Source organism: Streptomyces sp. NPDC048002 (assembly GCF_040653275.1).
Classification (GTDB): Bacteria; Actinomycetota; Actinomycetes; order Streptomycetales; family Streptomycetaceae; genus Streptomyces.
Genome location: NZ_JBEZNL010000005.1, coordinates 1 through 228,161, shown reverse-complemented (window position 1 = coordinate 228,161; position 228,161 = coordinate 1). Strand labels below are relative to the sequence as shown.

The 228,161-nt window shown below is 71.2% G+C and carries 202 protein-coding genes, 2 pseudogenes and 1 riboswitch (1 of these 205 running past the window's edge); of the genes and pseudogenes, 93 read left to right on the top strand and 111 right to left on the bottom strand.

Features of this window, described 5'->3' with window-relative positions; genetic code table 11:
* Positions 1–704 carry the 3' portion of an aldo/keto reductase gene (locus AB0E07_RS10120; RefSeq protein WP_362248156.1) on the top strand. 181 nt of this gene lie to the left of the window's left edge, so only the last 704 of its 885 coding nucleotides appear in the window; its start codon lies off the left edge, out of view; it ends in the stop codon at positions 702–704.
* Positions 705–739: 35 nt separating this feature from the next.
* Positions 740–1,108, top strand: a complete 369-nt coding sequence (locus AB0E07_RS10115; protein ID WP_362248154.1) for a DUF2255 family protein — start codon at positions 740–742, stop codon at positions 1,106–1,108.
* A 104-nt stretch (positions 1,109–1,212) separates the two neighbouring features.
* Here AB0E07_RS10115 and AB0E07_RS10110 read toward each other — a convergent pair whose 3' ends face one another.
* The gene (locus tag AB0E07_RS10110) at positions 1,213–1,374 is read right to left on the bottom strand and encodes a hydrophobic protein (RefSeq protein ID WP_362248152.1); all 162 of its coding nucleotides are present in this window, start codon (positions 1,372–1,374) and stop codon (positions 1,213–1,215) included.
* A gap of 202 nt (positions 1,375–1,576) precedes the next feature.
* Between AB0E07_RS10110 and AB0E07_RS10105 the strand changes: the two genes are divergently transcribed.
* A complete protein-coding gene (locus AB0E07_RS10105) occupies positions 1,577–1,750 on the top strand; it encodes a CsbD family protein (RefSeq protein ID WP_362248150.1) in 174 nt (57 codons plus the stop codon).
* Between the two features lie 84 nt (positions 1,751–1,834).
* Here the strand turns inward: AB0E07_RS10105 and AB0E07_RS10100 are convergent, their stop codons facing one another.
* Together AB0E07_RS10100 and AB0E07_RS10095 are read right to left on the bottom strand one after the other, a co-directional pair.
* The gene (locus tag AB0E07_RS10100; RefSeq protein WP_362248148.1) at positions 1,835–2,281 is read right to left on the bottom strand and encodes a DUF2267 domain-containing protein; all 447 of its coding nucleotides are present in this window, start codon (positions 2,279–2,281) and stop codon (positions 1,835–1,837) included.
* 196 nt (positions 2,282–2,477) lie between these two features.
* The gene (locus AB0E07_RS10095) at positions 2,478–2,909 is read right to left on the bottom strand and encodes an Hsp20/alpha crystallin family protein (protein WP_362248146.1); all 432 of its coding nucleotides are present in this window, start codon (positions 2,907–2,909) and stop codon (positions 2,478–2,480) included.
* 126 nt (positions 2,910–3,035) lie between these two features.
* Here AB0E07_RS10095 and AB0E07_RS10090 point away from each other — a divergent pair, with 126 nt between their 5' ends.
* Positions 3,036–3,665: a type III effector protein gene (locus AB0E07_RS10090; RefSeq protein ID WP_362248144.1), complete on the top strand. Its 630-nt coding sequence runs from the start codon at positions 3,036–3,038 to the stop codon at positions 3,663–3,665.
* Positions 3,666–3,755: 90 nt separating this feature from the next.
* On the opposite strand, the gene AB0E07_RS10085 is transcribed toward AB0E07_RS10090, so the two are convergent.
* Positions 3,756–4,316 (bottom strand): DNA starvation/stationary phase protection protein, encoded by a 561-nt coding sequence (locus tag AB0E07_RS10085; RefSeq protein ID WP_362248142.1) that lies wholly within the window; start codon positions 4,314–4,316, stop codon positions 3,756–3,758.
* Between the two features lie 270 nt (positions 4,317–4,586).
* On the opposite strand from AB0E07_RS10085, the gene AB0E07_RS10080 reads away from it, so the two are divergent.
* The 4 genes from AB0E07_RS10080 to AB0E07_RS10065 all read left to right on the top strand — a co-directional run bounded on the left by AB0E07_RS10080 (position 4,587) and on the right by AB0E07_RS10065 (position 13,360).
* Positions 4,587–5,321, top strand: a complete 735-nt coding sequence (locus tag AB0E07_RS10080) for a hypothetical protein (RefSeq protein ID WP_362248140.1) — start codon at positions 4,587–4,589, stop codon at positions 5,319–5,321.
* 275 nt (positions 5,322–5,596) lie between these two features.
* Complete coding sequence (locus AB0E07_RS10075; protein ID WP_362248138.1) at positions 5,597–9,892, top strand: HAMP domain-containing protein; 4,296 nt, start codon at positions 5,597–5,599, stop codon at positions 9,890–9,892.
* Positions 9,893–9,976: 84 nt separating this feature from the next.
* Complete coding sequence (locus AB0E07_RS10070) at positions 9,977–12,526, top strand: SpoIIE family protein phosphatase (protein WP_362248136.1); 2,550 nt, start codon at positions 9,977–9,979, stop codon at positions 12,524–12,526.
* A 63-nt stretch (positions 12,527–12,589) separates the two neighbouring features.
* The gene (locus AB0E07_RS10065; protein WP_362248134.1) at positions 12,590–13,360 is read left to right on the top strand and encodes an MBL fold metallo-hydrolase; all 771 of its coding nucleotides are present in this window, start codon (positions 12,590–12,592) and stop codon (positions 13,358–13,360) included.
* Between the two features lie 66 nt (positions 13,361–13,426).
* On the opposite strand, the gene AB0E07_RS10060 is transcribed toward AB0E07_RS10065, so the two are convergent.
* Positions 13,427–13,804 carry a hypothetical protein gene (locus AB0E07_RS10060; protein ID WP_362248132.1) on the bottom strand — a complete coding sequence of 126 codons (378 nt, stop codon included), beginning with the start codon at positions 13,802–13,804 and terminating at the stop codon, positions 13,427–13,429.
* Between the two features lie 542 nt (positions 13,805–14,346).
* Positions 14,347–14,694, bottom strand: a complete 348-nt coding sequence (locus tag AB0E07_RS10055) for a winged helix-turn-helix domain-containing protein (protein WP_362248130.1) — start codon at positions 14,692–14,694, stop codon at positions 14,347–14,349.
* A gap of 129 nt (positions 14,695–14,823) precedes the next feature.
* Here AB0E07_RS10055 and AB0E07_RS10050 point away from each other — a divergent pair, with 129 nt between their 5' ends.
* Both AB0E07_RS10050 and AB0E07_RS10045 read left to right on the top strand, forming a co-directional pair.
* Positions 14,824–15,570 (top strand): anti-sigma factor antagonist, encoded by a 747-nt coding sequence (locus tag AB0E07_RS10050; protein ID WP_362248128.1) that lies wholly within the window; start codon positions 14,824–14,826, stop codon positions 15,568–15,570.
* A 216-nt stretch (positions 15,571–15,786) separates the two neighbouring features.
* Entirely contained in the window at positions 15,787–16,110 is a 324-nt protein-coding gene (locus tag AB0E07_RS10045; RefSeq protein WP_362248126.1) for a hypothetical protein, read from the top strand.
* A 105-nt stretch (positions 16,111–16,215) separates the two neighbouring features.
* On the opposite strand, the gene AB0E07_RS10040 is transcribed toward AB0E07_RS10045, so the two are convergent.
* Positions 16,216–16,575, bottom strand: a complete 360-nt coding sequence (locus AB0E07_RS10040; protein WP_362248124.1) for an HGxxPAAW family protein — start codon at positions 16,573–16,575, stop codon at positions 16,216–16,218.
* Positions 16,576–16,724: 149 nt separating this feature from the next.
* On the opposite strand from AB0E07_RS10040, the gene AB0E07_RS10035 reads away from it, so the two are divergent.
* Entirely contained in the window at positions 16,725–17,177 is a 453-nt protein-coding gene (locus AB0E07_RS10035) for a MarR family transcriptional regulator (protein ID WP_362248320.1), read from the top strand.
* Between the two features lie 44 nt (positions 17,178–17,221).
* Here AB0E07_RS10035 and AB0E07_RS10030 read toward each other — a convergent pair whose 3' ends face one another.
* The 4 genes from AB0E07_RS10030 to AB0E07_RS10015 form a co-directional block, all read right to left on the bottom strand.
* Complete coding sequence (locus AB0E07_RS10030) at positions 17,222–18,037, bottom strand: ABC transporter permease (protein ID WP_362248122.1); 816 nt, start codon at positions 18,035–18,037, stop codon at positions 17,222–17,224.
* Positions 18,038–18,054: 17 nt separating this feature from the next.
* Positions 18,055–18,918: an ABC transporter permease gene (locus AB0E07_RS10025; RefSeq protein ID WP_362248120.1), complete on the bottom strand. Its 864-nt coding sequence runs from the start codon at positions 18,916–18,918 to the stop codon at positions 18,055–18,057.
* A 9-nt stretch (positions 18,919–18,927) separates the two neighbouring features.
* On the bottom strand, positions 18,928–20,127 hold the full coding sequence (locus AB0E07_RS10020) for an ABC transporter substrate-binding protein (protein WP_362248118.1): 1,200 nt from the start codon (positions 20,125–20,127) through the stop codon (positions 18,928–18,930).
* A 65-nt stretch (positions 20,128–20,192) separates the two neighbouring features.
* Positions 20,193–21,266, bottom strand: a complete 1,074-nt coding sequence (locus AB0E07_RS10015) for an ABC transporter ATP-binding protein (protein ID WP_362248117.1) — start codon at positions 21,264–21,266, stop codon at positions 20,193–20,195.
* Between the two features lie 110 nt (positions 21,267–21,376).
* Between AB0E07_RS10015 and AB0E07_RS10010 the strand changes: the two genes are divergently transcribed.
* The gene (locus AB0E07_RS10010; RefSeq protein ID WP_362248114.1) at positions 21,377–22,120 is read left to right on the top strand and encodes a GntR family transcriptional regulator; all 744 of its coding nucleotides are present in this window, start codon (positions 21,377–21,379) and stop codon (positions 22,118–22,120) included.
* 27 nt (positions 22,121–22,147) lie between these two features.
* The gene (locus tag AB0E07_RS10005; protein WP_362248112.1) at positions 22,148–22,924 is read left to right on the top strand and encodes a cache domain-containing protein; all 777 of its coding nucleotides are present in this window, start codon (positions 22,148–22,150) and stop codon (positions 22,922–22,924) included.
* A gap of 98 nt (positions 22,925–23,022) precedes the next feature.
* Here the strand turns inward: AB0E07_RS10005 and AB0E07_RS10000 are convergent, their stop codons facing one another.
* Entirely contained in the window at positions 23,023–23,283 is a 261-nt protein-coding gene (locus AB0E07_RS10000) for a hypothetical protein (RefSeq protein WP_362248110.1), read from the bottom strand.
* A gap of 157 nt (positions 23,284–23,440) precedes the next feature.
* Here AB0E07_RS10000 and AB0E07_RS09995 point away from each other — a divergent pair, with 157 nt between their 5' ends.
* From AB0E07_RS09995 to AB0E07_RS09985, 3 genes are all read left to right on the top strand, one after another.
* The gene (locus AB0E07_RS09995) at positions 23,441–24,901 is read left to right on the top strand and encodes a hypothetical protein (protein WP_362248108.1); all 1,461 of its coding nucleotides are present in this window, start codon (positions 23,441–23,443) and stop codon (positions 24,899–24,901) included.
* Between the two features lie 148 nt (positions 24,902–25,049).
* Complete coding sequence (locus AB0E07_RS09990) at positions 25,050–27,065, top strand: NAD-binding lipoprotein (protein WP_362248106.1); 2,016 nt, start codon at positions 25,050–25,052, stop codon at positions 27,063–27,065.
* A gap of 178 nt (positions 27,066–27,243) precedes the next feature.
* Positions 27,244–27,900 (top strand): PH domain-containing protein, encoded by a 657-nt coding sequence (locus AB0E07_RS09985; protein WP_362248104.1) that lies wholly within the window; start codon positions 27,244–27,246, stop codon positions 27,898–27,900.
* A 27-nt stretch (positions 27,901–27,927) separates the two neighbouring features.
* On the opposite strand, the gene AB0E07_RS09980 is transcribed toward AB0E07_RS09985, so the two are convergent.
* The 5 genes from AB0E07_RS09980 to AB0E07_RS09960 all read right to left on the bottom strand — a co-directional run bounded on the left by AB0E07_RS09980 (position 27,928) and on the right by AB0E07_RS09960 (position 33,978).
* Positions 27,928–29,343, bottom strand: a complete 1,416-nt coding sequence (locus tag AB0E07_RS09980) for a glucoamylase family protein (RefSeq protein ID WP_362248102.1) — start codon at positions 29,341–29,343, stop codon at positions 27,928–27,930.
* 213 nt (positions 29,344–29,556) lie between these two features.
* Positions 29,557–30,759 carry a family 1 glycosylhydrolase gene (locus tag AB0E07_RS09975; protein ID WP_362248100.1) on the bottom strand — a complete coding sequence of 401 codons (1,203 nt, stop codon included), beginning with the start codon at positions 30,757–30,759 and terminating at the stop codon, positions 29,557–29,559.
* Between the two features lie 118 nt (positions 30,760–30,877).
* Positions 30,878–31,747, bottom strand: coding sequence for a carbohydrate ABC transporter permease (locus tag AB0E07_RS09970; protein ID WP_362248098.1), 870 nt, complete (start codon positions 31,745–31,747; stop codon positions 30,878–30,880).
* A complete protein-coding gene (locus AB0E07_RS09965) occupies positions 31,744–32,718 on the bottom strand; it encodes a sugar ABC transporter permease (RefSeq protein ID WP_362248096.1) in 975 nt (324 codons plus the stop codon). The genes AB0E07_RS09970 and AB0E07_RS09965 overlap by 4 nt, the downstream gene beginning before the upstream one ends.
* Before the next feature lie 15 nt (positions 32,719–32,733).
* Positions 32,734–33,978 carry a sugar ABC transporter substrate-binding protein gene (locus tag AB0E07_RS09960; protein ID WP_362248094.1) on the bottom strand — a complete coding sequence of 415 codons (1,245 nt, stop codon included), beginning with the start codon at positions 33,976–33,978 and terminating at the stop codon, positions 32,734–32,736.
* A 324-nt stretch (positions 33,979–34,302) separates the two neighbouring features.
* On the opposite strand from AB0E07_RS09960, the gene AB0E07_RS09955 reads away from it, so the two are divergent.
* Positions 34,303–35,274 (top strand): acetylxylan esterase, encoded by a 972-nt coding sequence (locus AB0E07_RS09955; RefSeq protein ID WP_362248092.1) that lies wholly within the window; start codon positions 34,303–34,305, stop codon positions 35,272–35,274.
* Positions 35,275–35,406: 132 nt separating this feature from the next.
* On the opposite strand, the gene AB0E07_RS09950 is transcribed toward AB0E07_RS09955, so the two are convergent.
* Both AB0E07_RS09950 and AB0E07_RS09945 read right to left on the bottom strand, forming a co-directional pair.
* Positions 35,407–36,474 carry a LacI family DNA-binding transcriptional regulator gene (locus tag AB0E07_RS09950; RefSeq protein WP_362248318.1) on the bottom strand — a complete coding sequence of 356 codons (1,068 nt, stop codon included), beginning with the start codon at positions 36,472–36,474 and terminating at the stop codon, positions 35,407–35,409.
* 733 nt (positions 36,475–37,207) lie between these two features.
* Positions 37,208–37,945: an SDR family oxidoreductase gene (locus tag AB0E07_RS09945; protein ID WP_362248090.1), complete on the bottom strand. Its 738-nt coding sequence runs from the start codon at positions 37,943–37,945 to the stop codon at positions 37,208–37,210.
* 85 nt (positions 37,946–38,030) lie between these two features.
* Here AB0E07_RS09945 and AB0E07_RS09940 point away from each other — a divergent pair, with 85 nt between their 5' ends.
* Positions 38,031–38,675 (top strand): TetR/AcrR family transcriptional regulator, encoded by a 645-nt coding sequence (locus AB0E07_RS09940; RefSeq protein WP_362248088.1) that lies wholly within the window; start codon positions 38,031–38,033, stop codon positions 38,673–38,675.
* Between the two features lie 53 nt (positions 38,676–38,728).
* Here AB0E07_RS09940 and AB0E07_RS09935 read toward each other — a convergent pair whose 3' ends face one another.
* The 4 genes from AB0E07_RS09935 to AB0E07_RS09920 all read right to left on the bottom strand — a co-directional run bounded on the left by AB0E07_RS09935 (position 38,729) and on the right by AB0E07_RS09920 (position 41,738).
* On the bottom strand, positions 38,729–39,559 hold the full coding sequence (locus AB0E07_RS09935; RefSeq protein WP_362248086.1) for an anti-sigma factor: 831 nt from the start codon (positions 39,557–39,559) through the stop codon (positions 38,729–38,731).
* Positions 39,543–40,106, bottom strand: a complete 564-nt coding sequence (locus AB0E07_RS09930) for a sigma-70 family RNA polymerase sigma factor (RefSeq protein ID WP_362248084.1) — start codon at positions 40,104–40,106, stop codon at positions 39,543–39,545. Before AB0E07_RS09930 ends, AB0E07_RS09935 begins: the two co-directional genes overlap by 17 nt.
* A 47-nt stretch (positions 40,107–40,153) precedes the next feature.
* The gene (locus AB0E07_RS09925; RefSeq protein WP_362248082.1) at positions 40,154–40,825 is read right to left on the bottom strand and encodes a class F sortase; all 672 of its coding nucleotides are present in this window, start codon (positions 40,823–40,825) and stop codon (positions 40,154–40,156) included.
* 76 nt (positions 40,826–40,901) lie between these two features.
* On the bottom strand, positions 40,902–41,738 hold the full coding sequence (locus AB0E07_RS09920; protein ID WP_362248080.1) for a DUF4397 domain-containing protein: 837 nt from the start codon (positions 41,736–41,738) through the stop codon (positions 40,902–40,904).
* A 177-nt stretch (positions 41,739–41,915) separates the two neighbouring features.
* On the opposite strand from AB0E07_RS09920, the gene AB0E07_RS09915 reads away from it, so the two are divergent.
* Both AB0E07_RS09915 and AB0E07_RS09910 read left to right on the top strand, forming a co-directional pair.
* Complete coding sequence (locus AB0E07_RS09915) at positions 41,916–42,314, top strand: VOC family protein (protein ID WP_362248078.1); 399 nt, start codon at positions 41,916–41,918, stop codon at positions 42,312–42,314.
* 136 nt (positions 42,315–42,450) lie between these two features.
* Positions 42,451–43,326 carry a MurR/RpiR family transcriptional regulator gene (locus AB0E07_RS09910; RefSeq protein WP_362248076.1) on the top strand — a complete coding sequence of 292 codons (876 nt, stop codon included), beginning with the start codon at positions 42,451–42,453 and terminating at the stop codon, positions 43,324–43,326.
* A 4-nt stretch (positions 43,327–43,330) separates the two neighbouring features.
* Here the strand turns inward: AB0E07_RS09910 and AB0E07_RS09905 are convergent, their stop codons facing one another.
* The 5 genes from AB0E07_RS09905 to AB0E07_RS09885 all read right to left on the bottom strand — a co-directional run bounded on the left by AB0E07_RS09905 (position 43,331) and on the right by AB0E07_RS09885 (position 48,712).
* Positions 43,331–44,638, bottom strand: coding sequence for a cyanophycinase (locus AB0E07_RS09905; protein ID WP_362248074.1), 1,308 nt, complete (start codon positions 44,636–44,638; stop codon positions 43,331–43,333).
* Between the two features lie 141 nt (positions 44,639–44,779).
* The gene (locus tag AB0E07_RS09900; protein ID WP_362248072.1) at positions 44,780–45,988 is read right to left on the bottom strand and encodes a M20 family metallopeptidase; all 1,209 of its coding nucleotides are present in this window, start codon (positions 45,986–45,988) and stop codon (positions 44,780–44,782) included.
* Positions 45,985–46,749: an amino acid ABC transporter ATP-binding protein gene (locus AB0E07_RS09895; RefSeq protein ID WP_362248070.1), complete on the bottom strand. Its 765-nt coding sequence runs from the start codon at positions 46,747–46,749 to the stop codon at positions 45,985–45,987. Before AB0E07_RS09895 ends, AB0E07_RS09900 begins: the two co-directional genes overlap by 4 nt.
* Positions 46,746–47,765, bottom strand: coding sequence for an amino acid ABC transporter permease (locus AB0E07_RS09890; protein WP_362248067.1), 1,020 nt, complete (start codon positions 47,763–47,765; stop codon positions 46,746–46,748). The genes AB0E07_RS09895 and AB0E07_RS09890 overlap by 4 nt, the downstream gene beginning before the upstream one ends.
* 2 nt (positions 47,766–47,767) lie before the next feature.
* A complete protein-coding gene (locus tag AB0E07_RS09885; protein ID WP_362248065.1) occupies positions 47,768–48,712 on the bottom strand; it encodes an ABC transporter substrate-binding protein in 945 nt (314 codons plus the stop codon).
* Positions 48,713–48,993: 281 nt separating this feature from the next.
* Here AB0E07_RS09885 and AB0E07_RS09880 point away from each other — a divergent pair, with 281 nt between their 5' ends.
* Positions 48,994–50,424 carry a pre-peptidase C-terminal domain-containing protein gene (locus tag AB0E07_RS09880; protein ID WP_362248063.1) on the top strand — a complete coding sequence of 477 codons (1,431 nt, stop codon included), beginning with the start codon at positions 48,994–48,996 and terminating at the stop codon, positions 50,422–50,424.
* A gap of 21 nt (positions 50,425–50,445) precedes the next feature.
* On the opposite strand, the gene AB0E07_RS09875 is transcribed toward AB0E07_RS09880, so the two are convergent.
* The 4 genes from AB0E07_RS09875 to AB0E07_RS09860 form a co-directional block, all read right to left on the bottom strand.
* Positions 50,446–51,147 carry a DUF2071 domain-containing protein gene (locus AB0E07_RS09875; protein ID WP_362248061.1) on the bottom strand — a complete coding sequence of 234 codons (702 nt, stop codon included), beginning with the start codon at positions 51,145–51,147 and terminating at the stop codon, positions 50,446–50,448.
* 270 nt (positions 51,148–51,417) lie between these two features.
* Complete coding sequence (locus AB0E07_RS09870; protein ID WP_362248059.1) at positions 51,418–52,965, bottom strand: FAD-dependent oxidoreductase; 1,548 nt, start codon at positions 52,963–52,965, stop codon at positions 51,418–51,420.
* Positions 52,962–53,681, bottom strand: a complete 720-nt coding sequence (locus AB0E07_RS09865; protein WP_362248057.1) for a methyltransferase domain-containing protein — start codon at positions 53,679–53,681, stop codon at positions 52,962–52,964. Before AB0E07_RS09865 ends, AB0E07_RS09870 begins: the two co-directional genes overlap by 4 nt.
* A 54-nt stretch (positions 53,682–53,735) precedes the next feature.
* Positions 53,736–54,917, bottom strand: a complete 1,182-nt coding sequence (locus tag AB0E07_RS09860) for a lycopene cyclase family protein (protein WP_362248055.1) — start codon at positions 54,915–54,917, stop codon at positions 53,736–53,738.
* A gap of 277 nt (positions 54,918–55,194) precedes the next feature.
* Between AB0E07_RS09860 and AB0E07_RS09855 the strand changes: the two genes are divergently transcribed.
* From AB0E07_RS09855 to AB0E07_RS09815, 9 genes and pseudogenes are all read left to right on the top strand, one after another.
* Positions 55,195–56,472 (top strand): polyprenyl synthetase family protein, encoded by a 1,278-nt coding sequence (locus AB0E07_RS09855; protein ID WP_362248053.1) that lies wholly within the window; start codon positions 55,195–55,197, stop codon positions 56,470–56,472.
* A complete protein-coding gene (locus AB0E07_RS09850; RefSeq protein ID WP_362248051.1) occupies positions 56,469–57,995 on the top strand; it encodes a phytoene desaturase in 1,527 nt (508 codons plus the stop codon). The genes AB0E07_RS09855 and AB0E07_RS09850 overlap by 4 nt, the downstream gene beginning before the upstream one ends.
* Entirely contained in the window at positions 57,992–58,996 is a 1,005-nt protein-coding gene (locus AB0E07_RS09845) for a phytoene/squalene synthase family protein (protein ID WP_362248049.1), read from the top strand. Before AB0E07_RS09850 ends, AB0E07_RS09845 begins: the two co-directional genes overlap by 4 nt.
* On the top strand, positions 58,993–60,006 hold the full coding sequence (locus AB0E07_RS09840) for a DUF5914 domain-containing protein (RefSeq protein WP_362248047.1): 1,014 nt from the start codon (positions 58,993–58,995) through the stop codon (positions 60,004–60,006). Before AB0E07_RS09845 ends, AB0E07_RS09840 begins: the two co-directional genes overlap by 4 nt.
* A 249-nt stretch (positions 60,007–60,255) precedes the next feature.
* Complete coding sequence (locus tag AB0E07_RS09835) at positions 60,256–62,304, top strand: SpoIIE family protein phosphatase (protein WP_362248045.1); 2,049 nt, start codon at positions 60,256–60,258, stop codon at positions 62,302–62,304.
* A gap of 154 nt (positions 62,305–62,458) precedes the next feature.
* Positions 62,459–62,896, top strand: a complete 438-nt coding sequence (locus AB0E07_RS09830) for an NfeD family protein (protein WP_362248043.1) — start codon at positions 62,459–62,461, stop codon at positions 62,894–62,896.
* 30 nt (positions 62,897–62,926) lie between these two features.
* On the top strand, positions 62,927–64,024 hold the full coding sequence (locus AB0E07_RS09825; RefSeq protein ID WP_362248040.1) for an SPFH domain-containing protein: 1,098 nt from the start codon (positions 62,927–62,929) through the stop codon (positions 64,022–64,024).
* 76 nt (positions 64,025–64,100) lie between these two features.
* Positions 64,101–65,221, top strand: a pseudogene (locus tag AB0E07_RS09820) (PP2C family protein-serine/threonine phosphatase).
* Positions 65,222–65,456: 235 nt separating this feature from the next.
* Positions 65,457–67,475 carry a SpoIIE family protein phosphatase gene (locus AB0E07_RS09815; RefSeq protein ID WP_362248038.1) on the top strand — a complete coding sequence of 673 codons (2,019 nt, stop codon included), beginning with the start codon at positions 65,457–65,459 and terminating at the stop codon, positions 67,473–67,475.
* 41 nt (positions 67,476–67,516) lie between these two features.
* Here the strand turns inward: AB0E07_RS09815 and AB0E07_RS09810 are convergent, their stop codons facing one another.
* Positions 67,517–68,176 (bottom strand): response regulator transcription factor, encoded by a 660-nt coding sequence (locus AB0E07_RS09810; protein WP_362248036.1) that lies wholly within the window; start codon positions 68,174–68,176, stop codon positions 67,517–67,519.
* Positions 68,173–69,408, bottom strand: coding sequence for a histidine kinase (locus AB0E07_RS09805; RefSeq protein WP_362248034.1), 1,236 nt, complete (start codon positions 69,406–69,408; stop codon positions 68,173–68,175). Before AB0E07_RS09805 ends, AB0E07_RS09810 begins: the two co-directional genes overlap by 4 nt.
* A 208-nt stretch (positions 69,409–69,616) precedes the next feature.
* On the opposite strand from AB0E07_RS09805, the gene AB0E07_RS09800 reads away from it, so the two are divergent.
* A complete protein-coding gene (locus AB0E07_RS09800) occupies positions 69,617–70,228 on the top strand; it encodes a hypothetical protein (protein WP_362248032.1) in 612 nt (203 codons plus the stop codon).
* Here AB0E07_RS09800 and AB0E07_RS09795 read toward each other — a convergent pair.
* Entirely contained in the window at positions 70,188–71,150 is a 963-nt protein-coding gene (locus AB0E07_RS09795) for a LysR family transcriptional regulator (RefSeq protein WP_362248030.1), read from the bottom strand. The two genes, AB0E07_RS09800 and AB0E07_RS09795, sit on opposite strands and share 41 nt — an antisense overlap.
* Before the next feature lie 108 nt (positions 71,151–71,258).
* On the opposite strand from AB0E07_RS09795, the gene AB0E07_RS09790 reads away from it, so the two are divergent.
* Positions 71,259–72,209: an EamA family transporter gene (locus AB0E07_RS09790; protein WP_362248028.1), complete on the top strand. Its 951-nt coding sequence runs from the start codon at positions 71,259–71,261 to the stop codon at positions 72,207–72,209.
* A 142-nt stretch (positions 72,210–72,351) separates the two neighbouring features.
* On the opposite strand, the gene AB0E07_RS09785 is transcribed toward AB0E07_RS09790, so the two are convergent.
* Positions 72,352–73,683, bottom strand: a complete 1,332-nt coding sequence (locus AB0E07_RS09785) for a lanthionine synthetase LanC family protein (RefSeq protein WP_362248026.1) — start codon at positions 73,681–73,683, stop codon at positions 72,352–72,354.
* Positions 73,684–74,130: 447 nt separating this feature from the next.
* Between AB0E07_RS09785 and AB0E07_RS09780 the strand changes: the two genes are divergently transcribed.
* Positions 74,131–74,454 (top strand): hypothetical protein, encoded by a 324-nt coding sequence (locus AB0E07_RS09780; RefSeq protein WP_362248024.1) that lies wholly within the window; start codon positions 74,131–74,133, stop codon positions 74,452–74,454.
* 32 nt (positions 74,455–74,486) lie between these two features.
* On the opposite strand, the gene AB0E07_RS09775 is transcribed toward AB0E07_RS09780, so the two are convergent.
* Both AB0E07_RS09775 and AB0E07_RS09770 read right to left on the bottom strand, forming a co-directional pair.
* Positions 74,487–75,329, bottom strand: coding sequence for a transferase (locus tag AB0E07_RS09775; RefSeq protein ID WP_362248022.1), 843 nt, complete (start codon positions 75,327–75,329; stop codon positions 74,487–74,489).
* Positions 75,326–76,591, bottom strand: coding sequence for a glycosyltransferase family 4 protein (locus tag AB0E07_RS09770; RefSeq protein WP_362248020.1), 1,266 nt, complete (start codon positions 76,589–76,591; stop codon positions 75,326–75,328). Before AB0E07_RS09770 ends, AB0E07_RS09775 begins: the two co-directional genes overlap by 4 nt.
* A gap of 263 nt (positions 76,592–76,854) precedes the next feature.
* Between AB0E07_RS09770 and AB0E07_RS09765 the strand changes: the two genes are divergently transcribed.
* Both AB0E07_RS09765 and AB0E07_RS09760 read left to right on the top strand, forming a co-directional pair.
* The gene (locus AB0E07_RS09765) at positions 76,855–77,622 is read left to right on the top strand and encodes a polysaccharide deacetylase family protein (RefSeq protein WP_362248018.1); all 768 of its coding nucleotides are present in this window, start codon (positions 76,855–76,857) and stop codon (positions 77,620–77,622) included.
* A gap of 169 nt (positions 77,623–77,791) precedes the next feature.
* Positions 77,792–78,010: a hypothetical protein gene (locus AB0E07_RS09760; RefSeq protein ID WP_362248016.1), complete on the top strand. Its 219-nt coding sequence runs from the start codon at positions 77,792–77,794 to the stop codon at positions 78,008–78,010.
* A 33-nt stretch (positions 78,011–78,043) separates the two neighbouring features.
* Here AB0E07_RS09760 and AB0E07_RS09755 read toward each other — a convergent pair whose 3' ends face one another.
* Complete coding sequence (locus AB0E07_RS09755) at positions 78,044–79,060, bottom strand: LacI family DNA-binding transcriptional regulator (protein WP_362248014.1); 1,017 nt, start codon at positions 79,058–79,060, stop codon at positions 78,044–78,046.
* Between the two features lie 328 nt (positions 79,061–79,388).
* Between AB0E07_RS09755 and AB0E07_RS09750 the strand changes: the two genes are divergently transcribed.
* From AB0E07_RS09750 to AB0E07_RS09735, 4 genes are all read left to right on the top strand, one after another.
* The gene (locus AB0E07_RS09750) at positions 79,389–81,215 is read left to right on the top strand and encodes a sugar-binding domain-containing protein (protein ID WP_362248012.1); all 1,827 of its coding nucleotides are present in this window, start codon (positions 79,389–79,391) and stop codon (positions 81,213–81,215) included.
* Between the two features lie 140 nt (positions 81,216–81,355).
* Complete coding sequence (locus tag AB0E07_RS09745; protein ID WP_362248010.1) at positions 81,356–82,702, top strand: extracellular solute-binding protein; 1,347 nt, start codon at positions 81,356–81,358, stop codon at positions 82,700–82,702.
* A 35-nt stretch (positions 82,703–82,737) separates the two neighbouring features.
* Entirely contained in the window at positions 82,738–83,643 is a 906-nt protein-coding gene (locus AB0E07_RS09740; protein WP_362248008.1) for a sugar ABC transporter permease, read from the top strand.
* 1 nt (position 83,644) lies between these two features.
* Entirely contained in the window at positions 83,645–84,592 is a 948-nt protein-coding gene (locus tag AB0E07_RS09735) for a carbohydrate ABC transporter permease (protein ID WP_362248006.1), read from the top strand.
* An 81-nt stretch (positions 84,593–84,673) separates the two neighbouring features.
* On the opposite strand, the gene AB0E07_RS09730 is transcribed toward AB0E07_RS09735, so the two are convergent.
* Both AB0E07_RS09730 and AB0E07_RS09725 read right to left on the bottom strand, forming a co-directional pair.
* On the bottom strand, positions 84,674–85,408 hold the full coding sequence (locus AB0E07_RS09730) for a glycoside hydrolase family 16 protein (RefSeq protein ID WP_362248004.1): 735 nt from the start codon (positions 85,406–85,408) through the stop codon (positions 84,674–84,676).
* 156 nt (positions 85,409–85,564) lie between these two features.
* The gene (locus tag AB0E07_RS09725; protein WP_362248002.1) at positions 85,565–87,544 is read right to left on the bottom strand and encodes a hypothetical protein; all 1,980 of its coding nucleotides are present in this window, start codon (positions 87,542–87,544) and stop codon (positions 85,565–85,567) included.
* A 338-nt stretch (positions 87,545–87,882) separates the two neighbouring features.
* On the opposite strand from AB0E07_RS09725, the gene AB0E07_RS09720 reads away from it, so the two are divergent.
* Both AB0E07_RS09720 and AB0E07_RS09715 read left to right on the top strand, forming a co-directional pair.
* Complete coding sequence (locus AB0E07_RS09720; protein ID WP_362248000.1) at positions 87,883–88,554, top strand: YoaK family protein; 672 nt, start codon at positions 87,883–87,885, stop codon at positions 88,552–88,554.
* Positions 88,555–88,614: 60 nt separating this feature from the next.
* The gene (locus AB0E07_RS09715; RefSeq protein WP_362247998.1) at positions 88,615–90,777 is read left to right on the top strand and encodes a phosphatidylglycerol lysyltransferase domain-containing protein; all 2,163 of its coding nucleotides are present in this window, start codon (positions 88,615–88,617) and stop codon (positions 90,775–90,777) included.
* Between the two features lie 25 nt (positions 90,778–90,802).
* On the opposite strand, the gene AB0E07_RS09710 is transcribed toward AB0E07_RS09715, so the two are convergent.
* Positions 90,803–92,281, bottom strand: coding sequence for an MFS transporter (locus tag AB0E07_RS09710; protein WP_362247996.1), 1,479 nt, complete (start codon positions 92,279–92,281; stop codon positions 90,803–90,805).
* A 101-nt stretch (positions 92,282–92,382) separates the two neighbouring features.
* Positions 92,383–93,312, bottom strand: a complete 930-nt coding sequence (locus AB0E07_RS09705; RefSeq protein ID WP_362247994.1) for an AraC family transcriptional regulator — start codon at positions 93,310–93,312, stop codon at positions 92,383–92,385.
* A gap of 108 nt (positions 93,313–93,420) precedes the next feature.
* On the opposite strand from AB0E07_RS09705, the gene AB0E07_RS09700 reads away from it, so the two are divergent.
* Positions 93,421–94,107 carry an NAD(P)H oxidoreductase gene (locus tag AB0E07_RS09700; RefSeq protein ID WP_362247992.1) on the top strand — a complete coding sequence of 229 codons (687 nt, stop codon included), beginning with the start codon at positions 93,421–93,423 and terminating at the stop codon, positions 94,105–94,107.
* Positions 94,108–94,195: 88 nt separating this feature from the next.
* Here the strand turns inward: AB0E07_RS09700 and AB0E07_RS09695 are convergent, their stop codons facing one another.
* The 8 genes from AB0E07_RS09695 to AB0E07_RS09660 all read right to left on the bottom strand — a co-directional run bounded on the left by AB0E07_RS09695 (position 94,196) and on the right by AB0E07_RS09660 (position 99,661).
* Positions 94,196–95,038: a methyltransferase domain-containing protein gene (locus tag AB0E07_RS09695; RefSeq protein ID WP_362247990.1), complete on the bottom strand. Its 843-nt coding sequence runs from the start codon at positions 95,036–95,038 to the stop codon at positions 94,196–94,198.
* A gap of 129 nt (positions 95,039–95,167) precedes the next feature.
* The gene (locus tag AB0E07_RS09690; protein ID WP_362247988.1) at positions 95,168–95,584 is read right to left on the bottom strand and encodes a hypothetical protein; all 417 of its coding nucleotides are present in this window, start codon (positions 95,582–95,584) and stop codon (positions 95,168–95,170) included.
* A gap of 64 nt (positions 95,585–95,648) precedes the next feature.
* Positions 95,649–96,233 carry a DinB family protein gene (locus tag AB0E07_RS09685; protein ID WP_362247986.1) on the bottom strand — a complete coding sequence of 195 codons (585 nt, stop codon included), beginning with the start codon at positions 96,231–96,233 and terminating at the stop codon, positions 95,649–95,651.
* A 78-nt stretch (positions 96,234–96,311) separates the two neighbouring features.
* Positions 96,312–96,662, bottom strand: coding sequence for a hypothetical protein (locus AB0E07_RS09680; RefSeq protein WP_362247984.1), 351 nt, complete (start codon positions 96,660–96,662; stop codon positions 96,312–96,314).
* A 123-nt stretch (positions 96,663–96,785) separates the two neighbouring features.
* Entirely contained in the window at positions 96,786–97,757 is a 972-nt protein-coding gene (locus AB0E07_RS09675; protein WP_362247982.1) for a CU044_5270 family protein, read from the bottom strand.
* A complete protein-coding gene (locus AB0E07_RS09670; protein WP_362247980.1) occupies positions 97,754–98,350 on the bottom strand; it encodes a sigma-70 family RNA polymerase sigma factor in 597 nt (198 codons plus the stop codon). Before AB0E07_RS09670 ends, AB0E07_RS09675 begins: the two co-directional genes overlap by 4 nt.
* A 151-nt stretch (positions 98,351–98,501) precedes the next feature.
* The gene (locus AB0E07_RS09665; RefSeq protein ID WP_362248316.1) at positions 98,502–99,017 is read right to left on the bottom strand and encodes an NUDIX domain-containing protein; all 516 of its coding nucleotides are present in this window, start codon (positions 99,015–99,017) and stop codon (positions 98,502–98,504) included.
* A gap of 203 nt (positions 99,018–99,220) precedes the next feature.
* The gene (locus AB0E07_RS09660) at positions 99,221–99,661 is read right to left on the bottom strand and encodes an excalibur calcium-binding domain-containing protein (protein WP_362247978.1); all 441 of its coding nucleotides are present in this window, start codon (positions 99,659–99,661) and stop codon (positions 99,221–99,223) included.
* 207 nt (positions 99,662–99,868) lie between these two features.
* Here AB0E07_RS09660 and AB0E07_RS09655 point away from each other — a divergent pair.
* Positions 99,869–100,513: pseudogene (locus tag AB0E07_RS09655) on the top strand (HAD family hydrolase).
* Between the two features lie 9 nt (positions 100,514–100,522).
* Here the strand turns inward: AB0E07_RS09655 and AB0E07_RS09650 are convergent.
* Positions 100,523–101,095 carry a helix-turn-helix domain-containing protein gene (locus AB0E07_RS09650; protein ID WP_362247976.1) on the bottom strand — a complete coding sequence of 191 codons (573 nt, stop codon included), beginning with the start codon at positions 101,093–101,095 and terminating at the stop codon, positions 100,523–100,525.
* Positions 101,096–101,182: 87 nt separating this feature from the next.
* Here AB0E07_RS09650 and AB0E07_RS09645 point away from each other — a divergent pair, with 87 nt between their 5' ends.
* Entirely contained in the window at positions 101,183–102,064 is an 882-nt protein-coding gene (locus AB0E07_RS09645; protein WP_362247974.1) for an SDR family oxidoreductase, read from the top strand.
* A 36-nt stretch (positions 102,065–102,100) separates the two neighbouring features.
* On the opposite strand, the gene AB0E07_RS09640 is transcribed toward AB0E07_RS09645, so the two are convergent.
* Together AB0E07_RS09640 and AB0E07_RS09635 are read right to left on the bottom strand one after the other, a co-directional pair.
* Positions 102,101–102,559, bottom strand: coding sequence for a hypothetical protein (locus AB0E07_RS09640; RefSeq protein ID WP_362247972.1), 459 nt, complete (start codon positions 102,557–102,559; stop codon positions 102,101–102,103).
* An 18-nt stretch (positions 102,560–102,577) separates the two neighbouring features.
* Entirely contained in the window at positions 102,578–104,080 is a 1,503-nt protein-coding gene (locus AB0E07_RS09635; protein ID WP_362247970.1) for a hypothetical protein, read from the bottom strand.
* A 100-nt stretch (positions 104,081–104,180) separates the two neighbouring features.
* Here AB0E07_RS09635 and AB0E07_RS09630 point away from each other — a divergent pair, with 100 nt between their 5' ends.
* From AB0E07_RS09630 to AB0E07_RS09620, 3 genes are read left to right on the top strand one after another with little or no spacing between them, the layout of a single operon-like run.
* Positions 104,181–104,753: a GNAT family N-acetyltransferase gene (locus AB0E07_RS09630; protein ID WP_362247968.1), complete on the top strand. Its 573-nt coding sequence runs from the start codon at positions 104,181–104,183 to the stop codon at positions 104,751–104,753.
* 39 nt (positions 104,754–104,792) lie between these two features.
* Complete coding sequence (locus AB0E07_RS09625) at positions 104,793–105,284, top strand: DUF2975 domain-containing protein (RefSeq protein WP_362247966.1); 492 nt, start codon at positions 104,793–104,795, stop codon at positions 105,282–105,284.
* The gene (locus AB0E07_RS09620) at positions 105,284–105,505 is read left to right on the top strand and encodes a helix-turn-helix transcriptional regulator (protein ID WP_362247964.1); all 222 of its coding nucleotides are present in this window, start codon (positions 105,284–105,286) and stop codon (positions 105,503–105,505) included. The genes AB0E07_RS09625 and AB0E07_RS09620 overlap by 1 nt, the downstream gene beginning before the upstream one ends.
* Positions 105,506–105,552: 47 nt before the next feature.
* Here the strand turns inward: AB0E07_RS09620 and AB0E07_RS09615 are convergent, their stop codons facing one another.
* Together AB0E07_RS09615 and AB0E07_RS09610 are read right to left on the bottom strand one after the other, a co-directional pair.
* Positions 105,553–106,368 carry a maleylpyruvate isomerase family mycothiol-dependent enzyme gene (locus AB0E07_RS09615; protein WP_362248314.1) on the bottom strand — a complete coding sequence of 272 codons (816 nt, stop codon included), beginning with the start codon at positions 106,366–106,368 and terminating at the stop codon, positions 105,553–105,555.
* A gap of 154 nt (positions 106,369–106,522) precedes the next feature.
* Positions 106,523–107,059 carry a DinB family protein gene (locus tag AB0E07_RS09610; RefSeq protein WP_362247962.1) on the bottom strand — a complete coding sequence of 179 codons (537 nt, stop codon included), beginning with the start codon at positions 107,057–107,059 and terminating at the stop codon, positions 106,523–106,525.
* Between the two features lie 351 nt (positions 107,060–107,410).
* Here AB0E07_RS09610 and AB0E07_RS09605 point away from each other — a divergent pair, with 351 nt between their 5' ends.
* The 4 genes from AB0E07_RS09605 to AB0E07_RS09590 all read left to right on the top strand — a co-directional run bounded on the left by AB0E07_RS09605 (position 107,411) and on the right by AB0E07_RS09590 (position 112,068).
* The gene (locus AB0E07_RS09605; RefSeq protein WP_362247960.1) at positions 107,411–108,079 is read left to right on the top strand and encodes a DUF1707 domain-containing protein; all 669 of its coding nucleotides are present in this window, start codon (positions 107,411–107,413) and stop codon (positions 108,077–108,079) included.
* Between the two features lie 160 nt (positions 108,080–108,239).
* A complete protein-coding gene (locus AB0E07_RS09600) occupies positions 108,240–108,734 on the top strand; it encodes a DUF6083 domain-containing protein (protein ID WP_362247958.1) in 495 nt (164 codons plus the stop codon).
* Between the two features lie 77 nt (positions 108,735–108,811).
* A complete protein-coding gene (locus AB0E07_RS09595) occupies positions 108,812–109,654 on the top strand; it encodes a hypothetical protein (protein ID WP_362247956.1) in 843 nt (280 codons plus the stop codon).
* Positions 109,655–109,746: 92 nt separating this feature from the next.
* Positions 109,747–112,068 carry an ATP-binding protein gene (locus AB0E07_RS09590; protein WP_362247954.1) on the top strand — a complete coding sequence of 774 codons (2,322 nt, stop codon included), beginning with the start codon at positions 109,747–109,749 and terminating at the stop codon, positions 112,066–112,068.
* Here AB0E07_RS09590 and AB0E07_RS09585 read toward each other — a convergent pair.
* Both AB0E07_RS09585 and AB0E07_RS09580 read right to left on the bottom strand, forming a co-directional pair.
* Entirely contained in the window at positions 112,026–112,493 is a 468-nt protein-coding gene (locus tag AB0E07_RS09585) for a response regulator (RefSeq protein WP_362247952.1), read from the bottom strand. The two genes, AB0E07_RS09590 and AB0E07_RS09585, sit on opposite strands and share 43 nt — an antisense overlap.
* Complete coding sequence (locus tag AB0E07_RS09580) at positions 112,493–114,283, bottom strand: SpoIIE family protein phosphatase (RefSeq protein ID WP_362247950.1); 1,791 nt, start codon at positions 114,281–114,283, stop codon at positions 112,493–112,495. Before AB0E07_RS09580 ends, AB0E07_RS09585 begins: the two co-directional genes overlap by 1 nt.
* Positions 114,284–114,497: 214 nt before the next feature.
* On the opposite strand from AB0E07_RS09580, the gene AB0E07_RS09575 reads away from it, so the two are divergent.
* From AB0E07_RS09575 to AB0E07_RS09560, 4 genes are all read left to right on the top strand, one after another.
* Positions 114,498–115,103 (top strand): TerB family tellurite resistance protein, encoded by a 606-nt coding sequence (locus AB0E07_RS09575; RefSeq protein WP_362247948.1) that lies wholly within the window; start codon positions 114,498–114,500, stop codon positions 115,101–115,103.
* 196 nt (positions 115,104–115,299) lie between these two features.
* Positions 115,300–116,319, top strand: a complete 1,020-nt coding sequence (locus AB0E07_RS09570) for a TerC family protein (protein WP_362247946.1) — start codon at positions 115,300–115,302, stop codon at positions 116,317–116,319.
* 62 nt (positions 116,320–116,381) lie between these two features.
* Positions 116,382–116,636 (top strand): hypothetical protein, encoded by a 255-nt coding sequence (locus AB0E07_RS09565; RefSeq protein WP_362247945.1) that lies wholly within the window; start codon positions 116,382–116,384, stop codon positions 116,634–116,636.
* Positions 116,637–116,757: 121 nt separating this feature from the next.
* Positions 116,758–117,225 carry an SRPBCC family protein gene (locus AB0E07_RS09560; RefSeq protein ID WP_362247943.1) on the top strand — a complete coding sequence of 156 codons (468 nt, stop codon included), beginning with the start codon at positions 116,758–116,760 and terminating at the stop codon, positions 117,223–117,225.
* A 318-nt stretch (positions 117,226–117,543) separates the two neighbouring features.
* Here the strand turns inward: AB0E07_RS09560 and AB0E07_RS09555 are convergent, their stop codons facing one another.
* Positions 117,544–118,161, bottom strand: a complete 618-nt coding sequence (locus tag AB0E07_RS09555; protein WP_362247941.1) for a TetR family transcriptional regulator — start codon at positions 118,159–118,161, stop codon at positions 117,544–117,546.
* Between the two features lie 148 nt (positions 118,162–118,309).
* On the opposite strand from AB0E07_RS09555, the gene AB0E07_RS09550 reads away from it, so the two are divergent.
* The 3 genes from AB0E07_RS09550 to AB0E07_RS09540 all read left to right on the top strand — a co-directional run bounded on the left by AB0E07_RS09550 (position 118,310) and on the right by AB0E07_RS09540 (position 122,777).
* Entirely contained in the window at positions 118,310–119,461 is a 1,152-nt protein-coding gene (locus tag AB0E07_RS09550) for an alkane 1-monooxygenase (protein WP_362247939.1), read from the top strand.
* A gap of 89 nt (positions 119,462–119,550) precedes the next feature.
* Positions 119,551–120,972 (top strand): MFS transporter, encoded by a 1,422-nt coding sequence (locus tag AB0E07_RS09545; protein ID WP_362247937.1) that lies wholly within the window; start codon positions 119,551–119,553, stop codon positions 120,970–120,972.
* Positions 120,973–121,238: 266 nt separating this feature from the next.
* A complete protein-coding gene (locus AB0E07_RS09540; RefSeq protein WP_362248312.1) occupies positions 121,239–122,777 on the top strand; it encodes an MFS transporter in 1,539 nt (512 codons plus the stop codon).
* A gap of 103 nt (positions 122,778–122,880) precedes the next feature.
* On the opposite strand, the gene AB0E07_RS09535 is transcribed toward AB0E07_RS09540, so the two are convergent.
* A complete protein-coding gene (locus AB0E07_RS09535) occupies positions 122,881–125,118 on the bottom strand; it encodes an FUSC family protein (protein ID WP_362247935.1) in 2,238 nt (745 codons plus the stop codon).
* Positions 125,119–125,267: 149 nt separating this feature from the next.
* On the opposite strand from AB0E07_RS09535, the gene AB0E07_RS09530 reads away from it, so the two are divergent.
* From AB0E07_RS09530 to AB0E07_RS09515, 4 genes are read left to right on the top strand one after another with little or no spacing between them, the layout of a single operon-like run.
* Positions 125,268–126,773 carry an ABC transporter substrate-binding protein gene (locus tag AB0E07_RS09530; RefSeq protein WP_362247934.1) on the top strand — a complete coding sequence of 502 codons (1,506 nt, stop codon included), beginning with the start codon at positions 125,268–125,270 and terminating at the stop codon, positions 126,771–126,773.
* 59 nt (positions 126,774–126,832) lie between these two features.
* The gene (locus tag AB0E07_RS09525; RefSeq protein ID WP_362247933.1) at positions 126,833–128,653 is read left to right on the top strand and encodes an ABC transporter permease subunit; all 1,821 of its coding nucleotides are present in this window, start codon (positions 126,833–126,835) and stop codon (positions 128,651–128,653) included.
* A complete protein-coding gene (locus AB0E07_RS09520) occupies positions 128,650–129,996 on the top strand; it encodes an MFS transporter (protein WP_362247931.1) in 1,347 nt (448 codons plus the stop codon). Before AB0E07_RS09525 ends, AB0E07_RS09520 begins: the two co-directional genes overlap by 4 nt.
* A gap of 49 nt (positions 129,997–130,045) precedes the next feature.
* Positions 130,046–130,606 carry a GNAT family N-acetyltransferase gene (locus AB0E07_RS09515; RefSeq protein ID WP_362247929.1) on the top strand — a complete coding sequence of 187 codons (561 nt, stop codon included), beginning with the start codon at positions 130,046–130,048 and terminating at the stop codon, positions 130,604–130,606.
* 66 nt (positions 130,607–130,672) lie between these two features.
* On the opposite strand, the gene AB0E07_RS09510 is transcribed toward AB0E07_RS09515, so the two are convergent.
* From AB0E07_RS09510 to AB0E07_RS09495, 4 genes are all read right to left on the bottom strand, one after another.
* On the bottom strand, positions 130,673–131,440 hold the full coding sequence (locus AB0E07_RS09510) for a class I SAM-dependent methyltransferase (protein ID WP_362247928.1): 768 nt from the start codon (positions 131,438–131,440) through the stop codon (positions 130,673–130,675).
* An 85-nt stretch (positions 131,441–131,525) separates the two neighbouring features.
* On the bottom strand, positions 131,526–132,749 hold the full coding sequence (locus AB0E07_RS09505) for an aminotransferase class V-fold PLP-dependent enzyme (RefSeq protein ID WP_362247927.1): 1,224 nt from the start codon (positions 132,747–132,749) through the stop codon (positions 131,526–131,528).
* 22 nt (positions 132,750–132,771) lie between these two features.
* Positions 132,772–134,109, bottom strand: coding sequence for a pyridoxal-phosphate dependent enzyme (locus AB0E07_RS09500; RefSeq protein ID WP_362247925.1), 1,338 nt, complete (start codon positions 134,107–134,109; stop codon positions 132,772–132,774).
* A complete protein-coding gene (locus tag AB0E07_RS09495) occupies positions 134,106–135,596 on the bottom strand; it encodes a Y4yA family PLP-dependent enzyme (protein WP_362247923.1) in 1,491 nt (496 codons plus the stop codon). The genes AB0E07_RS09500 and AB0E07_RS09495 overlap by 4 nt, the downstream gene beginning before the upstream one ends.
* Positions 135,597–135,870: 274 nt before the next feature.
* On the opposite strand from AB0E07_RS09495, the gene AB0E07_RS09490 reads away from it, so the two are divergent.
* Positions 135,871–136,173 (top strand): hypothetical protein, encoded by a 303-nt coding sequence (locus AB0E07_RS09490; RefSeq protein ID WP_362247921.1) that lies wholly within the window; start codon positions 135,871–135,873, stop codon positions 136,171–136,173.
* A 66-nt stretch (positions 136,174–136,239) separates the two neighbouring features.
* Positions 136,240–136,554: a metalloregulator ArsR/SmtB family transcription factor gene (locus tag AB0E07_RS09485; protein WP_362247919.1), complete on the top strand. Its 315-nt coding sequence runs from the start codon at positions 136,240–136,242 to the stop codon at positions 136,552–136,554.
* 59 nt (positions 136,555–136,613) lie between these two features.
* On the opposite strand, the gene AB0E07_RS09480 is transcribed toward AB0E07_RS09485, so the two are convergent.
* Positions 136,614–137,018 (bottom strand): hypothetical protein, encoded by a 405-nt coding sequence (locus tag AB0E07_RS09480; RefSeq protein ID WP_362247917.1) that lies wholly within the window; start codon positions 137,016–137,018, stop codon positions 136,614–136,616.
* Between the two features lie 135 nt (positions 137,019–137,153).
* On the opposite strand from AB0E07_RS09480, the gene AB0E07_RS09475 reads away from it, so the two are divergent.
* The 5 genes from AB0E07_RS09475 (at position 137,154) to AB0E07_RS09455 (ending at position 141,144) form a co-directional block, all read left to right on the top strand.
* A complete protein-coding gene (locus AB0E07_RS09475; protein WP_362247915.1) occupies positions 137,154–138,113 on the top strand; it encodes an ATP-binding protein in 960 nt (319 codons plus the stop codon).
* 54 nt (positions 138,114–138,167) lie between these two features.
* A complete protein-coding gene (locus tag AB0E07_RS09470; RefSeq protein ID WP_362247913.1) occupies positions 138,168–138,560 on the top strand; it encodes an SCO5389 family protein in 393 nt (130 codons plus the stop codon).
* 317 nt (positions 138,561–138,877) lie between these two features.
* A complete protein-coding gene (gene rpmF, locus AB0E07_RS09465; RefSeq protein WP_362247912.1) occupies positions 138,878–139,048 on the top strand; it encodes a 50S ribosomal protein L32 in 171 nt (56 codons plus the stop codon).
* A gap of 6 nt (positions 139,049–139,054) precedes the next feature.
* Complete coding sequence (locus tag AB0E07_RS09460) at positions 139,055–140,242, top strand: GTP-binding protein (RefSeq protein WP_362247910.1); 1,188 nt, start codon at positions 139,055–139,057, stop codon at positions 140,240–140,242.
* Between the two features lie 74 nt (positions 140,243–140,316).
* The gene (locus tag AB0E07_RS09455) at positions 140,317–141,144 is read left to right on the top strand and encodes a class I SAM-dependent methyltransferase (protein ID WP_362247908.1); all 828 of its coding nucleotides are present in this window, start codon (positions 140,317–140,319) and stop codon (positions 141,142–141,144) included.
* Positions 141,145–141,214: 70 nt separating this feature from the next.
* On the opposite strand, the gene rpsN is transcribed toward AB0E07_RS09455, so the two are convergent.
* Positions 141,215–141,520, bottom strand: a complete 306-nt coding sequence (rpsN, locus tag AB0E07_RS09450) for a 30S ribosomal protein S14 (RefSeq protein WP_362247906.1) — start codon at positions 141,518–141,520, stop codon at positions 141,215–141,217.
* Entirely contained in the window at positions 141,520–141,756 is a 237-nt protein-coding gene (gene rpmB / locus AB0E07_RS09445; RefSeq protein WP_362247904.1) for a 50S ribosomal protein L28, read from the bottom strand. Before rpmB ends, rpsN begins: the two co-directional genes overlap by 1 nt.
* 68 nt (positions 141,757–141,824) lie before the next feature.
* Here rpmB and rpmG point away from each other — a divergent pair, with 68 nt between their 5' ends.
* The 7 genes from rpmG to AB0E07_RS09410 all read left to right on the top strand — a co-directional run bounded on the left by rpmG (position 141,825) and on the right by AB0E07_RS09410 (position 146,185).
* Positions 141,825–141,989 carry a 50S ribosomal protein L33 gene (gene rpmG, locus AB0E07_RS09440; RefSeq protein ID WP_362247902.1) on the top strand — a complete coding sequence of 55 codons (165 nt, stop codon included), beginning with the start codon at positions 141,825–141,827 and terminating at the stop codon, positions 141,987–141,989.
* 46 nt (positions 141,990–142,035) lie between these two features.
* Positions 142,036–142,290: a type B 50S ribosomal protein L31 gene (locus AB0E07_RS09435; protein ID WP_362247900.1), complete on the top strand. Its 255-nt coding sequence runs from the start codon at positions 142,036–142,038 to the stop codon at positions 142,288–142,290.
* Entirely contained in the window at positions 142,290–143,444 is a 1,155-nt protein-coding gene (locus AB0E07_RS09430; RefSeq protein WP_362247898.1) for a GTP-binding protein, read from the top strand. The genes AB0E07_RS09435 and AB0E07_RS09430 overlap by 1 nt, the downstream gene beginning before the upstream one ends.
* Positions 143,445–143,479: 35 nt before the next feature.
* Complete coding sequence (gene rpsR, locus AB0E07_RS09425; RefSeq protein ID WP_362247896.1) at positions 143,480–143,716, top strand: 30S ribosomal protein S18; 237 nt, start codon at positions 143,480–143,482, stop codon at positions 143,714–143,716.
* Positions 143,717–143,831: 115 nt separating this feature from the next.
* The gene (locus AB0E07_RS09420; RefSeq protein ID WP_362247894.1) at positions 143,832–145,025 is read left to right on the top strand and encodes a GTP-binding protein; all 1,194 of its coding nucleotides are present in this window, start codon (positions 143,832–143,834) and stop codon (positions 145,023–145,025) included.
* Between the two features lie 84 nt (positions 145,026–145,109).
* Positions 145,110–145,445 (top strand): metalloregulator ArsR/SmtB family transcription factor, encoded by a 336-nt coding sequence (locus tag AB0E07_RS09415; RefSeq protein WP_362247892.1) that lies wholly within the window; start codon positions 145,110–145,112, stop codon positions 145,443–145,445.
* Between the two features lie 2 nt (positions 145,446–145,447).
* The gene (locus AB0E07_RS09410; RefSeq protein WP_362247890.1) at positions 145,448–146,185 is read left to right on the top strand and encodes a cation transporter; all 738 of its coding nucleotides are present in this window, start codon (positions 145,448–145,450) and stop codon (positions 146,183–146,185) included.
* A gap of 32 nt (positions 146,186–146,217) precedes the next feature.
* Here AB0E07_RS09410 and AB0E07_RS09405 read toward each other — a convergent pair whose 3' ends face one another.
* From AB0E07_RS09405 to AB0E07_RS09355, 11 genes are all read right to left on the bottom strand, one after another.
* The gene (locus tag AB0E07_RS09405; RefSeq protein ID WP_362247888.1) at positions 146,218–146,553 is read right to left on the bottom strand and encodes a metalloregulator ArsR/SmtB family transcription factor; all 336 of its coding nucleotides are present in this window, start codon (positions 146,551–146,553) and stop codon (positions 146,218–146,220) included.
* Positions 146,554–146,661: 108 nt separating this feature from the next.
* Positions 146,662–148,068: a salicylate synthase gene (locus AB0E07_RS09400; protein WP_362247886.1), complete on the bottom strand. Its 1,407-nt coding sequence runs from the start codon at positions 148,066–148,068 to the stop codon at positions 146,662–146,664.
* Between the two features lie 67 nt (positions 148,069–148,135).
* Positions 148,136–149,872: an ABC transporter ATP-binding protein gene (locus AB0E07_RS09395; protein ID WP_362247884.1), complete on the bottom strand. Its 1,737-nt coding sequence runs from the start codon at positions 149,870–149,872 to the stop codon at positions 148,136–148,138.
* The gene (locus AB0E07_RS09390; RefSeq protein WP_362247882.1) at positions 149,869–151,746 is read right to left on the bottom strand and encodes an ABC transporter ATP-binding protein; all 1,878 of its coding nucleotides are present in this window, start codon (positions 151,744–151,746) and stop codon (positions 149,869–149,871) included. Before AB0E07_RS09390 ends, AB0E07_RS09395 begins: the two co-directional genes overlap by 4 nt.
* On the bottom strand, positions 151,743–152,471 hold the full coding sequence (locus tag AB0E07_RS09385; protein ID WP_362247880.1) for a class I SAM-dependent methyltransferase: 729 nt from the start codon (positions 152,469–152,471) through the stop codon (positions 151,743–151,745). Before AB0E07_RS09385 ends, AB0E07_RS09390 begins: the two co-directional genes overlap by 4 nt.
* Before the next feature lie 91 nt (positions 152,472–152,562).
* The gene (locus AB0E07_RS09380; protein ID WP_362247878.1) at positions 152,563–153,411 is read right to left on the bottom strand and encodes an alpha/beta fold hydrolase; all 849 of its coding nucleotides are present in this window, start codon (positions 153,409–153,411) and stop codon (positions 152,563–152,565) included.
* Positions 153,408–154,673 carry a cytochrome P450 gene (locus tag AB0E07_RS09375; protein WP_362247876.1) on the bottom strand — a complete coding sequence of 422 codons (1,266 nt, stop codon included), beginning with the start codon at positions 154,671–154,673 and terminating at the stop codon, positions 153,408–153,410. The genes AB0E07_RS09380 and AB0E07_RS09375 overlap by 4 nt, the downstream gene beginning before the upstream one ends.
* 8 nt (positions 154,674–154,681) lie before the next feature.
* The gene (locus AB0E07_RS09370) at positions 154,682–156,712 is read right to left on the bottom strand and encodes a Gfo/Idh/MocA family oxidoreductase (RefSeq protein ID WP_362247874.1); all 2,031 of its coding nucleotides are present in this window, start codon (positions 156,710–156,712) and stop codon (positions 154,682–154,684) included.
* Positions 156,709–157,860 (bottom strand): saccharopine dehydrogenase NADP-binding domain-containing protein, encoded by a 1,152-nt coding sequence (locus AB0E07_RS09365; RefSeq protein WP_362247872.1) that lies wholly within the window; start codon positions 157,858–157,860, stop codon positions 156,709–156,711. The genes AB0E07_RS09370 and AB0E07_RS09365 overlap by 4 nt, the downstream gene beginning before the upstream one ends.
* Entirely contained in the window at positions 157,857–163,394 is a 5,538-nt protein-coding gene (locus AB0E07_RS09360; protein WP_362247870.1) for an amino acid adenylation domain-containing protein, read from the bottom strand. Before AB0E07_RS09360 ends, AB0E07_RS09365 begins: the two co-directional genes overlap by 4 nt.
* Complete coding sequence (locus tag AB0E07_RS09355; RefSeq protein ID WP_362248310.1) at positions 163,391–169,993, bottom strand: amino acid adenylation domain-containing protein; 6,603 nt, start codon at positions 169,991–169,993, stop codon at positions 163,391–163,393. Before AB0E07_RS09355 ends, AB0E07_RS09360 begins: the two co-directional genes overlap by 4 nt.
* 294 nt (positions 169,994–170,287) lie before the next feature.
* On the opposite strand from AB0E07_RS09355, the gene AB0E07_RS09350 reads away from it, so the two are divergent.
* Entirely contained in the window at positions 170,288–171,937 is a 1,650-nt protein-coding gene (locus tag AB0E07_RS09350) for a (2,3-dihydroxybenzoyl)adenylate synthase (RefSeq protein ID WP_362247868.1), read from the top strand.
* A gap of 86 nt (positions 171,938–172,023) precedes the next feature.
* Here the strand turns inward: AB0E07_RS09350 and AB0E07_RS09345 are convergent, their stop codons facing one another.
* From AB0E07_RS09345 to AB0E07_RS09325, 5 genes are all read right to left on the bottom strand, one after another.
* Entirely contained in the window at positions 172,024–173,601 is a 1,578-nt protein-coding gene (locus AB0E07_RS09345; RefSeq protein ID WP_362247866.1) for an ATP-binding cassette domain-containing protein, read from the bottom strand.
* Complete coding sequence (locus AB0E07_RS09340; RefSeq protein ID WP_362247864.1) at positions 173,598–174,455, bottom strand: ABC transporter permease subunit; 858 nt, start codon at positions 174,453–174,455, stop codon at positions 173,598–173,600. Before AB0E07_RS09340 ends, AB0E07_RS09345 begins: the two co-directional genes overlap by 4 nt.
* A complete protein-coding gene (locus AB0E07_RS09335) occupies positions 174,452–175,402 on the bottom strand; it encodes an ABC transporter permease (protein WP_362247862.1) in 951 nt (316 codons plus the stop codon). The genes AB0E07_RS09340 and AB0E07_RS09335 overlap by 4 nt, the downstream gene beginning before the upstream one ends.
* Positions 175,399–176,985: an ABC transporter substrate-binding protein gene (locus AB0E07_RS09330; protein WP_362247860.1), complete on the bottom strand. Its 1,587-nt coding sequence runs from the start codon at positions 176,983–176,985 to the stop codon at positions 175,399–175,401. Before AB0E07_RS09330 ends, AB0E07_RS09335 begins: the two co-directional genes overlap by 4 nt.
* Before the next feature lie 138 nt (positions 176,986–177,123).
* Positions 177,124–177,345, bottom strand: coding sequence for a ferredoxin (locus AB0E07_RS09325; protein ID WP_362247858.1), 222 nt, complete (start codon positions 177,343–177,345; stop codon positions 177,124–177,126).
* A 177-nt stretch (positions 177,346–177,522) separates the two neighbouring features.
* On the opposite strand from AB0E07_RS09325, the gene AB0E07_RS09320 reads away from it, so the two are divergent.
* The 4 genes from AB0E07_RS09320 to AB0E07_RS09305 all read left to right on the top strand — a co-directional run bounded on the left by AB0E07_RS09320 (position 177,523) and on the right by AB0E07_RS09305 (position 180,847).
* A complete protein-coding gene (locus AB0E07_RS09320) occupies positions 177,523–177,984 on the top strand; it encodes a Fur family transcriptional regulator (protein ID WP_362247856.1) in 462 nt (153 codons plus the stop codon).
* 171 nt (positions 177,985–178,155) lie between these two features.
* Positions 178,156–179,088, top strand: a complete 933-nt coding sequence (locus AB0E07_RS09315) for a zinc ABC transporter substrate-binding protein (RefSeq protein ID WP_362247854.1) — start codon at positions 178,156–178,158, stop codon at positions 179,086–179,088.
* Between the two features lie 11 nt (positions 179,089–179,099).
* Entirely contained in the window at positions 179,100–179,969 is an 870-nt protein-coding gene (locus AB0E07_RS09310) for an ATP-binding cassette domain-containing protein (RefSeq protein ID WP_362247852.1), read from the top strand.
* Positions 179,966–180,847: a metal ABC transporter permease gene (locus AB0E07_RS09305; RefSeq protein ID WP_362247850.1), complete on the top strand. Its 882-nt coding sequence runs from the start codon at positions 179,966–179,968 to the stop codon at positions 180,845–180,847. Before AB0E07_RS09310 ends, AB0E07_RS09305 begins: the two co-directional genes overlap by 4 nt.
* A 251-nt stretch (positions 180,848–181,098) precedes the next feature.
* Here AB0E07_RS09305 and AB0E07_RS09300 read toward each other — a convergent pair whose 3' ends face one another.
* From AB0E07_RS09300 to AB0E07_RS09255, 10 genes are all read right to left on the bottom strand, one after another.
* Positions 181,099–181,914, bottom strand: coding sequence for an ABC transporter ATP-binding protein (locus tag AB0E07_RS09300; RefSeq protein WP_362247848.1), 816 nt, complete (start codon positions 181,912–181,914; stop codon positions 181,099–181,101).
* Positions 181,914–183,011, bottom strand: coding sequence for an iron chelate uptake ABC transporter family permease subunit (locus AB0E07_RS09295; protein ID WP_362247846.1), 1,098 nt, complete (start codon positions 183,009–183,011; stop codon positions 181,914–181,916). Before AB0E07_RS09295 ends, AB0E07_RS09300 begins: the two co-directional genes overlap by 1 nt.
* A gap of 13 nt (positions 183,012–183,024) precedes the next feature.
* A complete protein-coding gene (locus AB0E07_RS09290; RefSeq protein WP_362247844.1) occupies positions 183,025–184,026 on the bottom strand; it encodes an ABC transporter substrate-binding protein in 1,002 nt (333 codons plus the stop codon).
* 203 nt (positions 184,027–184,229) lie between these two features.
* Complete coding sequence (locus tag AB0E07_RS09285) at positions 184,230–185,213, bottom strand: cysteine synthase family protein (protein ID WP_362247842.1); 984 nt, start codon at positions 185,211–185,213, stop codon at positions 184,230–184,232.
* The gene (gene hisC / locus AB0E07_RS09280; RefSeq protein ID WP_362247840.1) at positions 185,210–186,349 is read right to left on the bottom strand and encodes a histidinol-phosphate transaminase; all 1,140 of its coding nucleotides are present in this window, start codon (positions 186,347–186,349) and stop codon (positions 185,210–185,212) included. Before hisC ends, AB0E07_RS09285 begins: the two co-directional genes overlap by 4 nt.
* Positions 186,346–187,818 carry an MATE family efflux transporter gene (locus AB0E07_RS09275; protein WP_362247838.1) on the bottom strand — a complete coding sequence of 491 codons (1,473 nt, stop codon included), beginning with the start codon at positions 187,816–187,818 and terminating at the stop codon, positions 186,346–186,348. Before AB0E07_RS09275 ends, hisC begins: the two co-directional genes overlap by 4 nt.
* Complete coding sequence (locus tag AB0E07_RS09270) at positions 187,815–188,795, bottom strand: ornithine cyclodeaminase (RefSeq protein WP_362247835.1); 981 nt, start codon at positions 188,793–188,795, stop codon at positions 187,815–187,817. The genes AB0E07_RS09275 and AB0E07_RS09270 overlap by 4 nt, the downstream gene beginning before the upstream one ends.
* A 50-nt stretch (positions 188,796–188,845) precedes the next feature.
* A complete protein-coding gene (locus tag AB0E07_RS09265; RefSeq protein WP_362247833.1) occupies positions 188,846–190,240 on the bottom strand; it encodes an alanine racemase in 1,395 nt (464 codons plus the stop codon).
* A gap of 94 nt (positions 190,241–190,334) precedes the next feature.
* Positions 190,335–192,158, bottom strand: coding sequence for an ABC transporter ATP-binding protein (locus tag AB0E07_RS09260; RefSeq protein ID WP_362247831.1), 1,824 nt, complete (start codon positions 192,156–192,158; stop codon positions 190,335–190,337).
* Positions 192,155–193,891, bottom strand: coding sequence for an ABC transporter ATP-binding protein (locus AB0E07_RS09255; protein ID WP_362247829.1), 1,737 nt, complete (start codon positions 193,889–193,891; stop codon positions 192,155–192,157). The genes AB0E07_RS09260 and AB0E07_RS09255 overlap by 4 nt, the downstream gene beginning before the upstream one ends.
* 356 nt (positions 193,892–194,247) lie before the next feature.
* On the opposite strand from AB0E07_RS09255, the gene AB0E07_RS09250 reads away from it, so the two are divergent.
* The 3 genes from AB0E07_RS09250 to AB0E07_RS09240 are packed head-to-tail and all read left to right on the top strand — an operon-like array spanning position 194,248 to position 195,397.
* On the top strand, positions 194,248–194,394 hold the full coding sequence (locus AB0E07_RS09250; protein ID WP_362247827.1) for a hypothetical protein: 147 nt from the start codon (positions 194,248–194,250) through the stop codon (positions 194,392–194,394).
* The gene (locus tag AB0E07_RS09245) at positions 194,391–194,966 is read left to right on the top strand and encodes a PRC-barrel domain-containing protein (RefSeq protein ID WP_362247825.1); all 576 of its coding nucleotides are present in this window, start codon (positions 194,391–194,393) and stop codon (positions 194,964–194,966) included. The genes AB0E07_RS09250 and AB0E07_RS09245 overlap by 4 nt, the downstream gene beginning before the upstream one ends.
* Positions 194,966–195,397 (top strand): PRC-barrel domain-containing protein, encoded by a 432-nt coding sequence (locus AB0E07_RS09240; protein ID WP_362247823.1) that lies wholly within the window; start codon positions 194,966–194,968, stop codon positions 195,395–195,397. Before AB0E07_RS09245 ends, AB0E07_RS09240 begins: the two co-directional genes overlap by 1 nt.
* Here AB0E07_RS09240 and AB0E07_RS09235 read toward each other — a convergent pair.
* From AB0E07_RS09235 to AB0E07_RS09155, 17 genes are all read right to left on the bottom strand, one after another.
* Positions 195,299–196,198 (bottom strand): ABC transporter ATP-binding protein, encoded by a 900-nt coding sequence (locus AB0E07_RS09235; RefSeq protein WP_362247821.1) that lies wholly within the window; start codon positions 196,196–196,198, stop codon positions 195,299–195,301. The genes AB0E07_RS09240 and AB0E07_RS09235 overlap by 99 nt on opposite strands.
* 10 nt (positions 196,199–196,208) lie before the next feature.
* Positions 196,209–197,174: an iron ABC transporter permease gene (locus tag AB0E07_RS09230; RefSeq protein ID WP_362248308.1), complete on the bottom strand. Its 966-nt coding sequence runs from the start codon at positions 197,172–197,174 to the stop codon at positions 196,209–196,211.
* A gap of 56 nt (positions 197,175–197,230) precedes the next feature.
* On the bottom strand, positions 197,231–198,274 hold the full coding sequence (locus AB0E07_RS09225; RefSeq protein ID WP_362247819.1) for an ABC transporter substrate-binding protein: 1,044 nt from the start codon (positions 198,272–198,274) through the stop codon (positions 197,231–197,233).
* Between the two features lie 32 nt (positions 198,275–198,306).
* Complete coding sequence (locus AB0E07_RS09220; RefSeq protein ID WP_362247817.1) at positions 198,307–202,689, bottom strand: amino acid adenylation domain-containing protein; 4,383 nt, start codon at positions 202,687–202,689, stop codon at positions 198,307–198,309.
* Positions 202,676–202,930, bottom strand: coding sequence for a phosphopantetheine-binding protein (locus tag AB0E07_RS09215; RefSeq protein ID WP_362247815.1), 255 nt, complete (start codon positions 202,928–202,930; stop codon positions 202,676–202,678). The genes AB0E07_RS09220 and AB0E07_RS09215 overlap by 14 nt, the downstream gene beginning before the upstream one ends.
* 52 nt (positions 202,931–202,982) lie before the next feature.
* Complete coding sequence (locus tag AB0E07_RS09210; protein ID WP_362247813.1) at positions 202,983–204,575, bottom strand: long-chain-fatty-acid--CoA ligase; 1,593 nt, start codon at positions 204,573–204,575, stop codon at positions 202,983–202,985.
* A gap of 61 nt (positions 204,576–204,636) precedes the next feature.
* Positions 204,637–205,167, bottom strand: a complete 531-nt coding sequence (locus tag AB0E07_RS09205; protein WP_362247811.1) for an FcoT family thioesterase — start codon at positions 205,165–205,167, stop codon at positions 204,637–204,639.
* Positions 205,164–206,054, bottom strand: a complete 891-nt coding sequence (locus AB0E07_RS09200; protein ID WP_362247809.1) for a TauD/TfdA family dioxygenase — start codon at positions 206,052–206,054, stop codon at positions 205,164–205,166. The genes AB0E07_RS09205 and AB0E07_RS09200 overlap by 4 nt, the downstream gene beginning before the upstream one ends.
* An 86-nt stretch (positions 206,055–206,140) precedes the next feature.
* On the bottom strand, positions 206,141–206,377 hold the full coding sequence (locus AB0E07_RS09195) for a phosphopantetheine-binding protein (protein WP_362247807.1): 237 nt from the start codon (positions 206,375–206,377) through the stop codon (positions 206,141–206,143).
* Between the two features lie 71 nt (positions 206,378–206,448).
* Positions 206,449–207,507 carry a beta-ketoacyl-ACP synthase III gene (locus AB0E07_RS09190; RefSeq protein ID WP_362247805.1) on the bottom strand — a complete coding sequence of 353 codons (1,059 nt, stop codon included), beginning with the start codon at positions 207,505–207,507 and terminating at the stop codon, positions 206,449–206,451.
* 158 nt (positions 207,508–207,665) lie between these two features.
* Positions 207,666–209,066: an MFS transporter gene (locus AB0E07_RS09185; RefSeq protein WP_362247803.1), complete on the bottom strand. Its 1,401-nt coding sequence runs from the start codon at positions 209,064–209,066 to the stop codon at positions 207,666–207,668.
* Positions 209,067–209,331: 265 nt separating this feature from the next.
* A complete protein-coding gene (locus tag AB0E07_RS09180; protein WP_362247801.1) occupies positions 209,332–210,087 on the bottom strand; it encodes an aspartyl/asparaginyl beta-hydroxylase domain-containing protein in 756 nt (251 codons plus the stop codon).
* Positions 210,088–210,303: 216 nt separating this feature from the next.
* Positions 210,304–210,528, bottom strand: a complete 225-nt coding sequence (locus AB0E07_RS09175; RefSeq protein WP_362247799.1) for a hypothetical protein — start codon at positions 210,526–210,528, stop codon at positions 210,304–210,306.
* Between the two features lie 138 nt (positions 210,529–210,666).
* Positions 210,667–211,188 (bottom strand): copper chaperone PCu(A)C, encoded by a 522-nt coding sequence (locus AB0E07_RS09170; RefSeq protein WP_362247797.1) that lies wholly within the window; start codon positions 211,186–211,188, stop codon positions 210,667–210,669.
* The gene (locus AB0E07_RS09165) at positions 211,185–213,512 is read right to left on the bottom strand and encodes a heavy metal translocating P-type ATPase (protein ID WP_362247795.1); all 2,328 of its coding nucleotides are present in this window, start codon (positions 213,510–213,512) and stop codon (positions 211,185–211,187) included. Before AB0E07_RS09165 ends, AB0E07_RS09170 begins: the two co-directional genes overlap by 4 nt.
* A complete protein-coding gene (locus AB0E07_RS09160) occupies positions 213,512–213,772 on the bottom strand; it encodes a hypothetical protein (protein WP_362247793.1) in 261 nt (86 codons plus the stop codon). Before AB0E07_RS09160 ends, AB0E07_RS09165 begins: the two co-directional genes overlap by 1 nt.
* A gap of 157 nt (positions 213,773–213,929) precedes the next feature.
* Positions 213,930–215,339: a short-chain fatty acyl-CoA regulator family protein gene (locus AB0E07_RS09155; RefSeq protein WP_362247791.1), complete on the bottom strand. Its 1,410-nt coding sequence runs from the start codon at positions 215,337–215,339 to the stop codon at positions 213,930–213,932.
* Between the two features lie 377 nt (positions 215,340–215,716).
* Here AB0E07_RS09155 and aceA point away from each other — a divergent pair, with 377 nt between their 5' ends.
* The 6 genes from aceA to AB0E07_RS09125 all read left to right on the top strand — a co-directional run bounded on the left by aceA (position 215,717) and on the right by AB0E07_RS09125 (position 224,265).
* A complete protein-coding gene (gene aceA / locus AB0E07_RS09150) occupies positions 215,717–217,000 on the top strand; it encodes an isocitrate lyase (RefSeq protein WP_362247789.1) in 1,284 nt (427 codons plus the stop codon).
* 137 nt (positions 217,001–217,137) lie between these two features.
* Positions 217,138–218,736, top strand: a complete 1,599-nt coding sequence (gene aceB, locus AB0E07_RS09145) for a malate synthase A (protein WP_362247787.1) — start codon at positions 217,138–217,140, stop codon at positions 218,734–218,736.
* Positions 218,733–219,602: a 3-hydroxybutyryl-CoA dehydrogenase gene (locus AB0E07_RS09140; protein WP_362247785.1), complete on the top strand. Its 870-nt coding sequence runs from the start codon at positions 218,733–218,735 to the stop codon at positions 219,600–219,602. Before aceB ends, AB0E07_RS09140 begins: the two co-directional genes overlap by 4 nt.
* A gap of 268 nt (positions 219,603–219,870) precedes the next feature.
* A riboswitch (cobalamin riboswitch) is annotated at positions 219,871–220,092 on the top strand.
* Positions 220,093–220,265: 173 nt separating this feature from the next.
* A complete protein-coding gene (gene metE / locus AB0E07_RS09135) occupies positions 220,266–222,584 on the top strand; it encodes a 5-methyltetrahydropteroyltriglutamate--homocysteine S-methyltransferase (RefSeq protein WP_362247783.1) in 2,319 nt (772 codons plus the stop codon).
* An 85-nt stretch (positions 222,585–222,669) separates the two neighbouring features.
* Positions 222,670–223,500, top strand: coding sequence for a precorrin-6A synthase (deacetylating) (cobF, locus tag AB0E07_RS09130; protein ID WP_362247782.1), 831 nt, complete (start codon positions 222,670–222,672; stop codon positions 223,498–223,500).
* A gap of 102 nt (positions 223,501–223,602) precedes the next feature.
* Positions 223,603–224,265, top strand: coding sequence for a deoxynucleoside kinase (locus tag AB0E07_RS09125; RefSeq protein ID WP_362247780.1), 663 nt, complete (start codon positions 223,603–223,605; stop codon positions 224,263–224,265).
* 58 nt (positions 224,266–224,323) lie between these two features.
* Here AB0E07_RS09125 and AB0E07_RS09120 read toward each other — a convergent pair whose 3' ends face one another.
* On the bottom strand, positions 224,324–224,518 hold the full coding sequence (locus tag AB0E07_RS09120; protein ID WP_362247778.1) for a hypothetical protein: 195 nt from the start codon (positions 224,516–224,518) through the stop codon (positions 224,324–224,326).
* A 252-nt stretch (positions 224,519–224,770) separates the two neighbouring features.
* On the opposite strand from AB0E07_RS09120, the gene AB0E07_RS09115 reads away from it, so the two are divergent.
* The 3 genes from AB0E07_RS09115 (at position 224,771) to AB0E07_RS09105 (ending at position 227,996) form a co-directional block, all read left to right on the top strand.
* Complete coding sequence (locus AB0E07_RS09115; protein ID WP_362247776.1) at positions 224,771–225,565, top strand: 2,3-dihydro-2,3-dihydroxybenzoate dehydrogenase; 795 nt, start codon at positions 224,771–224,773, stop codon at positions 225,563–225,565.
* Positions 225,566–225,713: 148 nt separating this feature from the next.
* Entirely contained in the window at positions 225,714–227,348 is a 1,635-nt protein-coding gene (locus AB0E07_RS09110) for a (2,3-dihydroxybenzoyl)adenylate synthase (protein WP_362248306.1), read from the top strand.
* 15 nt (positions 227,349–227,363) lie between these two features.
* Positions 227,364–227,996, top strand: coding sequence for an isochorismatase family protein (locus AB0E07_RS09105; protein WP_362247774.1), 633 nt, complete (start codon positions 227,364–227,366; stop codon positions 227,994–227,996).
* The last annotated feature ends 165 nt before the right edge of the window (positions 227,997–228,161 follow it).

The window sequence follows — 228,161 nt, the reverse complement described above, 5'->3', positions numbered from 1 at the left end:
CCGGCGTCCCCCGCGAGGACATCTTCGTCGAGACCAAGATCTGGATCAGCGACTACGGCTACGACGAGACCCTGCACGGCTTCGACAAGAGCGCCGCAAAGCTCGGCCTCGACCGGATCGACCTGCTCATCCTGCACCAGGCCCTGCCGTCCGAGTTCGACAGGACGCTCGCCGCCTACCGCGCCCTGGAGAAGCTGCTGGCCGACGGCAAGGTCCGCGCGATCGGCGTCAGCAACTTCATGGTCGACCACCTCACCCGGCTCCTCGACGCCACGAGCGTCGTACCGGCCGTCAACCAGTTGGAGATCCACCCCTACTTCCAGCAGCGCCCCGTCCTCGACTTCGACGACACGCACGGCATCCTCAACCAGGCGTGGTCCCCCATCGGCGGCATCACCTTCTACCCGGGCTACGGCGAGCACCGCAGGAGCGTTCTGGAGGACCCGGCCGTCACCGGCATCGCCGACGCCCACGGCAAGAGCCCGGCCCAGGTGCTGCTGCGCTGGGGACTCCAGCAGGGCCGCTCGGTCATCCCCAAGTCCACCAAGCGCCACCGTATCGCCGAGAACCTCGACGTCTTCGGCTTCGACCTCACCGCCGACGAACTGACCGCCCTGGACGCCCTGGAGACCGGCCGACGCGGGGGCCCCGAACCCGAGAACGTCACCCTCGCCGACTTCGGCCGAGCCATCCCCGAAGCCTGACCCCCACCCCGTACGGCCCTCCGGAGGGAACCACCATGGACTGGAACGACTCCGACCTCCGCAGCATCGACGCGGCCGAGGAACTCGACCTGGAATCCGAACGCGCCGACGGCAGCCTGCGCACCCCGGTGACCATGTGGGTCGTACGCGCCGGCGACCGGCTCTACGTCCGCTCGGTCAAGGGCGTCGACGGCCCCTGGTACCGGGGCACCCGCACCCGCCACCAGGGCCGCGTCGAGGCGGGCGGCGTCCGGGCCGACGTGACCTTCCGCGACGCCGAGCCCGGCGAGTACGCCGACGTGGACGCCGCCTACCGGGGGAAGTACGGCCACTACACCAGCATCGTCGAACACGTCCTGACCGACCGGGCCCGCGCCTCCACGCTCCGCCTCGAACCCCGCTGAGCCCACCGTCACCGTCAAGCCGTCACCGTCAAGAGCACAAAATCGGCGGTGGCCCCCCGCGCCGGGGGGCCACCGCCGATTCCTTTCGGCGGCGCGGCGGCCGCCTACCAGCGGTACCAGCGGCCGCTGCTGCCCTTCGGGCGGGCGACGAACCCGATCAGCCACAGAACCAGCACCGCGATCGCGATCCACCAGAGGATCTTCACCGCGAAACCCGCACCGAACAGGAGCAGGGCGAGCAGAAGAACGAGAAGCAGGGGAACCATAGTTATCAACCTCCGCAGCACCGACTGCCCGACGATCATTCGATCATGCGTGCGGATTTATCTGTTTCTTATGCGCGTGGATGGGCACACGGATCCGCCCTTCACTCGGCGTACCACCGCGGCGCGGTGAACAGGTTTGGGGACGGCTTGGGCGAGTAGACGGGGGTCAAGACCAAACCGGTTACGTCACGAGGAGGTCCCGATGTCGGGCACGGAGAAGAGCAAGGCCCACGCCGAGCAGGCCAAGGGCAAGGCCAAGGAGGCCATCGGCCGCATGGTCGGCAACGAGCGCATGACCGCCGAAGGCCGCGCCGAACAGGCCAAGGGCCACGCACGCCATGCCAAGGAAGACGTCAAGGACACCTTCCGGCAGTAGAGCCGTCCCGCGGTACGCATGGCCCCGACCACTCCCCCGGTCGGGGCCATGCCGTATGCCGGACGGCTCAACTCGGAGCCGCCGTCAGCCGCTACCGAGGGTCAGCTCCGCCCGCCCGAACAGCAGGGCCCATCCGGTGGGGAGTTGGCGCAGGATGCGCGTGGTCAGGTGGGGACCGGCGTGGGCCGCGACGGCGGAGAGGACGGCGCCGGTGTCCCAGCGGGTGGTGGCCAGGGAGGCGCCGGTGCGGGCGGCGAGATCCCTGACGAACTCCCAGCCGGAAAGCGGCTGGAGGTCCGGGAACTGGGCGGTCAGCGTACGCGCGGCCTCCAAGGGCAGGCAGGCGGCCAGGTCGACACGTTCGTCCCCGGTCACCTGCCGTCCGAGCCCGGAAAGGACCAGGCGGACCGCTTCGTCGGCCCGCTCACGGGTGGGGTAGGCACCCTCGTAACGGACCTTGTCCAGCATCTGCTCGTACGCCGTCGAGTAGGACTGCGGCTGCTCGAGCGGGGCGCGTACGTCGGTGATCACTGCGGTGTTTGCCTTTCACAAAGTCATGGGGTGCCGCTGTGCGGCGTCCCCGGTCGTGTGCAGGGTCAACGGGGAGAGGCGGAAGGGGGAGCCGTGGCCGGCTCGGTAGCACATTCGGCCCAGGGCAGTCCCACGGTGCGGAGGGCGGGGAGGGGAAAGACATGCGTCCGCCCTCCGCACCGACATCGGGCCGGGGTCAGCCGGAGATCTCCTTGCGGCTGGAACCGACGCCGATCGAGATCTTGCGGGGCTTGGCGCGCTCGGCGATCGGGATGCGCAGGGTGAGTACACCTGCGTCGTAGTCGGCCTCGATGCGTTCGGTGTCGAGGCTGTCGGCGAGCACGATCTGGCGGGAGAAGACGCCCAGCGGCCGCTCGGACAGTTCCACCTTCACGTCGTCGGCCTTCGCCACCGGCCGGCGCTCGGCCTTGACGGTCAGCATGTTCCGCTCGACGTCGATGTCGATCGCGTCCGCGGTGACGCCCGGGATGTCGAAGGCCACGACGAAGGCGTCGCCCTCGCGGTAGGCGTCCATCGGCATGACCGACGGCTTCGACCAGGTGCCCGGTCCCATCAGCTGCTGCGCCACACGGTCCAGCTCACGGAAGGGGTCAGTGCGCATCAACATCGTGAAACACCTCCAGCAGATTCGCGTAGTTGCTGCCAATGCGCTGCACTGACACTGTTGTAGCATGTCATCCAATGGATGACAAACATTGAAGTCACCCTCAAGATGACAGCGAGAGGAGGGCCCGTGACCTCGGCCGATCAATCGCCCCCGTCCCACACCCACGCACACAGCCCGGCGTCCTTTCTCGCCGCCGCGGCGGCCCTGGAGGACATCAGCAAGGCCGTCCACGACGCCCAGGACGAGAGCACCGACCCCGAGGGGACCGTCGGGGCCGAGCAGGCGCTGGCTTCGCTCATGCTGTTGCGGCAGGTGCGCGAGCAGCTCGCCGGGTGGGAGACCGGTCTGATCGAGACCGCCCGCCAGGCCGGCGCCAGCTGGGCCGACCTCGCTCCCCCGCTCGGCGTCGCCAGCCGCCAGGCCGCCGAACGCCGCTACCTGCGCGGCCGCCCCGGCCCCGCCGGGACCACCGGCGAGCAACGCGTAACGGCCGCACGCGAGCGACGCGCCGCCGACCGCGTCGCGGCCGACCGGGCCCGTCACAACGCCGCCGACCTGAGGGGGCTCGCCGGGCAGATCACGGCTCTGGACGATCTCCCGGCGTCCGCCCGCTCCGCCGTCGGCGATCTCCACGCGGCCCTGGCCCAGGACGACCCCGCCGCCCTCCTGGCCCCCCTGGCCGCCACCCGGTCCCACCTGGCTGCCGCTCACCCGGATCTAGCCACCCGGGTAGACGCCCTCACCGGCCCGGCATGAGGCCACGCACAGCTGTGTCCCGCAGGCGCGGGGCCTGCGGGACACAGCACGTCCGTCCTGGCACGTGAACGCCGGATGCGCGTCCGGTGGTCAGCGGCCGGTGGCCTGTGCGGCGGCGTCGCGCTCGGTGTCGGCGCCGGCGGTGGAGAGCGCACCGCCTGAGCTTTCCAGGTGGGCGCGGACGAACCACTGGAACTGCTCCAGGTCACGCAGCTGCTCGATCAGGAGGTCCTCGGTGGAGGGGTCGAGCTTGCCGACCTTCTCGACGGCCTGGCGGAGGCTGGTGAGGATGCCGGTGTACACGAGGTCGAGGGCGCCGAGGTGCCCGATCGCGTCCGCGCGACCGACGCTGTAGTCCTCCCAGTCCCGTTCGGCGACCAGCGCGCCGGGGGTGCCCTTCGCGACGCCGCCGAGCGCCGCGATGCGTTCCGCTACGTCGTCCGCCATGTCCCGGACCCGGTCGACCTGCGGATCCAGCATCTCGTGGACGGCGATGAAGTGCGGGCCGACCACGTTCCAGTGGATGTGCTTGAGGGTCAGATGCAGATCGTTGAGGGCATGCAGCCGGCCCTGGAGTTCACCGATGACACTCTCGGCGTCGGACAGGGAAAGGCCGGGGACGGTGTAGCGCGGAGCGGTGTTCTTGGTCATTTCGAAATGGCCTTCTGTGCGATGTACGGGCTTGGCTCGGGTACCCCATTCGTCGCTCTTCATCACTGCGGGCCGACACGACCGCTTTTCGACCGCCGTCCGCGTGGCGTCGCGCGCCGCCGGCGTGCGCCCCAGGCGGCTTGCTCCGGAATGCGAGGTTCCGGGCTTTCGGCGCGAAGTGCGGGGTACGCGCGTGATCACGGCGCGGCCGGCGGCAGTGGAACGGCGCGCCCGGCAGATGAGCCCACGGGACGGACGAGGGAGCACGGAATGCGTTTGAACAGGCGGGTCGCAGCGATGACAGTGGTCGGCGTGTGTGCCTTCGGTCTGGTCGGCTGCGGCTCGGGCGACAGCGCCGAGGACGCGTTCGAGGGCGAGAGCGCGGACGCGATCGCCGCGAAGGCGATCGAGGCGACCCGAGACGCCGATTCCATGCGCATGCGGGGCCAGGTCGAGGAGTCCGGCCAGAGTCTCACCATCGACATGGCGATGGACGACCGGAGCAATTGTCAGGGGACCATCACCCAGGAGGGCGCGAAGGCCGAGGTCCGGCGCACGGGCGAGACGCTCTACCTCAGGGGCGACGAGAAGTACTGGCAGGCGAGCCTCAAGGGCCGGCCGGGATCCGACGAGGCCGTGGACAAGGCGGCGGGCAAGTGGGTCAAGGTGCCCGGCCAGGGCGATGAGATGGCCGGCATGTGCGACAAGCAGAAGCTGGTCGCCGCCCTGGACGAGGACAAGTCCGAGCGCCAGGGCCTGATGAAGGACGGCACCGCCGCGGTCGACGGGACGCAGGCCGTCAAGCTCACCAAGGAGTCGGGCGACGAGACCCACACCCTGTTCGTCGCCGCCGAAGGCGAGCCGTACGTCCTCAAGGCCGTCGTGGAAGGCGGCACAGCCCCGCAGACCACCACCTTCAGCGACTACGGCGACGAGGTCCGGCCCGAACAGCCCGCGGACGGGGACACCGTGGACATCGAGGAGATCGTGGGAGCCTCGTCGTAGGAGGCACCCACCGCCGCCACGGTCCCCCGTCCACCACGGTCCCCCGCCCCGCCCCGGTCTCCCGCCCCGGGCCCCGAGAACTGTCTATCCGCTGGGCCGTGCACTGACCCGCCGAGAAGCGTGACACGATGGCCGCCTCGTATTTTGCCGCACGACAACTATTTCTCGACCGACCGGTCGTGCGGCGGAGTACGGGGACGGGCCCTCCGCCGGAGGGCCGCAGGGCTCGACCCGTCGTCGACGGGACTGGCCTGGTCAGGCTAATGAGGGTGGTCATGGCTGAGACGACGGCGGGCACGACACGGCCGGTGCAGCGGACGGGGTCGCAGAAGAAGGGCGCCGTAGGAGAGCCCGAGCTGCGGCAGTTGCTGGCGGGGCTCACGGCCGTCCGGGACGGGGACTTCGGCACGCGGCTGCCGGACGACGCCGATGGACTGCTCGGCGAGATCGCCGGTGTCTTCAACGGCATGGTCGACCAACTCTCCCTGTTCACCTCCGAGGTGACCCGGGTCGCCCGCGAGGTGGGTACCGAGGGAACGCTCGGCGGACAGGCCGAGGTCCCCGGAGTCTCCGGCACGTGGGCGGACCTCACCGACTCGGTGAACGCCATGGCGGGCAACCTCACCACGCAGGTCCGGGACATCGCCCAGGTCGCGACTGCGGTGGCGCGCGGTGACCTTTCGCAGAAGATCGACGTGGACGCGCGCGGAGAGATCCTGGAGCTGAAGGAGACCATCAACACGATGGTCGACCAGCTCTCCGCGTTCGCCGACGAAGTCACGCGCGTCGCCCGGGAGGTGGGCACCGAGGGGATCCTGGGCGGGCAGGCGGACGTCAAGGGCGTCTCCGGCACCTGGCGGGACCTGACCGACTCCGTCAACTTCATGGCGGGCAACCTGACCGCGCAGGTGCGCTCGATCGCCCAGGTCGCCACGGCCGTGGCGCAGGGCGACCTGTCGCAGAAGATCGACGTGGACGCGCGCGGAGAGATCCTGGAACTCAAGGAGACCATCAACACGATGGTCGACCAACTGTCCTCCTTCGCCGACGAAGTCACGCGCGTGGCCCGGGAGGTGGGCACCGAGGGGCGTCTGGGCGGGCAGGCGGACGTCAAGGGCGTCTCCGGCACGTGGAAGGACCTCACCGAGTCCGTCAATGTCATGGGTGACAACCTCACCGCGCAGGTGCGCTCCATCGCCCAGGTCACCACCGCTGTCGCGCAGGGTGACCTCACGCAGAAGATCCGCGTGGACGCGCGCGGGGAGATCCTGGAACTGAAGGAGACCATCAACACGATGGTCGACCAGCTGTCCTCCTTCGCCGACGAAGTCACGCGGGTGGCGCGCGAGGTGGGCACGGAGGGCAATCTCGGCGGACAGGCGACGGTGAGGGGGGCCTCGGGCACCTGGAAGGACCTCACCGACAACGTCAACGTCATGGCGTCGAACCTGACGGGGCAGGTGCGTTCGATCGCGCAGGTCGCCACGGCCGTGGCGCGCGGTGACCTGTCGCGGAAGATCACGGTGGAGGCGAAGGGCGAGGTCGCCGCGCTCGCCGAGGTCATCAACACCATGGTGGACACGCTGTCCGCGTTCGCCGACGAGGTCACCCGGGTCGCCCGTGAGGTGGGCACCGAGGGCCGGCTCGGCGGTCAGGCCCGGGTGCCGAACGTCGCCGGTACGTGGAAGGACCTCACCGACCACGTCAACTCCATGGCGACGAACCTGACCAACCAGGTCCGCAACATCGCCCAGGTCACCACCGCCGTCGCCAACGGTGACCTGTCGAAGAAGATCGACGTGGACGCGCGGGGCGAGATCCTGGAGCTGAAGACGACCATCAACACGATGGTCGACCAGCTGTCGTCGTTCGCCGCCGAGGTGACCCGGGTCGCGCGCGAGGTCGGCAGCGAGGGCCGGCTCGGCGGTCAGGCGGAGGTGGAAGGCGTCTCCGGAACCTGGAAGCGGCTCACGGAGAACGTGAACGAGCTGGCCGGGAACCTCACCCGGCAGGTCCGGGCCATCGCGGAGGTCACCAGCGCCGTCGCCGAGGGCGACCTCACCCGCTCCATCACCGTCGACGCCTCGGGAGAGGTATCCGAGCTCAAGGACAACATCAACGCGATGGTGGAGTCCCTGCGCGCGACCACCCGCGCCAACCAGGAGCAGGACTGGCTCAAGACCAACCTGGCCCGGATCTCCGGGCTGATGCAGGGCCACCGCGACCTCGCGGTCGTGGCCGAACTGGTCATGGACGAACTCACCCCGCTCGTCTCCGCCCAGTACGGCGCGTTCTACCTCGCCGAGGACGCCCCGGGCGGCACCGAACTCGAACTCGTCGGCTCCTACGGGCGGCCCGCCGGTACCCCGGCGCAGGACCGCTTCAAGCTGGGCGAGTCCCTCGTCGGTCAGGCGGCCCGCAGCCGCCGTACGATCGCCGCGGACAACGTGCCCGGGGACTACGTCATCTCCTCCGGGCTCGGCCGTACGACGCCGGGCAGTCTCATCGTGCTCCCCGTCGTCGTCGACGAACAGGTCCTCGGAGTCATCGAACTGGCCTCCTTCACGCCGTTCACCCCGGTCCACCGGGACTTCCTGGACCAGCTCATGGAGATGATCGGCGTCAACGTCAACACCATCGTCGCCAACGCCCGCACCGACGAACTCCTCGACGAGTCCCAGCGCCTGGCGACCGAACTGCAGTCCCGCTCCGAGGAGCTCCAGGTCCAGCAGGACGAACTCCAGCGCTCCAACGCCGAACTCGAGGAGAAGGCCGCCCTGCTGGCGGACCGCAACAGCGCCATCGAGGGCAAGAACCTGGAGATCGAGCAGGCGCGGCAGGAACTGGAGGACCGCGCACAGCAGTTGGCCCTCGCCTCCCGCTACAAGTCGGAGTTCCTGGCCAACATGAGCCACGAGCTGCGCACCCCGCTCAACAGCCTCCTGATCCTCGCCCAGTTGCTGGCACAGAACCCGACCCGCAACCTCACCACGAAGCAGGTCGAGTACGCCGGTATCATCCACTCCGCCGGATCCGACCTGCTCCAGCTCATCAACGACATCCTCGACCTGTCCAAGGTCGAGGCGGGCAAGATGGACCTCAACCCCGAGCGGATCGCGGTGCGTCCGCTGCTCGACTACGTCGAGGCCACGTTCCGGCCCGTCACCACGCAGAAGAGCCTCGACTTCACCATCACCACCGCGCCCGGTGTCCCGGCCGAGGTGGTGACGGACGACTCGCGGCTGCGGCAGGTGCTGCGCAACCTGATCTCCAACGCCGTGAAGTTCACCGAACGCGGCAGTGTCGAACTGCGCATCGAACCCGCCTCGGACGCCGAACTGCCCGACTCCGTCCACCGCGGCGGCGCGGTCGTGGCCTTCCGCGTCAAGGACACCGGCATCGGCATCGCCGAGCAGCAACTGGAGGTCATCTTCGGCGCCTTCCAGCAGGCGGACGGCACGACCAGCCGCAAGTACGGCGGCACCGGCCTCGGGCTGTCCATCAGCCGCGAGATCGCCCATCTGCTCGGCGGCGCGGTGACCGCCGAGAGCACCCTGGGCCAGGGCAGCACCTTCACCCTCTACCTCCCCGCCGCACGCGCCGACTTCACGGGGCAGGCCGACGACCCGGACCGTACGGCAGCGCCGGCCGAGACCGCCGAGCAGCCGGCCGACAGCGAACGGCCCGGCGCGGCCTTCGGGGCCGCCCGGGCCCGGCAGACCCGGCGGCTGCTGGTGATCGAGGAGCGCCCCCGCGGTCTGCTGTCCCTCGTGGCGGAGAGCGCGGTCGGTGAACTCGCCGGCGGCGACCTCCCCGACCGCGACAGCTTCGAGGTCGTCGCCGCTGTCGGTCCGCAGGAGGCGGCCGCGGCTCTCGCCGCCGACCCCTTCCACTGCGTGGTCCTCGAACTCGACATGGCCGACGGGCGGGCCCTGCGCTTCCTCGACGCCATGGACGGTGACCCCGCGCTGCGGACCGTGCCCGTCCTGGCCCACAACAACCGCCGCCTCGACTCGGCGGACGAACGCACTTTGCAGTCCCGCGTCCAGGAGCGGCCGCTGGAGCTGCTGTCCAGCCTGGACGAGCTGCGTGAACGCATCGCCCTGTACCTCTCGGCCGAGCAGCCCGGCGACGTCGTGCCCCTGGTCCGGGCCGAAGTGAGCCAGCAGCAGGTGCCGAGCACGGCCGGCGGACTCCAGGGCCGCACGGTCCTCGTCGTCGACGACGACGCACGCAACCTGTACGCGCTCAGCGGCATCCTCGAACTGCAGGGCATCCACGTCCTGCACGCCGAGAACGGCCGGCAGGGCATCGAGAAGCTGGCCGGGCACCCCGAGATCGACCTGATCCTGATGGACGTGATGATGCCGGAGATGGACGGCTACGAGGCCACGTCCAGGATCCGCCAGATGCCGCAGCACACCGCGCTGCCGATCATCACCGTCACGGCGAAGGCGATGCCCGGCGACCGGGAGAAGAGCCTCGCCGCGGGAGCCAGCGACTACGTCACCAAGCCCGTCAACGCCGACGACCTCGTGGCCTGCCTGCGCAGGTGGCTCAGTGCGCCGTGACGCCCACCGCACGGTGCCCGCACACCCCCACCCGAGCACACACCACCGTGCTCACCGCCCTCGCCCTGAGGAGTTGGCAGCACAGTGAACCCACCCGAACCCACCGGGAACCCGCCCGGCGACGACGCACTGCTCGCTCCCCCGCACGTCCCGGCCCCCACCTCGGGGGCGCCACGCGGGAACGGAGCCGGCTCGGACGCCGCGCACGCGCCGGAATCGGATGACCCCGCGCCGACTTCGTCCGCGCCCGCCCCGGGTGTCCCGCGTACCGCGGCCGACACCGGTCACGCACCCGCCCGGGCCACCGGTGTCGGACGCCTGGCCGCCACCGTGGAACGGCTGCGCAGGGAGATCCGCGACGCCCACGCGGCCGCCGACGGACGGGCCCTGATCGAACTCGCCAAGGGCGTCCTGGTCGAAAGGCTCCGCTGCACACCGGCCAAGGCTGCCGCCCAGCTCGCCGAACTCGCCGATCAGGCGGGCGTGTCGCAGCTCGAACTGGCCGCGGACATCATCAACCAGGCAGCACGTGACGACGTCGCGGACATCGCCTCCGAGTTCGTCCGCCGCGCCGGCACGGACCAGGACGCGCGCCGGCCCGGACCCTCCGTCGCCGTGCGGCTGCGCACGGCCGAGAGCGCCGCGCTGGCCTCCAGCGACACCCAGGCGGTCGCCGAGTCGCTGCTGGAACACGCCCTCGCCCCCCTCGACGCGACGGCTGTCGCGGTGTGGACCGCGGGTACGGACGGCTCCCTCTCGCTCAGCGGCCACGCAGGGTTCAGCACGCACGAGGCGTCCCGCTGGCGCTACGTCCCGCCCGGTGTGGCCACCGTCGCCCGCCAGGCACTCGGCGAGCGGCGTGCGGTGCACATCCCCTCTCTCGCGCAGGCCGGCATCCCCTCCATCGGCCACCACCCCGCCCAACAAGGCGGCCGGATCGCCCTGCCCGCCGGCACCGGCGGCCGCATCCACGGAGTCCTGGAGATCTGCTGGCCAAAGCCCCTCCCCGACCGCACACCGGCCGTCGACCGCCAGCTCGACGCCCTGGCCGAACTGTGCGCCCACACCCTGGAAAGCGCGCCACCCACCGGCTTCGCCCCGCTCAGCGCGGGGGAAGGCGCCGACGTGTCGGAACTCGTGGAGCTGGCCGAGCAGTTGCACGATCCCGCGCTCGTCCTCGTACCCCACCTCGACGGCGACGGCCACCTCAGCGACTTCCGGGTCCGCCACGCCAACAGCCTCTTCGTCGATCCGGCGGGCCGGCCCCGCAGCGCCGTCAACGGCGCCCTGCTGCTTGAGGCGTACCCCATGGCCGCCGCCGACAGCGAACTCTTCGAGAAGGTCGAACGCGTCTACGCCACAGGAGAGCCGTTCAAGGCCCTCAAGACGACCCTCACCGCGCTCGTCGACCAGGTGCCACTCGACACCGTCGCCGACCTCAGCATCAGCCGCCACGGCCGCGCCGTACTCCTCATCTGGCGCACCGAGGACGAGACGGCCCGCCTGGCCAGCCTGCTCCAGCACGCCCAACGCCTGGGCCGCATAGGAGGATTCGAGGAGAACCTGGTCAGCGGCCAGGTCACCTGGAACGGCCAGCTCTACTCCCTCTACGGCCGAGCCGCCACCGACCGCCCCGTCCACCTGGCGGACCTCTCCGACCACGCGCACGCCGACGACGCCGTCACCATCGGCCGCTTCCTCCAAGCCGTCCTGCACCACCGCCGGCCCGCCTCGACGGCGTTCCGCCTCATGCGCCCCGACGGCGTCACCCGGCACATCCGCGTCATCGCCGAGCCCGTCCTCGACGCCGAGAAGCGGCTCATCGCCGTACGCGGCGCCTACCAGGACATCTCCTCACAGCACTGGACCGAAGTCGCCCTGGCCGCCACCCGCGACCAACTGGAGTACACGGAGAAGGAGTCCGCCGAACGCAACCGGCTCGCCCTTCAGCTCCAGCACGCCATCATGCCGCCCCGCCGGGCCCCGCTCGACGCACCCGGCCTGGAGGTCGCCGTCCGCTACCGGCCGGCCGCCTCGGAGTCCCTCGTCGGCGGCGACTGGTACGACACCGTCGTCCTGCCCTCCGGACGCATCCTGCTCTGCGTGGGTGACGTCGCCGGACACGGCATCGAGGCGGCCACGGGCATGGTCGTCCTGCGCAACGCCCTGCGCGGCCTCGCCGTCACCGGCGCCGACCCCGCCCAGCTGCTTTCGTGGCTGAACACGGTGGCCCACCACCTGACCGAACACGTCACCGCCACCGCCGTCTGCGGCGTGTACGACCCCGGGACCCGGATGCTGCGCTGGGCCAGGGCCGGGCACCTGCCCCCCGTCCTCGTCCGCGGCACCGACGCCTCCACCCTGCCGCTTCCCGGCGGGCTGCTCCTGGGCGCCCTCGGCAACGCCCAGTACGAGGACGTCGACGTCCAACTGGAGCCGGGCGACACCCTGCTGATGTACACCGACGGCCTCGTCGAGCGCCGCGACACCTCCGTCCACGACTCCCTCAACCAGCTCCTCGACACGGCCCGTTCACCGTCGCCGACCCTGGACCGCCGCCTGGACCACCTCCTCACCCACAGCAAGTCCGACACCGACGACGACACCTGCCTGATCGGCGTCAGCGTCGAGTGAGGCGGGCCCGCGCGTTACTGTCCGAAGCCGGGACTCGCCGATCGCGTGTTCTAAAATCTTGAAATGAGCGGCGAACCACTTCACCTCACTGTTCTGGGCTGCGCCACGCCTTACCCGAGCGTGGACAATCCGTGCTCCGGCTATCTGGTGTCGAGCGGAGACACCCGCATCTGGGTGGACGCGGGCAGCGGGACACTCGGCCCGCTCCAGCGTCATGTACGGCTGGATGAGCTCGATGCGATCTGGATCTCGCATCTGCACGCCGATCACAGCGCGGACCTGCTCACCGCGTACTACGGCGCCCTCTACGCGGACATCCGTCTCGCAGCGCCGATCCCTCTCTACGGTCCGCCTGGGATCGCCGACCGGCTGGCCCATTTCCTCACCAACACTCCGGCCCGCAGCCCGATCGAATCCGCCTTCGCCATAACCGAGTTGCACGACGGGCATCAGGCGGCCGTCGGCTCCCTCCGGCTCACCAGCCGGGCGGTGTCGCACGGCATACCCGCCTTCGCCGTGCGCATCGAGGCGGCGGGCAGGTCACTGGTGTACTCCGGAGACACGGCACCGTGCCCGAGTCTCACGGAGCTGGCCGAGGGCTGCGACGTGCTGCTGTGCGAGGCCGAGAGCGCGCAGGCGCCCGCCGAGGGCGAACAGGTGCACCACACGCCCGAGGACGCCGGTGACACGGCCGCCAAGGCCGGGGCGGGACGCCTGATCGTCACCCACGTCGGGCGCTTCCTCACCCCGCGGCAAGCGGTGGAGCGTGCCTCGGCACGGTTCGACGGTCCTGTCGACTATGCCGCCCCCGATAGCACCTTCTCTGTCGGCTAGTGCCGCCCGGCGAACCTCGCAAGTGAACCAACGGGATCCTGTTGCGGGGCATTCGCCGCAAGCGCATCAGACGCGCACTCCCGCACGCTCCAACGCCTTGCGGGCGGCGAGGCTACCCGCGATCTTGAACGCCAGATCGTGAGAGCCGAACGAGTCGGCGCGGGCGCGCCGCAGTACCACCCGGGTGGCAATGACCAGCCCGTGCCCCGGCACGTGCAGCTGTTCCCTGATCCCTTCAGCAGCGGCCGCGAAGAAGCGAGGCAGAGCCTCGGCAGGTTCGTACTCCACCGTGAGCCCTTGATCGACCACGAAGACGAAGCCCTCGGCCGCGGGTTCGAAGTCCACCTCGATTTCCGCGAAATGCGGCGCGCAGCTGTGTTTGACATGGAGTACCCGCACACCACGCATCGGATACGGAGGAAACCTGGGCGGCTCGGGCATCATGCCGGAACGCTACCTCCTGCCTTCCCGTCCGCCTCGGCCTGGTAAGAGCGGAACGCTCTTTGCGACCCATACCGCGTTTCGGCTCAGCGTATCCAGTCGTCCCTGGCGACGGAGTTCGGCGCGGGCGGTGGGCACCGCCTCAGCCGCACGGGCCGAGCAGGGATGCCGACACAGCCACACCGACAGCGCGCAATGGCGACACCGCAGGACCCTCGTGCGCAAGGGACCGGGTGCGGCAGAACCCGGAGCCCGCCGCGATCCAGTTGCTCGACATGATCCGGGACCACCTCTTCCGACCTCCCACGCTCCTGCCCCATGGGCACCGGACGGCACGGCCGCGAACGGGCCATCGACGAGGTCGTGCTGACCATTGCGGCCGGCCCCATACGCCACCTCGCACCGGCCGCGCCCGCCCGGCCCCAAGTCGGTTCCCGCGTTGGGGCATCGGGCCCCCTGGACTGAGCAGGGTCCCACCACGCCGCCCGGCCGACGGTCACGCGACGTGCGGTCGCGGGACGTCGCAGGACTGGACGACGGTCCGCCTACCGTCGGCCGTCCGGGTCCGCGTCGGCGCCAGTGGTGGTGTCGACGCGGTCATGCCGGACCAGCAGGGCCAGCAGGCCGGCGACGGTCGCCTCGCCGTCCGCGGGATGGCGCAGCACGGTGCCGGGTGAGACCCGGTAGAGATTGGAACGGCCTTGACGGACATGGGTCAGGTAACCGCCCTCTTCGAGGTCGGCGATGATCCGCTGGACCGCCCGCTCGGTGAGCCGGCAGCGCGCGGCGATGTCACGGATACGCGTGGTGTCGTCCTCGGCGACGGCGGCCAGCACCCGCGCATGGTTGGTCAAAAACGTCCAGCCCGCATATGGCTCTGCGACTCCGTCCATACCCACAGGGTAGGGCGCGCGTTTCACGCTTTCAAAAGCACGACTTCTATTTCATGTATCAGTTGACGTACGAGGTGGGGGCGGGGATGCTGGAACAGGCACGGAAGGACGGATGCTCGGGAGTCATCCATGGATCACGTAACCGCCCTATCAGGCGATCAGGAGCAGTGCACCGACTGCGGCACTCCGCGACGCCCTGCCCACTCCCTCCCCACGCTGTCGCTCACCCTCCACACCGGCGCGCACGGTCGGCACACGCTGGTCACGGCATCCGGTGAGATCGACTACAACAGCAGCCCCGCGCTGGGGAAGATCCTTCACGACGCGCTGGAGCGGTCCACGGAGGGCGTGGAAGTCGACCTCGCCGAGATCGCGTTCTGCGACTGCTCCGGCCTGAACATCCTCCTGAAGGTGCGCCGACGAGCCCGCGAGGCCGCCAAGACCCTCACCGTCCGGGTCTCCAGCCCGGTCGTGCGACGACTGCTGGAGCTGACCGGCACCCTCGACATGCTCACGGCAGCGGACTCGGCATCGACAGCCGGCGCAGAGGACGACGGGCCACGGCGCCCACTGGGCCCGGAGCACGACGCGGCGGGCGAGGCGGGCGCCGCCATGAGGACAGAGAACGACCAGTTGCGGCGTGCCATGCAGACCCGCCCGGCCATCGACATCGCCCGCGGCATCCTCATGGCCTCCTATCGCATCAGCGCCGACCAGGCATGGCACGTCCTGGTGAGCACCTCGCAGAACAGCAACACCAAACTCCACCTGCTCGCCGAGACACTCCTCAACACCGTGCACGGCGAGAAGCTGCCCGAGCCGCTCGCCGGCCACCTGGCACAAGCCTTGCGGGAACACGGCAGCCGCTTGCCATGACAGACCGTGGCTGACCTCGACTCCACGGCCGACGCCCACAGGAGCCCGAGGGCGAGCATGCACAGGGCACCGACGATGTCGCCGCGCACCCAAGGTGCTCCATACATGTATCCTGCCGGGTGAGTTGCCGGGGGCGTGGGCCAACAGGCCCGGATTCAGCGGGGGAACGTGGTGCGCGCACTCAAGACGCTTGTCCCAGTCCTTGCCCTGGCGGCATTGGCAGGGTGCTCCTCGGACGACGGCACGGACGAGGAACTGCTGACAGAACTGCGGAAGAGCTACTGCCAGCAACTGGGCGTGTGGCAGCGGGCACGGGACGCCGCGGCCGCGGCGACGGCAGGGTCACCCGAGCAGGAGGAGGCCGAGTCCGCTGCCCAGGGCGCCCTCCTCGCAATGCATCCACTGCGGGACGAGGACGTGAGCGGAGGCCAGTCGCTGGGTGAGGAAACGGCGTTGGCGATCAGCAACGGTGACGGCAACGCGGAGGGGCACGTCGTGCAGTACTGCGGCGAAGCCGGCTTCGAGACGCTCACACGCTAGCCAGTAGACACCCCACCTCGCCAGACACCCCACCTCGCTCGAGTCGCCCCCCCCCAGCACAGTCGCCTCGCGCGCATCACGCACCGTCCTCGGCGATGCCCTGCCTCAGGCCTCGGAAACGGCAGGTTCCAGGCGCCGCGCACCGCGTCGGCGCGCGAGCCGCCGCCCCGCGAGGCGGCAGCCGAGGCAGTCACCGTGGCCGTTGCGGGCGCCGAGATCCCTGACTCGCCAGTCCCACTGGTCGACGGGGCGAGGGCCGCTCGGTTTGCCCCAGCCCGCCAGGTGGAGAACCCAAGTGGCCAGCAAGGCCAGAACCAGCACTGCCACTCCCGCGCACGCCACGAGTCCTGATGTGACCACCACGCCGAGACCGCACAGCCCGAACCCCAGCGACGCGATGCCCACGCCCGTCCATCCCGCGACGGTGTGGCCCAGGTCGTAGTCTTCATCACCATGGATGAACATGATCGCGCTCCTTGAGATCCGTGAAGCTGCAGCCCCGGACAGCCCAGCAATATCTTAGCTCGCGAGCTAATTAACTTAGACACTAAGGGAAACGTGTGAGTGGCAGCAAGCCGCGCCCGGCCGCGACGGCAGCAGAGGCGCTCTACGCCATGGACCGGATGATCGCCACCGCCCAGTTCGGGCAGCAGGACGTCGCCCGACGACTCGGCCTCAACGTCACGGACCTCACCTGCCTGGGCTTCCTCATCGAGGCCTCCACAGCAGGCGAGTCACTGGTCGCCGGCGACCTGGCAGAACGGGCCAGACTCACCACGGGAGCGGTCACGGGAGTGCTGAACCGCCTGGAGAAGGCGGGCTTCATCCGGCGCACCCCCGACCCGGACGACCGCCGACGCGTGTACGTGGTCATGGAGGAGACGGCCCAGGAACGCATCCTTGAGGTGTACGGCCCGCTCTACCAGCGCCTGGCCGCCCTCTTCGGCGACTACGAAGCCGACGAGATCGCCGCGCTGACGGACTGGTTCACCCGCGCCCGCACGCTGTTCGACGAGGCCCTGCACGACATCCGGCAGGCGATGACGGCCGATCTGCCGACCGACTGAACCCAACCGATTTCACGTACGCCCTCCTTGCTCTGCGGTTCCCCTCAAACCCGCCCCCCGCTGGCCGAGTCCGCCGACAGGCGCTGGGCGATGTAGATCGGGACGACCGACAGCAGGACGAGTGCCGCGGCGACCACGTTGACCACCGGTGCCTGTTGGGGGCGGGTCATGTTGTTGAAGATCCAGACGGGCAGGGTCTCGACGCCGGGTCCGGCGGTGAAGGTGGTCACCACGATCTCGTCGAAGGAGAGCGCGAAGGAGAGCAGCGCGCCCGCGAGCAGCGCCGAGCGGATCATGGGGAAGGTGACGTCGACGAAAGCGCGGAAGGTGTGCGCGCCGAGGTCCATGGCCGCTTCCTCGTAGGAACCGGAGGTGCGGCGCAGTCGGGCGACGACGTTGTTGAAGACGACGACGATGCAGAAGGTGGCGTGTCCGACGACGACGGTGAAGAGTCCGAGGCCGACCCCGAGGGGTTCGAGTACCGTGCTGAACGCCGAGTTGAGGGCGATTCCCGTGACGATGCCGGGGAGCGCGATGGGCAGGACGACGACGAACGAGATGGTGTCGCGGCCGAAGAAGCGGTGCCGGGCGACGGCGAAGGCGATGAGTGTGCCCAGGACCAGGGCGATGGCGGTGGCGCCGAGACCGGCCTTGACCGAGACCCACAGGGCCTCCCGGGCACCGTCGTTGTCCCAGGCGACCGACCACCAGTGCAGCGTCAGCCCCGGTGGCGGCCAGCTCGCGCTGCGCTCGGGGTTCAGGGAGTTGACGAGGACGAGCAGCAGCGGGACGTAGATCACCGCGAAGCCGAGGGCGGCGGTGATCCGCAGCGCGATCCGTGCGGAGCGGGAGAGTTGCATGCGGGGAGGACCCTCCTCTACAGGCTGCTGAGCGCGCCCGTGCGGCGGATCGCCAGCAGGTACACGACGATGACGGCGACGGGGACCATGCCGAGCGTCGCGGCCATGGGCAGGTTGAGTTCGATGTTGGAGTACACGAGGTTGCCGATCAGCTGGGTCTTCCCGCCGACGACCTGGACGGTGATGTAGTCGCCGAGGCTCAGCGAGAACGTGAACACCGACCCGGCGGCCACCGACGGGAGCACCATCGGCAGCATCACCGAACGGAAGGTGCGCCCCGCCCGCGCCCCGAGGTCCGAGGAGGCGTCGAGCAGGTTGGCGGGCAGTTGCTCCAGCGCCGTGTGGATGGGCAGGACCATGTACGGCAGCCAGAGGTAGGTCAGGGTCATCACGGTGGCCGGCAGCCCGTATCCGGGGCCGTCGAGTCCGAACGGTTTCAGGGTCCAGTCGGCGAGGCCGCCCTCGGAGAGGATGAGCCGCCACGCGTACACCTTGACCAGGTAACTCGCCCACAGCGGGGTGAGGATGGCGACCACGAGCAGCGGTCGCCACTTGGGGCGGGCGACGCGCGCGGTGTAGAAGGCGAGCGGGAAGGCGATCACCGCGCACAGGGCGGTCACGGCCAGCGCGACGCCGACGCTGCGCAGGATCACCTGCCCGAAGACCTCGGTGGTGAACAGGGCGTGGAAGTTGTCGGTCGACCAGACCTTGACGACTTCCGAGGTGAAGGAGTCCGTCGTCCAGAACGCGGAGACGAACAGGACGCTCAGCGAGCCGAGATAGAGCACGGCCAGCCACAGCAGGGGCGCGGTCAGCAGGAGCGAGAGCCTGAGGCGGGGGCGCCGGTGCAGCGCCCCCGCGGTCCGGGTGAGCGGTGGCATGGATTCAGGTCAGCCCTTGATCTCGGTCCAGGCCTGGACCCACTGGGCGTAGGGCACGCACTTGACGTCGGTGCGGCCGTCCAGGCACTGCTCGATGGGCGTGTTCCAGAAGGCGATGTTCTTCCAGTAGCTCTCGTCGGTGGCGTGGTAGGTCGCGCAGAAGTTCTTCTCGCTGGTCAGTTCGCACGCCTTCGCGTTGGCGGGCGCCTCGCCGAAGTACTCGGCGACCTGGGCGTTGACCTCGGGCGAGATGATCCAGTCGAGCCACTTGTAGGCACAGTTGGGGTGCTCGGCCTTGGCGGAGATCATCCAGGTGTCGGACCAGCCGGTCGAGCCCTCCTCGGGCACGAACGCCTTGACCTCGGCGCCCTCGGCCGCGGTGAGGTTCGCGATGACCTGCCAGGTGGTGCCGATGACGGAGTCGCCGCTCTTGAAGGCGGAGATCTCCTTCAGGTAGTCGCTCCAGTACTCGCCGATGTGCGTGTTCTGCTGCTTGAGCAGGTCCACGGCCGCGTCGAACTGCTTCTGGTCGAGGGCGTAGGGGTCCTTGATGCCCAGGTCGGGCTGTGCGGTCTTCAGGTAGAGCGCGGCGTCGGCGATGTAGATGGGTGAGTCGTACGCGGTGACGTTGCCCGTGTACGTCGAGGCGTCGTCGAAGACCGCGGCCCAGGAGGTCGGTGCCGGGTCGACCTTCTCGGTGTTGTACATGAGGAGGTTGGCGCCGCGGCCGTGCGGGATGCCGTACATCTGGCCGTCGACGGAGTTCCAGGAACCGTCCTTCAACCCGCTGAAGACGTCCTTGTAGTTGGGGACGAGGTCGGTGTTGACGGGGACGGCGTCACCGGAGGCTATGAGGCGCAGGGACGCGTCGCCGGAGGCGGAGACGGCGTCGTACTGGCCGGTCTTCATGAGCTTGACCATCTCGTCGGAGCTGGCCGCGGTCTTGGTGTTGACCGAGCAGCCGGTCTGCTTCTCGAAGTCGCTGACCCAGTCGACCTCGGGGTCGTTGGAACCGTCCTCGACGTAGCCGGCCCAGGCGATCAGGTTGACCTCGCCCTCGGTCTCGCCGAGCTTCGACTGGGCTTTCAGGTCTGGGGGGTTGAGCCCGGTGGAGGAGGAACTGCGCGAGGAGTCGGAGGATCCGCAGGCGGCGGCCGCGAGGAGCAGGGTGGCGGCTGCGGCGGCCTGGAGAGAACGGGCGAGGCGCACGGCGTGGTCCATTCGTGAGGGAAGGGGGGCGGCGGTAGGGATGGTGCGGGGACGGGGGTGGTCGGTCAGTCGGGGACCTGGACGGCGTGGCGGTGGTGCCAGCGCAGGCGGACGCGGGTGCCGCGGTAGGCGGCGACGTCCTCGGAGGTGGTCTCCAGGTTCTGCTGGAGGGCGGTGAGGCGGCCGCCGTCGTCGAGGTCGACGAGGAAGCGGGTGGCGTCGCCGAGGTAGATCACCTCGGTGACCGTGCCGGTGGCGGTGGCGTGCTCGGGCTGGGCGTCGCCGCCCGCGTCGGCGGCGGTGCCCTCCTCCCCCGCCGGCTCCTTGAGGACGCGGATCTTCTCCGGCCGGATGCTGTAGGTGCCGGCCGCTCCGACGATCCGCTGGGCGGACTCGCCGGTGAGGAGGTTGGAGGTGCCGACGAAGGACGCCACGAAGGGGGTTGCGGGGCGTTCGTAGATCTCGGCCGGGGTGCCGACCTGTTCGATGCGGCCCTGGTTGAAGACGGCGATGCGGTCGCTCATCGTCAGGGCCTCCTCCTGGTCGTGGGTGACGAACACGAAGGTGATGCCGACCTCGCGCTGGAGCGCCTTGAGTTCGACCTGCATCTGTTCGCGCAGTTTGAGGTCGAGGGCGCCGAGGGGTTCGTCGAGCAGCAGGACGCGGGGGCGGCCGACGAGGGCGCGGGCGAGGGCGACGCGCTGACGCTGGCCGCCGGAGAGCTGGGCGGGGCGCCGGTCGCCGTAGCCTTCGAGTCGGACCTCGGCGAGGGCCTTGTGGGCACGCGCGAGCCGTTCCGCCTTGGGGACTTTGCGGATCTTGAGCGGGTAGGCGACGTTCTGCTCCAGCGTCATGTGCGGGAACAGGGCGTAGTCCTGGAAGACGGTGTGGACGTCCCGCTCGAAGGGGGCCAGACGGGTGACGTCCTGGCCGGCGAGTTCGATGGCGCCGCCGGTGGGGGCCTCGAACCCGGCGATCATGCGCAGGACCGTGGTCTTGCCGGAGCCGGAGGGGCCGAGCATGGAGAAGAACTCCCCGTCCCGGATCTCCAGGTCGACTCCGGAGACGGCCTCGGTCCGGCCGAAGGACTTGCGCACGTCCTGCAGCCGGATGGCGGTCCGGACGGAGTTGCCTCCCATGAGGAACCTTTCTGAGCGGTCTCGCGTTGAACCGAAAGATATGAAGTCATAGTTCAAATCTCAAGACCCGGCTAAGGTAAAGACTCGATCAAGCAGTAGGGGTGGAGGCTGTGCGACAGGAAGCGAGCGGAGCACGCCGGGCCGTTTTCGTGCCCGTCGACTCCGAGGGACGCGTGGACGTGGTCGTCCGCCGTCTGGGCAACGCCATCGAACTCGGACTGCTCGAAGACGGCGAACAACTGCCCGGGGAGCTCGAACTGGCCTCCCTGCTGGGCGTCTCCACCGTGACCTTGCGGGAAGCGCTGGTCACCCTCAGGAACCGCGGTCTGGTGACCACGAGGCGCGGCCGGGGCGGCGGCAGCTTCGTGACCCTCCCCGACGCTCCCGCCGACGAACGTCTCAACGCGCAGTTGGCGGACTGGAGCACGGAGGAACTGCGCGACCTCGGGGACCACTGGGCCGCCGTCTCCGGAGCCGCGGCCGCACTGGCCGCCCAGCGCACCGAGCCCGGCGACCTCACTCCCCTACGGCGTTCGGTGACCGACCTCGCCCACGCTCGGGAACCGGCCGAACGCGCCAGGATCTACGGCCGGTTCCACGTCGAGGTCGCCGCGGCGTCCCAGTCGGCACGCCTGACCCGCACGGCGATCTCCCTCCAGGCCGAGGCCGGCGCGCTGATGTGCCTGGTGCTCGCCGACGACTCCTACGCCGAACAGGTGCGTCTCCGTCACAGCGGTGTAATCTCCGCCCTGCAGGATGGGGCGGGCGATCAGGCGAGGTCCGCCATGGAAGAGTGCGCGCGGACCTCCGTGGCGCACCTTGTGCAGCTCCGCCTCCACTCGCTGCCGGAGTGACGAGGCTCCGCTCGAAGGAGGCTCCCCATGGCCGGCGGTCTTCGCACCACGCCACCAGACCTGGTCGACGTGGCACTTCTCGCGGAGGTCTCGCACGCCGTACGGGATGTCGTCGAAGCCGTCTTCGCCACGGTCACGGAGACCGCGGCGGCCTGCGAGGCCCTCCTCGCCGCAGTGTCGGCAGAGGGGCGCCGCCCGAACTCCGCGGACCTCGCCGCGCTCCGACCCGACCTGCACAGCCGCCTGCACCGCCACGAACTCGTCTCCGGCCTGGGCTTCGTCGCCGCCACCGACCTCCTGACCGACACCACCGGCTGGCTGGAGTGGTGGCAGATCGACGCGACCGGACGGGTCACGCCACTCGTCCTCGACGGCTCCCACTCCCCCTTCGCCGACTACACGCACTGGGACTGGTACGCCCGCCCCCGCGACACCGGCCGCCGCATCGTCGCCGGCCCGTACGTCGACTACCTCTGCTCCGACGAGTACAGCCTCACCCTCTCCCTGCCCGTCTCCCTCGACGGCCGCTTCGCCGGAGTCGCCGCGGCGGACGTGTACCTGCGGCACTTCGAAGCAGCCACCGCACCCTTCCTGCGGCGCCTTCCCGTACCGGCCAGAGTGGTCAACTCACGCGGCCGCGTGACGGCTTCGACCGACCCGCACCACCTCGTCGGCTCTCTCACCAAGGGGTTCGACTCCACTCCGCCCGCGGCGGTGCAGCCGCCGACTCCGGCCGTCCACAACGGACTTGCGCTGCTGCCCTGCGCGGGGACCTCACTGCTGCTGGTGACGTCGGCGCACTGACCGGCGCCGCTTCCACGGGGAGGTGCTGCGCGCGATGACGGCGGAACCACGCACGGTGCCCGCACCGATAGCGCGGGCACCGGACACAGGGGAATCAGTCAGCGTAGTCGGGGGCGATCCCGCTGTACGAGGCTGAGCATGGCCTGCCAGGCCAGGTCGTACGCCTGGTCGCCCTGGAGGTCTGATCCGTGCTCCTCGCCGTTGAGTTGGCGGGCCGTGGGTTCGCACACCTCGGCGGGCGGGAGGGTGAGAGGGGTGCCGGTGGACTGGGCAGTGACCTGGATCCGGCATGCCCTTTCCAGGTAGTGGGGCAGCCCCGTCAGACCACACCCACTCGGTTCACCCTCTGTCGAACTCACCGCACTGGCCGTACACTGTCAACTAGGGGAAATTCAGGCGTGATTGACTGGGGGAGCCGTCATGTCCTGGGACCAGAACCCGCGTCCTGACTTCGTTGCACCGCCCATGCCGAGCGCACCACCACCCGCTCCGGCGGACCCGTGGCGAGCCTTCGCCGTGGGGTTCTTGAACCTCAGCGGCCTGGGGCTGGGCTACGCCGTCCTGCGCCGCTGGGGGTTGACGCTCGCGTGCCTGATCGCCACCGGGATCCTGCTGGTGGTGGCACTGCCCGCAGATCCCAACGGGATTCCGGGCGCACTGCTCGTCCTGTACCTGATCCTGCTGGTGGCGGCAGCCGCGCACGGCGCGTGGCTGGGCCTGCGAACGCGCCTCGCCTGGCTGCCGAGCGCACTGGTCGCGGCGGTACTCAGCGTCGTCCTGCTGGCCGTGCCCGCGGGCGGATACGTCTGGTACGACCAGGCACGGGACGAGGCCACCCAGCAGATGCTCCTGGACCGGCTCGCCGAGGCGGACGAACTGGTCAAGGAGAACGGGACGATGGACTTCGAGGCGGCGGAACCCGACTTCCGCAAAGCCCTTGCCATCTACGACGGCCTGACTACGGACCACCCGTCGTCGCGGGCCGCCGCCCAGGTGCCGGAGCGCCTCCGGACCTACTACACCACCGTCTCCGCCGCGTACACGGCGGAGCAGTACTGCCAGGCCGTGGCGCCGCTGAAGTACCTGCGCACGGTGCCGCGCACCATGGACGAGAAGACGCTCGGCACCCTGTCCACCTGGCCGGACGACCGGCTGGCCACCTCGCTCTACGAGTGCGGGGCCGAATCAATGAGCGCCGACAGCTCCTCCTGGACCACACAGTGGGACGAGCTGCTGACGACGTTCCCCAGGTCCGAGCAGGCCCAGAAGGTGGGGTCCGCGATCGACGCGGAGGTCAGCGACGCCGTCAAGGCCGTGGACGGCAGTGACCCCTGCGCGGCCGTCGAACGCCTGGACTCCCTGTCCACCCAGATTCGCGGCGTATCGGGGGAAGAGGCCGGACTCACCGACACGCTCGACCAGGCCGCCGACCGGGCGCACCGAAACGCCGCATCGGGGACGTACGACTGCGGTGTCGACCAGTACAAGGACGGCAGCTTCAGCGAGGCCGTCACCACCATGAACACGTTCATCAAGGACAACCCCAGCAGTTCGAAGAAGAGCCTCGCACGGAAGGTGGCCATCGCCGCGGAGGTCGCCCAGACGGTACCCGCGGCCGGCAAACGACTGCCGACCACCCGATCCGGCGGCAGCATCACCGTCACGGTCAAGAACGACAGCCCCGACAACATCACCGTCCTCTACACCGGCCCGGTGACCGGAAGCTTCACCCTCAAGGCGTGCGGCAGCTGCTCCACCTACTCCGCGCTGGGCAGCTCCCTCGGCTTCAACACCAAACCGTGCAGCGACACCAGCAAGAACTACCCGCAGAAGACCATCCAACTGCCCGCCGGCACGACCTACTTCGTCCACAAGTCCCAGGACGGCATCGGCAACACCCCGGCCTCGGACACCGCCAAGCTGGAATCGGGCTACATCTACACCGAGTGCGCCTACACGACGAGCTTCGGCTACTGACCGAGAGGGACCGTCTCCGTCGACGCCACTCCTGGCAGTGTTTCGCCCCCTCCTCGCAGCTCGAAAGGATGAATGTCCCGGTGGGACGGCGTGTCGCCGGTGCCGGATTCTGCACGCTTCGACTCCGAACTCCGTGTGAGGAGGACAGGTGGCGGATGCGGGACGGCGTCAGGAAACGCCTCACTTACGGGACCGGGCGCGGTACCTCTTCGACAGGACGCTGGCCCGCAGCACCGCGGCCCTGCTCGGCTGGCTCGCCCTGGGCTGTCTGACCCTCGTCGTCCCGGTGAGCGCCCTCATGGTGTGGACGGACCCACAGGCGCCCAGCTCACTGACGGGCCGCCTCACCGCCGTATGGCGCACGAGTGCCGAGACTCTGCGGTTGAGCGGAGTGACAGGGGCCCCGCTACGGATGCTGCTCGCCGCGGTACTCGGCCTGATCGCCCTGTTGTGCGTGTCGACAGTCATCGGGGTCATCACCACGGGCCTGGGCGACCGGCTGGCGGAGCTGCGCCGGGGCCGCTCCACCGTCCTGGAACACGACCACACCGTCGTGCTCGGCTGGTCCGAACAGGTCTTCACCGTCGTGGCCGAGCTGTTCGCGGCCCAGTCCGGGCGCGGCCGCCACGTGGTCACCGTGCTCGCGGAGCGGGACTCGGCCGACATGCACACCGAACTCACGACCGCGCTCGGCATCGCGGACGCCTCCCGGCTGGTGTGCCGCACCGGTGCCCCGACCGACCCGGACGCACTCGCACTGGTCACTCCGGGCACGGCACGGTCGGTACTGATCCTTCCCTCCGACGGCGCCGACGCCGACGCGCGAGTGATCCGTACCCTCCTGGCACTGCGCGCCCTGCTGGGTACGCAGCCAGGGCCCCGGCTGGTGGCAACCGTGCGCGACGGCCATCACCTGCCCGCCGCGCGCCTCGCGGCCAGACCCCGGGGCACCCTCCTTGAGGCCGACCGGACCACGGCCCGGCTACTCGTGCAATCGGCACGTCAGCCCGGCCTGCCGGCCGCGCTGCGCGACCTCCTCGACTTCTCCGGAGCGGAGTTCCACACCCTCCACGTCCCCGGTCAAGTGGACCGGCCGTACGAGCAGTTGGCCCTGTCCTTCGAGGACGCCTGCGTGGTCGGGATCCTGCGCGCCGACGGCACGCCTCACCTCACCCCACCCCGGGACACCGTGCTCCGTCCCGGCGACCGACTGGTGCTGGTCGCCCACGACGACCAGCCGACCGTCGCCTACTGCCGTGGACACATCGACGCGCGAGCCCTCGCACCCGCCGGCGAACGAACCGACGGCCCCGTACGAACCCTCATGCTGGGCTGGAATCGCAGGGCACCGTTCGTCCTCGACATCCTGCGCCGGACCTCCCCACCAGGCTCCGTCCTCGATGTCGTCACGGACCCGGACGCGGCCCCGCCCGAGGCGGTCCCACACCCACAACGCTTCGACAGCACAAGCCGGCTCCGCGTCCGTCACCGCACCGGCGACCACACCCACTTCCCCACCCTCCGCGCCCTGGACCCCTCCGGCTACGACAGCGTCATCGTCCTGCGGGACGAGAACCCACCCGCCCCCGCACAACCTGACGACAAAACCCTGCTGACCCTGCTGATGCTCAAGGCACACGAGGAGGAGACAGGCCGACGTATCCACGTGGTGGCCGAGTTGCACGACCACCGCAGCCGGCTCCTGGCGTCTCTCGGCCCCACGTCGGATGTCGTCGTCCGCGGTGAACTGACCGCCCTGCTGATGACCCAGATGTCCCACAACCCCTCGCTCATCGCCGTGTTCGAGGAGATCTTCACCGCACGCGGCGGAGCCCTGGCCCTCCGCCCCGCCACCGACTACGTCCGCCCCGGCCTCGAAGCGTCCTTCGCGACACTCACAGCGGCCGCGCTCTCGCGGGGAGAGGCCGCGATCGGCTACCGGACCCACGATCCCTGCGCGGGCCCCTCTGCGGAACAGATCCGTCTGTGTCCCGGACAGTGCGAGCGACGGGTCTGGACGGCCCAGGACGAACTACTGGTGCTGACTCCGGGACACGGCATCACCCCCGCCGACGACACCGACCCGCTGCCCCTCCCCCTCGCTCGCGGCGCCCACCACGAAGACGACTCCACGGACCGAGCCCCGACACCGCCCAACGCATAAGCGTTGCCGGCGCTGGAAGACTCCGCCACCACCGCCGGGATGCACGCCTTCCCGCCAGGCGTTACCCCGCACCGCAGGCTGTGACGGCTCCCCACAGGTTCCCGCCCTACGATCACCCCGACAGCAGGGAGGGATCATGGGCGGGGACATCATCAGGGAGTATCACCAGCCTCGAAGTGTGCCGGGACTGATCTCTTTCGCTGCGGGCTGCACACTCCTGAACAACCTGTTTCAACTGACCCAGAGCACGGACACCACCCCGCTGTGGGGACGGATGGGGCTCATGGTGCTCACCGTGGCGGTGTTCTGCCAGATGTTCCTGCACTCGCGGCGCTCGGGCACGCGGGTCGCCGTCGACGGCATCCGCGTACGTGGGGCAGTCCTGGAGCGGCGCTGGGCCTGGCCCGACATCTACGACATCCGCGCCGAGTCCATGCCTCGGGGAAGCGCCGCGCAGGGACGGAAGTTCATCGCTCATCTCTACGACACCGCCGGGCGCCGCTTCGTCCTGCCCTCCCTCGACGACCGCCTGCTCGCCGACCTACTGGCCGAGGTCGCCGAGCTGCGGGAGGTTGCGGGGCAGCAACGCGCGGCGCCCTTCGAACCCCTGCCGGACGTCGAGGCGCTCGTCCGGAAGCGGGCCGCGCACCGCAAGGCGTGGGAGCGGGCCGCCGCCGGTACCTTGGTCACCCTCATGTGCACCTTCCTGACGTGGTTGGTGCGCGCGTTCACCTCGGCGGCGGTACCACCGGTCCAGATGTACTTCGTCTACGCGCCCCTCACCACGTTCGTCCTCCTGGCCGCTCTCTTCCATTGGCGGGCAAGCCGCCCCTAGGACTCTGCCCTCGGAGCGGCCCTCGCGTCAGATCGAGAACCTCTCCTTGTGCAGCAGCGGCCTGACGCGGCTGGTGAATCCACCGGTTCGGAAGGGGGTCTGGAGCAGGCCCGGCTTCAGGCGCTGGGCCAGGGCGGCGGTGATCATGCCCTGGTCGAGGGCCAGTACGAAGTCGCTGACACGGCCGGTGGTCACGTCGATCGAGTCGCGGAATCCGTAGCGGTCGTCGTAGCAGCCGAAGGCGCGGTCCAGGCCACGGAGGTTGCTGATGGCCTCGGTCGGGGCCTGCGTGAGGGCGAGGAAGGAGGCGTGCGGGGTGACCACGCCGAGCGAGTGGTAGCCGTCCTCCTGCATACCGATGGCGTCGACTCCGTACTCGCGGTAGCCGCCCTCGGGGATCGAGGCCGGGGAGAAGCCCCAGTAGCCGTATCCCGCCTCGTCCAGGCCGTGTTCGATCTGGCTGCGGACGAAACGGCGGTGGGTGACGCCCCAGGAGCCAGGTGACCATTCCGGCTCGGGCACGAACAGCGGGACCATGAGCGCCTCGAACATGGAGCCGCCCCAGGTGGGCACCAAGTCGCGCCCGCGGTAGGAGTAGTGGCCCTCCCAGACCCGTACGCCGTCGATCTCGGTGTACTCGCCTCCGGGTTCCTGTTCCTGGCCCGCGCCGGGCAGCAGGGTGCGGAACAGGTGCCAGTAGTGGTCCCCGGGCAGCGAGCCGTCCGCGATACCCAGGTAACTCGCCATGCGAGGTTCGGTGTTGAGGGCTCCGTAGTGGTGTCCCGTGGGCTCGCCCTTGCCCGGCTTGTCGGGCCAGTAGCCGCCCCGGAGTTGGCCGGGACCGGCGACCGGGTCCGCGGGGTCGTACGGGGTGTAGTAGTACGACCAGTCGGCGTCCGCGAGGAGTGCGGCGACCCGGGGGCGCAGCCGCGGATCGGCGTGGGCGGCGATCCGCAGTCCGGTCACCAGCCAGGCGTTGTCGACGGTGGACAGGAAGGGGCGGATCGTGTCGCCCGTCTCGGGCCAGGTCGTCAGCAGGGAGCCGTCGTGGGCGTCGTACCAGTTGAACCAGAACCCATGGGCCCGCTCCAGCCGTTCGACGGCGCTGAGCGCCCGGTCGAGGCGGTCGTGCATGGTCGTCGCGGAGATCACGCCGAGTCCGGCGGCGGCGACGGTGGACCACAGGCCGCAGCCGATGTTGGTCGGGGAGGTCTGCGCGGAGGGCGCGGGGGTGCCACTGCCGCTGACGTCGATCTTGTCGGCGGCGAGGCCGAGTTCGGTGGTCATGGCCTCCATGGAGCGGTAGGTCGCGGTGAACCACCGTCGCAGCAGGCGGTCTTCGGCGTCCACGCCGAGCGCCGGGCCGGCGGCCTGGGCGGCGTACGGGGTCGCGCAGGTGACGGTGGCCGCGGTCGCGGCGGTCAGGAAGGTTCGGCGGTTCATCGGATCTGGGCTCCCTCGGGTGGGCGGACGGGGTCCGTGTGCCGTGGTGCTGTTCGGCAGACGGGTGTGCGTGTGCCGTGATGCGGTGTGGTGCCGGAGGTCGTGGGGCCGCTTGGGCTCGGTGGGCGGCGGGGCGGCGGAGCGCCGTTGGCGGGGTTACGGCGGGGGCCGGCCGGTGTCAGGAGCCGGCCGGCCCTCGCCCGCTTGGTGGGGTCAGCCGGTCACGCGGGGCAGGGTGCGCTCACGGCCGAGCGCACCGAGCCACTTAGCGGACGGCTTGGCAGTGCGCTCGAAGGTGACGGGGTCGACGGAGATGAGGCCGAAGGTGGGGCGGTAGGAGCCCCACTCGTAGTTGTCCAGGGCGCTCCAAGCAAGGTAGCCCTGGATGTTGAGGCCGTCGTCGAGGCAGGCGGCGACGGCGTCGAGGGCGCCGGTGTAGTAGTCGACGCGGCGGGTGTCGTCGCCGGTGGCGATGCCGTTCTCGGTGACGATGAGCGGGGTGTCGGAGCCGATGACGTCGGCGGTGTGGCGCAGGGCGTGGCCGACCGCGGTCGGATAGTACTCCCACTGGGTGAGGGTGCGTTCGGCGTCCTCGGGGGCGGGGATCGGGCCGTCGGTGCCGATCTTGGTGCGGGTGTAGGACTGGACGCCGATCCAGTCGTCGCCGCGGGCGGCCTCGATGAAGACGTCCTCGCGCGGGTGGCGGTAGTCGGCGGTGACCTGCTCGGCGCCGGGGAGGGCCTGGTAGACCTGGTTGGCGATGGTCCAGCCGACCTTGATGTCGGGGTGCCGGCCACGCAGGCTCTTCACGGCCGCCTGGTGCGCGGCGATGATCGCGTGGGTGGTCTCCTCGTCGGGGGTGGGCAGGCCGGCGGGCGGGAAGCCCTGGTTGCCGGTCTTGGCGAGGCCGGCCATGACGGCGATCATGTTGGGCTCGTTGATGGTGCACACGTACGGGACGCCGTCGGCGATGATCGGGGCGCAGGCCTCGACGTACCGGACGAAGTGGTCGACGGCGCCTTCGGCGGTCCAGCCGCCGAGGTCCTCGAACCACTGCGGGACGGTGAAGTGGTGCAGGGTGACCATCGGGCGCAGGCCGCGGGCGAGGGCTCCGTCGACCATGCGGCGGTAATGGGCGATCTCGGCGCGGGAGAAGACGCCGGGGACGGGTTCGATGCGGGACCACTCGATGCCGAAGCGGTAGTCGGTGAAGCCGAGTTCGGCGAGGAGGTCCATGTCCTCGTCCCAGCGGTGGTAGCTGTCGCAGGCGTCGAGGCTGGGTTCCTCGATACGGGCCCCCGGGTCGTGCTCCTTGCGCCACCAGTCGCTGTTGACGTTGTTGCCCTCGATCTGGTGACCGGCGGTGGAGGCGCCCCACAGGAAGCCGTCGGGGAAGGGGGTGGTGCTGTGCGTCATGGTGGGCAATGTCTTTCCGTGCGAGGGGGGTGGGTGGGGGCATGGCAAGGGGGTGGGTGAGGGCATGGCGGGCCGCCCCGTGGCCGAAGGTGGCGGGCCGCGGGAGAGGGGGGTGGGTCTACTTGAGACCGGCGGTGGCGATGCCCTGGGTGAAGTGGCGTTGCAGGACCGCGAAGACGAGCAGGACCGGCAGGACGACCAGAAGTGACCCGGCCATCAGCATGCCGTTGCCGCCGGCCACCGTGCGGTTCGGGTCGTTGGCGAAGGTCGCCAGCGCCACCGGCAGGGTGTACTTGTCGGGGTCGTTGGTGGCGATCAGGGGCCAGATGAAGTTGTTCCAGGAACCGAGGAACGTGAAGATCGTCAGCGTGGCGAGGGCGGGCTTTACCAGGGGCATCACGATCCGCCAGAAGATGTACCACTCCCCCGCGCCGTCGAGTCGGGCCGCTTCGAGGAGTTCGTCGGGGACCTGGAGCATGAACTGCCGCATGAGGAACACCCCGAAGGCGCCTGCCGCGAAGGGCAGGACGAGTCCGGCGTAGGTGTCGATCAGGCCCATACCGTTCATCAGCACGTACAGGGGCAGGATCATCAGGTTGCCGGGGACCATCAGGGCGGTCAGGACGATGCCGAAGACCTTGGAGCGGCCGGTGAAGTCGAGCTTGGCCAGCGCGTAGCCGACCATCGAGCAGAAGAGCAGGTTGCAGACGGTCACCAGGACGGCCACGATCAGCGAGTTGAGGAAGTACCTCGGCATGTCGAGCTGGTCGAGGAGCGCGGTGAAGTTGTCCAGCGTCCAGTCGGTGGGGATCCACACGGGCGGGTTCGCCGTGAGGTCCTCGCGGGTCTTGAACGCGGAGAGGGCCATCCACAGGAACGGGGCGGCCATCACCAGCAGTCCCGCCGAGGCGACGGTGTAGAGGAGCGGCTTGCGCAGCCATCCGGTGCGGCGCGGGCGGTGTGCCTTGACGGCTGTCTCGGCGGTCAACGCGTGTTGTCCTTCAGCAGTCGGAGCTGGAGCACCGTGATGCCCATGATCACGACGAACAGGACGTACGCCATGGCGCTGGCGTAGCCCATGTGGAAGAAGTTGAAGCCCTCGCGGTACATGTTGAGGGAGACGGTGAGGGTGGAGTCGGAGGGGCCGCCCTGGGTCATCACAAAGGGTTCCTCGAAGACGTTGAGGTAGCCGATGGTGGTGATGACGGTGGCGTACAGCAGGGTGGGCCGCAGCAGCGGGACGGTGATGCGGCGCAGTTCCTGCCAGGCTCCGGCGCCGTCGAGGCGGGCGGCTTCGCGTACCTCGACGGGGATGGCCTGGAGGCCGGCGATGCACAGCACCATGACGGTGCCGAGGTTGCGCCAGACGGCCATGGCGATCAGGGAGGGCATGGCCCAGGTCTCGGAGCCGAGGAAGTCCGGTGCCTTCCAGCCCATCTCGGTGGCGAGGGAGGCGATGAGGCCGTCGGAGGGGTCGAGGACGAACCGCCAGACGATGGCTACGGCGACGATGGTCGTGACGACCGGTGCGTAGAAGCCGATGCGGAAGAGGGTGCGGGCCCGGTCGATGCCGTTGTTGAGCAGGATCGCCGCGAGGAGCCCGAGCACGATGGTGGCGGGGACGCCGACGACGACAAAATAGGCGGTGTTGAAAAGGGACTTGAGGAACTTGTCGTCCTGGAACAGCTGGGTGTAGTTGTCCAGGCCGACGAAGTTCGCCTCCAGGGGCCGGGTGACGTTGCGGGCGCCGAAGTCGGTGAAGCTCATCAGGAGCGTGGCGACGATCGGGAAGAGCATGAAGAGCCCGAACAGCACCAGGAAGGGGGTGGAGAACAGCCATCCGGTGAGGTTGTGCCGGCTCAGGGAGCGCTTCCCGCGGCGGGCCCGGGGGCCTTGGCCGGGCCCGGGGCTCTTGTCGACGGCCGCGTGGGGCGCGGCCGGTCCTGTGGTGAGGGACATGAGGGGGACGCTCTCTTACTGGACGAGGCTTTCGATCTCGGACTGGGCCTTGTCGAGGGCGTCCTTGGCGCTGGACTTGCCCTGGGTGACCGACTCGATGGCGGTGTCGACCTTGGAGGTGATCTCGGTGAGCTTGGGCTGGGAGGGGGTGCTCTGGGCCGACTCCATCTGCTTGCGCCAGATCTGGAGGGTGGGGTCGGTGGCGAGTTCGCCGGAGTCCCAGGCGGCGGTGTTGGCGGGCAGGTCGTTGGTGCGGTCGAACCAGTCCGTCTGTCCGGCGGTGTCGGTGAGGGAGGCGACGAATTCCTTGGCCGCGGCCTTGTGGTCGCTGTCGGCGGAGATGGCGAGGCTGGAGCCGCCCGCCATGGAGCCGGAGGTCTTGTCGGCGGGGACGGGGGCGACGGCCCACTTGCCCTTGAGGTCGGGGTAGTTCTCGTCGAGGAGGCCGGTCATCCAGGGGCCGCCGAAGAACATGGCGACGTCGCCGGTGTTGAAGTCCTTGGTGACGTCGTAGCCGGGCTGGACGCCCTTGTCGCTGATGCCCTTGCTGAAGTAGCTGCCGTAGTTCTCCAGCGCCTTGACGGCGGCGTCGGAGTTGACTACCGCCTTGCCGTCGTCGTCGAGGATGGCGCCGCCGGCGGAGTAGAGGAACTGGTAGAAGCTCTGGACGGTGTCCAGGCCGCGGGGCTGTATGGACAGGCCCCACTTGGCGCCGGCCTTCTTCTGGTAGGCGGCGGCCGCGGCCTGGAGTTCCGCCATGGTCGCGGGGGCCTTCTTGATGTCGGCCTTGTCGGCGAGGTCCGTGCGGTAGAAGAGGACGCGGGTGTCCACGTACCAGGGGACGCCGTAGGTGGTGCCGTCGTAGGTGGCCTGCTGCCAGGCGGCGGGGAAGAAGTTGTTCTCCTTGAAGGTCTTGGTGTCGACCGGTTCGAGGACGCCCATGTCGGCGAACTCGCCGAGGTAGCTGCCGCCCATCTGGACGACGTCGGGGAGCTTGCCCGCGGCGGCCGCGGCGACCAGTTTCTGGTGGGCGACGTCCCAGCCGATCGGGGTGACCTTGACGGTGATGTTGGAGTTCTTCTTCTCGTATTCCTCGGCGAGGTCGCCGAGCTTCTCGCCCTCCGTGCCCATGGCCCAGACGGTCAGGGTCTGCTTGGCGTCGGCGGCCACGTCCGCGCCACCCGAGCCGCCACAAGCGGTGAGGGTGAGCGCGGAGGCCAGGGCGAGGGCCAGCGACCCGGTTGCGGCGGCGCGGTTCATGGAGGGCTCCTCCTTGAGCTCTGATGGCGATGTATGCGCTACCTGTAAGCGCATACATCACTCTCTTGCAGCGATTCCGAGCCTGGCAAGGGGGGTCTTGGTCACACTCCTGTAACGAGCACGACACCCGGCGGACGATCCGTACGACACCCGGCGGGCGCTCCGCACGACACCGACCGAACCAGGCCGCACGTTCCCGACCGATGCGACAGCAACGTAAAACGGATCAATGCATAGCGAAAGCATCTGTGACCGACGCCGCCAATCACCCCGCCCGCGAGCCCCTCGGGCAGCACGGCACGCGCCACTGGCTACAGTCACCGCATGCCGGCGCCTACCCACCCCTTCGCGTTCGATCCCACCCACGGTCACACCCTCGACGACCTGCTACGCATCGCCGCTCCTGCAGCCCCGGCCGACTTCGACGCCTTCTGGCGGGCCCGAAAGGAAGCCGCCGACCAGGTACCCCCGCACCCGCGCCTCGGCCGACTCGTCGAGGACCGCGACGGCTACCGGATTCAGGAGCTCTCCTACGACACTCCCGGTGGCCGCTGCTCCGCTTTGCTCGCGCTACCCATCGCCGGGATCGCACGCCACGGCTTCGTGATCGGACACGGCTACGGGGGACGGACGGACACCGGCACACAACTGCCGCTGCCGCTGCCCGGCTCGGCGGCGATCCTCCCCCTGGCTCCCGGACTCCCCGCCCTCGGCCTGCGCCCGGACATCCCCTCCACACCCGACGAGCACGTCCTGCACGGCATCGGCTCCCGAGACAACTACGTCCTCGGCGACTGCGTCGCGGGCTTGTGGGGCGCTGCGGCCGCCCTGCTGGAACTGGTGCCCTCACTCGACGGCCGGCTCGGCCTGCTCGGCGAGAGCTTCGGCGGCGGGATCGGGGCCCTGGCCCTGCCCTGGGACGACCGGTTCGCAGCCGCACGGCTGACATTCCCCACGTTCGGCAACCACCCCCTGCGCCTGGCGCTCCCCTGCACCGGCAGCGGCGAGGCGGTGCGCACCCATGTCCGCACCCATCCAGAAGCGGTCGAGGTGCTGGCCTACTTCGACGCGGCGACCGCCGCCACGCGCGTACGGGTACCGGTCCTGACGGCGTGCGCCCTGTTCGACCCCGCTGTACCCCCGCCGGGCCAGTTCGCGATCCACGGGGCGCTGGGCGGGCCCCGTCAGCTGGAAGTGCTGGAGGCAGGGCACTACGCCTACGCCAATGAGGCAGCGGAGCGACGGCGGCTCGGCGTCGCCACGGCGGAGTTCTTCGGACGGTGGATGGGGCGCTGAGCGGGATGCCTTGAGGCCCGCCAATGCGGCCGACCGCCCGCCTTGGGTTGGCGGGCGGGGCTCCTCCGCTCAAGGGTGGGAGCCGGCCCTGGGCCGACCTGCCGTCGGGGAGGGGGTGCCCACCCGATCCCGTCAGAGCGCGCCGAGGGTGCCGGGGCCCGTGTCCGGGCACCCGCAGCTCGCCCGGCGGGCCAGGCTCACCGGGAGCATCAGCGACACCGGGTCCTGACCGCTCTCCCCGCGCAGGCGCGCGATCAGCAGTTCGGCGGCCTGCTCGCCGAGCCGGACCATCGGCTGGCGCACGGTCGTCAGTGAGGGACGCACGATCCGGCTGAGCGGGATGCCGTCGAAGCCGGTGACCGCCACCTCGTCCGGGACCGCCACACCGCGTCGCTCCAGGGCCTGGAGCGCGCCCACGGCCATCTGGTCGTTGGCGAAGACGAAGGCGTCGAATCGCTCACCGTCCCGCTCCCGCAGGAGGTCCGCGGCGCGGGCGCCCTCCGCCCGCGTCATCATCGGCATGCGCAGCGCCGGTTCCGCTCCGGTGTCGACGCCCGCCTCGGCACAGGCCCGCCGGAACCCGCGGAAACGCGCCTCCACGTCCGGCGACGTCTCGTCGACGCCGACGTAGGCGAGGCAGCGCAGTCCGTGGTCGTGCAGGAGATGCCGGGTCAGCTCGTACTGGCCGTCCTCGTTCGCGACCTCCACGTGATCGAGGTGGTCGAGGGAGGGATCGGCGCGCGGTCCGGCCAGCATGACGACCGGCAGGCGTCGCGAGATCACTTCCAGTTCCTCGGTCGGCACGGTCCGCGCGAGCACCGCGAAGCCGTCGACGCGGCCGGCGACCTTGGCGACGAGGCTCTCGGGGCCGCCCGCCAGCGAGGCCGCGATCAGAAGGGCGTAGCCGTGGCGGCGGGCGGCGCGTTCCATACCCCGGATGATCTGGTCGGAGTAGAGCATCGCCGCGTCGTCGTCCTCGATGTCCGCGGTGTCGGGATCCGCGTAGTCGGGGAAGCACAGGCCGAGTACGTCGGTGGAACGGCTGGCCAGGGCACGGGCGTTGCCGCTGGGGACGTACCCGAGTTCACGGGCCGCGGTGAGGACCCGCTCCCTGGTGGCGGCCCGTACGGAGTCCGGGTTGCGGTACACCCGGGACACCGTCGCGATGGAGACGCCGGAGCGGTCGGCGACGTCGTACACCGTGGGTGCGGCGTTCACGATGCGGCGCCCTTCATGATCGATTCCCCGTTCCTGCTGGTCACTCCTGCGCCGAGAGATCCTCGGACGCGTGATGAAAGCGCATTCACACTAGGGCCGGGGCGGGCCGTCAGGCAACCGTGCCCACCGGGTTCGCCGCCTCAGGCGCCAAGGCTTCACCGGAAGAGGGCCAGATCGGAGCCGCAGCAGGCCGGGCCCCGCCACATCCGGTCCTCGGTCCGCGCGGCCGTCCACGGCTCGACCCGCCAAGCCGGACACCATCACCGTCAGAGCGACACCGGCGAGTTCACCCACCAGCAGGGCGACCACACCAGTCACACGGCCGACACCCTGCTCGAACGCTCGGCACGACCCTGTGCAGGCCAGGCGCCACCACCAGCAGGAGACCGAAGCCGATGCCGAGGCGCCAGTACGTCTCACCGGCGCACGAAGCCTGGAAACGCCCGCCGCAGCCGCTCGGCTCCACCGTAAAGCCGGTCACCACGAGAAAGAGTGCGCCAGCATAGAGCCCGCCGAACAACATCGTTGTGCCGAAGTCAACGCGTCGCGCTCTACCGGCGCTGCTGTCAGCGCTGCTGTCGGCGCTGCCGTCGCCACCTGCCACGTCGTCCCCCACTTCGCGCACCGAGAGCGCGCAGTCCAGCGTTCGACAGGCCCTCACCTCACGCGCGCACCCATCGCACCCATCGCGCCCATGCGCGCTCTCGGCCGGCGCTCAGGCTCGCGTGTAGCCGCCGTCGGCGAAGAGTTCGGCGCCGTTGACGAAGGATGAGGCGTCGGAAGCCAGGAAGAGCGCGGCCTCGGCGATCTCCTCGGCGTCGGCCAGCCGCCCCAACGGCACGACGGCTTCGGCGAATTGCTCGACGTTCGGCCCTGCGGCGCCCAGCAGTCCGGGAGTTCGGGTGGGCCCCGGGCTGAGCACGTTGACGCGGAACCGGCACTCCCGTGACTGCCCGGCCCAGTTGTGGACGAGGTTGCTGAGTGCCGCCTTCGAGGCGCTGTAGATCTCCAACTGGGCGTTGGGGCGCATGCTGTTGCTCGACCCGATGACCAGGACGGAGGCGTCCTCGGCCAGCAGCGGGAGCGCCTTCTGGACGGTGAACAGGGGGCCCTTGACGTTCACGGCCAGCGTCAGGTCGACGTTGGCTTCGGTGTGGGCGCCGAGGGAGGCATCCGCGACGATTCCCGCGTTGGCCACCAGGACGTCGATGCGGCCGGCTTCCTCGCGGACTCGGGCGTAGAGCGCGTCGAGGTCGGCGAGGACCGAGACGTCGGACTTGACTCCCGTGGCCGCGGGGCCCAGTTCCTTGACGGCGACTTCGAGGCGCTCGGCATCGCGGCCCGTGACGAAGACCCGCGCGCCTTCCTGGATGAAGCGGTGGGCGATGGCGAGCCCGATCCCGCTGGTCCCGCCGGTGATCACTGCCACCTTCTCGTGCAGCACGCCTGTCATTGGCGAACCCCTTCAGTTCTGGAATGGATCGTCCAGAAGGCTGCCAGTAATGGACGATCGAGTCAAGAATCAGTACGCTCACACCATGGCCAGACCACGCGCATTCGACGAACGCCAAGTCCTCGACCGGGCCCGGGAACAGTTCTGGGCGACCGGTTACGCGGGCACGCGGATGGACGACATCGCCCAGGCGACCGGCCTCGGCAAGGGGAGCCTCTACGGCGCGTTCGGCGACAAGAGCAAGCTGTTCCACCGCATCTTCGGCGACTGGTGCACCGCGGTGGTCGAGGTGGCCGAAGGCCGACTGGCAGGCGGTCCGGACAAGGACGCCTTCGCCAGGCTGTCCGACTACGTGCACCTCATGGCGGAGAACACCGCCGCAGACACCGAGCACCGCGGATGCCTCCTGGCCAAGGGCACGGCGGAGCTGGCCCAGCACGATGCGACGATCGCCGGCCGCTCGGCCGAGACCATGAACGCGCTGCTGAAACTGCTGGAGGTTGAGATCAGCGCCGCCCAGCGCCACGGCGACATCGACAGCGCCGCAGATCCGGAACGGCTCGCGGCACTGCTCCTCACAGTCGTGCGCGGGATCGAGGCGGTGGGCAAGGCCGGCCTGTCCCCGGAGACGGTACGGAATGTCGCGGACACCGCGCTGGCGGCATTGCCTCGGCCCAAGGCGCCTAGGCGGCCCGCCGCGACCAGGCGGAGCCCGGCTCCCGGGAGCTGACTCCCGCCGTAATCCCCCTCCTTCAGGCGCAGGCGTTCAGGATCAGGAGGGAATCACCCGGCGTAGGGTCCCCGCACGACGCTGTCGCCCGAGTGGTCCGGCTTGCCGTTGTAGGGCTGGACGGAGACGTCGACCTCGGAGTACTCGTCCAGGTCGACATTGTCGGGGACCGGCAGGGTGGCGTGGCCGTCGGGGCCGAGGACGCCCATGGAGATGAGCTTGGTGTGGCTGCTGTCCATGAGCCAGACCTCGAAATAGCCGGCGGTCTGCGGCAGGCCCTTGACGGTGATGTCGAGGGTCCGCTGCCCGTCGTCGTCGCTGAGGCTGGCATAGCCGGCCGAGTTCGCCTGGAGCGAGTCGAGGCGGTTGCCGTCCTCGGCGGCCGGGGCCGTGGCCGAGTTGTTCTGCGTGATCCACCAGGTGATCGAGGAGCCGGCGGCGGCGCCGAGCAGGGCGGCGCAGGCGGCGAGGGCGACGGAGAAGCGAGCCGCCCGGCGCCGCTTGCCCGGGGCGCGGTCACCGTTCCGCAGTTCACCGTCCCGGGGAACCTCGGCCTGGTCCGTCGCGGCGTCCGGCGTACCGGCAGCCGTCGGCAGTGGGCCAGGCGTACCGGCAGCTGCCGGCCGTGCGCCCGGCGTGCCGTTCGCCTCGTCCTCCGGCGCGGACAGGCTCAGCTCCTGCGCGATCGACTCCCACAGGTCGGCCGGGGGTTCGAGCAGGTCCTCGTCCTCGGCGGACGGGACCTTCATGGTTGTGGCGACCCGGCGCAGGGCGTCCAGTTCGCGTCGGCACCGAGCGCATTCACGCAGGTGGCGGGAGACCGAGGGAGACGGGTCCTCTCCGAGTGCCATCAGCGTCAGCGTGCCGTCATCCGTGTGTTCCACCGTCCACCTCCTCCAACCGGTCCCTCATGCGCATCAGTCCGCGCCGTGTGTGGCTCTTCACCGTGCCCAGGGGCAGGCCGGTGCGTTCGGCGATCTGGGCTTGGGTGAGGTCCTCGTAGAACGCCATTCTCAGTACGGTCTGTTGTTGCTCGGGCAGACGCTCCAGCTCGTCTTCCAGGAGGACGAAGTCCAGGACCTCGTCCGTGGGCGTGGGCGGCTCCTGGGGGCCGCTCGACGACGCGGCGGTGGCCGCTTCCACGTCCCGCAGGTGCCGTGAGCGCCGGGTGAGGGCGTCGGCGACCTTCTTGTGCGTAATGCCCATGATCCACGTCTTGAGTGAGCCACGCTGTGCGTCGTAGCCCTTGCGCCCGCGCCAGGCGCCGACGAAGACCTGCTGCGTGACGTCCTTGGCCTCCTCCGCGTCTCCCAGTTTGCGTGCCGCCACGGTGTAGACCAAGGCACCCCATCGCCGGTACGCCTCGGCCAGACATGACTCGTCGCCGTCGGCGAAGCCATGCGCCAGCTCGTCGTCGGAGGCGGACGTCACGGCCGCCACACTAGCCGCAAGAACCTCCGATCCGCCCCACATAGCCGTCACCTCGGCCTTTCCACGGCCGTGACGACGAGGTTGTTCTGGTATCCGCCCTGATCGGGAAGGTACGGGCCCGCGCATGTGATCAGCGTCAGCACCGCGGGGCCGTCCCTGCGGAAGGCCCCGGACGCGGCGAGGCCGTCCTTGGGGACCGTGCGGCGAGCGGTGACCTCGTACGTCACGTCGCGGCCGTCGGCTCGCCGTACGACGGCCTCGTCTCCCTCACGCACCTGGTTCAGTGCGATCAGGACGCCTAGGCCCCGGCCGTCGGAGTCGACGTGTCCGACGACGACGGTAGAGCCCTCGGTCGTGCCCGGCCCGGGAGAGAAGCGGTACCAGCCGACCCGCTGGGGATCCTCGGGGACCTCGACCTGTCCGTCCGCGGCGACGCCGACCGGGTCGACCGGGGCGCTGACGCCGAGTCGGGGCAGTGCGAGGCGGGTCGGCTCGGGCCGCGCCGTCCCGTCGGCGGCCTGGGCCGTCCTGGAGGCGGAGGCGGCGTCCGTCGGCTCGTTCAGGACCGTGGCCGTGGCACCAGGGGGCCTGCCGAAGTCGTCACCGGCGCCACCGGTGTCCGGCCAGGAGGCCACGGCGAGCAGGCCGGCGACGACACACCCGGCCACGGCCACACACAGCCCGGCCAGAAGGCCACGGCGTGACGGCGGTCCATCCATGCGGTGCTACCCCTCACCGGGTCTCTGCGGGCCCGGGTGCCGTGCGATGCGGCGACACCCGGGCCTCGGGCGGGCGTTATCGGGCGGAGGAGCGCAGCCTCAGCAGCAGTCCCCCGGCCGCCAGTGCCGAGAGGGCGCCCAGCGAGAGTGCGCCGAGGGGCACGCTCTCGTTGTGGGCGGCCGCCGCGCCGCTCTCGCCGGCGGGGACGCCGCCCGGCGCGGAGTGCAGATCCTTGATCGTCTGCGTGGCCAGGGCCAGGTTGTCGTCGTCGGCGCTGCCCCAGGCGTAGACGATGGTGTTGGTGCCCTCGGCCAGGTTCAGGTCGGCGGGGCCGATGGCGACGGTGTCGGTTCCCGCCAGGACGACGTCGGCGGAGACGGTGCCTGCCGCCACCTCGCCCTTGGCTTCCTTGGGGTTCTCCAGGTTTTTGAAGACCGGGGTGCCGTCGGCACGGACGTCGACCGCGGGGGCCGCCGCGACATGGCGCACGGTGAGCCGGGCCTGGCCCGCGGGCACCTGGGAGGTGTCGTTGACGAACGCGTCGAGCGCGGGATCGCCCTCGGCCGTGAGGTGGGCGACCAGGGTGGCGTTGGCGCCGGCCGGTACGTCCACAGTCTTCTCGATGGCAGGCGTTCCGTCCGGTCCCTCACCGTCCTGGAAGATCTTGATGTCGTACGATCCGGCGTCGAGCTTCATCGGATCGGTCAGGGTGCCGGGCTTGAAGTCGGCGATGAGTTCCTGGTCGCCCGCGTAGACGTCCACGGTCAGGCCCGGCACCGCGTGGAGCACGGAGACGGTGGCCTGGTCGTCGTCCGCGGCCGACGGCTGGGCGAGTGCCGGAGCAGCGGCGGTGACAGACAGGACGACAGCGACTGCGGCGGCCAGAGCCGTACCGGCGACGCGAGTGGTCATGACGGTTTCCCCTTCCGTTCGAGCACGTCTCGAATCTCGTGGGAACGCATTCCGCCGAGGACCCTCCGCTGGTTTCAGCGGATGTGAAGTTTTTCGAACAGTGGGCGCGCAACCGGCCGGCGGAGCCGCGCAGAACCTTGTCCGAGAGCATTCGGGCCGAAACGCGAGGAGCCGGCGATGACGACGCAGGAAGTGACACTCCACGCCTATCTCAGCTACGCCGACGCCGCCGGAGCCATCGCCTGGCTGGAGGCGCTCGGCTTCACCACGGCCGCCCGCCAGGACGGCCAGGGCGGCGAGGTCGTCCACGCCGAGCTGCGCCTCGGGACGGCGGTCGTCATGGTCGCCAGTGCGGACGCGCCGTATGACGTCCCGCAGTTGAAAGGGCTGACGACCGGTGCCGGCCTGTATGTGGCGACTCCGGACGTCGACGGGTTCTTCGGTCGCGCCGTGGCGGCGGGCGGACAGTCGGTGATCCCTCCGGAAGACACCGGATGGGGCAGCCGTCGCGCGCGGGTTCTCGATCCCGAGGGGCGCGAGTGGAGCTTCGGAAGCTACCGGCCCGGCCAGTCGTAGGGGCGCTGGCCCGCGCGCCGTAACAGACGGTACATTTGCCTGCGGGACCAGCACCATCTGTACCGCCTCGTCGCCGGGGCACCGCGACCGTTCAGCGGTTCATGCCGTGGTTCCACGCCTTGGGAGGGACCGCAGCGTGAGTGGCACACTGGCCGACGAGATCCGTGACCGACTTGGGGACCTCAGTCCGGCCGAACGCAAGGTCGCGCGCGTGCTGTTGGCCGGCTATCCGGCCGCGGTCTTCGAGACGGTCGCGACCATCGCGGAGCGTGCCGCGGTCTCCACCCCCACGGTCCTGCGCTGCGCCTCCAGACTGGGCTACCGGGGCTTCCCGGACCTTCAGGCCGCCCTCCGGGCCGAGCTGGACGCCCGCAACGCCTCACCCATCACGCTGTACGAGTCCGCGGCCGCCGCGCAGACGCCCGTACCCGGCGCCACCACCGGCGGCGACCGCTCCCCGGACCCCCAGCTCGCCCTGGTGCAGCAGGCGCTGTCCCAGACCTTCCACGAGATGTCACCGCACGAGTTCGAGAGCGCGGCCGAACTCCTCGCCGACCCGCGTCGGCGGATCCATCTGGTGGGCGGCCGCTTCACTCACCTGTTGGCCCAGTACCTCGGGCTGCACCTGATGCAGATCCGCGACCAGGTGTCGTTCCTGCCCGACCGCGACGTGGAGCGGACCTCCTTCCTGACGCAGCTGGCGCGTCGCGATGTCACGGTCGTCTTCGACTACCGGCGCTACGAGGACGACATGACCCTCATCGCCGAACTCGCCCGCGAGCGCGGCGGGAAGGTCATCGCGTTCACCGACCCCTGGCTCTCGCCCGCTTCGGCGCATGCCGATGTCGTCCTCATCAGCCAGGTGAACTCGGCCTCCCCCTATGACAGCCTCACCCCCACCCTCGCCCTGGTGGAGGCGTTGATCTCCGCGGTGCTGGACCGGCTGGGCCCGGACGCTCACCAGCGCATGAAGGACGCCGAGGGCGTCGCCCGACGTACGGGCCTGCTCTGACTCCTCAGACGCCGGACGGCCGGCTCGGTGTGATCGTGACCCTCAGGCCGTCCAGGGTCTGTGCCGTGGTGCCGTCGCTCGTCCAGGCGGTGAAGCCTCGCGGCTTGTCGAAGCTCACGGTGAAACGCGGGCCGCTCTCGAAGGTCGTCGCTCGTGCGGCGCGTCGCGCTCCGCTGGCCGCCAGAGCGCGGGCAGTGCCCCGGAACGAGTACGGGACCCCGTCCGGATTGGCGGCCGAGTAGAAGACGTCCGTGTTGGCGGGGACCTCCGCTGCGGAGGAGGGCGTCAGCCGGTGCTTGTCCGCGCCGGGGGTGATCCGCCAGGTGCGCGCGTCGTAGCGGTCCTGGTCGGTGAGGTAGCTGTACCGGGCGTCACGCAGGCTCCACCCGGCGGCGGAGGCCCGGCCGCGGGCGTCGCGCAGGTCGAGCACGGCCAGGCCGTTCGGGCCGAGCACGGTGAGCTGCTCGCGTGCCGTGCCCGGGTGGTCGACGACGACGGCTGTGTTCTCCTCCAGGGCGTAGACGCGGTCGTGTCCGGTGTCCGCGGCGAGCCGGTAGGACCGGCCCTCACGCCCGTAGGCACCGGTGTGCGTGTCGATGAGTCCCGAGCGCAGGAAGCCGAAGCCGCCGCGGGGAAGGTGGCCGAGCCGGGTCGGGTCCTCGAAGTAGCCGGGAGCGCTGCCGTCGCGCAGGGCCTCGTACGACTCGCCGCCGCTGACCATGTGCGGGCCGGAGGCGATCTGGGCGCCCGCCGAGGAACCCGCGACGACGGCGCCCTGGGCGAGCTTGGCGCGGATCGCGGCGAGGACCTTGGAGTCCCGCTGTCTCTCCCCGCGCAACAGGGTCCGGACGTAGCGGTACTGATCACCGCCGCCGAAGAAGAAGCCCGTCATGGAGTCGACCTGGGCGACGACCGCGTCGGATTCGGCGTTCGCGACATGGTCGAGGTCGAGCGGGAGCCACTCGGCGGCGGCTGCGCCGTGCCGCCGGAACAGGTCCGCGTAGTAGGCGCCGTTGCACACCGAGTTGCTGCATCGCTCGGGATCGTCGGCGTACGGGTCCTGGCTCTGCGGGACGGAGGCGGCGGTGATCACTCCGATGCGGGCGGCGCTGCCTCCGGCCCGTCTGATGATCTCGCCGTAGACCTGGGTGTTGTCCTCCTTGAGGCCGCCGCCGACGAGGACCAGGGAGCCGCCGGACGGGCCGGTCCTGTCGGCGGCCGCGGCGTGGGCGGCCGGGACGGTGGCGAGCAGGGTGAGAGCGAGGCCGCCGGCGAGGGCGGAGCGGCGGGTGGGGCCGGAGTGTGTGCTCATGCTGTCTCCCGGAGAGGGCGGTCGAAGGGATGCGAGGACGGTCGAGGGGATGCAAGAACGGTCGAAGGGATAGGAGGACGGTCGAAGGGGTGCGAGGGCGGAGCCGGACAGCGTCGTGTGCCGTCCGCGCGCACCGGTCGGTCAGTGCGGCGTGCTGCCCAGCTCGGCGACGAGGGCGGCGAGGACGGCGACGCGCTGGGGCACGCTCGCCGTGTCGAGCCATTCCTGCGGGGTGTGGTCCGCTCCGCCGACGGGGCCGAGTCCGTCCAGGGTCGGGACTCCCGTTCCGGCGATGAGGTTGGCGTCGCCCACTCCCCCGGTGGTGACGGCGGACAGCCGCACGCCGACGCCCGAGGCGGCCTCGCGGGCCAGCTCCAGCATGCGCCGGGAGGCCGCTGTCACCTCCATCGGAGGGCACAGGTCGAGCTGTTCGACGGTGATCGAGGTGCCGTCCACGGCCGGGTGGTCGGCGGCTTCCTGGATGGCCCGACGGACGCGGTGGACGTCGTCGGCGGTGGCCGCCCGGACCTCGATGCCGAGCACCGCCTCCGGGCAGACGATGTTGGTGCGGCTTCCGGCGCGTACCTGCCCGACGTTGACGGTGACGTCCTTCCAACGGCCGTTCAGGGCTTGCAGGTCGACGATGAGATGCGCGGCGGTCAGGGCGGCGTTCGCGCCGCGTTCGGGTTCGATCCCGGCGTGGGCGGCCCGGCCCGTGACCGTGATCAGGAAGTCGGCGACGCCCTTGCGGCCGATCACCAGATCGCCGTTCTCCCGGGCGCACTCCAGGCCGAGACCGTAGTGCACTCCGCGTGCGGTGCTCTCGATGAGGCCCCGGCTCGCGGGAGACCCGATCTCCTCGTCCGGGGTGGCCAGGAAGACCAGCTCGTCGTAGGTGTCCACGCCGTGCTCGTGGAGGATCTCCAGCGCCGTGAGGCCGGCCAGCAGGCCGCCCTTGTCGTCGCTCACTCCCGGGCCGTGGGCGAGGGCGCCGTCCAGGCGGAACGGGCGTGCGGTGGCGGTTCCCTTGTCGAACACGGTGTCCATGTGTCCGGCGAGGAGGATCCTGCGACCGCCCTCGGCCTCGTCGAGGGCGCCCTTCCGGCGGGCGACGAGGGCGTCTCCGGGCCGGCGCTCTCCGTCGACGGGGAAGCTCACCCGCTCGACCGTGAAGCCGATCCGGTGCAGGCGCCGCTGGATCCAGTCGGCCACCTGGTCGACTCCGTCGGCGTCGTAGGAGCCGGAGTCGATGGAGACGAGTTCCCTGAGATCGGTGAGGTACTGGGAGGTGTGCGAGCGGGCCAGGTCGAGCAGGTCGGCGGCGAGCTGCTGCCGGGGCGGCGCACTCACAGGACCTTGGACAGGAAGGCGCGGGTGCGTTCCTGCTCCGGTTCGACGAGCACGCGGCGCGGGTCGCCGGCCTCGACGACCACGCCGGCGTCCATGAAGACCGCCGTGTCGCCGACCTCGCGGGCGAAGCCGATCTCGTGGGTGACGACGACCATGGTCATTCCGTCGGCGGCGAGTTGCCGCATGACGTCGAGGACATCGCCGACCAGTTCCGGGTCCAGCGCCGACGTCGGCTCGTCGAAGAGCATCAGCTTCGGCTTCATCGCCAGCGCGCGTGCGATGGCGACGCGCTGCTGCTGGCCTCCGGAGAGTTCGGCCGGGTAGTGGTGGGCCCGGTCGCCCAGGCCGACCCGCTCCAGCAGCAGTTGGGCCTCCTCACGGGCCTCGGCCTTCGGTGTGCCGCCGACCCGGACGGGTGCCTCGGCCACGTTCTCGAGGGCCGTCATATGGGGGAAGAGGTTGAAGCGCTGGAACACCATGCCGATCTGCCGGCGGCGCGCGGCGACCTCCCGTTCGCGCAGTTCGTGCAGCCGGTCTCCCTGCTGGCGGTAGCCGACGAGTTCTCCGTCGACGGCCAGCCTGCCGCCGTCGACCCTCTCCAGGTGGTTGATGCAGCGCAGGAAGGTCGACTTGCCAGAACCGGACGGCCCCAACAGGCAGCACACCTGCCCGCGTTCCACACTCAGGTCGATGCCCTTGAGCACCTCCAGCCGGCCGAAGTGCTTGCGCACGCCCTCGGCGCGCACCATCGTCGCGGTCATCGGCCGTTCTCCTTGTCCGTCTTGCCCACGGTGCCGGCGACGCCCTTCCGGCCCAAGGTCCCGGCGACGCCCTTCCGGCCGAAGGCGGTCCCGGCGACGCCGCCGAACAGGCGCCGCAGCGGGGAGACGTGCCCGGCTCGGGCCGATCCGCGCCCGTAGCGGCGCTCCAGCCAGGCCTGGGGAATGCTGAGCAGGGTCACCAGGGCGAGGTACCAGATGCTCGCCACCACCAGCATCGGGATGACCTGGTAGTTCTGCGCGTACACGTCCTGGATGTTCGACATCAGGTCGTGAGCGGCGATCACGGAGACCAGGGCGGTCATCTTGAGCATGTTGATGGTCTCGTTGCCCATCGGGGGAATGATGACCCGCATCGCCTGGGGCAGGATGATCCGGCGCATGGTGAGCGCAGGGCGCATGCCCAGCGAGTGGGCGGCCTCGGTCTGTCCGACGTCCACGGACTGGATGCCGGCCCGCACGATCTCGGAGGCGTAGGCGGCCTCGTTCAGGCCGAGAGCGAGCAGGGCGGCGACCGCGGGGGTCAGCAGGCTGTTGGTCTCGGCCTGGAGGAAGGTGATGTCGGTGAAGGGCACACCGATCTTCACGTACTGGTAGAGGGCAGCGGCGTACCCCCAGAAGATGATCTGGACGAGCAGTGGGGTGCCGCGGAAGACCCACACGAACGCGGTGGCGATGCCGTAGAGCACGGGGCTGGCCGAGAGCCGCATAACCGCGATGAGGGTGCCGAGGCCCAGACCGAGGGCCATGGCGGCCGCGGTCAGCCAGAGGGTGGTGGACAGTCCGTCGAAGATGAGGTCGGCGAAGAGGTAGTCGCCGACGATGTCCCAGCGGAGGTTGTCGTTCTTGGCCAGTGAGCCGATCAGCCCGGCCAGGGCCAGCAGGGACGCCACGGTCGCGATCCAGCGTCCGTAGTTGCGGACCGGCACCACCGTGAGGTCCGGTGCGGGCGGCCCGTCCGCCTTGGACACCCCCGGCGGGAGGTCGGTGTCGATCATCTTCAGTCCACCGCCGCGTTCTTGGTGGCTTCCTTCACCGCGATCGAAGCGACACCGTACTGGTCGTAGATCTTCTTGACGGTGCCGTCGTCGATCAGGGCCTGAAGCGCCTTGAGAATGGCATCCGTCAGTTCGGGCAGCTCCTTGCTGACCGCGATGCCGTTGGGCGAGGCGTTGTAGCCGCCGGGGGCCGCCGGGTCCTCGACCAGGTCGAACACGGCTCCGTCGTCAGCGGTCTTGGCGACCCAGCCCGCGGCGGGCTTGGTCAGTACCTGCGCGACGACCTTGCCCGACCTCAGGGCGAGTTGCGCGTCGGAGTCCTTGGGGAAGGTCTGGATGTCGATCTTCCTGCCCGTCTTCGCGCACTCCTGCTGCCGGGACTTGAGCAGATCCAGCTGGTTGGTGGCGGCCTGGACGGCGACCTTCTGGCCGCACAGACCGTCCAGGTCGGTGATCCGGGCCGGGTTGCCCTCGGCGACGAGGATGCCGGAGCCGGACTGGGAGTAGTCGACGAAGTCGACGACCTGCTGGCGCTCCTTGTTGTCGGTGATGGCGGACATCGCGGCGTCGAACTTGCCGGCCTGGATGGCGGGCACGATGCCGTCGAACTTCTGCGGGGTGAAGGCGAAGGTCACGCCGAGCTTCCCGCCCAGCGCCTGGCCGAGGTCGTAGTCGAGCCCGGTCAGCTGGGTCTCGCCCTCCTTCACGAACATCTCGAAGGGCGGGTAGGGCACATCCGTCGCCACCCGCACCTTCCCGGCCTGTCTGATCTCCTCGGGCAGCAGGTCGTGGAGCGCCTGGTCCTTCTTGATCTGCACTCCGGCCACTGAGACCTGGCCGCCCGCCGCGGGCGCGGCGTCGTCCCCTTCTCCGCAGGCGGAGAGCGTCGCAAGGCCCAGCGCCGTCACTGCGGCGGTCGCCGCACACCGGGCGAGACGAGTGTTCATCGTGGTCGAACCTCTCGGAATCCGTGCCGACGGATAGGTGTCGTCGGCAGCACACCAGGGAAGTTACAGATCACGGCGTTCCATGGCTAGATGTATCGCACGTTACTTTCCTGTAACGCCACCACGGCACACTCCTCCAGGGGGCTGATCAGCACATTTCACCCAGTCAACTGACCGATGAGCAAAGGCCCGAGCCATCCCACGCCATACATCTTCCGCCGCATCAAGTCAGCTTGTATCTTCCGCTACCGACTCGAATTCCGGCTTCCTGGAGCGCCTCCATGACGTCACGCCCTGCACGCACCTGCACCGCGGCTGCCACCGCACTCGCCGCCCTGACACTCACCCTGGCGGCCCACCAGCCGGCTCAGGCCGCCGCGAACCGGATCAGACTCGGCAGCGCCACCGACGTCAGCCGCGTCTCCTGGAACGGGCCGGCGTTCACCATGAACGGAGCCGGAGGCATCGTCACGGCCTCCATGAGCCGTGCGGTGAATGACATCCGGGGCGGCAGCGGAACGCTCGACGTGGTGGTCCTCGCGGGCTCCGCGCCCACCACCGGAAGCGCCACACCCGAGTGCGACACCATCGTGGCTCTGGCAGGCGTCAACTCCTGCACCACCTGGACTCTCACCGCCGCGACCGACGGCAACAACAGCCAGGTCAACACCGACGTCCGCAATGCCGAGTTCGTCTACTTCGCCGGCGGCGACCAGTGCAGATACGCGGCCTGGAAGGGCACCGCGCTGGAGACGTCGGTCGAATCGGTCGTCGCCAAGGGCGGCGGGTCCGGCGGCGGCAGCGCCGGTCACCACATCAACAGCCCGCTGGTGTACGACGCCTGCAACGGCAGCGTCACCAGCACCGAGGCACTCGCCGATCCGTACCGTCGCTCCATCAGCTTCACCACGGGCATGTTCCAGTGGGCCGACTACTCCGGTGTCGTCAACGACTCCCACTTCGTCACCCGCGACCGCATGGGCCGCACCATGGCCTTCGTCGCCAGAGCCGTCAAGGACGGCCTCACCCCCGGAGGCGCAGCATGGGGCGTGGGTGTCGAGGAAGGCGGGGGCTCACTCTTCATCGACCGCAACGGCCTCGGCACCCAGTACGGCAAGGACGCCTATGTGGTGCTCGCCGACCACCAGCCCGAGCAAGCGGCCGCCCGCAAGCCTCTGACGTACACGAACTTCAAGATCTGGCGTCTGACTCCGGGCACCACCTTCGAGTTCAGGAACCGGCCCAGCTGCGGCTACTACCTGCGCAGCGTCACCAACGGCGTCCCCGACCCCAACCTCTACAGCGGCACCCCGATCACGAACTGCACGCCCCAGGGCGGCGGCACAGTGGCCGAGAGCGAACCGAACGACACCCGCGACACGGCCGACGACGCCACACAGCCGGCCCCCCTCACCCTCACCCTCACCGGCACCATGAAGTCCACCACCGACCGCGACTACTTCAGGACCGAGCTCGGCACCGGGCAGACGGCCTCCATGGACTGCTCCATACCCGCGGCCTACGACGCCGACCTGTACTGGCTCGACTCCACAGGCGCCACGCTGGAACGCTCCGTGAACGACGGCACCGGAGCCGACGAGGCCCTCACCTTCACCCGGACCGCCCCAGGCACCGGCACCTACTACGTCGACGTCGAGGCATACGACGAATCCGGGGCGTCCGCGTACAGCTGCGCTCTCTCCAGGACCTGACGCGCATCAGCACCAGCGCCGTCACCTTCCGCCCGGTACGGCGTGGGACAGCCGGGCGGGCGGGCCGAACCGCACCTCGACGCCCGGTGCGTACAGCACACTGTCCGGCTCCGGCGGCAGCGGCGCGACACCCGCCGAGTTCAGCAGGGACGCGTCCCAGTCGAGCACGTCGCAGCGGCGGAACGTCCACGCCGGGTGGGTCAGCCCCATGTAGTACGTGCCCCTGGGGCCGTCTCCGTGCAGACCCCAGCGGTTGGTCAGGAAGCGGTCCAGCGGGCCGGGCTCGGCGACCTCGGCGGAGACGTCGATCCACACATGGCCGCCGGTCCGCCGCCTTCCGCGTTCCTGCGTGCGGTATACCAGCCGCTGTCCGTACCAGTGGCGGGAGATACGGGCCCAGCGGTAGGGCAGCCCGAACCCGGCCCGCGCGCCCAGCGCGGGGAGCAGGCGGTCGCAGTCCAGCGAGCGGAAGACGACTCCGCGCCGGCCCAGCTCGTCGCGGCTGTACAGGCGGACGTTGACCTCGTTGAACGTCCCCAGGTACGGGATCGGCGGTCCCGGCCCGAACGCCAGGTCCACCATCCGGAAGAAGACCAGGCCCACGTACGTACGACCGTGATGCAGATCCGGGACCGTGCCCGGCGGCAGGAGCCGGGCGACCTCGAAGGGGTCCGCCTCCCAGTGCAGGAACACCAGGTCGCGCCAGTACTGGCGGAACAGCACACGCCGGACGCGACGCGGCGCCAGGGGAGTCAGCGCCTCGGGGGCCCGGCGGTGCCGAACACCGCGCCGCGGCCCGTGGTGCCCACTCATCCGCGGGCTCCGGGCGCACCGACACACCGGCCGCACACGGCTGAACCGACCGCTTCCGCCATCGCGCCACCTTCCCGCTGCCGGAGACTCCCGGGCGCACGGCGCCCGGCCTCCCCGTAGACGCTTCAGCCGAAGGTCGTCCGACGGTTGCACCCGGACGGCGGGGAAGGCCGGTCCCGCTCAGCTCCCCGCGATCCGGGCGAGCCCGCGCAGCACGGCGGAGCGTCCACGGTCCGGGACCGTCCACAGTGTCTGCCCCCGCACGCCCCACCCCTTGAGCAGGACGTTCGCTGCCAGGAATCCGGTGGTCGCGGCCCGCTCCATCAGCGCCACGGGCAGGTCGGTGCGGACCAGGTCACCGGCGAGGACCAGACCGGGGACAGGTGTCTCCACGGTCGGCCGGTCAGCGTAGCCGCCCACCGGGAACAGCGGGCAGTCCGCGCGCCACTCGTGCCGCACGTCGACGATTTCGGCCGCCCGCGTCTCGGGGTACACCCGGTGCAGCTGGTCGATCAGCCACTTCTGCTCGACCTCGCGGGTCGCACCCTCCGGCAGGGCGTAGGCGTGGAGTTCGACGACCGAGCCGCCGGTGCGGGCGGCCCAGCGTGCGGCCTCGCCCTCCCAGCGGTCCAGGACGCTGATGTTGTCGAGCGAGCCGAAGCCGCTGGTGCCGAGGAAGCCGGGCCGGTCGGAGGCGACGGGCCGGTCCAGCCACAGCCGGGTCACCAGGAAGGGCGGTGCGGTGCGCAGACGGTCGGCCTGTTCGCGCCAGCGGGCATCTCCCAGGCCGGGTGACGCGGCGATGAGGGAGCGCAGGCCGGCGGCGTCCAGGGCCAGCACGACCCCGTCGTAGCGCTGCTCGTCCCGGTCAGTTGCGATCTCCAGTCCGCCGTTCCTGGCGGGGGCGATGTGCTCGACCGCCACGGATGTGCGCACTTCGGCGCCGTGTCCGCGCAGGTACGACTCCAGCGGGTTCCAGAGGGCCGTGGGGAACGGTTCGCGCGGAACGTCGAAGAGGAGCCCCTCGGAGGAGCCGAGGAAGTAGATGTGGAACATCAGCGCCATCTCGGCGGCCGAGAGGTGGCGGGGGTCGGCGAAGAAGCTCCGGGAGAACACCTCGAAGGCGAGGTGGCGGGCCTGCTCCGGGAAGCGTACGGCTTCGAGGAAGTCGTGGGCGCTGGTGTCGTCGAGGCGGTCGTACAGGTCGGGCAGGCGGACGTCGAGCAGGGGCAGGGCCGCCACGGCGTCCATGGCGCGCACGTCGCGCAGCGGGAAGGAGCGGCTGAGGGCGACGAACCCCAGGGCGCTCCACGGCGGTGTCCTCGGTACGTGGCGGAAACTGTCGCGCAGTCCGCTGTGGTGGAGCAGCGGGTAGTCGGGCAGGCCGGTCAGGCGCGTGAGTGCCGGATCGGTGCGGCGCAGCAGTCCGCGCAGGTTGTAGTACTGGCGGAAGAACGCGTGGAATCCGCGGCTCATGGTCACGTCGGTGCCGTCACCGAGCCGGGTCGACCAGCCGCCGACACGTCCGCCGAGATAGTGCTCGCGCTCGTAGAGGGTCACGGCGACGCCGCGTTCGGCCAGGGCCGTGGCCGCGGCGAGTCCGCCGATTCCGCCGCCGACCACGGCGACGGTGGGCCGGCCCTCGGCTCGCGGGGCTCCCGGGTGCGCCGGCAGGACGCGTGCGCGCCGGTCGCGTCCGCGGCGGGCGGCCCGTGCGGGGGGTGTCATGGCTGTCGTTCTCCTCTGCGGGCGACGAACGTGTGGGTGATGCCTGTCTGCCAGCCCGGCAGCGGGAGGGCGCGGACCCGGTCGAAGCCGGCCGCGGACAGACGTCGCGCGAAGCGGTCCGCTGTGTCGAAGTCGATGGCGCTGCGCCACAGATGGTCGTAGAGCGGGCCGTCGCCGAGGGCTCTGGCGGCGGGCTGGACCATTCCGCGGACGACGAGCGTCCACACCATCCGGTCGCGGCGGCGTCCGGTGAGCGTGTACTCGTGGACGGCGAGCCGACCCCCGGGGCGCAGGAGGTCGTGGACCTGGGCGAGGACGGTGTCGGGGTCGGCGACGTTGCGCATGAGGTAGGCGGCGAAGACGGCGTCGAAGGGCCCCCGCACGCCCGCCTCGGTCAGTCGTTCGGCCGGCGCGTGGACGAAGGAGACGCTGTCGGCCCACGGTTTCGCGGCCGCCCGTTCCAGCATCCCGGCGGACGCGTCCACGGCTGTCACCTCCGCGGCCGGGAGGAGGGAGCGGATCGCGGCGGTGGAGGCACCGGTGCCGCAGCCGAGGTCGAGCAGGCGCAGTCCTTCACCCGCTCCGGGCAGGCCCAGGCGGCGGACCGAGCGTCGCAGGTGGGCGTGGTAGCCGGGGTTGGCGGCCACGAGCGCGTCGTAGGAGCGGGACGCGTGGTCGAACGCCGCGGCGAGATCGGCGTCTCGCATGACGGTCATGCTGCCTCCAGGGCGGTGATGGCGAGTGGTGTCCGGGGGTCGGCGGGCGCGGGGTCAGCGGGCGGGGCGGCGGGGCAGGCGGCCCAGTTCCGCGACGGTGCGCAGCATGGGGCCGATGGGGGTGTGCAGGCCGACGGCGAGGTCGTCTCGCAGTGAGGTGCGCCCGTCGAGGAAGCGGAGCACCTGTGCCATGGGCACGCGGGCGAAGAGGCGGCTGAACAGCGCGGGCCCGTCGACCCTGCCGCTGTCCAGCGCCCGCAGCAGCACGGCGTCCATCGCCCGGGAGCGCGCCGAGTGGGCGGGCGGCGGTTCGGGGTGCCGCCCCCTGCGGAGCGCCGAGGCCACGGCACGGGTCTGGCGCTGGAGGCCCGCGAAGGTGTAGCCGGTGGAGGGTCTGGTGGCGCCTCCGGCAGCTCCGATACGGAACACCGAGGTGCCGACCCGCCGCGCGAAGGGGGCGTCGGTCATCGGGATGACGCCGCCCTCCTCGGCCACGATCTCGAAGTCGGGCAGGAGCAGGACGTCCCGCGTGTAGTGGCGCAGCGCCAGGCGGTAGCCGGCCTCGGACAGGACGCGTGGCGAGAACTCCGTGTACTCGACGAGGGCCTCGTTCACGGCGGTCGGCAGCACGTAGCCGAAGGACAGGCCCTCGGCGGGCTGGGGGGTCCGGAAGTCCATCAGTTCTACGGTGGCGGGGTCGAAGGCCGCTCCCGCCGTACGGACGATCCAGCCGCGGAAGTGCTGGAGCACGGTGGTGCGGGCCGCGGGCAGGCTGCCCAGCGGTCTGGAGTCGAAGACCCAGCGGGCGGCGAGGAGTTCGGCCCGGCCGTCCGACCCTGTCATGCGGACGCGGGCGGCGCCGGGCACCTCCTCCACACTCTCCACGGTGGCTTCCAGACGGCGCACGTTCCCGCCCCTGGCCAGGTCCCGCGCGACGAGTGCCTCGAAGTCGTCGGAGCGGATCATCTTGTAGCGCAGCGGTGAGATGTCCTGTTCGATGGGCGTCGATGCCGGGGGCCGGACCCGCAGCCGGCTCCATTCGGCGCGTACCGCCGCGTCGAAGCGCCCGGGGCCCTCCTCCCAGTAGCACCAGGTGCGCGGTGGGGGGCGCAGTGGGCCGGGTGGAGCGTCCACCAGCAGGACCGACGGGGCTCCCGACCTCGCCTCGCTGAGGCGGTGGGCGAGCGAGAGCCCCGCCGCTCCCGCGCCCAGTACGGCCACGTCCGCCTCCAGCACGACGGTGCTCCTCCCTGTCCTCGGCCCCACTCCGCGCATCCACCGCGCCCAGCACTTCCCTGCCACGGCACCGCCCGGATGCACCTTTCCCGACACAGGGGTGTCGCGTCCTTGTTCACCCGGGGTGTCGCGTACTTCTTCGGCCGTCCGGGCGCGAAGGACGCGTCGGTCGCATCCGTAACCGCCCACTCCGCAGAAGGTTGCGGTGAGAGGAACAGTCCCCGCGGCGAGAGGAACCGGAATGCGTCCCGTGCAGGCAGAGGAGCGAACCGCGGCCTTGCCGCCACCCGTCCCACGCCTGGTGCCCGCGACCGGCACGCCCCGGCGGACGCGGGCGGACCGCGTCGGGGAGAGAACAGCGGACCTCGCTCCCCCACCGGGGGGTCCGGACTCCGTCGGCGCGGACGCGCTGCGGCCGGTCGACGACGACGTGCACTCCGCCGTCGGGCGGGTTCTGGAGGAGATCCTCGCGGACCGGCTCACCCGGGCCCGCACCATGGACGCGCTGTTCACGCAGGAACTCGCGGCCCGGGTCGCGCAGTTCACGCGGGACGGCGGCAAGCGGATCCGCTCGCAGTTGGTGTGGTGGTCGATGCGGGCATGCGGCGGCGACGGTGACGCCCACGCGGCGGCGGCGCTGCGGATCGGGGCCGCGATCGAACTGCTGCAGAGCTGCGCGCTGATCCACGACGACGTGATGGACGGCTCCGCTCTCCGGCGTGGACGCCCCGCCCTGCACACCGTGATACGGGACGGCTACTCCGGGACGGCGGCGCCCGAGCGGGTCGGGCGGTTCGGTGACGCGGCCGCGGTCCTGGCCGGTGATCTCGCACTCGCCTGGGCGGACGACACGGTCGCGGAGACCGTCCTGCCGCCGTGGACCACGACCGTCGTGCGCCGTATGTGGAGCGACATGCGCACGGAGATGGTCGCCGGTCAGTACCTGGACATGCAGGGGCAGCTCGCGCACGTGCGTTCCCAGCCCCGCGCTCTGCGCGTCGCCTGCCTGAAGAGCGCGCTGTACTCCGTCGAACGCCCGCTGGCCCTGGGAGCCGCCGTCGCGGGCGCCGACACCGCCACGGTGAGCGCCCTGTGCGCGGCGGGCCGCCGCGTCGGCATGGCGTTCCAGCTCCGGGACGACCTCAACGACGTCTTCGGTGACGCCCGGCACAACGGAAAGCCGCTGGGCGGAGACATCCGTGAGGGCAAACCGACCTACCTCGTCGCGCTGGCGCTGGAACGGGCCGAGCAGAACCGCGACCAGGGGGCCCTCACCACGCTGCGACGTGCCCTCGGCGATCCGCAGCTGAGCGACCAGGACCTCGACGAGGCCCGCGACGCGCTCGTCAGGACCGGCGCGCGGAACCTGGTGGAGCAGAAGATCGAGCGGCTGGCCGCGCAGGGCTTCCGGCAGTTCGACTCGATCCGGCTGGTCCCGGAACCGGCGGCACGGCTGCGGCACCTGCTGAGCACCGCCGCCGGGAGGTCCGCGCCGGACATCCCCGAGATCCCGAGCGAGGCTCGCCGCTCCAACCCGGCAGGGGGTCGCCGGTGACGCGCTCACTGCCGGGGCGTACCGATCACGTGGTCGTCGTCGGGGCCGGTCTCGCCGGGCTCTCGGCGGCGCTGCACCTGCTGGGCGCCGGGCGGCAGGTCACGATCGTCGAACGCGAGACGGTGCCCGGAGGACGCGCCGGGCGCGTGGACCTGGGCGGCTACCGGATCGACACCGGACCCACGGTCCTGACCATGCCGGAACTCGCCGACGACGCCTTCGCCGCGGTGGGGGACAGCCTGTACCGGCGCGTCGAGCTGATCTCCATGCATCCGGCGTACCGGGCGTGCTTCGCGGACGGCAGCACCCTCGACGTGCACACCGACGCCGACGCCATGGCCGCCGAGGTCGAACGCTTCTCCGGCGTCGCCGAGGCCGAGGGCTACCTCAGACTCCGCCACTGGCTGGGCCGCCTCTACCGCGCCCAGATGAGCCGTTTCATCGAGGCGAACTTCGACTCCCCGCTCGATCTCCTCACCGGCGACCTGGCCAGACTCGCCGCACTCGGCGGCTTCGCCCGACTGGACCGGCGCATCGGCCGCTTCCTCAAGGACGAACGGCTGCGCCGCGTGTTCTCCTTCCAGGCCCTGTACGCGGGCGTCTCCCCCTCCAGCGCGCTGGCCGCCTACGCCGTCATCGCCTACATGGACACCGTCGCCGGGGTCTACTTCCCGCGCGGCGGCATGCACGCGCTGCCGCAGGCCATGGCCGACGCGGCGGCCGACGCCGGCGCCGACCTCCGCCTCGGGCAGACGGTGACCCGGCTGGAGCGGAAGGGCGAACGCATCACCGCGGTCGTCACCGACCAGGGCCGCATCCCCTGCGACGCGGTCGTCCTCACCCCCGACCTGCCCGTCACCTACAAGCTGCTCGGCCGCGCGCCCCGCAGGCCGGTCGGCCTCCGGCACGCGCCCTCCGCGGTGGTCCTGCACGCGGGCACCACCCGCACGTGGCCCCAACTCGCCCACCACACCATCTCCTTCGGCTCGGCCTGGCGCAGCACCTTCGACGAACTCATCAAGCAGGGGCGGCTCATGAGCGACCCCTCCCTGCTGATCACCCGGCCCACCACCACCGATCCCTCCCTCGCCCCGCCGGGCCGCCATCTGCACTACATCCTCGCCCCGTGCCCCAACACCGACATCGGCCCCGGCGCGTCCGAGTGGAAGGACCTCGCCCCCCGCTACCGCGACACCCTGCTCAGGGAGTTGGAGCGGCGCGGACTCGACGGGCTGGAGGCCGCCATCGAGGAGGAGTGCCTCGTCACACCGGCCGACTGGCAGGCACAGGGTCACGCCGCCGGCACACCGTTCTCGGCGGCCCACACCTTCCTCCAGACCGGACCGTTCCGTCCCCGCAACCTGGTCCGCGGCACCGCCAACGCCGTACTCGCCGGCTGCGGGACGACGCCCGGCGTCGGCGTTCCCACCTCCCTGCTGTCGGGCAAGCTCGCGGCGGCCCGCGTCACCGGCCCTCAGCGGCTTTCCACCCCGTACGCCCCCGCCGAGGAGGCCCCCGCATGACCAGGCGCGAACTCGACGCGGCGGGCATCACCGACCCCGAACTGCGCGCCGCCTACCTGCGCTGCCGCGCCCTCAACGCGGCACACGGCAAGACCTACTTCCTCGCGACCCGCCTGCTGCCCGCCGCCCGGCGCCCCGCCGTCCACGCCCTGTACGGCTTCGCCCGCTGGGCCGACGACATCGTCGACAGCCTGGACAGCGGCGTCGACGAGCGGGCCCGCGCCACGGCTCTGACGGCGCTGCGGGCCCAGTTGGACGTGGGCCTGCGCGAAGGGCACAGCGACGATCCCGTGGTGCTCGCGCTCGCCGACACCGCCCGCCGCTACTCCATCGACCACGGCCACTTCCGGGACTTCATGAGCGCGATGAGCGCCGACCTCGTCGTCACGGACTATCCCGGCTACGCCGACCTGCGCGGCTACATGCACGGCTCGGCCGCCGTGATCGGCCTGCAAATGCTGCCGGTGCTGGACACCGTCGTACCCCTGGCGGAGGCGGAGCCCTACGCGGCCGATCTGGGCGTGGCCTTCCAACTCACCAACTTCCTGCGGGACGTCGGCGAGGACCTGGACCGCGGGCGGGTGTACCTGCCGGCCGATCTGCTCGCCGGCCACGGTGTCGACCGGGCGTTGCTGCGCCACTGCCGCGACAGCGGACGACGCGAGCGCCGGGTGACCGCGGCCCTCAAGGAGTTCGAGGCCCTGACCCGCTCCGTCTACCGGCGGGCCGAGCCCGGCATCGCCATGCTCGCCCCGATCTCACGGCCCTGTATCCGCACCGCGTACGTGCTGTACGGCCGCATCCTGGACGCCGTCGCCGCCGACGACTACGCGGTGCTGCACCGGCGCGCCGTGGTGTCCCGCCGGGTCCGTGCCGCGGTCGCCGCCGACGGCCTCGCCCGGGTGGCCGCCGCACGCCTGCGCCACCGCCCCTCGCGCCGAAGCGATCCGCCCGCGCCGCCCACAGTCCTGAGCCCGTCGGTCACCGAGGAGGCGGCATGAACCCGCACCAGCCCGGCCGTCGCGGACGTCTGCCGCTGTCGATCAGGCGCCGTCCCGTCCCCTGGCACCGTCAGCAGCCGACCTGGCGCGAGGCCAAGCCGGCGGTGATCGGCCAGGCGCTGAAGCGGGCGCAGGCCAAGCCCTCCGGCAACTGGTACGTCGTAGGAGCGTCCGACCGCCTGCGCGGCGACCGGCCGCTCGCCCGGACCGTCGCCGGACGGGAAGTGGTGGTCTGGCGCGGCCCCGACGGCCGTCCGCTGGCGGGGCCGGGCATCTGCCCGCACCTCGGCGCGCCCCTGCGCGACAGCCCGGTCCGGTGCGGAACCCTGACCTGCCACTGGCACGGACTGTCGCTCGACGGTGCCCCGTTCGCGGGCTGGAACCCGCTGCCCGCCCACGACGACGGAGTACTCCTCTGGGTGCGCGTCGACGACATCGGCGGGGAAGCGCCCCTGGACACACCCGTGCTGCCGTCCCGCCCCACGGTCGGCAGCGCGCTGACGGCGGTCTACGAGGACACCGGCGTCTGTGAACCCGAGGACATCGTCGCCAACCGCCTCGACCCGTGGCACGGGGCCTGGTACCACGCGTACTCGTTCGTCGACCTCACGGTCGTCGGATCGCCCGACGCCTCCGGCGCACCGGACGACAGCTTCACCGTCGACGTCTCCTTCAAGGTGGCCGGACGCCTGGTGGTGCCCGTGCGGGCCGTGTTCACCACGCCGGAGCCCCGCACGGTCGTCATGCACATCACCGAGGGTGAGGGAGCGGGCTCGGTGGTGGAGACGCACGCCACCCCGCTCGGGCCGGACGGACTCGGCCGCCCCCGCACGGCGGTGACCGAGGCGGTCGTGGCCGCGTCCGACCGACGCGGCTTCGCGCTCGCCCGCCGCGCGGCACCCCTGCTCCGCCCGCTGATGCGCGGCGCGGCCGGGAAACTGTGGCGCGACGACCTCGCCTACGCGGAACGCCGCTGGGAACTGCGCTCCTCGGGCCGCTTCCCCGGCTGACGACTCCCCCGCCCGTGCTGTCTCCGGTCACACCGATTCGACAGCCATGCGATCGGGCGTATCGTGACTAAAAGTCAGTGACGGGATAAAGATCTCTTCCCGGGTACGACTGGTGCGCTGTCAGCCATGGCCGCCGGTCGGCTGATTCCTGCGGTACGGCTCCTCGCCGGTCGGAGACAGGTAAGAACCATGTGCTCGTCACCGCGCGTCCCAGCGACCGACCGCGGCATGCGGCAGGTGGAAGCACTCATGGCCGACGTGATGCACGAGACCGGGGCGTCCGCGGGCCTCCTCTACCTGATCCCTCCCGGGGACCGGCTGCTGTGGCTCTCCGTGCTCTCCGGTGTGTCACGGCAGATCGCCTCGCCCTGGTCCCGGGCCTCGCTGCGTGCGTCGACGCCGGTCGCGGACGCCATCCGCCAACGACGCCAGGTCTGGCTCAGCAGCCAGGAGGAGGTGGCCCGGCGGTACCCGCAGCTGAGTCTGGTACTGCCGTACGACTTCGCGCTGGCCGCAGGTCCCTTCCTCAGCGCCACCGAGGCGTGGGGCGGCTTGGCTCTGCTCTGGCCCGTTGGGCACCCTTCGCGCCCGAGCACCCGCCGTCGTGAGGCCGTCGCGGCCTACTGCCGGCGGACCGCACACGTGCTGGAGCGGGCGGCGGCCCGGGGCAGGCCCCTGCTGCCACCCGACGAGCCCCGCTACCTTCCCGCATCGATCGAGAATGCCGACCCGGATCGTGCGGTGGCGGCGCTCCGCTTCACCGAACGCCTGTCCACGGGCTGCTGCTCACTCGATCTGGACGGTCGGCTCACCTTCGTCAATGCCGCCGGAGCCGATCTGCTGGGCGTCGACGCCGCCTGTCTCCTGGGCTGTCCGCCCTGGGAAGTGCTGCCGTGGCTGGTCACGCCGAGCAGCGAAGAAGGGTTCCGAGCCGCAATGGTCACGAGTCGGCCCACCTCGTTCACCGCGACACGGCCCCCGAACCGTCCCCTGCGGTTCCAGCTGTACCCGGACGGAAGCGGTGTCAGCGTCCTGATCACGCCCGCGTCGCCGCAGACGGTCCCCGTGCGAGCGCCACTGCCCGAGGAGGCTGTCGGAACCTTGGGGCTGTACCACCTCACGCACGTGGCTGCCGCCCTTGCCGAAGCCGTCACGGTCAAGGATGTCGCCGACGTCGCCGCCGACCAGATCGTGCCCGCCTTCGGCCCTCAGGGTCTGGTCCTGACGGTCGCCGATGAAGACCGCCTGCACATCGTCAGCCATCGCGGCCACACCGCGGAACTCATCAGCCGGTTCGACGGCACGTCCGCCGACTCCCGTACCCCGACCGCACACGCGCGAGCCATTGGCACCCCCGTCTTCTACTCGACCGTCGCGGACTTCCAACGCGCCTATCCCGGCGCACCGCGCTACGACAACAGGAGTTCCTGGGCCTTCCTGCCGCTGACCGCCTCCGGGCGCCGCATCGGTTCCCTCGCCCTGTCCTACGAGCAGCCCCGCCCTTTCCAGCCGGCCGAACGCGCTCTCCTCTCCTCCCTGGCCGGACTCGTCGCCCAGGCCCTCGACCGCGCCCGCCTCTACGACGCCCAGCACACCGTCGCCCGCACGCTTCAGACCAGCCTGCTTCCCCCAAGGCTGCCCGTCATCGCAGGCCTGGACATCGCAGCCCGCTACCAGTCCGCGGGCCACGGCATGGACATCGGCGGCGACTTCTACGACCTCATCCACACTCCGGGCACGGTCACGGCGGCGATCGGCGATGTCCAGGGCCACAGCACGGCCGCCGCTGCCCTGATGGGACAGGTCCGCACCACGGTCCATGCCCACGCCACGGCCGGCGCCCCGCCCGAGGAACTCCTCGCCCGTGCGAACCGACTGCTCACCGATCTCGGCACCGAGTTGTTCACGAGCTGCCTGATCTCCCAGCTCGACCTCGCCCGCCGACGTGTCCGACTCGCCAGCGCCGGACATCCGCCACCCCTGCTGCGCCACCCGGACGGCCGCACCGAGGTCCTGCGTCCGCCGCCCGGACTTCTGCTGGGCATCGATCCCCGGGCCGCCTACGACACCCTCGATGTCCCGCTCCTGCCCGGCGCCGTACTCACTCTGTACACGGACGGTCTGGTCGAGGTCCCCGGAGCGGACATCGACGACACCACCAACGCTCTGGCCGGAAGACTCGCCCAGAGCGCGACACGAGACCTCGACCGCCTCGCCGATTTCCTCGTCAGCCACGCGGAGCACACCGCCGGGCACGACGACGACATCGCCCTCCTGCTCATCCGACCCGAGCAGTGACCCACCGCGTCACGCCGCCGGGCGAGCCGCCCTTGGTACGAAGCCGATCACGCCCTCACACCCGGCCGCCGCGAACCGTGCTCATCCCGTGTCTGGTCCGCCCGATCCCACCCGGGTTACTTTGGTAAAGAAGGCCCAAAAGAAGGGCGATCCGATGCCGTGGTTCGTATGGCTTCTCACGGCCGCGGCACTGGGTGCCGCGGAGTTCCTCACCCTGACACTCGTCTGCGGCCTCCTGGCGGGCGCCGCGCTCGTCGCGGCCGTCGTCGCCGGTGTGGGCATCGGCCTGCTGGGCCAGGTGGCGGCCTTCGGGATCACGGCGGCGGCCGGACTCGTGATCGTCCGCCCGGTCGCGCTGCGCAACATGGCGCGGCAGCCCCTCGTACGCGAGGGAACCGACGCGCTGATCGGCAAGAGGGCCGAGGTCGTGCAGGAGGTCACCGCGACCCACGGCCTGATCAGACTGTCCGGCGAGGAATGGTCCGCGCGCGCCCTGGACGAGAGCCTGGTGATCCCGGTGGGCGCTCTGGTGGACGTCATGGAGATCGAGGGCGCCACAGCCGTCGTCTACCCACGCGAACTGCTGCCGTAGCGGGCTTGAGCGCACAACAACGGAGGCGCTGTGGATCCGGTCGTCATCGCAACCATTGTCACGGTCATCGTCATCGTGTTCCTGATCGCCGCCACCGTGCGGATCGTGCCCCAGGCACGCCGCTACAACATCGAACGGTTCGGCCGCTACCGGCGCACGCTCCAGCCCGGCCTGAACCTGGTGCTGCCGGTGGCGGACCGCATCAACACCAAACTCGACGTGCGCGAGCAGGTCTATTCCTCCGATCCCAGGCCGGTGATCACCGAGGACAACCTCGTCGTGAACATCGACACCGTCCTCTACTACCAGATCACCGACCCGCGGGCCGCGGCCTACGAGGTCGCCGACTACCTCCAGGCGATCGACCAGCTCACCGTCACCACGCTGCGCAACGTCATCGGCTCCATGGACCTGGAGGAGACCCTCACCTCACGCGAGGAGATCAACTCCCGGCTCCGCGCCGTCCTCGACGACGCCACCGGCAAGTGGGGCATCAGAGTCAACCGGGTCGAGATCAAGGCCATCGACCCGCCGCACACCATCAAGGAGGCGATGGAGAAGCAGATGCGCGCCGAGCGGGACAAGCGCGCAGCCATCCTGCACGCCGAAGGGGAACGGCAGGCGAAGATCCTCACCGCGGAGGGCACCCGGCAGAAGGACATCCTGGAGGCCCAGGGCGCCCAGCAGGCCATGATCCTCCGGGCCGACGGCGAGGCCAAGGCCGTGGAACTCGTCTTCCAGGCCGTGCACCGCAACAACGCCGACGCGAAGGTGCTCGCCTACAAGTACCTGGAGACGCTGCCGCACCTGGCGGGCAGCGACAACAACACGTTCTGGGTGATCCCGGGCGAGCTGACCGAGGCGATACGGACCGTCACCAGCGCTTTCGGAAACACCCCGGAGTCCCCTGCCGAACCCGCGCAAGCCCCTGCCGAGGCCCTCGACGCACCGAGCGATGCCCGGGTCCCGCAGCTCGACGCGCCTTCACCACCCCCGCTCGACGCGGCCAGCGCCGCCGACCAGGCCGGGAAGCAGGCCGCCGCCGCGGTGAACGACGCGAAGGCCGAAGCCGCGGAGGCCGCGATGTCACCCCAGTTGCCGCACCGGGCACGCGACACGTCCGACTGAGGCAGGGGTTTCGAGACACCGGGAACGGCTCGCGTCGGCGCGGGCGGCCGCACACGTTGAGGTGTATCCAGGACGTATGGCTCGGATGCAGCTCAGCGATCGTCACCTGTTGCAGGAGCCACGTCGCGCGCTGCTGGCGATCCCGATCGCGCTCATCGTCATCGTCACAGTGGTCGACATCCTGGCCCCGCCCACCGTCCACCTCGGGCCGTTCCTGGTCGCGGCCCCCGCTGTCACCGCCTCGTTCGCCGGCCCCTGGGCCACCGCGTTCATCGGCGCACTCGCCGTCGCCGCCCAGGCCGTGGTGGCGACGGTACGCACCAGCCTCGTCGACCTGAACCACAGCTTCCAGCTGATCACCCTGATCCTGATCTCGGCGTTCGTCACCTCGCTCGCCGCCCGCCGGGAACGCCACGAGCGGCAGCTCACCCAACTGCGGTCCGTGGCGACCGCGGCCCAGGAAGTCGTCCTCAAGCCGCTCCCCCATCAGGTCGGCCCGCTGCGGATCGCCTCGCTCTACCTCGCCGCCGAATCGGAGGCACAGATCGGGGGCGACCTGTACGCCGCCGCCCGTACGGAGCGAGGCACCCGCTTCGTCATCGGCGACGTACGCGGCAAAGGACTGGAGGCCGTCGGGGACGCCGCGCTCCTGCTCGGCGCCTTCCGGGGCGCGGCCCACCGGCGCGCCGACCTGTCCTCGCTGGTGACCTTTCTGGAGGGCACCGTCTCATCGGACCTGGACGATCCCGCGGCCCTGGAGAACACGGCCGAGGACCAGGGCGAGGCCTTCATCACCGCCGCCATGCTGGACGTCCCGGACGACGAACCGGTCCTGCACCTGATCAGCTGCGGGCATCCGCCTCCCTGCTGTTGCGCGACGGCCGGACAAGCCTCCTCTCGACCAGTCGACCGGCACCACCGCTGGGGCTGACCGAGTTCGCCGAGGCGGACCTGACCACGCAGGCCTTCACCTTCGAGGTCGGTGACATCGTTCTCCTCTACACCGACGGTGTCATCGAGGCCCGCGACGGCGACGGCACGTTCTACCCCCTCACGGAACGCGTCGCCGGCAAGACCGCGGAGGGTCCCGAGGCACTCCTCGCCCACCTCAGCGCGGACCTGCTCGACCATGTCGGCGGCCGCCTCGGCGACGACGCGGCGATGGTGGCGATCGAGCGGACCCCGGTGCCGCGCTGAGGACGCCCCGCGCGGACCGGGAAGCGGGCCCCGTCGGAGCACGAGGCCATCGGGGCGACGGCCGGTCCGCGTGCCAGCGGGCCGACCCGGCTCGGGCTGGGGATGATGGCCAGGTGAGAGGGCGAGCATCCACCAGGCTTCCGGGCACCGCGGGGGCCTCGGGCACCGTAGGGACGGCTGGCACGGGCACCGCAGGGACGGCTGATACCGGCATCGTACGAGCGGCTGATACGGCATGACCGGCGGGCCGGACCTGGACCCGCGGCTGTTCGACGGGAGCCTCGCCGCCGTGGCCGTCCTCACCGGACCCGAGGGCCGACTGGTCTACGCCAACCAGTCCTTCACCCGGCTCTTCGGCCCCCGGCCGCTCGGCCGCCCGGCTCCGGAGACCTTCCCCGACCCCGACGCCTACCGCTTCCTGGCCGTTCTCGACGAGGTCCGCGCCACCGGACAGGCCCGCCAGGTCGTCGGCGCACGCCGTACCGACCCCGGCGTCGACGGACAGGCCGACCACTTCGTCTACAGCTGCAGTCCCGTCACCACCGCCGACGGCGACGGCATCCTGGTCGTGGCGCTGGACACCACCCCCGAGACCTGGACACTCCAGCGGTACCAGGCCCTGATCTCCGCCATCTCCCAGATGGTGTGGGTCATGCACTCCGACGGCAGCATGGAGGAACTCGTTCCCGGCTGGGAGCAGCTCACCGGAGTTCCCTGGCACCCCAGGGCGGACGAGGAGTGGTACGCCCACATCCATCCGCGCGACCGCGAGAACCTGAGCCGGATGTGGCGGGCGGCCGCGAAAGCCGACGCGCCGAAGGTCTTCGAGGCCGTCTTCCGCGTCCAGGCCGCCGACGGCTCCTACCGGCACCTGGCCACCCGCTCCGTACCCGTCCTGCGCGACGGAAGGATCGCCGAGTGGGTCTCCGCCACCGCGGACGTCGAGCACTCGTGGGAGACACGGCTGCGCGAGCGCCTGCTCGCCCAGGTCGCGGGAGTCTCCGGGAGCGGCCTCCAGGGCGCCTTCGGCGAGTTGGTGAAGGTGATCGTCCCGGAACTCACCGACGCCTGCCTCATCCTGCTGCTCTCCCACGACGAGTGGCCCCTGCCCGACAACGCCACGGTCTCGGCACGACGCGTCGCGTCCGCCACACGGCCGGGCCTGCCCGCGCCGCCTGCCATGCGCGGCCAGAGCGTGCCGCTGTCACCGCTGGTGCGCGAGATCCTGGAACAGCGGCAGCCGCGCACCTTCCTGCTGCCGCCCGGCGGCCCCGTTCCGCCCGGACTCGTTCCCGCCGTCACGGAGCGATGGCTGGCCGCAGCGGACTCCACCAGCATCACCCTCATCCCGCTCGTCGTCGACGAAACGGTCCTCGGCTACGCCGTCACCGGCACCAGCGGCGACTCGCCCGTGCCGGACGACTCCGAGATCGAACTGCTGCGCGAGGTGCTGCACCACGCCCAGCGGCCCATCCGCAAGGCCCTCGACCTCCAGCAGGCCCGCCGCACCGCTCTCGGCCTCCAGCGCACCCACCTCACCGAGCCACCCCGCGTACCCGGAGCCGCGCTCGCCGCGCGCTACCAGCCCGCCAGCTCGACCGGCGAGATCGGCGGCGACTGGTACGACGCCTTCGCCCTGGCCGACGGCACACTCATCCTCGACATCGGCGACGTGGCCGGACACGACCTCACCGCCGCCACCGCCATGGGCCAGATGCGCAGCATGCTCCGCACCCTCGCCTACGCGGGCGGCCCCGGAACGACCCCCAGCGCCGTGCTCGCCCGCCTCGACGAGGTCGCCGAGGGCCTGAGCACGGCCCCGCTCGCCACCGCCATCCACGCGACCCTGCGGCCCAGAAGTGACGGAGACTGGGAACTGTCCTGGTCCAGCGCCGGACATCCCGCGCCCCTGCTCATCCCCGCCCGCGGCGACGCCCACTTCCTGTCCGACGCCCCGGACCTGCCTCTCTGCGTCGACCCTCGCGTCCCCCGCACCACCCACACCCACCTCCTGCGGCCGGGCGACACCCTCCTGCTCTACACCGACGGTCTCGTCGAAACCCCCTTCGAGGCCCTCGACGACAGACTGCGGCAACTCGCGAGGGAGGCGACCCTCTGCCAGGACCGGGCAACACCCGAACTCCTCAAGACCCTTGAGGGCCTCTCGGACCTGAGGGACGACATCGCGATGATCGCCTTCCGGACGGACACGAACGGCGGTCCGCCAGGACGAACAACGCAGGAGGGGACGTAACCGCCGCCGAAACCTTGGCAGTTGGGCGGTGACGCGGCCACTCAGCGGTGAAGGCCCGCCCGGAAGGCGAAGGAGACGAGTTGCGCTCGGTCGCGTGCCCCGACCTTCGTCATGGCCCGTACCGCGTGCGTTTTCACGGTGAACGGCGACACGGACATCCGGGCCGCGATCTCGTCGTTGCCGAGACCGCCGGCGACGAGGACGACGACGTCCCGTTCCCTGGGTGTCAGGGCGCCGAAGCGCCGCAGCAGTTCCTGGTCGATCTCCGGGGGCGGGTTCCGGGTCATCTGGCCGATGAGCGCGGCCGCCGCGGCGGCCGACAGCGCGCCGCCCCCGGCGACGACCTCGTTGATTCCGGCGACGAGTTCGGCGGGGCTGACCGTCTTGCTGAGGAATCCGTTGGCGCCGGCGCGCAGGGCGGCGAGAACGATGTCGTCCTGGTCGAACGTGGTCAGGACGATCACCCGTGTCTTCTCGGGTGAGTGTTCCTCACGGATCCGGCGCGTGGCCTCGACCCCGTCGATGCCGGGCATCCGGATGTCCATCAGGACCACGTCGACGGCGTGCTCGCGGAGGAAGGGAACGACCTGGAGTCCGTCGGAGAGGTCCCCGGCGACGACGAGACCCGGGTCGAGCCGGAGCATCGTCCGGATCCCGGCCCTGATGCCGTCCTGGTCGTCGACGATCAGAACGCGTGTCATCGGACTGCGGCTCCCCGTTCGGCTCCCCGCTCGGCCCCCGGCACGCCTCCCAGTACGGCTCCCAGGAGGCTGAACTCCGCGTGGATCCGGAACCGTCCGTCGTCGCTGTCGATCTCCAGCAGCCCGTTGGAGGACTCGACGCGTTCACGCATCCCGACGAGTCCCAGTCCGCCACCGCCCGAGTCGGAGTGGCGGGCCGGCCGGCCGACGGGGTTCTCCACGGTGACGCAGATCCGGTCGTCGTGCTCGCACACCTCCACCGTCGCCGTCCCCTCACCGTGCCGGTAGGCGTTGGTGAGCGCTTCCTGCACCACCCGGTACACCGTCACGCCGACGCTGGGCTCGACGAAGCCGGCCGGCAGCCGGAGGGAGGGCCGGACGTCGAGGCCGATGCTTTCGAAGGAGGCGACGAGTCCTTCCAGGCCGCTGAGTGCGGGGGTCGGCCGGAACGCCTCGCCGTCGGAGACGTCGTCCCCCAGGCGCAGCAACGCGAGGATGCGCTGCGTCTCGACAACGACCGTCCGGGCACTGGACCTGGCGGATTCAAGAGCCTGCCGGGAGGACTCGGCGTCCTCGGGCAGCCCGATCTCCGCGGCACCCAGATGCACGCTCAGCATCGCGACCTGGTGGCCGATGACGTCGTGGAGGTCCCGCGCGATCCGGAGCCGCTCCTCGGTCACCCGCCGGGTGGCTTCGCTCTCACGGGTGGCGATGGCACTCTCGGCCCGCTCCTCCAGGATCCACCAGTGGTCTCGGTGGATCCGCAGCGCGACTCCGGTCGCGCCTCCCGCCACAGCCGAGAAGAGGGCGGCCGCTCCGACCATCGCGCCGCCGCGGAATCCCCCCACGGTCATGAAGGCCCCCAGGAAGGACGCCGCTACGACGCAGATGCCCACCAGCGGCTGCTTGCCCCGGAAGGTGACCGAGAACAGCACGAGCACAGCCATCATCCATACCGACAGCGGGTCGTGCCCCACTGCGGTGACGGCGAAGGAGGCCCCGCTCGTCACGACAAGCCCTGCCCAAGGCTTCCACCACGACAGGACGACGCCGGCGCCGGCGAAGAGCACGGAGAGAGCCGTCGGCCAGTCGGAACCTCGCAGGATCGCCGCGACGATCTGACCGGTGAACACCAGCGCGGCCACGGCGTAGGCGCCCCGATGCAGCAACTCGGGACGGCGGACCCACAGGGGTGGCGTGGGCCCTTCTGGAGTGCTCTGTGCCTTGGCCATGGCTCGATTCTCGTTCACGTCTTCGGGGGGCGTGTACTTCAAACGAAGTACACGCCCCCGCCTCGGCAGCGCACGATGACGGCGAAAGTACCCGCCGGAACTTCGACGACATAACTACTTCGTTCGTAGTACGCGGACGCTCGGGGGGCCACTGAGACTCGTCATCGAGGCAGCCGCCTCGCACCGAGCGACCACCTGGGGACCAACGATGACTCACACCACTACGGCTTCGACCGCGACCGCAACGCGCACGGGGACGGGGGCGGGGACGGTGGCCGGACTGCGGTCGCTCCACCTGATCCGTGTCGTCTTCTCCCTGATCTGGGTGGCACTCGTCCTCACGACCTCGGCCTCGCTCGGCGCGACGGACCGGCCCTCGGTGGGAGCGGCAGTGCTCCTCACCGTCTACCCCCTGTGGGACGTCGTCGCCACGCTCCTTGAACGGCGCCTCGCCGGCACCGGTTCCGACCGCCGCGTCAGCACCGTCAACATAGGGCTCGGCCTCGCCGCCACTGCCGGAATGCTCATCGCCGGGTTCTCGACGATCGGCACGGCCCTCGTCGTGTTCGGGCTCTGGGCCCTGCTGTCCGGAGCCGTGCAGCTCTTCGTGGCGATCGGGCGCCGGCGCGCTGTCGGTGCCCAGTGGCCCATGATCGTCAGCGGCGGCCAGTCCGTTCTCGCCGGTGCCACGATCGCCGCCACCGCCACCTCGCCGACGAGCGGCCTGTCGACCGTCGCCGGGTACTCGGCCTTCGGCGCCTTCTGGTTCCTCGTCTCCGTCATCGCCCTGAGCGTCCGCGGCCACCGCGACGGCCGATAGCCCCTCCGTGCCTGGGCCGTGGCGCCCCCGGCGGCCAGTGCGCCTGAAGCGTGCGGACGGTCTCGGCGATCGCGGGTCGCCGGGCGGCCCTCGTACGCCACAGTGCGTACAGCCGCCGCACCGGCGTCGGATCGAGCGCGACCTCCTCCACGCCGTCGGGCAGCGGTCCACGGCCGAGGCGCGGTATGAGGCAGATGCCCAGGCCGGCGGCGACGAGGGCCACCAGGGTCGGGTTCTCGTCCGCCTGGTGGACGATCTCCGGCTCGTGGCCGGCCGTCCGCAGGGTCCGCATCAGCCATTCGTGGCACACCCGGCCCGGCGGCTGGCACACCCAGCGCTGCCCGCCGAGGTCCTCGCGCCGCACCGCGTCCCGGCCCGCGAACTGATGCCCTTGTGGCACCAGGAGGGTGCAGTGGTCGTCGCCGATCACCGCTCGCTCGACCCCCGGCGGGAGCAGCAGGGGTGAGATGTCCCAGTCGTGCACCACGCTCATGTCGACCGCGCCCTTGGCGACCATGCCGACCGACAGATGCGGGTCGACCTCGCTGAGCCGCGCGTCCAACGCCGGATGCCGTACGGCGAGGTCGGCGAGGACTCCGGGCAGCAGCCCGCGCGCCGCTGACGCGAAGGCGGCGATGGTCAGGCGTCCTGAAGGCTCACCGCGCCGTTGCTCCAGCTCGCCCTCCGCCCGCTCCATGATGCCCAGCAACTCATCTGCGACCTCGACGAGTTGATGCGCCTCCGGGGTGAGCCGGACTCCGCGCCCCTCTCGCTCGAACAGCACCGTCCCGGTCTCCCGCTCCAGCTTGGCGATCTGCTGGGACACCGCGGAGGGAGTGAAGCCCAGGGCGGAGGCGGCGGCACCGACTGTGCCGTGCACGGAGACGGCGTGCAGGGCGCGCAAGCGTTGCAGGTCGAGCATGAGAGTCAGTCTCCCGTCGCGAGGCGCGGTATCGATTAGCTCTGCTTCATCCAATCATGTAGCAATCATCGCTGGTGCTTCATGGTCGGTGGATGTGATCCTCGGCCCATGCGCCCTGCACACCTCGCCCTGGCCGTCGTCGTCGCCGCCGTCTGGGGTGTCAACTTCACCGTCATCGAGATCGGACTCGACCACTTCCCGCCGCTCCTCTTCTCCGCCCTGCGTTTCCTGGCGGCGGCCGTACCGGCGGTGTTCCTGGTGGGCCGTCCCAAGGTCGCGTGGAAGTGGATCGTCGGGGTCGGACTGGTCCTGGGCGTGGCCAAGTTCGGGCTGCTGTTCGTGGCCATGGACACCGGGATGCCGGCCGGTCTGTCCTCGCTGGTCCTCCAGATACAGGCGGTGTTCACTGCCATGATCGCCTTCGTCGCCCTGGGGGAACGCCCGTCGAGGCTGGGTGCGCTGGGTATGGCGATCGCCCTGGCCGGGATCGGCGTCGCAGCGGTGGACGAGGGGGCGTCCGGGCCGCTCGGCGCGTTCGTCCTGTGCGTCGCTGCCGCTGCCTGCTGGGGCGCCTCCAACGTACTGACCCGCAAGGCGGCCCCGCCGGACGCGCTGAACTTCATGGTCTGGGTCAGCACGGTCCCCGTGCTGCCGCTGTTGGCCCTGTCCCTCCTGATCGAGGGCCCGTCGCGCGACCTGGCGGCCCTGCGCGACCTTGACTGGCAAGGCGTGGGCACCGTCCTCTACGTCGCCTGGATCACGACGGTCTTCGGCTTCGGCGCCTGGGGCTGGCTGCTGCGCCGCCATCCGGCGTCCACGGTGGCGCCCTTCTCCCTCCTCGTCCCGGTGTTCGGCATGTCATCGGCGGCCCTCTTCCTCGGCGAACCGGTGAGCGGGCTGCGCTGGTGCGCGGCGGTCCTGCTCGTCGGGGGCGTGGCCCTGACCTCGCTCGCGCCGCGGAAGAAGGCGGCGAGCGCCGTAGCCGTCGAGCCCGAGCCCTCGCCCTCGCCCTCGCCCGGAGCGGAGCGACTCCCGGAGCCGGAGCCCAGGGGAGCGTAGACGCGCTTCATCGCCGCTCCGCGGGACGGGCGTCGACCAAGTACCGCCGCACACGGCCCTCAACCGACGCGCCCTCGTGCGTGGTCGTGGACAGCTTTGCTGAGATCGTTATGGATTACTCGTCTCGAATGAGGTCACTCGCTCATGGTTCCGTCCGGGTACTGCGCAGGTGTGCCGGTACCGCCCACCACTGGTCCGGGCGGTCCACGACCGGGGCGTCGGGGCCGGTCTCGCCGTACCGGGCGAGGCGCAGCAGGTAGGCCGCGATGCCTGCCGCGCCCTGCATCCACGTCGTACGGGGCGGCAGCAGCGGCGGGTCCTCGCGGTGTTCCAGAAAGCGCCAACGGGCGCCCGCGCCGTCCCTGACGACCCGGTCGACCAGCGCATCGCCCATGCGGTGCGCGGCCCGCAGCAGGGTCTGCCTCCTCTCCGGCGCCCGGCAGTCCTGGACGGCGTCCAGCAGGACGTCTCCGACGCCGGCCGTTCCGCAGCAGCGGCCGTCGTTGTCCCAGAAGCCGGGACGGAGGCGTTCCGGCAGACCCGAGGTGAGGATCGAGGTCAGACAGCGCTGGCGCAGTTCGTCGACGCGGTGGCCCGCCACCTCGTCGACCCCTGCGTGCGCCAGCGCGGTGAACAGGTGCGAGGTACCCGCCGGGCCGTGGCACCACGTGTACGTCACCGGTTCCACCTCCCGGCGCGACGGCGGGATCGTGTGCGGGACCACGAAGCCCACGTCCTTCAACGACCCCACCGAGAGGACGTGCCGGGCGCCTTCCACCGCGGCCTCGACGAAGTCCTCGCGGTCCAGGGCGGCGCCAGCGACCGCCAGTGCGGCCGCGACCCCGGACGTTCCGTGCGAGTAGTTCGGCGCCCTCGACGGTCTCCCCGGCGTCATGCCCCAGTCGAGGCCCGCTTCCGTACGGTCCGCCGCCCGCAGCAGGGCCTCACCTCCCGTCGTCGCGATCACCTCGGTGAACTCGCTCTTCGCCCAGACCGCCGTCATCACCACGCCCGCGGTGCCCATGACGACGTCGGTCAGGGGCGCGTCGGAGCCCGGCTCGAACTCAAGCGTGGTCTTCCAACCGTCGCCGGTGGCCAGGACGGCCAGCCGCCGCAGCGCCACGGCTTCCTCACCCGGGGCGAGCAGTCTGAGCGCCGTCGCGTCACCTGCGAGGCCGTCGTACAGCGAGGGCTCCGTCCGCCGCCCGGCCTGCGCCGACAGCCTGGTCACGATGCCGGTCGCCAGTGCCACTTCCGTCGGGCTCAGTTCCCGGTACTGCGCGATCTCGGCCAGCACCGGGGCCAGGCCGGCAATTCCCGCGTACAGCGAGTCGCGGTCCTGTGCCGGTGACGGGGCTTCCGAAGCACCCTCCACCACCGTCTCCACGAGCCACGGCCCCTCGTCCTCGCGCACGTGGTCCAGCACCCACGACCACGCGGCCTCGGCCACGTCCCGATACCCGTCGCTCCTCATCCGGCCACGCTACAACCGCCGCATGGGCCGGTCTGCCCGGTGAGGTGCTGCCGGCCCGTCACCTGCGACCGTCGTGGGTACCGGCCTGCGCGGCCGCCCTCAGGTCACGCAGGCGGGCTTCGAGGCGTCGCGTTGACGCGGATCCGCCGAGGTCGCCTTCCTGGACGCGTCTTGCATGCCAGCGACGCGGTAGGAGATACTCCGCTTCCCCCACACATGTTGATCATCGTCGTTCGCGAGCGCGCCTCGCGGCGCTCGCGGTGACTTCCACGGACTGACGGCACCGGGCCCGACTGCTCTCGTGCGGAGGTGCGAGGCGGAGGCACCCTTGACCGGTGCCTCCGGACGAACCGTCATCGTGATCGCCGCGATATCCAACCGAGCCTGCATCGCGGCCTGCTCGTGCCACCGTAGCCAGACCTTCCCCAACCGACGTCGGAGCTCGCCATGTCCGGTCTGCCGTTCCTCGCTCCCTGGCTGATGCCGGTTTCCCTGGTCTGGGCGATGCTGCCGCTGCTCTGCCCCCGGCAGCGGCGCACGGGCATCGTCATCGCCCTCACCCACCTCTTCGGCACGGTGGTGATCACGCAGCCCTGGACCACCAACTGGTACTGGGACACGGGATGGTGGATGCTCCTCGTCTTCGGCCAGGGCACACTGATCGCCCTGGGCCGCTTGGTCTTCGAACTCAGCCCGCTCGGCGCCCGCCGCCGCAATGTCACGCACCGCCCGTCGGACGACGACGTGCTCGCCGCGCAGCGCGGGATGTGAGCGTACTTTCCATCGTGGGTCAGCGACCCCTGTCACTCGACGGCCGTCACCTCGATGGAAAGGTCGTTGTCCACCGTGTAGTACGGACGAACGGCGGCACCGCCGACCGTGACGGTCGGATAGACGAAGACCTCCTTGCGATCCGCCAGGTCGTCAAGAAGGCGACCGATACGGATGGATGGGGTTCCCTCGCCGGGTTGGAGCCGAAGGCTGACGTCCCACACGCGACTGCCGGGTCCGCCTGCGGCGACCAACTCCTCGAAGCCGAGCGCGAAGGTGAAGCGACCATCGCGCTCGATCTGTGACTCCACTGTTCGCTCGATGCCTTCGGCGCCGCGCGCTCGCAGCCGTACTACGGCACCGGGGGCCAGGTCGGCACCGTGCAGGCGCGCCTTGACCGCGATTGACCCCTCCGTCACGTCGATGCCGGCGACCTCGGCGTGGGCGGTGCGCAACCACGTGCGTACCGCGAGGAATCCGTCCTTGGTGGTGTACGGAACGCGCACGGCGACCGGAGACGGCCACTCGCGGGTGGCCCCGTCGACCAGGGCCCTCAGATCGCGAAATCCGGGGCGTATCCGTCTGCGGGGTGCCCCCGGCTCAGGGAGCACGTACATGTCCCACCGCCCTTCGGCGAGAGCGGGCTGCGGCTCCAGGACGGCACGCCCGTCGCCGTCGATGGGCAGGACCAGGAGGTTCTCCTCCGCGTTCGCCTTCTTGGAACCCTTGGGACCCTTCTTGGGGCGCACAGACAGCAGCAGTTGTGGCGCCGGTGCCTGAAGTGCGGTGAGCTGAAAGGCGATTCGGCCGTCCGATGCGACGGTGCAGTCGGCGCGGACCTGAGTGTCGTCCGTCGTACCCGGGCCTCGGTTCACTTCTGTCCCTTCCGTACGACGCGCAGTGCGGTACCGGCCGCCGCATGGGCAGCGTCACGTGCGGCGAAGCCGCTGCTGATCAGGGCCCGTTGCAGCCCTTGCGACCCCGCCGCGGCGGGCCGACCGCCCGTTCTCGCCGCGACGGCCCCGGCGATCAGGCGCTCGGCCTGTTCCACGACGGGGCCCGGCGCGAAACGTCGGGCGTTCTCCATGGCGGTCCGGCCCATACCGCGTCGCCGCTCGCCGTCGCTGACGAGTTCCAGCAGCGCGTCGCCGAGTGCGTCGCGGTCTCCGACCGGTACGAGTCGCCCGTCGACACCGTCCTTGATGATCTCGCCGGGGCCGTACGGGCAGTCGGTGCTCACCACGGGCAGTCCGCAGCGCATGGCCTCGACGATGGTCATGCCGAAGGGTTCGAAGGTGGAGGCTGCCGCGCCGATGGACCCCTTGACCCACTCCGCCTCCATCGGGGCGGCGGCACCCATGAGGAAGACGTTTTCGCTCAGGCCCAGGCCGTGGATGAGCCGGCGCAGTCTGTCGTGTTCCTCTCCCTTGCCGTAGATGCGCAGTTGCCAGGCCGGGTGGGTGGCGGCGACGCGTGCGAATGCCTCGATGAGCAGGTCGTAGCGCTTCACCGGAACCAGTCGGCCGGCTGCGACGACCACCTTCGCGTGGCCGTCCGCGGCGGGCAGCACGGGATCGGGAACGCTGTTGGGGAGTGCCTCCACCCGGACGCCGGGCAAGCGCACCTTGCGCCGGTAGGAGGCGGCGTCCGCCTCCGTGACCGTGGTGAGTGCGTCGAGCCGGCGGTAGGCCCGGCGCAGGGCGGTGCGCAGGGCCGGGGGGTGGTTGTCGAGCGTGAGGTGTTCCTGGCCGATACGGGCGACGTGGCTCGGGGCCTGGAGGGCGAGGTGCACATTGAGCCCGGGTCGGGTGCCGATCACCACGTCGGCGTCGGTCACCCGAAGGCACTCACCGATCCGCTGATCGGTCAACTCGCTGTACTGCTGGTGCCGGTACTCGGCGGCCGGGAACACGCGCGCCGGCCGCGCATGGAGCGGGTGATCCTTCTCGTCCCTCAGGTCCACCAGCGGTCGCAGGGAAACCCTCGGGTCCAGGGTGAAGTTCGGGCGTTCCCGGTGACGTAACACCGAGATGATCTCCACGTCGTGCCGAGTGGCCAGCGCCTGGGCGAGATTGAAGGTCGTGGTGATCGTGCCCCCGATTCCGTAGGCGTTGTGGAGGAGGAAAGAGATCTTCATGGTGGACTAGACCTAATCAACCCCCTTGTCGTTGCCCGCCGTTATCTCTTCGTTCTTGGTTCGAACACGGAACTGTTCGTTCCTCCCGCTCCGGCGGAGGTCAAGGCACTCCTCCTCGGCCGGACGCCCGGGTTGTCCGTGGACACCCACGGAATTGTCCGTGATCAGTAACGGGCGCATCCCCGAGCCCCCGCCCCTCGTCCTGCCAGGTGGCTGCGAGACAGCCGACGTCTGGTGGGGTTGAACGAGAGAGCGGGGCGGACATGGCGCGGCACGGCAGCAGGCGGGGATGGCACGGCAAGATCGCCGCGGCGGCACTCGGGGTGACGGTGCTCGCCGGGGGTGCGTCGGTGTGGACCGCGCAGGCCCGTGCAGTGAGCAGTGCCGGGTCGCCGGAGGTCAGCGCGTCCGCCACGCCGACCGAGCAGGTCGACCGTTCCATCGCGCACGCCTCGGACAAGGGCGCGCGCGGCGTCAACATCACCATCGACGACGGTCCCGACCCCGTCTGGACGCCGCAGATGCTCGACCTGTTGGAGGAGTACGGGGTGAAGGCCACGTTCTGCATGGTCGGAACGCAGGCCCAGGCGCACCCGGATCTCGTGAAGAGGGTCGTCGCGGCCGGACACCGGCTCTGCGACCACTCCGTGTCCCACGACACCACCATGGACAACAAGTCGCGGCCCTACCAGAAGCAGCAGATCCTCGACGCCGAAAGGATGATCACCGAGGCGTCCGGGGGTGTGCGGCCGATGTACTACCGGGCGCCGGGCGGGGCCTTCACTCCCTACAGCCGTTCCGTCGCGGCTGCTCAGGGTATGCGCCCGCTGGGCTGGAACGTGGACACCAAGGACTTCGAACAGCCGGGCGCCGATGCCATCGTCGCCACCGTCCAGCGGGAACTGCCCAACGGGCCGACGCTGCTCTTCCACGACGCGGGAGGAGACCGCGCCCAGACCGTGGAAGCCCTGCGCCGGATCATCCCCATGCTCAAGGAGCAGGGCTACTCCTTCGGGTTTCCGGTGCGTTGAGTTCGCGTCAGCAGTGGGCCGGGCCGAACCGAGCCGCCGTTCGCCTGTGGTCGTCCGGCCCGGAGGGCGGCCAACGGGGTGTCCCCCGGCGGTGTCGGAGCGTCAGCGCAGGGAGGCTCCCGCATGCTTGAGCAGGACCTCACCCCCTTCCCGCGGCAAGGAGCAGCACATGCCCACAGACTCGGTCGAGCGTTTCCTGACCGTCCTGGACCCCGAGCATCGCGAAGCCATCGGTACGAAACCGCGCGACGAACAGGAACGTCTCGCTGCCGCGTGGGAACGCGAACTGGAGTCGGACGACGAACTCGACACCCTCGACGAACTGTCGCCACCTGCGGCGGAGGCCGAGGCGGCCCGCCGTGTCCTGGCGCGCGAGAGCGACGGCTGAGCGCACCGCACCAGGGAAGGCGGCGGCCTGCTGTCAGCCCCCGCTGCTCTCCCGGACGACGATCCGATGGCCGACGACCTCGTCCCGGTACGCGGCCGAGGAGCCGGGGTCGTCCACCCGCTCCAGGAGCAGTGACACCGCCAGCCGGGCGATCTCCCGCTTGTCGGGGGAGACGCTGCTCAGGCTGGGCACGCTGAAGCGGGAGGCCTCGATGTCGTCGAATCCGATCACGTCGACGGCTGCGGGCACGCGTACGCCGGCCTCGTGCAGGGCGCGCAGGGCGCCGAGTCCCAGGTTGTCGTTCAGGCACAGCAGCGCGTCCGGTGGCGACGGGTTCCGTGCCAGGCGGGCGGCCGCCTCGGCGCCGTCGCGCCAGTGGTAGGCGTCCACCGGTACGACCAGGTCGGCGTCGAAGGGCAGGCCCGCCGCGGCCAGCGCCTCGCGGTAGCCGTCGGTGCGAAGCCGGTCGGTGCCCTGTCTGCCGCGCAGGGTGCCGCCGATCACCGCGATGCGGCGCCGTCCTCGGGCCAGCAGGTGTTCGGTGGCTTCGCGTGCGGCGCGTACGTTGTCGATTCCGACGTGGTCGGTGTGGCCTTCGGCGGAGTGCTCGCCGAGGAGTACCAGGGGCAGGCGCCGGTCGCGGGTGGCGAGGTCGCGGGGCAGGAGTGACAGGGGGCTGAGGATCACTCCGTCGCAGAACTGGGTGTCGAAGCCGTGGAGCGCCGCCAGTTCGCGGTCGCGTTCTCCGCCTGTGTGGTCGATGAGTACGGTGCGGCCGTGCCGTCCGGCGGCTTCCATGACGTGGCGGGCGAGTTCGGAGAAGTAGGCGACGTCGAGTTCGGGCACGGCGAGGGTGATCATGCCGGTGCGGCCCTGGCGCAGTTGGCGCCCGGCGATGTTGACGCGGTAGCCGAGGGCGTCGATCGCCTCCTGGACGGCTGTGCGGGTCCGTTCCGAGACGTGTTCGTAGTTGTTGATCACGTTGGAGACGGTCTTGGGCGAGACGCCGGCGTACTCCGCCACGTCCTTGATCCTCGGTCTGGCCTGCACGCTGCCCTTCCTTCCGAACTGCCGTGATCATACCGACCGCGGACAGCGCTTTCCGGCCCCCGCCCGGCGGCTGCAGACGGGCCACAGGACGACCGCCGGACGCCGACCGGACGAGCACCGGATGACCGCCGGACACCGACCGGACGACGCCGGACGACGCCCGACGGCCACCGGACCACCGCCACGGTCCCTCCGGATGCCGACGCCGCGCCACAGGAGTCCGCACAATCTACGTCCGAGCTATTTACATCGATGTAATCGGCATGGTGCCATGTGCCCGCACCATCCGCACACCGCACCGACCTGCACTCTCGCAACGAGGAGCACCATGCCCGCCCCGTACCTCCCGGACGAGCCACCCCGCCCCGAGTACCCCAGGCCCCAGTTCACCCGGGATGCCTGGCTGAACCTCAACGGCACCTGGCAGTTCGAGATCGACCGGTCCGACACCGGTCTGGAACGCGGCCTCACCGACCGCGACCTGGCCGACCGCATCCTCGTCCCGTTCTGCCCGGAGTCGGAGCTGTCCGGCGTCGGCGAGACGGACTTCCTGGAGGCGGTCTGGTACCGGCGCACCGTGGCCGTGCCCGCCGAGTGGGGCGACGCCCGCGTGCTGCTGCACTTCGGGGCCGTCGACCACGACACCACCGTGTGGGCCAACGGCCGGGAGGTCGCCCGCCACCGTGGCGGCTTCACTCCCTTCACCGCCGACCTCGGTGACGTGGTCGCGGCCGGCGAGGAACTCACCGTCGTCGTCCGCGCGCGGGACAGCCGCCACACCGTCCAGGCCCGCGGCAAGCAGGCCACCTGGTACGCCAACTCCCACTGCCACTACACCCGGACCACGGGCATCTGGCAGACCGTGTGGCTGGAGCCCGTTCCCCGCACCGTCGCCCTGCGCCGTCCCCGTATCACCCCCGAACTGGCCACCGGCTCCTTCCTGGTCGAGCTGCCGCTCTCCGCGAACGTCGCCGGACACCGGGTGCGCGCCACGCTCAGCGACGCCGACGGAGTCGTCGTCACCGCCGAGGGACGCGCCGATCTCGACCTGTGCCCGCGTCTGACGCTCGCCGTGCCCGAGGAGCGCCGGCGCACGTGGTCGCCGGACGACCCCCACCTGTACGACCTCGCCCTGGAGGTGCTGGGCCCGGACGGGACGGTCGTCGACGCCGTCCGCTCCTACGCCGGGCTGCGGTCGGTGTCCGTGCGCGGCAAGGAGCTGCTCCTCAACGGCGAGCGGGTCTTCCAGCGGCTGGTCCTGGACCAGGGCTACTACCCCGACTGCCTGATGACCGCGCCCAGCGACGCCGCGCTGGTGAGGGACATCGAGCTGGGTATCGCGGCCGGGTTCAACGGGGCCCGTCTGCACCAGAAGGTGTTCGAGGAGCGCTTCCTCCACCACGCCGACCGGCTCGGCTACCTGGTGTGGGGCGAGTTCGGCGACTGGGGCTGCGAGACCGGTGTCCGCGACGACAACCAGCGGCCCGACGCCTCGTACGTCACGCAGTGGCTGGAGGCGCTGGAGCGTGATCACTCCCACCCCTCGATCGTCGGCTGGTGCCCGCTGAACGAGACGTACCAGAACCTGCACGATCGCATCACGGTCCTGGACGACGTCACCCGTGGCATGTTCCTCGCCACCAAGCAGGCCGACCCGACCCGTCCGGTCATCGACGCCTCCGGCTACGCGCACCGGGTGCCGGAGACGGACGTCTACGACTCGCACTGCTACGAGCAGGACCCCGCGGCGTTCGCGAAGATCATGGATGGCCTCGCCAACAACCGGCCGTACGTCAACACCGGCCCCGAGGGCCGTACTTGGTCGGTGCCCTATAACGGACAGCCCTACTTCTGCAGCGAGTTCGGCGGGATCTGGTGGGACCCGGAGGCCGCGGCCGCGGCCGGTGACGACTCGGGGACGTCCTGGGGGTACGGCGAACGGCCCCGCACCGAGCAGGAGTTCGTGGAGCGGTTCCGCGGCCTGACCGGCGTCCTGCTCGACGACCCCGGCATGTTCGGCTACTGCTACACCCAGCTCACCGACGTCTTCCAGGAGCGCAACGGCGTCTACCGCTTCGACCGCTCCGAGAAGGCCGACACGGCGGCCCTGCGCGAGGCCCAACTGCGCACGGCGGCCTACGAGAACACGCGGTAGTCCCGGACCACCGCTCCCCGTGAGCGGGCACGCCGACCCCTGCCCAGGATTTACATCGATGTAAGTACGCACCGCACCTGTGGTGGAGTGGCGGCGCACGGACTCCCCTCCCGCGCCGCCGCCCACCGGAAAGGACACCCATGACCGGCACACCCGCCCTGGTCGGTCGCCACGGACCGACCAGACGCCGCGTCCTGACGACAGCACTCGCCGCCGGAACGGCCGCCCTCGGCGCCGGCGCCCTCACCGGCTGCGGCTCGGCCCTCGCGTCCGACGACGGATCCACCGTCAAACTGTGGGACCTGTTCAGCGGAGCCGACGGCGGCCTCCTCAACGACATGGTGGCCAAGGCCGGTCCCGACATGCCCGGCACGACCGTCGAACGCACCGTCCTGGAGTGGGGCACGCCCTACTACACCAAGCTCGCCATGGCCTCCGCCGGCGGCCGCGGCCCCGACGTCGCCGTCTCCCACATGTCCCGCCTCGCCGGCTACGCGCCCACCGGACTCCTCGACCCGTGGGACCTGAACCTGCTGGCCGAGTACGGCGTCACCCCCGACGACTTCGCCGACGCCGTCTGGTCCCGCACCCGGTTCGACGGCAAGACCTACGCCATCCCCCTGGACACCCACCCCTTCATCGTCTTCTACCACCCCGAACCGGCGAGGAAGGCCGGTCTGCTCACCGCCGACGGCGCCCTCGACACGGACGCCTTCTCCTCCCCCGACGCCTTCCTCGCCGCCGGCAAGGAACTCGCCAAGGCGTCCGGCAAGCAGGGCATCGCCTTCGGCTACGTCACCGACACCGCCCAGTGCTGGCGGCTGTTCTACGGCCTCTACCACCAGACCGGCGGCCGCTTCGAACTCCCCGAGGGCGGCCCGGCCGAGGTGGACCCCGACCGGATGGCCGAGGTCATCGCCTTCATGGCGAAGATCGTCGACGGCACCGTCAACCCCCGCAGCCTCGACTACGCCTCCGCCATCGCCTCCTTCGTCAACAACCAGACGGCGATGATCCTCTCTGGAGAATGGGAACTGGGCACCTTCCGCACGACCGACGAGAACATCGGCGCGGCCCCCTTCCCCACCGTCTTCGGCACCCCGGCCGTCTACGCCGACTCCCACTCCTTCGTCCTGCCCCACCGCGACCACCCGGACGAGGAACACCGGCGCCGCACCCACCGCGCGGTCGCCGCACTTCTCAAGGCGGGACAGATCTGGGCCACCGCCGGCCACATCCCCGCCTACACGCCCGTCACCGAGACCTCCGCGTACGTGGCCCTCCTCCCGCAGTCCCACTACGCCCAGGCCGCGGACCACGTCGTCCTCGACCCGGCGGCCTGGTTCGCCGGAGCCGGCTCGGACTTCCAGAACGCCATGTCCCAGGTCCTCCAGCAGGCCCTCCTCGGCGACATGAGCCCGGACCGCGCCGCCCGCGCGATGGTACGGCGCCTCAACACCTTCCTCTCCAAGCCCAGCCCGGCCTGATCCGGCCGCGAACCATCCGCGCAGGAGGCACAACGATGTCCTCTCCCCTCGCCCCGTCCCGCACCGGGACGCCACCGACGCGCCGGATCCTCTCCCCCGGCCTGCTGTTCGCCCTGCCCTTCCTCGTGCTCTTCGCCCTCTTCATGGTGTGGCCCCTGGTCCAGGGCCTGTGGATGAGCTTCACCGACACCTCCCTGTCGGCCCACGCACCGAGCTTCATCGGCCTGGACAACTTCACCGAGGCCCTCCAGGACGCCGAGATGTGGCGGGCGCTCGGCCACACCGTCTGGTTCACCGTCCTGTCGACCGTCCCGCTCGTTCTCGTCGCCCTCGGCATGGCCCTCCTCGTCCACACCGGGCTGCCCGGCCAGTGGGTGTGGCGCCTGGCGTTCTTCGCCCCGTACCTGCTGCCCGTCGGTGTGGTGACGCTGGTGTGGGGCTGGCTCTTCCAGGGCGACCTCGGCCTGTACAACCAGCTCCTCAACGCGGTCGGACTCGACTCCGTCGCCTGGCTGAGCGACAAGTCCGTCGCGATGTGGGCGATCGTGCTCACCACCCTGTGGTGGACCGTCGGCTTCAACTTCCTGCTCTACCTCGCGGCCCTGCAATCCGTACCCGACCACCTCTACGAGGCCGCCGCCCTTGACGGCGCGGGCGCCTGGCGACGCCTGTTCTCCATCACCCTGCCGCAGCTGAGCCGCATCACCGTCGTCGTGACCGTGTTGCAGATCCTCGCCTCGCTGAAGGTCTTCGACCAGATCTACCTGCTCACCAAGGGCGGCCCGGACAACTCCACCCGCCCGGTCATCGAGTACATGTACGACGTCGGCTTCACCGGCTACCGGCTCGGCTACGCCTCCGCGATCAGCTACGTCTTCTTCGCCCTCGTCATCCTCGCCTCCGCGGCCCAGTACGCCGCCCTCCGCCGCCGGGAGAAGTGACATGTCCTCCACCACCGAGCTGCCCGCCCGCAGCCCCCGGACCGCACCCCGCTCGCCGGTCATCCGGGAGGTGGCGGCCCGCAGACTCCGCGCCGAGGCCCGCCGCACCCACCCCTCCCTCGGCGACGGCCGCACCGCCCGCACCCTCACCTTCGCGGCCCTGACCCTGCTGGCCCTGCTGTGGCTGCTGCCGTCCGGCTGGGGACTGCTCACCGCGTTCAAGTCCGAGCAGGACGCCAGCGATCCGGTCCACTGGCTGTGGCCGGAGCACGGCTTCACCCTCGACGGGTTCCGCAGCGTGTGGGAGCGCGGCGACCTGCCCCTGTGGATGTTCAACAGCTTCCTCATCGCGGCCGTCGTCACCGTGATCACGGTGGCCGTGTCCTCGATGGCCGGCTACGCCTTCTCCCGCACCCTGTTCGCCGGGCGCAAGGCACTGTTCGCCCTCACCGTCGCGGCCGTCCTGGTGCCGCCGCAGATGCTGATCGTGCCGTGGTTCCAGCAGATGCTGACCCTGAACCTCGTCGACACCTACGCGGCGGTGATCCTCCCGCAGACCGTGGCACCGGTCATGGTGTTCATCCTGAAGAAGCACTTCGACTCCCTGCCGAGGGAGTTGGAGGAGGCGGCCCGCATCGACGGCGCCGGCCACCTGCGCGTCTTCTGGTCCGTACTCCTGCCGCTGTCCCGGCCGATGCTGTCGGCCGTCGCGATCTTCGTGTTCATCGGGGCCTGGAACAACTTCCTGTGGCCCTTCGTCTCCACCTCCGACCCCGATCTGATGACCCTGCCCGTAGGCATCACGTCGGTCAAGGACGCCTACGGCGTCCAGTACGCCCAGTCGATGGCCTCGGCCGTCCTGGCCGCACTGCCCCTGGTGGTCGTCTTCCTGTTCTTCCAGCGGCACATCGTCAAGTCCGTCGCCACGACGGGACTCGGCGGCCAGTGACACCCACCACCGGCTGACCACCACCGGCCCGGACGGCGGCGCTCGCCGTCCGGGCCGGGTCACGGTTGCTCCCGACTCACCTCAGGGGTAGTAGGGCGTGTGCGTGATCGAGGAGATCTTGAGATAGCGGGCGCCGTCGGCGGTGGCCCAGGTGGAGGCGTTCGGGTCGCCCGGCCAGTCACCCCCGACGGCGATGTTCGCGATGAAGTGCATGCCCGTCCCGGGCGGAGTGCTGTACCAGGTCGTGCCCGTGAAGACCTCGTCCACCGCGAAGTCGATGTGGTCCGGGAACCAGCTGAAGGAGTACGTGTGGTACGCGTTCGTCCAGCCGTAGGAGTTCGTCCTGGAGAACTGCTGCTGGGCGTTGTTGACGTCGTGCGACGTCTGGTGGACGACGTTCGGGTTCTGTCCCACGATCTCGGCGGCGTCGAACTCGGGCAGCCACGGATTCAGGTAGGCGGCCCAGACGGCGGGCAACAGTCCTTGTCCGTTGGGCATGTTCGCGGTGAAGCGGTAGGTGCCGTAGCCGTACAGTGCGGTGGACTCGACGCGACCCGAGTAGTAGACACCGCCGCCCGCGTTGTACGCCTTGATCACGAGGGTGCTGCCCTCGTACCAGACGCAGTCCGGTGTGTACGTCTCCAACTCGTTGTTGGCGGTCCACCTTCCGCTGATCTTCTTCCAGGAGTTGACGGTCACCGGGGCGCCCCAGGAGGCGGCCCGTGCGTTCGGCGCGCCGAGGGCCAGGGTGGGCGGCACCGCGAGTGCGGCGCCGAGTATGTGCCTGCGGCTCGGCCTGCGGGGTGTGGAAGTCATCGCGGCTCCATTGCTTGGATGAGCGACCAGGAGGTGGGAGCGATCCCACCCTCCACTTGCCGCCGGACTGTAGGAGTCCGTTCGACAGTTGACAAGCCGCGTCACACAAGTCGGCACATGCCTTTGGAAGTTGAACCATCGGCTGTGCTTCGCTGCCTAGCTTCGCGGGGTTCCCAGCAGCGGGGTGCGGACCGGCGCGGCCATGCCCACGAAGACCACGACCTCGTGACCGCCCGGGTTGGTCTGCAGCGGCACGGTCTGCCAGTTGTTGGTGAGCCAGACGTTGCCCGAGGGATCGATCTGCACGCTGGTGTTCCGGACCAGTCCGTCGCTGGTGTAACCGGTGGCCGCCGGGGAGATGGGGTCGCCGGTCCGGTGACCCGGCGGGCAGGTACGCGGCCGCGCCCCGCACAGGTGGGCGACGCGCTGCCCGCCGAAGTTCGCGACCCAGACGTTGTCGTCGCCGTCGACGGCGATGCCCCAGGGCAGGAACAGGCCACCGCGTTCGTACGGGCCAGCGGGCGTGGTTCCGTCGGGGCGGATCATGGTGACCGAGGCTTCGGCGGCGCCGTCCGCCGGGTCGAGACCGGCGTCGGCGGGCGGCAGGGCTCCCGTGCCCTCGCAGGGAATGTCGACGAGTCCCGAGTTGGCCACCCACACGTTGCCGACGCTGTCCGAGGCGACGCCCATCGGCGCGGAGATCCCGCCCCCGCTGACGTACCCCAGCGGCTCGCCCCGGGACGACAGGCGCAGCACGTTGTCGGAGCCGTTGCCGGTCACCGAGGCGCGGCCCCGGGTGTCGACGGCGACGGAGAAGGGCTTGACCAGTCCGTCGGAGGGTGAGGGGATGTTGCGGGCACGCTCGGGGCGTCCGTTCGGGACGCGGGTCACGCTGCGGTTGCCGCAGTTCGCGATCCAGATGGTGCCGCGCCGGTCCGACACCGTGCCCTGCGGCTGCATGATGTCGCCGTACCGCCATCCGGTGGGCGGCGACAACGGTGTTCCGTCGGACCGGAACTGAGAGACGCTGCGGTACAGCGGGTCGGGGTCGAGCGGGCAACCGCTGCCCTGGAAGCCGAAGTTGCCGACCCAGATGTTCCTCTTGGGATCGAGGGTGACGCCGTAGCCCGCCCCGTACAGGCCGCCGCCTCGATAGGGCGATCCGGGCGCGTTCTCTCCTGTCGGGGTCAGTTTGACGACGTAGTCGGCGCCGCAGGTGGGCTGTGTGGGGTCGGGGTTGAAGACGTAGTTGTTGGCGATCCAGGCGTTGCCGTGGGCGTCGAAGGCGATGTTGCCGGGTCCGTCGAGGGTCCGGCCGTCTGCGTCGTAGCGCAGGGCGAGTGTCCAGGCGTCCGGTGCGGCGGCGAGCGCGGGGGCGTAGGGCCGTTCCCGGAGCGAGAGTCGGTACAGTCCGTCCACGTGGTGGCCGGGGTGGTGGGCGATGTCGACCGCGGCCCGGAAGGTGTTGGTCGGCCGGTTTCCGCCGACGGGGCGAGCCAGGCGGAACAGTTCCTCGCAGGTCTTGCCGGCCACGCATCCGGCGAGCGTGTTGGCCAGCGAGTTGAAGGCGCGCAGGGTCGAGGTCTCGCTGCCGTTCGGCGGCGCGGCGAGCACGGCGGCGACCTTGCCGGTCGTGACGTCGGCCAGGTTCCCCGCGGTGGCGGCCGCGTTCTGAAGGCCGGGGTACGCACCGGAGATGCTGCGGCCGTCGGTGAACCGGGCCATGGCGTACGCCGCCGCGACCGTGGTCCGCTCGTTGACGACGATGCGCGTCGCCGACCGGCGCGGCCCGTCCAGGACCGCGGCCAGGCGCACCGGTTGCTGTCGGCCGCCGGCGTCGGCCAGCAGGTACAGAACGGCCGATCGCTGCCGGGGTCGCTCGTAGGTGATCGTGAATCGGCCCTTGGCGTCGCTCCTGGCCCGGCCCAGGACGGTGGCGGGCGCTCCCCGCTCCGTACCCGCCTGGTAGAGGACGACGTCGGCGCGGGCGACGGCCGAACCGGCACCGCGGACCACCCCGTCCTGCCGCACGGTTCCGGGCGACGCCCCCGCGTCCGGCTCCGCGGCTCCCGCGGCGACGGGTACCGCGGCGAGTGCGGCACTCAACAACAGCACGGCGGAACGGTTCATGATCATGCGGCGGATGCTGGCACACGGGGTCCACCCGGACGGCACGGGCCGGTGCCGAGGTCACCGGGATGCTGCAACAGCGCCACTCGACCGGCCTCGGGCGCGCGGGTCCCCACGTGCGCGTCGCGCAGTCCGGCCTCGTCGTTCGTTCGCGGCCGAGTGTGCCTGCCCTCCCGGCGTGGGACGCCGCCCGCCCGGCCGCCTTCTGCTCCAGTTGAGCGGGTGACAGGTACGAGAGTCCGCAGGGCCGTCGAGGGCCCCCGCTTGGGGCACGCCGGTGACGGCAGGGAACGACCGGGCGGGGAGGCGGCGCGGTGAGGGCCCCAGGTGGGGTCGCCCGGTGGATGTTCCCCGACGGTCACCGCCACGCGCGGTTCACGCCCCTGCTGCTGACCCTGACGTTCGTGGGCGGGCTGGTGGACGCGGCGAGCTTCCTCGGGCTGGGCCGGGTGTTCGTCGCCAATATGACCGGCAACGTGGTCTTCCTCGGGTTCGCCCTGTCGGGGACGGCTCAGCTGTCGGCGACGGCCTCGGCGGTGGCGCTCGCCGGGTTCCTGGCCGGGGCCGCCGCCGGTGGTGCGTGGCGGCGCCAGGACGAGCCGGGCGGGCTGTTCGCTCGGCTGGTCGCGTTCCAGGCCCTGCTGGTCGCGCTCGCGCTCGTCGGTCAGACGGCGGACTGGGGGCGGTACGCGGTCCTGGTGCCGCTGGCCTGCGGGATGGGGCTCCAGAACGCCGTCGTACACCGCCTGGGGGTGCCCGATCTGACCACCACCGTGATGACTCGGACGCTGACCGCGCTGGCGGTGGACCGGCCGGGGCGCGGCACCGTGCGGCGCGCGGTGTCCGTCGCCGTGCTGGCCGCCGGAGCCCTCGCCGGAGGTCTCGTGCACGCGCGTCACGGGGTTGAGGGGGTCCTCGTGACGGTCCTGGTCCTCCTGCTCGGTGTCGTGGTGGCGGCACACCGCCTGCGCGAAGGACCCTCGGGCGGACCCGCGCCGCTGCCCGGGAGCGCGTAGCGCCGCGCACCCGCGGCCACCGACGCGCACGGTGTCCGGCTGCCGCTTTTAATGGGTTTCGTGGGCATTCAACAGCTCTGGTCAGGCCGATCCGACCGACAGGCGGACAGCAGCGCCGACGCCGACGGTCAGAGCCGCGCCGTACGGCTGCTGCGTCGGCTGCCCTTCACTCTCGGGCTGCTCCTGACCATGCTCGTGGTGGCCCTAGCCACGCAGTCCCTGTGGCGGCCGGTGGAGGACCGCTCCTGGTACCCGGACGTCGCCTACGGGCTCCCGTCCTTCGAGGCGAACCGCTGGTGGACGCTGGCCAGCGGGTTCGTGTTCGGTGCCCGGCCGAGTGCCGGACTGGTCATCGTGGCCGCCGTGATCTTGCTGGTGGGGTTCGCCGAGTGGCGTCTGGGCACCCGGTGGGCGGCGGCCGTCACGCTGCTCGGCCACCTCGTCGCGGTCCTCGCCAGCGCCGGGCTGCTGTGGCTGGGCCGCGGGGTGAACTGGTCGTGGGCGGAGCAGGTGTCCCGGGACCTGGACGTGGGGCCCTCGGCCGGTGCGATGGCCGCCGCCGCCCTGGCCACCGCGACCCTGTCCTCCCCCTGGCGGCTACGGGCGCGACTGGCCCTGTCGGGCTATGTGCTGGTGGTCTTCCTCTTCGTGGGCGGGATCGCCGACCTGGAGCACCTCGTCGGCGTCGCCCTCGGTCTGACCGCCAGCCGGTGGCTGCCGGTGCCCCGTCGCTCCCCGGCGTCGGGCCGGGTGAGCCGTCGCGAGTGGCGCCTGTTCGCCGCCTCGGGCGTCGTACTGCTCCTGGCCATCACCGTCACCGTATGGCTGATCCCCGCCCAGGGCCCCATGGGGTCCACCTACGGGCTGGGCGGGTCCGCGCTCCACGCCGCCGTCCACGCGGTGGTCGCCGCCGTGCTGGTCAACGGCCTGCGCAAGGGCCGGCGCGCGGCCTGGTGGATCACCACCGTCCTGGCCGCGCTCCAGGTGCTGCTGGGCGCCCTGGTCGCGGTGGCGTACGCCCTGGCGGACGAGGCCGACCGGCGTGACGTACTCGACGACCTGCCGGTGCTGGTGCCGGTCGGTGTGGTCTGGGCCGCCGAACTGGTCGTTCTCCTGGCGGGCCGGTCCGCGTTCCGGGTCCCCACCCCGCTGCTCGGCAGGTTCCGCCGCTCGCGTGAGACGGCCCCGCTCGAAGAACGCGAGCGGGCCGTGGACCTGCTCGTCCGGTACGGCGGCACCAACCTGTCCTGGATGACCACCTGGCCCGACAACTCCTACTTCTTCGCCCCCTCCGGCCAGGCCTACGTCGCCTACCGCAAACACGCGGATGTGTGCATCGCCCTGAGCGACCCGGCCGGCGCCCGGGAGGACCGGCGCGCGGCGGTGCGGGAGTTCATCGACTTCTGCGAACTCCACGGGGCGGTTCCCTGCCTGTTCTCCACCACTCGCCCGGTCGCCGAGGCAGCCGAGGCGCTGGGCTGGCACAGCGTGCAGGTCGCGGAGGACACCGTGGTCTCCCTCCCGGGCCTGGAACTCACCGGCAAGCGGTGGCAGAAGGTGCGCAGCGCCCTCAACCGCGGCAAGAAGCTCGACGTCGACTTCGAACTCGTCCGGCTGGCCGACCAGCCGCGCCACATCCTCAGCCAGGTACGGGCCATCTCCGAGGAGTGGGTGGGCGACAAAGGGCTGCCCGAGATGGGCTTCACACTGGGCGGCGTCGAGGAGGCACTCGACCCCCACGTACGCGTCGGCCTGGCGCTGGAAGGGACGACGGTACTCGGGGTCACGTCGTGGATCCCCGTGTACGGCGGCAACGGCCAGGTCCGCGGCTGGACCCTCGACGTCATGCGCAGACGTGCGGACGGACCGTTCCCGCCCGTGGTCGAGTTCATGATCGCCTCCGCGTTTCTGGCCTTCCAGGAGGAGGGAGCGGAGTTCGTGTCCCTGTCCGGGGCCCCGCTCGCCCACAGCGACAGCGCCTGGTCGGAGACCGCCACCCCCTTCGACCGGCTCCTGGACCAGCTCGGCGTCTTCATGGAGCCGTACTACGGATTCCGGTCCCTGCACGCCTTCAAGCAGAAGTTCAACCCCCGCTACGAGCCGCTGTACCTGCTGTACCGCGACGAGGCGGACCTGCCGCGCATCGGGGTCGCCCTCACCCGCGCCTACATGCCGGACGCCAAGACCGGCGAGCTTCTTCGGGCGCTGCGGAAACCCGGCTGAACGCTGGTGCACCCGGTGGCGCCCGTCAGCTCTTCGCCGCCCCCGCGGGTTCGTCGACCGCGGTCAGCGGGCGGGCGATGTCCTCCAGGGAGCGGCGTTCCGCGCGTACCGCGAGGAAGGCGGCGACGAGGCCCGCCAGGCACATCAGGGCCGCGCCGATCTGGAAGGCGAGGACGGTGTCGCCGACCTGGCCCGTCGAGGTGAGGTCGGCGAAGAGCAGCGGGCCGCTGATACCGCCGGCGGCGGTGCCGAGCGCGTAGAAGAAGGCGATGGACATCGCGCGGGTCTCCATCGGGAAGATCTCGGAGACCGTGAGGTACGCGCTCGACGCACCAGCGGAGGCGAAGAAGAGGACTGCGCACCAACAGGCCGTCATCGTGGCCGCGTTCAGCGAACCGCGGTCGAACAGCCAGGCCGTGCCGAACAGCAGCAGACCGGAGAGCAGGTACGTCGAGGAGATCATGACGCGTCGGCCGACCGTGTCGAAGAGCTTGCCGAGCAGCAGCGGGCCCATGAAGTTGCCGACCGCGATGACGGCGAAGTAGTAGCCGGTGTTCCCGGTCGGCACGTCGAAGAACGTGGTCAGGATCGCGCCGAAGCCGAAGGTGATGGCGTTGTACAGGAACGCCTGGCCGATGAAGAGGGAGAAGCCGAGGAAGGACCGCCTACGGTACTTGGCGAAGACGGTGCGGCCGATCTCGACGAAGGTCACGCTGCGGCGCTGGCGGATGGTGATCTCGCCCTCGGGGCGCGGCAGCGGCTCGCCCCGTTCGGCCTCGACCTTGCTCTCGATGTCGGACACGATCCGTTCCGCCTCGTCGTCACGGCCGTGGATCAGCAGCCAGCGCGGGCTCTCCGGGACGTGCCGTCGTACCAGCAGGATCACCAGCGCGAGGACGGCGCCGAGCGCGAAGGTCAGCCGCCAGCCGATGTTGGCCGGGAAGATGGCGGTGTTCAGCGCGACGATCGACAGCAGGGAGCCGCCGACCGCGCCCAGCCAGAAGCTTCCGTTGATCAGCAGGTCGACACGGCCGCGGTAGAGCGCCGGGATCAGCTCGTCGATCGCGGAGTTGATCGCCGCGTACTCGCCGCCGATCCCGAAGCCGGTCAGGAAGCGGAACAGGAAGAACCACCAGGTGTCGAACGAGATCGCGGTGAGCGCCGTCGCCGCCAGGTAGACGGCGAGCGTGATCATGAAGAGCTTCTTGCGGCCCCACAGGTCGGTCAACCGGCCCCAGAACAGCGCGCCCAGACAGGCACCGGCCACGTACAGGGCGGCGGCCAGACCCGTGACCTGGCCGGAGCTGATCGGCAGGCCGCTGCCGGGCTCGGAGAGACGGGGAGCGATGCTGCCGACGACCGTGACCTCCAGGCCGTCCAGGATCCACACGGTCCCCAGTCCGATCACGATCGACCAGTGCCACCGCGACCACGGCAGACGGTCGAGACGGGCAGGGATGTCGGTGGTGATGGTACGGCCGGTCCCGGCCTGCGCTGTGACCATGGGCTCACTCCTCGTCGAGCGGAACCCTGCCCGAGTGCCCCCGGTCAGGGCGTACTACTCCCCTGGCGCACTCGGGCACCCTGCGGACCAGCAGTCACCGGCTACGCCGCGCCGGCCCGGAACGTACTGGGACTCACCCCCTTGTGGCGTTTGAAGGCCGCGCTGAAGCCGAAGGCGTCGGCGTAGCCGACGGTCTTCGCGATCTGGGCGATGCTGAGTTCGGTGTCGGCCAGGAGGGTCTCGGCGTCGTCCATGCGGCACTCGGTGAGGTAGGCGAGGGGCGGGCGACCCATCAGGTGGGTGAAGCGTTTGGCGAACAGCGCCCGGGAGACACCGGCTTGCGCGGCCAGCGAGGCCACGGTCCAGGTGTCGGAGGGCCGGCCGTGGAAGGCGTGCAGGGCGGGCGCGAGGACCGGGTCGGCGAGGCCGCGGTACCAACTGGGGGCGTCGGCGCCCGCCTGGTCGAACCAGGTGCGCAGTGTGCACACCAGCGCCCAGTCCAGAAGCCGGTCCATCAGCGCCTGCGAACCGGCCGAGTAGCGGGCGGCGTCGGCGGCGGAACTCTCCAACCAGGCGCAGACCTCGGCGTCCTCGCTGACGACCAGGACGGAGGGCAGCGCGCGCAGGAGCCGTTCGTGGGTGTGGCCCCAGGCGCGATAGGCACCCACGATGAGTGCCGTGGCACCGACGGGGTCGGTGTCCCAGTGGATGCCGGTGAGTTCGTGGTCCCCGCACGAGGCGTCGGCGGTGAAGCAGTTGATCTCGTACTCCACGTGCGGCAGTTGGACCGTGGCCGGCTCGTCCGCGAGGTGGAAAGGTTCCGGGCCGCGCACAACTGCCGTGTCTCCCACGGTGATCGCCCGCTCCGTGCCGTCGGCGAGCAGCAGGGTGCCGCCCCCGCGCAGCACGGTGACCATGGTGAGGGGTGCGCCGTCGGCGAAGCGGATGGTCCAGGGCGCGCTCAGGACGGCGTGGCTGACGACCGAACCCTCGGCCCGGATGCCGCTCAGCAGTGAACTCAGGGGATCCATAACGGAATCGTAGACGATCTCCTATGTCCTGGAGGGTTTCTCCCATGGATCATCCACGCGGGCGCGGTTGTACTGGAAGCACCGAACAGCGCCTCTCAAGGAGACACCGTGCCGCAGCAGCACAGCAGTGATGACGCCAGGACCGCCCTCGTGGTCGTCGCACACCACCGCAGCGATTCCCTCACCGCGCACACCGCCCGCCGCGCGGCCGCCCGACTCGAAGCCGCCGGATACCGCATCGACCTCCTCGACCTGCATGCCGAGGGCTTCGATCCGCGCATGAACGTGGAGGACCAGCCCGACTGGGGCAACCGGGAGAAGGCGTACTCGCAGGAGACGCACGCCCATATGCGGCGCATCCTCGACGCCGACGTCATCGTGGCCGTCTTCCCCGTGTACTGGCAGAGCGTGCCCGCCGTCCTCAAGGGATGGATCGACCGGGTGTGGAACTACGGCTTCGCCTACGGCCGCAGCAAGCCCCGCCTCGCCGGCAAGCGCATGCTCTGGCTGGGCCTGGCCGGGGCGACCGCCGATGACCCCATCGCCCGGGGAATGCAGACCGTCCTCGAAGCCTCCCTCAGCGAGGGCATCGCCTACTACTGCGGCTTCTCCCACTCCAGCGTGGGCCTCCTCCTCGACGCCGAGGAGCGACCGCAGCGCGTCGACGCCGAGGGCAACCTCCACATCGGCGACGTGGTCGCCGACGCCGAACGGGAGGCGCAGTACGCCGACTTCGACCGTCGGACCCTGAAGTTCGTGGACGAGTTCCTGGCGGCCGAACCGATCGCGGCCTGACCCGAGGGACCCCGAAGGAGGCGTTGGGGCGGACACACCGCCGGCTACGACCGGTGCGTGCCGACGGAGGTCCGCCCCCCCCTACGCGTCAGCCTGCGTCCGCGCCACCCTTACGCGCGGTGAGGAGCAGGTACTCCCACTCCATCGCCCCGTCCCGCAGCGCGCCGCCCGCCAGGTCGGCGAGGGCGGCGTCCAGGGCGGCGGTCCGCTCGGGGTCGTCGGCCAGGCTCCGGTAGACCGCGATGGTCGGCCCGTACGCCGTCTTGAAGAAGTCGCGGAACTCCTCCGGCTCCTGGAACATGTCCACCCGGATCGTCCTGCGACGCGCCTCGACAGCGGTGACCCGGTCGCCGAGCAGCTCACGGACGTGCGCCTCCTGCCCCCACAGCGGGGGCGGCTGCGCGCCGGGAGGCGGCGGCGGGGCGTACGGCTTCATCGTGGCGAACATCTGCCCGATGAACCCCTCGGGGGTCCAGCTGAGCAGCCCGATGGTGCCGCCGGGCCGGCAGACCCGCACCAACTCGTCTGCGGCGACCTGGTGGTGCGGGGCGAACATGACCCCGACGCAGGACATCACCGTGTCGAAGGCGGCGTCGTCGAACGGCAGCGACTCGGCGTCCGCCTCCTGCCAGTTCAGCGTGGCCCCGCGGGCCTCGGCCTCCTGGCGCCCCACGGCCAGCAGTTCGGGTGTGAGGTCCGAGGCGACCACCGCACCGCCCGCCAGCGCGGCCGGGATCGACGCGTTGCCGGATCCGGCGGCGACGTCCAGTGCCCGGTCACCGCGCTTCACCCCGCAGGCCTCCACCAGCGCCGGCCCGAGCGCCGCCACGACCTGCCTGGCCACCGCCGGGTAGTCGCCCAGCGCCCACATCGTCCGGTGCTTCGCCTTGAGCGCGCGATCCGCCTCACGCGCATCCGCCGTCTCCGACATGCCACTTGCCTCCCTGGTGCACGACGCGCCGATGGCCGTCCTTCCGCGAGCCTAGAACCCGGCACCGTCCGCGCCGGCCAGCGCCGTACCGCCGGCCGGGTGGAAAGACACCGAGGCCCGCAGTGCTCACTAGGTCCTGGCGATCTCCTGGCGGAGCTGACGGGTGAAGCGACGGAGCAGTTCCTCCGTCTCCCTGTGCTCGGCCCGGCGATCGTCCCTGCCCTCGCTGGACCGCGAACTCCAGACCCGGCGTGCGAGCGCGTCGGCGAGGTCGACGGTGTCGTCTGCGCAGAGCAGGTACAGCGCCGACCGGGCTTCCTGGAGCCGGCCCGCCAGTTCGTTGGCCCCGGCGCCGTCGTCACCGAGCCTGGTGTCCCGGAGGTGGTCGATGAGCTGGACGACGGCCGAGTTGAAGCCGACCCCTGCCTTCAACTTCTGTTCGCGCAGCCACATGCGATCCTGCCGACGCGCCGTGAACCAGGCCCCGAACACGGCCCCGACGAGGCCGAATCCAGCCCCGATGGCCACGGACAGGATGTTCACCACGCCGGACTCCCCCCAACGAAAGGCTCGCAGCAGGCTACGAGCGTCAGGTCATGTGAGGCGAGCTCTACGCCTTGAGGGACGCGGCCGACCTTGCGGCCTGTTCGATCTTCGCTCGGTAGGCCGCACGGGCTTCCTCGTCGACCGGCTGCTCGTGCTCGGCGCGCAACCCGGTCCTGCCGTCGACGCTCTCGCGGAGGATGTCGGCGTGCCCGGCATGCCGAAGGGTCTCGCTGAGAACGTGGACCAGGACGGCGAACAGGTTGCTGTTGGGACGGGCCCCCTGCCACCAGGGCACATGGCCGGGGGCGTCGAGGTCCAGCGCGTTGATCGTCGCGTCGGAGTGTTCCCACGTGCGCCGGTAGAACGCGATGACCTGATCGCGGGTCTCGTCCTCCGCCGCCCACTGATCCTCGCCGTCGTAGTCCTGCCAGCGGGGCATCGGTTCCGGGGACGGGCGGTCGAAGACCTCGCCGAAGTACCTGGCCTCGACGGTGGCCACGTGCTTGACCAGGCCGAGCAGGTTTGTCCCGGTCGCCGTCAGTGGGCGGCGGGCGTCGTACTCGGACAAGCCGTCGAGTTTCCAGAGCAGGGCCGCGCGGTTCCGCCGCAGCCTCCCGTGCAGGTCGGCCTTCGCGAAGTCATCGATCATGCGGCACGAGCCTGCCATGGGCCGCGCGTGGTCTCAAGATCCGCGATGGGCGGGACCGCGGCGGCTCTGCGCACCGCCTCAATGCCGGTTTCTCGACAAGGCGACTCCGGCCAGGAGGACGATCGCCCCGGCGGAGAGGACCTGCCGGGAGGAGCGCCAGGAGAGAACCGACCACGTCGACTGTGCGGACAGCACGGAACCTGTGCTGAGCCAGGAGCCGGCCGACACGAACGACAGAGCGGAACCGACCGAGCCGACGGACAGGTAGCTGCCGACCGACCCGATGGACATCGCGGAACCCACGGATCCGATGGAGAGCACGGACCCCTTGGACCCGATCGAGAGGATCGAGTTCTCGGACCAGAGGGACAGCACGGACCCCCTGGAAGCAGGCTGGGCGCCGATCGGTAGTGCGCTCTTCAGATTCATGTACACATGGTGCGGGTATTGCCTTGCGCGTGCCATCGGTCCGGGAGGATACGGGCGGCCGCTCACGCCACGGACGGTGCGCCCGGTGTCGTACCGGGCGCACCTGTCGCGTGTCGCGTGTGGTCAGGGTCGGACGCCGGGCTTGTTGACGACGCCCCAGGCCTCGCGGGCGCTCACCATCAGCCCGTCGTTGCGGGTCTGGCCGAGATAGGCGTAGCTGTCGGGATCGAAGTAGATCTCCTGCTTGCCCTTCCAGCCGGCGGGGGTCTGCTCGGCGTAGGTGACGCTGACGCCGATCGCCGCGCGGCCGAGCGGGTCCCTCACGCCGGTCGTCACCCGGGCGCCGGGGATCTTCGCGAGGGCCCGGAACAGGCCGGCCTGGGCGTTCGGCGGGATCAGCACCGAGCGGTACAGGACGTCGACCTCCCGCCAGTCGCGCTGGGCCGCTGTCTCTCCCTTGACGGAGCCGATGGCGTGTTCCTCACGGATGCGCTTCATCATGCGGTCGGGGTCGCTGGGCAGAGTGGCGAGGAAGCGGTAGAACTGCCGCTGGGAGCGGTCGTCGTAGCCCAGCTTCTTCCACTTCTCCTCCTGGTTGGGGCCGTACCAGACCTGGAGTTCGTCCGGGTCGAAGTCGGAGATGTCTCCGGACGGGGCCATCCCGGGCAGACGGGCGTGTCCGGTGCCGTCCCAGCGGGTCCATTCCTCGCTGGTCTGCGGCTTGCCCTCGTGGAACGAGGTGCTCTTCTCATACACCCATTGCTTGGGGCCGGGTTCGCTGCCGTCGTGCTTCTCGACGGTCGCGGCGGCCAGTTCGAGGGCGTCGGCGGAGGCGCCCGCCGACAGCAGGTGAGGGCCCCGGGCGGGGGCGCCGGTGGTGTCCTCGGGCAGGGTCGCGACGATCCCGGCGGTCACGGCGAGGGCGCCCGCGGTGGCGGCGCCGACGAGGATCGCCCGGCGCCTGGAGAGGGCACGTTCGGGTCGGGTCTCCTGCATGAATGCCGCGGTGAGCCGGGCTCGCGGCGCGGCGAGCCGGTCGGCGTCGGGCAGGGGTGCGTCAGCGCGCAGGTCGCGGCATTCGGAGAGCTCGTTCATGCGGGGTCTCCTTCGGTGATGCGAGCTTCGATGAGGGGGCCGTCGGTCGCGCCGGCCGCGGTACGGAGCTTGCGGCGGGCGCGGTTGAGGCGGGAGCGGACGGTGCCGACGGGGATGTCCAGGGCTTCGGCGATCTCCTGGTAGCCGAAGTCGGCCCAGGCGAAGAGCAGCAGCACGTGCCGGTCTCCGGCGGAGAGCCGGGCCAGGGCCCCGGCGAGAGGGCGGGCGGCGGCCTCGGCGGCGAGGCGGTCGTCGGCGGAGTCGGTCCAGCTGTCGGCGACCGGGTCGTGGCCGGTGCGGGCGAGGAGCTTCAGCGCCCGCACCTCCTCGCGGCGGTGCCGGCCGATCTGCTTGGCGGCGATGCCGTACAGCCAGGGCCGCACGCCGGCGCGTACCGGGTCGAAGCGGGCCCGTATCCGGAAGGCCGTCAGAAACGTCTCGGCGGTGACGTCGTCGGCCGCGTCCCGCCCCAGGCGTCGGGCGACGTACTGGTGGATCGCCGGCGCGTGGCGGTCGAAGAGCGCCGCGAAGCGCTCGGGTTCCTCCAACGAGGCCGCGATGAGCTCGGCGTCGCCGCCGGCCAGGTCGGTCATGGACGGTCCGCCCGTCGGTCGGGGCGGTGGGTGTCAGGGTGGTCGGTGTTCACACCTGTACTTGCCTAGACGCGGCGAACGGGTTCACGCCCGTGCTTTCGACGGCGGCAGCGGTGCCTGCGACCGGCTCAGTGATGCAGGACCCACTGCGTCAGGATGCCCTGCGCGGGTGGCAGGCGAGATAGCGGTCGAGGATGTCGTGGCTGTCGGGCGTGAAGGGCTGTTGCCGCATGGCCTGTTGGAGTTCGGCATCGGTCAGCCATCCGTGCCAGGCCACCTCACTTGGGTCGGGGGTACCGAGCCGAGTCGGCACGGCATCGCACACCCCGAGCCAATGGGGGCTGAACCCAACCGTGTTGAGGAACTTGAAGCGCAGGCTAACGGTCGCCCGCGCCCCCAGTTCCTCGCCGAGTTCGCGGGCGGCGGCCTCCTCATACGACTCGCCCACGGCTACCGCGCCCCCGACTCCGAGTTCGTAGTGCCCTGGGAATCGGGTCAGTTGATGGGCGCGCCGATGGACGAGGAAGCGGCCTTGTGTGTCACGGCACACCACCGTGGCGACTCGGTGAAGCCAGCCCTCCCGGACGGCTTCCCACCGGCTGACTGTCCCGAGGGCGCGGTCCTCGGCGTCGACACGTTCCACGAGTTCTTCGTCCACACCGCGCAGGATCGCAGAAGGAGCTCAGGAGTGCGTGGGGCAATGTCCCGCTCTGGTGGCCTGATTTCATCCCGGCATAACCCCGGCGAGACTTCGGGCCCACTTCGGTTTCGGCTCCGGTTTCGGCTTCGGCAGCCAGAACGCACGGTTACCAGACGCCGTTCTCGCCACCAGCGCCCGCCAGGCACCCCCACCCGGCGGGCGCGGCGACGTCAGCTGTCGCAGCCCACTCCGTCGCCGTCCCGGTCCAGGTGGCTGGCGTAGCCGGGCTCCCCGGCCAGGATGGGCGCAGCCCCTGCGGCGCGGGCCTCGGAGCAGTTGGCGTAGTAGACGCTCCCGCCGCTGCCGCCTTCGTCGTCGTTTCCGATGTCGACGGCCTCCTCGGTAACCGTCTTCGTCACCTTCACCTTGACCTCGACGGTCTCGGTGACGGTGGGTGCCGGCTCGGGGGAAGCGGTCATGGTGGCGGTGACCGTGGCGGTGGGCTGTGCGCTCTTGACCGCGACGGCTTTGCCTTCCTCGGCGGGCTGTTCACCACCACCCGCAGCCATGCCGATGCCGAAAGCGACGAAGAGAGCGGGCAGCACATAGCGCTTGCGTGCCCATCTCGGGGCGGGTCTGGCAGGCTGCGGCACGGTGAACGGATTGGTCATTGGCCCCCCAAGGCTGGATGAGGCGTTGACGGTAGCTGCGTTCGGAGGATGCTCGGGCGGTTTCAGCAACGCAGCAATCCTTTTGTGACCCAATGAGCGGGCTCGTCCCCGCCCATGACGCCCCGGGCGGGACGCCGCCGGTCGCACGGTGAGGGCGACCACTTTCGGGCCCGCCGCACTCCAGGACGGCAGGTAGGGTCAGTGATCGTGAAACTCGCTCTGTTCGACCTGGACGGCACCCTGGTCGACCGCGCCGCGGCGTACCCCGAGGCCATAACCACCCTGAGTCATGACCACGGGTACGGGCCGGACATCGAGGCGTGGCTGCTCGCGGAACTGGCGGACCACGCCGAACGGTCCGATTTCGAGCGGCTTCGCTCCGCCTTCCCCCTCAGGGAGAGCGCCGACCACCTGTGGCGCGTGTACGTCGACCGCATGGCCAACGCGGTCACCTGCCGGCCGGCCGTCCTGGACAGCCTGGCCCGGCTCTAGGACGCCGGCTGGAGCGTCGGCGTCGCCACGAACGGGGCCAGTGACGTCCAGCGGGCCAAGGTCCGCGCCACCGGCCTCGCCGACCTGATCGACGGTATCGCCGCGTCCGGCGACATCGACGTCCGCAAACCCGACCGGCGCCTCTTCGAACTGGCCGCCGCACGGTGCGGCACGCAACTCACCCCCGGTGACTGGATGACGGGCGACAACCCCGCATCGGACATCGCCGGAGGCCACGACGCGGGACTGCGTACGATCTGGGTCCGCGGCCGCGCCTGGCCGGACGGGCTGACGACGCCCCACCACACGGTGGATGACGTCATCCACGCCGTCGACTACCTGCTCGCCAACTCCGAGTAGGACTCGCCGTCACCCCAACGAGGCGCTGGCCGCCCGTAGTTCGCCCAGGGCCTTCAGGGCGTACCCCGCGAGTTCGTCGTCACGGTCGCCCTCGGACCATTCGGCGTACCCCCGTTTGAAGGCCAGGACTCCCAACTCGCCCGCCAGGGCCGCGATCGGATCGGAGACACCCCGCGCGACCAGCGCGGTCGTCATGGCGGCGGCGAGACTGACGCTCTTGAGAGCGTCGCGTTCCTGGAGTTCGGCACTGGCGGCGACGGCCGCCTTCAGGCGGGGCGCCAGTTCGCGGCTCATCGGGCCCATGGCGCCGGACGCGCGCTCCAGACCGGCGGCGACCGCCTCCAGCGGGCTGGCGTCGGCGGGAGCGTCGGCGATCCCCTCGCTCAGCAGTCGGCTCAGCGTCTCCTGCCCGGCCACCAGCAGCTCGCGCTTGTCGGGGAAGTGCCGGAAGAAGGTGCTCTTGGTGACTCCGGCGCGCTCGGCGATCTGCGCGACCGTCGTGGCGTCGTACCCCTGCTCGGTGAACAGGTCGACGGCGGCCACGACAAGGCGTTCGCGTGCGCCTGGTTCCCATCTGCCCATGGCCACCATTCTAGGTGATGGGACTCTTGTCCCATCACTGCGGTAGAGTGATGGGACAAGAGTCCCATCACCTTTCGGGAGTTCTCCATGCGCGTCTTCGTCACCGGCGGCACCGGACTGATCGGTTCCGCCGTCGTCGCCGAACTGCTCGACCACGGTCACACCGTCCTCGCCCTCACCCGCTCCGACACCTCCGCCCAGGCCGTGGAGGCGGCAGGCGCCGAGCCCCTCCGGGGAGCCCTCGCCGATCTGGACACTCTTCGCGCCGGCACCGCCCAGGCCGACGGGGTGATCCACCTCGCGTTCAACCACGACTTCAGCAGCGCGGACGCTCTCACCAAGTCGGTGGCGGAGGAGAGCGCCGCCCTCGAAGCCCTCGGCGAGGCCCTCGTCGGCAGCGGACGCCCCCTCGTGACCTGCTCGGGTACGCCGTACGTACCCGGCCGCGCGTCCACCGAGGCGGACCCGTTGATGACCGAGGGGCCACTCGGCGGCCGCGCCACTGCGGTCACGTCGATTCTGGACCTGGCCTCGCGCGGGGTGCGCAGCAGCGCCGTGCGCCTCCCGCGCACGGTGCACCACCACGGCTCCGGCGGATTCGCCGGCCTCCTCACCGACATCGCGCGCCGGACCGGCCTCTCCGGCTACCCCGGCGACGGCACACAGCGCTGGCCGGCCGTGCACGCGCTCGACGCGGCGGCGCTCTTCCGGCTCGCCCTGGAGCACGCAGAAGCGGGTACGGCCTGGCATGCCGTGGGCGACGAGGGTGACCAGGTGCGCGACATCGCCGCCGTCATCGGGCGACGGCTGGGCCTGCCGGTCGAATCGGTACCGGCGGAGAGCTTCGGTCCGCTCGGGCAGATCTTCGCGAGCGATCAGCCCTCGTCCAGCGCGTACACGCGGCAGACGCTCGGCTGGGAGCCCAAGCACCTGAGCCTTCTGGAGGACCTGGAGAACATCCAACCCTGACGTCCAGCGGGCGGCCTCCAGTGTGCGACCGCCCCGTCAGCCGCCGAGCGCGGCGGAGGGTGCGTCCCCGTCCTGGGCCTGTCGGGCTCGCTCGGCGAGCACTGCGGCCAGGTCGCGAACCGCGTCCTCGTCGAGTCCCCCCTCGTCCATGGCACCCGCCTGGGTCCACAACAACGTCGTCCCGACCCTGGTCTGGGTCACGGCTCCGGGTTCGCCGTCGAAGCCGTACGTCCCGAATCGGGCGTCACGCTCGTCGCCGATCGGGCCGATGTCGAAGTTCTTGGCACGCAGCCCGGCCCGGTCGGCGTAGTAGCCGTCCCAGAGGACGTCGTACGCCTGGCGGGCGGCCTCTTCGCTGTCGTAGGCGGTGATCAGAAAGGTGACGACGGCGGTCCTGTCATCGCGCTGGAAGGTCGAAGCGCCGAAGAAGCGGGAGTCCTCGCACCCCACGTTGCCCTTGATGGGGCAGGCCTGCGAACGGTAGAGCTCGTCCATCACAACGGCCGTGGCCCGTCAGTGCCGTACCGCCCTCGGCCCGGGGGTGGCGCCGTCCTCCCGGTGGCCGAGGAGTACGTGCATGCGGGCAACAGGGAGCGAGGGGTTGGCCGCGGCGCCCTCCGCGGTACGGGGGTCGGTGAGGAGGGATTCGAGGGTGTCCGGTGTGAGGGCGGGGTTGGCGGCGGCTGCTCGTCGTACGGTCGCGTCCGGGTCGGTCAGCGGAGGTTCCCGGAGGGCGGGGTCGGCTGCGGCCAGGGCGCGTACGGCCGGGTCGGGGTGCCCTGCGAGGTGGGCGGTCCCGGTGCGGGGGAACGCGGGCAGGGTCAGCAGGTGCGGGCGGTGGGCCGGGCGGCTGACGAAGACGTCCAGGAGGAGGCGGGGCGGGGCCAGCGGGTGGTGGCAGGCCAGCCGGACCCTTACCTCCTCGTCCTCGTCCTGCGCCAGATCCCCGACGAGTTGCGCGGGCAGGCCGGGCCGGCTTGCCGCGACACGGCGCAGCACGGGTTCCTCGGACGCCGCGCAGGTGATGTACCAGTCGGATGGCGGGGCGGTGACGGGCCTTGTGATCGGGCAGGTGCAGTCGAGGCCATGCCCCACTACCCACTTGACTGCTTCGAACTCGGCCCAGGTACGGATGGAGGGGTGGAGGCGGGCGAGCAGGCGCACACCGCCATCCGGATCCTTGCTCAACCGCGCCGCCGCCTCCGGATCCAAGTCGGGCCGGGCGGCGACCAGTCGGCGGATCTCCGCGTCGGGGTTTCGGGCGAGCCGGGCCAGGACGTGGGCTGGGGTGTATCGGTTGCGGGCCAGCGGTGGCAGGTCGCCTTCTGCGAAGCACTGCTCGACGACCGCGGGTGTCAGGGGGGAGGTGGCGAGCACGAACCATCGGTTGCGTGGCGCGAGGGACGGCAGGATGGCCGCCACCTGCTGCGGGTCCAGCCTGCGGCTGCCGCTGTGGGCCGCTTCGCGCACGGTGGGGTCGGGGTCGTCGAGGAGCATCGTGCGCTGTGCGGGGGTGAGGGACAGCCACTGGTGGGCCGCGTACAGACGCAGGGCGGGGTGGTCGTGACCGGCCACGTCCCGGGGGAAGGAAGCGGGGACCTGTCGGGAGGACCACAGCTCCCCGGCGATCTCCTGTGCGGTGACCCGGCCGTCCTCGCCTCCGTCCTGCGCGGTGAGGAAGGTGACGAGGATGTCGGTCGGCAGGGGGCGGACCCAACGGGGCTGGTGCCGGGTGCCGCCGGCGAGTTGCGCGCGGACGAGCCCTGAGGGGTCTGATGCGAGGGGAGCCAGTCGTGCGGGGTCGACGCGCAGGTTGCAGGCGAGGGCGCGGCGGATCCGCACGCTCGGGTGGCGCAGGGCCGCTTCCAGTGCCGCGTCGGGCAGATCGCGGCCCTCACACATCGCCAGAGCGGCCTCACCGGCCCCGTCGTCCAGGAGACGTATCAGCACCTCGGCAGGTGCCGCCGCGTTGAAGGCGACGCCACGGAGCCACAGTTCACGCAGGGAGTCGGACACCACGTCATCCTGCCAGCACCCACCTCCCGCTCGGGGCCGAGACCCCGTCGCCTTTCCTGTTCACCGCAGGTGTGGAGCGCGGAGACGATTCAATGTGCACATGAATGATCTTGGTTCAGTCGACTGGCCACCCGCCCCGCTCAGCACCAGCCGGCTCGTGCTGCGTGCCTCCCAGGCCCGGGATCGTCCGACGTTCATCGAACTGCTGGCGTCGCCGGAGGTGCACACCTACCTCGGCGGACCCCGACCGCGAGACGTACTGGGGCGTGAACTGCCCGCGGTGCCCGAGGCGCGGCCCGGGAGCTTTGTCGTCGAACTCCAGGGGGCGATGATCGGCCTGATCCTGCTCCGGAGAGTGCCGAAGTCCGGTCGGCCGGCCGCCGCGGGGAAGGTCGATCTCGGCTATCTGTTCCTGCCCCGGGCCTGGGGATACGGGTACGCCACCGAGGCGTGCGCGGCGGCCCTGGACTGGTTCGACAACATCCTCCCCGGCGAGCCGGTCGTGCTGCACACCCAGACGGCCAACTCCGCCTCGACGCGCCTCGCGGCGAAGCTGGGCTTCACCGAAACGGAACGTTTCCACGCATGGGATGCGGAGCAGTGGCTCGGCACTCGCCCTCCAGCCGCACCACGCCCCGCCCACCCACTTGCGCCACCTATCGAATCTCGATAGATTCCCATCGCAATTCGATGGATGGAGGAGTGAGGAGCTATGGGCAAGCTGACCGTGCGTGCGCTGCGCGCCGTGCTGGGGGTGGTGCTCCTCGGCACCGGATTGGTTCAGGCCCTCATGGCGTGGACGCTGGCCAGTGGCAACGATCCGGAGGACGGAACCCTCCCCCTGACCGCACTGCGCCTCATCACCATCCTCGGCATGGTCTCGGTCCAGGTCGCCGTCGTCTGCGTGTGGAAGCTGGTGACGATGGTGCGCCGCGGAACGGTGTTCTCGCACGCCGCCTTCCGGTACGTGGACGGAGTGATCGGCGCGATCACCGGGGCCGCCCTCGTATGGTTCGCCGTCACGGCCGTCAACACACCCGGCCAACGCGAGGACCCCGGCGTCACCGTCATCATGGCCGGCATCGGCGTGGCCGTCCTCGGGGTCGCGCTCCTCGTACTCGTACTGCGGACGCTGCTCGCCCAAGCCGTCGCCCGCGACGCCGAAGCGGCCCGGATGCAGGCCGAGCTGGACGTGGTGATCTGATGCCGATCGTCGTCGACATCGACGTGATGCTGGCCCGGCGCAAGATGTCCGTGGGTGAACTCTCGGAGCGGGTGGGAATCACCCCGGCGAATCTCGCGGTCCTGAAGAACGGCCGAGCCAAGGCCGTGCGCTTCGCGACCCTCGCCGCGCTCTGCGAGGTCCTCACCTGCCAGCCCGGCGATCTGCTCCGCTGGGAAGCCGAGGAACCGTCAGCCGACTGACGGGGACGCCCAGTCGGCCCGGCCCCGTGAAACCGACCGCGCGTAGCTCAGGGCGCCTCGAACTGCATGGGGAATCGGGGCGCGAGCCAGGGCTTGCGGCCCCAGGCCAGGACGCCTCCGCGCGCCATGGCCCGCCAGGGGCCCAACCGGCCCAGGGCGATGAGGAGAAAGACGACCGGCTCGGTGAGGATCGTGCAGTCCGAACGCTCGGGCGGGCCGGGGAGAACCTCCACCGCGCCCTCGGTGAACGTCACGCCGAAGGCCACGCCACCCCGGACGCGCAAGGTGTAGCGCGCCGTCAGCTTCGACGCCGCCCCGGCGATACGCGGCATGGCGGTCTGAAGGAACGGCATGCACAACTCGACCCGCGCGGCGTCGATCATGTGCGGGCGTCGGACGGCGCGGGCGAGATCGTACCCGTGGCCCAGCATGTGGGTCAGCAGATACGCGGCGAGGACGTCCTGGCTCATGGGCCCCAGTGGGGTCACCAGCGTCCGCCCCGCAGTCCCCTCCACGTCGGCCCGTTCCGCCGCCGTCAGGAACCGCTCGGCCTGCTCCACGATCATCGCCGCCAGGGGCGCGGCCCCGCGCTCGGGGAACTGCGCGAGGCTCTGCTCGTTGGCCGGGGCGATGCTCTGCGGTGTGCCGTCCCCGTACGGGCGTTCCTCACCCGCCGCGAGATCGGCCATCAAGGTGTTGGCCATGGCCAGATGGGCCGCCGTCTCACCGACGGTCCACTCCAGCCCCGGCACCGGACGGCTCGTGTCCGTCACGCCGTCCAGGAGTGCGGCGATGGCCCCGGCGCTCTCGCGTATCGCCCGGCCAAGCCCCTCCGGCAGACAGTCCTTGGCCTGCGCCTGCATGTCCCGCTCCACGCCGCCGCTCTCCCTCACACCCACGCGATCACACCGATGGCCCGGCGAACAGAACCAGACCCACCCGCCCCGAGGCAAGAGCTTGGCGGCAACGTTCGCCTCGCACGAGGGGCATGACCTGGGGCGCCGCGGGGCGCGCGGTTCAGGCGCCGGGGGCGCAGACGAGGTAGCCGTCGACGCGGGTGAGCCAGTCGGATACGGGGTCGGGCGGGAGCGCGTGGCCGAGGCTTTCGGCGCGGACCTCGCCGATCCACTGGTCGTGCTGGTACTCGTGGTTGACGAGTGCGAGCAGCAAATGGTTCGCCACGACGGCCAGTTGGTCGGGGGCGCCGACCCTGCCGGAGGCGATGTCGCCCATGCGGGCGTGGACGCGCTCGGCGACGGTGTCACGGAAGGCGGTGAGCCGTTCGACGGTCGGCAGCGCGCCGCGGAACTTCTCCGGGTTCGCCGAGTCCATGATCCCGTCCAGTTCGGGGTCGGGGCTGGGCTCGGCCGCGGTGAGGTTGCGGATCATGAAGTGGGCTACGTGGGCCTGGTGGCCCAGGTGCCAGCCGATGGCGCTGGAGTCCTCGTGCGGGCGCCAGGTGACCTCGTCGGGGCTGAGGTCCTTCCACAGCTGGTCGGTGTAGGCGCGGGCCCGGTCGTACTCACGCAGCAGGGCGTTGATGTCGTGCGTCATGGGCGGCGGCCGATGCTCAGATACGCCATGGTTGTGCCTTACGTGACTTGATCCGCTGGGATGGTGCGCTGCGGTGAGGTGAGGTGCGCAACGCGCCTGCCAAGTTAGGCACTCGGGCCGAGCTCCGGTAGAGGTTCTCACCGGATCGGACCACAGCCGGGTTTCGGGTGGGGTTGTTGTCCCGGCCGTGCGGGTCTCGGCATGATGGAAGTCCCACACCGTGCGTCGGCGCTGCGCCGGACCTGTTCGCGAGGCGGCCCGACGGGACGTGTATCGCGATATAGCGCTAACCTTCCCTGTGCGCCAACGACCGTGTCGCGCAGAGACCTCCGACAGGACCGGGACGGAAACATGCCGGGAGAGACGCCACCCGCCGGAAGCCACGCCGTCCCCGGCTCACCCCCCGATCTGCGGGCCTCCCACGCGGACCGGGACCGGACGGTGGACGTGCTGCGGATCGCGGCCGGGGACGGCCTGCTGACGGCGGACGAGCTGGACGAACGCCTGGAAGCCGCCCTGTCCGCCCGCACCCTGAGCGAACTGGCCCTCCTCACAGCCGACTTGCCGAACATCCCGGTCACCACTGACGGCACCGCGGCGCAGGCGGCCGAGGTCAAGGACGTCGTCCGGATCGAGCAGGTCTTCAGCGGTGCCATCGAGCGAACCGGTCGCTGGGTGCTGCCGCGACGGCTGGAGCTGGCCGTGAGTTGGTGCGACGTCACCCTCGACCTCACCGAAGCCGTGATCACGCAGAACACGCTGCGCATCGACGTGGAGATGACGGGCAAGACCCTGACGCTGATCACCAGGCCCGGCATCGAGGTCGACACCGACGGCCTGGTGAGGGCGCACTGCAAGCTCAAGCACCGCGGCAGGTCTACGCCCACGCATACCCCGACCGTCCTGCGGGTCGAACTCGTCGGCCAGAAGGCCCACGGCAAGGTGACGGTCCGGCCCTCGCGACGCAGCTTCGGGCAGTGGCTCCTGCGCAGGCCGCCATCCCTTCCGGCAGGATCCTGACCGCTGAGGGTCGTGACGCTCCGGCCAAGGTCAATGTGGCGGAGGTGGACCACAGTCGCCCGTAGAGGTGTCCGTCGTCCCTGGACATCACGCCCGGCGCGGGTGTTGTGCCCGATTCGCGCTCTATCCGTGCGGCCGCGCGCTGCGGAACGTGGACGCTATGGGGGATTTCGACGCAGGGCCGTTACTGCCGAAGCAGCAGCCGGGCGAGTCGGATGCGGCGTACTGGGGGCGGGTGGAGCGCCTGACGGACCGGGTGCAGGCGTGGGAGGAGGGGGCCGACGCGCCGCCTCCCCCGGCTCCGCCGGTGTGTCCGGAGTGCGGGCTCGCCGCGGAGAGGGTGCCGACGCGGTCGAACGCCTGGTTGTTGCTGGAGGTGTTGGATCCGGGGCCGGAGGTCCCGGCGCACCTGGTGCCGCCGTTCTTCCGCTGGCTCGTCTCGGACGACGGTGTGGCCTGGTGTCCGGGCGATGCCGAGCCGACGCCGGGCGCCAGGTGCCGGATTCCGCACCGTCTGGTGTGCCCGGGGCTCGACTGGTCGCAGCCGTGGTCGTGGCTGGGTGACGTACGGGAGGTGAACGCCCACCGAGCGCAGGACCTGTACAACCCACCGCGCCGTCCGGACCTCGACGGCTCGGAAGCCACCAGCGCCTAGGTCGCACTGGTTCCCGTGCGTTCCACGGACGGCGTTGCGCTCGGCCGAGGGGTGGGTGGGGCGTCTAGGGTCGGCGCGTGGCACAGCCCGATCAGCGCGCCGAGGGCGCGGGACCCTTCACCACCCGCCTGACCTGGCGCCCGCCCGGCGGTGGTACCGCCGTATGGGAGTCCCGGCCGGCCCGGCGTCAGGGACTCATCGCCCTCTCGCCGCCCGGAGCGGACGCCCCGCACTACGCGAGTGCCGACGACATCGCCCTGACCCGGCTGCGCAGGCTCAACGCCATCGCCGCCACGGCGTTCATCATGGGCGGGGCCCTCTTCGCGGCCGGTGCCGCCGTCGCCCAGTTCGGTTCCGGCGACGCCCTCACCTCCGCCTCGATCTACTTCGCCGGCGGGCTGTTCTTCAATACCGGCGGCTATGTGTCCCTGCTCCAGGTCGTCAACGCCCCACGCCACCGGCCCGGAGGGGAGGGCACGCTGGTCACCCAGGGGTGGCGGTGGTGGAGTTACGAGCCGGGGCGGGTCGACTGGCTCAGCGCGTTCGTGCTGTTCGCGGGCACCCTGGTGTTCGCCGTCGACCTGCTCGACTCCTTCCTGCACGGCCTGAGCGTGCAGCAGGTCAATCGGCTGGTCTGGGCCCCTGATGTGATCGGGTGCCTGCTCTTCCTGATCTCCGGTCATCTCGGGTTCGTCGAGATCTGCCACGGCCGGCCGCGCCTGTTGTGGCGCAGCCTCGGCTGGTGGATCGTGGCCGTCAACCAGCTCGGCTCCGTCCTGTTCATGGTCTCGGCGATCGCCGCGTACACCCGTCCCGCCACCGGGAGCCTGATCAACGCCGACATCTCCAACTGGGCCACCCTCACCGGTGCCCTCTGCTTCTCCGTGGCCGGGGTGCTCCAGCATTACGAACGGCCCTGAGCCGGCACCATCCGCCCAGGTCACGCCCTTGGCCGTGGTTAGCCAACCTTGCGGGACCGCGCTATATTTCGCCGCTTACGGCGGAGGGAAACATGCACGTGGACGACGAGTGGCTGTCACCGAGGGCCCGCCTCGCCGAGGCATCCGTGTCCGGCGAGTTCGACCTGTCGGTCTGTGTGCGCGAACAGATCCACCTGCTGGGCGGTGTGCAGTCCCACGGCACGCTCCTCGCCGTCGATCCGGAATCGGGGCTCGTCGACACGGCGGCGGACAACACGCGGGCGCTGCTCGGTGTCGCCGCGTCCGACCTCGTCGGGCGTCCCGTGACGGCCGTTCTCCCGGCCGAGGACTGGGCGGAGGCCCTTGCCGCCGTCGGCCCGGACGGCAGCCCGGCGGTCTGCCTGCCGGTCATGGCAGGCGCTGAGGGCACGACGCCCTTCGACCTGTCCGTGCACCGTCGGGGCGGGCTGGTGCTGGCCGAGTTCGAACCGCGCGAGGAAGACGACACGGATCGCCATGGTGCCTTCTACGAGCGGGTGCGCCGGGCGCTGAGTCGGCTCAGGGCGGCGACGACGGTCGAGGAGTGCTGTCAGGCCGCCGTCGCCGAGGTGCGGGCTCTCACCGGGCTCGATCGCGTCGTCGCGTACCGCTTCGACGGGTTCAACGGTCCCGGCGAGGTCATCGCCGAGTCCGTCCGGGACGGTTGGGAGCCCTGGCTGGGCCTGTGGTTCCCGGCCTCCGACATTCCTCCGCAGGCGCGACGCCTGTACGAGGAGAACTGGATCCGGGTGATCTCCGACGTCGACGACTCGACGGCCCGGCTGTGTCCGGCCGTGCGGGAGGCGACGTCGACGGCGCTGGATCTCTCCGGGTCCGTGCTGCGTACGGTGTCCGAGTTCCATCTGGAGTACCTGCGCAACATCGGTGTGGGTTCCTCGATGTCCGTGTCGCTCCTGCGGGACGGGAGGCTGTGGGGGCTGATCGCCTGCCACGGGGCCGAGCCCACCCGGGTCCCGCCCCCGGTGCGGTCGGCGTGCGAACTCTTCGGTACCGCCTTCTCGATGCAGTTGTCGGCGATCGAGGAGCGCGAACGCGCCGATGCGCTGGAGCGGGCCGGATCGGAAGCGGCCGCCGTCGCCGAACTCCTTGAGGGCGACATCGACGCCTCCCTCATGCGGCACGGAGCCGCCGTCCGCGACCTCGTCGGTGCCGAGGGCATCCTCCTGGTGCGCGGCGGCCGGGCCTCGGTGTCGGGGCTGGACGTCTCCGAGGCGCTGATCCGTACGCTCGGGCGTTGCACGGCGCGGGCGGCCGGGGCGGGGCTGTGGTCGACGGACCGGCTGGAGGAGTTCCTGGCGGACGAGGAGGGTGAGGATCCCGCGGACGCGGGCGCGGCCGCCGGCGTCCTGCTGGTGCCCCTCGGTGACGACGGGGACTTCCTGGCCTGGCTGCGCACGGAGCGCCCGCAGCCCCGGGAATGGGCGGCGGACCCGTCGCGGCCCGTGATCGTGGGTGCGCAGGGAGAGCGCCTGACGCCGCGTGGCTCGGGTGCCGTGTTCCGGTCCCTGATCAAGGGGCGCAGCCAGCCGTGGAGCCGGCATGCCGAGGCCGCCGCGGCCGAGATCCGGCGGATGCTGACGGGGTTGGTGCTGCGGCACGTCGACGAGTTGAGCGTGCTCAACGAAGAACTGCGGATGATCAATCTGGACCTGGATTCGTTCGCCCATGTCACGGCCCATGACCTGAAGGAACCGCTGCGGGGCATCGCCAACGCCGCGACGTTCACGCTGGAGGACGCCGCCGACCGGCTGGACGCGGTCAGTGTGCGCCGGCTGCGGACGGTGCGCAGGCTCGCGACCCGGATGGACGATCTGCTCAACTCGCTTCTCCACTATGCCCGCACGGGCCGCGGCGGGCTGCGCCGCGAGGAGACACCGCTGCGGGGAATCGTCGACTCCGCTCTGGAGGTGGCGGGCCCCCGCCTGGAGGAGGAGGGCGTCCGCGTCCTGCTGCCGTCGCGTCTGCCGCTGGTCGACGCCGATCCGGAGAGCGTCTACGAGATCCTGGTGAACCTGCTGGTGAACGCGGCCAAGTACGCGGCCGACCGGCCGGACCGCACGGTGGAGATCGCCGTGGAGGAGCGGGTGCCGCCGGGTGCGTCCGTGCCGGAGCCCGCCGTGGTGGTCCGGGACAACGGCATCGGCATCGCGGCGGACCGGCAGGAGGAGGTGTTCGGCCTCTTCCGTCGGCTGCACGCGCCCAGCGAGCGCGGCGGCGGCACCGGCGTCGGCCTGGCCATCGTCAAGCGCATCGTGGAACGCCACGGCGGTCGGCTGTGGCTCACCAGCGCGCCGGGAGAGGGAACGGCGTTCTACTTCACGCTCGGCCCCGGCAGTCTCCCGCCGGGCGGCTGACGCCGGGACTGCTGCCAGTAGTCGACGGCGCCCTTGAGGACCGTCCGGAACAGCTCGAAGTTGAGTGGCTTGTAGATGTAGCTGTCGGCGCCCGCCGCGTAGCACGCCTCGACCTCGGCGGGTGCGGTGGACGAGGTGAACACCACCACCGTCACCTCCGCCAGCTCCGGCTGTGCCCTGATCGCCTTCAGCAGCGCGTACCCGCCTATGCCGGGCATGTTGAGGTCGAGGAGGATGATCGCGGGTACCTCGGCCGCGGCCAGCAGCCGGTCGAGGAGTTCCTCCCCGTTGGTGACGAACTCCAGCTTGAGCTGCGGATGGGTCTGGGACAGGGCCCGCTGTACGGCCTCGGCGTCCTCCTGCGAGTCCTCGACGACCAGCAGCCGGCCGGCGTCGAGGCGCTTGCCGGGCGGGTGTTCCTGCATCAGTTCGGTCCTCTCACCTTCGCCACCAGCACAGCGGTGTCGTCGTCACCTTGGGCTCGGAAGCCGGCCGCCGCCGCTACCAGTTCCGCCGCGGCCCGCTCTCCGGATGCGGCGAATTTGGCCACTTCGTCGAAGAGATGGACCTCGAAGTGAGTGCCGTCCAGCGACCGTGCCTCGGTCAGCCCGTCGGTGAACAGGACCAGCGCGTCCCCTTCCTCCAGGCGGAGGCGCACGGAACGGTAGTCGGTCTCCGGAATCACTCCGAGCAGCGCGCCCCGGGCCGGGACCTCCGTCACCTGCCCGCCCGCACCGCGCAGCAGTGGCCACGGGTGCCCGGCCCCCGCGATCTCGGCCGTCCAACCCCCGGCCTCCGGGGTGAGCACGGCCACCAGCGCGGTCAGGAACCGTGACGCGCTCTCGGCGGTCAGAGCCTGGTTGAGCCGGGACAGCGCGTGCCCTGGAGGCGTCCCGTCCTCCAGGAGCGTGCGCAGGGTGTACCGGGCCAGCGCCGTGGCGGCCGCGGCTTCCGCGCCGCGTCCGCACACGTCGCCGATGACGAGGGCGACCCGCTCACCGGAGCGGACGACGTCGTAGAAGTCGCCTCCGACGTCCAGGCTGGCGTCGCCCACGTGGTAGGCGGCGCTCAGTTCCAGTCCCTCGGTCTTCGGCAACGCGCGCGGGAGAAGGTGCTGTTGCAGCAGGTGGACGTGTTGCCGCCGCTGCTCGTACAGGGTGGTCGTGTCGATGGCGAGGGCCGCGCGGGTGGCGAGGTCGTCGAGCATGCGCAGGTCCGTGACACCAGCGCTCTCCCGCTCGTACCAGAACGTCAGCGTCCCGAGGACGCGTCCGCGGGCCCGCAAGGGACTGACGCTGACCGCGCCCACCGCCGCCCCGAATCCGCTGTCCACGTGGCCCCCGAAGGGACCGCCGGCCAGGTCGGCCCCCCGGAGCAGCAGGCCCTCCCGGCCCATCGCGCCGCGCTCCAGGACCGTCCGCAGCCATGGGTCGCCGCTCACCGCGTCGGCCAGCCACTCCTGTGCGCGGGCCGAGACGTGGGCGACTGCGACGGGTTCGAGCGAGCCGTTCGTTCTGAGCAGGTGCACGGCACACCCCTCGGCCACCGCGGGCACCGCGAGCCGGGCCACCCGGTGCAGGGTCTCCCGTGCGTCGAGGCTGGTGTCCAGCTGGAGCGAGGCCTCCGCGAGGAACGCGTCGCGGGCGTTGCGGCGTTCGTTCTCCCGGACCTCCAGAATGCGCTGGTTTCCGGTCCGGAGAACGTCCGCGACCTGCGTCAGCTGCTCCCCGAAGCGGTCGGCTTCAGGCTCGCGGGGCTGTTCGGCGAGGCCCAGCCAGAGCCCGGCCGAGTCCCGGTCTGCGAGCGGGAACACGCATTCCACGGCCCACCGCGCCCCCGCCGCGCGCAGGACCGTGCCAGGGAGGTCCCCCTGTGGTCCGGAGGCGTCGAGGTCGAGCAGCAGGGCCCGGGGCGCCGCGCTCCCCGCGATGACGGGTGGGCACACCGGGGCGCCCGGCCAGTCGTCCGAGGAGGCGAGCCAGGTCACCGCCTCCTCCTGTCCCGGGCACATCCGCCGCATGTACAGCGGGCCGCTGTCGTCCCACCGCGCTCCGGCCACCGCGACCACGCCCGGCAGCCGGACGAGCGTGCGGTACACCGTCTCGGCGACCCCTGTGACGTCCCGCACTTCCGCGGTGGCCTCACACCACAGCAGGTGGAGCGCCCTCCACCACCAGTCCGGCGCATCGCAGGTCAGGCCTTCGTCAGCACTCACCCGTCAGACTCCATGCACAGATGGTACGGGCCCGTCCCGCATCCTCTCCAAGGTCATTCATGGCCTTGTAATCGCAGTTCATGCATGGGATGCCGCATGCGTTCGGCAGGCTCGACGGTGCCACGGCCCGGCGATGGAATGGGACGGAACCTTCGCGGGCAACGGAGCGTTCACAGGGAGAGATCACTCAGTTTCGAGCACCGAGGTGGCATCGATGGCACTGTTCGACCGGCTCAAGGAGCAGGCCAAGAGCTTGCAGCAGCAGGCTCAGGGCGGGCAGGGTGCCCGCGGCGGGCACAGCGCTGCGCCGCACGGCAGCTCCCCCTACGGCGGCGCCCCGCACGGCGGCTCCGGGCACGGTGGCTCTCGCAGCGGTGGCTCCCGCGCGCAGTTGGTGGGTCTGCTGAAGAACCAGCTCGGTTCGATCAAGACGGAGCTGAAGAGCGGTGCGTACCGGGACGCGAGCATGGCGATGTGCGCGCTGGTCGCGGCGGCCGACGGCCAGGTGGACGCGAGCGAGATCCAGCAGATGGAGTCGATGATCCTCGGCAACGAGGTGCTCCAGAACTTCCCGCCGGAGCAGCTGCGCCAGCGTTTCCACAAGCACGTCGACCAGCTCACGCGGAACTTCGCCCACGGCAAGGCCGAGGCCCTCCAGGACATCGCCAAGGCCGCCAAGAAGCCGACCGAGGCGCGGGCGGTCGTGCAGACCGGCATGGTCATCGCCGGCGCCGACGGGCACTTCTCGCAGGCCGAGGTGATGGTCCTGCACGAGGCGTGCGCGGCCCTGGGCTTGTCCCCGGCGGAGTTCCAGCTCTGACGCGAGCGCGCTGACACTGCCGGGAGACCGGCCGCGCCCAGGGGGCGCCATCCGCGGATCGGCCGCGGATGGCGCCCCTTTGCGCAAAGGTGCGGGTAGCGCCGTTCCGGGCTGCTCTGCGCGACAGGCACCGCCGGGTACGTCAGACTCTAAGGAAGGCAGACCGCCGGCCAACCGCACGCAGAGGGGCTCGGCCGTGCATGATGTGCCGCTGTGGCTGTGGATCGTGTTCATCGGCCTTGTGCTGGTGTCCTTGCTCATCGATCTGCTGGCGCATCGACAGGCCCATGTGATCGGCTTCCGCGAGGCAGCCGCCTGGAGCTGCGTCTGGGTCGGACTCGCGATCGTCTTCGGTCTCGTGGTGTTCCTGGTCGTCGGAACGACCGCCGGCGTCGAGTACACGACCGCCTGGCTGCTGGAGAAGAGCCTCTCGGTCGACAACCTCTTCGTCTTCGCCCTGATCTTCGGCTACTTCAAGGTGCCCCGCGCCTACCAGCACCGCGTGCTGTTCCTGGGCGTCATGGGTGCGCTGGTGTTCCGCGGCATCTTCCTGGCCGCCGGTGTGGCGGTGGTCAGCCGTTTCACCGCCGTGCTGTTCGCCTTCGCCGCCATCCTCTTCTACAGCGCGTACAAGATCCTCAAGGAGGAGGACGACAGCTTCGACCCCGGCAAGAGCATCGCCGTCAAGCTGCTGCGCAAGGTCATTCCCGTACGGGACGAGTACGCGGGCACCCACTTCTTCGTCAGGGAGGCCGGCCGGCTCGTCGCCACCCCGCTGCTGGCCGTCGTCGCCGCCATCGAGGCCGCCGACCTGGTGTTCGCCGTCGACAGCGTCCCCGCCGTGCTCGCCGTCAGCAACGACACCTTCATCGTCTACACCAGCAACGCCTTCGCCATTCTGGGTCTGCGCGCGCTGTACTTCATGCTTGCGGGCTTGCTCGACCGCTTCCACTACCTCAGCAAGGGCCTGGCGCTGATCCTCGCCTTCATCGGGGTCAAACTCGTCCTCCAGGCGGCTCACGAGACCATCAGCACGTCCGTCCCCGAGATCCCCTCGCTCGTCAGCCTGGCCGTCATCTCGACGATCCTCGCCGCATCGGTCGCGCTCAGCCTGTTGCGCCCACCGCCCGACCACGGCAAGGGCGTCGCGGCCGACTCGGGCGAGGCCGACCCCGCGCAACCGGACGACCCGCACGGAACCACTGGGTCCACATAGCGGGGCAAGCTGAAGCGGAAAGAGGCATTCAAAAACGGGCAAAGCGGGCGTAAAGTTCTGTTATGAGCAGCGAGCAGAAAACTCAGGCACCCCCGCCCGCGTCCACGACCACGACCTCCGGATACACCTGCCGCTCATGCGGGCAGCAGGTGGACGCCGTAGTGGAACGGCACAAGACCATGGGCGTCTACGTACCCCGCTGGACCGCGGGGCCCTGCCACAATCCGCGGTGCAACGAATGCGTGCCGGAACAGGTCCCCATCACATCGATCCGCAGCAGCGTCTGGGAGCAGGCCACCGGCTGGACCCGCCGCTGAACCAGGGACGCCCGCCACCAGCCGCCGCCAGTGTGCATCCGCCGGCGCAGGACAGCAGGAACAGGCACCGACGGGTCCTGCAACGAGGACCCGCGTCCGGTCTGCCGCTGCGGAGGCTCTCATGATGGAAGTCGAGAGAACGATAGTCCTGAACCATGGGCTCACCGAGGTGGTCGACTTCCTCGCGGACTTCTCGAATGCCGAACTCTGGGATCCCGGGACCGTGAGCTGCCGCCCGCTCGGCCACGGCGGCGAACCGGCCGTCGGATCGGAGTGGCTCAACGTCTCGGAGTTCCGCGGGCGGCGCACCCAGCTGCGGTACCGGCTGATCAGGCGCGACCGCCGCCGCCTGATCTTCGAGGGCCGCAACAGAACAGCCACGACCACGGACGACATGCGCTTCGAGGAGAGTCCGACCGGCACCGTGCTGAGCTACCGGGCACGCCTCACCTTCCACGGCCTGGCCCGCCTGGTCGCTCCCCTCCTCCGCCGCGAATTCCAGCGGCTCGCCGACGAGGTCGCGGCCAGCCTGCCTGACGCGCTCGACCGCGCCCTCACGCGCCCAGAGCCCGGCGAAGGCGGGGCGTGACGACCGGGGCCACGCGACCAGCGACGGCAGCGCCGACCCCGATTTGTGGACAATGCGGTCACGCCTCGCGAAGGGAACCGACCGGCGGGTCCGGCTCCCGCTCATACAGCTTCTTGACAATCATGCGTGCTCCCGGGGATCCGGCGTCAGCCGCGCAAAGGGCAGGGAGTCACTTCCAGGGCTGAAGCGCCTCGGTCATTACAGAGACTTCGCCGCATCAAGGTCGCCCGGATGCTCGTATCGACAGAAAAAGCAACAATGCACCCTCGCTGCGATCTTGATCCCGTCCCAGGGAAGCCGGAATGAGCCCCGGAGAAGTCAGACAGGCCCCAGGACCGCGTAGGCGGCCCGCGCCACACGGGCGGCCGCGGCATCGCCCTCCGACGACGGCAACAGCATGTGGCTCAGAGTGAGACGGACGGCGACATCCGCGGCCTCCGCTCGCCGCGCGCTCGGGCACTCCTCGGCCACGACGTCGAGCCAGGCGGTGACCAGGCTTCGCGCCTGGGAGAAGACCGGCTCCGGGCGGCTCGTGAGGAAGGGCAGGAGTGCGTCGGTGCCGCCACGGGCCGCCGTGACGACCGCGCCGATGAAGGGATTCGTCCTCGCCTCGCCCAGCGTGTGAGCGACCGCCGCATGCAGCCCCGCCGCCACGTCGCCGCCGTTACCCTCCAGGACGCCGCCGACACCCGCGAGGAACCTGTCGGTCTCCCTGAGGACCAAGGCCCGGCCGACGCCGGCCCGGTCGCCGAACTCCGCGTAGATGGAGGGCCGCGACACTTCGGCGCGCCGCGCGAGGTCGGCCACCCGGACCGCGTCCCAGCCCGACAGCGAAGCGAGCAGCCATGCCTCGTCCAGTACGCGCGCCCGCATCTGCCTGCGCCAGGCGACACGCGGCGGGTCCGGCGGACCGGCAGGCACCGGCTCAGTGTTCACACGCCCCCTCCCGAGGTTGACGTGACGATCAGTCAGAACGTTTACACAGCGCCGCCTTTGTCAGCAACCCCGCGTGGTGCCACGCTCGTTGCCGCGCCGGCGCCCGCCATCGAACCGGCGCCGCTCCCGGACGAGTCAGGAGAATGCCGTGCCCGGAACACCCCCTCAAGCCCTGGCCCCATGGCGGGACAGGAGGCGGCACCTGTGGCCGCTCGCCCTGGCCGTCCCCACGCTCCCCTTCCAGTCGGGCCTGCTCGTGGAACTGACGGACCTCGCGGTCTTCTGGTGGTGGGGGCCGTTCTTCGCGTTCGTCCTGCTGCCCACTCTCGACCAGTTGCTCGGTCCGGACGCCTCGAACCCACCCGACGAAGCCATGAAGGGCCTCGAAGCGGACCGCTACTACCGGTGGTGCACCTTCCTCTATCTACCGCTGCAATACGGCGCGTTGGCCTGGGCCTGCGCCAAGTGGGCCGACGGCGGCCTGACCGCCGCCGAGGCACTGGGGCTGGCCGCCGGCACCGGGGTGGTGGCCGGGGTCGCGATCAACACGGCGCACGAACTGGGCCACAAGCGCGAGACCCTGGAGCGGCAGCTCAGCCGGATCGCACTCGCGCAATCCGGGTACGGCCACTTCTACGTGGAGCACAATCACGGCCACCACATCCGGGTGGCCACCCCCGACGACCCGGCGAGTTCACGTATGGGCGAGGGCTTCTGGCGCTTCCTGCCCCGCGCCGTCCTGGGAAGTCTCCGCTCGGCCTGGCACCTGGAGAAGCGCCGGCTGAATCGCCGGAACCGGCCCGTGTGGGGACGGCACAACGACGTCCTGACCGGCTGGGCGATGACCGTGGTCCTGTTCAGCGCGTTGACCGCCGCATTCGGCTGGGTCGTGCTGCCCTACCTGCTCCTGCAAGCCGTCCTCGGCATCTGCCTGCTGGAGACGGTCAACTACCTCGAACACTACGGGCTGTTGAGGCAACGGCGACCGGACGGGCGGTACGAACGCGTCAGGCCGTCCCACAGTTGGAACAGCAACAACACGCTCAGCAATCTCTTCCTCTTCCAGCTCCAGCGTCACTCCGATCACCACGCGAACCCGCTGCGCCGGTACCAGACGCTCCGGCACTTCGACGAGGCTCCGCAACTGCCCGCCGGGTACGCGACCATGATCGTGCTCGCCTGGGTTCCGCCCCTGTGGCGCAGGGTGATGGACCCACGGCTCCTCAAGCACTACGGCGGCGACAGCGGCCTGGTCAACCCGCGTATCGCGGGGCGCGCCCGCAACGTACGGGCTCGATGACGGCCCTGGCCGCCAGGTCCCGCGCGATCGTGTCGCCGTAGGGGCCCCGCGATGCCACCATGAAGAGGGGCCGGAAACCGAGGTGGGCGATGAGGGCTCCTTCCAGAAACCGCGCCTCGCATGGCACAGGGCTGTTCAGCGGCCGGGACCGGGCCGTCATCACGGCTGCGGCGCTGTCCATGCTGCTCGTGCAGATGGACTGGTTCGCCCTCAACCTCACGCTTCCGGTGATCGCTCGGGACTTCGGCGAGCCGACCACCGATCTCCAGTGGCTGGTCAGCGGCTACATGCTCACCCTGGGCGCCTTCATGATCACCGGAGGGCGGGTGGCCGACGTCCATGGCCGTCGGCGGACGCTCGTCTGCGGTCTGGTCGGCTTCGGAGCCGTCTCGGTGTTCTGCGGCCTGGCACCGTCCACCGGGTGGCTCGTCGCGGGACGCGTCGTCCAGGGCGTGACCGCGGCCTTCATCTTCCCCGTCGCCGTAGCGGTCGTCACAGGCTACTTCCGGGACGACCGGCAGGGCAGAGCCGTCGGCACCGTGCTGGCCTTCAGCGCCGTGGGCACGGCCCTGGGTCCGTTCGTGGGCGGGACGCTCGCCGAACACGTCAGCTGGCGGGCCGTGTTCTACCTCAACGTGCCGATCTGCGCGGCCGCCGCGTTCCTGATGCTCCGTCATGTCCCGGAGACCCGCGACACCGAGGCATCGGGACGCCTCGACCTTCCCGGCGCGGCCTCGATCGCCGGCGGCCTGACGCTGATCATGCTCGGCGTGGACCAGGGCGGCAGTTGGGGCTGGTCCTCCCCCGCCACACTGGTCTGCTTCCTCGCCGGAGTCGCCTTGCTGGCCCTCTTCGCCCGGATCGAACGGCGCAGCGCGGAACCGCTGCTCGACCTCGGTCTGTTGCGCAACGGCCCGTTCGTGACCATCACTCTCGCCGGTTCCCTGTCCAACGTCGTCTACTGCCTGGTCGCCGTCTTCTCGGCGCTCTACCTCCAGCAGGCGCGGGGCCTGTCGCCCTTCACCGCCGGGCTGATCTTCCTCGCGCTCTCCGTCGGTGCGGGGACCGCCAGTTACGCCTCCGGGCACCTGGCTCACCGGTGGCGGCCCGAAGTGCTGATGGCCCTCGCCATGTTCCTCAGCAGCACCGCACTGCTCGTACTCACCTGGTCCACGCCGCTCGGTCTGTACGTGGTGGTCTTCGCGGTGGTCGGTGCCGGTCTGGGCCTCGGCTGGGCCCTGACGAACGTCGCCACCCAGTCCTACGTACCCGAGACGCGTCTCGCCGCCGCGTCGGGGTTCGTCCTCACCTCCCTCGTCCTGCTCGGTGCGCTGGCCGTCGCGGTCGCGTCGACCGTGCTGGAGGCGCTCAGCGGTTCGGCGTCCCGCGCGGCCTCCGACGGCTCGGCCATCGAGATGGTGCTGCGCGTCGCGGCTCTCCTCGCCCTGCTCGGGGGCGCTCTGTTGCTCCGCCTGGTCCGTGGGCAACCCGGAAACCCCGTGGGAGACTGACCAGTTCGGGAGGCTTCCAGGCAAGTACCGGTGTGCGGGCGCGTCTTGAAGACCTCCGCCCGCCCGAGGGCTGTCCACCGCCGACTCCGCTTGACAGCTCGTAGCCGGTACGGTTCACCGACCCCCCACCCGGAAGGAGAAGGCCCAACGCTGCGGGCTCGGCCCTACGGGCGCAGACTGGGAAGGTGAGTGACACACACATCGGGCGTGGTGACACCACGCCCGCGCCTCGTTCGGCGCATCAGCAGACGCTGGCACTCGCGGCCATGATGTTCGCGGTCGCGATGACGTTCATCGATCAGACCATCGTCTCCATCGCCGCCCCGGACATCGTGCGGGAACTGGGCCTGACATCCTCCGGAATGCAGTGGGTGATCAACGCCTATCTGCTGGCCCTGGCCGCGTTCTTCGCCGTGGGCGGGCGCTTGGCGGACCTGTACGGCCCGCGCCGGATCGTCGTCGTCGGCACCCTAGTCTTCGTCATCTCCTCGGTGATGTGCGGCTGTGTCCCCAAGGGTGACGCGGCGCAGGGCTGGCTCATCGGGTTCCGGGCCGTCCAGGGCATCGGCGCGGCGCTGCTGTTCCCCGCCGCGCTGGCGGTGGTCGTGGCGGTGTTCCCGCCCGAGCGGCGCGGACGTGCGCTGGCCCTGTTCTTCGGGCTGTCCGGTGCCCTGACCGCCGTCGGCCCGCTGCTCGGCGGCTGGCTCACGGCGGCATGGACGTGGCGCGCGGTGTTCTGGGTCAACGTGCCGGTCGCCGTGGTGGCACTGGTACTGACCGCGATGGCGCACATCACCGACCGCAAACGGACCGGCACCCTCGACTTCGTCGGCGCCGCCCTGATGGCCGTCGGCATGGGCCTGAGCGTGCTCGGCTTCCAGCAGGCGTACACCTGGGGTTGGGACAGCCCCGCCACCTGGCTCTGCATCGTCGGCGGCCTCGCGGTCCTCGCCTACTTCGTCCATTACGAGCGCGGCGTGCGCCACCCCTTGGTCGACCTGCGGGTCTTCAAGGACAAGGGTTTCGCGGTGGATGCCGCGGTGCTGTTCTTCGCGATGCTCGCGTTCGTCCCGCTGTTCTTCTTCGCCTCCGTGTACGCCCAGGTCTCCCTCAGCGCCTCCCCCAACCAGGCCGCGCTGTTCCTGCTGTACGTCTTCGCAGGTTTCGCCCTCGCCTCGCAGTGGGGCGGGCGGATCCTCGACAACCGGGGCGCCCGTCCGGCACTGAAGATGGGCGGCATCGTGGGCTGCGTCGGATTCGCCCTGTGGGCGGGCGAGCTGACCAACCTGTCCATGCACGACCAGTGGCTGTACGCGGCCCTGGCCGGGGCGGGCATCGGCTTCATCCTGGCCCCGGCCTCCACGGACGCCGTCAACCGGGCGATCGGCCCGTCCTACGGCGAGGTCACGGGCATCACGCAGACCGTACGCAACTACGCGGCGAGTGTGGGCATGGCCGTCTTCGGCACGATGCTCACGCACGTCACGCGGTCGAACGTGACCAGCACGCTGGAGTCGCGGGGCATGTCGGCCGAGCAGGCCCTGGACACCGCCCACAGCGTCAGCAGCTCCATCACGGGCAGTGGCGACGCCAGCCCGCCCTCGGGCACCGGGCCGGCCGCGGACCAGATGCGGGAGATCGTCAGCGCGGTCCGCATGGACTTCGCCGAGGCGAACCAGTGGGTGTTCTACGGCATGGCCGTCGCCCTGGGCATCGCGTTCCTGTTCGCGCTGCTCCACCCGGGTGGCACGCCGGCGTCCTCCGCCGAGGAGCGGCAGGAGCAGGCCTCCACGCCGAGCGGCTGACGATTCGCCACCGCCGTCCGCAGCACGCACGCCTCCACACCGAGCGCCGGCCGTCGCCACCGCCGCCCGTCCGCCCGTCCGCCCGTCCGCCCGTCCGCCCGTGTCAGGAAGGCCGACCCGAGTCGCTCCCGCCAGGAGCACCACGAGCGCCAGCAGCGCCAGCAGCGCCAGCAGCGCCAGCAGCGCCAGCAGCGCCAGCAGCATCCGATACCGCCCCAGCTCGGGAGATCCGCGTCAGATCGGCTGCGAGGGACTCCAGCCACTCGACCACGGCGTAGTACCGCCGGGGCGCGCCCGCCGGTTCGGCGTTGAACTCGTCGGAGACCGGATCGATCCGCGGGACGGTCAGGGACGGGGTGTCCCCGCCCGGGTCCAGGGCCGCGGAGACCAGCAGCATCCGCCCGGCCATGCGTTCACCGAGCGCGTCGACCGCACGGGCCGTCGCCGTGGGCAGCGCGGTGACGGGCGGTGCCAGCAGCCGTTCGGAGCCCCACAGCGTGTGGTGGCCGGCGATGAGCGTCGCCTGCCAGTCCACCGCGGCCCGAGCGCCCCGCCGGGCGCCGGTGAGGAGGGCGGGTTCGCTCTGGAACTGCGCGTACGCCGACTCGGCCAGGACGATGGCGTGGTGCAGTGACCGCTGCCCGGGTGCCGCCGCCGGGATGGTGGCGGCCGCGCCGCCCGCCACCGAGGATGTCGTCGCCACGACGACCTCCGCGGCCGTGCGCAGCAGCTCCGCGGCCGCGCGGCGCATCTCCTCGTGGGCCCCGCGCGGCCAGGCCAGCAGGCCGAACACCGCGCCGATGGTGCTGCCGATCAGTACGTCGAGCATGCGCACCTCGGCCAGCTGCCAGGTGGACGGCGCCAGCTGGGCGAAGACCAGGGCCACCAGCACGGTGAACAGTCCCTGGGCCCAGCCGATCCCCCGCACCGGGCCGACTGTGAAGGCGAACAGCATCCACAGGGGCAGCAGCACGGCGTAGACGTTCGTGTGGGTGCCGACCAGGGTCAGGGTCGCGGCGGTCAGGAGCGCTCCGGCGAGCGTGCCGGTGAGCGCGAGCCGGATGGTGTGCCGGGTCGCCTCCAGGGTGGTCCTGGTGAGGCTGAGCGTGGCCAGCATGGCCCAGAAGCCGTGCGGCAGGGTGTCGATGCCCGCGACGAGCCGCGCCGCCGTAAGGGCCAGCGCGATGCGTACCGCGTTCTGGAAGAACACCGAGCGGCGTCCCGCGTGGCCGCGCAGGCGGTGCCACCAGAGCATGGGGGCGCCGATGGTGGAGTACCAGAACCGGTCCTGCGGCACCTCCACCGCGGACCGGCGCCCGCGCAGGGCTCGGTCGGCCGCCGCCCCCGTCGCCAGTGCGGCATCGGAGATCTCCAGCAGGGCCGCGTGCCGACGCAGCACGGTCGGCGAGAAGCGGGGCGCGTCGGTGGGCGTCTCTGCGGACAGGGCCGACAGCGCGGCCCGCGCCGCGGACAGCGCCTGGTGCGCCCGCACCGGCGAAGGCCCACCCCGCAGACACGTCGCCGACGCCGTGGCGAGGTCCGCCACGGCGCGCAGTACGGCCGCCCCCTCCGGTTCGGGCGTCCCCGTCGGGGCGGGCAGTTGGGCGAGGCGGCTGAGGAGGGTGCGGACGGCCAGGCCGGTGTGGGCGAGGGCCCGCTCCCGCACTCCGGGCCCGGCCGGGCGCTCCGCCTCGGGCACCATCAGCGACCGCAGCCCCCGGCCGGTCTCCTCGGCCGTACTCCGGTCCGCGGCGCCGAGGGCGTACGGCGGGACGGCCAGGGCCCGTGCGCAGTGCGCCGCGATGTCCGCGGCACGGGCCGTCCGCTCCCGGTAGGGCGTCGGGGCGGGCTCGGGGAAGATGAGCGCCTCGGCCGCGATCAGCAGCACCAGACCGGTCGTCGTGCCGAGGAGCCGCTCGCCGAGCGAGCCGGGATCGTAGGGCGGGAACGACGGCAGGATGTACAGCAGTTGCAGCCCCGGTGCCACGCCCGCCGGACGGGGTCCGCCCACCGCGGAGAAGGCCAGCATGAAGCCGACGACCAGCATCCCGGCGACCGCGCTCCAGGTGCGCACCGACAGGTACGTGCCGACGACGACCAGGGCCCAGCAGACGGGCAGCACGCGCAGGATGGTCGCGGCTCGTTGCCGTCCAGTGCCGGGGATGCGCGACAGGCCGCCGAGGGACACCGCGCCGAACAGCGCGTAGGTGGCGGCCACGGGGTCGTCCAGACCGTAGCGGAAGAGGTAGAAGCCGATCGCGGCGGCGAGGGCCACGCGCACGGCACGGCGGCCGGAAGCGGCGTAGGCCGCCGGAAGCCACTCGGCTGGGACACCCCTCACCACTTCAGGATCACCCAGACCCCCAGGGCACGCCCCTCGGCTCTCGCCAGACCTGTGATCACCCCCTCATTGTGGCAATGATTTTCATCTGCATATGATGTCGATCATCGGCGGCCGACCCACCGGCCCGGAACGACAGAACGAGGACCATGCCACTCCCCCGCCTCCGGCCGGCCGCCGGCCTGCTGCTCATACCCCTGCTCGCCGGATGCTTCGCCTCCTCCGGCGACAGCTCCGCCTCGGGATCCTCCGGCTCCGGTGACGGCGGGCGCCTGCGGGTCGCCCTGGCCTTCCAGCCGACCGAGAACTACTCCCCGTACGGCGCGGACGCCTACGCCCTGTCCCGCCTCGGAGTCGCCGAGGGCCTCACCCGGCTCGACGCGAACGGCGCCGCCGCACCCGCCCTCGCCGCATCCTGGACCAGCGAGGAGGACGGCACGGCATGGGTGTTCACCCTGCGTGAGGCCAAGTTCCAGGACGGCACGGACGTCACCGCCGAGGCCGTCGCCGAGGCGCTGACCCGGGCCACGCAGGCCGAACCCGCTCCCTCGGTCCTCACCGGAGTGAAGCTGACCGCCAAGGCCGTCTCCGACGATCAGGTCCAGGTGACCACCGGCGCCGCCGATCCGGTCCTCCCTCTCCGGCTGACCAATCCGAGCTTGTCGGTGTTCTCCCCCAAGGCCTACGGCGACGACGGAAAGGTCAGCCCCGTCGGCACCGCCACCGGCCCCTTCGAACTGACCGGGACCACCGGCGACACCGCGGCCACGCTCGACCGGTTCGACGACTACTGGGGCGGACGCGCCCAGGCGTCCGGCATCGACGCCAAGTTCGTCTCCGACGGCACCGCCCGCGCCAACGCCCTGCGCACCGGTGACGTGGACATCGCCGAGTCGATCCCCGTGGCCCAGGTCGCCTCCCTGGACGAGGGGACCGCCCACGAGGTGAACACCGTCCGCAACACCAGCCTGCACCTCAACACCCAGTCCGGGGTTTTCAAGGACGCTCGACTGCGGGCCGCCGCACGTGAGGCGATCGACGCCTCCGCCGTCGCCGAGGGCGTCTACGAGGGGTACGCCGAGCCCGCCGAGGGCCTCTACGGTTCCGCTCTCTCCTGGGCGTCGGGCAAGCGCGTCGCACCGACCGGCAGGGCGAAGGCGGGCGACACCGTCGGCAAGAGCATCACCCTCGCCACCTACAGCGACCGGGCCGAGCTGCCGGAAGCCGCCCAGGTGCTCCAACAGCAGCTGGAGAAGGCCGGGTTCGACGTCGAACTGGAGGTGCGCACCTACGCCCGCCTCGAAAGCGACCTGCTGGCCAAGGAGTTCGACGCCGCGGTCGTCTCCCGCAACATGCTGCTCGACACCGGCGACCCGGTCACCGTTCTGGCCAGCGACTACGCCTGCGACGGCTCCTACAACCTGTCGTTCCTGTGCGACAGGACCGTGGACAAGCTGATCGACACCGCCGAGGCGCAGGCCGACCCCGCCAAGCGGCAGGACGCCGCGATGAAGGCGGAGGCAGCCGTCCTCGGCACGGACGCGGTCATCCCCCTCGTCCACCTGAAGGTCGTCACGGGCACCGGGACGGCCGTCAAGGGCACCGCGCTCGACCCGTACGAGCGCACGCTGGTCTCCACCGGGACCCGGCGCTGAACACTTCGGCCCGAATCGCCGCCGCCCTGCGCGCCCTCGCGCGGGGCGGCGGCCCCACGTTGCTGTGGCGGACGCTGCTGACCTCCGCCCTGATCTGCGCGATCGGCCTGCTTCCCTGGCTGTCGCACACCGACCCGGCACTCACCGTGCTCAAGGCCCGCTCGGCGGAGCGCACCCCGACACCGGAGACGCTCGCCGCCATCCGCGACGAACTCGGCCTGGCGGACGGACCGTCGGCCCTCCTCGTCCGCTGGCTCGGCGGGCTGCTGCACGGGGACGCCGGACGCTCCTGGGTGTCGGACACCGAAGTGCTGCCCGCCGTGCTCCAGGCCATCGGCGTATCCCTGCTACTGATGGCGGGAGCCGTCGTCGTCGCGCTGGCCACGGTCGCGGCCGTGTGTGCCCGTACGCTGCGGCTCGGCTCACGACGTCGCCTCGGCGACGACCGTCCGGGCGGCACCGGGTCGGCCGTGCTGGCCTCACTGCCCGAGTTCCTGATCGCCACGGTGCTGGCCGCGGTCGTGGGCGTACAACTGGGCTGGCTGCCCGCCCTCGGCTGGTACGGCCCGCAGTGGATGATCCTGCCGTCCCTCGCCCTCGGCCTGTCCGCCGGGGCCGTGCTGGGACGCATGCTCGACGACCTGCTGCCCGCGGCGTTCGCCGAGCCCTGGGCGCTGGCCGCCGCCGCGCGCGGCACACCACCACGTTCGGTGGCCCGGCAGGCGCTGCGCCGCTGCGCACCCGGACTGCTGCCCAACCTGGGCCTGTTCCTGGTGGGTCTGACCGGCGGCGCGGTCACTGTCGAGCAGATCTTCGACATCCCCGGGCTCGGCCGGCTCACCCTGAGCGCCGCCCTCGCCCAGGACCTGCCCGTCCTCCAGACCGGCACCCTCGTACTCGTCGCGCTCGCCGCTGCCGCCGCCGTACTCACCAAGGTGGGGGTGCGGTGGCTGATCGGGCCCGCGCTGCGCGACGGCGCCCTGCAATCCCTGCACCGGCCGACAAGGCCCGCACCACGGCTCGTCCCGCTCGGCTACGCGCTGGCGCTCGCCGCCGTCATCGGCCTCGGGCTGCCCCGCGACCCGCTTACCCTGGACACGGCGGCGAAGCTCCAACCTCCCTCGGCCGCCCACCCCTTCGGCACCGACGCCCTCGGGCGTGACCTTCTCGCCCGCGTCGCGCACGGAGCACTCGAAACCCTCGGCACCGCCCTCGCCGTGAGCGCGGTCGCCCTGGTGATCGGAGTACTGCTCGGCCTGCTGCCCCGGCTGTCCGGGCCCCTGGTCGACACGGTCAACGCGGTTCCGCCCGTGCTGGCCGCGCTGCTCGTCACCGGGGTCGCGGGCAGCGGCAGGTGGACGCCCGCATGGGCGGTCGTCGTGGTCGCCTGGGCGCCGCTGGCCACCCACACAGCGTCCCTCCTGCGCCAGGAACGAGCCACGCTCCATCTGACGGCGACCAAGGCCCTCGGCGCCGGTCGCGGGTATCTGCTGCGGCACGAACTGCTCCCCGCCGTGGTGCCGCCCGTCGTGCGCCACGCCCTGCTCCGGCTGCCCGCCGTCGCGCTGAGCCTCGCCGCCCTCGGCTTCCTCGGCCTGGGCGCCCAGCCGCCGTCCCCCGAGTGGGGGCTGCTGCTGTCCGAGAACCAGCCCTACGTGGAGCGCGCGCCCTGGGCCGTGCTGGCCCCCGCCGCGGTCCTCGCCCTGCTCGGCGCCCTCGCGGTGACGGCCTCGGCAGGAATGCGGCTGCCGCGGTTCGGGCGCCGGAGCGGGCGGAACGCCCCGTCACCCTCCGACTCCCCACGAGCGCGACCCGCCGACACGCAACAGCCCACCGCTCCCGCACCCCTCCACACCCCTGACAGGCCCAGTCTTCGATGACCGCCCTCTTCTCCCGCTTCACGCCGAGTCGCGCCACCAAACGGTCCGAGCCCACCCGGCCCGAGCCGGCCCCCTCCAAGCCCACCCGCTCCAAGCCGGCCCCCGCCAGGCCCGCCCGCGAACGCACCTGGAGACACCTCTCACCGCTCCTCAAACTGCTGATCCTCACCCAACTCGCCTTCAACATCGGCTTCTTCGCCGTCCTGCCGTTCCTCGCCGAGCACCTCGGCACGGCGATCGGCATGGCGGGCTGGCTGGTCGGCTTCGTCCTGGGCCTGCGCACCTTCAGCCAGCAGGGGCTGTTCGTCGTGGGCGGCTGGCTGGTCGACCGGTTCGGCGTACGGCCGGTCGTCCTGGCGGGCTGCGCGCTGCGGATCGCGGGCTTCGCGTGGCTCGGCCACGCCCGCGCCACCTGGGCAGTGATCGCCGCGGTGCTGCTGATCGGTTTCGCGGCAGCGCTGTTCTCCCCGGCGGTCGAATCGGAGGTGGCGCGGCAGGCAGTGGCGTGGGAGGAGGAAGGACACGGCTCACGCACCCGCGTCCTGGCCCTGCTCTCCGCCGCGGGCCAGGCCGGCGCCTTCATCGGGCCGCTGCTCGGCGCGCTCCTGCTCACCGTGGACTTCCGCACGGCATGCCTCGCCGGCGCCGGGGTGTTCGTGCTCGTCCTGGCCGGACACGCGCGCCTGATGCCCCAGCACATACCCGGCCGGGTACGGGTGCGCAGCCGTGGCGGTGCCCTCCTCCTGCTGCGCAACCGCGGCTTCCTCGCCCTGTGCTGCGCCTACGGCGGCTACCTGCTCGCCTACAACCAGCTCTATCTGGCCCTGCCCGAAGAGGTGGAGCGTGCGACGGGCTCGCAGTCCGCTCTGTCGTGGCTGTTCGCCCTGTCGTCCTTGTTGGTGGTCTGCGGGCAACTGCCGGTCACCCGCTGGGCCGGGCAACGGTTCGACCTGCGGCGGTCGATGATCGGCGGGCTGCTGCTGATCGCCGCGGGATTCACCGTGGTGGCGGTCGCACTCCCCGCGGGCTGGACCGGCACCGCGGGGCTGCTGCCGGCCGCCGGGTACGTCGTCCTGCTCACCCTCGGCCAGATGCTGCTCGTGCCCGCGGCGCGGGCCTGGGTTCCCGATCTGGCCGAGGAAGGCAGGATCGGCCTCTACACGGGTGCGCTGTCCTCCGTCTCCGGTCTGATCGTCCTCATCGGCAGCTCGGTCACCGGCGCGCTCCTCGACGCGGGGCTCCCCACGCCCGTACCGTGGCTGGTCCTCGCCGGTGTGACCGTTCTGACGGTGTGGCTGGTTCCGGACCGGCCGGACGACGGCGGTACGGAACGAACGGCGTGAGCGAACGCCCTCCGCCGAATCGGCGGTGCCCTCTGGCAGGCTGATCGTCATGGCAGTGCGCAGAGCGGTGACAGCAGCCGAGTTCCAGCACATCACCAGGCCCGGCGAGATGCCCCCGGCGCTCAGGGAGGACCTGGTCCGCTGCTGGGTGGCGGTGACCGACGCCGGTGGGGCCGTCATTCCGCACGGGGTCGGGCTGCCGCCGGTGGACCCGCAGGCGGTCGCTACGGCGTTCGACCGGATTGTCGAGGCTCTCGATCCTCAGCGGAGCAGGGTCCTCGTGGCCACCGTCGACGGCTCACCGGCGGGATGGCTGCTCCTGCGCCGGGACCCGCATCCACTCGTCGCCCACTGCGGTGTGGTCAACCATCTGCAGACCGCCGTACGGTTCCGCGGTCTGGGTATCGGCGCCGCTCTGATGCGTCTCGTGCCGGCCGTCGCCCGCGAGGAGATGGGCCTTGAACGACTGGGACTCAGCGCGCGTTCCGGGCTCGGCCTGGAGGACTTCTACCGCCGGCTGGGGTGGGTGGAGGTCGGCAGATGGCCGGGGGCCCTGCGGATCGCGCCCGGTGACGACCGCGACGAGATCCTGATGAGCCTGGTCCTGTGACGGGCGCGCACCGGGCCCGACCGCCGTGCGCCAGGCTCCGCCGGGTGTCCCGGCAGTCGGCAGCGGTCAGTCCTTGACCGCCACCAGCACCTGACTGGCGCCGAACTGCCAGACGGAGGTGACATGACGGAATCCCGCCTCCCGGAGCAGTTCCACGTGGCGGGCCGCGGTCAGGTCCTCGCCGGCACTGCCGGTGCCCAGGGCGGCTCGGCGCCGCTCCCGCTGGGCGAACAGATCGGTGAGTTCCGGGTCACGGGCCGCCTCCGTCCACCACGCCTCCCAGTCCTCGTGGGTGTGGGCGCGGGACCGTTCGGCTCTGCGGCTGCCCACGTGGGCGGTGAGTTCGGACAGCGGCGAGCCGGGCTGGGAGAAGTGATCGCCGTTGACCAGAGCGCCGCCGGGGCGCAGGAGTTCGGCGAGGCGGCGGTAGGTACGCAGGAGGGCCGGCTCGGCCAGATAGTGCAGGGCCGTCGTGGAGACGGCCACATCCAGCGGCCGGTTCAGGCCGAGGGCCGTGGTCCAGTTCTCGTCGTCGATCACGGCATCGACGTAGCGTGCGGCGTCCGCGTGGTGGGTGCGGCCGAGTTCCAGCAGGACGGGGTCCATGTCCACCGCGACGATCTCAGCGCCGGGGAGGCGACCGGCGATCCGCGCGGCCAGCGATCCCGGTCCGCACCCCAGGTCGAGCAGGAGCGGGCGTTCGCACCCGAGGGTCACGTGCTCCACCACGTCGGCGATCACGGTGAACCGCTCCTCGCGGTCGACGGCGTACCGCTGCTGCTGCCGCTCCCAGCGCTCCAGCCACATTCCGGCCGTAGCCGTGCTCACGCTCATCCGGCGGCGCACCTCTTCCGTCTCTCACTCGTGGTGGTCGCCCCCGAATCTACAGGTGGAAACGGTTTTCGGTTCCATCGGCCCCTCAATCGAGTGATGTCAGGACGGCCAGCAGGCGTTCGACCTCGTCCTCGGTGTTGTAGACGTGGAGGCTGACCCGCACCGAACCGTCGCGCTTCTCGTCGGCCCCGGCCTGACAGAGGTTGTCGGCCCGCACCATGAATCCCTCACTGAACAGGATGAAGCCCAGGTCGTCGGAGGGGATGTCGCGATGGCGGAAGCTGACGATGCCGTGGCGCCGCTGCTGAAGGGGCTGCCCCGAGCCGGCCGCCAGGCTGGCCTGGCAGCCCAGGATCTCGTACGAGGCCGACCCGCGGAGCCGGTCGGTGAGCCGTGTGGCGAGGGCGACCGTCCATCGCGCGATGCGCTCGACGCCGGCCGCGTCCAGCCAGTCGAGTGCCGCTTCCAGCGAGGCGATGCCCACGGTGTTGGGCGTGCCCTGCCAGCCGCCGGGCTCGAAGATCGGTCCCCGGGCGTTGCGCGCCCAGAGGACTCCGGTGCCGGGAAGGGCCAGCGCCTTGTGTCCCGAGAAGACCACGAAGTCGACGTCGAGCGCCGACGGTGCCACGGACAGCGGCAGATGACCGACACTCTGGGCCGCGTCCAGACAGATCGGCACGTCCGGGCCGACCGCGGCGCGGATGCGGTGCACGTTCATGTCGCCGCCGTACACATGGTGCAGGTGTGTGGCGGCGACGAAGCGGGTGCGGAGGCCGACGACCCGCTCCAGTTCCCGGTGGTCGTAGTCGCCGGACACCGCCTGATAGGGCAGTGCCCGGATCCGCACGTCGGTGCCCTGGTCTGCCAGCAGCCTCTGCGCTTCCAGCCAGGGGTCCAGATTGGCCTGGTGGTCGGCGAAGGGGACGAGGATCTCGTCGCCTTCGCGGAGGAAGGAGGTGAGCCAGTCGCGGGCCACGGCTCGCAGCCCCTCGGTGGTACCACCGGTGAAGTGGACCGTGGATCGCTGGGGGTCGGGGTCGCCCAGGAACTCCTTGACGCGGTGCCGGGTGCGCTCCACCAGCTGCGTGGTCCGGTTGGCCCACGGATAGGTGCCCCGCCCCGCGTTGGCGTTGGAGGTCGTCAGGTACGACTGCACGGCCTCCAGTACGGACCGGGGCTTCTGCGCGGTGGCCGCACTGTCGAAGTACACGAGATCGGGATGAGCGGTGATGATGGGGAACTGTTCACGCAACCCCCGCTGCCAGTCCGTCAGCCGCGCCGCCTCGGAATCGGGTCGCGTGGCGTTCATGGGTACTCCCCTCCCTCGATGGTCAATCCCGGACCAGCGGAGCGCCTGCGTCCCGCCAGGCGATGATGCCGCCTGCCAGACTGCGGACCTCCGGGTGGCCCATCCGGGTCAGCAGCGCGGCGTACCTCGCGGACTTCTCGCCGACCGGGCAGGCCAGCAGGACGGGCCTGCGCTTGCTGAAGGGCAGCCCGTCGCGCACGAGTTCCTCGAAGAGTTCGTCGACGATGTTGATGGAACCGTCGATGTGGAGTGCCGCGTACGCGCGCGGGCCTCTCAGGTCGACGACGAGGGGGCGTGGTTCCGCTCCGGTCGTCCACCGCAGGGCGGCGTCCACGTCCACGCTCCGGCCCTCGGCCCGTATCTCGGCCTCGGTGAGGGCCGAGGCATGGTGGCCGCGGCGGGGCGCGCCGAGCAGTTCTGGTCTGCGTTGCCGTACGTAGCTCAGGTAGCTCTCGGCCCGGTCGCACACGATGAAGACCGCGGTCCGCCGCCGCTCCTGGTCGGGGAAGTCGGCTTCGGCCGCGCGCAGATGCCGCACCGCGCCCTGGTAGGCGGCGCCGCCGGTGGGGCCGGAGAGCAGTCCGCAGCGGCGGATGAGCGTGAGCATGCCGTCGATGGCCTCCTGGGAGGTCACCGGCTCGATGGTGTCGTACGTGGCCGGGTCGAAGAGGCCGACCTGGTGCACCTCGTCGATGGTGCGGATTCCTGGAATGAAGTCCGACTTGTCCGCGACCAGTCCGAGGACCCGTACCTCCGGGTCGTGTTCGCGCAGGACCCGTGCCACTCCGCTGGACGAACCCGCCGTGCCCACACAGGCGATGAACCAGTCCGGGGCCCGGCCGTCGAGGTCCTTGACGATCTCCGGGCCGGTGCCGGCGGCGTGCGCCTCGGTGTTGTGCGGGTTGAAGTACTGGTCGGTGTGCAGGTAGGTACTGCCCGGCTCGGCGAGCGCCTGGTGGAAGCGGGTGAGCGGATCGTCCGTGTCGGTGGGGTCGAGGCATTCGCTCTGGCCGGGCAGTTCCTCGATCTCGGCGCCCAGCAGCAGGAGCAGTTCCTTGATCTCCGGTACCCGCATCCGGTTGGTGACGCTCTTGAAGCGCAGTCCGTGCAGGCCGGCCAGGAGGGCGAGTGCCTTGGCGGTGTTGCCGCTGGAGAGTTCCACGATCGTCTCGCCGCGGTCGGCCGCCGACTCCAGGTGGGGGCGGGCCATGTTCCAGGCCGGCCTGTCCTTCACCGAGCCGAAGGGGTTGAGCATCTCCAGCTTCGCGTACAGGTCGAAATGGTGCAGGCCGTGCACGGCCGGATCGATGCGCAGCAGCGGAGTGTTGCCTATGGCCTCGGTGATGCTGTCGTACCTCATGCGAACTCTCCCCCGGAGTGTGGGATCGGCCAGTAGTCCTCGTCCAGGCACCAGCGCCAGGCGCCTCCCTCCTCGACGGCGGCCACCGTGCGTGCGAGCGGCTGACGCTGCGCGTGGTGGGCGTGGAAGTCCATGGCGTATCCGGCGGTGTTGGCGAAGGCGAGCAGATCACCGGGGCGCGGCAGCCGGGGCAGGAAGACCTTGCGGCGGGTGATCAGATCGGCCTCCAGACAGAGGTTTCCCACGAGGTAGACGCCCACCGGGCCGGTGCCGCCGCCCTCTTCGGCTCCGTCGCGCGGCAGGAGTACGGGGTCGACGAGTACGCCGTGCTCCTCCAGGCTCATGTCCCCCGCGTTGAGCCCCAGCCGCACCAGATGGTCCCCCTCCCCCGTACGCCGGACGTCGAGGACCCTCGCCAGCGACAGTCCGCACTGGTCGACCAGGGCCCGGCCCGGTTCGGCGCACAGGTCGTACATGTGCTCCAGCAGCAGGTCCGCGGCGGGACGGCCCAGCGCGGGCGCGGGAGTTGTGAGCAGTTCGGCCAGGTAGTCGGGCCCGGCGATCGCGCGGTACGCCGGGTAGAGGGCCGCGTTCCCGCGGACGGTGCCGCCCTCGTTGCGCAGTCCGTAGCCGTGTCCCCGCCAGGTCAGCGCCGGACGGGTCCCGAGTACGGCCTCGGTCAGCGCGGAGAGGTAGTGCTCCCACTCCGCGGCGTCGGCGAGATAGCCGGTGCCGAAGCCGCCGCCGATGTCGACGACGCGCGGCGCGAGGCCCCGGGCACGGCACTCGTCCATCACCAGCACACAGCGTTCCAGCGCACGGACCTTCTCCGCGACGCCGGTGGTGTCCAAGTGATAGGCGGTGCCGGTGAGTTCGATCGCGTCACGGTGGCGTTCCACCGTCGTCAGCAGCTCGTCGACCTCTCCGACGGACGAACCGAAACGGCTGCGCCGGGAACGCAGCCGGACACCCGGTTCCTCCCGGTCCGCCGCCTCGAATCCGGAGAGGCGCAGCAGTACGTCGACACGGGGAAGGCCGTACTTGCGGACCAGCGCCGCCAGTTGCTCCAGTTCGTGGCGTGAATCCAGGTTCACCGTCACACCTGTGCGAGCCGCCAGCCACAGGAACTCCGGGTCCTTGGGGCCGGTGGCCATGATCCGGTCCGGTGTGAATCCGCTGCCCAGCGCGTGGCGCAGTTCCCCCAGCGACGCCACGTCGACACCGACGGCAGCCGGATCCTCCGCCGCCAGGCGTCTCAGCAGCGCACTGGACTGGTTCGCCTTGTGGGCGAAGTGGACGCGTCCGGCGAGGTGGTGGGCGCGATAGACGGAACGGAAGCGTCGGGCGTTCTCGGCGGCCTGCTCCGGCAGCAGCACGTTGAGCGGTGATCCGAGGGCGTCCACGAGCGCGTGGAGGAACGAGCCGGCTTGCACCAGGGAGGCGAGCGGCGGTTCGAGCCGGGGACGCAGACGAAGCGGCTCATCCACGGCAGGTCCTCCCGCTCGGCATGCGCGATCACGACTCCGACAGCCGTTCGGGCGTAATCATTTCCGGCTACATACACCTTTAAGCCCGTTCGAGACGCGGGGCACATTGCAGGGCTCCCGCATCCGCTCCCCACCGGTCACCCGCGGGCACACGACACGGGCGTCCAGGCCCGGGACGGCACACATGCAGGAATTGCAATATGCTGATGTCGGCATGCCGGGGTCGCACGGCTCCCGGTTCAGGCCCGCCACCGGACCATCCCAGGAGGACACCATGGGCACCGCGACCGAGCACCGCACCCACGACGACCACACGCACACCCACCGCGAGGGCTGCGGACACGTCGCCGTCCCGCACGGCGATCACACCGACTTCGTCCACGACGGCCACCTCCACAAGGCCCATGACGGCCACGTCGACGAATGCGTGAGCGCCGGACACACGGCCCACGAGGGCCACGACCACCAGCACGGCACGGACTGCGGCCACGTGGCCGTTCCGCACGACGACCACGTCGACTACGTTCACAACGGCCACCGCCACGCCGCGCACGAGGGTCACTGGGACGACCACTGAGACGCATCCGCACCCGCTCGGGCGCGGCCGCACACAGGCAACAGTTGCTAACGTGCGCATGTGACAATGAATTCCGATTCCCCGGCGGTCCCGGCGGACGGGCCGATACAGTCGCTCCAGGCGGCCAGCGACCTGCTGAGAGCGCTGGCCTCGCCCGTCCGCCTGGGTATCGTGCGTGAACTCTCCGAGGGCGGAAAGTACGTACACGAACTGGTCGACGCCCTGGGCGTGAGTCAACCCCTGGTCTCCCAGCACCTGCGCGTCCTGCGCACCTCCCGCATCGTCCGCGGACGACGCCAGGCCCGCGAGATCAAGTACGAGCTCACCGACGAGCACATCTCCCACATCGTCCTGGACGCCATCCGACACGCGCAGGAGTAGGCCAGGACCCGCACGAACGACAGAGACGGACGGCGCACCGGGCCTCCGCCCGGACCGCCTCAGTTGAGAGTCGCCGTCCGCCGTGGAGAGGGAGCAGCTCGCAGCCGCTCCGGCAGCGTGCCGTCGTCCGGCATCCCCGACCTGAGCCACGCCTCGACCACCTCGGCGTCCTCCACGGTCAACAGGGGCCCGAGACGCACCACGGCGCCCGCGGGCGTGCGGTCCACCGCACAAGGCTGAACGGCGGCGGACAGTCCGCGCCCGCCCCGGCAGTGCAGCACACTCCCCAGGCAGCCCGTGGACACCATCACCCCGTGAGAACAGGTCCGGACCGCACGGCGCAGCCCGTCCCGGACCTCCTCGCGCCCAGCCGGACAGGCTCCGCACACGACCAGGGTGAACGGTCGACCACCGGAGCCGCCCGCGACCTCGTCCCCACCCGCGTCACCTTCCGCGTTCCGCACGTTTTCCCCTTCCTTGCGCCGCCTGCCCGCCAACTCGCCTCCGATACAGGCCAGTTGGCATGCCCGCGATTTGACACCGCCGACCGCAGTCACCAGCCTATGCTTATGACATCCATTTCCAATAGGAGCGACTAGATGCGTGTTGCCTTCGTGGGCAAGGGGGGCAGCGGTAAGACCACACTGTCCGCGCTCTTCGCCCGTCACCTGGCTCGCTCGGGCGCGCCGGTCGTCGCGATCGACGGCGACATCAACCAGCATCTGGCCTACGCGCTCGGCATGGACGAGGACGAGTTCTTCGCGGCGCCGCCCCTCAGCGCCCGCACGGCCGAGATCAAGGACCACCTGCGGGGCAGCAACCCGCTGATTCCGACCCGCGAGGCCATGGTCAAGACGACCCCGCCCGGCCGGGGTTCGCAACTGCTGCGCCTGCTGGGCGAGGACGAGGTCCACTCCCACCACGTACAGGAGGTCTCCGGTGTCCCCCTGATGGTCACCGGCGCCTTCGACGAGCGGGATCTCGGCGTGGCCTGCTACCACTCCAAGCTGGGCGCGGTCGAGCTGTACCTGAACCATCTGGTCGACGGTCCGGGTGAGTACGTCGTCGTCGACATGACGGCGGGCGCGGACGCCTTCGCCTCCGGCCTGTTCACCAGGTTCGACATGACCTTCCTGGTCGCGGAGCCCACCCGCAAGAGTGTCTCCGTCTACCGCCAGTACCGCGACCACGCGGCCGAGTTCGGCATTCCCGTCGCCGTGGTCGGCAACAAGGTCACCTGCGAGGACGACCTGGGATTCCTCCAGGAGCACGTGGGCTCCGACCTGCTCGCCCACTGCGTGCAGTCCTCCTACGTCCGGGCCCAGGAACAGGGCCGCGGGCAGGGGGAACTGGAGCCGCACAACCTCCGCACACTGGAGCGACTGCGGGCCGCCGTGGACGCGCGCACCAAGGACTGGGCCGCCTTCCAGCAGCACGCCGTCGACTTCCATCTGCGCAACGCCACCGCCTGGGCCAACGACGCAACCGGCCGGGATCTCGCGACCCAGGTGGACCCCGGGTTCCGGCACGGACCCGAGGCGCTGGCCGCCCTCACCTGATCACCCGTCAAGTACAGCGCCACGGAACAACAGAACAGAACAGGACAGACCTTCATGTCGCTCGACGTCTCCCCGCACCTGCTCGCCGAAGCCGAGAACGGGCCCGTACGGGAGGAGGACTTCGTGGACACGGTCCGCACGTCCCTCCCCTACGCCTACGATCTCGTCGCCCGCCTGGTCGGCGAACTGCGGGACAGTGGATCCGAGTTCGCCGACAACCAGACCCCGCCTCCTTCGGAGACGGAGCGCGGCCAACTACTGCGCGCTCTGTCCAGTGACGCCATCCGCGGCAGCCTGGAACGCCACTTCGGCGTCGCCCTCGCCTTCCAGAACTGCCACCGCGTCGCCGTCTTCCACCCCGAGGCGCGCGGCGGTGAGACCCACACCCGCTTCACCTCCCTGCGGGCGCAGATCCTGAACCAGTCGCCGGAGTTCCGCGACTGCTGAGCCCGACAGTCGGGCGCCCGCCTCCAGCGGGGGCGCCCACCGCACGGAGGTCCACGCTGCCCGGGGGCGCGCCCCGCGCGAAAGCCCTGGCACAGACCTCCCTGATCCCCGGCCGCTTCAGCACACCCCTCAGGGGCGGCCGGGGAGCCGCGCGCCGGCGAGCACCCGCGGCTGCACCTGCGCCTGCTGACCCGGCGGGCACCCGGGTGGCGCGACCGCCGCCCACGGCTGCCGCACGGAAGCCCGCACGAGTTACGTAATGACATCCATTTTCATGTATGGTCTGTCGTGCTCACCGATCGCACCTGGAGGTCCCCATGGCCGTACCCAAACGCAAGATGTCGCGCAGCAACACCCGGCACCGTCGCGCGCAGTGGAAGGCCATTACACCTCAGCTGGTGACGGTCACCGTGGACGGTGTGCCCTACCTCGTGCCGCAGCGCCTGGCGAAGGCCTACGAGCGCGGTCTGCTGCGCCCCGAAGGCTGACCCGACATGATCGACGCCCTCTCGCCGCGCCTCCCCGTCACCGTCCTTTCGGGGTTCCTCGGAGCCGGTAAGACCACCCTCCTCAACCATGTCCTCGCCAACCGCGAGGGCCTGCGGGTCGCTGTCATCGTCAACGACATGAGCGAGGTCAACATCGACGCCGCGCTGGTGCGCGGCGGCGAGGCCGCTCTGTCCCGCACCGAGGAACGCCTCGTCGAGCTGACCAACGGCTGCATCTGCTGCACGCTGCGCGACGACCTGCTGGAGGAAGTGGACCGGCTGGCGCGCGAGGGGCGTTTCGACTACCTCCTGATCGAGTCCTCCGGCATCTCCGAGCCCATGCCGGTGGCCGCCACCTTCGCCTTCGCCCGCGACGACGGCGCCACCCTCGGCGACCTGGCCCGGCTGGACACGATGGTCACGGTGGTGGACGCCGCCAACTTCCTCCCCGAGCTGGCAGGCGGCGACGAGCTGACCGCTCGGGGCCTGGACCAGTACGAGGACGACGAACGCACGGTCAGCGACCTGCTGATGGACCAGATCGAGTTCGCCGACGTCATCGTCCTCAACAAGCTCGACCTCGTGGACGCCCCGGCCGCCGACCGCCTGCGGGCCACCCTGGCCCGGCTCAACCCCGCCGCCCGCGTCGTGCCGGCCGTACGGGGCCGCGTACCGGTCGGCGAAGTACTGGGCACGTCCAGCTTCGACCTGGAGCGGGCCCAGCAGGCGCCGGGCTGGGTACGGGAGCTGAACGGCGACCACGTTCCCGAGACCGAGGAGTACGGCATCTCCTCGACCGTGTTCCGCTCCGCCACGCCCTTCCACCCCCAGCGTCTGTGGACCTTCGTGACCGAGGGACTCGACAGCGGCGCCTACGGGGAGATCCTCCGGTCCAAGGGCTTCTTCACCCTCTCCAGCCGCCCCCACGTGACCGGACTGTGGTCGCAGGCCGGCTCGGTGGCACGCTTCGAGCCCTCCTCCGCGCGCGACACCGACAGCCCGCACGCCCAGGAACTGGTCTTCATCGGAACCCACTTGGACGCGGAGCCCCTCCACGCGGCCCTGTCCGGCTGTCTGGTGCGGGACGACGAGAGCCCGCCCGCCACGGACCCCTTCCCCGCGTGGGACACCTACGGATTCGACGAGACCTGCGAGCACGAGCACGACCCCCTCACCACCGTGACGGGGCTCTGAGACTCCGGGCCGGACGGTGGTCGCAGCCACGGCACCGTCCGGCCCGGTACACACCTGTGTCAGGGAGACCGCTCATGGACCGGAACAAGCCGCGCCTGGGGACCGTGCAGGAGACACTCCTCATCCCCCTGTACGCCCGCGCCGTCGAGAACCGCAAGGGAGACCCTCTCCTGCGCGACGCCCGCGCCGAGGAGATCGTCGCCTCGATCGACTACGACTTCGGACGCTTCGACGGCCTCCCCAGCCTCACCGGCGCACTGCTGCGCACCCGACTGTTCGACCAGTGGGTTGCGGACTTCCTCGCCGCCCATCCCGACGCCACCGTGGTCGAGATCGGCACCGGCCTCAACACGCGCTACGAACGCGTCGACAACGGCCGTGCCCGCTGGTTCGAACTGGACCTGCCCGATGTGATCGAGCTGCGCGGGAAGTTCTTCACGGACACCCCCCGGCGGACGACGCTCGCCGCCTCGGTCACGGACGAACGGTGGACCGCCGAGGTGGCCGCACATGCCGAGGGCCCCTGCCTGTTCGTCGCGGAAGCGGTCCTGCCCTATCTGCCCGAACCCGATGTGCGCCGGGTCGTCGATCTCCTCGCCGACCGCTTTCCGGGTTCGCTCCTGGCCCTCGACACCGCCGGTCCCGGCTTCTTCGACACCCAGGAAACGCATGACGCCCTCAGCAAGGTCGACGCCCGTATGCAGTGGTACTGCCCCGACCCCGCCCAGTTGGCCGACTGGCGGCCCGGGACGAGAGTGGTGGCCTCGCACACCCTGACCAGCCTTCCCGCGCCCCTGCTGGCCCAACTACCTCTCCCCTACCAGCAGATGGTGGCAGCAATCGCAGCCCAGCGACTGCCCCAGGCCGAGGGATACCGCCTGAACCTGCTGAGCCTGCCCTGACATTCCGAGCCCATGACCTGGGGCCGTGACTCCGCCGAGTCACGGCCCCAGGTTCGTCTCATGTCACGCACTACCAGGAGGACTTGGTGACCCCGGGAAGGAAGCCGGCGTGCGCCTGCTCGCGCATGCGGACCCGGGACAGGCCGAACTTGCGGAGGTGGCCGCGCGGCCTGCCGTCCACGCTGTCGCGGTTGCGCACGCGGGTGGCGCTGGCGTTGCGGGGCTGACGGCGCAACTCCTCGACCGCGGACTGGCGTTCGGCGTCCGTGGAGGACGGCCGGCGGATGATCTCCTTCAGTTCGGCGCGCCGGGCCGCGTACCGCTCGACCGTCGCCTTGCGCTTCTCGTTCTGCGCGATCTTGCTCTTCTTGGCCATCAGACCTTCCCCCCTCGGGCGCGGATGCGGGCCACGGCGGCCTCGATGCCGATGGTGTCGATGGTCTTGATCGCCCTGGCGCTGAGCGTCAGCCGGACGTACCTTCCCTCGCTCGGCAGCCAGTAGCGCTTGCTCTGGATGTTGGGGTCGAAACGGCGCGAGGTGCGCCGGTGCGAGTGAGAGATCTTGTTGCCGAAGCCCGGCTGGGCGCCGGTCAGTTGGCAGTGGGCGGACAAGGACGTACCTACCTCTCTTCGGGCGGCCCCATTTTGGTAATGGAAACCATTCCCATATAGTACCCCTCATGGCACGCAACGAGGTACGCCCGATCATCAAGCTCCGCTCCACCGCGGGAACCGGCTACACGTACGTCACCCGTAAGAACCGCCGCAACAACCCTGACCGGCTGGTTCTGCGCAAGTACGACCCCCTGGCCCGGCGCCACGTCGACTTCCGCGAGGAACGCTGACCTCCCTCTCTCCACCCCTGCCGACCACCACCTCAAGGACACCGCCGTGAAGCAAGGAATCCACCCCTCGTACGGTCCCGTCGTCTTCCGTGACCGGGCCGCCAACTACGCGTTCCTCACCCGGTCCACCATGACCAGCGACAAGACCATCGACTGGGAGGACGGCAACACCTACCCCGTCGTCGACGTCGAGATCTCCAACGTCAGCCACCCCTTCTACACGGGCACCGCCCGTGTGCTCGACACCGCCGGACGCGTCGAGCGGTTCGAGCGTCGCTACGGCCGCCCCGGAGCCAACTGATGCACGACCAGGCCCGCCTGCCGGTCGTCATCGTCGGCGGGCTCCACGCCGAGGCCCGCCGAACGGTCGTCGACCGTCTTCTGCACACCGTCCCCGGCAGCGTCGCGCTCCACCACGACCTGGCCACCGCGACCGAGGGGACCGTGTTGCGCCAGGTGCGCGACGCGTCCGGGGAGCTCTCCCGCGGTGAGGCACCCCTGGTCAACGACTGCGCGTGCTGCGCGCTGCGCGAGGACCTCGTGCCGGAGCTGGAGCGGCTGGCGGACAGCGGCCTGACCCGGCTCGCGGTCGTCGAACTGTGGGACTCGGTGGAGCCCAAGGCCATGGCCGAGGTCGTCGTCGCCCACGGCGCCGACAAGGTCCGGCTCACCAACGTGATCACCGCGGTCGATCCGGCTCTCGTGCTGGCGTGCCTCGGCAACGGGGACGACCTGGCCGAGGCGGGTCTCGCGGCGGCCCCGGGCGACCAGCGCACCGTCGGGGACACCTGGGCCCGGCAACTGGAGTACGCGCCGGTGCTCGCCGTCGTGGAGAGCGAGGCGGCCGACGACGAGGACCGCGCGCTCCTCGCCCAGCTCCACCCCACCGCCCTCCAGGTCGAGGCCGAATCCGGCGAACTCGCCCGAGTGGCGTTCGTCGGATTCGACGTGGAGGCGGCTGCCGCCGCCCAGCACCCGGCGTGCGCCCTGCTTCCCCAGGAGGCCGACGAGGCGGGGGTCACCACACTCGTCTGGCGGCGCCACCGCCCCTTCCACCCCGAGCGCCTCTACGACGCCCTGGAGGACCTCTGCTGTGCCGCGGCCCGCAGCCGCGGACGGTTCTGGCTCGCCGACCGGCCCGACACCCTGCTCGCCTGGGACGCCGCGGGCGGCGCCCTCTGCGTGGAGAGCGCCGGCCCGTGGCTCGCCTCGCTGCCGGACGCCGCCTGGGACATGGTTCCGCCCGTTCGCCGAGCCGCCGCCGCGCTGGACTGGCACCCCGAGCACGGCGACCGCTGCCAGCACCTCGTGTTCACCTCACCGGGTCTGGACCGGGACGGTCTGGTACGCGTGCTGGAGTCGTGCCTGCTGACCGACTCCGAGTTCGCTGCCGGACCCGAGGCGTGGAAGGACCTCCCGGCCGCGTTCGACTCGCTCCTCGACCCCGTCGCCTGACCCCCGCTCAACCACTTCTGAAACAAGGACCACCCATGCCCTCGCGCCAGACGAACCGCAAGCCCGTCAAGGCCCGCCCCAACCCGCTCGACGTGGCCGGGATCACCTACATCGACTACAAGGACACCGACCTGCTGCGGAAGTTCATCTCCGACCGCGGCAAGATCCGCAGCCGCCGCGTCACCCGTATCACCGCCCAGCAGCAGCGGCAGATCGCCGCGGCGATCAAGAACGCTCGCGAGATGGCGCTCCTGCCCTACTCCAGCCGGTAGGCGGTGACCGCTCCTTGCCCGACCGATCCATCGCTTCATGAACACGTGAGCAGTGGCGCATGCACTCCCGGAGCACCGGGGGTGCGTGCGCGCTTCTCGTCTGAGGGAGGACACCGTGCCCGAAGGGGTGCTCAGTGTGGTGACGGGCAACACGCCGGCCGTCCGGGGCGCGACAGTGGACCGGCTGCGGCGTCTGAACCGGGACGCCCCGGTCCTCGCGGTGTCGGTCGAGGACGGCGACGGCCGGTACCCGATGGTCCACCGCCATCTGTCGGGAGACGGGGCAGGGGCGCGACACGACTCCGTCCAGGCGGGATCCGGTGATCCCGCGGTGATCCTCCGGCAGGACCTGATGGCCCTGCGCGGGGCGACCTCCGTACCGAATGTCATCCTCGTCCTCCCCGGCGACCTATATCTCCCGCCGTTCCTGGCGGACCTGTGGCGTCCCCGCCTCGGCGGCGGCGCGCTGGGTGAACGGTTCGACCAGGGGCCGGTGGTGGTCGGCCTCGACGCCGCCTCGTTCCTCGCGGACATCGGCTGCGTCCACCGCACGGTGCGGCTCTGGAACGGGAGCGAGCGCGGGGAGCCGCTGACGGCCGCCGAGGCCGCGGCACGGCAGGTGGAGGCGGCGGACGCGGTGGTGGTGCCCGCTGCGACCGGCGGGGACCGGCGCACCCTCGGGGTCGCGGCGCTCGCGGGGCATCTCAACGCCCACGCGCTGGTGTGGAGTCCGGCGAGTGACACCGCGGCGGTCCCGGAGCTGCCGCAGCGGCTCCTGTGCCCGGGGAGCGCCCCCTGGGGCGGACGCGAGGAGTGGCTCAGCCGGCTTGAGCCGGTGAGTGCGCCCCGGGTTCGGCGCGGCCGGCACGAGGGCGTCGAATCGGTTCTGTGGCGATCCCGCAGACCCTTGCACCCCCAGCGGCTGGCGGACGCGCTCGCCACGGTGATGTTCGGCGTCGTGCGCAGCCGCGGGCATCTGTGGCTCTCCAGCCGTCCCGACGCCGTCGTCGCCTGGCGTTCGGCGGGGGCGCATCTGACCCTCCAGGAGAACGGCGACTGGCTGTCGGACCAGGAACCGCACACCTGGGCGGCCGTCTCGGCGCAACGGCGCACGCTCGCCTCCTGGTTCTGGCACGACTACTACGGTGAACGCCGCAACGAGATCGTCTTCACCGGCGTCGACCTCGACGCACAGCGGGTCCGCGCGGCCCTGGACGAGGCCCTGCTCACCGACGCCGAACTGGCACGGGGACGGGAGGGCTGGGTCGAGTTCCCCGACCCCTTGCTGCGCACCGACGACACGGCGTGATCGTCCACGTCCCACCCACGCGACAGTACATCGATTCCTGAATCCACGATTTCCTGGATTCAGGAATCGATGTACTGTCGTGCTGTGCTGACTGTTGCCTCCGACATCGAGGTGCTGGCCAGGTTCGGCCGCGCGCTCGCCGACCCGATCCGCTGCCGCATCCTGCTGATCCTGCGGGACGCTCCCTCGTACCCCGCCTCCCTCGCCGACACGCTCGGCATCTCCCGGACCCGGCTCTCGAACCACCTCGCCTGTCTGCGCGACTGCGGTCTCGTCGTCGCCGTCCCGGACGGACGCCGGACCCGGTACGAGATCGCCGACGAGCGCCTCGGCCACGCGCTCGACGACCTGCGCACCGCGGTCGTCGCCGTCGAGACGGACCGGACCTGCCCGAACAGCGACGCCGAGGGGTGCTGCTGATCATGGCAACCGGCATATCCGTGTCCCTCGCCCCCTCCCCCGCCCGACGGGAGGCGCTGTCCCGCCGCATCCGGCTCCTGGTCGCCGCGACCATCACGTACAACGTCGTCGAAGCCGTCGTCGCGATCACCGCGGGAACCCTCGCCTCCTCGACCGCCCTGATCGGCTTCGGCCTCGACTCGGTGATCGAGGTGTCCTCGGCCGCCGCTGTCGCCTGGCAGTTCTCCGCATCCGACCACGCCGTCCGCGAAGCCCGCGAGCAGCGCACCCTGCGCATCATCGCGGTCTCCTTCTTCGCCCTCGCCGCCTACGTCACCTTCGACGCGGTCCGCGCCCTGACCGGCACCGGGGAAGCCGAACGTTCCGTGCCCGGCATCGTCATCGCCGCCCTCTCCCTCGCGGTGATGCCGTTCCTGTCCGCCGCGCAGCGCCGCGCGGGCCGGGAACTGGGCTCCGCCTCGGCCGTGGCGGACTCCAAGCAGACCCTGCTGTGCACCTACCTGTCCGCCGTGCTGCTGGTCGGCCTGGTCCTCAACGCCACCCTCGGCTGGTCCTGGGCCGATCCCTTCGCCGCCCTCGTCATCGCCGGCATCGCCGTACGGGAGGGCATCGACGCCTGGCAGGGCAAGGGCTGTTGCGCGCCGACGGCGCACTCCGCCGGTGCCGAGGTGCGCTCCGCCGACGCCGGGGCGCACGACGGCTGCGGCACCTGCGCGCCCGGGTGCGGCTGCTGCAACTGAGCGGCGCCGCGCCGCCACCGGGGCCAGGTCCGTCAGCAGCAGTCCTCGGCCTCGGCGGCCCCGCAGGCGCGGTCGCTCTCCACCGCCACGACCGCGGTACGCAGATCGTCCAGAGCGTGTCCGAGACGCTCGTCGGCGATCTCGTACCGCGTTCGGCGTCCGTCCGGCACCGCGACGACGAGGCCGCAGTCACGCAGGCACGTCAGATGGTTCGACAGCCGGGTCCTGGAGACTCCCAGGGCGCCGGCCAACTCGGCGGGGTAGGCGGGCGCGTCCCGCAGGATCAGCAGGACACGGCAGCGGATCGGATCGGCGAGCGCGCGGCCGAACCTGGCCAGTACCTCGACATCGGTTGCGACGGTCAGCACACCGTGAGCGTACACATCGTCCTGGCACACGGCTTCTCCCGTACTTGTCCGCCGGCGACCGGGTGACCGCCGGGCCGGGCGCCAGAGGCTCCGGCGGCACCTCGGGCTTCACTCGTCGCCGAACCGCAGATACGGGGCGACGCTGCGGAGCTTCTCGCAGGTCTCCTCGATCTCGCGCTCCGGACTGGACTGGGCGGTCACTCCGGCGCCCGCACGCAGCCACGTCCTCTCGCCCTGGCCGATGAGGGTCCGCAGGACGAGCGCCGCGTCCAGCGCCCCCGTCGTGCTGCCCCGGAAGACCGCCCCGCCGTACAGGCCCCTCGCACCGTCCTCGTGACGGGCCAGGGCGCGCAGGGCGGCGCCCTTGGGGACCCCGGTGGCGGTGATCGCGGGAAAGAGAGAGGCGAAGGCGTCCCACGGTCCGGCACCCCGGCGGAGCACTCCGGTGACCCGCGACGCCAGGTGCTGCACCGAGCCGCGCGGCCGGACGGCCATGAACTCCTCGACCACCACCGTGCCGGGCCGGCACACCGCCGTCATCTCGTCCCAGGCCAGCCGCACGGAGACCGCGTGCTCGTGGATCTCCTTGGGATCGGCGAGCAGTTCGGCGCGGCTCCGGTCGTTCTCCGCCCGGTCGGCTCCGCGGGCCCGGGTGCCCGCGAGCGGCTGGGTGCTCACCCGGCCGTTGTCCCCGACCTCCAGGACGGTCTCCGGGCTGAACCCGGCGGCCCGGTAGCCGCCGAGGTCCAGGAGGTAGGAGCGGGCCGGGGTGTTGGACCGGCGGCCCGTGAGGTAGGTGGCGGGAAAGTCCACCGGCGGCCCCGCGGGCAGGGGGACCTTCCGGGAGAGCACGGCCTTCTCCAGGAGTCCCGCACGGATGTCCTCGACCGTGCGGGCCACCGCGCCGCCGTACGCGGCGGTGCCGTCGGAGAGGATGCGCTCGGCCGCCTCGAGCGTCGTCGCTCCGGAGGCCGGCAGTCGGTCCGACGGCTCCGCGAAGAGGTCGGCCACCTTGCGGACCCACGCCTCGTCGACGGCGCGGACCACGGTGCCCTCGCCCGTGAGGGTCACCTCGACCGACGGGACGAGCGCGTGCAGGAGGGGCCCGTCCCCGGCGGTCGCCGGATCGGCGTGCAGCACATGAGCGAGTTCGAAGGCCCCCCAGCCGTAGAAGTGCCGTACGCGGCCCTCCGTGCCCTGTGCCCTCGCCAGCGCGTCGAGCGCGGCCGCGAACGTCTCCAGCGGCCTGCCGTCGGTGCGCGAGGTCCAGGTCCGGCCCGCGGCGCGTGCCGTCATGACGTCCGCGTGGGCGGTGAGACTGACGGCGGAGCCCGCGGCGAAGTGCCAGGCGCCGTCGTCCCCCTCGTACACGACGTACTGGTCGGCGAGACCGGCCGTCGCGAGGCCGGTGGCGGTGGCCGCGAGGTCCTGGCCGGGCTCCAGGTCGATCGCACAGGCCAGCGGGGGGACGGAACCCGCCCACGCGTCCCAGGGCGTGCGAGGGTCGGTGCTCATCGGGTCGTACCTTCCCTCTGGCGTCGGCGCCGGGTCGAGTGGTTCGCGGTCGGGTGGTGCGTTGTCGTCACCGTGCTGCCTCCAGCCGCCAGCCGTGGGCGCGGGCCCGCTGCTGCCAGAAGGCCGCGTAGGTGCCACCCGCGGCGAGCAGGTCGTCGTGCGTTCCGCGCTCGGTGATCTCGCCTTCCTCAAGGACCAGGATCTGGTCGGCGTCGACGACGGTGCTCAGCCGGTGCGCGATGACCAGCAGGGTTCGACGGTCGGCGAGCTGGCGCACGGCCTCGGCGAACAGTGCCTCGTTCTCCTGGTCGAGCGCGGCCGTGGCCTCGTCCAGGACGAGGATCGGGGCTTCCTTCAGCAGGGCGCGGGCGATGGACACCCGCTGGCGCTGCCCGCCCGACAGCCGGGTACCGCCCTCCCCCACCCTGCTGTTCCAGCCGTCGGGCAGTACGTCGATCACCCGGTCGAGACCGGACAGCCGTGCTGCCTCGGCCAGTTGCGCGGCGTCCGCGTCCGGGGCGGCGATCCTGACGTTCTCCTCGATGGTGCCGTCGAAGAGGTAGACGTCCTGGAAGACGAGGGAGACCTGTGCGGCCAGTTCGTCGGCGGCGATGTCGCGCACGTCGACGCCTCCGATGCGCACGGTGCCCTCCGTGGTGTCACGGAAGCGTGCGACGAGTCCGGCGATCGTGGTCTTGCCCGCACCGGACGGGCCCACCAGGGCGGTCATGCCGCGCTCGGGCAGGCGGAAGGTGACTCCCTTGAGGACCGGGCGGGCGGCGGCCTCGTAGCCGAAGGTGACGCCGTCGAACTCCACGCCGAAGTGGCGGGGTGTGCGCGGTTCGGCGGGCTCCGGGAAGGGCTGCTCGTCCAGGACCGCTCCGAGCCGCTCCAGGGTGTTGCGGGCGATACGCATGCCCGCTCCGGCCTCGGCGGCCGAGGACACGCTGTCGATGAGGCGGACCAGCAGCACCAGGAGGGCCAGCAGGGTGGGCACCGTCAGCGAGCCGTCCAGTTGCCAGAACACCCCAAGCGCGAGCAGCAGGGCGAAGACGAGCCGGGTGGCGAAGCTGAAGGAGACCAGTCCCGGCAGTCCGCGCACGATGAGCCGCCGGTCGGCGCGCGACTCGGCCGCCAGCGCGTCGTCCAGGGCGCCGTAGCCCTCCGCAGTGCGGCCGAAGGCGCGCAGGACCGCCTGGTTGCGGGTGTACTCCAGGACCCGGTCGGCGGACTCACCGATGGCGGCGTCGCGTCCGAGGTCCAGGCGGCGCATCAGGGAGGTGCTCGCCTGCTGGACGGCGAACAGCACGGGTGCGCAGACCAGGAGGACCAGCGCGGTGCGGACGTCGAAGAAGAAGGTGGCGACGACGAGTGTCGCGGGGGTGAGGAAGGAGCTGAGGAAGGGGCGGAGCAGATGGGCCGGGGTGCTCATCACCTGGATGACGTTCTGTCCGGCCAGTCTGCTGAACTCGGCCGTGCGGGCGGCGGTGAACCAGCCGAGGGGCAGTCGCAGGGCCTGGTCGGCCATCCGGCGGTGCAGGACCCGGGAGAGCTGTGAGCCGACGGTGAACCCGCCGCTCAGGGCCGCGCCCTGGAGGACCGCGTAGGCGAGGACGCAGCCGGTGAAGCCCGCCAGCCAGGGCCAGGCGTCGTCGGGGTCCGTACCGAGCAGGGCCTCCAGGACGGGCACCAGGAGGGCGAAGGCGACGCCCTGGAGGACGGCGGCTCCGGCGTGGAGGGCGATGAGCCGGTTGAGCGGGCGGGAGCCCTCCGGTCCCAGTACGCGGTAGAGCTGACGGATCATCGGGTGCTTCCCTCTCGGATGTCGTCGGCCGCACGGCCGCTGCCGACGGCGGCGGACCTCTGACGCGGTGCGCCGCCGTTCTCGTCCGGGCCCTGTCCGCGCTGGGCCTCCCACAGGGCGGCGTAGCGGCCCCCGGCGGTCAACAGGTCTTCGTGGCGGCCCTGTTCGGTGACGCGTCCGTCCTCCAGCACCACGATCCGGTCGGCGGAGCGGACCGTCGCCAGGCGGTGGGCGATCACCAGCAGGGTGCGGCCGGCCGCGAGGGCGGACAGGGCGTCCTGGATCAGCGCCTCGGAGTGCGGATCGGCGTACGCGGTCGCCTCGTCGAGCACGAGGACGGGCGCGTCGGCGAGCAGGGCCCGTGCGATGGAGAGGCGTTGTGCCTCGCCGCCGGAGAGGGTGACCGCCGTGCCGAGTTCGGTGGCGTAGCCGTCCGGCAGTTCCATGATCCGGTCGTGGAGGCGGGCGGCTCGGGCGCAGCGCTCGACCTCGGCGGTGGTGGCGTCGGGGCGGCCCAGACGGATGTTGTCGGCCACGCTCGCCCGCAGCAGCCGTACGTCCTGGAGGACGAAGCCGACCCGGCGGTACAGCTCGGTGGCGGGGATGTCCCTGAGGTCGGCGCCGCCCAGGGTGACGGTGCCGGCCGTGACGTCGTGGAAGCGCGGGAGCAGCGAGGCCAGGGTCGACTTGCCCGAGCCGGACGGGCCGACGAGGGCGGTGACGGTGCCGGGTGCGAGGTCGAGGTCCACACCGCTGAGGACCTCGGTGTCTCCGTCGTAGGAGAACGACACCCCGCGCAGCGCGATGTGGTGCCCTTCAGGCAGGGCGGGTTCGGTCGGTTCGGGCAGGGTGGGGGCGTCCAGCAGTTGGACGATGCGTACGGCGGCGGCCTGGCCCGCGCGGATCTGCTGGATCCTGGGTCCCACGACTCCCATGGGGGCCGTGACGGCCGGACCGAGCAGGAGGAAGGGGACGAGTTCGGCGCCCGTCATCACGTCCTGGGTGACGAGGACCGCGCCCAGCAGGGACAGCAGGAGCAGCACCACGGCCGGGGAGACGACGAGGATCGCGGCGGTGGAGCTGACCAGGGTGGAGCGGACCCAGCCGGAGAAGAAGTCGGCGAAGCCCTCCGTGGCGCGGACGAAGCGCTCGTGGGCCTTGCCCCCGCGGCCGAAGCTCTTGAACACGGCGATACCGGACGCGAACTCCACCGCGGCGGCGGAGATGCGGCCCAGAGCGGCACCGAACTCGGCCATCTGACCCGCCGCACCCGCCATGGCGCGGCTGAACAGGAACACCCCCAGGAGCAGGGGCACGACGCTGATCAGGGCCAGGCGCCAGTCGACGGTGAACAGATACGCCAGGGCCAGGACGGGGGCGGTCAGCACGGCGACGACGTCGAGCAGGGTGTGGGCGAACAGCGTGTGCAGCGCGCCGACATCCTCCTGGACGGCCTGTTTGACCTCGCCGGTGCCGCGGTCGGTGAGCCGGCCGAGGGGCAGTCGGCCGATGTGCCGGGCCAGGCGACGGCGCAGGGCGAGCTGGAGGTCGTTGTCGGCCAGGTGGGCGAGGGCGCCGGCGGCCGTGCCGCACGCCAGGGCCAGCAGACCCGCCACGCAGGCGACCGTGACCCACGGCCACAGGGCGTCCCCGTCGGCCGGCGAGCCGTCCGTGAGGCGCTCCGCCAGCCGGGAGACCGCGATGAACGGGACCACTCCGGCGAGGGCGGCGAGGGCCTGGAGGGCGACGGCCACCGCCAGTCGCCCTCGGACGGGCTCGGCGAGCGCACGCAGCGGGGGCGGGGCGGCGAGGGTGCCCGGGTCGGCGGTGGCGGCGTCTGCGGCCCGGCCGGGCTCGGGCGGTTGTGACTTCACTTGACGAGTACTCCGATTTCGGGGATGGGCCTGCCGCCCGCCTCGGTGATGCGACGGCTGGTCATGCCGGCCTCGCGGGCCAGCCGGGCGACGTCGAAGGTGTGCCAGTCGTAGGTGTCGGCGACCTCGCGGACGGTGCGACCGTCGCGCAGGACCTTCCAGGTGGTCGTGAACCGCATGGCGTCGCCCTCGGTGGGCTCGCCGCCGATCCACCACTCGTAGGTCTGGCGGCCGATGGTCTCCCGCAGCGACATCACGGGTGGGATGACGCGGGGTGAGGAGACCCCCATCAGCTCCACCACGATGGGCGCGCCCTCGGGGAGGCGGTCGGCCAGCCGCTTCCACAGCGCCACGCGTTCGGTGACGGTGAGGTGACCGGCCACGCCGAAGATGACGACGGCACAGAGCCGTTCGGGCAGGACGAGGTCCTGGGCGGCCCGGTCCAGCACGGTCACGCGCCGGCGCAGCTCCGGGTCGCGGGCGACGCGGGAGGTGAGCATGGCGCGCATGGGGGCCGACGGTTCGGCCGCGAGGATCTCCGCCTCGGGCAGGGCCGCGGCGATGACCTCGGTCACCCGTCCGGTTCCCGCGCCGATCTCCAGGACGGGGCCGTGGGACACGTCGAGGCCGGCGAGCACGCGGGCCAGTGGAGGGCCGCTGCTCTCCGTGTGCCGGGTGGCGACCAGTTCGTAGAACTCGGCCGAGGTCGCGTAGTAGTCGATCACGACGGTCTCCGGGTCGGGGCGGGCACGGCGGGTTGCGCGAGGGCGTCGGAGCGGGCGGTCACGGGGTGCGCGCCGGCCGCGGGGGCGCCGCTCACGGGGTGCTCGGCCAGGTGTGCGCGCCGCCCGTGGCCAGCGACGGGTCGAGCCGGCGCAGTACGGTGGCGACGACCTCGCGGCGTCGTGGGGTGAGGTAGAAGTGGTCGCCGGGGAAGACGCGTACCTCGGTGCGTGCGGTGGTGAGGTCGGCCCAGCCGCCCGCTGCCTCGCGCACGCGTTCCTCGCCGAGTTCGGGGTCCGTGCTGCCGGTCAGCACGTGCACGGGGCAGGACAGCGGCGGCCGGTCGGCCGGCCGGTAGGTCTCGATGATCCGGTAGTCGTGGCGCACGGCGGCAAGGACCAGGGAGCGCAGCCCGGGGTCGGCGAGGACCTCACGGCTCGTGCCGCCCAGCCGGGCGAGTTCGGCGCCCAGCACGTCGTCGCCCTGGCGGTGCAGTTGCCCGGTCACGGCCATGCCGGGGGCGGCCCGGCCCGAGGCGAACAGGCGGCGCGGGCGGGGGACTTCTCGGCGGCTGAGTTCATGGGCGAGTTCCCAGGCCACGGCGGAGCCCATGCTGTGTCCGAAGAGGGCGTACGGGCGGTCGAGCAGCGGCGCGACCGCGTCCGCCACGGCTGAGACCAGTCCGTGCATGTCGGCCGCTCCGGGATCCTCCAAGCGGTCCTCACGGACGGGGTACTGGACGGCGAGGAGTTCGACCTCCGACGGCATCAACGCTGCCCAGGGCCGGTAGAAGCCGGCGCTGCCGCCCGCGTGCGGGAGACAGATCAGCGTGAAGCGGGGAGTGCTGCCGCCGCTCCACCGTCTGATCCACGAGCTGTCGGAGCGGGCGGCGGACCGGTCGGACCCGGGTGAGGAGAACTTCGGCGGGAAGGACGGGGTCACCAGGTCACCCTCAGCGCTTCGAGGCCGAACGTGGCCGAGTCGTGCTTGACCACGACGTCGTCGGGGCCCCCGGCGAGGCGGAGGGTGGGGACACGGCGGACGAGGGTCTCCAGGGCGACCTCCAGTTCGAGCCGGGCCAGGTGCTGCCCGACACACTGGTGGACGCCGTAGCCGAAGGCGACATGGTGGTTGTCGGTGCGGTGGAAGTCGACTCGTCCCGGATCGGCGAACTGTTCGGGGTCGTGGTTGGCTCCGGCGAGCAGGGCGATGACGCCGTCGTCGGCGGGGATGGTCCGCCCGGACAGGTCGATGTCCTCGGCGGCCACGCGCAGCGGTATGGAGTCCGCGACGGACAGGACCCGCAGGAGTTCGTCGACGGCGGCCGGCATCAGGGACGGGTCACCGCGCAGCTCCTCCATCAGCTCGGGCTGCTCCAGCAGGAGCAGCGTGCTCAGCGCGATCATGCTGGTGGTGGTCTCCCGGCCGGCGTTGATGGTGATGCCGAGGGTGGAGAGCAGCTGTTCCACGGTCACGTTGCCGGTGACGAGGTGGTCGGTGACCAGCTTGGAGATCAGGTCCTCGCGGGGTTCCTCGCGCCGTTCGGCGACGAGTCCGGCGAGGAGCCGGAACAGGCCGCCCAACGCCTCGGACACCTGGTCGGCGGTGCTGTGGCGGGAGCCGGAGATCCGGGTGACGTCCCGGAAGAACTCCAGGTTCTCGCGGGGGATGCCGAGCAGTTCGCAAATCACCGAGGTGGAGACGGCGTTGGCGTAGGCGGAGACGAACTCCACGGGACCGCCGTCGGCGAGCACGCCGTCGAGGATCTCGTCGACCCGGGCCTGCACGGCGGGGCGCATCTCCCGGACCCGGCGCACGGTGAACACCGGCAGGAGCATGCGCCGGTACTTGGTGTGCTCGGGGGCGTCGGTGCGGATGAACGGACGGAACTTCGCGCCGGCCTCCTGTTCTCCCTCGCCCAGGGCCGGGAAGTTGGGGCGGCGGATGTCGGCGCTGACACGGGGGTCGGAGAGGAGTTCGCGCACGTCGTCGTAGCGGGTGACCACCCAGGCCTCCCGCTTGGTCGGCAGGGTCACGCGGGCGACCGGCTCGTGGGTGCGCAGGGTGTCGTACTCGGCGGGCGCGGCGAAGGGGCAGCCGCGCTGGATCGGGAAGTCCCTGGGCGCCGAGGAGGGGGCCGCGCCGGTTTCCGTCCCGGACAGTTCGGGGGCGGTTGACGCGGTGGGCGTCTCGGAGGTCGTCATGGCGTGTCCTAGCCGTCGGTGGAGGAGGAGATGAGCGGAGCGACCTCGCGCGAGGCGGCGGTGTCCGGGGGTGCGGTCCGTGCGCGGGGCAGGTGCGCGCCGGGGGTGGTGCCGGGCGCCGCGGAGGCTCGGGTGAGTACGGCCAGCGGGGGTGCTCCGGGGCGCGTGGGCAGGGCGCGGGCGGTCAGCCCGGACTCGGTCTCGACGTCCTTCAGGCCGAAGGGCGACCACTCGTAGGAGTCGTGCACCTCGCGTTCGGCGGTCGTGGAGCCGTCCAGGTAGACCCGCCAGGTGGAGTGCAGGCGCATCACGCCCTCCTCCGTCCCGCCCGTCGGGGTGCCGGAGAACGTCCACTCGTATCGGTGGCGTCCGGCGGTGGCGGTGGCCAGTCGGGTTGCGGGAAGACTCAAGGGCCGCTCGAACTGCATGAGTTCGACGATCACGAGCCCGCCGGGGGCCAGTCGCGCGAGGAGCCGCCGCCACAGTTCGGCACGGTCCGCGGCGTCGAGGTGGCCGAGGACCCCGCAGAGCAGGACGGCGCTGATCCGGTCGGGCAGATCGAGAGCGGGAGCGGCGTCCGCGGTGACCGTCACCCGACGGCGCAGGTCCTCGTCGCTGAAGACCCGGCTGGTGAGCACGGCGCGCATGCCGACCGCGGGTTCACAGGCGATGATCTCCACGTCCGGACGGGCCCGCGCGACGGCCTCGGTCACCAGTCCGGTGCCGGCGCCGATGTCCACCACCGGCCCGGCGCCGAGGTCGGCCTCCGCGAGGAGCGCCGCGATGGCGGGGGCACTCGCGGTGGCGGTGTGCCCGGCGGCAACGAGGTCGAAGAACTCGGCCGACGGTGAGTAGGAGGAGGTGTCCGCCGGCCGTACCTCGGCCGTCCCCGGCGTGCCGGGTGCGGGAACCGCCGTGCGGGTACGCGGTGGGGCCGGCTCGGAGTGCGGAAGCGGTTCGGGCAGGGGGAAGACATCACTGACCGCCATCGGCCGGGGCGTGGCCGGGCGGACGATCTCGGGCGGCCCCAGCCGGGCCGCCAGGTCGCTCCAGATGCGGCACACGGCCAGGTCGTACTGGCCGGCGCGCAACGCGTCCGCGTCCTCGACCACGGCCGCACGGAGCCCGTCCAGGGCGCTTCCGATCGCCTCGGGCCACAGGTCGGAGAAGACCGTACGGAAGCTGACCGGGTTGCCGACCACCGCGGTGGTCCCGAGCCCGAGTCCGCCGGTGCCCGGACCGTCGAGGACGAAGCGCCGGTCCGCATCACGGCCGATGTGCAGGCGGGGGCTCCACAGCACGGGGCCGTGGGTGTCGGCGAGGGTGAGCACTCCGCCCTCGGTGCCCAGGGCGATCCGGTGCCAGTGCAGGGCGTGGTTGTCGCGGTCGGAGGGGTCGAGCTGGTGGTGCACCCGGAGGGTCAGGGGCACGCCGGCGAACACGCCGTGCAGGGAGCGGAACGGCTGCGGCCCGATGCCGTCCGGCAGCGGCGCCGGGTCGGCGAACCGCCAGGGCCGCAGGGTGCCCATGGCCCGGCCGAGGATGTCCACCAGCGGGTGCATCAGATGGACCGGGGTGGCCGCGTCCAGGAAGAGCGGCCGTTGCCGTGCGACGAGTCGTCGGGCCGCCTCGACGAAGGAGCGGACCGGCGCGACGTGCGGGTAGTGGGTGTTGAGGCGGTACTGCACTCCCCGGCTGCGGGCGTGCTTGAGATTCTCCGTCAACTCGGTGAGATGGACGGGGTGTTCCTGGAGGACATGGATGCCCCGGTCCATCAGGGCACGGGCCAGTTCGGTGCCCTTGCCGCCCGATATGGACGAACTCACCGCCACGCAGGCGGCGTCGATTCCGGCGGGGAGTTCGCGGGCGTCGGTGTGGAAGGGAACGCCCAGGCTCTCGGCGTAGGCGCGGGAGGCCGCGGATCCCCGGCTCAGAATGCCGGCCAGGGCGAATCCCGGGCGCCTGCGTAGCGCCTCGGCGTAGAAGCGGCCGAAGTTGGTACCGCAGACCAGCACGCGCAGCGGTTTGGGCGCGCTCACAGGGCACCCTCCTCGACCTGCTCGACACCGGCCGCGGCACCGGTGAGCCTGAGGTCCGCGGCGCCGTGGGACCGCAGATGGCCGACCACGGTGTCCGGGTCCAGGACGTCGCAGGCGAAGTGCACCCCGGCCGGGACGTCTCCCCGCAGCACGGCGTCGACCGCGAGGGCGCCGACGGCTGCGGTGAGGCGGTAGCTGCTGGCCGCGCGGAGGGTCAGTGCCGCCGTCGTGGGTGCGCCGGACGCGGCGCCGGTCAGGGTGAAGTCCATGACGTAGAAGGGCTTGCGTCCGGCCAGGTCGAGGTCGGCCGCGCGGATCAGCCGCTTCGCGAGGCCGTCCGGGTCGTCCCCGGCCGCGAGACGGCCCGGCAGGAGGTTGAGCACCGCGCGTACGGCGGCGCCGGGGTGGACGTTGTACCAGTCGAGCCGGTCGAGGCCGAGGAGAGCGGCGAGGCGTTCGCTCTCTCCGCTGAGGTAGGGCTGCACGGCGACGCGGCCGGGGAACGCCTCGTGTGCGGTGTCCTCGTCCGCGCGCAGGACGCGGGGCACGCGCCTGCCGCCCCGCACGGCCGCCAGTGCCTCACCGTAGGCCGCGCCGTCGGCGCCTCCCGCGCTGAGGGAGAGCATGAGGTCGTGCGCCACCGTCGGTGAGCACGTCTCCAGGCCGCCGCAGTAGGCGGTCAGCGCGGTGGCCCGGTCCAGCCCCTGCCGGGCCAGCCAGCGGGGCAGGAGGCTGGACAGGCCCGGAAGGGCCCCCGCCGACAGGACGGCGGAGCGGCCGTCGCGGGCCGGGTCCGCCGGGCCGCTAAGGTCCTCCGCGGCCGGGTCGTCCCCGGCCACGTCCACACAGTGCGCACCGGCGGCCAGGGCCGCGAGAGCCACGGTGGCGCGCAGCCGGTACGTGGGGCCGACGCAGTTGAGGACGATGTCGCAGCCCTCGGTGAAGGCTCGCAGTCCGTCCGGGGCCGTGGCGTCGGCCCAGACCGTCTCGTCGCGCCCTGCGGGACCCTCCTCGGCGACCGCGCACAGGGCGGACGTGGTCCGTCCGCCCAGGCGCAGGCCGGTGTGGCCCAGAAGGCGCAGTTCCCGCACCGCGGCCCTGCCGACCGCTCCGGAGGCGCCGAGGACTCCGATCACAGGCCTGGTCATCGGGTGATCGCCCCCTGCGTCAGCTCGGCGAGGGTCTTCAGGACACCGGGCGCGTGCTCGACCGACAGGCAGCTGTAGTGGTCGCCTCCGATGTCGACGATGTCCAGGTCGCCCAGGGTCAGTTCCTCCCAGTAGGTGGTGACGGCGTCCTTGCTGCCGGGGAAGGGGTAGGCCCCGTCGTGGCGCAGGAAGGTGATGTCGCCTGCGTAGGGCTCGGCCTGGTAGCGGGTGATGGCGAAGACGCTCTGCCGGAAGGCGAGGAACAGCCGTGTCATGTGGTCGGGTTCGTAGGTGCCGGCGGACGCGGGCACCGCCTCGCACATCCGCGCGATGCGGGTGGCTCGGGGGATGTCCGCCAGGTGCCGGAAGCGTTCCGCCACGTCCGCGAACCGCTCGGGCAGCGCCGCGAGCCCGCCGTCCGGCAGCACGCCGGGGCTGGCGGCCAGGACCGCGTCGGCGGCGGCCGCCACCCGGTACTGGTCGTCCGGGAAGCCGAGGTCGGCCGGGTCGATCCCCATCATGACGGCGAAGGAGTACTCGGCGAGCAGTTCGTCGTCGAGCCGGAAGCGAGGGCTGTGGCTGCTGATGACGGTGAGGCTCTCCACCTGCGCGCCGGACTCCGCCAGGTTGCGGGCCACTTCGGTGGCGATGAGGCCGCCCAGGCAGTAGCCGACGATGTGGAAGCGGCTGCGGCCGTCCGCCGTGAGGGCCCGCGCGTAGTCGGCGGCCATCTGCTCGATGAGTCCCTGCGGCGGGGCGCCCAGGAACTGGTTCAGGTCGGGTACCTCCACCCCCACGACCTCGGCGAGGCCCGGCGAGCGGCGCCTGATCTCGGTGATCAGCGCCCGGTACGGCATGATCGTCGCGGTCCCGGCGTGCACCAGCACGGTGGTCGGTTCGTCGTCGGAGCGGGTGCCGTGCAGGGGGATCACCGGGTCCGTGCGCACGGCGCCGGCGGACGGGCCGTCCTCGGGTCCGGACAGACCGCGCAGGAACGCGGCGAGTCCGGCGACCGTGGGGCGGCGCAGCATGTGGCGCAGCACCACCTCCCACTCCAGGTCCGCGGCCCGCGGCACGCGTTCGCGCAGCATTCCCACCATGCGTGCCACGAGGAGGGAGTCGCCGCCGAGGTCGAAGAAGTCGTCGTTGCGGGTGACGCCTTCGACCGCGAGGAGCTCCGACCACAGCTCGGCGAGGCTGGTCTCCAGCTCGTCCTTCGGCAGTTCGGGCACGACGGTCGGCGCGCTCTCGCGGGGCAGCCAGGACTGCAGACGGGCGCGGTCGGTCTTGCCGTTGGCGGTGCGGGGCAGGGTGTCGACGACCTGCCACACCGCGGGAACCATGTACTCGGGCAGCCTGGTGGCGGCCGTGCGGGCCAGTTCGCCCACGGGCACGTGGTGGCGGTCGTCCTTGAGCGTGGCGATGAAGAGTTCCTGGCCGGTGAGGGCCAGGGGGTCCTGTGCGTCGGGCAGGGAGACGACGTCGCAGGCCGCGTGGGCGTGCAGGAGCTCGCGCCACTGGGCGTGGGTGAGGAAGGACTGCCCGGTGTGCTCCCGCAGGTCGGTCCAGGTCCGTCCGGCCACTTCCAGGAACTCCATGGAGACCAGCAGGGGGAGGTTCTCGTCCCGGGTGTTCTCCACGAACACGAGCTGTCCGCCGGGGACGAGGAGTTCCCGCAGCCTGCCCACGGCGGCGTCCGCGTCGGCGGCGGCGTGCAGGGTGTTGGCGCAGATCACCACGTCGAAGGTGTTGGGCAGCAGGCCTTGGGCGCGCGGGTCCTCGTCCACGTCGAAGCGCCGGCATCGGAACCAGGCGTGGTCGGCGAACCGCTCACGGGCCTCGTTCAGGAAGAACGCGGAGGCGTCCGTGAACAGGTAGTCGACGCCGAACTCGGCGAGGACGGGGATGAGTTCGCCGGTGGTGCCGCCGACTCCGCCGCCCACTTCGAGGACGCGCATCCGCTCCTCACCGGTGTGGGCCGCCGCCGTCTCGCGCAGTGCGGCGACCACGGCACGGTTGAGGTGGCGGATGGCGAGGTTGTCGCGGTAGGCGGCGTCCGCGGCCTCCGTCGACGCCCCCGGGAACAGCAGTTCCCGGATGCCGGTGGCGCCGGAGACCAGCTCCGGCAGTCGTTCGGCACAGGTGCGCATGACGGTGAGCAGCTCGCTGCTCCACCCGATCCGCTGCTCCAGCTCCGTGGCCCGCCGCCAGCCGCGCTCCGCCTCGTCGTCGGAGACGGGCACGAGTCCGGTGTAGGTGTCGTCCGACGCGCTGTGGGTGAGCCGGTTCCGGGCGGCCAGGGCCCCCAGCCAGCGGCGCACGATGTGCCGGTGACGGGGCGTCGCGCCCAGCGCTGTGCCCACCTCGTCGGCGGTGCGCGGGGCGCCTCCGCCGAGGGTTCCGGAGCCGGCGAGGACGCGGGTCATCTCGGCGAGCGCCACCTCGTCGAGGGCCGCCAGGAACTCCGTGAGTCGTGCGGCGTCCACGGCCGACGAGGCTTCTCGTACGGCTTCCGCGGCTGCCGCGCGTGCCTGGGACCGGCCCGCACGCGGGCCGCCGGCGTCCGGCTCCGTACCGTCCTTGCGGGCGGTCTCCACGAACGCCGCGAGGCGACGCCCGCCCGCCGCCGAGTCGTCGACGACCACCGCGCCCGCGGCGACATCGGGATGGGCCTGTACGGCGGCCTCGACCTCGGCGAGTTCGACCCGGTAGCCGCGGATCTTGACCTGGGCGTCCTCCCGGCCCAGGAACTCGATGGTCCCGTCGGGCAGGTACCGCCCGAGGTCGCCGGTGCGGTAGACGCGCTCACCGGTCACGGGGTCGGTGAGGAACCGCTCGGCCGTGCGCCGCTCGTCGCCGAAGTAGCCCAGGGCGACGCCGGCGCCTCCGATGTACAGCTCCCCCGGCACCCACTCGGGCCGCGGCCGCAGCTGCCGGTCGAGGACGGCGAACGTCTGGTTGGTGAGGGGCAGTCCGTAGGGGATGCTCGGGCGGGTGGTGTCGACCTCGCCGACCGGGTGGGCGATGGACCAGATGGAACCCTCGGTGGCACCGCCCAGGGAGATGACCTCCAGGCCGGGCAGGAGCGCCCGCGCCTGGTCCGGCAGGGCGACCGGTATCCAGTCCCCGGATATCAGCGCGAGCCGCAGGGAGGGGTCGTCGGCGGGGGGCTCCGAGCGCAGCCAGTCGCAGAGCATGTGGAGCTGGCCCGGGACCGAGTTCCAGACGGTGACCCCGAAGCCACGGACCAGTTCGGCCCAGTGGGAGGGGTCGCCGCGCCGTTCGGCCTGGGGCAGGACGAGGGTCGCGCCCACCGCGAGAGGACCGAACAGGTCGTAGACGGACAGGTCGAAGCCGAGTCCCGCGATCCCGAGGACGCGGTCGCGGCCGGTCACGGCGTAGCGGCGGTTGATGTCCTCGACGGTGTTCAGGGCGGCCCGGTGACTGATCATCACGCCCTTCGGCGTGCCGGTGGAGCCCGAGGTGTAGATGACGTAGGCGAGGTCGTCCGGATCGCGCCGGGGCACCGGCGTGCCGGGCGCGGTCGCCGTGTCTTCGGGAAGGAGGTCCACGGGGACGGCCGTGACCCCCTCGGGGAGGTCGTCGAGTTCGGCGAGCCAGGACTGGGTGAGGACCGTGCGGACACCGGCGTCCGAGAGGATCGTGTCCCGGCGGGCGGGCGGCTGGGCCGTGTCGACGGGCAGGTACGCGCCGCCCGCCATGAGGGTGCCGAAGACCGCGACCACCTGCTCCCAGCCCTTGTCCGCCCAGATGGCCACGGGTTCCCCGGGACGCAGTCCGGACGCCGTGAGCGCCTCTGCGAGCACGCTCGCCCGGGTGACGAGCTGCCGGTAGGTCAGGGTGAGTTCGGGTGTGCGGAGCGCGACGGCGTCCGGTGTCACGGCGGCCTGGGTGAGGACGGGTTCGTGGAGGAGCGCGTCCGGCACGGGGCCCTCGGTGGCGTTGACCAGGTTCCGGCGCACCGCCTGCTCCTCCGGCAGCGGGATCACGGCGGGTGCGTCCCAGGCGGCCTCACCGGCCTCGCCCTCGGCGGACAGCGTCCGGACGAGGGCCGTGTACGCCGCGAACATGGCGTCGGCCACTCCGTGGCTGAGCGCGCCCTCACGGATGTCCCAGGACAGGCTGAGCGTGTCACCGCGGTGCATGACCTGGCAGTCGAGCCACACCTGCGGCGTCCTGGTCACGGCGTACGTCACCTCGGGAGGCACTCCCTCGGCCGTGGCGCCACCGCCCAGGGCGCTGGTGAAGACGACCGGCATCAGGACCGGGGAGCCGGCCCGGCGGGAGAGTTCGGCGAGCACGTCCGAACCGGTGAACAGGGGATGCGCGAGGTCCTCCAGCAGCTGCTCCCCCGTGCTCCGCGTCCGCTGCGCGAACGAGGCCGGGGTGTCCAGGTCCACGGCCAGCAGTTCGAGCGAGGTGAAGTCGCCGACCAGGCGGCCGACGTCCGCGTGCAGGTCGAGCCGGTCCACCGTCGGCACGTTGAGGGTGAAGCGGCCGGTGCGCGACCAGTGCCCGACCGTCTCGGCGTACGCGGTGAGCAGAGCCGTGGAGAGGGTCAGTCCGCGCCGCGCGGCCCGCTCGGTGAGGCGGTCCCGGTCAGCGGCGGGAAGCAGCACCTCCAACCTGCGGAACACGACCGGGCCGTCGGGGTCCGCGGCGCCTCCCCGCTCGCACACCGCCGCCTCCCACTCCTCGGCGAGGGGCAGTTCGGGGGCGGGCGGCAGGGCGTCGAGCCGCTCGGTCCAGTGGGCGCGGTCGCGGGCGCAGGCGTCGGTGTCGGCGAGGGCACGGCGGGCCAGGACGTAGTCGCGGAAGGTGATCTCCGGCGGAGCGGCGAGGGTGTCACCGGCGTAGCTCCGCTGGAACTCCGCGAGCAGGAGGCGCAGACTCGCGTGGTCGACGACGAGCATGTCGAAGGCGAGGTGGAGGACGGCGCGCCCGGCGGTGCGGCTCACATGGATGTCGAACAGCGGCCACTGGTCCGTGGGCGCCTCGCGCGTGGCCAGCCGTTCGCGGGTGCGTTCCACCGCCGCGTCGGCCGTGGCCTGCGGGAGGGCCGTGAGATCGTCGGCTCCGATGGCCAGGTCGGGCACGTCGGCCAGCACCTGCTGGTAGCCGTCGTGGTGGATGACGGCGCGGAGCATGTCGTGGCGCCGGACGAGTTCCCGCCACACGGCGGTAACGCGCTCGACGTCGAGGTCGGGGTATTCCAGTTCGACGTAGGCGTGGCAGCCGACGCCGCCGTAGGCGTAGGCGTCGGTGCGGCCGATGAGGTAGGCGGCCTGGATGTCGGTGAGCGGGAAGGGCTCGTGGCGGGCGTCCGGGTCGGCGCGCAGGACCGGCTCCTGCGCCTGGAGGTGGCGCAGGATGGCTTCCTTGTGGGTCCGCAGTTCGTCCCGGTGCGTGTCGGTGAGACGGCCCTGGGGGGCGCGGAAGCGCAGTTGCCCGTCCTGGGCCCACAGCACCACACCGTCGTCGGCGTAACGGGCCAGCAGTTCAGCGATGTTCACAGCTCTCCGGTCTCGTAGGCGGTCCCGTGGGCCGCGAGCGTGCGCGTGAGGTCCGCGGCGAGCGCGGCCACGGTCGGGGTGGCGAAGAAGCGGCGGACGGGCACGGTGGCCCCGAAGCGGCGCTCGATCGCGGTGAGCAGGCGCAGTGCGGTGAGGCTGTCGCCGCCCGCGGTGAAGAAGTTGGCGTTGCGGTCCGGCGTCCAGTGCGGCAGGTACTCGCCCCACAGCCCGGCCAGTGCCGCTTCGGTGTCGCCCTGTGGCGGTTCGGCCCGGCCGGTCACGGTCTCCGGGCCGGCGAGGTCCGCCAGGGCTCCCCGGTCGACCTTGCCGTTCGCGGTGAGCGGGAGGGCGGGCAGCGGTCGGATGCGGGAGGGGACGGCGTGGGCGGGCACCCGTTCGGCGAGCAGCGCGAACAGATCCTCTATCAGTGGGGTGGACGCGGGGGGTTGTTCCGCTGCCGCGCCGTTCGCCGCTTCGAGGGGTACGACGAAGGCGGCCAGGCGCTTGGCGGTACGCTCCCCCACCGCCACGACGGCGGCCCGTGCGACACCGGGGTGGGACTCCAGCGCGGCCTCGATCTCGCCGGCCTCGATCCGGTGCCCGGCGATCTTCAGCTGGCTGTCGAGCCGGCCGAGGAACTCCAGCAGTCCGTCCTCCCGGAAGCGCCCCAGGTCACCGGTCCGGTACCAGCGCAGCCCGTCCTGTTCGACGAACTTCTCCGCGGTGCGGACCGGATCGGCCAGGTAGCCGCGGGCCAGTCCCTCTCCGCCGATCCACAGTTCGCCCGGCGTCCAGTCGGGGCAGTCCCGCCCGTCACGGTCGACCACGCGGTAGCGCTGCCCGGTCAGTGGACGCCCGTAGGGGATGGAGACCCAACCGGGGTCGAGTTCCTCGACGGTGAGCGTGTTGGACCAGATGGCGGCCTCGGTCGCGCCGCCCATGGCGACGAAGGCGCAGGGCAGCGCGGTGCGGGCGGCCAGCCGGGCGGGCAGGTCGAGCCCGATCCAGTCGCCGGAGACGAACGCGATCCGCAGTCTCGTGACGCGGCCGGTCTCCGGGTCCTGTTGTTCGCAGGCGTCGAGGAGGAGGTCGAGCAGGGCCGGGACGGTGTTCCAGACGGTCACCCGGTGGCGGTCCAGCAGGGCGGGCCAACGGGCCGGTTCGCGTCGCTGGTCCTCGGTGGGAAGGAGCAGGGAGCCGCCCGCGGCGAGCAGCCCGAAGACGTCGTACACCGACAGGTCGAAGTCGAGTGCCGAGAGCGCGAAGACGCGGTCGTCCCAGGAGATGCCGTGCCGGGCGTTGATGTCCGCGACCGTGTTCCAGGCCGCGGCGTGGGTGATCTCCACGCCCTTGGGTTCACCCGTGGACCCCGAGGTGAAGATCACGTAGGCGAGGGTGCGGGGGTCCCGGTCCCGCGGTGCGGGCAGCGGCTCGTGGCGCTGCGTGTCGGTGAAGGAGAGGGACCGGGGGCCGCCCTCGCCGGTACTGGGCCAACCGCCGAGGACCACGCGGAAGGCGGCGGTGCAATGCACCCGGTCCAGGCGGGCGGCGGGCTGTTCGAGACCGAGCGGCACATAGGCGGCTCCCGCCGCGAGGACGCCGAGGACCGCCGCGATCTGCTCCGGGCCCTTGGGCAGCGTGACCGCGACGAGGTCGCCCGCGCGTACGCCGGCCGCTTCGAGGGCGGCGGCCGTGCGCAGCGCCTGGTCGGCGAGGGCTCCGTAGGTCACCTCATGCCCCGAGGTCGTCACGAGGGCGGTGCGGTCGGGTGTGGTCCCGGCCCGGGTGAAGAACGCCTCGTGCAGCAGGCGCGGGACGACCGGTTCCAGGGCGGCCTCCCGTGCGGCGGACTCCCGCCGCGCGTACTGGGAGGCGGGCAGCAGGTCCGGCAGCGGGGCGTCCCAGTCGGCGGACACGGCGTGCCGGAGCAGCCGTTCGTAGGCGGCGAACATCGCGTCCAGGACACCTTCGGCGAAGAGTTCCTCGACCGCGTCCCAGGTGATGACCAGGTTCCCGGACTCCTCGGTGACCTGGTTGTCCAGGCACACCTGAGGGGACTGCGAGATGCCCCAGACCTTCTCCGGAAATCCTGTGCCCGGACCTGCCAGCGTCGCGTCGCCGACGCCGATGGCGCTGGTGAACACCACGGGCGCGGCGGCGTCCACGGTTCCCGTGCGTCGGCCGAACTCCCGTAGCAGCCAGTCGATCGGAACGTCCGCGTGGTCGAAGTCCTCCGCCTGACGGTGCTGAAGGGCGACGGCCGCGGCGAGCCAGGAGGCCCCATCGCGCCGGTGAGCCGCCAGGGACAGCGAGGTGAAGTCGCCGAGGACCCGGTGGATGTGGGGGTGTACGTCCCGCCGGTTGAAAAGCGTGAGCGTCACGGTGAGTGCGTCCGTTCCGCTCCACGCCTCCAGCACCTCCGCGTAGAGGGCCAGCAGGACGGTCGAGGGGGTGAGGCCGCGCGCGGCCGCCGCGCGCTTGACGGACCGCCAGTCCTGGGCGGGCAGGGTCGTCCTGCGCCGGGTGAAGGCGGGCGCCTCGACGCCGGCCGGGTCCCGGTCGAGGGGCAGGGCGGGCGGCGGCGGCAGTTCGGCCAGCCGTGCCCGCCAGTGGGCGCGGGCCCGTTCAGCCGGTTCCGGGTCCCGCGGCAGTCCGGTCAGGTAGTCCCGGAACGACACGTCGACGGGCGGCAGTTCGTGCTCAGGGTCGGCGTAGAGCGTGGTGAGTTCGGCGTAGAGCGTGGTGATGGAGAGGGCGTCGAGGACGAGGTAGTCGAGTCCGACGCCGACGCGGGTCCGTATCTCCGACTCCCCCGCTCCGACGCGGTAGCGCACCGCCTCGACCGCGAAGAGCGGCCACCGGGAGGGATCGCGGACCTGCTGCGACAGGCCGGCGCGCAGCCCGGCGAGGGCTTCGGTGGCGCCGTCGACGGGAACGTCCCGCACCGGGATGGTCAGGGGCGGTACGTCGGGCAGGACACGCTGGTGGCGGTCCTCCACGACCGCCCGGAGCATCCCGTGCCGTCGGACGAGGGTGTTCCATGCCTGTTCCAGGCGGCCGAGGTCGACGTCCGGGCCGTCGAACTCCGTGTAGTGCCAGGTGCCGACACCGCCGAGCGTGAAGCGCGGGTCGCGTCCGGTGTGGTAGGCGGCCTGGACGTCGGTGAGCGGGAAGGGGTCGTACGCCCGCTCGGGGTCGGGCACGATCCCGAGTGCCGCGGCCGGGACCGGTGCCGCTTCGGCGGCCGCCGCGGGGTGCAGTGTCTCGCAGAAGTGCTGGAGGACGGGGCGGGCGAAGAGGTCGGCCACGCGGGCGCCGGGGAACCCGGCGGCACGCAGCCGGCCGATGAGGCGGGTCGCGACGAGCGAGTCCCCGCCCAGCAGGAAGAAGCTGCTCTCCCGGCCCACTTCGGCCACGTCGAGCAGATCGGCCCACTCGGCGGCCACCAGGGTCTCCACCGGGCCGGAGGGCGGCGAGACACGCGGGCCGCCCCGGCCCGCCGCCTCGGTCAGGGCGGCTTTGACGGCCGCCCGGTCCAGCTTCCCGTTGGCGGTCAGCGGCAGTTCGGGCAGGACGAGCACCCGCTCCGGGACCATGTACGCGGGCAGCCGCTCCGCCGCCCGGACCCGGACCTGTTCCGGATCGGGTGCCCGCACCGGGGCTGACACGGCCGCGGCGAGGTGCCGTACGGGCGCGTCGAGCACGGCGGCGACCGCGTGCCGCACGGCGGGATCGTCCTCCAGCGCGGACTCGACCTCGCCGAGCTCGATCCGGTGGCCGCCGATCTTCACCTGGTGGTCGGCGCGGCCGAGGAACTCCAGCACCCCGTCGGTCCGGTAGCGCGCCAGGTCACCGCTGCGGTACCAGCGCTCGCCGTCGTACTCGACGAACCGTTCCGCCGTGCGCGCCGGGTCGCCGCGGTAGCCGCCGGCGACACCGGGGCCGCCGACCCACAGCTCTCCGGGTACGAGGTCAGGGCAGTCGCGCCCCCGGCCGTCCACCACACGGGCGCGCATGTTGCGCAGCGGAACCCCGTAGGGGACGGACTTCCAGGCCGGGTCCGTGTCCGTCACCTCGAACACCGTCGAGTGCACGGCGGCCTCGGTCATACCGCCGAGCGCCACGAAGCGGCAGTCCGGCACCAGGGCCCGCAGCCTGCGGGGCTGGCCGAGCCCGACCCAGTCCCCGCCGAGCAGCACCATCCGCAGCCGGTCGCCGAGGCCCTCCTCCTGCGCGGCGGCCATCAGCAGGTCCAGCAGGGCGGGTACGCACTGCACGAGGGTCACGCCGTGGGTACGCACCAGGTGCGCCCAGTGGTGGGCGTCCCTGCGGTGCTCCTGCCCCACGGTGACCACCTGTCCGCCCAGGGACAGCGGGGTGAAGATGTCCCAGGCGGCGAGGTCGAAGTCGAGGGCGGACAGGGCGAGCGTGCGGTCGTCGGGACCCAGGCCGAACTGTTCCTCCATCGCCTCGATGGTGTTGACGACCGCGCGATGCGGCACTTCGACGCCCTTGGGCACACCGGTGGAGCCCGAGGTGAACAGCACGTAGGCGGGCAGGGCGAGGTCCGGGTGGGCGACGGGTGACGGGCGCAGCGCCGCCGCGTCCTCCAGGAACAGCACCGGAGCCGGTGAGACGTCCCCGCAGAGGTGGGCGTGGTCGCGGTCGGTGAGGACGGCGGAGGCGGCGGCGACGGAGTGGATGCGTGCGCGGCGTACGGCGGGCTGTTCGACGCCGACGGGGGCGTAGGCGGCGCCGGCGGCGAGGATGCCCAGGACCGCGGCGATCTGGTCGGCGCCCTTGGGCAGCGTCACGGCCACGGTGTCGCCCTCGCGTACTCCGTGGTCGCGCAGCAGGGTGGCGATCCGCCGTGCGGTGCGGCCGAGTTCGCCGTAGGTGAGGGTGTCCCCGTCGGCGCCGACGACCGCGGCGCGGTCCGGCTCGGTCGCGGCGAGCCGGAAGAACCGGGTGTGCAGGGCACGGTCCGGGAGGGGCGTCGGCGGCAGTGCGGCCACCGCGCGCCGGGGCAGGACGTCGGGGGCGAGGAGGCCGTCCACGGGCCGGTCCCAGGCGCCGGGGTCCGCGATCAGCCGGGTGATAAGACCGCGGTAGGCGTCGAACGCGGCGTCCGGCACGCCGGCTTCGAACACGCCGTCGCGGACGTCCCAGTTGAGGAGGAGCCCGTCGTCGAGTTCGGTGACCTGGGCGTCCAGGTAGACCTGGGGGCCCTGCGAGATGATCCACGAGGGGCGGCCGAAGCTCTTCTGGACGTCCTGCTCGAAGATCTCGCCGAGCCCGATGGCACTGGTGTAGACGACCGGGGCCAGGACCGGAGACCCTTCGGCCCGCGCGAGGTCCCGGAGCACTTCGACGCCGCCGTAGGCTCCGTGGGAGATGCCCTGCTGAAGGCGTTCCTGGAGTCCTCGGGCCTGACGCGCGAACGGCAGCGGCTCGCTCAGATCGGCGTCCAGCAGGACCGAGCTGCTGAAGTCACCGACCAGGCCGGCCACGTCCGGGGTGAACGTCTCCCGGTCGAACAGCGGGAGGTTGAGCAGGAAGCGCCGGCTGTCGCTCCAGGCCGCGATGACCTCGGCGAAGGCGGTCGCAAGGGCGGCCGCGGGGGTGAGGCCGTGCCGTCGGGCGGCACTGATCAGGGCCGCTTTCTCGGCGGGACACAGCCAGTGGTGCAGGCGGCGTGAGTGGGTGAGCGCCGTGTCGTCCGCGCTGACCGGGGTGAGCGGGTCGACGGTCGTCGGCAGACGTGGGGCGCGCGGCAGGTCCGGCAGGCGTTCCCGCCACCAGGCGGCGTGCTCCTCGCGTTCCGACTTGCGGCGCGCCGCGTGTTCCACGAGGTAGCGGCGGTAGTCGAGGGTGAGCTCGCGGGGCGGGTCGTCGGGATACTCGTAGAAGCGGCGCAGGTCGGACAGCAGGACACGCAGACTGAGCGCGTCCCCTGCCATCATGTCCAGGTCGATCTGGAGCCGGGTGCGACGGTCGGGGAGCAGGCACAGGCTCACGCGGAAGACTTCTCCCGCGGTGACATCGGGGCGTGCGTGGGTGTTGCGTTCGCGCAGTTCCTCCAGTTCGGCCGCGGCCTCCTCGGGGGTGTGCGCCCTCAGATCGTGGAGGGTGAGCGGCGTACGGGGCGTCCCGAAGCGCTGCCGCCCCTCGTCGTCGAAGACGGCCCTGAGCATGCCGTGCCGCTGCACGAGCGCCCGCAGGGCGGTGTCCAGCCGGTCCGGGTCGACCTCGTGGCCGTCGAGTTCGACGTAGAAGTGGGCGGCGACGCCGCCGAGCGGGTGGCCGTCCTGGCGTCCGATCCAGTACGCGTGCTGCATCGTGGCCGGGGCGAACCACTCCGTGCGGTCCTCGGAGTCCGCCGGGGCGGGCTGGGCGGGGCGAGCGTCCGGAGATGTCCCGGAGTGTTGTGTCTGCCGGAGCAGGTCCGTCCAGGCGGACAGGGTCGGGGTTCGCGTCAGGTCCTGGAAGGTGACCGTGCTGCCTGCCCGCCGCCAGGCGCCGACCAGGGACATCAACATCAGCGAGTCGAGGCCGAGTTCGAAGAGGTCCCGGTCGTCGTCCAGCTCCTGTGGCGCCATGTCGAGGGCACGGGCCACCGCCTCCCGTACCTCGGTCGCCGAGTGAGGGTCGCTGTCACGTTCCGGTGTCCGCTTCTGGACGACTGCTTCATCGCTCACCGATGGGCCCTTCCGGTCGGATGGGGTGGGGAGTTGGCCGCGGGCCGCCGTCGTCGCTGTCGGCGTCCGATCTGCCTCGCGGGGCACCCGAGCCACTCTAGATAGAAATGATTATCATTTCTATAGTTCACATCGTAGCCACACAACGAGCCGCGGCGCCAGAGCCAAAGGCTCCGCACGAGAGGCAGAACTCCCATGACCGAGACCCAACAGACCTGGTCCGAGGCGGAGTCGGACCACTACCGAGCCGCCGGGCACTGGGAGGGGGTGACGTTCGGCGCCCGCCTGCGCCGGGCCGCGGCCGACCACGGAGACCGCGTCGCCCTGGTCGACGGAGACCGTCGGTGGACCTACGCGGAACTCGACTGCGAAGCCGACCGCGTCGCGAACGGACTGCGCCGGCACGGCATCGGACGAGGTGACCGGGTGGTGGTCCAACTTCCGAACCGCGCGGAGTTCGTCCTCGTCTGGTTCGGGCTCCAACGCCTCGGAGCGGTCCCCGTGCACGCCATGCCCGGCCACCGGCGCCGCGAGATCGGTCATCTGGTGCGCGTCTCCCAGGCGGTGGCCTGCGTGGTCCCCGACCGGCACGCCCGGTTCGACCACCGGGAGCTGATGCGAACGGTGCAGGCCGAACACGGTCCCGGCCGCTCGCCGCGGACCGTCGTCGTGGTGGGCGACCCCGGCCGGGAGAGCGGCTTCGTCTCCTTCGAGGAGCTGCGGGCGGCTGAGCCCACCCCGCTGCCAGCACCCGCCGCGCCCGGTTCCGACGACGGCGGCGCCGAACCCGGGGACCTCGCCCTGCTGCTGCTGTCGGGCGGCACCACCGGCCTGCCCAAGCTCATCCCCAGGACGCACGACGACTACGCCTACAACGCCCGCGCCTGCGCGGAGGTCTGCGCCCTCGACGAGAGCACGGTGTACCTGGCGGTGCTCCCGATCGGGTTCAACTTCACCTTCGCCTGTCCGGGCGTCCTCGGCACCCTGATGGCCGGCGGAACCGTCGTCGTCGCACCTGACCCCAGTCCGCAGACGGCCTTCGCACTGGTGGAGCGAGAGGGCGTGACCCTCACCTCGCTCACCCCTCCGCTCGTCCCCCACTGGGTGGACGAGGCCGCGTCCGGCGACTGGGACCTCGGCAGTCTCGCGGTCGTCCAGGTCGGCGGGGCACGCCTGCCGGAGGAGCAGGCCCGCAAGCTCGGCCCGGCGCTGGGAGCCACCGTGCAGCAGGTCTTCGGCATGGCGGAGGGGCTGATCAACCTCACCCGCCTCGACGACACGGAGGACCTCGTCTGCGCCACCCAGGGACGGCCCGTCTCCCCGGACGACGAGATCCTGGTGGTGGACGGCGAGGGCAGGCCCGTCCCGGACGGCGCGGCGGGGGAACTGCTGACCCGGGGGCCGTACACCCTGCGTGGCTACTACCGTGCCGAGGACCACAACCGGACCGCGTTCACCCCGGACGGCCACTACCGGACCGGTGACCTCGTGCGGCGGCTGCCGACCGGGCATCTCGTGGTGGTGGGCCGGATCAAGGACCAGATCAACCGCGGAGGCGAGAAGATCGCCGCGGTCGAGGTGGAGGAGCAGTTGCTCACCCATCCGCTGATCACCGCGGCGGCGCTCGTCGGGGTCCCGGACGAACGCCGCGGGGAGCGGACCATCGCCTTTCTGGTCTGCTCCGGGCAGGCTCCCGGCATACGGGAGGTGGCCGCCCACCTCGAACGACGGGGACTGGCGGCCTACAAGACCCCGGACGAGATCGTCCAGGTGGCCGCTCTCCCGCTCACCGCGGTGGGCAAGGTCGACAAGGCGGCACTCGCACAGCAGGTGCGGCAGCCGTAGCACGTCGGGCGGAGGGGCGCCGGGCGGGCGGGGCGCCCCTCCACGGAGCCGGTTCGGCCGGTCCCTCCGCCTCCGTAACAGCCCCTTCACCGAGGCCGCTCCGACCCCGTGAGGGCGTGGCCGGCCGCACGGGCGAGCAGTTCCCGGGTGACCGGGTGTTCGGGATGCTCCAGCACCCGGTCGGCCGGACCCGCCTCGGCCACCCGGCCCTCGTCCAGGACGACCACCTGGTCGGCCCGGGTCGCCGCGGTGCTCAGATCGTGCGTCACCATCACCACCGTCAGACCTTGCGTGCGCCTCAGCGAGTCCAGCAGATCGAGGATTCCGCTCGCCGTCTCCCCGTCGAGCGCGGAGGTGACCTCGTCGCAGACCACGGCGCGCGGCTCGGCCGCCAGCGTCCTGGCCAGCGCCACGCGCTGGCGCTGGCCCCCGGACAACTCCCCCGGTCTGCGGCTCAGTACGTCCGCCTCCAGGCCCACCAGGCCGAGCAGCCGCACGGATTCATCCCAGGTCTCTCGGACCGTTCGGCCGCGTGTCCCTCGAAGCGGTCGTGCGAGCGCGTCGGCCACTCGCTCGCGCGGGTTGAGGGCGCCGCGCGCATCCTGCGCGACGAGTTGCACCGGCGACCCGCGACGCCGCGGAGTACCGCTGTCGCGCCACTCGACACTTCCCCCTGCCACGGGGTGCAGCCCCACCAGGCATCGGGCCAGGGTGGACTTCCCCGAGCCCGACACGCCCAGCACAGCGGTGCAGGAGCCCTGCGGAACCGTGAGGGAGACGTCGTGCAGCACGCCGACCGGCCCGTGCGCAGCGTGCAGGCCCCGCACGAAGAGACCCTCCGAGGCGCCGGTGCGGGGAGCCTCCGGGCCACGGTCCTCGCGCGACGGGCTCCGCGAGGGCCGAACGGCCGGGAAGGGCGCCTCGGGGCCTTGCGGGACGATGCGGCCCTGTTCCAGACGGATCACGTCGTCCGCCACCGACCCCAGCCACACCGGATCGTGACTGACCAGCAGTGCGGCACGGTCTCCCCCGGACAGGACGTCGGCCAGCAGGGTCCGCATCCCGTCCGCCAGGACCGGGTCCAGTCCGCTTGTGGGCTCGTCGAGGACCAGCATGCTCGGTCCGCCGGACAGGGCCAGGGCGAGGGCCACCCGCTGGGCCTGACCTCCCGACACCTGCCGGGGCAGCCGCCGCAGGAACGCCCGGTCGGCAGGCAGCCGCACGGACACAAGCAACTCCCGCACCAGCGCCTGGACTTCGTCACGGCGCGCCCCGGGTGTGCGGAGCCTTACGGCCTCGGCGAGCTGTGTCCCGATCCGGAGCGCGGGGTTGAGCGACGAGGCGGGTTCCTGTCCCAGGAACGACACCACACGGCCGCGCAGCCGACGGGCCTCCGCCTTGCCGAAGGGGTCGAGTCCGGCCACCCGGACGGTGCCGGCCCGTACCCGCAGACCGGGGCGGACGTGGCCGAGCAGGCTGTACGCCAGACTGCTCTTGCCCGATCCCGATCTGCCGACGACGCCCAGCACCTGTCCGCGAGCCACCGCGAGGGAGGCATCGCTCAGCACGGGCGGCCCTCCGTCCACCGGGCCCACCGTCAGCCCCCTCGTCTCGGCGAGCGGACCACCGGCGTCCGGCCCCTGAGGTGTGTCACGTCCCGTCATCCGGCACCCCGCCCCACGGCGTCCGCCAACTGCCCGGCCAGGAGGCCGACACACACCGACAGCAGCACCAGCAGCAGCGCGGGAGCGAGAAACGGCGCGGCGGCGAGCGTCGCGCCGGGGACGTTCTCGCTCACCATGCGCCCCCAGTCCGGTGCCGCCCCGCCCGCACCGAGACCCAGGAACCCGGCGGTGGCCGTGAGGTGGAGGGAAGCCACCAGGCGCAGCGCGGTGTCCATCAGGGCCGGTCCGGCGATGTTGGGCAGGACGTCGTGGCGCAGCACGGCCCACCGGGAGTCGCCCCGGGACCGCGCGGCCTCGACGTATCCGCTGCTGAGAACCGTGTCGGCCGCCGCGCGCAGGACGCGCGTGGAGAACGGAGCGGTGGCCAGGGTGACCGCCGCGACGAGGGCGATGTGGCTGCCGGGGAACCCCGCGGCCAGGACGAGGACGAGGAGGAGTGCGGGGAACACGGCCAGCGCGTCGACGCAGCGCAACAGCAGATCACCCAGTCGGCGCGACATCATGGCGGCCAGAACCCCGGCCGTGAGCCCGACGGCTCCGGCCCCCGCCGTGCCCGCCAGCGCGGTGAGCACGATGGTGCGACCGCCGCCGAGTACCCGGCTCGTCACGTCCCGGCCCAGCACGTCGGTTCCGAGGAGGAAGCGGCCGTCGGGCTGCTGGAAGGGCGCCGCGAGCTGGGCGGTGGGACTGTGCGGGGCGAGAAGCGGTCCCAGCAGAGCGAGCAGGAGGACGAGCAGGGCGCCGGTCGCGGTGAGGAGCGGCAGCCGTCGGCGTCGTGACGCCTCGGGTCGCGATCGGGTCCGCCGGCTCGGCGAGGTGAGGACCGTCGTCATCGTTCGTGGCCTTTCCCGGCGCCCAGTATCCGCCCGCAGATGTCGCCCGCCAGCAGCACCAGGAGCATCACCCCGGCCAGGGCGGTGGCGATGCCCTGCACCATCGGTATGTCCCTTGCCACGACGGCCAGTTGCAGTTCGCGGCCGATGCCCGGGTAGTCGAAGACGTTCTCCACGACCACCGCCGAGCCGACCAGGGCGCCGGTGGTGAGGGTGAGCGCCTGCACGGCGGGGCCGGCGGCGTTGGGCAGGATGTGCCGGACCGCGAGCCGGACCCCGCGCACGCCGTTGAGCCGCGCGGCCTCGCAGTAGGGGGTGGCGGCCGCGTCCGCCACGGAGACCCGCAGCAGCCTCGTCGCCACCGCGACACCGACCGCGCTGAGCGTCAGCACGGGCAGGATCAGCGCGTGCGGGACGTCGAGCGGTGTTCCGCCCAGGGGGATCACGGAGACCCGCGGGAGCAGTTCCAGCCACACCGAGAGCACCGCGACGAGCAGCGCCGCGATGACGAACTCCGGTACTGCGGCCAGGACTTGGGCCGCCGTGGAGACGAAGCGGTCGGCGCCGCCCCGACGCAGTCCGGTCCACAGGCCCAGCAGCGTGGCGAGCGGCGCGGTGACGGCGAGTGTCAGCCCGGCGAGGAACAGGCTGTTCGGCAGCCGGGTCGCCAGCACCTCGCCGACCGGCCGGTCCCCCACGAAGCCGCGGCCCAGATCGCCCCGGACCGCTCCCGCCACCCAGTCCGCGTACCGCTCGGCCGCCGGCCGATCGAGCCCGAGTTCGGCGCGCACGGCGGCACGCTGCGCCTCGGGGGCGTCCGGCCCGGCGACCGCGCTGACCGCGTCCCCCGGAAGCACCGCCGTGGCCGCGAAGATCACGGCCGACAGCAGCACGAGCAGGACGGCCGCCGCCATGAGGCGCCGGCCGACGAAGGCGATCGGGCTCACCCCAGTGATGCCTGCGAGAAGCCGGGGAACTGCTCGAAGAGGTCCTCCCGTATCCCGGTCACTCCCTTGGTCCGGGCGTTGAGGTTGGGCTTGAAGACCGGCAGTACCTGGTTGCCGTCCTCCCAGCGCGTGCGCTGCGCCTGGGTGCCCAGCTCCTTCGCCTCGGCCGGGTCGCTCGCGGCACGGGCCCTGGCGACCAGAGTGTCGGTCGCGGTCTCCTTCCAGCCGAAGGCGGACGGCGAACCGCCCGCCGTGCTCATCTGGTAGGTGGACAGCGCGGGGATGGGCATCTGGTACGAGCCGGCCAGCGGCAGGGCCGCGTACGCCGGGAAGTCCGCGTAGAGCTGACCCGCGGGCAGTTCCCGGACCGACGCCCGGACACCGACCTTCTTCAGGTCCTCCACGAAGAGTGTCGCCATCTCCACCATGCCCGGGGTCTCCGGTCCGGTCGTCAACGTCACCTTCATCCCGTCGGCGCCGGCCTTCTTCAGCAGGGCGCGGGCCCGCTCCGGGTCGTGCGCCCGCTGCGGAACCCCCTCCGCGTAGTCGGGGAAGCCGATGGCAGGCAGGTCGTTGCCGACCTCGGCATTGCCGTAGAAGACGGTCTCCACCATGGCCTTCCGGTCGACCGCGAGCTTGAACGCCTCCCGCACGCGGGGGTCGTCGAAGGGCTTGGCGCTCATGTTCATCTGGAAGGAGAGCCCGACCAGGTAGGGGCTCTCGGTCGGGACCAGTTCGACCTTTCCGTTGTCGTCGAGGGTGCGCGCGGTGACGGGTGAGAGGTCGTGGGCGAAGTCGATCTCGCCGCTGGTGAGGGCTCCGGCCCGCGCGGTCGAGTCCGCGATCGAGCGCAGTTCCAGGCCGTCCAGGAGCGGCACGTGACCGTAGTGGTCGTCGTACCGCTCGAAGGCAGCGCCCTGTCCGGCGGTGAACTCGGTCAGCCGGAACGGGCCGCAGCTGGGCATGCCCTTGCGGAAGCTCTTCGTGCCGTCCTTGACGACGAGGAAGTTGCCCTGACAGAGGATCATGCGGCCGTCGGCGATGGGCCGGAGCGTGGGCAGGGTGACCTTGAGGTCACCGTCCGCCTTGGCCCGGGAGAGGTCGAAGTTCGCGGCGGCGAGCCGGTAGACGGGCAGCTTGCTGTTGGCCGCGAGGGCGCTGAGCGAGTGCAGGATGTCGACGGAGGTGAGCCGGGAGCCGTCGGTGAAGCGGACTCCGGGCCGCACGTGCAGGGTGTACGTGGAGAGGTCGTCGGAGATGTCGATGCCCTTGAGCACCCCGTAGCGCACGCCGTCCGCGCCACTGGGGTCGAGGTTGCCCAGGGTTCCGTGCCAGGCGCGGGCCCGGACCAGGTCCAGGGCCGAGGGTCCGTTGAAGAAGTCGAGGGACTCGGAAGCGCCGCCTCCGACGAACGCGGCACGCAGCGTTCCGCCCGAGCGGGACGAGGAACCGGAACCCGCCTTCGAGTCGGCGACCGGCTCATCGGTGGAGCACGCCGCCAGGAGGCCCGGTCCCAACGCCGCGGCCGCGGCCCCTGTCGCGCTCCGGCGCAGGAAGACACGGCGATCTATCAGTCTGGACATGCTTCTCCTTGACGTTCTACGGGCTGTTCGAGGCGCCGGAATGGGTCCACGGCAGGTGGAGCGGTGAGGAGAGGGAAGGGATCGGGGCGGACGTTCGCGGCGGGTCCGCCGCACGCGGCCCGCGCCAGGTACAGGCGGCTAGCGCAGCGTGATGGCGCCGGAGGGGCAGGCCCGTACGGCGTCCCGCACGGCGTCCGCCTCGGCGGCCTGCGGGGTGCGGTCCAGGACGACCACGAGTCCGTCCTGGTCGTCCTGGTCGAAGACGGCGGGTGCGGCCAGCACGCACTGCCCCGCCCCGACGCATCTGTCCCGCTCGACGTCGAGCTTCCCCGCTCCGGACGTCCGGTCCGTGAAAGTCATGAGGGCCCCCTCCCCTGACGCCGCGTGCGCGGCCGCCTCGTGACAGAGCCGACAGTAGTCCGTAATGACATCCATATTCAATAACTAGGGAGTGCGACAGGCCGATCCCTGCCGCCGCGCCAGAGTGACACCTTGCCTCCATTATGGAAATGATTACCATGAGCACAGCCTCTGGAGGTGGGCAGCCTGCGCGAGACACCAGCAACCCGGCCGATGACGCCGCTGCGCACGACGCGGCAGCGCACCGCGGTGATGCACGCCCTGCACCAGGCGTCCGGCTTCGCCTCGGCCCAGGAGTTGCACGAGGCGCTCGAAGCGGACGGCGTCGCGATCGGCCTGACCACGGTGTACCGGGCCCTTCACGCCCTTGACCGGTCCGGTCAGGTCGACGTCATAAGAGACAGGGCGGGGGAACGGCTCTACCGCCCCCGACCCGCCGAGGGGCACCGCCACTATCTGCTCTGCCGTGTCTGCGGTGTCAGTACGGTCGTCGAGGCCGAAGCCGTGGAGGAGTGGGCGGAGAGCGTGGCCGCGTCCACGCGGTTCGCCGAGGTCGAGCACACCGTGGAGCTGACCGGGGTCTGCGACCGGTGCCACCTTCCCGCCATCCCGCCGGACCCCGGCGACGGGACCACCTGAGCGCCACCCCCTCCCCCTCGGGTTCTCCACGCCGGGCTCATGCGGCCGCAAAGAGATGGAAATGATTTCCACATCAATCACTTCTGGCGAGCTTCATGACATTCATGTTCACCTAGCGTGGCGGAGGTCAGAGCGAGAACTCGCACTTCCTGCACGTCCCGGAGGACCCTCATGCCCCTCTCCCCGTCCCTGCGCGTGGCGCTGATCACCGGTGCCGGCCTGGCCCTGCTGACGGGATGCGGCGACTCGTCGTCCGACTCCGGCAAGAACGCGGACGGCACCGCTTCGGCCTCCGTGATCACGGTGGTCGCCTCCACCGACGTCTACGGCGACATAGCGCGGCAGATAGGCGGCGACAGCGTCGACGTCACCTCGATCATCAGCGACCCCGACCAGGACCCGCACTCCTACGAGGCCAACACCCAGAACCAACTGGCGCTCTCCAAGGCAAGGGTCGTCATCGAGAACGGCGGCGGCTACGACGGCTTCGTCGACCGCATGCTCAAGACCAGCGGCAACTCCTCCGCGGAACTCATCAACGCCGTCGAGGTGTCCGGCCGGACCGCGCCCGCCGGGGGCGAGCTCAACGAGCACGTCTGGTACGACTTCCCCACCGTGTCCAAGCTCGTCGACCGCATCGCCGCAGCCCTCGGCACCGCCGATCCCTCCGACGCCGCCGCCTTCACCAAGAACGCGGATTCCTTCAAGGAGAAGCTCGGCGGACTTGAGGCGAAGGAAGCGGACATCAAGAAGGCACACGGCGGCGAGGCCGTCGGGATCTCCGAGCCCGTGCCGCTCTACCTCACCGAGGCGAGCGGCCTGGTGAACAAGACGCCCGAGGAGTTCAGCGAGGCGATCGAGGAGGGCGACGACGTGTCCCCGAAGATCCTCCAGGAGACCCTGGGCCTCTACAGCGACAAGCAGATCGACGTCCTCGTCTACAACGAGCAGACTTCCGGCCCGCAGACCGAGAAGGTCAAGAGCGCCGCCGAGGCGGCCGGTGTCCCCGTCGTTCCCGTCACCGAGACCCTGCCCGAGGGCCAGGACTACCTCGCCTGGATGGGCGGCAACGTCGACGCGCTCGCGTCCGCCCTGGCCAAGTGAGCCCGCCCGGCATGACCTCCGTACCTCCCGCACGACGCGGCGCCTCCGACGACCGGGGCGGGGCCGGCGCACCGGTCATCGCGCTGCGCGCCGCCTCCCTCTCCTACGGGCCACGCACGGTGTGGCAGGGCCTGGATCTCGATGTGCGGCCGGGCGAATTCCTGGCCGTGCTCGGGCCCAACGGCTCGGGCAAGAGCAGCCTCGTCCGGGCCCTGCTGGGCCTGCGGTCCTTGTCCGCCGGCACGCTGACCGTCCTCGGCCGCTCCCCGCGCGAGGCGGCCCGGCACATCGGCTACATCCCCCAGCAGGCCGAACTGTCCGCCCAGGCGCTGCTGCGCGCCCGCGACCTGGTGCGCTTCGGCATCGACGGACACCGGTTCGGCCCGGTCCGACGCCGGGCCGCCGTCCGCCGCCAGGTGAACGACGTCCTGGCAGCGGTGGGTGCCTCCGCCTACGCCGACGTCCCGCTGGGCATGCTCTCCGGGGGCGAACGCCAACGCGTCCGTATAGCGCAGGCGTTGGCCACCGACCCGCGCGTCCTGCTGTGCGACGAACCGCTGGCCTCGCTCGACCTGCACCACCAGCGGGCGGTCACCGAACTCGTCGACGCGCGCCGCCGCTCCCACGACACAGCGGTCGTCTTCGTGACCCACGAGATCAATCCCGTACTCGATCTCGTCGACCGCGTTCTCTATCTGGCACCCGGCGGCCATCGCGTCGGGACACCGGAGGAGGTTCTCACCTCCGACTCCCTGTCCCGGCTGTACCGGACCCAGGTCGACGTCGTCCGGGTCCGCGGACGCGTCGTGGTCGTCGGAACACCCGACGACCCGGCCGGCCCCGCCCACCGCACCGAAACGAAAGCAGAAGTACGCCCATGACGTTCGCCGACGGTATAGGGCAGCAGATCTTCAACTTCGACCACTACGGCGAACTGCTGGTCCTGGTCCGCAACTCCCTCGTCGCCGGTGCCGCGCTCGGGCTCATCGGCGGCCTGGCCGGCATCTTCGTCGTCCTGCGCGATCTTCCCTTCGCGGTGCACGGCATCAGCGAGCTCTCCTTCGCCGGCGCCTCGGCGGCACTGCTCCTGGGCACGAACATCGTGGTGGGGTCCATCGTCGGCTCGCTGCTCGCCGCCGCGGTGATCGCGGCGCTGGGCACCCGGGCCCGCGACCGGAACTCGGCCATCGGCATCCTGATGCCGTTCGGGCTCGGCCTCGGCGTCCTGTTCCTCGCCCTCTACAAGGGCCGGGCGGCCAACAAGTTCGGTCTGCTGACCGGCCAGATCGTCGCGGTGGACACGCCTCGGACGGCCTGGCTGCTCGGCACCTCGGCGGTCGTCCTCGCCGCGCTGATCGTCATGTGGCGGCCGCTCACGTTCGCCAGTGCCGACCCCGACGTGGCCGCGGCGCGAGGAGTGCCGGTACGCGGGCTCTCCTTCGCCTTCATGATGGTGCTCGGGCTGGCCGTCGCCCTCTCCGTACAGGTCGTGGGCGCCCTGCTGGTGCTCACCCTGGTCGTCACCCCCGCCGCCGCGGCGTCCCGGGTCACCGCCTCGCCGGTCCTGCTCCCGCTGCTGAGCGTGGTCTTCGCCGTGGCCTCGATCGAGGGCGGCATTCTGCTGGCCCTGGGCAGTTCCCTCCCCATCAGCCCCTACGTGACCACGATCTCGTTCGGTCTGTACGTGGTCTGCCGATTCGTCGGGACCCAGCGGGCCCGGCGGTGGGGCAGCCGGGCCACGTCACCGCGGCCCGCCTGAGCCCTCCGCCGGACGGGGCCCCAGGTCGTGTCTGACAATTCCCGTCGTCGCCCGGAGGGCGGCTCCGCGGGGTCGTGGGGGTACCTCCCGGTCGAGCGCAGCCGAGACTGGGGGAGCGTGCTCTCGGCGTGCCGGGCGCGGGCCCTCGGACTGGTTGTCCGTGGGTCTGTGCCCGGTGCGGCGAGTGGGGGTGCCCCCTCTGGGGGAGCGTGCATGGCACCGCGGAGCAGACGGGAATTGTCAGACACGGCCTAGCGTCGGTCGAGTTCCAGCGCGTCCGCCGCGGTACCGGTCGCGGCCGCCGCGGCGAGGTAGGTGATGCGGAGGACACCGGTGGTGTCCTCGCGGTCGACGAGCACCTTCACTCCGTAGACCGACGCGATCAGGTCCGGGGTCAGCACGGCCTCCGGGGTTCCGGCGGCGGCCACCCGGCCCTGGTCCAGGAGCACGATGTGGTCGCAGTAGCGGGCGGCGAGGTTGAGGTCGTGCAGGGCCACTACGGAGGTCACGTCGAGCGAGGTCAACAGGTCGAGGAGTTCGAGCTGGTGGCGGATGTCGAGGTGGTTGGTGGGTTCGTCGAGCAGGATCTCCCGGGGCTCCTGGGCCAGGGCGCGGGCGAGTTGGGCCCGCTGCTTCTCCCCTCCGGAGAGGGTGTGCCAGCTGCGGTGCTGCTTGTCGGTGATGTCGGTCCGTTCCAGGGCCGCGTCCACGATGCGCCGGTCGTGCTCGGTCAGCGCGTCGAAGCGGCCTCGGAACGGTGTGCGGCCGAGCTCCACCACCTGGCGGACGTTGACGTGGTGGTGGGCGGAGACGTCCTGTTCGACGACGGCCAGCCGGCGGGCCAGTACCCGGCGGCCGAGGTCCCGCACGCTGGTGTCGTCGTAGCGCACGGTTCCGGTGTCGGGGCGGCGCAGTCCGGCGAGCAGGCGCAGGAGGGTCGACTTGCCGGAACCGTTGGGGCCGAGGAGACCCACGGTGCATCCCTCTTCGACCGCCATGTCGATGGAGTCGAGCAACTGATGGCCCTTGACCGACCAGGAGAGTTCTGTCGAGGTGATACGGCCCATCAGGACTCCAGACGCTTCAGGACCAGCGCGAACGCGGGCGCGCCGAGAAGTGCGGTGATGACGCCGGCGGGCAGTTCGTGCGGGGAGAACGCGGTCCGCGCGAACACGTCCACCCAGATCAGGAAGACGGCGCCGACGATCGCGGACAGCGGCAGCAGGGAGCGGTGCGTCGGGCCGGCCAGGATGCGGACGGCGTGCGGGACGAGCAGGCCGATGAAGCCGATGGCACCGGAGGCCGCCACCGCCGCCGCCGTCATGACCGCGGTCAGCACCATCAGCCAGATACGGGCCGCGGTGACGTTGACGCCCAGCGCCTCGGCGGAGTCCCAGCCGAAGGTGAATGCGTCGAGGGCGGGCGCGAAGAACTGGACCGCGACCACCCCGACCAGGATGATCACGACGGTACCGGTGACCCCTTCCCAGCGGGCGCCGCCGAGCGTGCCGAGCAGCCAGTAGGTGAAGCCACGGGTGGAGTTGGCATCGCCGCTCACCATGAGGATGACCGACGTGACCGCGGCGAAGAACTGCGAGACGAGTACGCCGGTGAGGACCACCCGGGAGGGATTGGCGACCCGCCCCCCGCCGAGCAGGATCAACAGCAGCGCGAAGGAGACCAGGCCGCCGAGGAACGCACCGGTCGACAGGCTGAGGCTGCCGCCGATGCCCAGGAGGAGCACCGCGACCGCGCCGGTGGAGGCACCGGAGGAGACACCCAGCAGATAGGGGTCGGCCAGGGGGTTCCTGGTGACCGCCTGGAGCACGGCGCCGGACACCGCCAGGGCCATGCCGACGACGGCCGCCAGCAGCACCCGGGGGAAGCGCGACTCCCAGATCAGGGCGTCCAGCAGCCCCGGCAGCGGCGGGGTGGGGGCGAGGTCGCCCAGTCCGATGTGCCGCAGGATCGTGGAGACGACGTCCAGCGGCTCGATGTTCGCGCTGCCGAACAGTGAGGCGGTCACCACCGACACCAGCAACCCGGCCACGGCCAGCAGGAAGAGGGCAACCGTCGAGGCGCGCCGCCGGCGCACCGGAACCTTCTCACGGCTGGTGAGCGGGTTCTCGGTGCGCGCGGCGGCCCTGTGTGAGGTCGTTGTCATCGTGTCGGACAACTCAGCCGAGCTGGTTCAGGCCGTCGACCAGCGTGGGAACCGCGGACGCGCTGCCGTAGCTCGGATCCATGTAGGTGCCGGGGATGGTGATGAACTTGTCGTCCTTGACCGCGGAGAGCTTGCGGGTGAGGGGATCCTTCTTCAGAAGTTCGATCTTCTCCTTGGCGGTGTCGTTGGGCTCGCCCCGGGTCAGGTCCGCGAGGATGATCACGTCGGGGTTCCGGGCGGCGACCTCGTCCCAGCTCACCTCCGCCCACTTGGTCTTGGCGTCCTCGAAGATGTTCTCGACACCCACGAGTTCGGAGATGTGCTGCGGCAGTCCACCGGGGCCCGCGGCCCAGGGAGTGCCGTCGTAGGTGGAGTAGAACCACATCACCTTCAGCGGAGTCTCGGTCTTCTCGACCTCGGCCACCGCCTTGTCGACCACGGCCTGCTGCTCGGTCGCGAGCTTCTCCCCGGCGTCCGGCACGCCCATGATCCTGCCCAGGCGGCGGTACTCCTCGTACAGCAGGTCGAAGTCCGCGTCGGCCACGCTCTCGTGGTACGAGCAGTCGAACTCGGTGAGGTAGGTCGGGACGCCGAGTTCGTGGAGTTCCTCGCGGTCGCCGGCCGCCTCCTTGGTGAGGAAGCTCGCGAAGGAGCTGTAGACGAAGTCCGGCTGGGCTTCCAACAGCTTCTCGTGCTTGACCGTCTCCCCCTCGCCGGACAGGATCGGGATCTTGTCGTACTCCTCGGCTATCGCTGCGGGCGCCTTCTCGATCTCGTAGCCCGAGCCGGCGATCCGGTCGCCGACGCCCAGGTGGATGAGGATCTCGGCCGCCGTCTGGTTCAGGGTGACGACCTTCTCCGGCGCGGCCTCGTAGGTCACGTCGGTGCCGCAGTTCTCCAGCGTGAAGGGGTAGGCGGTCGTGTTCTTCGCCGCCTTCGACTCCTTCGCGTCGGCCGTGGAGGAGTCGTCCCCGGCACACCCCGCGACCGTGAGGACCGCTACCGCCGTAACCATTGTGGTAATCATTTTCGTTTTCATCGGGCGTACAGTACCACCTCCCGCGGGGTCGCAGAAGGCCCTGTTCGGCACCTCGGCGATGGTCTTTCCCGGTCACCCAACAGCGCCGCACCGGCGCGTTTTTGGGCATGCCGAAGCCGAGCGCGGCGCTCCACGGCAGGCGGCCGCGGAGCGCCGTGCTCGGCAGTGGTGCCCCGGTGTCAGCGCAGCATCGCGGCCAGGCTTCGGACGACCTGTTCGTCGAAGAGGCCGTGGTCCGCCATCCAGTCGTCGTTGAACACGGTGTCGAGGTACTTGTCCCCGCCGTCGCAGACCAGCACGACGATGGTGTTCCCCGGGCCCGCGCGCCGGGCCTGCTCCAGCGCCTTGAAGACGACGCCGCCCGCCGAACCACCGATCAGGACACCGTAGTTGCGCGCCAGGTAGCGGCAGGTCTCGAAGGCCTCCGCGTCGCTCGCCTTGACGCCCTGGTCGATCACCTCGTAGTCGACCACACCACCGATCTCCGAGCCTTCCGGCGTTCCCGTGCCGGACTGGTGGTAAGGCGCGCCCTCGCCGCCGAAGACAACCGATCCCACCGGCTCGACGCCGATGATCCTCAGGTCCGGGATGCGCTCCCGCAGCACCCGGCCGGTGCCGCAGAGCGAACCACCGGTGCCGACGGCCCCGTACAGGTACTGGATGTCGTCACCCAGGTCGTCGTGGAGTTCCCGGGCCAGCGGGCGGTAGCCGTTGGGATTGCCCTCGTTGCGGTGCTGCGCGGTCCAGTACGCGCCCTGCTCGGCCGCGAGCCGCTCGGCCACGGTGTCCCGTTCGGCGGTGGCGAGCCCGTCGGCGTCCCCGGCGACGTTGAGTATCTCGGCGCCGTAGGCGAGCATGCCGCGGAGCTTGTCCGTGCTGGAGTGGTTGTCCACCACGGCGGTGAACTTGTAGCCGCGTTCGGCGGCGATGAGCGCCAGTCCGAGCCCGGTGTTGCCGGACGTCGACTCGACCAGCCACCCGCCGGGGGCGAGCAGTCCCGCCGCCTCCGCCTCGTCCACCATGTTCCGCGCCATGCGTATCTTGGCGGTGCCGGTGGGGTTGTACTGTTCCAGCTTCAGCAGCACCGACGCCATGCCGTCCGGAACCGCCAGTTCGAGCAGGGGTGTTCGGCCTATCAGGTCGGATACCTTGCTTTTGATCACGGCTCGTCCTTCACGCAGATGTCCGTCAGACTCCGCACGAAGACGTCGTTGTCCTCGGGGGTCGACAGTGAGGCTCGGATGTAGTTCTCGTAACCCGGCTCGCGCCACGCCTTGACGATGATTCCGGCGCGGTGCAGTTCCTGTGCGACCCGGTCCGACCGGCAACCGGTGTCGATGAACAGGAAGTTGGTGGCCGACGGCACCACGCGCAGTCCCGCACCGCGCAGCAGGCCGGTGACCCGGGCGATCTCCGAGGCCGTCCGGCGGACCGTGTCCGCCAGATGGGACCGGTCGGCCAGGGCGGCGACGGCTGCCTCCTGTGCCGGGTGGTTGACGTTGTACGGGGTACGCACCCGGTCCAGCGCCTGGATGAGATCGGTGTCGGAGGCGATGCCGTAGCCGACCCGGACGCCCGCCAGGCCGTACGCCTTGGAGAAGGTGCGCAGCACGATCCACGGCCGGTCCTTGTCCCGCAGCGCCTCCAGCCCGTCGGGATACTCCGGGTCGAGGCGCGCGAACTCGCCGTACGCCTCGTCGAGCACCAGCAGGGCACCGCTCGGGATGTCGGCCACCACCTGCTCCAACTCCGCGGCGCCGAGCATCGCGCCGGTGGGGTTGCACGGGTTGGCGAGGAAGACCAGCTTCGGGTCGGCGGCCAGCGCCTCGCGCCAGGCCGGCGCGTCGAACCCGAAGTCGGCGGTGACCGGGACCTTCCGGACCCGTGCGCCCATGACGCGGGGGAAGATCTCGTGCAGGCTGAACCCGGGGGCCTGGGTGACCACCAGGTCACCGGGGTCGAGGACGGCCTGGCAGAGCAGTTCCAGGATGTTCTCCGAACCGTTGCCGAGCACGACCCGGTCGGCCGGTACGTCCAGGCTCCCGCCGATGGCCTCGGCCAGTCGCTTCCCGGTCGGATCGGGGTAGCGGGACACGCCGCCGGCCACGCTGAGGCGCACGGCCTCGGCGACCGCGGGAGAGACGCCGTACGGGTTCTCGTTGTTGGACAGTTTGATGACGCGGCCGCCGCTGAGCGCGGCCACCTCGTCGGTGTCGGCGCCGGGGTCGTAGCGGGGCAGGCCCGCGACCTCCCGGCGGATCAGGGCGGCCGAAGTGGCCGCCGCGAGGGCATGGTTCATGACGACTCCGGTTCGGGGACGGGGGCGTCGGCCGCTCGCTGGAGCCGGTCGACGCGGCGCAGGAAGGCGACCAGCAGGATGGCGGCGGTGGCCGCGAGGCCGATGGTCTGGCCGATCCAGACGCCCTCGACGCCCTGGTCGGCCGTCACCCCGAGCAGATAGCCCGCGGGCAACCCGATCAGCCAGTAGCCGACCAGGGAGATCCGGAAGGGCCCCGCGGTGTCGCCCACACCGCGCAGGATTCCGTTGCCGATGTTCTGCGTGGCGTCGAAGACCTGCATGAGGGCGGCGATCAGCAACCCCGTCACGGTCAGGGAGACGATGTCCGCGTTGCCCGCGTGCTCGTCGGAGATGAACAGGGACACGATCGGGTCCGGGACGACCAGGTACACGACGGCGACGAGCAACATCGCGATCACGCCCCACGCCACACCCAGGAGGCCCATTCTGCGGGCCGTCGGGTAGTCGCCCGCGCCGTCGGCCTCACTGATGTGGATCGACGCCGCATGGGACAGACCGGCGGAGATCATGAAGGCGATGTAGACGATCTGGTTCAGCACGGTCTGCGCGGCCAGGGCGTTGACCCCCAGGGAGCCGATGACCAGGGTGAGCACGCTGAAGAAGCCCGCCTCCGAGGCGTACGTGCCCGAGATCGGCAGGCCGAGGCGCCAGACCGACCGGACGGCGTCCCCGTTCCAGCGCCGCGCCTCGGGCGCGGTGAGGTAGGGGCGCAGGACGTCGTCGCGCAGGATCACGGCGACGAACGCGAGGAAGGACAGCAGGAACACGGTGACGGTGGCGATCGCCACGCCGACGAAGCCGAACTCCGGCAGTCCCAACTTGCCGTAGATCAGGACGTAGTTGAGGCCGATGGTCACGGCGACGGACGCCAGGGTGATGGCCAGGAGCGGGCCCGGCCGCTTGAGTCCCGTGGTGAAGTGCCGCAGGTTCTGGAACCACAGGCAGGGCAGCATGCCCGGCGCCAGGACCGTCAGGAACTCGCCCGCCTTGTCTACCACTTCGGGGTCCTGACCGAGCAGGAGCAGCAGCGGGCCGATCAGCAGCAGTGCCGCGCAGAACACGGCACCGCAGACGGTCGCCCAGAAGAACCCCGCGAACAGCAGCGCGCCGATCCGCTCCTGGTCGCCTCGTACGCGTGCCTCGGCCACCAGGTTGCTGACCCCGGTGACCAGGCCGGTCCCGGTCGTGCGCAGCTGGTTGAACAGGGCGATGGCCAGACCGGCCGCGGCGATCTCGACCGCCCCGAGCCGGCCCAGCATGACGATGTCCACCGTGGTCAGCGCGACATAGGCGAAGTTGGTCAGGATGAGCGGGAAGGCGAGGGTGAGCAGTACGCGCGATTTCTTGATCCACCAGCCGGTGCCGGCCTCGGCCGGATCGGTCACGTCGGGGTCCTCCGGGCCCGGCGTCTCCTCCGTGTCGGTCGCGCGGGTCGTTTCTGTGCTCACCAGAAGCCGACCTGTTCCCCGCGTCCGGCCGCCAGCGCGAGGTCGGCTATGTACCGGCCCAGCGCGGCGTCGGTGACCGCCATACCGCTGTTGTAGGCGAAGACCACGTCCTCGGGGCTCTTCCGGGCGGGCGCCAGGCCGAGCAGGATGTCCGGCAGCTGGGCGTCGACCGACGGCAGTCTGCCGTCCTCGTCGCGCAGGTCGTCGCAAGTGGCGTGCATCTGGGCGGTGTCGGTGGCGATCCGGTACTCGGCGCCGTGGCACACGTCGGCGTGGACGCCGTATCCCAGCAGCACGGCGAGGGCGCCCGGCTTGAGCCACTCCCGGCGGACCTCCTGCGTGACCGACAGACCGGCCGCACCTACCACGATGTCCGCCTCGCCGGCGGCCTCGCGCAGATCCTTGACGATCTCGACCTCGCGGCCGTCGACGCTGTCCTGGACAGCGCGCAGACCCTCGGGATAGGTGCCGAAGACCTGCAGGCGCTCCAGTTTCGGCAGGGCCGCGACGAGCATCGGCAGGGCCGCCTGTCCCTGGACTCCGGTGCCCACGACCAGGGCGGTGCGCGCGTCGGGGCAGGCCGCGCGGGCGAACAGCGCGGTGGTGGCCGAGGAGCGCAGGGGGCCGAGCTTCACCACGTCCATCAGGGCGACGGGGGCTCCGGTGGTGTCGTCGACGAGGAAGACGAAGGAGTGGAAACGGTAACTGTCCCGGGTGCGGCGGGGGTCGAACTCGTAGACGGCCTTGAAGCAGACCGTGCCGCTGCCCGCGTCCCGGGCCACCATCGAGTAGCTGAGCGAGCGATGGTCGGGGTCGTCGATGATCGTCTTGACGGGGTTGTTCGAGCCGCCTTCGCGCAGCGCTCGGTATGCCCGCTCGACGACCTCGATCACCTGGCGGTGGTCGAGGTCCAGCCCTTCTTGTTGCGACTGTGGCAACAGCCACAGGTTTCCGGGCGCGGCGTAACTCTTTGACATGCGGGTTTGCTCCTCTGTGGAGGGTCGTGTCGGGTGCGTTCGCGGTGAGGTCAGATCCCGTCCAGTCGCCAGCGCGGCGGTGCGCCGCCGTCCCCGAGCGTCAGCACGGCTTTCAGGGGCAACGCGGCGTCGTGGAAGGGTGATTCGTTGGAGTCCATCTGGTAGCCGGCGGTGTTGAGGTAGACCAGGTGGTCGCCGCGCCGGACGGGGCGCGGGAAGCCGATCTTCCGCCAGGTCACCAGGTCGCTCTCCAGGCAGGTCGAGCCCGCCACGCAGGCGGGGAAGGTCTCGACGGGGGCGGGCCGGGCGGACATCAGCAGCGGGTCGGGGAGGTAGTCGCTGTTGAACCACTGTTCGGAGAGGCTGAAGCTGCTGCCCTCGACGGTCACGATCGCGTACCCGTCGTCGGCCCTCCGGTCGTCGACCTGCTGCACCCGGAACATGGTGAATCCGGCCTGGTCCAGCAGGGCGCGTCCGGGCTCGACGACGAAGCGGACGCCGTGGCGGGCGGCCTTCGCCGACAGGCTCCCCTCGCCGCCCACGGGGTGCGCCATGATCGCGCGCACCGCCTGCGCGGCGGGCTGCCCTCCGTAGGGATAGAAGTCCTTGAAGCTCTTGTCCGCGTGATAGTGGGCGGGTTCGTTCTGCTCGACGAACGCCTCCCACCGACGCGGGTCGACGTAGCGGACCGGCAACCCGCCGCCGATGTCGACCAGTTCGGCGGAGCGCGCGCCGCGCCGCCGGGCGTCGAGACAGTGGTCGATCATCTCGTTCGCGGCCGTGGCGCGCTCCGCGGTGGAGTAGCCGTTCAGATGGAAGGAGAAGCCCCGCAGGCGGATGTGGTCGTCGAGTTCGGCGCACAGGCCGACGGCGGCCGTCCGGTCGGCGGCGGACAGTCCGAAGCGGCTGGTCGGCTGGCTGGTCGCGCGGGCGCGCAGCAGCACATCGGCGCGGAGCCGCGCGACGCGTGCCGTCGCCGCGAGCCGGCGCAGTTCGCTGACCGAGTCGACGGCGATCAGGCAGCCGTGCCGGACGGCGAGGGAGAGCAGCGTGTCGTCCTTCTCCGGGCCGGAGACTCCGATCCGGTGTCCGGGCACTCCCCCGGCCAGAGCCTTGACCAGTTCGGGGGTGCTGGCCACGTCGATTCCGGCCCCGAGGGCGGCGGCGGATTTCGCGTAACAGTCCGCCTTGTTCGCCTTCTTGGCGAACAGGATGTCGGCGGTGGCCCCCGACTCGGCGAACGCACGGCGCAGGGCGGTGACGTTCTCCTCGAAGATCTCGGGCAGCACGATGTGCAGCGGTGACCCGAGACCGTCGAGGAGGTCGGCCAGCAGAACGCGGTGATCCGCGAGGAGTGCGGAGACCGTGGGATGTCGGAGGGCGGTGAGCGCGAAAGGCTGGACTCCGGCAGTCGGGGACGCCGGCGGCTTTCGTGAAGTGAGCACGCCGTACTTTTATACGAGGATGACACTCATTTTCAATAGCGCCGGACGGGTGCGCCCTGTTCGCGCCGTACGAACAGGGCGTGAACCCCCCAAATCAGGCGTCCGGTGTGGCGAATCCCTCCAGCTGGGAGGCGAGCAGTTCGACGTAGGCCCCATCGCGGGCGAGCAGTTCCTCGTGGGTTCCGGTCTCCGCCACGCGTCCGCCGGAGATGACCACGATCCGGTCGGCGGTGAGGATGGTGGACAGCCGGTGGGCGATGACCAGGGTCGTCCGCCCCTGCCGGGCCTCCTCCATGGCTCGGGTCACCGCCTGCTCGCTGGCGGCGTCGAGGTTCGACACGGCCTCGTCCATCACCAGGATCGGAGCGTCCTTCAGCAGGGCCCTGGCGATCGCGATGCGTTGCCGCTGGCCACCGGACATCAACGCCCCGAGTTCACCGGCGACGGTGTCGTACCCCTCCGGGAGCGAGGTGATGAACTCGTGCGCCTGGGCGGCCCGGGCTGCGGCCTCGACCTCCTCGTCGGAGGCGTCGGCGCGGCCGAGCCGGATGTTGTCGCGCAGGCTGGTGTGGAACAGGAAGGTGTCCTGCGGCACCAGCGTCATGAGGCGGCGCAGGTCCTCCTGCGGGAAGTCGCGGACGTCGTGCCCTCCCACGGAGACCGATCCGGCCGACACGTCCCAGAACCTCAGCAGCAGGTTGGCGCAGGTCGACTTGCCCGCGCCGGAGTGCCCCACCAGCGCGACGGTCTCCCCGGGGCGGATCTCGAAGCCGACGTCGCTCACGGCGGGCGGCAGATCGGCCCGGTAGCCGAAGGTGACGGCGTCGAAGCGGACGTGCGGTGCGAGCGGGCCGGACGGGGCCTCGGTGACCAGATCCCTCACCGGGGCCGGCGCGTCGAGCAGGGTGTTGATCCGCTCGGCCGCCGCCGCGACCATGGACAGCTCACGTGCCACCTCGGTGACCTTCAGCACCGGGACCATCGCCATCGCGGCCAGCACCACGGCGACCGGGAAGAGCGAGCGGTCGAGTTCGTCCGCGACGACGAGCCGGGCACCGAGCACCAGGACCACGAGGATGCCCAGGACGGCGATGGTGTCCGTGGCCGCGTACTCGATGCCGCCGCGGCGCCCGTGGGCGGCCTTCGCGCGGGCCAGCCGGGCGCCCTGGGTGCGCAGCAGCCCGAGCCGCTGGGCGTGGGCGCCGAAGTTCACCAGTTCGCGCAGCCCTTGGAAGGTGTCGGTGCTGTCGGCGCTCATCCGGCCCAGGGAGTCGCGCAGTTCGTGTCCGTGCCGTTCGGCGTGGCGCCGCAGCCAGGCCGGGACCGAGGCGAGCAGGACGAGGATCGGCACCAGGACACAGGCCAGCGACCAGTGGAACCAGCCCAGGGCGACGGTGGTCGCCACCGGAACCGTCGACGCGACCGCCAACGGGCTGAGGGTGTGCGCGAAGAACAGCTCGATCTGCTCCACGTCGGAGACGGCCGCGGAGCCCAGGTCGCCGGAGCGCCGTTCCAGCATGTAGCCGGGCGAGAGGCGCTCGAAGGCGGCGAACACCTTCGCCCGGGTGTCGGCGAGGGCACGGAAGGCCGCGACGTGGGCGTAGGTGCTGTCGGCCACGTTCATGACCACCAGCGGCACGATCAGGCAGCCGAGCAGGATCAGCCAGCCGCCGAGCTGGTCCGTGGAGGCTCCGGCGGCCGCCCGCGCCACCACGTACGCGCCGATGCCGGCCGAGGCGAGCTGGAGCAGTTGGTGCAGGACGCCCGCCAGGTAGGCCACCGCGATGAGGCGGCGGTGCTCTCCCAGGAGGGGGATCAGGCTGCCCAGTCGGGTGGCGAGGGAGCGGCCCGGCTCCGGCCGGTCGGCGGTGTGGCCGCCGTCGGCCCCGTGGTCGTGGGTGTGGAGGGTCGATGTCATGCCTGTGCTCCGGTCTGGGTCGCGACGAGTTCGGCGTAGAGGCCCTTTCCGGCCACCAGGTCGGCGTGGCTTCCTGACTCGACGATCCGGCCGGAGTCCATCACCACGATCCGGTCGGCGTCGCGCACGGTGGACAGCCGGTGCGCGATGACGACCGTGGTGCGGCCGCGGGTCAGTTCGCCGAGCGTGCGCGTGATCTCGGCTTCGTTCGCCGCGTCGATGCTCGACGTCGGCTCGTCGAGGACCAGCACGGGGGCGTCCTTGAGGAGGGCGCGGGCGATGGCTATGCGCTGGCGTTCGCCGCCGGACAGTTTGAGGCCGCGTTCCCCCACGACCGTCTGGAGACCCTGGGGCAGGCGGTCGATGAACTCGGCGGCCCGTGCCGCCGTCACCGCGCGCCTGATTTCGTCCTCGGTGGCCTCCGGTTTGGCGAGCAGCAGGTTCTCGCGGACCGTGCCGTGGAAGAGGTAGGTGTCCTGTGCCACGACGCCCACCAGGGAGCGCAGTTCGGCCAGCGGGTAGGCGCGAATGTCGTGGCCGTCGAGGCGGATGGAGCCCTCGTCGGTGTCGAAGTAGCGCATCAGCAGGCCGAGTACGGTGCTCTTGCCCGCTCCGGAACGGCCCACGACGGCGACTCGCTCACCCGGCGCGACCGCCAGGCTGAACCCGTCGAGGGCCGGCGTCCGCCGCGTCGGGTAGCGGAAGCGGAGAGCGTCGAACTCCAGCCCTGGAGGGTTCCGTCGCAGGACTGGGGCGGTCGGCGCCGTGTCCTGGACATGCGGTTCGAGGCGCAGGACGTCCGCGACCGCGCGGCCGGCCGGGACGGCGGAGTGGGCGGCGTGGTAGGCCGCCTCCAGCTCGTTCATGGGCCGGAAGGTCTCGCGGGTCAGCATGAGGATCGTGAACAGGCCCGTGATGCTGAGCGATCCGGTCGCGGCGTGCCAGGCGCCCAGTGCGACCGCTGCCGCCGTGCCGATCGGCACCAGCAGCTGTCCGATGCTGGAGGAGGCGCACCAGGCCACCATCAGCCTGATCGAGTCCCGGCAGAAGGCCTCGCCCCGCTCCACCAGTTCCCGGCCCCGTCGGCCGCTGGCGTTGAACGCCTTGAGGGTCGCCATCCCCTGCGCGGCGTCCAGGCTCTCGGCGTAGAGGCCGCGGTAGGAGATCATCCAGCGGTCGCCGCGCTCCTTGATCCACTTCGCCCCGGCCAGCTGGGACAACGGCGCCAGCAGGGCACAGGCCAGGACGACGAGGCCCACCGGGAGGTCCACCGACATCACGTACGCCGACGCGAGGCAGGACCCGAGCACGGAGGCCACGACGGACGGCAGGAAGCTGCCCACCAGCGGGTCCAGCAGTTCCACGGAGTCCACCAGCGTGGACTGGAGGTCGCCGGTCCGCATCCGCTGGGCCTGGCCCGGCCCGATCTCCATCAGCTTCAGCGTGAGGCGCTCACGCACCGCCTCCTTCACCCGCGCGGACACTCGCGGTGCCCAGGAGTCCTTGACGACGATCAGGCCGATCCGGGCCAGTTGCAACGCCCCGATCGCGGCCAGCGGGCCGAGCAGACCGTCGGCGTCGTCCGAGGAGAACACCCGGGCCAGCACGTCCGCTATCAGCAGGCCCTGACCGACATAGGTCGCCGTGACAAGCAGCATCAGCGCGACGAGCCCGGCTGTCTCCACCCACGCCCGTGGTCGCAGTGCCAGGAACAGTTTGACGGTCGACCACACGGCCGCACCTCCACGAAGGTTTTCGCTCTCTTACGGAACCAGGGGACCGCCGGAAGGTGCCGCGAGGCGCCTGCTCGGTTACCCGCGCGCGTTCGCCGGTCCCCCATCGCCGACTCTATGAGAAAACCGTTGTCGTTATCGATCGCCGGTTCCGCTCCCGCCTCCCTCGCACGTGCCCGGCCTCCCCGCCCGGCGGCGACGGTTTCGCCGGCGACGCTGTGTGACGGCGTCGACCGGGGGTAGGGAGAGGTGCAGCGTGCTGCGCACGGACTTGGCCTGGACACCCGTCCGACCGAGAGAGATCCTGTTCAGGGAGTACGGGGGACACACCCGACTCCGAGGCGGAGGTGCCCGCGGTGGACTGGTGGTTCTGGCTCATTCTGGTGGTGGCCCTGGTGGCGGTTCTGGCGGGGTCGTTCCTCGGCGTCCAGGCGAGGCGTCGCAGCGGCGGTGTGATCGTCACACGGCGTACCCGCTCCAAGGGGAAGGGCACGGTCGCATGAGTACGCTCATGCCGGCATCGGAGATCACCAAGCGGCCCGTGGTGACCCTCGGCGGCGAACTGGTGGCGCGGGTCAAGGACGTCGTCCTGGACGGGCGCGCGGGCCGGATCTCGGGCTTCACCCTCAGCGGCCTGGGCCTGTTCGCCGGGCCCATGCGTCAGGCGCTGCCCTGGGAGGCCGTGTCGAGTCTGGGCACCGATGCCGTCATGATCCAGGACGAGACGGTCCTCCAGGACCGGGACGAGGTGGCCGACACCGCCGAGGCCGCGGGCGGCAGCGTCTTCGGAGCACGGGTCCTCACGGACACCGGGACGGACCTGGGACAGGTCACCGACGTGGTGATCGAGGTGACGGCCACGCAGGCCGTGGTCGCGGGGTACGAGATCGCCCCCAGCGCGGCGCTCGGCCGCAAAGGGCGCAAGGCGTTCCTCCCCCTGGCCAGGACGATCGCCGTGTCCGGCGAGGCACTCGTGGTGCCCGCCGAGGTCGCCGACTACATCACCGACGACCTGACCGCACTCCACAAGGCCATCCCCGAGTTCCGCACCCGGATGAGCGGGGAGAAGGCCTGATGCTGCTCTCCGAACTCACCGACCGGCCCGTGATGGACACCACCGAGGCCCAGAGCATCGGCCTGGTCGACGGCCTCGTCATCGCGCCGGGACCGGCCCGCGTCCTCGCCCTCCGGATGAAGAAGACCAACGGCGGAGGCACCCTGCTGACCTGGCAGTACGTGCACGCCATCGGCCCGGACGCGGTGATGGCCCGCGTCAACGCCCGCGAAGGCGACGACGCGGACCTCGACGAACACGCCACAGCCTGCCGCCACCTCATCGGCCGCCGGGTCCTGTCGGACCGCGGCACCGAGATCGGCACCCTGCGTGACATCGACTTCGATGCCGAATCAGGCAGGGTACTGAGCCTGCTCACATCGGCCGACACCGTCCCGGCACACGCGCTCGTCGGCGTGGGCTCGTACGCCGTCGTCGTCCGGAAGAGCTGACCCGCCCTCAGCCCCGTACACCTCCTCGTGGGCCAGCGGTTGGGCGTCGTAGCTGATGCGGACGACTCCGTCGGCGTGTCGGTCGGTGCGGGCGTGGACCCCGAAGACCGTGCGCAGGAGGGGAGGTGTGAGGACGTCCAGGACCGGGCCGGCCGCGACCACCGTGCCTTCGTGGAGCGCCACCAGGCGGTCGCAGAGCCGGGCGGCGAGGTCCAGGTCGTGCAGGACGGCCAGGGTGGTGACGCCGGTGGACCGGATCAGGTCCAGGAGTTCGAAGCGTGCCCGGATGTCCAGGTGGTTGGTGAGCTCGTCCAGGACCAGCAGGTGCGGTCGCTGGGCCAGGGCGCGGGCCAGCAGGACCCGCTGGCGTTCACCGCCGGACAGGGTGGTCTGGTCCCGGTCCGCGAACGGCCGCACCCCGCAGCGGTCGATCGCGTCCTGCACGGCCCGGCGGTCCTCCTCCCCGTCCCGTCCGAGGAGTCCGTGGTGCGGTGTCCGGCCCAGGGCGACGATCTCCGCGACCGTCAGTCCGCCCGTGTTGCCGCCGCCGTCCTGGAGCACGGCCGCGGTACGACGGGCCGCGGTCCGGGCCGACAGGGCCCACACGTCGTCGCCGCCGACCCGGACCACTCCCCCGGCCGGGCGCAGCGAACGGTAGACGGCGCGCAGCAGGGTGGACTTGCCGCTGCCGTTGGGGCCCACGAGTCCGACGACGTCGCCGGGGCGGACCTCCAGGTTCACGTCCCGCAGGATCGGGGTGCGGTCCAGGGCGATGTGGAGCTGGTCCACGGTGAGTTTCATCGGGTCCGCCTCATGCGTTGTCCAGGCCCTTGCTGCGGCGCAGCAGCCACAGGAAGAAGGGGGCGCCCAGGAGGGCGGTGAGGATGCCCAGGGGGAGTTCGTTGGGGCGGTTGACGGTGCGGGAGAGCAGGTCGACGAGGACGAGGTAGACGGCGCCGAGCAGCGCGGTCAGCGGCAGCAGTCTGCGGTGGTCGGCGCCCAGGGTGAGGCGGACCAGGTGGGGGATCATCAGGCCGACGAAGCCGATACTGCCCGCCACCGCGATGACGGTGCCGGTGAGCAGGGCGCTGATCACCAGCAGCAGGGCACGCAGCCGGTTGACGTCGACGCCGAGCGCGGTGGCGGACTCGTCCCCGGCGAGCAGGGCGTTCAGGCGCTTGCCGAACAGGGTGAGCAGGGCGGTGCAGGTGATCACCACGACGGTGACGGCGGGCAGTTGGCTCCACTGGGCCCCGGCCACGCTCCCCAGCATCCAGAACATCACCGTGCGCAACTCTGTCGGCGTGGCCTGGAGTTGGACGAAGCTGGTCGCCGAGAGCAGGACGTAGCCGACGGCGACGCCGGCCAGCACCAGGCGGGTCGGCGCGAGCCGTCCCGCCCGCCGGCCGAGGGCGAAGACGAGGACCCCCGCCGCGAGCGCCCCCACGAAGGCCGCGCCGGAGACGCCGATGCCGCCGAGGGCGGCGCCGCCCAGGGTGATGACCAGGACGGCGCCGAGGGAGGCACCGTAGGAGAAGCCGAGGACGATGGGGTCGGCCAGCGGGTTGGACACCAGGGTCTGGAGCACCGCTCCGGTGACCGCGAGCCCGGCGCCGACCAGTGCGGCCAGGGCGACGCGGGGGGTGCGGAAGTTCCAGACGATCTGGTCCGTGGCGGGGTCGCTCGTGGCGCCCTGTCCGGTGACGTGGTGGACGACGATGCTCCACACCTGTCCGACGGGCACGTTGACCGCGCCGATGCTGATCGCCACGATCATGACGGCGATCAGCACGGCGAGCAGGACGAGGGAGCCTCCCCACACGCCCAGGCGGCTCAGAACGCGTCGGGGTGCAGCATCTTCGCGATCTTCTCGACGGCGAGGTCGTTGCTGGGGCCGAGGTACATCGAGTCCGACAGCGTCACGTACGTGTTGTTCTTGGCCGCGGGCCACTGCGGGAACTCCTTGAGAAGCTTCTTGGCGTACGCACCCGGGTTCGGGTCGTTGTATCCGATGACGACGAGGGCGTCCACGTCGGTGGCGGCGACCTTCTCCTTGCTGAGGTCGGCGAAGGAGGTCTCCGAGGCGTCCTCGAAGGCGTTGGCGCCGCCGGCCTTGGCGAGGATGTCGTTGTAGATGCCCTTGGCGACGACCGAGCTGAAGTCGTTGCCGCCCATGGACATGTTGGAGAAGAGCACCATGACCTTGGGCTTCTTCTCGCTCTTGACCTTCGCGGCGACGGCGGCGATGTTCTTCTCGGAGTCGGCGACGATCTTCTCGGCCTTGTCGCTGACGTCGAAGACCTTGCCCATGTCGCGAAGCAGTTGGTAGCTGTCGGCGATGGTCATCCCGGAGGTGTCCTGGTCGCAGCCCTTCGGGGAGACATAGGAGTTGGCTCCGGTCTGCTGGAGCTGGTCGCGGGTGGCGAAGCCGTTCTTCTCGTCGTAGCCGTACGAGGTGGTGGAGAGCACCAGGTCGGGGCGGAGGCCGAGCATCGCCTCGCGCGGGATGTCGTAGGCGTCGTTCTGTTTGACGTCGCCGGTGGGCAGCTTCTTGATGGCGTCGGCGCGGCCGGGGACCTCGGAGGCGCCGTAGGTCTGCTGGTTGGCGACGATCCTGTCCTCGACGCCCAGGGCGAGCAGGGTGGAGACCTCGGCGACCGAGGCGCCGTTCATGACGACGACCCGGCTCGGGGCCTTGGTGAACTCCTCGGTCACTCCGCAGTTGTCGAGGGTGACGGGGTAACCGGCCTTGGCAGCAGCGGCGTTGTCGGTCTTGTCGGTCGTCTCCTTGGAGTCCGTGGAGGAGTCGGCGCAGGCGGCCGTCAGCAGACAGAGGGACGTGACCAGGGCGACGGCGAAGGGCCGTTGCTTCGGCATGGGGGCTCCTTGGGTGCGGAGTCGTGGGTGACTCATGTTCTGTCGCAGTAGTCGGATGCGGTGTCGGGTTGGTTCCCGGCGGTTTCCGGCTTGTTCGTGTCTTGGCGGGACTTGGGAGCGGAGACTCGGGAGGGCTCAACCGTCGGTTGTGGCAGGGCTCCTGAGGCGACGCAGTGGTCCAGGTGACGGAAGAAGTCCGAGCGGTCGAGGGGCGTGGAGTCGATGCCGGAGTCGCGCAGGCCCTCGCGCACGTGGTCGGCGCGGATGTGTCCCGGGCCGAGGCCGGTGAGGGTGCCGGTGCCAGGTGTCCAGGTGTCGAGGAAGGCCAGCAGGGCCGCCGCGTCCGGCGCGGTGCCGGGCAGCAGGGTCCGCCATGCGGTCAGCGGCAGCACGCGGCACGGGTAGCCGTACTCCGTGAGCCATGAGTAGACGTCGGTCATGCGAACGGGGGCCTCGGCGGCGTGGTTGAACACCTTTGGGGTGGTTGCTGGTTGTGCGAGGGCGAGGTGGACGACGGCCGCCGCGACCCGGTCGGCGGGGTTCCATGTCTCCGCGTCGAACAGCTCGGGGACGATCCCTTCCGGTATGCCGGCCCGGAGCACGCTCCACAGGAAGTCCCGTTCGTTGACGTGGCCGGTCGAGGCCGGTCCCACCACGCGTCCGAGCCGGTGCACGGTGACCGGGAAGCCCCGCTGGGCGGCCTGTTCCAGCAGCCGTTCGGAGGCCCACTTGGACTGCTGGTAGCCGTAGCGCAGTCCCGGGTGGGCGGGCAGGAAGTCCTCCGGCACTTCGGGGCTGTGGGAGGCGGGCGGGGCCACGGAGAGGGTGGAGACGTAGTGCAGGGGGATCGCGCGCTCGGCGGCCATGCGCAGGAGTTCTCGGGTGGAGTCGAGGTTGGCGGCGCGCAGGGTGGCGTACTCGCGCATGATGCTGACCACGGCACCATTGTGGAAGAGGGCGTCGCAGGTGGCGGCCAGTTCCTGGAACCGCGGTTCGGACAGGCCGAGTCGGGGCAGGGCGAGGTCGGCGGGTACGGCGGTCACCCGGTCCAGGTCCGCGTGGGACGGCTGGAGTGCGTGGGTGTGCAGGGCGGCACGGATGCGGGCGTTAGCCTCGGCCTCGTCCCCGGCGCGGACCGGGCAGACGATCTCGGCGCGGGTGCGCTGAAGCAGTTCGGCCAGCAGGTGCACGCCGACGAAGCCGGTGGCGCCGGTCAGCAGGACGCGCTGCGGGTCTGCGGTCGGGCGAGGGGCGTTACCCGCCGGACGCAGGTCGGGGTCCAGGACTGTGTCGGCGAGCAGGGTTGGCGGCAACTGCGGTTCGGCGGGGCCGGGTTGTTCGCCGGTCGGGGTTTCGCGGTTCAGGAAGAGTGCGAGTTCCGCGGGGGTCGCGTACTGGAAGAACCAGGCGACCTTGAGGTCCCGGCCGAGTTCGACGCCGAGGCGGTTGGCGGCCTGGATGGCCTGGAGGGACTGTGCGCCGAGGTCGAACACGTCGTCGTGCGGGCCGACTTCGACACCGCCCAGTACCAGTCTCCAGACGCTGGTGATGGTGCGCAGCAAGGTCCCGTCGGATTCGGCGGTGTTGCCGTCGGTCGCGGGCGCGGGGACCAGGGCCGCGAGGCGGGTCCGGTCGGTCTTGCCGGAGGAGGTGCGGGGCAGGGCGTCGGTGAACTCGATGGCGGACGGGATCATCGCGGCCGGCAGCCGGGCCCGTAGATGGTCGCGTACGCTCCCGGCGGTCGGGGGTCTGGTGCCCGCGACGAGGTGGGCCACGAGCCGTCGCGTCCCGTCCGCCAGGACCTGGCCGACGACGGCGGCGTCGAGGACGTCGGGGTGCGCGAGCAGCGCGTTCTCGACCTCGGTGGGCTGCACACGGTGACCGCTGATCTTGAACTCGTCGTCGGCCCTGCCGTGAAAGCGGAGTTGGCCGTCCGCCCCGACGGAGACCAGGTCGCCGGTGCGGTAGGCGCGTGGTGCGCCGGGCAGTCCGGTGAGCGGGGCGAACCTGGCCCGCTCCTCCTCGGAGGCGTCACGGTAGCCGTCGGCCAGGTTTCCCCCGAGCAGATACAGCTCGCCGTCCGCCACGGCGGCCCGGGTGCCGGGCAGGGGCAGGCCGATCGGGACGTCGCCGGGCGTGAGCGCGGGGTCGTGCAGGTCGGCGACGGTGGCCACGACGGTCGCCTCGGTCGGTCCGTAGGTGTTGAACAGGCGGACGGAGGTGCCCACGGCCTTGCGCCACCGGTCGACGCGGTCCGCGAGGGCCGCTTCCCCTCCGACGACGACGGTCCGGACGGCCTCGGGCACGGCTGCCGTGCCGGTGGAGACGGTGTAGGCGATCTCGTGCCAGTAGGCGGTGGGCAGATCGAGGAAGCTGATGTTCAGTCGGGCGCATGCGGCGAGGAAGCCGGGCACCGAGTCGGTCATGTCCTCGGGGCGGATGACGAGGGTGGCGCCGGTGCAGAGTGCCAGGAAGATCTCTTCCACGCTGGCGTCGAAGTGCAGTGGCGCGAACTGCAGGACCCGGTCCTCGGGGCGGAGGCCGTAGCGGTGCGCGGCGCCGCGTACGAAGCGGGACAGGGCCCGGTGGCCGGTCTCCACGCCCTTGGGCTTTCCGGTGGATCCGGAGGTGTGGATGACGTAGGCGAGGTCGTCCAACTCCGGTGCATCGGGGGCGCGGCCGGCCGTGCGGCCCGAGGCGTTCGGGTCGTCCGCGGTCAGTAGGAGCGCGGGGCGGGCGGAGGCGAGCAGTTCATCGGTACGGCTCGCGGGTGCGGTGGGGTCGAGGGGGCAGTACGCCGCCCCGGAGAGCAGCACGCCCAGCAGGGCGGTGATCGCTTCGATGCCGCGCGGGAGGGCGACGGCGACCAGGTCCCCCTGGCCGATGCCCTGATCCGCCAGCCGTCCCGCGAACTCGCCCGCCGACCGGATCAGCTGCGCGTAGCTGACCTGTCTGCCGTCCTGTTCGAGGGCCACGGTCTCGCCGTGCCAGGCCGCCCGGTCGGCCATCAGGGCGATGACCGTGCGATCGGGGCCCGGGAGCGGGCCGCCGTCCAGGACGACGGGTGCGGTCCCTGTGCCGAGGGCGTGGTCGTGCTGGGCGAGGGTGGTGAGCGGCTCGTCGGGGGCCGCGACGGCCGCGTCGAGCAGGTCGAACAGGTGCCGCTGGTGTGCGGCCACCTCCTCCTCCGTGTACAGGTCGGGGTTGCCGTCGACGGCGAATCTGAGGCCGCCGCCCTCGGAGCGGTCGTAGACGTTGAAGGCGAGGTCGTCGACGGGACCGGCGGAGACGTTGTGGACCGTGCTGCGGTGACCCGCGAAGCGCAGGTCGTACGCGAACGGCATGACGTTGACGCCGGGACCGGACAGGCGCCGCTGTCCGCCCACCAGTTTCAGGTCGCGGCGCAACTGCTCGTACCGGTAGCGCTGGTGGGGCAGGCCGGCCCGCAGTTCCGTCGAGACGCGGGCCGTCAGCTCGCGCAGGGTGTCGCCGGGCCCGACCGTCACCCGCAGGGGCAGGATGTTGCGGACCATGCACGGTACCCGCAGGGCGACGGAGCCGAGGCGGCCCATCGCGGGCACGCTCAGGACGATCTCGGGGGCGCCGGTCACACGGTGCAGGTGGGCGGCGGTCACCGCGAGGACGATCTCGGACCAGGTCACGCGCAGTTCCCGGGCGGTGGCCCGCAGGGTCTTGGCCTGTGCGGCGTCGAGGTCGGCGACGTTCCGGTGGAAGCCGCGGGCGGGCAGGGCGGTACGCCCGGCCGGGCTCGCGACGTCGGGGCGGTCCGCGTAGCGCCCGGTCCAGTGGGCGCGGTCGCGGGCGCGGCGCTCGGAGTTGCGGTAGGCGTCCTCCTCCTCGCGCACCGCGGCCAGGGTGCCGAAGCCGCTGTCGCCGACGGGTCGGCCGGTCACCAGGGCTGTGTAGACCTCGGCGACCCGGCGGGCGACGAGGGAGAGTCCGAAGCCGTCGAGGGCGATGTGGTGCACACGGTGGTACCAGAGGTAGCGGTCGTCGGAGAGGCGCAGCAGCGCGTGTCCGAAGACGGGGCCGCGGGCCAGGTCGACCGGACGGTCCATGTCCATGCCGATCCAGGACAGGGCGCAGGCCAGTGGGTCGGGCTCGGTGGAGAGGTCGGCCCGGTGCAGCCGCCAGCCGTCCGCCGGGGCGGGTACCTCCCGGGCACGGCCGTCGCCGTCCGCGGCGAAGGACACGTTCAGTGCCTCCGTCTCGGCGACGACGTGGTGCACCGCGCGGTCGAAGGCGTCCCCGTCCACCGGGCCCTCGATGAGGACGTATTCGGCCGTGTTGTAGGCGGGGCTGTCCGGGTCCAGGCACTGGCCGGTCCAGATGCCCTCCTGGGCGGGGAGCAGGGGGCGGCCCGGGGCGGCCTCGGCGCGGTCAGTCGTCGGCACGGGCGGCTCCCGTCCGTTCGGAGAGCAGGTGCCACCAGTCGGCGAACGTGGCGCGTTCGGCGAGTTCGACGAAGGTGACCTCGACGCCCGCCTCCCGCCACTGCTCGATCAGCGTCACGATGCGCAGTGAGTCCATGCCCGCGTCGAACGGGCTGCCGTCCAGGTCGACTTCGTCGGGTTGCTGGTAGAGGTGTTCCGCGAGGTCCGCGCGGAACGTCTCCAGGGTGAGGGGAGATGCCATGGTGTCGGTCTCTTTCGAATAGCTCGGCCGGACAGCGGGCGGGCGTCGGGCGTCAGTTGACCTTGCGCTCCGCGTCGCGCCAGAACCGGTCGCGCAGTTCGCGGCGGAGGATCTTGCCGCTGGGGTTGCGCGGGACGTGGTCGATGAACTCGTAGCGGGCCGGCAGCTTGAAGGCGGCGAGCCGCGGGACGAGGAAGGTGTGGAGGTCCCTCGGAGTGAGGGAGGCTCCGTCGGCGGGGACGACGAAGGCGTGCACGTATTCGCCCCACCGCTCGTCCGGGGCTCCGACGATCACCGCTTCGGCCACCTCGGGGTGGTGTTCCAGGACGTTCTCGATCTCCGCGGGGTAGACGTTCTCCCCGGCGACGAGGATGGCGTCCTTGATACGGTCGCGGATGAAGAGGTAGCCGTCGGTGTCGACGTAACCGGCGTCACCGGTGTGGATCCAGCCCGCGACGAGTGTCTCGGCGGTCTTGTCGGGCAGGTGCCAGTACTCGACCATGTGCGCGGGCGTGGCCAGGCACACCTCGCCGACGGCTCCGGCGGGCAGTTCGCGGCCCTCGTCGTCGATTACCTTGACCCGTACGCCGGGATAGGGGCGGCCGGCGGCCTGCATGAGCGGGGTGCCGGGCGTGTGTGCGGCGGGCGGCAGACAGACGGCGGTGTTGCCGGTCTCGGTCAGTCCGTAGATCTGGGCGAACTCGCAGTCCAGGACGGCGAGGCTCTCGGTGAGCAGGGCTTCGGAGATCGGGGATCCGCCGTAGACGGTCTTGCGCAGGGTGGTGAAGTCCTTGGCGTCCACGCCGGGTTCGGCGAGCATCATGCGGAGCATCGCGGGGACGACGCAGGCGGTGGTGATGCCCAGGTCGCGGATCAGGTCGACCGCCTGGCGGGCAGCGAAGGCACGCATCGCGACCACGGTGGTACCGGCGTTGAAGTTCTGCGTGGCCCACCACAGCCCGCCGATGTGGAAGCCGGGGATGCCGATCAGTGCGATGTCACCCGGGCGCCAGTCGATCCAGTCGACGCCCGCCTCGGCCATCGCGTCGGCGATGGCGAAGAAGCTGCGGTGGGCGAGGACGACACCCTTGGGCAGTCCGGTGGTGCCGCTGGTGTAGAGCTGGGCGATCGGTGCGTCCCGGGCGGCCTCGAACGCGCCGGTGTCGTCGGCGGGGTGCGCGGCCTTCCAGGCGGCGATGCCCTCGCCGCCGTCGAGAGTGACGACGGTCCCGGGCGGCTCGGTCGGCATGGCGTCGACGATGCGCCGGAACTCCTCCTCCAGGAACAGCAGTCGGGTACCGGAGTCCTGGAGGATGTGGCTGACCTCGGGCGCGGTCAGCCGCCAGTTCACGGGCACAAGCACGGTGCCGGTCTTGGCGCAGGCGAAGAGGATCTCGTAGTAGTGCTCCGACTCCTTGCCCAGGTAGGCGACTCGGTCGCCGGGTTCGAGTCCAGCGGCCCGCAGGGCGTGGGCGACGCGGTTGCTCTCCTCGTGCAGGGCGCGGTAGGTCAGCTCGCGGCCCTCGCACAGCACGGCCGGGGTGTCCGGCTGCCGCTGGGCGTGCAGGCGAGCGGTGTCGACGAGGGTGCGCGGGCGTGCCGGGGGCTCCTGGGCGGGGTGGGACGGGGTCGGTGACGCGTCCATGCGGGGGGCTCCGTTGTGTGGGTACGCGGGTGGCTGTGCCGGTGTTCCGAGTGGGCGCGGTTCAGGTGATGTTGACGAAGGCGAGCGTCGCCTCGCCGTCGCAGCGGCCTCCGTCGGCGTCCCAGAACCGGTGGACGGTGCGGGCGTGCAGGAACGGGTCGGCGCCGGCGGGAGCGCGCCGGGTGACGGAGGTGAACTCCATCTCCCCTTGGAAGGCAGGGGGGTTGACGGGCCTGCGGAACTGGGAGGCGAAGCGGGCGATGAGGATGTCCGGCAGCTGGTGCCGCCAGAAGTCGTCCACCGTCCAGTCCTCGAAGCCGGTCAGCAGCTTCTCCTGGACGGACTTGGCGACGAGGTAGTACATCATCTGGTTGTAGGCGATGTTGACCTCGACCGAGTTCAGGTGGCCGGTGTCGTCGATGTAACAGGACTCGGCGATGGCGAACTCGCAGCGGGCGGCGGTCAGTCCCTCGCGTGCGGTGACGACGGCCGAGCGCAGGTACTTGCAGTGGGCCTTGTAGGGGGTCAGGACCCGCGCGAGCAGTTCCTCGTCCGTGTCGTGAACGGTGCGCTCCCCGGCGGTGGTGGTCATGCGGCGGCGATCCCGTCGTGCAGCCTGCGTTCGTCGTGCACGGTGACGCGGTACGAGACCGTGGGTTCGGGCGTCGTGGTGTGCCGGGCCCGGTGGATGAGGCTGCGGTTGTCCCACACCAGCAGGTCGCCCTTCTCGAAGCTCTGGAGGTGGATGTTGGGGTGCTCGAAGGTGTCGTCGTACTGTCCGGTCGCCTCGAACAGCCGCTTGAGGAGTTCCTCGTCGAGCGGGTTGCCGTCCGCGTCCTCGATGCCGACGGTGAAGCCCTCGCTGAGGTACAGGACGGTCTCGCCGGTCATCGGGTGGGTGAAGGTGGTGGGCTGGCGTACGGCCGGGGTCTTCCGCTCGATCTCGTCGATGATCTCCGAGATGGGGCGGTACACGTCGTGCGGGCGGATCTTGAAGTACTTGCGCACGGAGTGGGTGCAGTACGTGTTCTCGATCTCCTTCTTCAGCTCCTCGGGCAGCCGTTCGTAGGCCGGGCCCATGTCGATGAAGTAGGTGCCGCGGTTCTTCTCCGGTATCACCTGCGGGTAGATCAGGGTGATGCCGAAGGGGTCGGGCATGAACTGGTAGTCGGCGTGCCAGAACTTGCCGGTCTTGGGTACGCCGATCTGCTTGCCGTTCTCGGGCACGTTGGAGGAGACGAAGACCTCCGGGACCTCGGGGTGCTGGTACATCGGCTCGTAGTAGGTCTCCGGGCGGCCGAGGCGCCTGCCGAGGTCGAGGAAGCCCTGCGGGGTGAGGTCCTGGTCCTTCAGGACGGCGATCTTCCTGGTGTGGACGGCCCTCTTGAGAGCCTCGACGTCGGCGGCGGAGGCGGTGGTGTGGTCGAAGTCCTCGACGACGGCGCCGAGAGCCGCGCCGTACTGGTCGGTGATGCGCACGGAGGTACGTCCTTTCCGGTGGGGAGCGCTGCTTGGGGGTGGATCAGGTCAACCGGCGGCCGGTGAGCGGCCGTTGGCTCGCCGGATCAGGCCGGTTGCTTGGCCTCGATCAGCTCGACGGCCTGGGCGAGGGTGAGGTCGGGTTCGAGTTCGCTGTCGGGGACGACCACACCCAGGTCGCGCTCGATGCGGATGCTGATCTCGACCATCGTCAGCGAGTCGACGTCGAGTTCGCCGAAGGTGGCCTCCGGGCGGATCCGTTCGGCCGGGACGTCGTGCAGCCGGCCGACGATGTCGGCGAGTCGTTCGTAGGTGGTGCTCATGGATGCGTTGTCTCTCCTTGTCGGGCGTGCCGGGTTCGGGCAGGTCGTGCGGTGGGGGCGGAGTCGGGGGGTCAGGGCCAGGTCAGGAGGCACGAGCCCCAGGTGAGGCCGCCTCCGAACGCCGTGAGCAGCAGTCGGTCTCCGCGCGCGAGGGTCCCTCGGGCTGCGGCGTCGGCCAGGGCGAGCGGGATGGACGCGGCGCCCGTGTTGCCCACGGACTCCACGTGGGTGGCGCAGCGCTCCAGGGGCAGGCCCAGCTCCTCGGCGACCGAGCGGAGGATCCGCAGGTTGGCCTGGTGCGGTACGAAGAGGTCGACGTCGTCGGTCTTCCGGCCGGCCCGGTCGAGCACCGTGCGGGCCGACTCCGTCATCCGGGTCACGGCATGCCGGTAGACCTCCTTGCCGCGCATCGCGAAGTGCCGATCGGCCCGGCTGGTCTCGGGGGTCAAGGGCACGCGGGAGCCGCCGGCTGCCACCGTGATCATGTCCTCGTGGGTGCCGTCGCTGCCGAGGTCGAAGGGGCCGAGCGCGCCGGGCTCGTCGGCGTGTCCGGCCCGCAGGAGGACCGCTCCGGCGCCGTCGCCGAAGATGACGGCGTTGGCCCGGTCCATCGGGTCCACGAGGGTCGAGTAGGCGTCGGCGCCGATGAGGAGTACGCGTCGGGCGACTCCGGACGCGATGAGTCCGGCGGCGGTGGCGAGGCCGTAGACGAATCCGGTGCAGACGGCGGCCACGTCGAACGCGGCCGCTCCGGTCAGCCCCAGGCGGGACGCGACGAGCGGGGCGGTGGCCGGGCAGGTGCGGTCGGGTGTGGTGGTGGCGACGATCACGGCGTCCACGCCGTCCACGCCTTCGCCGTCCGCGCCTTCGCCGTCCGCGCCTTCGCCGTCCGCGTCGGTGAGCGCGCGGCGTCCCGCCTCGACGGCGAGGTCGGAGGTGGCCTGGCCGGGCGCGAGCACATGGCGGGCGCGGATGCCGGTACGGGTACGGATCCAGGCGTCGTCGGTGTCGAGCCGACGGGCCAGTTCTTCGTTGGTCACCACGTGGGGCGGCACCCAGACACCAACCGAGCACAGGACTGCGGCGGCCGACGCGGCGGGCACGGCCGCGTCTACGGCGGCGAGGGGCATGGGTGGGCTCCAGGGGGTGGCAGGTGGGGGTGGCCGGAGATCGGGAGCGGCTCCGGGGAGGTCGGGCTCGGGCGGTCGTCGCCCTCGCCCCGGTGGCGGCCGAAGAACACCGGAGGCAGGAGGGTAGATCTGTGGTGCGGGCGCGTGAGGTGACCGGTCTATCCGGGCCTCTGGCGCAGGGTGAGGGTGGCGAGCGCGCCGCAGCCCAGCGCGGCGGCCATGACCAGTACGGCCACCCTGATGCCGTCGAGGAGGGCGCGGACGTCGGTCTGCTGGCCTATTCCGCCGGCCACCGCGACCAGGACGGCGAGTCCGACGGCGCCGCCGACCTGAAGCGTGGTGGACGCCATGCCCGAGGCGAGGCCCTGGTCCTCCGGCGCGATTCCGGAGGACGCGGCGATCCACATGCCGGTCCAGGCGGCTCCCTGTCCGATGCCGAGCAGCACGATCCCGGGGAGCAGTGCCGTGTAGCCCCGGTCGGTGCCGAGCCCGAGCACGAGCGCCACCGATCCGACGGCGCCCAGCATCAAGCCCCCGGCCAGCATGCGGCGCGTGCCGAGAGCGGCCACCGTCCGCTCCCCCGCCTGGGTGCCGAGTGCGACCACCACGGCGGGGAGGAGGAAGGCGAACCCGGTCGCCAGCGCGCTGTAGCCGTGCACGCGCTGGAAATAGAGGGTGAGGAAGTACGGCAGGGAGCTGAAGGCCGCGCTGTACAGGGCCGTCAGGCCCATCGCGGCGAGCAGTCCGCGGTGTGCCAGCAGCCGCCCCGGGAGGAGTGGGTCGCCTGACCGGCTCTCCACCGCGGCGAACACGGCCAGCAGGACCACGGCCCCGGCCGCGCTCGCCAGGGCTCCTCCGCTGAGCCAGCCCGCGGCCGGGGCGTGCACGAGCAGGAACACCAGCAGGGTGAGCCCGCCCGTTGCACTCAGCGCTCCTGCGATGTCGAAGCGGCGTGTGCGGTCGCGGGCCCGGTCGGCGGGGAACAGTCGGTAGCCGGCCAGGGCCAGGCCGGCGGCCACCGGGACGTTGACCAGGAACACGGCGGGCCAGCCGAAGGCGTCCACGAGGACGCCGCCGAGCAGCGAGCCGAAGCACAGGCCCCCGGCTCCGGCTGCGCCCCAGAGCGCCAACGCCCGGTTCCTGAGCGGGCCTTCCTCGTAGAGTGTGTTGATCAGGGCGAGGGTGGCCGGGAACAGCAGGGCTCCCCCGATCCCCTGGACGGCCCGGACCGCGATGAGCACCCAAGGCTCCTGCGCCGTCCCGCCGACGAGGGAAGAACCGGCGTACAGCAGCGCGGCGGTGACGAACATGCGGCGTCGGCCCAGCAGGTCCGCGGCCCGTCCGCCCAGCAGCAGGAATCCGCCCGTACTGACGACGTAGGCGCTGACCACCCACTGCAAGTATCGGTCGGAGAAGCCCAGTTGCTCGCCCATGTCCGGCAGGGCCACGTACACGATGTTGAAGTCGAGCGCGATGACCAGCTGCGCGAGCGCCAGCACGAGCAGGGGTATCCCGAGTCGTCCACGATGGGCCGCCCGGGACGGTTCGGTCACCGACATGTACAGCAACCTCTCTGACTCGGAAGCGGAATGATGAATAGGAATTCGGAGAGTCCGGCACAGGAAATGCGGCCGCCCAGGAAAGGGTTCGCTCCTTTTCGGCCACCATAGCATCGCCAACACGGCGACCGACAGACCAAATTGAACGAGGAAACAGAAGGGAATTCCCATTCAAGGGCAGCACCGAAACCCGACAGTCAATGAATGTCGGGTCGGTTGAAATGCGAACGGTGCGAACGGAATTACGTGCGCATTGATTTCCGCGTCACGCTTGTCCCATGAGCCGGCGCACCTCCGTGATCAGAGCTACCAGGGCCGCCCGCTCGGGTTTCGTGGTCTCCGGATGCCACAGGTCCACCAGGAGACAGGTGCGCGGGCGAATTCCGCCGTTGCGCGCCTCGTGTTCGAACGAGTAGTCGAAGAGGAGACAGTGTCCCTCGTCCCAGCCACGGGTCTCACCGGCGACCGCGATCTCGCACCCGTCGGGGATGTCGACCGCGAGGTGCAGGTTGATGCTGAAGTTCCACAGATCGCAGTGCGGTGCGACCGTCGCCCCGGGAAGCAACGTGGAGAAGTGGGATTCGAGCAGCGGGCAGATGATGTCCGTGTCGACCGCGAACTCCCTCAGGACCCGGTACGCCGTGGGCATGGAGGCGGCCGAGGACTCGACCATGCCTCCGTCACGGTAGAGATGGAGAGCCTGCCAGTTCTGTTGCCGCGTCAAATAGTGCTCGTAGTCGGAGAAGGAATCCTGGCGTTCACTCCACGCCGTGGCCAACTCTTCCTTGATGGCCGGGTGATGGGCTTCCATCTCTTTCACGAAGGGCAGGAACTCGGAGTATCCGTAGGGATCGTGCCACGGCACGGCCGGGAGTCCCGGCAGAATCCATTTGGCCCCCTTCTGCAACGGGTGTCGATCGCCGCCCGCCCCTACGGCGAGCATCTCCTCCACCCGGACGATCGAATCCGCTCCGTACTGTGCGCGTATGACCTCGAAGGCGTAGTCCAACTCGGGTGTCATGCAGCCTGTGCCCCCAGCGTCTCGGTTCGCGTCCGGCTCCGGCTCCGGCTCCGGAAGGAGCCGCACTCGCCTGCCGTATTAGTAGTCGGGCCGCGGGGGCATCGAGTTCCCGTGATTCTTGGGCGAGTTGGTCAAGGGGCGGACGGACAGCGGGCAGCGCCGCGTCAGCCTCGGTCGACGTCTGACCGGTCTTGAGAGGGGGCGACGGTGGAGTCGTCAGGTCGTCGTGACTCCGTCGAGCTTGCCGGACTTGGCGTCCGACACCAGATTCGCGAACTGGTCGGCGCTCATCTGCACCCGCTGGCCGAAGTCGTCCGTGAGGACGACCCGCCGGTCCGCGGGAGCGGCGGGGTCGACGAACAGCTGGGGACAACCGCAGTTGCAGTCCCCGCAGAACGTCGCCACAGGTTCGAGCCCGGCCATTCCATCGAAGTCGGTCATCGCTCTCAGCCTTTCGCTTGGGGGCGCCCCACCACGGGTGAGCGCCCGCTGCCGAACCCGGAGCATCTCCCCGAGGCCCTTGCTGTACTGCCGCTCCACGCGAACGCCGGTCCGGCGGAGACGCGAAGGATGTGCCGGTCAGGACTCGCCGGCACTCGGCGGGCCGACCACCGCCAGCGCGTCGACCGCGCCCTCGTGCTCGAAGTGCAGCGTGAACGGCACCAGGTCGCCCTCCTCCCAGCCCTTGTCCGCGCGCAGGGTCACGTTGAATCTGCCCGGGGCCATGGCGACCGTCACTCCGGACGGCACCGCGATCGAGTCGATCTCCTGGTCCGTGGCGGTGTTCTCGGTGACCATCCGATGCCCGGTGAGGGTGGTGCCGCCGCGGACGGCGGTCGTCGTCACCCGCACCAAACGGTCGTCCGCTCCACCGGAGTTGGTCATGCGGAAGTACGCGGAGGTCTCCGGCGTGTCACCGAAGGACAGCCACACCCGGCCGTCGGTGACGGAGATCTCCGGCGGGCTGCCGGCGTTGCCAGTACTGACCCAGGTGGTCAGAGCGCCGAGGGCGACGCTGCACGCGGTCACCGGGGCCAGAGCGGCCAGCAGGGTGTCGTGGAGACGGGGGCGCGTGGGCCGCCACGAGGACGCTCCGCTCATCGCGCGCCCCCTCGGGCCGTCCGGCTCCCGGCCGGTCGGCGCGACCGGACCGTTGACGGCTGCCAGGTGCGCAGCCGCAGGCTGTTGGCGACGACCAGCACGGAACTCACCGACATCGCGGCGGCGGCCACCATGGGATTGAGCAGCCCCACCATGGCCAGCGGCACGGTCACCACGTTGTAGCCGAAGGCCCACATCAGATTGGCGCGGATGGTTCCGAGGGTGCGTCGGGCGAGGCGCACGGCGTCGGCGAGGGCCTCGATGTCACCGCGTACCAGGGTCACGTCGGCCGCGCCGATCGCCGCGTCGGTGCCGCCTCCCATGGCGATGCCGAGGTCGGCGCCGGCCAGGGCCGCGGCGTCGTTGACACCGTCGCCCACGACGGCGACGCGGTGGCCCTGTTCTCTCAACTCCCGGACCAGTTCAGCCTTGTCCTCGGGGGTGCAGCGGGCGTGCACGTCGTCGATGCCGAGCGCGGCCGCGACCGCCCTCGCCGAGGCGTCCCGGTCGCCGGTGGCGAGAACGGGCCGCACCCCGAGGCGGCGCAGGGCGTCCACGGCGCGGTAGCTGCCGGGGCGCACCACGTCGCCGACCTCGATCAGTGCCTCGACCGCACCGTCCACGCGTACGAGGACCGGTGTGTGCGCGGCCGCCTCGGCCACGGGGAGCGCGTCGGCCAGGTCCGCCGGCATCTCGTAGTCCGGGGCGACGACCTCCACGAGCCGGCCCTCGACCCGGCCCCGGACACCCTGCCCCGGCGTGGCCACGAAGCCCGTCACGGCGGGCAGCCGCTCTCCTTGAGCTGTCCGGACCGCGTACGAGGCGATGGCCCGGCCCAGCGGATGCTCCGAACCCCGCTCCACCGCCCCCGCCAGCCGCACCACTTCGTCGCGGCCGAGCCCACCCGCCGACGCGGTGACCCGGGCGACGCTCATGTGCCCGGAAGTGAGGGTGCCGGTCTTGTCGAGGACGACGATGTCGACGTGCTGGAGGCCCTCCAGGGACTGGGGACCCTTGACCAGCACTCCGAGCTGGGCCCCACGACCGGTGGCGGCCATCAGGGCGGTCGGCGTGGCCAGGCCGAGCGCGCAGGGACACGCGACGACCAGGACGGCCACGCAGGCCGTGATCGCCGCCTGCGCGTCGGCCCCCGCCCCGAGCCAGAAACCGAGGACGGTCGCCGCCAGGGCGAGCACCACGGGTACGAAGACCCCGGCGACCGAGTCCGCCAGCCGCTGCGCCCTGGCCTTGCCCGCCTGAGCCTGCGTCACCAGTGCGGTGATGCGGGCGAGTTGGGTGTCAGAGCCGACCGCCGTGGCGCGTACGACGAGCAGCCCGCCCTCGTTCACGGCTCCGCCCGTCACCGCCGCGCCGGGCTGCACCTCGACGGGTTCGCTCTCGCCGGTGACCAGGGACAGGTCGACGGCGGAGGAGCCCTCCACCACCTGTCCGTCGGTGGCCACGCGCTCGCCGGGCCGGACGAGGAAGGTCTGTCCGACCGTCAACTCCGCAATGTCCACATGGCGTTCGGTTCCGTCGGCGTCCCGTACGGCGACTTCCTTGGCCGCCAGCTCGGCCAGTGAACGCAGGGCGGCTCCGGTGCCGTGCCGGGCCCGGGCCTCCAGATAGCGGCCGGTCAGCACGAACAGCGGGACTCCGACCGCGGCTTCGAGGTACACGTGCGCCATGCCGTCGGAGGCTTCCGGCAGCAGACTGAACGGCATCGTCATACCGGGCTCGCCCGCGCCGCCGAGAAAGAGCGCGTACGCGGACCAGCCGAAGGAGGCGACCACGCCCAGCGCCACGAGGGTGTCCATGGTGGCCGTGGAATGCCGCAGCCCGCGCAGCGCCCGGAGATGGAACGGCCAGGCGCTCCACACGGCGACCGGGGCCGCCAGCACGAAGCACAGCCACTGCCAGTTCCGGAACTGCCAGGCGGGCACCATCGACAGCACGAGCACCGGCACGGACAGCGCAACGGTGATCAGCAGCCGCTCGCGGTCCCGCACGGTCGCGTCCTCGGGCTCGCCTTCGGAGGCCGGGTCCCGGTGCTCACGGCGGGGCTCGGGCGGCTTGGGCAGCTCGGCCGTGTATCCGGCCTGCTCGACCGTCGCGACCAGTTGCTCGGGGCCGACTTCGACGGGATGGACGACGCGGGCGATCCCGGTGGCCAGATTGACCGTCGCGGTGACGCCGTCCAGCTTGGCGAGCTTCTTCTCGACGCGCCGGACGCAGGCCGCGCAGGTCATTCCGCCGACGGTGAGGTCGGTACTGACCAGCACGGGAGCCTCACCGACGGGCACGGGTGTCTCTTCCGCCGCCATCAGCCGCCACTCCCGTGATCCATGTCCATGTCGTCCATGTCGTGGGTGCCGGCTCCTCCGCCGCCCGTTCCTCCGCCGCCGTCGCCGCCGGAGTCGTGCATACCGGGGGCGACGGGGCCGGCCTGGGCTCCGACGGCGTAGGACACGGTGAACACGAGCGCGAGCAGCAGCAGGAATCCGCACAGGGCGGGCGGCGGTGCGAGTCTGCGCAGGACCGCGCCCGCCCCCCGGGGCGCGGGCGACTGCTCGGGTTCTTCCACCACCGGCCTCCTTGATGCCTCTCGGACGGACCGGTCGCCGTGTCACCACGGGTGCGAGCCGGCCGTTGTGATTCAGGAGTCGGGCCGGGTGGCGGACGAGTTCCCGCCCATCCGTGTGACCCACATCACACAGAAGGGGCGGACGAGGGCCCTCGCCTCAGCGCGCCGTGCCGCCCTCGACCGGATACGGCACGAACGTGCTGCTGTTCTGGTCGATCCGCAGGGCGCGGTCCAGGGGAGGCGCGGCCCGCTGGGGGCAGTCGAGGCGTTCGCAGACGCGGCAGCCCATGCCGATCGGCGTGGCGGCGGAGCCACTGCTGAGGTCGAGGCCGTCGGAGTAGACGACACGGTGTGCGTGGCGGATCTCGCAGCCGAGGCCGACCGCGTACGTCTTGCCGGGTTCGCCCCAGCCGCCGCGGTGCCGGGTGATGGCCCGCGCGGTCCACAAGTAGCGCTGCCCGTCCGGCATTTCGGCGATCTGGACGTGGATGCGGCCGGGTGCGGCGAACGCCTCGTAGACGTTCCACAGCGGGCAGGTGCCGCCCGCGCGGGAGAAGTGGAAGCCGGTCGCCGACTGCCGTTTCGACATGTTACCGGCGCGGTCGACCCGGACGAAGGAGAAGGGGACACCGCGCAGACGGGGTCGTTGGAGGGTGCTCAGCCGGTGGCAGACGGTCTCGTAGCCGAGGCCGTAGTGGTCGGTGAGGCGTTCGATGTCGTAGCGGTACTCCTCGGCCGCCGTGTGGAAGGCGCGGTAGGGCAGGACCAGCGCGGCGGCGAAGTAGTTGGCGATGCCGATGCGGGCCAGGGCGTGTGCCGGTGTGCCCCGGTCGAAGTCCTCGGCGGCCAAGTGGTCCAGATCGTCGCCGAGTTCGAGCAGGGCGAGCTGGGTGGCCTTGCGGAAGGCGCGCTGGCCGGGCCGGAGCCGGGGCGAGAGGTGGAGGGTGCGGGTCGCCTCGTCGTAGTGGTGCAGGTGGTCACCCGAGTCGGTGGACAGGCGGATGCCGTGGGCGTCGGCGAGACGTGCGGTCAGGGCCCGGAGCACCTCTCCGGGCCTGATCCCGATCTCCTCCGCCAGGCGCTCGGCGGCGAGGTCGGTGTCGTGGAGGTAGTTCTGCCGGCGGTAGAAGAAGTCGCGGATCTCCTCGTGCGCCGAGCGGGGGAGGTCCCCGGCCGCCTCGCGGCCGTCGGCGGCTCCGGCGAGGCGTTCGGCCAGGTGCTGGTTGCGCCGGCCGAGGTCGAGGAGGACCTGTGCGACCGCGGGCATGCGTGAGGCCAGTTCGGCGAGGTCGGAGCGGGAGACGCGGGCGGCGGCGATCTCGCCGGTGAGGGCCTCGCGCAGGTCGGCGACGAGGCGGGCGGTGTCGCGCTCCGAGAAGAAGCCCGGGTCGAGCCCGAAGGTCTCGGTGAGCCTGAGCAGGACGGGAACGGTGAGCGGGCGGGAGTCGTGCTCCATCTGGTTCAGATAACTCGGGGAGATGCCCAGCACGCGGGCCAGCTCCGCCTGGCTCATCCGGCGCTCCTCACGCAGCCGCCGCAGCCGTGCACCCGCGTAGGTCTTGCTCACCGCGCGTTCCTCCAGGTCGGGGGCGGGACGCGGCCAGCGTACGGGACGCGGAGCCCGGCGCACCCTTCGCAAGATTGGCAAAAAGCGGCCGGAAGATTCGCAGAACTTGACACACGTCCACCATTGATGGCACTCCATGCCAGTGCCAGAGTTCCAGTGCGGCCCGCCGGACCCGGCAGACGCCCTCGCAACCGGGGCACGATTCATGCCCTGACGTCGGAGATCCCGGCGGTGACGGCATCGCTGTCGGCAGCATTGCTCCGCTTCACCCTCCGAGGTGACGGCGGGCCGCACCACAGCAACAGAGACACTCAGTGCCACCCCTCGCAGAGCGACGAGGTTGGCAGAAGCAACAGATCGAGGAGACGGTGACAGTCATGGCAGACGCGAGGACGCAGGCGGCCGAGGAACTGGCCCGGCGCTGGGCCACCGACCCCCGGTGGAACGGCATCGAGCGCACCTACAGCGCCGAGGACGTCGTACGGCTGTCCGGCAGCGTCCGCGAGGAGCACACCCTGGCCCGCCGCGGCGCCGAGCGGCTGTGGCGTCAGCTGCACGACCTCGACTACGTCCACGCGCTGGGCGCGCTGACCGGCGGCCAGGCGGTGCAGCAGGTGAAGGCCGGCCTTCAGGCGATCTACCTGTCGGGCTGGCAGGTCGCGGCCGACGCCAACCAGGCCGGCCACACCTACCCCGACCAGAGCCTGTACCCGGCGAACTCGGTTCCGCAGGTGGTGCGCCGCATCAACAACGCGCTGCTGCGCGCCGACCAGATCGCGACCGCGGAGAACGCCGGTGACACCACCGACTGGCTGGCGCCGATCGTCGCCGACGCCGAGGCCGGCTTCGGCGGCCCGCTGAACGCCTTCGAGCTGACCAAGGGCATGATCGCGGCCGGTGCCGCCGGTATCCACTACGAGGACCAGCTCGCCTCCGAGAAGAAGTGCGGCCACCTCGGCGGCAAGGTCCTCGTTCCGACCTCGCAGCACATCCGCACCCTCAACGCGGCCCGTCTCGCGGCCGACATCGCCGACACCCCGACCGTGATCATCGCGCGGACGGACGCGCTCGCCGCGAACCTGCTGACCTCCGACGTCGACGAGCGCGACGCCGAGTTCGTCACCGGCGAGCGCACGGCGGAGGGCTTCTACCGGGTCCGCAACGGCATGGGCCCGGTCATCGCCCGCGGTCTGGCCTACGCTCCCTACGCCGACCTCATCTGGGTCGAGACCGGCACCCCGGACCTGGAGCAGGCACGCGAGTTCGCCGAGGCGATCCACACCCGGTACCCGGACCAGATGCTCGCCTACAACTGCTCGCCCTCCTTGAACTGGAAGGCGGCGCTGGACGACGACCAGATCGCCAAGTTCCAGCGCGAACTCGGCGCCATGGGCTACAAGTTCCAGTTCATCACCCTCGCCGGGTTCCACTCCCTCAACCACGGCATGTTCGACCTCGCCCGCGGCTACGCCGAGCACGGCATGACCGCGTACGTCGACCTCCAGGAGAAGGAGTTCGCCGCCCAGGCGCAGGGCTTCACCGCCGTCAAGCACCAGCGCGAGGTCGGCACCGGCTACTTCGACCTGGTCTCCACCGCCGTCAACCCCGCCTCCTCCACCACCGCCCTGGCCGGCTCCACGGAGGAGGAGCAGTTCCACTAGGCCCACCCCCACGGCCTGGTGGTCCGACCCAGCCCGGACCACCAGGCCGTGAGTCTCACCGTGAGACTCACCTCGGCCGAGCGGAGGGCGGACGACCGTCCCCGTCCGCCCTCCGCTCCCACCCTCAGGAGAACCCGGTGTCCACCACCGCACTCGCCCCCAAGGTCCGCGTCCTCGTCGGCACGGGTCACCGGCACGACGAGATCCTCACACCCGCCGCGCTCGATTTCGTCGGCCGGCTGGTCGACGCCTTCGCGCAGCGCCGTCTGGATGTCATGAAGGAGCGCCGCAGGCAGGCACTGCGACTGGCGTCGGGATCGCCGCTGGGCTTCCCCATGGTGACCACCGCCGTCCGTGCCGACACCACCTGGCGGGTCGCCCCGCCGGCACCGGGGCTGTCGGACCGGCGCGTGGAGATCACCGGGCCCCCGGACCGCCGGATGGCCGTCAGCGCGCTCAACTCCGGTGCCAAGGTGTGGATGGCCGACTTCGAGGACGCCACCGCCCCGCTCTGGGACAACGTCATCGGCGGGCAGCTCACCCTCATCGACGCGATCGAGCGCCGCATCGACTTCACCACGCCCGAGGGCAAGAGGTACCACCTCGCCGAACCCGACAGGCTCGCCACGATCATGGTCCGCCCGCGCGGCTGGCACCTGGACGAGGAGCATCTGGAGTTCGACGGGCGCTCCGTGCCCGCCTCCCTGGTCGACTTCGGCCTGTACTTCTTCCACTGCGCCCAGCGCCAGATCGACGCCGGGTACGGCCCGTACTTCTACCTCCCCAAGCTGGAGAACCGGTACGAGGCCCGGCTGTGGAACGACGTCTTCCTCCTCGCCCAGGACCTGCTCGGCATCCCCCGCGGCACCATCCGCGCCACCGTCCTGATCGAGACGATCACCGCCGCGTTCGAGATGGAGGAGATCCTCTACGAACTGCGCGAGCACAGCGCGGGGTTGAACGCCGGCCGCTGGGACTACCTGTTCAGCCTCATCAAGACCTTCGGCCACCGCACCGACTTCCTCCTGCCCGACCGGGCGAAGGTGACGATGACCGCGCCGTTCATGCGGGCGTACACCGAACTCCTGGTCCGCACCTGCCACAAGCGCGGCGCGCACGTCATCGGCGGCATGTCCGCCCAGGTGCCCGGCAAGGAGCCGGCCGCGAACGAGGCCGCGCTCGCGGGCGTCCGCCTGGACAAGGAGCGGGAGGCCGAGGACGGCTTCGACGGCTCCTGGGTCGCCCATCCCGGCCTCGTGCCCGTGTGCCGCGAGGTGTTCGACGGCGTCCTCGGGGTCCTGCCGCACCAGCTCGACCGCACCCGGGACGACGTGGACGTGAGCGCGGCCGACCTGCTGTCCGTGCGCCGGATCGTCGGGCCGCCGACCTCGGAGGGTGTGCGCGTCAACATCTCCGTGACGGTCCGGTACTTCGCCGCGTGGCTGCGCGGCCGGGGCGCGGTGGCCATCAACGGACTGATGGAGGACGCGGCCACGGCGGAGATCGCGCGCGTGCAGATCTGGCAGTGGCTGCGCCACCGGGTCATCGACCGCGAGACCGTGAACCGGATCCTGGAGGACGAACTGGCCGCGCTCGGCGCCGAGGACGCCTGGGCACCCATGGACGACATCCGCGCCCTGTTCGAACGCAGCGCAACGAGCGGCGAGTTGCCGCTGTTCTTCACCCCGGACGCCTACACCCGGCACCTCGTGAAGCGTGCGGAGGCCGGAGCATGAGCGGGAACATCGTGCGCGTCGGAGTGGTCGGCGGCGGACAGATGGGGGCCGGCATCGCCGAGGTGTGCGCGCGAGCCGGACTCGACACCGTGGTCTGCGAGGTGGACGCGGTGGCCGCCCGTACCGCACGGGACCGGGTGGCAGCCTCCCTCGACCGTGCCGTGCGCCGGGGCAAGCTCGCCCGGGACGACGCGGACGACGCCCTCGCCCGGCTGATCTTCACCGGCAGCCTGGACGACCTGGCCGACCGGCAGCTCGTCGTCGAGGCGGTCGTCGAGAACCCGGACGCGAAGACCGAGGTCTTCTCCAGACTGGACAAGATCGTCGAGGACCCGGAGGCCGTTCTGGCCACCAACACCTCCTCCCTCCCGGTCATGCGGCTCGGCATGGCGACCGGCCGTGCGGACCGCGTCGTGGGCCTGCACTTCTTCAACCCAGTACCCGTCCTTCCGCTGGTCGAGGTGGTGACCTCCCTGCACACCTCGGCCGCGACCACGGCTGCCGTCGAGGACTTCGCCGCCCGCACCCTCGGCAAGACAGTCATCCGTTCCCAGGACCGGGCCGGGTTCGTCGTCAACGCCCTGCTGATCCCCTATCTGCTCTCCGCCGTCCGAATGGCGGAATCCGGGTTCGCCACGGCAGCGGACATCGACGCGGGCATGGAACTGGGCTGTGCCCACCCGATGGGACCGCTGAAGCTCGCCGACCTGATCGGCCTCGACACCGTGGCCTCGATCGCCGAGTCCCTCTACGACGAGTTCCGCGAACCCCTCTACGCGCCTCCCCCGCTGCTCCAGCGGATGGTGGAGGCGGGACTCCTCGGCCGCAAGACCGGCCGCGGGTTCCACACCTACGACCAGGACTGAGGGCCTGGTTCGACGCGGGCCGGGAGGCCCGCACCCGCCGCAGGGGTGAGGGTCCCGCGCGGCGCGACTGGGAGAGGGCGGGAAGCACGCGCGCCGTGCTTCCCGCCCTCCGCGTGCCCGGTCCGGCATCCGCGTGTCCGGTTCGCCCTCCGCCTGTCCGGTCCGACATCCGCGTGTCCGGGGTCCGGCATCCGCGCATCCGGTCCGGCATCCGCTCCTGACTTCCCGAAATCTGGACGGTGTTCTTCCTTTCACCGCTCCACCCCGTAGGCTGATCGCAGCAGCTGGTTCGCCCCGTCCGCCAGACGTGGCGTCGCAAGAGGGAACCCGGTGGGAATCCGGGACTGCCCCGCAGCGGTGAGCGGGAACGACCGCCGTCATACGCACTGGGTCCGACGTACCGGACCCGGGAAGCGACGGCCAGTAGGTGTCCTCCGGACGGAGGGCGTGCCCGCGAGTCCGAAGACCTGCCAACTGCCCGCGCGCGGACCGTTCCGTGCGCGGACATCCCGGTGACCTCGAGGGCGGGTCGGCGTACACACCAGACAGCACGCACGACCGTGCCTTTGCCGCGCGGGGTCGTGTCCGTCCGGTTCGTCGCACCCTTCGCGCTCTCGTCCCGTCCCCGGGATCTCAGGGATTCATCTCGCGAAGGAGATCTCCGTGACAGCGAAGTCCGCAGCCGCGGCAGCACGGGCCACCGTGTACGGCTACCCCCGCCAGGGTCAGAACCGTGAACTGAAGAAGGCCATCGAGGGCTACTGGAAGGGCCGCGTCACCGCCGACGCCCTCCGGGCCACCGCCGCCGAACTGCGCCGGAGCAACTGGCAGCAGCTCGCCGATGCGGGCATCCACGAGGTGCCGACCGGTGACTTCTCGTACTACGACCACGTCCTCGACACCACCGTCATGGTCGGCGCCGTCCCCGAGCGGCACCGCGCCGCCGTCGACGCCGACGCGCTGGCCGGCTACTTCGCGATGGCCCGCGGCACCCAGGAGGTCGCTCCGCTGGAGATGACCAAGTGGTTCGACACCAACTACCACTACCTGGTCCCCGAACTGGGCCCCGGCACCGTCTTCACCGCCGACTCCGGCAAGCAGGTCGCCGAGCTGAAGGAAGCCCTGGCCCAGGGCCTGACCGCGCGCCCCGTGCTGGTCGGTCCGGTCACGTACCTCCTGCTCGCCAAGCCGGCCCCCGGAGTGCCGGCCGACTTCGAGCCGCTCACCCTGCTGGACCGCCTGCTCCCGGTGTACGCCGAGGTCCTGGCCGACCTGCGCGCGGCCGGCGCCGAGTGGGTCCAGATCGACGAGCCCGCCCTCGTCCAGGACCGCACCCCGGCCGAGCTGAACGCCGCCGAGCGCGCCTACCGCGACCTCGGCGCCCTCACCGACCGGCCCAAGCTGCTCGTCGCCTCCTACTTCGACCGGCTCGGCGACGCCCTGCCGGTGCTGGCGAAGGCACCGGTGGACGGACTGGCGCTGGACTTCACCCAGTCCGCCGCCTCCAACCTCGACGCCCTGGCAGCCGTCGGCGGACTGCCCGGCAAGCGCCTGGTCGCCGGTGTCGTCAACGGCCGCAACATCTGGATCAACGACCTCCAGAAGTCGCTGTCCACCCTCGGCACCCTGCTCGGGCTCGCCGACCGGGTCGACGTCGCCGCCTCCTGCTCGCTGCTGCACGTCCCGCTGGACACCGCGGCCGAGCGGGACATCGAGCCGCAGATCCTGCGCTGGCTGGCCTTCGCGCAGCAGAAGACCACCGAGATCGTCACCCTCGCCAAGGGCCTCACCGAGGGCACCGCGGGCATCACCGGCGAACTCTCCGCCAACCGTGCCGCGCTCGCCTCCCGCGCCGACTCGCCGATCACCCGCGACCCGGCCGTGCGGTCCCGTTCCGAGGCCGTGACCGACGCGGACACGCGCCGCTCCCAGCCGTACGCCGAGCGCGCCGCGGCGCAGCGCGCCCACCTCGGGCTGCCGCTGCTGCCGACGACGACCATCGGCTCGTTCCCGCAGACCACCGAACTGCGCACCGCCCGCGCCGACCTGCGGGCCGGCCGCATCGACACGGACGGTTACGAGGAGCGCATCAAGACGGAGATCCAGGAGGTCGTCTCCTTCCAGGAGAAGACCGGGATCGACGTCCTGGTGCACGGCGAGCCCGAGCGCAACGACATGGTGCAGTACTTCGCCGAGCAGCTCACCGGCTACCTGGCCACGCAGCACGGCTGGGTCCAGTCCTACGGCACCCGTTATGTGCGCCCGCCGATCCTGGCCGGCGACATCTCCCGGCCCGAGCCGATGACGGTGCGCTGGACGTCGTACGCCCAGTCGCTGAGCGACCGCCCGGTCAAGGGCATGCTCACGGGGCCGGTCACCATGCTCGCCTGGTCCTTCGTCCGGGACGACCAGCCGCTCGGCGAGACGGCCCGCCAGGTCGCCCTCGCCCTGCGCGACGAGGTCGGCGACCTGGAGGCGGCCGGGACCTCCGTCATCCAGGTGGACGAGCCCGCGCTCCGCGAGACGCTGCCCCTGCGGGCCGCCGACCACGCCGCCTACCTGGCCTGGGCGACGGAGGCGTTCCGGCTCAGCACGAGCGGGGTGCGGCCGGACACCCAGATCCACACCCACATGTGCTACGCCGAGTTCGGCGACATCGTCCAGGCCATCGACGACCTCGACGCCGATGTCATCAGCCTGGAGGCCGCCCGCTCGCACATGCAGGTCGCCCGCGAGCTGGCCGCCCACGGCTACCCGCGTGAGGCCGGACCGGGCGTCTACGACATCCACTCCCCCCGGGTGCCGAGCGCCGACGAGGCCGCCGAGCTTCTGCGGACCGGTCTGAAGGCCATTCCCGCCGAGCGGCTGTGGGTCAACCCCGACTGCGGTCTGAAGACCCGCGGCTGGCCCGAGACCCGGTCCTCCCTGGAGAACCTGGTCACCGCCGCCCGCACCGTCCGCGGTGAGCTGCCCGCATCCTGACGCGACATCCCCGCCGGGGCCGGGCGTTCGAGACGTCCCAGCCCCGGCCGGCCGACGGGACCACGGCACACGAGCAAGGAGCGGCATGACGTTGGACGGCAGGACCAGGTTCATCACCGTCATCGGCATCGGGTCCGGTGACCCCGACCAGCTGACCCTCGCGGCGGTGAAGGCCATGCGGGAGACCGACGTGTTCCTCGTCCTCGACAAGGGGCGGCAGAAGTCGTCCCTGGTCCGGCTCCGGCGGGACATGCTGGACGCGCATGTCACCGGGCCGTACCGGGTCGTCGAGGCGGAGGACCCGTGGCGCGACCGTTCGCAGGACGGTTCCACCGGGTACCGGGAGGCCGTGCACGACTGGCGGCGTCGGCGTGCCGACGTCTGCGAGCAGCTGATCCGCGACGAGCTGGCGCCGGGCGAGCGCGGCGCGTTCCTGGTGTGGGGCGACCCGTCGCTGTACGACAGCACGCTGGCCGTCCTGGAGGACATCACGGCCCGGGGGAACCTGGCCGTCGACTACCGGGTCGTCCCGGGGATCAGCAGTGTCTCCGCGCTGGCGGCACGGCACCGCATCGGGCTCAACCGGGTCGGCCGGCCGGTCCACATCACACCCGGGCGCCGGCTCTCCGACACTCTCGCCGCCCTCGGCAACGACGACGGCGACGTGGTGGTGATGCTCGACGCGCAGGAGTCCTTCCAGCACCTCAGCGGTGAGGGCACGTGGATCTACTGGGGCGCGTACATCGGCACCCCGGACGAGATCCTCGTCTCCGGCCCGCTGTCGGAGGTCGCCGACGAGATCCGTCGGGTACGGGCGGAGGCAAGGGCCACGCACGGCTGGATCATGGACACCTATCTGCTGAGGCCCCGCCCCCACGACGACGGCCCGGCCAACCCGGGTCAAATCGTCATCTAGGATTCACCCCCGGGAATGAAGCGACCACCGGCACGCGTCTCAGAGGAGGCGAGCCGCACGGGCCGTTCCCGACCGCAACACAAGCACCAGGAGAAGTGAGGTATGCCGGTGATCGTCGTCGGCGGCATGATCGGAATCGGTAAGACGGTCGTCGCCGAACTGCTCGCCAAGGATCTGGGCAGCCAGGTCTTCTACGAGAGCGTCGAGGACAACCCGATCCTTCCGCTGTTCTACACGGCGAGCCCCGAGGAGATCCAGGCCAAGCGCTACCCCTTCCTCCTCCAGCTGTACTTCCTCCAGACCCGGTTCGCCTCGATCAAGGAGGCGTACCGTGAAGGGAACAACGTCCTGGACCGGTCGATCTACGAGGACTGGTACTTCGCCAAGGTCAACCACGACCTGGGCCGGATCAGCTCCCTGGAGATGCGCGTCTACGAGGGGCTCCTCGACGAGATGATGCGCGAGATCGACGGTCTGCCCTACCGCAAGGCGCCCGACCTCATGGTCTACCTCAGGGCGGACTTCGAGACGGTGCTGCACCGCATCGGACTGCGGGGCCGCGACTTCGAGCAGGACGAGGGCCTCGTCGAGTACTACCGCACCCTGTGGTCCGGCTACGACGACTGGGTGCACCGGCACTACTCGGCCAGCGAGGTCCTGGTCGTCGACATGAACCGGACGGACGTGGTGAACAACCCCGAGGACGCGGCACGCGTGGCCCGGGAGGTCCGGGACGCCCTGGACGCGGCAAGGCGCCGGGGCTGATCCGAGCCGGTCCCTTGAGGCCGGCCGGGTGGGACGACTTCCCACCCGGCCGGCCTTTTCAACGCCGCAGGACGATGACGTGGCCGTCCGGGCCGCTGAGGGTGAGGGTGCGCCCGGCCTGCCGGACCTCGTAGGTGCCGGCCGAGGGCGCGACCTCGACGTGGTCGGGCGGGAAGCAGGCGATGGCCGTCCCCGCGTACCTGCCGCCGAAGGTGATCGCCGACCCGTCGGCCTGCACGACCGCCCTCTTCATGGTCCTTGGACACGGTGAGGCCGCGGATCGTTCGGAGCGGGAGGGGTTCGGCGTGGTTCCGCCGCGTCCTCCGGCCTCCGAGCCGCTGACGGCACCTGGCCACCCAACACAGCCGTAGGTATAGTTAGCCTTACCTAAGTACAAGTGCTCGTCACTGGCCCTGTCGACCCATCACCCTGGAGAGGCCATGCCGCCGTCCGGCCCCCCACCTGCCCCGATCTGCCGCGGCACCCGTGCCGAGGCGGCCGACGAGTGAGCGCCGAACCCGAACTGGCCGGGCGCCACGCACTCGTCACCGGCGCCGCCCGGGGCATCGGAGCCGCCGTGGTCGAGGCGCTCGCCGCACAAGGGGCCCGTGTCCTCGCGACCGACGCCGACGAAGCCGGTGTCAAGGCGCTGGCCGACCGGTGCGGGGCCCGGGTGACCGCTCGCGCCCTCGACGTCACCGACGCGGCAGCAGTGGAGCGCGCCTTCGAGGAGACCGAACACTCCGCGGGCGCGCTGGACATCGTGGTCAACGTGGCGGGCATCCTGCGCGGAGCGGCGGTAGTCGACCTCGACGACGCCGACTGGGCCGCGGTGTTCGCCGTCAACACCAACGGCGTGTTCCACGTGTCCCGCGCCGCGGCCCGGCGCATGACGGCGCGAGGCGCGGGCAGCATCGTCACCGTCGCCTCCAACGCCGCCGGCATCCCGCGCAGCGGCATGGCCGCGTACGCCGCGTCCAAGGCGGCCTCCGTGATGTTCACCAAGTGCCTGGGCCTGGAGGTCGCCCCGTACGGGGTGCGCTGCAACACCGTCTCGCCGGGTTCCACGCTGACCGATATGCAGCGCGCCATGTGGGAGAGGTCTCCCGGTGGCGAGGTGGCGGGGCAACGGGCCGTCATCGAGGGCGACTTGGCCTCGTACCGCACCGGGATTCCGCTGGGCCGGATCGCCGAGCCGTCGGATGTCGCGGACGCGGTCGCCTTCCTGGTGTCCGACCGTGCCCGGCACATCACGCTGCACGACCTGTACGTCGACGGCGGAGCGACGCTGCGCGCCTGATCGCCGCGCCACCGGCCCCACGCCGTCCCCCCGTGCCTTCCCGTCCTCCTCACTGTTTGGGAGTTTCTCCGTGACCGCCGACCCGACAGCCACGACACCCGGCGCACCCCTCGGCACAGCCTTCGGCGCACCGGAGTCCGCCGACGCGCTGACGCCCGGCGTCGACGCGCCCACCTGGCCGGACGAGTTCGCGGCCCGCTACCGCGCGGCCGGCCACTGGCGCGGTGAGACCTTCGGCGCCCTGCTGCGCGAGCGCGCGGCCACCCACCCGGACCGGGTGGCCCTGATCGACCCGGCGCCGGAGCGCCGCACCTGGACCTACCGCGAACTCGACGCGTCCGCCGACCGGTTGGCCGCCGGGTTCTCGGCGCGAGGCATCGGCCGCGGCGACCGGGTGGTCGTCCAGCTTCCGAACATCGGCGAGTTCGTCGAGGTCGTCTTCGCGCTGTTCCGGATCGGCGCCCTGCCGGTGTACGCGCTGCCGGCCCACCGGGAGACCGAGATCGCGCACTTCTGTTCCTTCTCGGAGGCGGTCGCGTACGTCGTCCCGGATCTGCTCGACGGCTTCGACCACCGTGAACTGGCCACCACCATGCGGGACCGGAGTCCGGGACTGAAGCATGTCTTCGTCGTGGGGGACCCCGGCGAGCACACGGCCCTGGCCGAGGTTCCGTGCGATCCGACGCAGGACGCACCGGGGCCGCTCCCGCACGAGCTGGCCTTCCTCCAGCTGTCCGGAGGCACCACAGGGGTGTCCAAGCTGATCCCGCGCACCCACGACGACTACATCTACTCACTGCGCGGCTCCAACGAGATCTGCGGCGTGGGCGCGGACACCCGCTTCCTCGTCGTACTCCCCGCAGCGCACAACTTCCCCATGAGTTCGCCCGGTTGGCTCGGCACGCTGTACGCGGGCGGCACCGTCGTCATGTGCCCCAAGCCCGATCCGGCCACCGCCTTCGCGTTGATCGAGCGCGAGCGGATCACCATGACCGGCCTGGTGCCCCCGCTCGCCCTGGTGTGGACGACCTCGGCCGCGCAGTCCGCGGCCGACCTCTCCAGCCTGGAACTGGTACTCGTCGGCGGCGCCAAGTACAGCGAGGAGGCGGCCCGTCGGCTGGAGCCCGCGCTGGGCTGCCGGCTCATGCAGGTGTTCGGCATGGCGGAGGGGCTGGTCAACTACACCCGGCTGGACGACGACCAGGAGACGGTGGTCACCACCCAGGGGCGGCCGATCTCCCCCGACGACGAGGTCAGGATCGTCGACGACGCCGACCAGGACGTGGCGGACGGCGAGTTCGGGCATCTGCTCACCCGCGGTCCCTACACGATTCGCGGCTACTGGCGGGCCGACGAGCACAACGGGACCGCGTTCACCGAGGACGGGTTCTACCGGACCGGCGACATCGTGCGCCGTACCGCGTCCGGGCATCTCGTGGTGGAGGGCCGGGCGAAGGACCAGATCAACCGGGGCGGCGAGAAGGTCGCCCCGGAGGAGGTCGAGAACGTCATCCTCGCGCACCCCGCCGTCCATGACGTCTCCCTCGTCGCGGTGCCCGACGAGTTCCTCGGCGAACGCACCCTCGCCTACGTGATTCTGCGCGAGGACGCCGAGCCGCTGAAGGGCTCCCACATCAGGGCCTTCGTGCGGGAGCGGGGCATCGCCGCCTACAAGGTGCCCGATCTCGTCAAGTTCGTCGACGTCTTCCCGCACACGGGCGTCGGCAAGGTCAGCAAGAAGGGCCTGCGGTCCGCCGCCACGGCCTCCGAGCAGCAGGACTGAGAGGCCGTCCCCGCCATGGCGATCCCGCCCATCACCGCCTATCCCCTGCCGGACGCGGAGCAGTTGCCCGCCAACCGGGTGTCCTGGACGGTGGATCCAGCCCGCGCGGTCCTGCTCGTGCACGATCTCCAGCACCACTTCCTCGCCTCGTTCCCGGCGGGCGAGGAGCCGTTGGCCGGCATGCTCTGCAACACCGCCCGGTTGCTCAAGGAGGCACGGCGGCTCGGTGTTCCGGTGGTCTACTCGGCCCAGCGCGGAGGCCAGACGCCCGAGGAGCGGGGACTTCAACTCGACTTCTGGGGACCGGGAGTGGCCGACGACCCGGCCGCGCTGTCCGTCCCGGACGCCGTGGCGGCCGAGCCGGGTGACACGGAGCTGACCAAGTGGAAGTACAGCGCCTTCGCGCGCACCGAGCTGGCGGAGCTGCTGCGTGGCTGGGGGCGCGACCAGTTGGTCATCGTCGGGGTGTACGCGCACATCGGCGTGATGATGACGGCGTGCGACGCCTGGATGCGTGACATCCAGGCCTTCGTGGTGGCGGACGCGGTCGCGGACTTCACCCGCGAGGAGCACGACATGGCGCTGCGCTGGTCGGCCGGGCGGTGCGCGGTGGTGACCACCACGGACCTGGTGCTCGAACAGCTCTGACGGCTCTGACCCTTACGGCAGTTGCGAAGTGCGGCCCGGCGACCGGGGGGGGGCCGCGCCGCACATCGTGGGGGGCCGCGTCAGACCGCGGGGGACCCGGCGGGGCCCCCGGGGAACGCCGTCACCACCCACTACCTCGCGGTGTCCCACCCGCCCCTGCCGGCC

What these genes read in the sequence shown, in the direction of transcription:
- AB0E07_RS09680 (WP_362247984.1), bottom strand. Translation starts at nt 96,662, where the DNA reads ATGAATCTGAAGAGCGCACTACCGATCGGCGCCCAGCCTGCTTCCAGG.
- AB0E07_RS09945 (WP_362248090.1), bottom strand. Translation starts at nt 37,945, where the DNA reads ATGACAGGCGTGCTGCACGAGAAGGTGGCAGTGATCACCGGCGGGACC.
- AB0E07_RS09980 (WP_362248102.1), bottom strand. Translation starts at nt 29,343, where the DNA reads ATGAACCGCCGAACCTTCCTGACCGCCGCGACCGCGGCCACCGTCACC.
- cobF (WP_362247782.1), top strand. Translation starts at nt 222,670, where the DNA reads ATGACGTTGGACGGCAGGACCAGGTTCATCACCGTCATCGGCATCGGG.
- AB0E07_RS09350 (WP_362247868.1), top strand. Translation starts at nt 170,288, where the DNA reads ATGACCGAGACCCAACAGACCTGGTCCGAGGCGGAGTCGGACCACTAC.
- AB0E07_RS10115 (WP_362248154.1), top strand. Translation starts at nt 740, where the DNA reads ATGGACTGGAACGACTCCGACCTCCGCAGCATCGACGCGGCCGAGGAA.
- AB0E07_RS10085 (WP_362248142.1), bottom strand. Translation starts at nt 4,316, where the DNA reads ATGACCAAGAACACCGCTCCGCGCTACACCGTCCCCGGCCTTTCCCTG.
- AB0E07_RS09585 (WP_362247952.1), bottom strand. Translation starts at nt 112,493, where the DNA reads ATGCAGGAACACCCGCCCGGCAAGCGCCTCGACGCCGGCCGGCTGCTG.
- AB0E07_RS09770 (WP_362248020.1), bottom strand. Translation starts at nt 76,591, where the DNA reads ATGAAGATCTCTTTCCTCCTCCACAACGCCTACGGAATCGGGGGCACG.
- AB0E07_RS09375 (WP_362247876.1), bottom strand. Translation starts at nt 154,673, where the DNA reads ATGACGACCTCCGAGACGCCCACCGCGTCAACCGCCCCCGAACTGTCC.
- AB0E07_RS09670 (WP_362247980.1), bottom strand. Translation starts at nt 98,350, where the DNA reads ATGACCGACCTGGCCGGCGGCGACGCCGAGCTCATCGCGGCCTCGTTG.
- AB0E07_RS09245 (WP_362247825.1), top strand. Translation starts at nt 194,391, where the DNA reads ATGAGTACGCTCATGCCGGCATCGGAGATCACCAAGCGGCCCGTGGTG.
- AB0E07_RS09510 (WP_362247928.1), bottom strand. Translation starts at nt 131,440, where the DNA reads ATGAGCGTGAGCACGGCTACGGCCGGAATGTGGCTGGAGCGCTGGGAG.
- AB0E07_RS09330 (WP_362247860.1), bottom strand. Translation starts at nt 176,985, where the DNA reads ATGTCCAGACTGATAGATCGCCGTGTCTTCCTGCGCCGGAGCGCGACA.
- AB0E07_RS10095 (WP_362248146.1), bottom strand. Translation starts at nt 2,909, where the DNA reads ATGTTGATGCGCACTGACCCCTTCCGTGAGCTGGACCGTGTGGCGCAG.
- AB0E07_RS09830 (WP_362248043.1), top strand. Translation starts at nt 62,459, where the DNA reads ATGCCGTGGTTCGTATGGCTTCTCACGGCCGCGGCACTGGGTGCCGCG.
- AB0E07_RS10080 (WP_362248140.1), top strand. Translation starts at nt 4,587, where the DNA reads ATGCGTTTGAACAGGCGGGTCGCAGCGATGACAGTGGTCGGCGTGTGT.
- AB0E07_RS09905 (WP_362248074.1), bottom strand. Translation starts at nt 44,638, where the DNA reads ATGAGCACACACTCCGGCCCCACCCGCCGCTCCGCCCTCGCCGGCGGC.
- AB0E07_RS09915 (WP_362248078.1), top strand. Translation starts at nt 41,916, where the DNA reads ATGACGACGCAGGAAGTGACACTCCACGCCTATCTCAGCTACGCCGAC.
- AB0E07_RS10075 (WP_362248138.1), top strand. Translation starts at nt 5,597, where the DNA reads ATGGCTGAGACGACGGCGGGCACGACACGGCCGGTGCAGCGGACGGGG.
- AB0E07_RS09750 (WP_362248012.1), top strand. Translation starts at nt 79,389, where the DNA reads ATGCCCGCCCCGTACCTCCCGGACGAGCCACCCCGCCCCGAGTACCCC.
- AB0E07_RS09520 (WP_362247931.1), top strand. Translation starts at nt 128,650, where the DNA reads ATGACCGCCCTCTTCTCCCGCTTCACGCCGAGTCGCGCCACCAAACGG.
- AB0E07_RS09815 (WP_362248038.1), top strand. Translation starts at nt 65,457, where the DNA reads ATGACCGGCGGGCCGGACCTGGACCCGCGGCTGTTCGACGGGAGCCTC.
- AB0E07_RS09710 (WP_362247996.1), bottom strand. Translation starts at nt 92,281, where the DNA reads ATGGTCACAGCGCAGGCCGGGACCGGCCGTACCATCACCACCGACATC.
- rpmF (WP_362247912.1), top strand. Translation starts at nt 138,878, where the DNA reads ATGGCCGTACCCAAACGCAAGATGTCGCGCAGCAACACCCGGCACCGT.
- AB0E07_RS09840 (WP_362248047.1), top strand. Translation starts at nt 58,993, where the DNA reads ATGAACCCGCACCAGCCCGGCCGTCGCGGACGTCTGCCGCTGTCGATC.
- AB0E07_RS09760 (WP_362248016.1), top strand. Translation starts at nt 77,792, where the DNA reads ATGCCCACAGACTCGGTCGAGCGTTTCCTGACCGTCCTGGACCCCGAG.
- AB0E07_RS09620 (WP_362247964.1), top strand. Translation starts at nt 105,284, where the DNA reads ATGCCGATCGTCGTCGACATCGACGTGATGCTGGCCCGGCGCAAGATG.
- AB0E07_RS09960 (WP_362248094.1), bottom strand. Translation starts at nt 33,978, where the DNA reads ATGAACCGCGCCGCCGCAACCGGGTCGCTGGCCCTCGCCCTGGCCTCC.
- AB0E07_RS10005 (WP_362248112.1), top strand. Translation starts at nt 22,148, where the DNA reads ATGGCCGGCGGTCTTCGCACCACGCCACCAGACCTGGTCGACGTGGCA.
- AB0E07_RS09315 (WP_362247854.1), top strand. Translation starts at nt 178,156, where the DNA reads ATGCCCCTCTCCCCGTCCCTGCGCGTGGCGCTGATCACCGGTGCCGGC.
- AB0E07_RS10035 (WP_362248320.1), top strand. Translation starts at nt 16,725, where the DNA reads ATGGACCGGATGATCGCCACCGCCCAGTTCGGGCAGCAGGACGTCGCC.
- AB0E07_RS09235 (WP_362247821.1), bottom strand. Translation starts at nt 196,198, where the DNA reads ATGAAACTCACCGTGGACCAGCTCCACATCGCCCTGGACCGCACCCCG.
- AB0E07_RS09355 (WP_362248310.1), bottom strand. Translation starts at nt 169,993, where the DNA reads ATGGCGCCACAGGAGCTGGACGACGACCGGGACCTCTTCGAACTCGGC.
- AB0E07_RS09215 (WP_362247815.1), bottom strand. Translation starts at nt 202,930, where the DNA reads ATGGCATCTCCCCTCACCCTGGAGACGTTCCGCGCGGACCTCGCGGAA.
- AB0E07_RS09240 (WP_362247823.1), top strand. Translation starts at nt 194,966, where the DNA reads ATGCTGCTCTCCGAACTCACCGACCGGCCCGTGATGGACACCACCGAG.
- AB0E07_RS09170 (WP_362247797.1), bottom strand. Translation starts at nt 211,188, where the DNA reads ATGAGCGGAGCGTCCTCGTGGCGGCCCACGCGCCCCCGTCTCCACGAC.
- AB0E07_RS09845 (WP_362248049.1), top strand. Translation starts at nt 57,992, where the DNA reads ATGACCAGGCGCGAACTCGACGCGGCGGGCATCACCGACCCCGAACTG.
- AB0E07_RS09865 (WP_362248057.1), bottom strand. Translation starts at nt 53,681, where the DNA reads ATGACCGTCATGCGAGACGCCGATCTCGCCGCGGCGTTCGACCACGCG.
- AB0E07_RS09505 (WP_362247927.1), bottom strand. Translation starts at nt 132,749, where the DNA reads ATGAACGCCACGCGACCCGATTCCGAGGCGGCGCGGCTGACGGACTGG.
- AB0E07_RS09730 (WP_362248004.1), bottom strand. Translation starts at nt 85,408, where the DNA reads ATGACTTCCACACCCCGCAGGCCGAGCCGCAGGCACATACTCGGCGCC.
- AB0E07_RS09955 (WP_362248092.1), top strand. Translation starts at nt 34,303, where the DNA reads ATGCCGGCGCCTACCCACCCCTTCGCGTTCGATCCCACCCACGGTCAC.
- AB0E07_RS09545 (WP_362247937.1), top strand. Translation starts at nt 119,551, where the DNA reads ATGAGGGCTCCTTCCAGAAACCGCGCCTCGCATGGCACAGGGCTGTTC.
- AB0E07_RS09310 (WP_362247852.1), top strand. Translation starts at nt 179,100, where the DNA reads ATGACCTCCGTACCTCCCGCACGACGCGGCGCCTCCGACGACCGGGGC.
- AB0E07_RS09270 (WP_362247835.1), bottom strand. Translation starts at nt 188,795, where the DNA reads ATGTCAAAGAGTTACGCCGCGCCCGGAAACCTGTGGCTGTTGCCACAG.
- rpsN (WP_362247906.1), bottom strand. Translation starts at nt 141,520, where the DNA reads ATGGCCAAGAAGAGCAAGATCGCGCAGAACGAGAAGCGCAAGGCGACG.
- AB0E07_RS10030 (WP_362248122.1), bottom strand. Translation starts at nt 18,037, where the DNA reads ATGCAACTCTCCCGCTCCGCACGGATCGCGCTGCGGATCACCGCCGCC.
- AB0E07_RS09885 (WP_362248065.1), bottom strand. Translation starts at nt 48,712, where the DNA reads ATGAACACTCGTCTCGCCCGGTGTGCGGCGACCGCCGCAGTGACGGCG.
- AB0E07_RS09795 (WP_362248030.1), bottom strand. Translation starts at nt 71,150, where the DNA reads ATGCTCGACCTGCAACGCTTGCGCGCCCTGCACGCCGTCTCCGTGCAC.
- AB0E07_RS09515 (WP_362247929.1), top strand. Translation starts at nt 130,046, where the DNA reads ATGGCAGTGCGCAGAGCGGTGACAGCAGCCGAGTTCCAGCACATCACC.
- AB0E07_RS09965 (WP_362248096.1), bottom strand. Translation starts at nt 32,718, where the DNA reads ATGTCCCTCACCACAGGACCGGCCGCGCCCCACGCGGCCGTCGACAAG.
- AB0E07_RS09175 (WP_362247799.1), bottom strand. Translation starts at nt 210,528, where the DNA reads ATGACCGACTTCGATGGAATGGCCGGGCTCGAACCTGTGGCGACGTTC.
- AB0E07_RS09925 (WP_362248082.1), bottom strand. Translation starts at nt 40,825, where the DNA reads ATGGATGGACCGCCGTCACGCCGTGGCCTTCTGGCCGGGCTGTGTGTG.
- AB0E07_RS10015 (WP_362248117.1), bottom strand. Translation starts at nt 21,266, where the DNA reads ATGGGAGGCAACTCCGTCCGGACCGCCATCCGGCTGCAGGACGTGCGC.
- AB0E07_RS09225 (WP_362247819.1), bottom strand. Translation starts at nt 198,274, where the DNA reads ATGCCGAAGCAACGGCCCTTCGCCGTCGCCCTGGTCACGTCCCTCTGT.
- AB0E07_RS09485 (WP_362247919.1), top strand. Translation starts at nt 136,240, where the DNA reads ATGAATTCCGATTCCCCGGCGGTCCCGGCGGACGGGCCGATACAGTCG.
- AB0E07_RS09230 (WP_362248308.1), bottom strand. Translation starts at nt 197,174, where the DNA reads ATGATCGTGGCGATCAGCATCGGCGCGGTCAACGTGCCCGTCGGACAG.
- AB0E07_RS09660 (WP_362247978.1), bottom strand. Translation starts at nt 99,661, where the DNA reads ATGACCAATCCGTTCACCGTGCCGCAGCCTGCCAGACCCGCCCCGAGA.
- AB0E07_RS09205 (WP_362247811.1), bottom strand. Translation starts at nt 205,167, where the DNA reads ATGACCACCACCGCCGGGGAGCGCACCGTTCACGACACGGACGAGGAA.
- AB0E07_RS09765 (WP_362248018.1), top strand. Translation starts at nt 76,855, where the DNA reads ATGGCGCGGCACGGCAGCAGGCGGGGATGGCACGGCAAGATCGCCGCG.
- AB0E07_RS09325 (WP_362247858.1), bottom strand. Translation starts at nt 177,345, where the DNA reads ATGACTTTCACGGACCGGACGTCCGGAGCGGGGAAGCTCGACGTCGAG.
- AB0E07_RS09790 (WP_362248028.1), top strand. Translation starts at nt 71,259, where the DNA reads ATGCGCCCTGCACACCTCGCCCTGGCCGTCGTCGTCGCCGCCGTCTGG.
- AB0E07_RS09835 (WP_362248045.1), top strand. Translation starts at nt 60,256, where the DNA reads ATGGCCGACGTGATGCACGAGACCGGGGCGTCCGCGGGCCTCCTCTAC.
- AB0E07_RS09365 (WP_362247872.1), bottom strand. Translation starts at nt 157,860, where the DNA reads ATGACCAGGCCTGTGATCGGAGTCCTCGGCGCCTCCGGAGCGGTCGGC.
- AB0E07_RS09870 (WP_362248059.1), bottom strand. Translation starts at nt 52,965, where the DNA reads ATGACACCCCCCGCACGGGCCGCCCGCCGCGGACGCGACCGGCGCGCA.
- AB0E07_RS09615 (WP_362248314.1), bottom strand. Translation starts at nt 106,368, where the DNA reads ATGCAGGCGCAGGCCAAGGACTGTCTGCCGGAGGGGCTTGGCCGGGCG.
- AB0E07_RS10060 (WP_362248132.1), bottom strand. Translation starts at nt 13,804, where the DNA reads ATGATGCCCGAGCCGCCCAGGTTTCCTCCGTATCCGATGCGTGGTGTG.
- AB0E07_RS09975 (WP_362248100.1), bottom strand. Translation starts at nt 30,759, where the DNA reads ATGACGCACAGCACCACCCCCTTCCCCGACGGCTTCCTGTGGGGCGCC.
- aceA (WP_362247789.1), top strand. Translation starts at nt 215,717, where the DNA reads ATGGCAGACGCGAGGACGCAGGCGGCCGAGGAACTGGCCCGGCGCTGG.
- AB0E07_RS10055 (WP_362248130.1), bottom strand. Translation starts at nt 14,694, where the DNA reads ATGGACGGAGTCGCAGAGCCATATGCGGGCTGGACGTTTTTGACCAAC.
- AB0E07_RS09305 (WP_362247850.1), top strand. Translation starts at nt 179,966, where the DNA reads ATGACGTTCGCCGACGGTATAGGGCAGCAGATCTTCAACTTCGACCAC.
- AB0E07_RS09185 (WP_362247803.1), bottom strand. Translation starts at nt 209,066, where the DNA reads ATGTCGGTGACCGAACCGTCCCGGGCGGCCCATCGTGGACGACTCGGG.
- AB0E07_RS09125 (WP_362247780.1), top strand. Translation starts at nt 223,603, where the DNA reads ATGCCGGTGATCGTCGTCGGCGGCATGATCGGAATCGGTAAGACGGTC.
- AB0E07_RS09640 (WP_362247972.1), bottom strand. Translation starts at nt 102,559, where the DNA reads ATGGACGAGCTCTACCGTTCGCAGGCCTGCCCCATCAAGGGCAACGTG.
- AB0E07_RS09105 (WP_362247774.1), top strand. Translation starts at nt 227,364, where the DNA reads ATGGCGATCCCGCCCATCACCGCCTATCCCCTGCCGGACGCGGAGCAG.
- AB0E07_RS09675 (WP_362247982.1), bottom strand. Translation starts at nt 97,757, where the DNA reads ATGAACGAGCTCTCCGAATGCCGCGACCTGCGCGCTGACGCACCCCTG.
- AB0E07_RS09490 (WP_362247921.1), top strand. Translation starts at nt 135,871, where the DNA reads ATGGGCACCGCGACCGAGCACCGCACCCACGACGACCACACGCACACC.
- AB0E07_RS09565 (WP_362247945.1), top strand. Translation starts at nt 116,382, where the DNA reads ATGAGCAGCGAGCAGAAAACTCAGGCACCCCCGCCCGCGTCCACGACC.
- AB0E07_RS09735 (WP_362248006.1), top strand. Translation starts at nt 83,645, where the DNA reads ATGTCCTCCACCACCGAGCTGCCCGCCCGCAGCCCCCGGACCGCACCC.
- AB0E07_RS09880 (WP_362248063.1), top strand. Translation starts at nt 48,994, where the DNA reads ATGACGTCACGCCCTGCACGCACCTGCACCGCGGCTGCCACCGCACTC.
- AB0E07_RS09400 (WP_362247886.1), bottom strand. Translation starts at nt 148,068, where the DNA reads ATGAGCACCGACCCTCGCACGCCCTGGGACGCGTGGGCGGGTTCCGTC.
- AB0E07_RS09745 (WP_362248010.1), top strand. Translation starts at nt 81,356, where the DNA reads ATGACCGGCACACCCGCCCTGGTCGGTCGCCACGGACCGACCAGACGC.
- AB0E07_RS09805 (WP_362248034.1), bottom strand. Translation starts at nt 69,408, where the DNA reads ATGGCCAAGGCACAGAGCACTCCAGAAGGGCCCACGCCACCCCTGTGG.
- AB0E07_RS09470 (WP_362247913.1), top strand. Translation starts at nt 138,168, where the DNA reads ATGTCGCTCGACGTCTCCCCGCACCTGCTCGCCGAAGCCGAGAACGGG.
- AB0E07_RS09810 (WP_362248036.1), bottom strand. Translation starts at nt 68,176, where the DNA reads ATGACACGCGTTCTGATCGTCGACGACCAGGACGGCATCAGGGCCGGG.
- AB0E07_RS09455 (WP_362247908.1), top strand. Translation starts at nt 140,317, where the DNA reads ATGGACCGGAACAAGCCGCGCCTGGGGACCGTGCAGGAGACACTCCTC.
- AB0E07_RS09260 (WP_362247831.1), bottom strand. Translation starts at nt 192,158, where the DNA reads ATGACATCGACCCTCCACACCCACGACCACGGGGCCGACGGCGGCCAC.
- AB0E07_RS10050 (WP_362248128.1), top strand. Translation starts at nt 14,824, where the DNA reads ATGGATCACGTAACCGCCCTATCAGGCGATCAGGAGCAGTGCACCGAC.
- AB0E07_RS09410 (WP_362247890.1), top strand. Translation starts at nt 145,448, where the DNA reads ATGGCAACCGGCATATCCGTGTCCCTCGCCCCCTCCCCCGCCCGACGG.
- AB0E07_RS10105 (WP_362248150.1), top strand. Translation starts at nt 1,577, where the DNA reads ATGTCGGGCACGGAGAAGAGCAAGGCCCACGCCGAGCAGGCCAAGGGC.
- AB0E07_RS09920 (WP_362248080.1), bottom strand. Translation starts at nt 41,738, where the DNA reads ATGACCACTCGCGTCGCCGGTACGGCTCTGGCCGCCGCAGTCGCTGTC.
- AB0E07_RS10025 (WP_362248120.1), bottom strand. Translation starts at nt 18,918, where the DNA reads ATGCCACCGCTCACCCGGACCGCGGGGGCGCTGCACCGGCGCCCCCGC.
- AB0E07_RS09785 (WP_362248026.1), bottom strand. Translation starts at nt 73,683, where the DNA reads ATGAGGAGCGACGGGTATCGGGACGTGGCCGAGGCCGCGTGGTCGTGG.
- AB0E07_RS09725 (WP_362248002.1), bottom strand. Translation starts at nt 87,544, where the DNA reads ATGATCATGAACCGTTCCGCCGTGCTGTTGTTGAGTGCCGCACTCGCC.
- rpsR (WP_362247896.1), top strand. Translation starts at nt 143,480, where the DNA reads ATGCCCTCGCGCCAGACGAACCGCAAGCCCGTCAAGGCCCGCCCCAAC.
- AB0E07_RS09895 (WP_362248070.1), bottom strand. Translation starts at nt 46,749, where the DNA reads ATGACCGCGACGATGGTGCGCGCCGAGGGCGTGCGCAAGCACTTCGGC.
- AB0E07_RS09780 (WP_362248024.1), top strand. Translation starts at nt 74,131, where the DNA reads ATGTCCGGTCTGCCGTTCCTCGCTCCCTGGCTGATGCCGGTTTCCCTG.
- AB0E07_RS09890 (WP_362248067.1), bottom strand. Translation starts at nt 47,765, where the DNA reads ATGATCGACACCGACCTCCCGCCGGGGGTGTCCAAGGCGGACGGGCCG.
- AB0E07_RS09530 (WP_362247934.1), top strand. Translation starts at nt 125,268, where the DNA reads ATGCCACTCCCCCGCCTCCGGCCGGCCGCCGGCCTGCTGCTCATACCC.
- AB0E07_RS09300 (WP_362247848.1), bottom strand. Translation starts at nt 181,914, where the DNA reads ATGGGCCGTATCACCTCGACAGAACTCTCCTGGTCGGTCAAGGGCCAT.
- AB0E07_RS09500 (WP_362247925.1), bottom strand. Translation starts at nt 134,109, where the DNA reads ATGAGGTACGACAGCATCACCGAGGCCATAGGCAACACTCCGCTGCTG.
- AB0E07_RS09340 (WP_362247864.1), bottom strand. Translation starts at nt 174,455, where the DNA reads ATGACGACGGTCCTCACCTCGCCGAGCCGGCGGACCCGATCGCGACCC.
- AB0E07_RS09560 (WP_362247943.1), top strand. Translation starts at nt 116,758, where the DNA reads ATGATGGAAGTCGAGAGAACGATAGTCCTGAACCATGGGCTCACCGAG.
- AB0E07_RS09165 (WP_362247795.1), bottom strand. Translation starts at nt 213,512, where the DNA reads ATGGCGGCGGAAGAGACACCCGTGCCCGTCGGTGAGGCTCCCGTGCTG.
- AB0E07_RS09190 (WP_362247805.1), bottom strand. Translation starts at nt 207,507, where the DNA reads ATGCCCCTCGCCGCCGTAGACGCGGCCGTGCCCGCCGCGTCGGCCGCC.
- AB0E07_RS10040 (WP_362248124.1), bottom strand. Translation starts at nt 16,575, where the DNA reads ATGTTCATCCATGGTGATGAAGACTACGACCTGGGCCACACCGTCGCG.
- AB0E07_RS09630 (WP_362247968.1), top strand. Translation starts at nt 104,181, where the DNA reads ATGAATGATCTTGGTTCAGTCGACTGGCCACCCGCCCCGCTCAGCACC.
- AB0E07_RS09120 (WP_362247778.1), bottom strand. Translation starts at nt 224,518, where the DNA reads ATGAAGAGGGCGGTCGTGCAGGCCGACGGGTCGGCGATCACCTTCGGC.
- AB0E07_RS09475 (WP_362247915.1), top strand. Translation starts at nt 137,154, where the DNA reads ATGCGTGTTGCCTTCGTGGGCAAGGGGGGCAGCGGTAAGACCACACTG.
- AB0E07_RS09430 (WP_362247898.1), top strand. Translation starts at nt 142,290, where the DNA reads ATGCACGACCAGGCCCGCCTGCCGGTCGTCATCGTCGGCGGGCTCCAC.
- AB0E07_RS09605 (WP_362247960.1), top strand. Translation starts at nt 107,411, where the DNA reads ATGCCGGGAGAGACGCCACCCGCCGGAAGCCACGCCGTCCCCGGCTCA.
- AB0E07_RS09460 (WP_362247910.1), top strand. Translation starts at nt 139,055, where the DNA reads ATGATCGACGCCCTCTCGCCGCGCCTCCCCGTCACCGTCCTTTCGGGG.
- AB0E07_RS09195 (WP_362247807.1), bottom strand. Translation starts at nt 206,377, where the DNA reads ATGAGCACCACCTACGAACGACTCGCCGACATCGTCGGCCGGCTGCAC.
- AB0E07_RS09645 (WP_362247974.1), top strand. Translation starts at nt 101,183, where the DNA reads ATGCGCGTCTTCGTCACCGGCGGCACCGGACTGATCGGTTCCGCCGTC.
- AB0E07_RS09740 (WP_362248008.1), top strand. Translation starts at nt 82,738, where the DNA reads ATGTCCTCTCCCCTCGCCCCGTCCCGCACCGGGACGCCACCGACGCGC.
- AB0E07_RS09650 (WP_362247976.1), bottom strand. Translation starts at nt 101,095, where the DNA reads ATGGGCAGATGGGAACCAGGCGCACGCGAACGCCTTGTCGTGGCCGCC.
- AB0E07_RS09695 (WP_362247990.1), bottom strand. Translation starts at nt 95,038, where the DNA reads ATGTCGGAGACGGCGGATGCGCGTGAGGCGGATCGCGCGCTCAAGGCG.
- AB0E07_RS09575 (WP_362247948.1), top strand. Translation starts at nt 114,498, where the DNA reads ATGGCACTGTTCGACCGGCTCAAGGAGCAGGCCAAGAGCTTGCAGCAG.
- rpmG (WP_362247902.1), top strand. Translation starts at nt 141,825, where the DNA reads ATGGCACGCAACGAGGTACGCCCGATCATCAAGCTCCGCTCCACCGCG.
- AB0E07_RS09395 (WP_362247884.1), bottom strand. Translation starts at nt 149,872, where the DNA reads ATGATCCGTCAGCTCTACCGCGTACTGGGACCGGAGGGCTCCCGCCCG.
- AB0E07_RS09180 (WP_362247801.1), bottom strand. Translation starts at nt 210,087, where the DNA reads ATGACACCCGAGTTGGACTACGCCTTCGAGGTCATACGCGCACAGTAC.
- AB0E07_RS09800 (WP_362248032.1), top strand. Translation starts at nt 69,617, where the DNA reads ATGACTCACACCACTACGGCTTCGACCGCGACCGCAACGCGCACGGGG.
- AB0E07_RS09625 (WP_362247966.1), top strand. Translation starts at nt 104,793, where the DNA reads ATGGGCAAGCTGACCGTGCGTGCGCTGCGCGCCGTGCTGGGGGTGGTG.
- AB0E07_RS10110 (WP_362248152.1), bottom strand. Translation starts at nt 1,374, where the DNA reads ATGGTTCCCCTGCTTCTCGTTCTTCTGCTCGCCCTGCTCCTGTTCGGT.
- AB0E07_RS09295 (WP_362247846.1), bottom strand. Translation starts at nt 183,011, where the DNA reads ATGACAACGACCTCACACAGGGCCGCCGCGCGCACCGAGAACCCGCTC.
- AB0E07_RS09590 (WP_362247954.1), top strand. Translation starts at nt 109,747, where the DNA reads ATGCACGTGGACGACGAGTGGCTGTCACCGAGGGCCCGCCTCGCCGAG.
- AB0E07_RS09610 (WP_362247962.1), bottom strand. Translation starts at nt 107,059, where the DNA reads ATGACGCACGACATCAACGCCCTGCTGCGTGAGTACGACCGGGCCCGC.
- AB0E07_RS09540 (WP_362248312.1), top strand. Translation starts at nt 121,239, where the DNA reads ATGATGTTCGCGGTCGCGATGACGTTCATCGATCAGACCATCGTCTCC.
- AB0E07_RS09600 (WP_362247958.1), top strand. Translation starts at nt 108,240, where the DNA reads ATGGGGGATTTCGACGCAGGGCCGTTACTGCCGAAGCAGCAGCCGGGC.
- AB0E07_RS09705 (WP_362247994.1), bottom strand. Translation starts at nt 93,312, where the DNA reads ATGGATCCCCTGAGTTCACTGCTGAGCGGCATCCGGGCCGAGGGTTCG.
- AB0E07_RS09290 (WP_362247844.1), bottom strand. Translation starts at nt 184,026, where the DNA reads ATGGTTACGGCGGTAGCGGTCCTCACGGTCGCGGGGTGTGCCGGGGAC.
- AB0E07_RS09720 (WP_362248000.1), top strand. Translation starts at nt 87,883, where the DNA reads ATGTTCCCCGACGGTCACCGCCACGCGCGGTTCACGCCCCTGCTGCTG.
- AB0E07_RS09940 (WP_362248088.1), top strand. Translation starts at nt 38,031, where the DNA reads ATGGCCAGACCACGCGCATTCGACGAACGCCAAGTCCTCGACCGGGCC.
- AB0E07_RS09345 (WP_362247866.1), bottom strand. Translation starts at nt 173,601, where the DNA reads ATGACGGGACGTGACACACCTCAGGGGCCGGACGCCGGTGGTCCGCTC.
- AB0E07_RS09685 (WP_362247986.1), bottom strand. Translation starts at nt 96,233, where the DNA reads ATGATCGATGACTTCGCGAAGGCCGACCTGCACGGGAGGCTGCGGCGG.
- AB0E07_RS09210 (WP_362247813.1), bottom strand. Translation starts at nt 204,575, where the DNA reads ATGGACGCGTCACCGACCCCGTCCCACCCCGCCCAGGAGCCCCCGGCA.
- AB0E07_RS09140 (WP_362247785.1), top strand. Translation starts at nt 218,733, where the DNA reads ATGAGCGGGAACATCGTGCGCGTCGGAGTGGTCGGCGGCGGACAGATG.
- AB0E07_RS10065 (WP_362248134.1), top strand. Translation starts at nt 12,590, where the DNA reads ATGAGCGGCGAACCACTTCACCTCACTGTTCTGGGCTGCGCCACGCCT.
- hisC (WP_362247840.1), bottom strand. Translation starts at nt 186,349, where the DNA reads ATGAACCATGCCCTCGCGGCGGCCACTTCGGCCGCCCTGATCCGCCGG.